This is a genomic window from Mesorhizobium sp. M0296 (genome assembly GCF_040321675.1).
In the GTDB taxonomy this organism is placed as follows: domain Bacteria; phylum Pseudomonadota; class Alphaproteobacteria; order Rhizobiales; family Rhizobiaceae; genus Mesorhizobium.
Map to the genome: position 1 here is coordinate 1 of NZ_JAMYRZ010000007.1, position 211585 is coordinate 211585.

Sequence of the window (211585 nt, forward strand, 5' to 3'; positions counted from 1 at the left end):
GAGGAGGTCGCGTCGACCTTAATCAAGACGCTTCGGTGCGAGTGGATCCACGGCTTCATCGCCGACTTCTTCAACACTATCGGTCACGCTAGAGACTTTGTACCACCTAGTTGCATGTCTGCTATCGCTTTCTGGGCGCGAGAAGCGGCCGGTCCTCTGACGTGAAGAGTTTCGGGCGCCGGCAGGCGTACGAAAGTCCCCGAGGAAGGAACCCGTGGGCCACAGTCGATGGCTATGGGGATTTCGATTTGCGGCTGGTGTCGGCGACAGCGCGACCGCCGTCGGCAAGCGGCGGGTTTGATGCGGACGGACCGCTTCGCCTTTCAGCCACGCGGTATTGTCGGCTCGGCGCGCGGCCGGACGCGACCCGTTCGGCGTCGATGATCACCATGGACACGCGTGGGTCCGTTGCCGGAGGCTGGGCGCCTGCGGCTGAACGCTGGAGCATGCCATGCCGGGTCATGGACACTTCTGCCGGTTTGTCGTCGGCGCATCCGGCGGTCCACGCGGCTGCTTCCACCGTTCGAACACCTCGATGACAATCATGCGTCCGCCACAGCAGGGGCATGGCGGGTGAAAGTCGTCCGGTTCATCGGGGTCGCCGGGGTCGGGCGGCGCGGCGACGCCCAGCAGTTCGCGCGCCAGCGCGAGGCTGGCCTTGCGAGCGGAACCGGCGAGCAGGCCGTAGTGCCGGATGCGATGGAAGCCGCGTGGCAGGACATGAAGCAGGAAGCGGCGAATGAACTCGTCGGTCGCGAGCACCATGACCTGCTGACGATCGGCGCCGTCGTGGCGGTAGTCCTTGTAGCGGAAGGTGACGCCGCTCTTGTCGAAGGCGATCAGCCGGCTGTTCGAGATCGCGACCCGGTGCGTGTAGCGCGACAGGTAGGCGAGCACCGCTTCAGGCCCGGCGAAGGGCGCCTTGGTATAGACGACCCAGCGCTTCGTCCGGACCGTTGCCAGGTGGCGAAGGAATGCTCGGCGGTCGGCGAGGTGCGCCATCGACCCGAAGAAGCTGAGCCGGCCCGCCTCGTGCAGCGCGACCAGCCGGGTGAGAAACAGGCGGCGGAACAGCTTGCCGAGAATCCTCACCGGGAGCAGGAAGGCCGGGCGCGACGATATCCACCGGCTTCCGTCCGGCGCGATGCCGCCGCCCGGCACGATCATGTGGACATGCGGATGGTGCGTCATCGCCGATCCCCATGTGTGTAAGACGGCGGTGATGCCGATGCGCGCGCCGAGATGCTTCGGATCCGTAGCGATCGTCAGCATCGTCTCCGCTGCCGCCTTGAACAGCAGGTCGTAGACGAGCGCCTTGTTCTGGAACGCGATGTCGGCGACCTCGGCGGGCAGCGTGAACACGACATGGAAGTAGCCGACCGGCAGCAGGTCGGCCTCACGCTCGGCCAACCACGTCCGTGCGGCCGCGCCCTGGCACTTCGGGCAGTGCCGGTTGCGGCAGGAGTTGTAGGCGATCCGCCATTGGCCGCAGTCCTCGCAGGCTTCGACGTGACCGCCAAGGGCTGCGGTGCGGCAATGCTCGATCGCCGACATGACCTTGAGCTGGGCGAGGCTCAGATGACCTGCATGGGCGGCCCGATAGGCGGGTCCGGCAGCACGGAAGATGCCGGCGACCTCGATCGAGGCGCGCACGGCTCAACCGTCAGGCGAGATCTCTCCCGGCTTGAACAGGCCGAGTTTGTCGAGCGGGCTCGTCACGGCACGCACCGTCCGGGTCGCCACCTTCGCGTAAAGGGCGGTGTTGTTGAGCTTGGCATGCCCGAGCAGGACCTGGATGATGCGGATGTCGGTGCCGTCCTCCAGCAGGTGGGTGGCGAAGCTGTGGCGCAGCGTGTGCGGCCCCACCCGCTTGGCGATGTCGGCGGCCTGGGCTGCCTCGACGACGATGCGATAGAGCTGCCGCGTGCTGATCGGCTTCATCGCGTGCTGTCCGGGGAACAGCCAGCCGTCGCGGTGCATCACGCCCTGCTGACGTCCGACCTTCCACCACTCACGCAGAAGCGTGAGCAGGTCCTCCGAGAGCATGGCGTTGCGATAGCGCCCGCCCTTGCCACGCTCGACGCGCAGCGGCATGCGCTCGCTGTCGACGTCGGCAACCTTCAGCATCGACACCTCGGCGACACGCAGGCCCGCGCCATAGGCGACTGACAATGCGGCCTGGTGCTTGAGGCAGGTGGTGGCGTTGAGCAGCCGGGCCACCTCGTCGCGGCTGAGCACCACGGGCAGGTTGCGCGGATGCGACAGCCGGACGAGCCGACGCGCCAGGTCCGGGCGGTCGAGCGTTTGGGTGAAGAAGAAGCGCAGCGCCGACACGATGCTGTTCATCGTCGGCACGGGAACGCCGTCTTCCTGCTGCTCGATCTGAAACCGACGTAGGTCGTCGGCGGTCGCTGTGTCTGGTGAACGCCCGAGGAATGTCGCCAGGCGTCCGATATCGCGGAGATAGTTGCGCTGCGTCTCGCGTGAGAAACGCCGCATGTTCATGTCGTCGATCAGCCGCTGGCGCAGCGGGCTGATCCGGGCATTGAGAATAGGATGGTGCATGGTCAGGCTCCTTGTTGAAGAAGCCCGCCATGCTCTGCTCGAGCCGAACGACGCTCAACGCGAGCGCGACGACCGGTTCTTGATCTCTACCTCAACCGCAGGCGCCCCTCCCGCGCAGCGGGTTCGTTCCGCGGCCCCATAACAGGACATTGATGTCTTCGCGCTGAGCGTCAGCAGTTGGCGCTACCGCGACCCTTCTCAGGAAGGCTGCACACCGACGCGATCTTCCTTTCGCCTTGCGCAAACCTCCTTCCGAGTGAGGCGTTCAGTGCGTCGGCTTGGTGGACTGAGGCACTTCTGAGTGGGACAACAACATTGAAAAACATTGGAAGAGATTTGAATGCTCTGAAGTCCCACTGATCTCTTACCAATTGATTTTTATGGCTTTCTGAATACCCTCCGGGCCCACCATATTATTACATATCAATATGTTACGCTTAATTCTTCGGGTTTGAATTGAGCGCTGTCGGGTAAATCCGTGACTTTTAGCGAAATGATTTTGGGCCCGTTCGTCGATTTTCTCCGTCTCGTTGATGGCACCCGTCACAGGTAGCTCAACACTCCCGGCTTCAAAAGACCCTTCAGCGATGCGTACGGCAATCGGCGGCAACGACGTGCAATTAGGCGGGTTCTGAACTCGGCCGTAGTCTCAAAATGCCCTTGTGCGGAGCAAAGCGTGGATCCATCCGCTTGCAGGTTCATGACCCTTCGCCAATCGCCGCTCCAGTCGCGAGCGGAATACCGGCACCAATTGCACCGGCCGCGGCGGTCCGTAGACCGCGGCTGCGGCCCGGTCATCCGCTGGCCGGGTAGTATCGCATCTCCTGGAAGCTCCGATCTCCATTTGCCCGATGGCGCTCCCGATTGTGAAATCGGATGCAAGTGAAAAAAACTACCGGGCAATCAAAGCAGACATTTCTGGACTGTTTGCCGACTGGGGCGGAGTTTGGCGCGACGCTTGAACTTCAGCCGGGACCGAAATGGCCTTACCGACCGATCCAGATCACCACGCCCGGGAAACGCTCCGGCTGATCGGCCCCGATCCGCAGAACTGGGTGCCGGACCGGGAAGGCATCGACCACAATGTCTTCATCGTTGGCGGTGGGCAGACGGGGGCGACCTTTGCCTTCGCGTTGAGGCGTGCCGGCATTGGCAAGGTCACTGTCGTCAACGCGGCACCGGATGAAAGCAAGGCTGGCATCTGGCTCGCTCATGCACGGATGAACCGGCTGCGAACGCCAAAGGGCTTGCCGGGACCGGAACTCGGTCTGCCAGGCCTGAGCTTTCAGTCATGGTATGAAGCCCGCCATGGTGTGGAAGCCTATGCCGGTTTCGACCGCATCGCGCGGACGGATTGGGCGAGTTACCTGAAATGGTATCGCGACTTTCTCGGCATCGGCATTCGTTACGGCACACGTCTCATTCGCATCGAGCCGGCTGGCGGGCATTTTCGCCTCCACCTCGAAGCCGACGGCAGGCCCTCGATCGAAACGGCGCGCAAGATCATTCTGGCCAATGGCTTTGGCGGCAGCGGCGGTCCAGTGATACCGCCGGTACTTGCCGCCTTGCCGCAGGGCTTTGTCGCACACAGTTCTGCGGCAATCGATTTTGCCTCGCTCAACGGCAAGGCAATCGCTGTCGTCGGGTCGGCGGCTTCGGCATTCGATGCGGCCGGAGCTGCCCTTGAGGCCGGCGCGAAATCGGTGCGTCTGTTCGCCAGACGCACCAGCATTGCCAGTGTGCCGATCAACCGCGTGCGCGGCTATCCCGGCGCCTATGACAATTATCCGCTGCTGCCCGATGCGGTGCGCTGGCGCCAGGCGCTGCGCTTCCGCGAGGCCGGTTCGACGCCACCGCTCGATGCGGTGGAGCGGGCGGTGCGGCACCAGAATTTTCATCTCCATCTCGGTGCCCCCTGGACAAATGCGGATGTCGAAGACGGCAAGGTCGTCACCGATATCGCAGGCGAGACGTTTGCGTTCGACTTCGTCGTCGCCGGCACCGGCTATTTCGCCGACCCGACGCGCAAGCCTGAGTTCGCCGATTTCGCCGCCACCATCCGGCTATGGCGCGACCAGTACGCGCCGCCGGAAGCAGAGCTGGATGAATTTTTCGGCGCCCATCCTTATCTCGGCCTCGGCCATGAATTTCTCGAGAAGGCGCCGGGGGAGGCGCCATTCCTGAGGAATATCCATGTCTTCAATCCCGGCGGCTTTGTCAGTTTCGGCCTGCCGATCGGCGATGTGCCGTCGATCAGGCGCGATGTGCCGGCCGTTGTCGCGCGCATCAGCCGCGATCTCTTCCTCGCCGATCTCGACAGCCATGAGAGTCGCATAACTGGGAGCCATCCGGCCGAGTTCGGCGAAGACGCCTATGCCGCTTCCGTCTGGCGGCCGGCGCGGACCATCGCGGCGGAATAGACGCATTTCCATGGACAAACGCCGATGACCTTCAGCCCTGACCTTTCCGACCCGTTCGTCGCCACGGCGGTCGAACTGCGCGATATCTTCGATCGGGATGCCGTGGCGCGCGACAAGGCCGGCGGGCGGCCGGTCGAGCAAATCCGCCTGCTGAAGGAAAGCGGCCTGCCGTCGGCGCAGATTCCCAAGCGCTATGGCGGCAAGGGCGCACCCTGGCTGTCGGTGCTGCGCGTCGTGCGCGAATTCGCCCGCACCGACGGCTCGCTCGCCCATCTCTACGGATACCATCATCTGCCGCTCAATGGCGTGCTGTTCCGTGGCACGGAGGCGCAGAAGGACCGGCTGCTGACACGCTCGGCAAGGGAGAACTGGGTCTGGGGCAATTCCGGCAACGCCATGTCGAAGACGTCGACGGCCAGGCGCAACGGCACGGGCTGGATCCTTAGCGGCTTCAGGCCGTTCTCTTCCGGGTCGCACATCGCAGACTACATCCAGGTTGCCTGGGAGGACGGTCAGGACCGGCTGGCAGCCGCAATCCCGGCTGACCGTGAGGGCATCGTCATCGAGGATGACTGGGATGGTGTCGGCCAGCGGCAGACCGGCAGCGGCAAGGTGACGTTCAAGGACGTGCATGTCGGCGACGACGAACTGATCGGCTCGCCAGCGGTGCCGCTGACGCCGTTCCAGACGCTGACGTCACTGTTCCAGCAGGCGGTCCTGCTCAACCTGTTCGTCGGCAGCGCGCAAGGAGCGCTGAGCGAAGGCCGCGACTATACGGTCTCGCAATCGCGCCCCTGGGTCTATTCCGGCTATGAGAAACATACCGACGATCCGTTCGTGCAACGCAAATATGGCGACCTCTATATCCGCACGCTCGCCGCGGCCGAACTGGCCGATATAGCAGCACGCAGCCTCGATGCCGCCTATGGCCAGGGCGAGGCGTTGACCCTGGAGCGGCGCGGGCAGACGGCGATCGATCTCGCCACCGCCAATGTCTACGCCGGACAAATCGGCCTCGATGCGTCGAGCGAGGTTTTCGAGGTGATGGGCGCCCGTTCGGCCACCAAGGCCAACGGCTACGACAGGTTCTGGCGCAACGTGCGCACGCACACGCTGCACAACCCCGCCGAATACAAGAAGCGCACGATCGGCATCTGGTTGCTGACCGGGGAATTCCCGGCCGGCGGACTGTACCGCTGAGGAGGCGCGAAAAAAATGGCCAGGCGCAAGGACAAGCTAAAGCTCGGAGCGTTTCTTCTTTTCACCGGCCATCATGTGGCGGCCTGGCGCCATCCGGCGGCAGGCGAGGGGACCAGCCTCGGCGACTATGTCGAACTTGCCCGGCTGGCGGAAGCAGCCAAGTTCGACACCATCTTCTTTGCCGACGGCGTGGCGGCGCGGCTGAAGGATCTGGAGGCCGCCAGCCGCAAGGCGCATAGCGGCGTCTATCCGTTCGAGCCGATCACGCTGCTGTCGGCACTGTCGGCTGTGACCAGGAACATCGGCCTCATCGCCACGGCGTCGACCAGTTTTTCCGATCCCTACAATCTGGCCCGCCAGTTCGCGTCGCTCGACCATCTGAGCGGCGGGCGGGCCGGCTGGAATCTGGTCACTTCGTCCGATCCGGAGGCAGCGTTCAATTTCGGTCACGAGACGCATATCCAGCATGGCGAGCGCTACGACCGCGCCGAGGAATTCGCCGATGTCGTGCTCGGTCTGTGGGACAGCTGGGAAGATGACGCCTTCCCGCGCGACAGAGCAATCGGGCGCTATTTCGACAAGGACAAGCTTCACGTGCTGAACCACAAGGGCCAGCACTTCAAGGTGCGTGGTCCGCTGAACACGCCGCGAACGCCGCAAGGTCATCCGGTCGTGGTCCAGGCCGGGGCGTCGGATCCGGGCAAAGAGCTGGCGGCGCGCACGGCGGAAGCGATCTTCGCCGCTCAGATCACGCTCGACGAAGCAACCGCCTTCTACGCAGACGTCAAGGGCAGGCTCGGCAAATACGGCCGCTCGGAGGATGATCTGAAGGTCCTGCCTGGCATCTTCCCGGTCGTCGGCCGCACCGAAGCCGAGGCGCAGGAGAAGTTCGAACAGCTGCAGGACCTCATCCAGCCGGAAGTCGGCCTCGGTTTGGTCTCGGCGCTGGCCGGCGGCTTCGACCTCAGCTCTTACCCGCTCGATGGGCCCGTGCCTGAATTGCCGGAGACCAATGCCGGCAAGAGCCGGCAAGCGCTGGTGATCGATCTGGCGCGGCGCGAGAAACTGACGATCCGGCAGCTCTATCTGCGCATCGCAGGCGCCCGCGGCCACTGGCAGGTGGTCGGCACGCCGCAACGGATCGCCGACACCATGGAAGAGCGGTTCGAGAATTACGGCGCCGACGGCTTCAACATCATGGCGCCGATCATGCCTGGCGGCTTGAAGGATTTCATCGAGCTGGTCGTGCCGGAACTTCGCCGCCGTGGGCTATTCCGCGATGAGTACGAGGGCAGGACCTTGCGCGACAATCTCGGCCTGAAGCGGCCGGCAAACCGTTTTTCGCGGCATGCCGCGGCGGCTGCGGAATAGGCCGGCAATGGTGCGCGACACGCTCTTTCTCATTCAGCCGGGTTTCGCCGACCCAAAGCACCCCGGCCGAGCCTTCGTCTGTCCCTATTGCAACCAGGTCGAAGGGCTGCTCGCTGCCTTTCCCGATCTCGCCAGCAGACTAGACGTCGAACGCGTCCCGTTCGCAAGGCCGAGGGGCAAGGTGATCGACGCGCTCGGCGAACGGCACCAGTCGCTGCCGGTGCTGATCATCGGCAGCGATCCGCCCGCCGACTTGCCGACGGCCAAGGGCAAGGTCTTCGCCGATGACACCAGGCGCATTCTTGCACTGCTTGCCGAGCGCCACGGCTTCCCGCATCTGCATGAGTGAGACGATGACCTTCGATCCCGATACGTCCAATCCATGGATCGCCAAGGCGGTCGAGCTGCGCGACATCTTTGCCCGCGATGCGGTCGAGCGCGACCAGCTTGGCGGCAGGCCTACCGAACAGATCCGTCTGCTCAAGCAAAGCGGCCTGCTCACCATCGTGATCCCCAAGGAATTCGGCGGCGCCGGGGAACCCTATTCGACGGCGCTGCAGATCGGCCGCGAGTTCGCCAAGGTCGACGGCTCGATCGGCCATATCTACGGCTACCATTTCAGCGCGCTGATCGCCGCCAGGCTCAATTCGGACGAACCGCGCTCAGCCGATCTGCTACGGCGTTCGGCTGCCGGCGACTGGTTCTGGGGCAACACCGGCAACAGTTTTTCCAAAACGCTGTTCGGCCGCAAAGATGGCGAGTGGACGATCGTCAACGGCTTCAAACCCTTCGCCTCCGGCTCGCATGTCGCCGACTATCTTTCGACCTCGTGGGAAGACGAGGTCAGCGGCGAGAGGAAATTCGCGGCGATCCCCGCGAACCGCGAAGGCATCACCGTTCTCGATGACTGGGACGGCATCGGCCAGACGCAGACCGGCAGCGGCAAGGTCGCCTACAAGGACGTCAGGATCCACGACAGCGAGTTGGTGCGCGGTTGGGTCGACGCGTCACTGCCGATCCGCACCATCGGCCCGCTGCAGCAGCAAAGTGTACTGCTCAATGTCTTCATAGGCACGGCCCAGGGCGCGCTGCTGGCGGCACGAGACTACACGCTCAATAGTTCGCGGCCGTGGATGTATTCCGGCGTCGAGCGCCATATCGACGATCCATGGATCAAGCGGCAGTATGGCGAACTCTGGGTCAAGACGCGGGCAGCGACAGTGCTGGCCGATCGGGCTGCGGCGGCGATCGATCATGCGATCGCGCGCGGCAAGGCGCTGACCGAGCAAGAACGCGGCGAGGCGGCGGTTGCCGTCGCCGCGGCCAATGTGCTGGCAGGCGATGTCGCGCTCGAAGTCACGACCGAGATATTCGAGGTGATGGGTGCCCGCTCCGCAGTGCGCAAATACGGCTTCGACCGCTTCTGGCGCAACGCACGCATTCACACCTTGCACAACCCTGCCGAATACAAGACCCGCACTGTCGGCACCTGGTATCTGACCGGCGCTTATCCCGAGCCCGGCGTCTTTCGATGAGCGGCCGGCAGCTCCATCTCAACGTCAACATCCTGCATGCCGGCTTCTCGCCGGCGGCATGGCGGATGGACGGCGTCGACCCCTATGCCGCCTTCACCGTCGACCACTATGTGCAGGTGGCGAAGATCGCAGAGCGCGCAAAGCTCGACGCCGTATTCCTTGCCGACCAGGCGGCGATATCGGACCGCATTGACTATCGTCCGATCACGTCGCTGGAGCCGACCATCGTGCTGGCGACGGTAGCCGCCGCAACCGAGCGCATCGGCCTGATCGCCACGGTATCGACCAGCTTCAACGAACCCTACAACATCGCCCGTCGTTTCGCGACGCTCGACCACGTCAGCGGCGGGCGTATCGGCTGGAACATCGTGACCACGGCCGACCCGGCCTCGGCCCGCAATTTCGGCCTGACGGGTGCGATCGATCATGGCCGGCGTTACGAGCGGGCGGCGGAATTCGCCGAGATCGTCAAGGCATTGTGGGACAGCTGGGAGGACGATGCCTTTATCGGCGACGTCGCCAGCGGGCGCTTCGTCGATGCCGCCAAGGTTCATGCCATCGAGCACAAGGGCGCGCATTTTTCGGTGTATGGGCCGCACAATGTGCCGCGCTCTCCGCAAGGGCATCCGGTGGTCGTCCAGGCCGGCGGGTCCGATGACGGCAAGGACCTCGCCGCCCGCCACGCCGAAGCCGTGTTTTCCGCATCGCAGTCTTTCGAGGAAGCGCTCGGCTATGCGCGGGAACTTAAGGCGCGTACCGTCGCCTATGGCCGCACCGGCGGCGTGCCGCTCAACCTCGCCGGCCTAGCCACCATCATCGGCAGCACAGAGGCGGAAGCGGAGCGGCGGCAAGAAGAGCTGTGGGACCGCATTCCGCTCGACTACAGCCTTGGGCGGCTGTCCGGCGTGCTCGGCATTGACCGCGAGCGATTGAAGCTGGACGAGAAGTTGCCGGAAGGGATTCAACTGCCCCCCAACGGCGGCCACACCTTCTTCAAGGCCACGCTCGCGCTCGCCCGCAGCAATGATTTCACGGTTCGCCAGCTGATCCGGGCGCTGAACGGCAGCACTGGCCACCGCACCATCGTCGGCACGCCCGAGCAGATCGCCGACGATATCGAAAGATGGTTTGTCGCCGGCGCCGCCGACGGCTTCAACCTGATGCCGGACGTGCTGCCGACCGGACTGGAGGTCTTTGTCGATACGGTGGTGCCGATCCTGCGCCGGCGCGGCCTGTTCCGCACCGAATATGAGGGGCGCACGCTGCGCGACCATCTCGGGCTTGCCAGACCCGAAAGCCGCTTTGCACCGCAGCCGCACAAGGCGCCAGCGCTGCATGAGGCCACCCATTGAATGGTCATCAAAATACAACGGAGCGGAAGGTCCTGCCATTGACCTCATGCCCGGCCAAAATACAGGCCCGACAATGAGCGCTGATACCGAATTTCTTTGGTACATCCCGAACCAGGTCGATCCCGGTCACCGCGGCGAGCCGGCCGTCGAGGACCACAACAGCCTGGAGACGCTGACCAGCCACGCGAAGGCGCTTGAGGAACACGGCTGGAAGGGCGCGCTGATCGGTACCGGCTGGGGTCGGCCCGACACTTTTACTGTCGCGGCCTCGCTCGCCGCGCGGACCACCTCCTTCGAGCCGCTCATCGCGATCCGCCCGGGTTACTGGCGGCCGGCGCACTTCGCATCCGCCGTAGCCACGCTCGACCAGCTGACCGCCGGTCGCGTGCGTATCAACATAGTGTCAGGCAAGGACAACCTCGCTGCGTATGGCGACAGCGAAGGTGACCAGATACATCGCTATGCCCGTACCAGAGAGTTCATGCACCTGGTTCGCAGACTTTGGACTGAAGAGAACGTGACCTTTGCGGGCGAGCACTTCCAGGTCACTGGCTCTACCGTGATGCCCCGCATCCATGTCCGTGGCGATCGTCGCCATCCCAAGCTCTATTTCGGCGGCGCGTCGGAGGCGGCGGAGCGGGTGTCGGCCAGCGAGGCGGATGTCCAGCTCTTCTGGGGAGAGCCGCTCGACGGCGTCCGGGAGCGGATCGAGCGGCTCAAAGCCTTGAGCAGGGAACTCGACCGAGACCTCCCGCCTCTGGAGTTCGGGTTGCGGGTCACCACGCTGGTCCGCGACACCGCTGGGCAGGCCTGGGCGGACGCAGAAGCGAAGGTCGACGAGATGGCCAAGGGCCAGGGAGCCGGCTGGAACGATCACGGTCGGGCGGTAGCGGTGGGCCAGCAGCGTCTGCTCGATCTGCACGCGCGCGGCGAGGTGCTGGACGACAATCTCTATACTGCGCCGGGCAAATATGGCGGCGGCGGCGCTGGCACCACCTGGCTGGTCGGCTCGGCCGCCGACGTCGCCCGCTCGCTCGGCAGATACCGGGATCTGGGCATCAAGCATTTCGTGCTCTCGGACACGCCGTATCTTTACGAGATCAAGCGGCAGGGCGATCAGTTGCTTCCGCTATTGCGCAATGGGGCAGAAGCCGCGCTTCTTGAATGACCTGGGGTCGTCAGAACACCGAATAAGCCAGATTGCCAGTAGGGAAGACGATGTCACAGCCGGCCGCATTCAGCATCCGCCCTTCCGACGCCGACCTGCGTGGTGAAGCGGCGCTGCGGCGGCGTTACCGGGCGCCGCAACATACGCATACCGGAAACTGGAACGAAGCCCTCGAGGCGATCCTTTCGCATCGCTCGGTCCGCAATTATCTCGCCAAGCCTCTGCCCGAAGGGACGCTGGAACTGATCGTCGCCGCCGCCCAGTCGGCGCCGACTTCTTCCAATCTCCAGGCGTGGAGCGTCATCGCAGTCGAGGATCCGGCGCGCAAGGCGCGGCTTGCCGGACTGGCGGCGATCAATCGCCATATCGAGCAGGCGCCGCTGCTGCTGGTCTGGCTGGCCGACCTCTCGCGGCTGCGTGCCATTGCCGAGGCAAAAGGCCGGGTGGGCGAGGGGCTAGACTATCAGGAGAGTTTTCTGCTGGCCGTGATCGACGCCGCACTTGCCGCACAGAACGCCGTGGTGGCGACCGATGCGCTCGGGCTCGGCTCCTGCTACATCGGCGCGATGCGCAATCATCCGCAGGAGGTGGCGCGCGAACTCGGCCTCCCGCCGGAAACCGTTGCGGTGTTCGGCCTGACCGTCGGCTATCCCGATCTCCTGGCTGCGACTGACATCAAACCCAGACTGCCGCAGGCTGTGGTGCTGCACCGCGAGCGCTATCGATCAGAGCCCGATCCGGACGATCTTGCAGCCTACAACCAGAGGCTTCGTTTATTCCAGCAGGAGCAGGCGATGCCTGTGGTGGACTGGACAGAGTTGGTTTCGAACCGCATCGGCAGCAAAGCAGCGCTGAAAGGCCGTGATCGCCTGGGCGAAGTGCTGAAGGCCCTGGGCTTCAAGCTCAAATAGGCGCGCGCCTGCTCGCGAGACCGCGGCGAGGCTATTCGGCCGCGATAATGGCGATGCGCGCCGGAAGCGCCGCCGGCGGTGGGAAGTCGAGAGCGCCGAGCTGGCGCGCCTCGGCCTTCAGCCAGCCATGAAAGCGCTCGACCGTCTCCAGCTTCGCCTTGTGCGGCGTCGTCGCAAAATAATAGGAAAACTCGACCGGCTGCGGTGAGCCGAATGGACTGACCAGACGCCCTGCGGCGAGGTCAGGCTCGGCCAGCCGGAATTTGCCGAGACCGATGCCCTTGCCGGCAGCAGCTGCGTCGAGCACCAGTGACGATTGGCTAAGCCGTATACCGCCCTCGACAAAGCGGCCGGACAGGCCGTTGGATCTCAGCCAGCCCTTCCAGTCAGGGCAGCTTGGATCGCGTTCCGGACCGTCCTCATGCAGGATCGGTGCGTCACGCAGCCCCTCCGGCCCGCGATAGAGACCGTGCATGCGAGCAAATTCCGGGCTGCAGACGGGCAGCACCGCTTCCGAAAAAAGCCGTTCCGTCAGCAGGCCGCTATAGGCGCCCGACCCGTAGCGGATGACGCAGTCGACGTCTTCGCTGGCAAAGTCGGCAAGCCTGGTCGATGCGTCGACCAGCACTTCTAGGCCGGGTGCCGCGTCGCGCAGTGCGTCGAGGCGCGGGATCAGCCATTTGCTGGCGAAGGAAGGCGCGACCGACACCTTGATCGGCGCATCCTCCTCGTCGCCGGAAATGCGCGCGACCGACTCGACAACGACGTCGAAAGCCTCGGTGAGGCCGGGCATCAGCGCCTGGCCGGCCGAGGTCAAAAGAAGCTCGCCGCGGTTGCGGTGGAACAATGGCTGTCCGAGATGATCCTCGAGCAGGCGGATCTGCTGGCCGATGGCGGCGGGGGTGACATGGAGCTCTTCGGCCGCCCGCGTAAAGCTCAGGTGGCGGGCCGTTGCGACAAAAGCGCGAAGCGACGTCAGCGGCGGAAGCCTCGCCAGCGTCGGCCGCAGCTTCCTTGATTTTGCGCGAATGAGATCGACCATGAGGCGCATTCAACACGTTCATGCCGGGCGCGACGAGGGCGGGCTTTGCGCCAAAGCGCCCGGCGGAAAATTTCGTTTGCCGCGGCGTCGCGCCAGCGGGAACGGAAACCTAAAAAATCGTAATGTCTACTATTCTTGTAGAATAAGATCGGAGCGCTGATTTGTCGGCGACCGGCTTCGCTGGATCCTGGGCCGGTTCCTGGAATGAAACGATCGCGCAAAGCGGCGCTTTCCGCAGATGATAGAAAATCATTCTTCCGGTTTTGCGGCGTGGCAGGGATCATCACGCTGAGGCGCCGGAATGCGTTCGGCCGCCGGATGTCATCGAAGCCGTTTTCCGGAGCTCAAGACCATGTCTGTCAATCGTCGTCATTTCAACCAGCTGCTGTTGCTTGGCGGTGCGAGCTTCGCATTGCCCGGGGTTTCCTTCGCCGCCGAAGGCACGCCGGTTCAGGGCGGTACGCTCAACTGGGCCTACTATCCCGATCCCACGTCATTGATTGCCATCAACACCTCCTCGGGGACTGGTCAGGCGATCGGTCCAAAAGTGAACGAGGGCCTGCTCGATTTCGATTACAACCTCAACCCGAAACCGCTGCTGGCGACGGAGTGGTCGATCAGCGATGACGGCCTGCGCTACACTTTCAAGCTGCGCGAGGGCGTCAAATGGCATGACGGCAAGGACTTCACGTCGGAAGACGTTGCCTTCACCATCTTCCGGCTGAAGGAGGCGCATCCGCGCGGCCGCATCACCTACCAAAACGTGACCGCGGTCGAGACGCCCGATCCGCACACCGCCATCATCGTGCTTTCAAAGCCGGCGCCCTATCTGATCACGGCACTGAGCAGCTCGGAATCACCGATTGTGCCGAAGCACGTCTACGAAACGTTCAAGCCGGCGGAACAGCCGAAGCTCGAACAGACGATCGGCACCGGTCCCTTTATTCTCAAGGAATGGGTGCCCGGCAGCCATCTGATCTTCGACCGCAATCCGGACTATTGGGACGCGCCTCGGCCCTACCTCGACCGCATCGTCCTGCACGTCATCCTCGACCCGGCCGCGCGTTCGGCGGCTCTTGAAACCGGCGAGATCGATATCGGCGCCAATCCCGTGCCGCTGGCCGACATCGAACGGCTGAAGGCAAACCCCGCTCTGGTCGTCGACACCAACACCTACGCCTATTCCGGCCCACAGCAGCAATTGTTCTTCAACTACGAGAACGAAATCCTGACCAAGCGCGATGTGCGCCTTGCCATCGCCCACGCAATCGACCTGCAGAAGCTGGTCGACATCGCGCTCTACGGTTATGCGCAGGTATCGCCGAGCCCGATCAGCACGGCGCTGCCCAAATGGTATGACCCCAGCATCAAGGCGCGCGAGCCCGACCCCAAACTGGCGGAGAAGCTGCTCGACGACGCCGGCTATCCGCGTGGCGCCGATGGGACGCGCTTCAAGCTCCGGCTTGCCTACAACGCGTTCCTGCCGGCGTCCTATGCCGATTTCATCAAGCAGTCGTTGGCGACGGTCGGCATCGATGCCGAGATCCTGAAGCTTGACCTGTCGACGTTCCTGAAGACCGTCTACACCGACCGCGCCTGGGACCTGGTCGTCGAGTCGCTGTCGAACACCTTCGATCCGACGCTCGGCGTCCAGCGCGCCTACTGGTCGAAGAACTTCAAGATCGGCCTCGTCTTCTCCAACGCTAGCCACTATGCAAACGCCGAGGTCGACCAGATCCTCGAAGCCGCGGCAATCGAGCCCGACGAGACCAAGCGGCGCGAGCTCTGGTACAAATTCCAGCACATCATCCATGACGACGTGGTGTCGGTCGATCTGGTCGCCGCCGGCGCCCAGATCGTCGCCAACAAGAAGGTCCGGGATTTTGCGCCCGGCGCTCAGGGGATCAACAACAGCTTCGCGCAGATATGGCTCGCGCCAAACGCCTAAGCGTTCTGCAAGCCCTCTGGTTGGGACCGGCGCGTGAAAACGACGATCCCGACTTTTCTCCATGAAAGATAAATCGCGCAAACGCGGAGTACCGACCATGACCATCAACCGACGCCTGTTCAATCAGTTCCTGCTGCTGGCCGGCGCGAGTACCGCGCTCCCCGCTGGAGTATTCGCCGAAGACGCAAAGCCCGTGGCCGGCGGCACGCTCAATTTCGTCTACTATCCCGAGCCGAACCAGATCGTTTCCATCAACACCAGCGCCGGCGGACCGGCCACCATCGGTCCGAAGATTTTCGACGGCCTGCTCGCCTACGACTACGATCTCAATCCGCGACCGCAACTGGCCACCGAATGGTCGATCAGCGACGACGGGCTCGAATACGTCTTCAAGCTGCGCCAGGGGGTGAAGTTCAGCGATGGCCATGATTTGACCTCCGAGGACGTGGCCTTTTCGATCTCCCGGCTGCGCGAAGCGCATCCGCGCGGGCGCATCACCTTCCAGAACGTCACCGATATTGACACGTCGGACCCGCATATCGTGAAGATCAAGTTGTCGAAGCCGTCCGCCGCGCTGATTTCGGGGCTGGCCGCGACGGAATCGCCTATCGTGCCCAAACATATTTACGAGAAGCTGAAGCCGGCCGACGATCCGTCCTTCGAGCAGATCATCGGCAGCGGGCCGTTTGTGCTGAAGGAATGGGTAAAGGGCAGCCACATCCTCGTCGAAAAGAATCCGACCTATTGGGATGCGCCTAAACCCTATCTCGACCGGATCATTTTCCGCTTCATCACCGATCCGGGCGCGCGCGCCGCGGCGCTCGAAACGGGCGAGGTCGACATCGGACCGAACCCGGTGGCCTTCGCCGATCTGGAGCGTTTCAAGGCGCTGCCGCAATTCGTCGTCGACAGCACGGTCTTCGCCTATAGCGGCCCGCTGCACCAACTGATCATCAACCTCGAAAACCCGATCCTGAAGCAGAAGAAGGTCCGTCAGGCAATCGCGCACGCGATCGACCTCGACGCGATCAATGCAATCGTGTTTTACGGTTATGGCCAAGTCTCGCCGACGCCGATCAGCGTCGTCAACAAGAAGTATTTCGATCCCGATGTGAAGGCCGCGACGTTCGATACGGCGCTCTCGGAAAAACTGCTCGACGAGGCCGGTTTCAAGCGTGGGGCTGACGGCGTACGCTTCAAGCTCAGGCTCACCAACAATCCCTACAACCCGTGGGGCTATGCCGACTTCCTCAAGCAGGCATTAGCCAAGATCGGCATCGATGCCGAGATCGAAAAATTCGACTTCGGCACCTATGTCAAGACCATCTACACCGACCGCACATGGGACCTGTCGACGGAATCCTGCGGCAACATCTTCGATCCGAGCGCCGGCGCGCAGCGGCTCTACTGGTCGAAGAACATCAAGAAAGGGCTGCCGTTCTCCAACGGCGCGCACTATGAGAACCCGGCGGTTGACCGGTTGTTGGAAGCCGCATCGGTCGAGCTCGACGAGGCCAAGCGCAAGCAGCTCTTCTTCAAGTTCCAGGAGATCATCGCCGACGAGTTGCCGATCATCAATCTGATCGCGCCACCGACCATCATTATCGCCCGCAAAACCGTCAAGAACTACGCGCCTGGCGCCGAAGGCCTGTCAGCGAATTTCGCCGACGCCTATCTCGACCCGAACGCCTAAATCTGCCGGGCAATCATGAGAGAAGGGCCGCGTCGAGCTGCGGCCCTTTTCGTTTCTTCCATTTCGCAAAGCCGGCAACTTCAGGCCAAAGCACGCAGCCTTGGGCTGGCGCCGACCAGAAGGCCGGCAAGGGCTATGGCCTGCGCCAGTTGTTCGCCGATTGAGCTCGATTCCCAGGCGACGCCGCGCAGCGGATGGCCGATGGCGAACAGATTGCCATGGGTCTTGCCGTTACCGGCAATCACTTGGCCGCCATGCGTCGCGTCGATGCCGAAGCCGGTCGCATGCGGCCTGACGATGCCGTTCTCAAGCAGGCTGCGGACGAATGGATCGGCGATCCGCCGCCAGTCATGCTCCTGATGGCCGCGGCAGTTGACGACACCGTCGAAGCGCAGCCGTTCGACCGCGCCGGTGTCGCGCCAGCGGATTTCAGCGACGATGCCATTTGCCTGCGGATGGAGTGCCAGCACCCGTCCCGCCCCACCCGTCCAACGGCCTTGGCTTCGCGCCAGTGCCACGCGCTCAAAGCTCGGTGGCGCCGCCCGGTGCGCGGTGACATCCCAGAAGGCGCGCAGATGGCGTGCGAACTTCAAGCGCTCCCTGTCGGTGGCGCCTCGCCACAAGGCCAGGATCCACGGCCGGATCGTCAGTGGCAGCCCTTGCCAGTCCAGGCCGGTGGTTTCGATTGCCCGGCGTTCGGCCTTGACCAGTGCGAGAAGCGCCCTGGTGGTTTTCGGCAGCGGCCGCCCCGCGAGGAAATCGCGCCACGCTTCCGCGTTGCGCCTCGGCTCGACGATCTGTCCGCGCCGCGACACGACGCGATAGCTACCTTTGAAGCCGCGCGCTTCCATGCTGGCGACGACGTCGACCATGCTGAGGCTGGAGCCGATCAGCAGCAGTTCCTTGCTGCCGGCGAGCCGATCGAGCGCCGCCGAATCCCAGGGATTGGCGACATAACGGGGATCGCTGACGATGGCTGCTTCCGTGGTGGACGGCTCGCTCTGGAACACCCCGGTTGCGAGCACGGCCTCATCGGCCAGCAGTTGCTGGCCATCGCTGGTGCCGACGCAGACACCGGACGGACCCGTCTGCATGTCGATAGCCGATGCGTTGATATGGCGCAGCCAGGAACGCCCGTCCGCGTCTTTGATCGCTCTCGTCAGTTCCGACTGGACATAGCTGCCGAACAGCCAGCGCGGCGGGCTTGAGTCCGGGACATCCTCGGGCGGTGTCCAGCCGTGCTCCGGCCCATTCGCCATAAGCCAGCGAACGAGGTGATCGGGATCGTCCGGATGCAGCGAGAAGATGCGCGCCGCGCCGTTGACGAGGTGTTGTGGATCGACGGTGCTATAGGCAACGCCGCGACCGAGCTCGGCCCGGCGCTCGATGATGGTGATTGCCAGCGGCTCAGTTGAACGGTCGAGCAGCTTGATCGCGGTAACCGCGCCGGCAAAGCCGCCGCCAACGATGATGATTGAACGAGGGATCGAGCGTAGCGGGGAGGAAGGGGTATGAAGCATCAAGAACCTTTGCGACGCCGGTGGTCGTGGCTCTAGCCCATCGCCCCGGCAACGATCATCGTGCTTTCCCGTAACCCGATGTCAAAAAACAATAATTGCCAGCTGGCGAAAGGCATTCTTTCACTCAGCGGGTTTGGCAAGCGATAGATAGGAACGCCCTTTGCGACCAGCCCGAGAACCGCTGATGACTGAAAATCGAAAGATAGGGCTTGGAGCCTTTGTTCGCGGACCGGGCCATCATGTCGCTGCCTGGCGCCATCCCGATGTGCCTGCCAATCCGGGCCTGAGCTTTCAGCACTATGCGGACGCCGCGCGCACTGCCGAGCGTGGCCTGTTCGACATGGTGTTCCTGGCCGACAGCCTCAGCGCGCGCAATGGCGAGCAGCCGATCGAGACCTTCGAGCGCACCGGCCATGTCGTGCATTTCGAGCCGCTGACGCTTTTGTCGGCGCTCTCGACCGTGACGCAGAGGATTGGGCTCGTCGCCACCGCCTCGACCACCTATTGGGAGCCGTTCCATCTGGCGCGGCTGTTCGCCTCGATCGACCATCTGAGCGGCGGCAGAACGGGCTGGAACGTCGTCACTTCGGCCGATGCGCCGGCGGCGGCGAATTTCAGCCGCGACCAGCATCCCGTTCATGCCGACCGCTACGACCGCGCCGAGGAATTCGTCGCCGTCGCGAAGAAGCTGTGGGACAGCTGGGACGACGATGCCTTCGTCGCCGACAAGGTTTCGGGGATCGCCATCGACAGGCATGGCATCCACGCCCCGAACCATGCCGGCCGGCATTTCCGCGTCAAAGGGCCGCTCAACGTCGCCCGCCCGCCGCAGGGCCATCCCGTCATCGTTCAGGCCGGCTCTTCCGATGCCGGCCAGCAGCTGGCGGCGCGGACGGCGGAGGTGGTTTTCACCGCCCATCCGACCATCGAATCGGCCCGAGGTTTTTACAGCGAGCTGAAAGGCCGGTTGGGCTCCTTTGGTCGCTCTGCCGATTCTTTGAAGATCATGCCCGGCGTCTTCCCGGTCGTCGCGCCGACGCGCGCGGAAGCCGAGGACAAGTTCGACGCGATCCAGCGGCTGGTCGATCCGGTGGTCGGCGTCGCCCTGGTTTCCGGACTGCTCGGCGGCATCGATCTTTCCAGCCACCCACTCGATGGGCCGTTGCCCGAACTCGGCAGTTCCGATTCTGTGAAGAGCCGCCTGAAAGTCGTTTCCGAATTAGCTGCGAACCGGAACCTGACCATCCGGCAATTGTATCTCGCCGTTGCCGGCGCGCGCGGCCATTTCCAGATCGTCGGCACGCCAAAGGATGTGGCCGACATGATGGAGGAGTGGTTCGCCGGTGGTGCGGCGGACGGCTTCAACGTCATGCCGCCGATCCTGCCGACGGGCCTCACCGATTTTGTCGACCTCGTCATTCCGGAGCTGCAGCGGCGGCGTCTGTTCCGGACTGCTTACGAAGGCGGGACGTTGCGCGAGAACCTCGGCCTTGCGCGTCCGATCCGTGGCGCCGCTGAACAGCAAGAGAGGAAAGCATCATGAGCGACAGGACGATCGATTCGAAAATGTTTCGCCAATGGCTGGCGGATGGCGAAGAACTGGCGGTGCTAGACATTCGCGACAGCGCGACTGTCGGATACGCATCGCCGCTGTTCGCCACCAACCTGCCCGCGGCTCAGGTCGAGGCCGAGATCGACCGCTTCATCCCGCGCAAATCGGTGCGCACCGTGCTGGCGGACGACGGCAGCGGCGTTGCCGAGCAACTTGTCGAACGACTGGTGGGGTATGGCCGTACCCAGCTGTTTTCGCTGAACGGTGGAATTCCGGAATGGACGCAAAGCGGCGTTGAAGACCTGCCGACCTTCGATACGCCGGGCGTCGATTTTTCGCTGGCGATCCGCGACGAGAAGGGGACCCCGGTCGTCAGCGTTGAAGAGCTCGCGGTGCTCACAGGCCCAGGCGCCGAGGTGGTGGTGCTCGACAGCCGCACGGTGGCGGAGTTCGAAAAGGACCATGTGCCGGGCGCCATCAGCGTGCCGGGCGCCGAGCTGGTGCTGCGCTTCGCCGACCTGGTGCCGTCACCGGAGACGCAGGTTGTCGTCTCCTGCGCCGGCCTGCCGCGCGCCATCATCGGGGCGCAGACACTGATCGATGCCGGCGTGCCCAACCGGGTCGCCTATCTGCACGACGGCACCAAGGCATGGCGCGAGGCCGGTCTTGCACTCGAAACCGGCAAGACCGCAATCTATGGTCCGGCAAGCGAGGATGCCAAGCGTTTCGCCGGGGAGCACATCGCAAAGCTTGCCGAAGGCGACAGCTTTCCCCGCATCAATGCGGCCACGGCCGCGAACTGGGCGAAGGACGAAAAGCGGACGACCTACCTGCTTGACGTGCGCACGCCCGACGAGTTCGCCGAAGCGCATATTCCGGGGTCGATCGCGTCTGAGGGCGGGCAGTTGCTCGCTGTCGCCTATCGCACCATCGCCGTGCGCGGCGCCCGCGTCGTGCTGATCGACGATCTGCTCGGTGTCCGCGCGGCGACGACGGCGCATTGGCTGCAGCGGCGCGGCTTCGAGATCGCGATCCTCTTGTATGACTTCCAGTCGGCCAGCCTGGTGGAAGCGGCGTAGGGCAGGAGCACTGTCAGGCGATTTTTTCGGGGGCCACTATTCGGCGGCTTCCGATTGGCGGCGACGGCCCGCCAGCACGTTCTTCTGCATCGCCGTCAGCGAAGACCGCACGGCTTTGGCGCCGTGCTCCAGCATCTTGGCCTCATACTCCGACAGCGCCTGGAGAAGCGGCTTGTCGCCGCGTTTGGCGGCCACCAGCTCTGGCACCAGCAGCCCGGCGTCGTAGATCGCGGTGTTGCCGCCAAGCGCGCGAAAATAGGTCATGGCGTGGATGGCATCGCCAAGCAGCGTCACCGGTTTCGTCGGCCAGGGATCGACAGGTTCGGAGCTGTGGACATGAAGCAGCGCCACCGTCGATGGGTCGGTGTAGCGGATGAGGTTGAGGATTTCCGGGTGCCAGTGGGCGATCTTCGAGATCAGCAGGTCAATCAGTTCTGAACCGGAGAGCTTTGCCAGCGCGTCGTCCGTGGCAAGTTCGTCCTTTTCGTAAGCCGTGTTCCACCAGACATAGCTGGTGGTGTTGTTGAAATGGAAACCGGAAAAATCCTTGTGGGTGGCGTCGCCCAGCCTGATCAGTCCATGCTTTCGTAATGCGTCGACATTGACCCTGTGGCTGGTGACCATAAGCCCATGACCTTCGGTTGGCCTGACGCCGGCATTGTAGTCGAGTAGCAGCGGCGAGATCTGGTGAAGGGCTGCCGCATGCAGCGTCATCTTGCCGGCTAGGCGCCTGACGCCTGTATCGAAGCTCCTGGCATGCGGCACCAGCTGCTGGCGCACGCGCGAGCGGGCGCCGTCGGCTCCGACCAGCACATCGGCATGGATTGCCGAACCGTCCTCGAAATGCGCGACGACCGAACCATCCGGCTGCTCGTCGTATCGTGAAAAGACCTTGCCATAGCGCATGATGCCGTCGAGGCCAGAGAGCAGCACCTGGCGCAGCGTGATACGGCTTACCGATTTTTCGATATGCGTGTCGTCGGCCTCGCCCGGCGCGTTGCCGCCGCCCCAGGCATCCTCGCCCAGGATCTTGAAATTCTCGTCCAGCAGGATGTTGCGATCCGGCGCCTGGCCGAGCGTGGCGACAAAAGCGTCGTAGAGTTCCGGCGGTAAATTGGCGATCAGCGAATCGATGCCGCGCTGGCGGATGCGCAGACGAAAACCCTGGACATAGTCGGTGCGGGCGCGGTCCTTCTCGAAGACCGCGACACTGATGCTGTTCTTCTTCAGGCCTTGCGCCAGTGTCAGGCCGCCGGGGCCTCCGCCGATGATGGCGACTTCGACATGTTCTGTTGTCATGGCGCTCAACCGACCGCGGCGAGCTTGGGCTTGCCAGCGGCAATAGCCGGTGTATCGGCCAGCTGTCGGGCGGTATGGCGGCTGAGCGTCGCCTTGGCGGCGATCGTGCGGATCATGTGGTTCTGCGGTGCGTGGGAACGGGCGGTCAGCGCATCACGGTGGTGGCGCTCAAGCTGGAAATCTCTGTTAAGGCCTGGATTGCCGGCAAGCTCCAGCGCCAGCGAGGTGACGGCAACGGCATTGTCGATGACGACATGCCTGACCGTCATGCCGTCGGTGCCCACAGGCCGGCCGGCGTCGACATCTTCGGCGAGCGAACGCAGCAGCCGCGCGCTGCTCGCAAGCCGAACCTCTATGTCGCCCAGCCCTGACTGGATGTGCGGCACGGTCGACAGCGGCGCACCAAGACTTGCCGGCGCGTGCGTGCTGACAAAGGAGACCAGCCGGTCACGGGCAGCACGGGCGGCACCGTGATAGACCGCGCCGATCAGCGAGAAGAAGAACGCTGTCGCGCCTTCCTCGCGCCTCAGCGGCTCGGACGCCGGCTGCGCCTCGGTGATGTCTTCTGCAGGGATCGCGACATTGTCGAGAATGACATCGTCGCTGGCGGTGGCCCGCATGCCGGTGGCGTTCCATGTCTTTTCGACGCGCAATCCGGGCGCGTCGGTCGGCACCAGGAATGAAGCCAGACGCGGCTGCGGCTCGTCGGTCAGCGCCAGCAAGTTCACCCATTTCAGAATAGGAATGCCGGTGACGTAGTTTTTGTGGCCGGATATCCGCCAGACGTTGCCGTCGCGCCGGGCAATGGTTTCGGGCGGCTTGCCATGGGCGGGCGAGCCAATCCGCGGCTCGGCTTGCGCGGCGTTGATCAAAGCAGGGCCAAGACGGCCAGCCTCGACAATCCGCTGAACCAGATGGCGCGGCCATTTTCCGGATTTCCGCATCGCATACTGGCTGTTGTAGTGCATGGCTAGCACCAGCGCCGTCGACGGCTCGCCACGGCCAATCTCGGCGATCACCGCCTGTGCTTCCGTCAGCCCGCCACCGAAGCCGCCATGTTCGCGCGCCGTGACCAGGCCAAGCAGCCCCGCCTGGTGAAGCCGGTCGAAATTGGCGAATGGGAATTCCCCGGTCGCGTCGTGATGCGCGGCGGTCAGCGCGAAGTCGTCGGCAAGGCCGGCCACTTTCTCGAGGAGTTGCGGAAACTCGGCAATTGTCGACATCATGACGTTGGCTTTCTCTCAGGCGGCGGCGCGAATGTTCACCAGATCGAGCGGCCGGCGATCGACCCAGTGCTCGACGTCGAAATCGCCGGCGAGGAAGCCCCAGTCGCGCAGGAAACTCTTATAGTGGGAAACCGCTGCGACGAGCTCAGGCTGCAGTCCGAGGCCGAGATGCTTATGGACATCCGGACCATTGGCGGCCAGCACCTGTTCCTCGGTGGCCCCGGCTTCGCGGGCAACAAAGCGCTGCGTCTCTTCCGGATGCGCCTCGGCCCAGGCACTGGCGCGCAGGATGGTCTCGATCAGTCGCGCGACCAGATCGGGGCGTTGTTCCGCCAGCAGTTCATCGACGGTCAGCACGCGCGGCGAACCGGAATTGATGCGGATGTTCGGGTCGGGGTGGAAGCCGAATTCCACGACCTGGATGGCGCCGATCAGATTGGCGACATTGATGCCGGCCGTGCCTTTGACATAGATGGCGTCGACCTCGCCCCGGATCAGGGCTGCGGCTTCCTCACCATAGGCCTGCTTGCGCTTGAGGCCGAACAGCGACGGTCCTTCCTGGCTGTCGAGCACGCTGTCGGCCAGCGCTATGTCGACGATCTCGACGTCGCCATAGCCAAGGCCCTCGAGCGAGAGCGCCGAGACCAGTCCCTTAAACGCCGTCGCTCGCATGAAGTCGACGATTCCCTCGGGGCGCCGGGCGATGCCGAAGCGGCGGCCTTTCAGGTCCTGGGTTGTCCTGATGCCGCAACCGGGCAGGGCGATGATTGCCTGGAATTCGTCGGTCCAAGTGATGCCGACGAGACGCGTCTTGCGCCCTTCGGACCGCGCGCGGATCGGCGGCACGTTGCCGCCGTGGCGGAACGACCAGTCGAGCGTGTGGTTGAAATGGCTCTGGCGGATGTCGCGATTGGCCGAATCGATGATCGACTTCAATTCGATCCCCTCCTTGCGAAAGGTCTCGTCGAGAAGCCCGAGCTGTGCGGCGAGCCCGACAGGCGTCGGCACCGGGCAGCGTGTGTACCAGATTTCGGAGATCGCAGTCGCGGTCATGATTGCTCCTCAGGTGTTGCGCAGGCCAGCCTGCTTCATCAGCGGCAGGATGTTCTCGCCGAAGAATTCGAGGTCAGGCTTGAAATCGAAAAAGGACAGCTGCAGGCCGTCAATGCCGGCGTCCTTGAGCTTGACGAACTGGTCGACGATCTGTTCGGGCGTGCCGATGAGATAGATGTTGCCGCCGACCTTGGCGTAGGGATCGTCGCGGCCCTCGCGTCCTTTCCAGGCCTGGGCATCGCTGTTGAAAGTCTGGAAGCCTTTCGGCGTGCGGCTGTCGGCATGGGCGACGATCTCATCGGCGACCGCCCAGGCTTCCTTCTCGGTCGGCCTGCTGATGACCAGCGGGTTGAGCAGCGTGCGCACCTTGCGGCCGACGCCGAGGGCTGCGTCCTTCACCTTCTTCGTATGCGCCGGCAGCGCTTCCAGCGCGCTGGCGATGTCGGAGCCGGCCGGGCTGGTGACGAAGACGATGTCGGAATAGCGGCCGGCAAAGGAAATGCCGGCATCGGAGCCAGTGGCGTTGACCAGGATCGGCCGGCCGTAATTCGGCTTCGGTGTGACGAAGCCGCCATTGAGCTTCCAGCTCGATTCTCCGGAGAATGAGAAATTCTCGTCGTCCTGCCACAGTCGCTGCAGCACTTCGACGAACTCGGCGGCGAGTTCATAGCGGCGGTCGTGCTCGATACGGTTCCAGCCGAACATTTCATGTTCGACGGCGCGATGGCCGGTGACCACGTTGATGCCCCAGCGGCCGCCGGAGATGTGGTCGAGCGTGGCGCCGAATTTCGCCAGATGCAGCGGATGCCAGGGACCGTAGAGAACATGCATGGTCGAAATCAGCATGATCTTCTTGGTAATCGCGGCCATCGCCGCCACGGACACGAAACTGTCCAGCGCCTGGCCGTTGAAGACACCGCCATAACCGCCCTTGGGCAGCCACTGGCTGAGCGCGAAGACGAGGTCGAAGCCAAGCTCCTCGGCCTTCAACGTCAGATCGCGATTGTAGTCGAAGCGCCAGTCGGTCGAGCGCGGCAGCGTCGAGTTGGTCCAGCCACCTGCCTGGATCGGCAGGAACAGCCCGATTAGCACCGGCTGCTGAAGCGCTTTCGACAGCGGGCTGTCCGGATAGTCGGTCGGCGCCTTGAAGAAGGGCGTGCCGACGATGGAACCAGGCTTGTGGGCGAGCGTCATGGCGAACTTTCTCGGGTGGAGGAAGGGAACCCGCGCGAAGGACCGCGCACGGGTCAGGGCTCAGGCGACGATATGGGCGGTTGCGAGGGAGCCGGCATTGCCCTCGGCGCCCACCGTGTGACCGGCTATGCGCCTGTTGTAGAGGGTGATTTCCGGTTGGCTGACGATGCCGATATCGGGCAGGTCCTCGACCACAATCTGCTGGATCGCGGCCCATTGCTCGAAGCGCTTTTCGTGGTCGACCTCGACGGCGGCCGCTTCAAGAAGTTCGTCGACCTTGGCATTGCTGTATTTCGAACCGTTGGAGAACGGCACGCCGGGTTTGAAATTCTTAGACCAGTAGAGGCGCTGTACGCCTACCGTCGGGTCGAACAGATTGCTCATGCCGTTGAAGGTGAAGTCGAAGTCGCGGTCGGTGTAGATGCGCTTGGTGTAGGTGGCGAAATCCTGGCTGCGCACGGTGACCTCGATCCCGACCGCGGCCAATGCCTGCTTGATGTAGTCGGCGCCGCGCTTGTAGGTTTCGCCGCTCGGGACATAGTCGTGGACAAGCTTGAGCCGGGTACCGTTGGCGTCGCGCGGCAAGCCTGCTTCATCGAGCAGTTTATCGGCGGCGGCCGTGTCGACCGGATAGGTCTTCAGGTCGGCGATGAACCACTTCTTCAGATTGGGGTTGATCGGGCCTGGAATGGTTTCGCCATAGCCATAGTTGATCGTCTCGCGGATGACGTTGCGGTCGATGACATGGGCGAAGGCACGGCGGACGCGAACATCCTGGAAATAGGATTTCTCCAGGTTGAACTCGACCCGGCTGATGCCATTTGAATATTGGTAGCCCTGTTCCTCGAAGCCGATATGCGGCAGCGTCTCAAAACGCTGCAAATCGCTGTACGGAATCGGCGTTGCCGGCGCCAGATCGATCTCGCCTGTCTCCAGCGCCAGCGCGCGCGCCGAAGCGTCCGCGATGAAGCGCACGATCAACCGGTCGAGATAGGGGCGCGGTGCGTCCCAGTAGTCAGGATTGCGTTCGTAAACGATGTGGCTGCCGCGCACCCATTCCTTGAAGACGAACGGGCCGGTGCCGACCGGAGCGACGTTGACCGGATTTTCGGCTGCCTTTGTGCCGTCATAGAGGTGCTTCGGCACGATCGGCGTTTCGGCCGCGGCCAAGGCCGTGATCAGGTAAGGCGCCGGCCTCGACAGGACCAGCGTCACGGTCAGCGGATCCGGCGTCTGGATGTCTACAAGGTTGAGGAAGGTGTTGCGGCCGCGCGGATGAACCTCTCTGATCGTGGTGATCGAATAGGCGACGTCGGCGGCGGTGAACGGCTGGCCATCATGCCACTTCACGCCTTCGCGCAGCTTGAAGGTGTATTGCAGCCCATCGTCACTGACTGACCATTGTCTGGCCAGGGATGGGCGCGGCGTGAGATCGAAATCATAGGTCAGCAGGCCTTCGGTGGTCTTTGCCGAGACGTAGACCGAATTGAATGCCGTGTGGGCGATGGTCGTCAGCACAGGCGGCTCAGCCGAGAGCACCAGCGTCGCCGTTCCACCCTGTTTCGGCTCGGCGGCGTAGGCGCTGCGCGATGCAGGCAACAGGGTCGCTCCGAGCGCGGCTGCCGAGATGCCGAGGAACCTGCGGCGGTTCGGACTGAGGAAATGAGACATCGCGTCCTGGTCCTTTTTTGCTGCCGGACCCGATCGACCGATCGTCGGCCACCAGGTTAAAAATCCGTTGTTCCAAGAGCGGGTCCGTTTGCGAAAAGATTTGGCCGACCTGCTCCCGCGCTTAAGATTTCATGCTTCAAACAGCTAAGTTTGTAGTATGAAATAAAATTCTATTCTGCAATGAAGCCAATTGCAGGATAAAATTTCTTAAATCAGGTTTGACAATGTCTATAAATCTTGTCAACTAAAAAGCGCGGAACTTTCCGGGAAACAGCAAACCCGCATCGTCAGCCACAGCCGGGATAGCGAAAACGATGTCGACCCTGACGCGCATTGGCAGAACCTTCCGGCGCACCGCCATCCAGGCGGTGCCGACCGTTCTGGGCATCGTCATCCTGAATTTCTTCCTGCTGCAGCTCGCGCCCGGCGACGCCGCCGATGTCATGGCCGGCGAGGCTGGCTCGGCCACTGTCGAAACGATGGCGGCGCTTCGCCAGCGCTTCGGGCTCGACAATCCGCTTCTCGTCCAGCTGTTCAACTATCTCTACAATCTGGCGCATTTCAGCCTCGGCTTTTCGCCGCGCTACGGCATGCCGGTCGCCGACCTGATCGGCCAGCGGCTGCCCGGCACGCTGGTGCTGATGGCGGTGGCTCTGGCCGTCGCCATTGTGCTCGGCCTCGCCCTTGGATCGGTGATGGCGGTGTTTGCCGGGCGCCTGCCGGATCGTGTGCTCTCCGTTATTTCGCTGCTGTTCTATTCAATCCCGGGTTTCTGGATCGGCTTGATGCTGATCGTGCTGTTTTCGGTCAAGCTCGGCTGGCTGCCGAGCGGCGGCTCGGGAACCATCGGCAGCAACCTGACCGGCCTTGCCGGGCTCTGGGACAGGGCGCGCTACATGATCCTGCCGGCACTGTCGCTGGCGCTGTTCTACGTGGCGATCTATGCGCGGCTGACACGAGCGGCGATGCTGGAGGTCCAGTCGCAGGACTACGTGCGCACCGCCGCAGCCAAGGGCCTGCCGCCGGCCATCATCACCATTCGCCATGTCCTGCGCAACGCGCTGATCCCCATTACCACCATGGCCGGCATGCATGTTGGCGGCATGCTCGGCGGCGCCGTGGTTGTCGAGACCGTCTATTCCTGGCCCGGCCTCGGGCGTCTCGCCTTCGAAGCGGTCATGGGCCGCGATTTCACCGTGCTGCTCGGCATCCTTCTGTTGTCGTCGCTGCTGGTCATCATCGCCAACGCGACCGTCGATCTTCTGCACGCCTGGCTCGATCCCCGTATCGGAGTACGCTGATGGCTTCCACCGATTTCGCCGCGGGCGATGCCCGTTCCCGCCGTCTCCATGCCGATGCTCGCGGGCCTGCGGCACCGCCTGAGCCCGAGGCAAAGAGCTGGAGCAATCTCCACGCGCCCGACGCACGCTCCGCTTCGGCAGCGTCGGTGCCGATAGCCGCTGGCGGGCGTGCGCTGAAGGTCTTCCTGCGCAATCCCAATGCCATGTTCGGCGTGGTGTTCCTGTCGTTGGTCGTGCTGGCCGCACTGCTCGCACCAGTCCTCTATCCGGCCGATCCGCTATCGATGGTGGCCCGGCCCTTCCTGTGGCCGGGCCAGAACCCAGCCTTCCCGCTGGGCACGGACTCCATGGGCCGCGATGTGCTTTCCGGCATTCTGCATGGCGCGCGGATTTCGCTGTTCGTCGGCCTGGTGGCGACCGCGCTCGGCCTCAGCTTCGGCATCCTGGTCGGCGCCGCCGCCGGCTACTTCGGCGGCTGGATCGACGACCTGCTGGTGCGCCTGATCGAGATCTTTCAGACCATACCGAGCTTCGTGCTTCTGGTCGTCATGGTGGCGATCGCGCAGCCGACCGCGCCTGTCGTGACAGTGGCGATCGCCGTCATCACCTGGCCGACGGTGGCGCGGTTGACCCGCGCCGAGTTCCGGGCCATCCGCGAGAAGGATTTCGTCATGGCCGCCCGCAGCCTCGGCTACGGCCATGTCCGCATTATCTTCCGCGAGATCCTGCCCAATGCGCTGCCGCCGTTGATCGTGACCTCGTCGGTGATGGTGGCGACCGCGATTCTGATGGAATCGGCGCTGTCCTTCATGGGCCTCGGCGATCCCAACGTCGTCAGCTGGGGCTCGATGATCGGAGCGGGCAGGGAATTGATCCGCACCGCTTGGTATCTGACAGCGCTTCCGGGACTGGCGATCGTCTTTACCGTGCTGGCGCTGAACCTGATCGGTGACGGCCTCAACGATGCGCTCAACCCGCGTTTCTCACAGGAGCGATAGAGATGGCGGCTCCTTTGCTCAGGATCGACAATCTGACGGTTCGCTTCCCGACCACCGAGCCGGTCAGCCGGCTGAGCTTCGAGGTCGGTGAGGGCGAGACGCTGGCGATCGTTGGTGAATCAGGCTCCGGCAAGTCGCTGACCGCGCTCGCCCTGATGCAGCTTCTGCCGCGCTCGGCGAAAATCCCCAATGGCAGGATCGAATTCGCCGGCAAGGACCTGCTCGGTCTCGACCAGAGGGCTATGCGGAACCTGCGCGGACGCGAGATCGCCATGATCTTCCAGGAGCCGATGACGTCGCTCAATCCGGTGCTGACCATCGGCCGGCAGATCACCGAGGTGCTGACGCTGCACGAAGGCATACGCGGCAAGGCAGCGCGGAGCCGTGCCATCGAGCTTCTCAATCTGGTGCGCATTCCCGATCCGCAGCGGCGCATCGACGACTATCCGCACCAGCTTTCCGGCGGCATGCGCCAGCGCGTCATGATTGCCATCGCCGTTGCCTGCCGACCGCGCCTGCTGATTGCCGACGAACCGACGACGGCGCTCGACGTGACCATCCAGGCGCAGGTGCTCGACCTGCTCGATACGCTGCGCCGCGAACTATCGATGGCTGTAGTGCTCATCACCCACGATCTTGGTGTCGTCGCACAATGGGCCGACAAGGTCGTCGTCATGTATGCCGGCCGCAAGGTTGAACAGGCGCTGCCCGGCGTGCTGTTCAGAACACCCCTTCACCCCTATACGCGCGGCCTGTTGGCGGCGTCGCCGCGGCTGAAGACCAATCTCCACTACCGCGACGCCAGGCTGACGGAGATTCCCGGCAGTATCGTCTCGGCCGCCGGCGAAAAGGGCTGCCCGTTCCGGCCGCGCTGCGCGGTGGCGCGCGACAGTTGTGCCCATTTCGTACCCGCCCTCGTCGAGGTGAGCGAGGATCGTCTAGTCGCCTGCCCCTACAGCTTCATTCCGGAGGTTGCGCATGGCGCTGCTCTCGGTCTCTGACCTTTCCACTCATTTCCACGCCCAGGGCGGCACGCTGCGCGCCGTCGATGGCGTATCCCTCGAAGTCGGACGCGGCGAGACGGTTGGTCTCGTCGGCGAAAGCGGTTGCGGAAAATCGACGCTAGGCAAGACCATCATGCGGCTGGTCGACCCGACTAGCGGCAGGATCGAGTTCAACGGCACCGACATCACCGTTCTCGACGCGCGCCGGCTGAAGGCGGCGCGCCGTAATATCCAGATGATCTTCCAGGATCCGTTCGCATCGCTTAATCCGCGCCACACGATCGGCGACATCCTGACAGCACCACTGAAGGTCCATGGCATCGGCAACACGGCCGAGCGGCGCACCATCGTCGAGGACATCATCGAGCGTGTCGGTCTGCCGAGGGATTCGCTTGGCCGCTACCCGCATGAATTTTCCGGCGGGCAACGCCAGCGCATCGGCATCGCCCGGGCGCTGATCCTCAATCCGGAACTGGTCGTCTGCGACGAGCCGGTCTCGGCGCTCGACCTTTCGATCCAGGCGCAGATCCTCAACCTGTTGGTCGACATGAAACGTCAGCTCGGGCTGTCCTATCTCTTCATTTCGCACGATCTATCAGTCGTCCGCTATTTCGCCGACCGGGTGCTGGTCATGTATCTCGGCCGCATCGTCGAAAGCGCCGACAATTCGACGCTGTGGACCTCGCCGAAGCATCCCTACACGCGCGCGCTGATGGATGCCGTGCCGGACCCGGCGCGCCGACGTCAGGCCGCGCCGATCCATGGCGATCTGCCAAGCCCGCAGAACATCCCCAGCGGCTGCCGTTTCCATACCCGCTGCCCGCTGGCGACCGATCTGTGCCGTTCGCAGGAACCGGCGTTCCGGGCGATCGCGCCGGGACACCATGTCGCCTGCCACTACGCCGAACCAACCATCAACTGAAATTCAACGGAGCAGAAAAATGTCCGACTACCGCTATCTTGGCCGCAGCGCCCTGAAGGTTTCGCCGCTCAGCCTCGGCACGATGATGTTCGGCGGGCCGACCGAGGAGACGGTCGCGCATCGCATCATCGACAAGGCGCGCGAGCAAGGCATCAACTTCATTGACACCGCCGACGTCTACCACAACGGCAAGTCCGAGGAAGTCGTCGGTCGCGGCATCAAGGCGACGCGCGATCATTGGGTCGTGGCGACCAAATTCGTCAACTCGCATGACAAGGGGCCTAATCTCGGCGGCCATTCGCGCAAATGGGTGATCCAGACGGTCGAGAACAGCCTGCGGCGCCTGGGAACAGACTATATCGACCTGTTCTACTTCCACCGCGCCGTCTTCGATGCGCCGCTGGAAGAGCCGGTGCGGGCGATCGCCGACCTGATCCGCCAGGGCAAGCTGCGCTATTTCGGCGTCTCCAACTTTCGTGGCTGGCGCATCGCCGAAGTCGCGCATCTGGCCGATGAACTCGGCATCGACCGGCCGGTGGCCAGCCAGCCGCTCTATAACATCGTCAACCGCACCGCCGAGGCCGAACAGCTGCCGGCGGCCGCCTATTACGGTCTTGGCATCGTCTCCTACAGCCCGCTGGCGCGCGGCGTGCTGACCGGCAAATACGAGCCGAACCAGGCGCCTGCCGCCGACACGCGGGCCGGCCGTGGCGACAAGCGCATCGCCGAGACCGAGTGGCGCCCGGAATCGATCGAGATCGCCAGGCAGATCGCGGCGCACGCAAAGTCACGCGGCGTCTCGGCCGCCGATTTCGCGCTGGCCTGGGTGTTGAACAACCGGCTGATCACGGCGGCGATCGCCGGCCCGCGCACCGAGGAACAGTGGGACAGCTATGCGAAGGCGCTGGACTTCAGGCTGAGCGCCGAGGACGAGGCCTTTGTCGACTGCCTCGTCACCGCCGGCCATGCCTCAACGCATGGGTTCAATGATCCGAGCCATCCGGTCGAAGGCCGCGTGCCGCGTTCGGAGCCGGCCGCGCCGATCCCGCTGACACGGCCTCTGCGCGCCGCCTGACGGTCGCCGACGAAATGGCGGGGCCGGCGGCCCCGCCCGCGTTTCCAATTGCTTTGGACAGATGAGAGAGCCCATGAATTTCCACGTCGAACGGCTGCGCCAGAACATCGTCGTGCTTTCGGGCAACACCCACAGGCCGTCGAAGTCGCGGACGCTGGCGCATCATCTCGGCGAGGCGCTGCGCGAAAGATTGTCTGTCACAGTAAATTTCCTCGATCTTGTCGATGCCGGCCGTGGTCTGGGTGCTGCGTTTACTCGAAAGGAATTGACGCCGGAGGCGCTGAATGTGGTAAACGCGGTCGAACAGGCCGACGCGCTGATCGTCACGACGCCGGTCTACAACGGCTCCTATGCTGGCCTGTTCAAGCATCTGTTCGACCTCATCGATCCACTGGCGCTCGTCGACCGGCCGGTCCTGATCGGCGCGACGGGTGGTGGCCAGCGCCACGCGCTGGTAGTCGAACATCAGCTTCGCCCGCTGTTTGGCTTTTACTCCGCCCTGACGGTGCCGAGCGCCGTCTATGGCAGTGACAGCGACTTTGCCGACGGCAAGCTCGTAGATTCGCTGGTTCTGGCGCGGGCCGGGCAGGCCGTGGATCAATTCGTTGCCCTGCTTTCACCGCGCCAGCCGAAGAGCCAACCGGTCCGGGCGGCTTCGGCCTGACGGATATCGGGTTCGAGCAGGTGCCGGATGCCTTGGACGGCCAAATAAGCAGAACGTTCGGTGTTTTGGCCGACATCGGCGACGGAACCATACGGAACGATACGGGAAGATTTCTGATTTTGGCCCACGAAAAAGTCAATGAAATCAAGCTTTTGATGCATCCTCCGGGCCCACCATTGTTATTATTTATCAATGACTTAGGGGTGTGTTTTGGTTCGGGTAGCCAAGTAATAACTGGCGAACCGCCGTCCATAGCGTTTGATTTTATTTGACTTATGGTGGGCCTCCGGAGGCCGCAGATGTGTTGCCAACCGCCGGTGGAGTGTCAGGATCGTTTATCAAGTGCTTGAACGACGCCGGCAGGGTGTTTGGAATGGAAATCCGCGCATAGTCCCGTCGCAATCAACCTCGAACTACTGTCTGGATGCTACATCGGCCATCGCCGCACCCCACCCTGCGGCGATCTCGTAGCCCATGCGTGAGAAGCCGAATTCGCGATCGAATGTGTTCGGCGCTTTGACACGCCAGTTCTTCATGACCTCGCCCGGGAGGCCGCCAGCAGCGGTGCCGTCCAAGTCACGCTCGCCGGCGCGGAGTTCACGACGGCGATCATTTGGCGTAGCTGGGAACAGGCCGGCGACGTCAGGCAAGACCGTCCGGCTGCAGCTAGGAAGTTAATCGCGACCCACGGCGGACCGCTCCGTACGCGCGCGCGGCGTACGGCAAGCTGCTAGCCTCAATCTCCGGATGAGATCAGAGTCGCTCAGACCGGGTCTTCAGGATCTGGTACAGCACGTTTCGGATGCGCTGCCAAACGGTTAGCCGGTTGATCACGCCTTCGCCTCCTGTTCATCGCAGATGAATGGGCTGCGGTTCAGATGATCTGTGCCGCCAGCGCCACGCCGACCAACGACGTGCCGACCCCTGCCGTGCGGATGGCTCGCGGCCAGCGCCGAAGTGTTAGGGCGGCTAACGCGCCGGTCGCGTGAAGAGCCGAAGTAGCGACCACGAAGCCGACCACATAAGCGATGCCGCTGGCCGTCTCGGGAATTTCGAGGCCATGGGCATTGCCGTGGAAGAGGGCGAAGAGAGCAGTCAGCGAGGCGGCCACAGCGAGCGGAAGCGGCTTGGCAAGCGCCATCATGGCGCCGAAGACCACCAGCGATAGCGTTATGCCGGTTTCCAGTGAGGGCAGGCCGATGCCGGCGATACCGAGCAGGGCGCCAGCGAGCATCGCCGAGACAAAGCACGACGGCACGATGATGATCCCCTTGCCGCCGGCGCGAGCGGCAATGATGCCGACAGCCATCATGGCAAGCAGGTGGTCCATACCGGTCTGCGGGTGCTGAAGGCCGTCTACAAACCCGTGGGCATGAAATCCGCCGCTATGGGCGAAGGCCAATGAGGGGATGAGGGTTGTGGCGGCTGCCAGGGCGAGTCTGCCGAAGAATGAAAGCGTTCTGTTCATGGTTCTGGACCTGTTTGATAGGGGTGCGATCGGTTCAAGGCCGGTGCTCATTGTCCGGCCCCTGGCATGGTGAATTGTGCGGCGCCGGACCTGTCGGCCAGAAGCCGCGCCTCGCCGAAGTCGAGGAGTCTTTGTCCCCTGCCGTCATGGTAGACGAAGGCCAGGCGGCGCCGGCGCGACGTCAGTTTCGCGGGCAGCGGGTGATAGGTGACGCCGGCGCCACCAATCAGCGGCATGACGGCGCCGACATCGACCATGTCCTGCGTCTCGACGCGCAGAAGATGCAGCCGCACGCCGTCGGCGGTCTCGCCGACGAACGGAATCCCGGCGAGGCGCAGGAAACTGGAGGGGTCGGGCGCCCGCGAAAACCCTTCGAGAAACGCGATCTCGACGAGATCGAGATCCGTCGCCGGCGCGTCGGCGGGTTCGGGCGCATGGTCGTGCGGTAGATGCGGTGTCTGCCATTGCAATGGCTTGCCGGCCGGCCCGTTGTGGCCGACGGGGTGGGGATGGTGATGATGACCGTTCGGCCCGTGATGGTGACCGTCGCCATGGTCATGGCTGTGGTGGTGATGATCATCGTGCATGGTCAAAAGCTCGTCGGCTTGTCGATGATGGATTTGTGCTTGCCGAGATTGCCGTGCGCGACCATCGAGCCGAGCGCCTCGACGACAACCCGCACGCCAAACAGCGCCGTGATGTCTGACGTGTCGTAGGGCGGCGACACCTCGACCACTTCCAGTCCGCAGATGCCGGGCGCCGACACTAGCCCGAGCAGCTTCAGTGCCTCGCGCGGCAGGAAGCCACCGGGCTCCGGCCAGCCCGTACCAGGCACGAAACCGCAATCGATGCTGTCGACATCGAAGGAGATGTATACGGCGTCGGTGTCCTTCCATGCGAGTTCGAGCGCGATCTCCGCCGCCTTCTCCAGCCCCATCTGTTCGATATCGGAAATCGTCAGCACGTTGGTGCCGCGCTTCCGCGCCTCGGCGACGCCGTAGCGCGGCACCTGCCAGCCGCCGATACCGAGCTGCACCAGATTGCTGGCCGAGACGTTCGGCAGGTTGGTCGCCCAATACCAGGGCGTCGTGTGCATACGTTCGTCGAGATCCTTTTCCTGGATGTCGATGTGGCGGTCGAAATGGATGATGCCGATTCGCTTGGAGGTCACGTCGGCGATGCCGCGCACGCACGGAAATCCTATCGAATGGTCGCCGCCGAGCATGATCGGCAGCGCCCCGGAAGAGGCGACATGGCTGACGCCCTTGGTGATCTGGTCGAAGCTCTTTTCGAGATTGGCGGGGATGGTGAAGACGTCGCCGGCGTCGCAAAGCGTCATCTGCTCGCGCAGGTCGACACCGAGCTCATAATTGTAAGGCGTGTAGAGCGCCGAGATGCGGCGCATGCCTTGCGGCCCGAAGCGGGTTCCGGGCCGGTAAGTGGTGCCGCTGTCGAAAGGAATGCCCATGACGGCAGCGTCATATCTGCCGACATCGCGGACGTTTTCGACATAGGGCGCCTTGAGGAAGGTGTTGATGCCGGCGAAATGCGGCAACTCGCCTCGCGCGAATGTCGGGATCGACTTGTCGATGATCGAATCCGATCCGGGCAGGCCCATGTCGAGTGCCCATTTCTGTTCCTTGCGCCAGCCATCCTCGGGCAGCTTTCCTTCCGCCTCGATCGACTTCCAGCCCTGCATGTCGCGGATCTCGAAGTTCGGATGGTGGAAGCGTTGGCGTGGCTGGTGGTCGGTGAGCCCGGCGCGACGATGCCGGCGTTCTGGACTATCTCTGTGCATGAAACCTCCTTCACGACGCCGTCGTCGCGATTGCGCTATCCAGTCGGGTCGTCCCGACCATCGCGGCCACTTCGGCCACGTCTCGTGCGGAAGCCCGGTGCTTGCGGTCGAGCTTCAGATCGTAGGTGATCGTCGCGCCATAGGCGGACGGGAACTGGGGGTCGTGGCGCACCTTGTCGAAGACCAGCACGCGCGTGCCGAGCTTGAATGCCTCGCCGATATCGTGGGTGACCATGACCACGGTCATGCCGTGCTCGGTCCAGAGCTCGGTGAGCAGCTCATGCATCTCGATGCGAATACCGGGATCGAGTGCGCCGAACGGCTCGTCGAGAAGCAGGATCTGCGGCCGGCCGAGCAAGGTCTGCGCGATCGCCAGCCGCTGCTGCATGCCGCCAGAAAGCGTGGCCGGATAGAGGTCGCGCGCATGGCCAAGCCCGACCCGTTCCAGCATGGTTTCGGCTTCTTGCCTGGCGCTTTTGCGCCTGGCGCCGAAGACGCGGCCGAACGGTCCGCCCGAACGGAAGTCCTCGACCAGCAGCAAGTTCTGTAGCGCGGTCAGATGCGGAAACACGGAATAGCGCTGGAAGACGATGCCGCGCTGCGGCCTCGGTTCCGGCACGATCGGCTGGTCGCCGACGATGACCACGCCGCCACTTTGCTGTTCCTGGCCAAGCAGGATGCGCAGGAACGTCGATTTTCCACAACCGCTGGCGCCAACCAGCGACAGGAATTCACCCGCTTCGGCGGAGACGTTGACCCGTTCCAGCACGCGGGCGTCGCCGTAGCTCTTCTCCAGCCTATGGACGAGGATCCGGCTCATCTGGTCCGCACCGGATGCGCCCAAGGCGAGATGATGTGAGAGAGCCGCACGAGCAGCCAGTCGGTCATTACCGCAAGCAGCGTGATCCAGGCGACGTAAGGCAGGATGACGTCCATCGATAGGTAGCGACGAACGAGGAAGATGCGGTAGCCGAGCCCCTCGGTGGAGGCGATGGCTTCTGCCGCGATCAGGAACAGCCAGGCCGGCCCAAGCGCCAGCCGTACGCAAGTGATGAGGCGCGGCATGACCTGTGGCAGCACCAGCCTGAGCACCATGGTCCAGCTGTTGCCGCCGAGCGTCTGTGCCTTGGCGACGAGCTCCGGCGGCAATTCCATCACCCGGTTGGCGATGTCGCGCACCATGACCGGTGTGACGCCGAGAGCGATCAAGGTGATCTTGGCCGTTTCGCCGAGGCCGAGCGCAATGAACAGGATCGGCAGCAGCGCCAGTGGCGGGATGACGCAGACAACTGTGACCAAGGGCAGTAGAAAGGCCCTGACGCGCGGGATGAAACCTATGGCGACGCCAAGGCTGAGCGCCACCAGCGTGGCCATGCCGACTCCGGCGAACAGTCTGATCAGGCTGGCATAGGTGTCGGCCCACAGGATCAGGTCGCCGGAGCGCTTGTCCGGCACTGTCGCCAGGTCTGAAAAGGCCGACCACATCTGTGCAGGGGAGGGCAGCAGCTTGTCGCTGGGATTGACCGCCAGCCTTTGCGACGAAGCGAAGAGATAGGCAATCGCCACGGCGGCAAACGGAAGCGTCCCAAGCAGCAACGCTCCGCCGCGGGAGACCGTCGCGTTGATGATGCGAAGCCGCCCTTTCGGCCTGCTAAGTTGCAGGCGCGCGACTTCGGGGCCTGCTGCGGCCTGCATGATGCCGGTTCCTCTGGCTAGCATGTCGCGCTCCCGCGTCAGAGCGTTCCGCCCGCCGCCTCTGCCATAAAGGCCGGATCGAAGCGCAGCTTGACGTTGTTGACATCGCCCAGCGTCGAGCCGTCGGAGAAGCTCATGCCGATCACGTCGACGCTCGGCGCGTTGGTACCAAGAATGCCGTGGCTGAACAGGAAGTTGCGCACCAGATCCATGGTCTTCGGCAGTTCGGCGCCGTTGGTGAATGCGACCGCCTTGGCCGGCTCGAAGAACATCGCCGTTGATGCAAGCTGAGCGTCGAAACCGGCAAGATCCGTCCCCGACGCCTTGGCCATCTCTTCCTTGGCCGCCTTGCCTTCGGGCGTGCCCGACGTCATCAGCGCCATGGCTTCATACCATGCACCGACAAGCGCCTTGCCCAAGGCCGGATTGTCCTTCAGCGTCGCGGTGTTGACGACCATCATGTCGATGATCTCGCCGGGGATCTCAGTCGAATCGAATACCTTGTGGGCGCCCGGCATGGCAGCGATTTCCGAGACCAGCGGATTCCAGGTGACGACGGAGGTGACGTCACTGGTGCCGTAGGCAGCGACCATGTCGGCATCGGAGGTGTTCACCACCGTAATGTCCTTTTCGGCCAACCCCACCGTCTCCAGCGCGCGCGCAAGTAGGTAATGTGAGACGGAGAGCTCGACGAGATTGACCTTCTGGCCGGCAATATCCTTGAGCGCGGTCTTGTTCTTGAGGATGACCGCGTCGTTGCCGTTGGAGAAATCGCCGACGATCAAGGCCGTCGTGTCGACACCGCCGCCGGCCGGGATCGAAAGCGCATCCATGTTGGTCATCGAACAGCCGTCAAAGCCGCCGGCCGTGTACTGGTTGATGCTCTCGACATAGTCGTTGATGCGGGTGATCTCGACATTGATGCCGTATTTGTCGGCCCACTTCTTCATGATGCCGCTGTCGGAAAGATAGCCCCACGGCATCCAGCCGACATAGATCGACCAGCAAATCTTGAAGTCTTTCTTGGGCGCCGCTTGCGCGGCTGAGATGAAGGGGAGGCTGAGTGATGCGGCTAGGATGATTGTGGCCAGTTTGCGAAGCATTACATACCCCTGTTTGCGATCCGGATTACGTCCGAACGTCTGTTTGGGGGGTTCACGGAGCGCGCATCCGGGAGAGGTTCGCGCCAGCAAACCCGTGCAGGGTTCTCCCGGGATTTTGGCCCGCCGTGTTCCGCCAGATGCCTCAATGCATCTCAAGCGGTCGCGTCTCTTGGACCAGCACCGTGATCGACACGGCCGGAACCCTAGACGCTCTGCACGTGAATAACGAAGCAAGGGGCGTGCCAGTCCGGAAAGCCGTCCTGAGGCGGCCTTTCCCCGGATTTGCAGGCAATCGCGTTATGCTGATGCCACAAAAGTCATCGCAACGCCGACGGATTAGGCAAGGAAAATCTAGCGTCAACCAATATGAGCAGGCTTGTGCCCTGGGGACCTCCGCTGATCGCACCCTGCTCTATGGTCGCCCACACATACATGCCCAATAGGGACACGTTCGGGAAGGGCGTGAGCGCGCGGCGGATCCGGATGCCAATTGGCGCCGACCCATGTGACGAGTGCGCCCGATCGTGCAAGGGCAATTCGTGAAATAAGCGCGACCGCAATGATGCTAGGCAAGCCCGATCGCGTGTCGGGAGGCAGTTGTGAAAGTTGCGATCATCGGACCAGGCTCGCTCGGGAAGGCCTTGGCGAAATGTCTTGGCCTCGCCGGGCACGAAATTCGCCTCAGCTTCAGTCGTGACGAAGGCAAGTTGCGCGCAATTGCGGCAACCCTCCGTGTTGGCTTCGGTGCCCCTGACGAAGTAGCGAGATGGGCCGACGTAATTGCCCTGGCGACGCCATGGCCGGCTCTCGAGCTGGCGATGGACGCGCTTGGCGATTTGTCGGGCAAGATCGTCTGGGACAATACCAATGCAGTCGCGCCTGACCTTTCCACGATGCTGCTAGGCACTACTACGTCTGTAGGCGAGGAGGTTCAGAGGCGCGCGCGGGGCGCCCTTGTCGTCAAGTGCATTCCGACCTTTGCCGAATTGCTTGACAGGGATGATCCGCGTCTCAACGGCGATCCGGTGACGAGCTATGTCGCCGGCAATGACGCAGATGCCAAGGCGGCGGTTTGCCGGCTTCTCGCCGATCTGCCGACAATGCCGGTCGATGTCGGCGATCTCACGGCCTCGCGCCTGATCGAGCCGATGATGCTGCTATTGGTCCAGCTCGCCTATCGGCGCGGGATGGGGCCGACAATTTCCTTCAATCTCATTCGACAGGACGGAACCGGTTCATGACTGATTATCTACCCGCGCGGCGCAAGGCGATTCCAGTAGGACGTCTGCTGATCGATGGCCAATGGCGCGATGCCGTCAGCGGCGAGACTTCGACGACTTTTGATCCGACCACGGACGCGGCGATCACCGATATTGCGAAGGCGGACGTCACCGACACGAGCGATGCCGTCGCGGCCGCGCAGCGGGCTTTCGAGCAAGGACCCTGGGCGCGGATGCATCATGAGGAGCGCGCTAAAATCCTGTTTCGCATCGCCGATCTAATGGACGAGCGGGCCGAGGATTTCGCGGTGCGCGAGGCGATGGATATGGGTATGCCCTATCGCGATTTCCGCGATATCATCATGCCGCACTGCTCAGGACTGTTCCGCTTTCATGGCGGGCTCGCCATGAGCGCGATGGACGGCGCCTACCGCACCAGCTACGAACCAAATATCAGGATCCTGACGCGGCGCGAGCCGCTCGGCGTGGTCGCTGCGATCACCCCGTTCAATTTTCCCCTCGCGCTGTCCTGTTCGAAAATCGCGCCGGCACTCGCGGCGGGTAACACGGTCGTTCACAAGCCTGCGACCGACACGCCCCTGACGGCCCTCGCCTTGGCGCAAGTGATCCTCGACGCGGGCGTGCCGCCAGGCGTTTACAATCTCGTAACCGGCCCGGGCGGCACCATCGGCGACGCGCTGGTCAACGATGCCCGCGTCGACAAGATCGCCTTTACCGGGTCGACCACCGTCGGCCAGGGCATCATGCGTAACGGTGTCGGGACGATGAAACACCTGACCATGGAGCTCGGCGGCAAGAGTCCCAATATCGTTTTCGCCGATGCCGATATCGATGCCGCGATGCAGGCAGCCTTCTGGGGCATCTTCTGGAACAAGGGCGAAGTCTGCGTCGCCGGATTGCGCCTGCTGGTTGAACACGCCTGCTATGACGAGGTCGTCGAGAAGCTGAGCGCCATGGCGTCGTCGGCGACGCTCGGCGATCCGCTGGACCCTGCGACGATGATCGGGCCGATCGCATCGCGGGGCGAGTATGACAAGGTCTTGAGCTATGTCGAAGAGGGCAAGCGCACCGCGCGACTGGCCGCGGGCGGCGGCACCCGCCAGGTGAACGGCAAGGGCCTCTTCATCGAGCCGACCATCTTCGCCGATGCGCCCAACGACCTAAGGATATCGCGCGAAGAGATTTTCGGCCCTGTCTTGCCAGTGATTCCATTCGACAGCGAGGAGGACGCGATCCGGATCGCCAACGATACGAGCTACGGGCTCGCCTCGGGCATCCAGACCAGCGATCTCGGCCGCGCCTTGCGGCTCGCCGACCGGATCAAGGCAGGCACGGTCTGGCTGAACTGCTGGCACAAGTACCATCCTAATGCGCCGTTCGGAGGTTTCAAGATGAGCGGCTATGGCCGTGAGCAGGGCCGCGAGGCGTGGGAAAGCTACACCCAATACAAGACGATTTGGGCGAATCTTGGCGAACCAGTCGAGATGGCCCGATGAGCGTGCGCGATTCCAACCCACTCGACCCGCTGCGTCCAAAGCGCGTCGCGATGGTCCTTTCAAACCCGGCTGTGTCAACCACCACAGGCTGGCCGGTCGGGTTTTGGTGGAGCGAGTTAACTCATCCCTGGCTCGCCTTCACCGAGCGCGGATACGAAGTCGCGATCTTCTCGCCTGAGGGCGGCAAATGCGAGGCGGATGCGTTGAGCGACCCGCGCGATCCGTCCGGCTATTCGGATAGGGATCTGATCTCGCTCGGTTTCCTGTCGACGCCGAAACTGGCGGCGCTGGTGGAGACGACCCGGCCCATCGCAGAGCTGTCGGTCGACGCGTTCGACGCGATCGTCGTCGCTGGCGGCCAGGCGCCGATGTTCACCTTCGAAGGCGCAACTGAGCTGCAGCGGCTGTTCGTCAACTTTTTCGCGGCCGGCAAGGTCGCGGCCGCCTTGTGTCATGGCGTCGCGCTGCTGCGCTACGCGCGCCTCTCAACCGGCGAGCTGCTGGCCAAAGGGCGCACTGTTACGGGGTTCGCCAATGTCGAGGAGGACTTCGCCGACAATGCCGTCTGGGAGATGGGCGCGCTGCCGCACAGTACGCATCTGATGCCATGGCGGATCGAGGATGAGATGCGTGCGCTCGGCGCGAACTATATTCAGGCCGGGCTGTGGCGCGATTTTGCCGTGCGCGACGGCAATTTGATCACCGGCCAGCAGAACTTCTCCGGAGCGGCGACCGCCCGTCTTGTCATCGAGGCGCTCGGTGGCTGAGGATCAAAGACCGCTCCTGTCGGTGAAGTTCGGGAGACAAACTCGCCGTCAGGGCGGGCGATGCCAAACGACATCGGCCCAGTAGGATCCGGGGTCCGTCCAAGAACTCCACCTCAAACAACCACTATCAGCAGCGGGGATGAACCATGGCCGTAGTGACGACACTTGATATTGCCGGCCTGACGGCCGAAGATTATAGCCGCATCCTCGATCGGATCGGCGTGGAGAGGCGGCCCGCTGGCGGCATCTACCAGCACATCGCGCATGCCACAGACGATGGTTATCGCATCATCGAGATATGGGACGACAAGGCAGGCCTGGAGCTCTTCTTGCAGGACACATTGTTTCCCGCCGCACAGGAACTGCAAGTTCAGCGTGAAATGAGCATTATGACCCAGACACTGCACAACATCTTTGTGCCCCGGATTGGTGAACTGACTGCCCTGGCAAATGATGCGCCTGGTGGACCAGTCAAACGGGCAAAAGTGTGGGCATCAAGGATCGAGGATGCGGCGATCGATCATCGAAGTCCTGGAGGAACTTGCGTCCGGACGCCCGGTACAACGATGGTGACCGCGGCAAGTGCAAAGAGGTTGTTCTTTCCTGCCGGCGACTATCGCCACGCGCCGGCCGGAGTCGTTCAGCTGCGAGTGATTCGCAGCGGTTCATCCTATGCAGAGATCGATCTTGGCCGCGGGCTGCGGCGCGTTTTCACCCGCCCCGGCGACCTGCTGCTCAGTCTTCCCGAGCGTGCCACGCGGTTCAAGATCGAGGAGCCGCGAGAGCTGACGATGATCACCGTTGACTCCGCGCTGGCGTCAAGGCTCCTGGTATCGGCAGGCGGGACCCCCGAGGACCTGGTCATCCTGACCGATCGACCGATACGCGATTCGCTGGTGGCCGAGTTGTGCCGACGCCTCGAAGGCGACTCGCCAGCCAACCCGATCGTCCGCGAATGGGCGCTGGGCCTGGTTTTCGCGAACCTGCTCCGTCTCGGGCATGCACGCCAGCGGCAGCAGAAGTCTCCGGTCCTAACCTCGCAGCGGTTCGACCGGGTCCTCGCTACGATTGACGGCGATCTGGAAAAGGGGGTGTCGATCGACCATCTTGCCGGAATCGCGGGAATACCACGACGCGCCTTCACCGCCGCCTTTCGCGAGGCGACGCAATTGCCGGTACATCAATTCATTTTACGCCGCCGCGTTGATCGCGCGGTCGAGCTTTTGGAAAATAGCGATCTGCCGCTGGCCGAGATTGCTCAGCACGCGGGTTTCACTCACCAGGCCCATATGAATCGCGTCGTGACCCGATTGAAAGGGCTGTCGCCAGGCCGGCTGCGGTCTCGCAGGCGCGACGGCTGACTTGTGATCTATTCCAGCATCGAATGGCGGAGATGTGAGTTGCTGAAACGTCCGTTGGCTAAGATGCCCGACAGTTTGCGTGCAGCGCTCGAGGCCGCAAATCTGATAACTGCTTTCGAGCAACGGCCTCCCTATCAGCGCAATGATTACTTGCATTGGATCGAGCGCGCCCGTCACCCGGAAACACGCCGAAAGCGCATAAATCAGATGATTGACGAGCTTACGAAGGGAGGAATCTACATGGGAATGCAATAAGAGCTGGCATCGCCGCGAAGCTAGCAGATCCGTCAACGATCATCTTCCGATCCGTGGCCTATCGAGATCGGGTGCTTTCCGCATTGATCTTCATCGATTTCCCCACGTTTTTGCGCAGAGGATGCAGAGAGCCAAATAGTGACAATCGAACCTATCCTCCATTTTCGTTTGCGGCAGGTGGCCATATGATCGTGACATCGCAAACCAATAACGTGCTCGGCAGCACGTCAGGAAGGTGGCGCGTCTGGTCGCTCTCGGACGGTTACATCGAGATGCCGGCGGACCTTCTGCGGGACCCGCAGGATAATCCGGTGCCGCAAGCTGCGTTGGCAGGGGCGCTTCGCCTGTCTGTCAATTGCTTCGCGCTGGCAGGTCCAGGCGTTGACGGCGTTCTGATCGACAGCGGAGGAGGGGGCTGGGCCCCGACAGTGGGGCGTCTTGAGCAGGCCATGGCGGAAGCCAAGATCGACCCGGCTTCGATCACGGTCTTGGCGCTCACCCACGCCCATCAGGATCATGTGCACGGACTTTTGACCCCCGACGGCCGAGTGCTCTTTCCAAACTTGAAGGCGATCGTAATTTCCGAGGCGGCTGTGGGGAGCTTTTTCGTTTACGCGCACCTTGCGCAGTTCCGGCCCCTGCTGAAGCCTGTCCAGAATGGCGACCAGGTGGGTGAGCGATTGAGGGCGGTCGCCTTGCCCGGTCATGCTGCCGGTCATACTGGCTACACGTTCGACACGGACGAGGACCGTTTCCTATTCTTCGGGGACATCGTTCATGTGCCGGCCTTGCAGTTCGGCAATCCCGCGTTCAGTTGGGGCTATGACGACGATCAGCTGACCGCGCGCGCAACCCGCCTAAAGGTTTTCAGTGACGCGGCCGAGGCGGGGACGTGGATCGCCGGCGCGCACCTTGGCTGGCCGGGCATCGGTCGCGTGGTGCGTAAGGGCGAAGCATACGGCTATGAGCCGGCAGGAGGACGAGTGACCGGATAGGCGGCCCTGTGCTGGTCGGTTTATACCGCTCTCTTCGCCCAAGGCAAGGATCTCGACGAGCAGCGCGCCGCACTCCGGCGTCCTCAACGGCGGCGGTACCATCGTCCGGCCCACCAAAATATCTGATTCTTGATCCACTGGCGGCCGATCTGCCTGAGGCTTACCGGATCGGCGTCTCGCCGCGAAACAGCGGCTGGTGCCCCCGCATCAAGGCGGCAATCCGGTCGGCGACTTTCCGTACCGGCGGGGAGTGACGTTCCTCGTGATGGGTGACGATCCATTGGTCGGTTTCAAGTTCGGGGATAGGCTGAGCAACGCGAACCAGCCGCGGATCGCCGTCACCGACGAAGCACGGAAAGACCGAAAGGCCGGCGCCGGCGGCCACCAGTTCGCGCACCGAATGGGTGTTGTTGCCGCGTACGGCGATGCGGTCGCCGTGATGGGCTTGCAGCCAGCGCGCCGAGGCAATGTTTGCGCCTTCGCCGGTGACGCCGACGAACAATCCGGCGGCGATGCCGTTGATCAGGTGACGTCCGGAATAAATGGCGTGGGCGACCTTGCCGCTCTGACGGCCGGCCAGCCACTGCTCGGTCGGGCGCTCGCTGCGGATGCCGATGTCGGCGGCACGGCGGCCGATGTCAACCCGGTCGGTGGTGGTGACAAGCTCTACCCTTATGCCGTCATCGACCGTCCAGATATCGCCGATATGGGCGGAAACGAAGGCCGAGGTCCATGGCCCGGCCGAGACGCGGACAATGCGGTCGGGCAGGTTTCCCTCGCGCCAGCGGGTCAGCGACTGCATTGCCGCCTCGACGTCTTCGGCGCGCCGCAGCAGTTCCTCGCCGACCGGGGTCAGCCGGTAGCCGGTCTGCTGGCGCACGAACAGCGGTTCGCCGATCTGCTTTTCGAGCGCGGTGACGCGTCGTCCAAGGGTGGCTGCGCTGAGGCGCGTGGTTCCCGTCGCTGCGCTCAAGCCACCCAGCCGCGCAACGTCGAGAAACAACCTCAGATCGTCCCAGCCGATATCCATTTTGCAGAAATGAAAAACTCCTTGCGACCGTGGCTGTAGCGCAAAGCGGGCATCGTGCGCAAGTATGCAGGCATTGGAGGCGTTGGACAATCCTGCCTGGCGGGACAGGGACAAGCGCCTCGGCTGGCCAAGAAGCGAACTGAACCCTTTCGATCGCGCATGCGATTGGCGCAGAGGTTTTGCGCTTCCGACCAACCCAGGCGCGCAGGCATTCTGCGTACCAAAGGAGACGATCATGTTGGATGAACTTCGATACCGTTTCGCCCGCTGGATTGCCTATCGCCAGACGCTTGCGAGTTTGAGGCAGGCCCGGGACAGCACACTGGCGGACGCCGGCATTTCTCGCGAAGAGATCCGCGAGCGTGCCCGCCACGCCAGCTTGCGTCGTTGAGGAGCCGGGCATGCAGATGATGATGCTTTGGGATGGCCGCTCGGTACCGCGCATCGGCATCGGCACCTGGGCGGCAGGTGGCCCCGCGCGTTGGCGTGACACGGCGACAATCTATGGCGAGGTCGACGATATCAGGTCGCAAGCCGCGCTGGCGATGGCTTATGAGATCGGCGCGCGGGTGTTCGACACGGCTGCCGCCTACGGCGCCGGCAATGCCGAACTGATCCTCGGGCGGGCGTTGAGGGGTAAGGACGAAGCCGTCATCGTCACCAAGGTCGGCTATTTCGGCGATCCCGAAACGCGTAAGATCGCACCCGAGGATGCCTCTGCCGCGGCAATCCGGACATCGATCGACAATTCGCGGCAGCGCCTGCAGCGGGATTGTATCGACGTCGTGCTGCTACATATCAACGAGTATCCGATCGAGCGCGCCGGCGAGGTGTTCGATACGCTCGGCCTGTTGCGCCAGGAGGGCAAGATCGGCGGCTTCGGCTGGAGCACCGATCACCGCGAACGGCTTGCCGCCTACGCGCCGCGCGAGGGGTTCGTCGCCGTAGAGAACGACTTCAATGTGTTTACCCCGGCGAACGAGCTGATGGCCGTTGCGGCGCGCGAGAACCTCGTCTCGTTCAGCCGGGTGCCGCTGGCAATGGGGCTGCTCACCGGCAAATACACGCCGGCCATGCGGCTGCCCACCAACGATGTGCGCGGCGGGAATGCCGAATGGATGGTGTTTTTCAGGGATGGCGCCGCCAACCCGCATTATCTGTCAAGGCTCTCGGCAATCCGCGACCTGCTCAGCTCGGGCGGACGCACGTTTGCGCAAGGCGCGCTCGGCTGGATACTCGCCAAGTCGGCAATCGCCTTGCCGGTTCCCGGCTTCACGCGGCCCGAGCAGGTCGAGGACAATCTCGGTGCGCTGGAGAAAGGGCCGCTGCCGGCAACGGTGATGGCCGAGATCGACGCAGTGCTGAAAATTGCCGAGACTGCGTAGGGTGTGGTGAATCCGGAATTCGCATTGGCGATAATGCGACCAACTTCGATCTCTCTGATGTCTGCCGATATCGCATTTTTCTTAGTCAAGCTTCCGTGGCGCAATTGAACACGGACGGAGCGGCGGACACGCTCGAGTTGAAGGTCCGCCGCTCCGGTTTTCAGATCAAAGAGTGATGCTGCAACGGGAGATGGGTAGCGAGCTGCGCTTGAGTTGCGCCGCCGACCGCGTCGCTGTCGAGAGAGAGCGACCCGGTTGAGCTGTCAAAGATGATGTGGTGGGAACCATCATCCGTGGCCGTACCAGCAGGGGAAGTATGCAATGAAAGCCCGCCCGACTTAAGCTCGGTAAGAGCGGCTTGATCGAGGTGGAGCTTGTCCTGAAGCTTGCTGAAGTCGAAGGCATCGTTGCCTCCGTGGCCAGACATGATCTCGGCGGCGGCGCCGTTTTTTGCCTGGGCGCCCACACTTTCATCGGGCTGGACGGTTTGCGCGAATCCGTGGCGGATCAGGCTGGTTGCCGTCTTGTCGGATGGATCGTTGGTCGGGAGAAGTTCCGAGCCGGCCGAAAGAGAATGGCTCAACGAGGCCAATATACGGTCAACGCTGCTGCCCTCGCTTACCTTGTCGCCGGCATTATCGTGGGTGGTGTCAGTCGAACTGCCATCGCTGGCGAGGAGGTGAGAAAGCGCGGTCTTGTCATGACTGCCATCGCTGGTGCTGGCACCGGAGGCGGCGGTAGCAGTCGAACTGCCGTCGCTAGCGAGGAGGTGAGAAAGCGCGGTCTTGCTATGGCTGCCATCGCCGGTGATAGCGCCAGAGGCGGCGGTATCAGTCGAACTGCCGTCGCTGGCGAGGAGGGGCGACAGCGCGGTCTTGCCATGACTGCCATCGCTGGCGGTAGTGCCGGGGGCGGCGGTAGTAGTCGAACTGCCGTCGCTGGCGAGGAGGTGCGATAGCGCGGTCTTGCCATGACTGCCATCGCTGGCGGTAGCGCCGGAGGCGGCGGTAGTGGTCGAACCGCCGTTGCCGGCGAGGAGATGCGAAAGCGTGGTCTTGCCATGATTGCTATCGCCGGTGGTGGCTTCGGAAGGGGCGGTGGCAGTCGAGGTGCTGCCGCCGGTGATGGTCCCGGCCGGGGCTGTGGCGGTCGAGGTGCTGCCGCTGGAGGTGGCTTCAGAAGGGGCGGTGGCGGTCGAGGTGCCGCCGCTGGAGGTGGCTTCGGCCGGGGCTGTGGCGGTCGAGGTGCCGCCGCTGGAGGTGGCTTCAGAAGGGGCTGTGGCGGTCGAGGTGCTGCCGCTGGAGGTGGCTTCGGAAGGGGCGGTGGCGGTCGAGGTGCTGCCGCTGGAGGTGGCTTCGGAAGGGGCTGTGGCGGTCGAGGTGCCGCCGCTGGAGGTGGCTTCGGAAGGGGCTGTGGCGGTCGAGGTGCTATCGCCGGTGGTGGCCTCGGAAGGGACCGTAGAAATGGGATCGGTGGCCGCAGCTTCGGAAGGAGCAGTCCCGGCGGTGCTGAGATTGTGTTGCCGGAAAACGGCCTGCAGTTCCGGGGAGCTCTCAAGCGCGGTGTCGCCTCGCTGTGAACCCCAGGCGTACGCGTACTCGAAGGCGGGTGACGGAACCAGCTTGGCCCAGTGGTCCATCATGGTTTCCATCTGGGCGGCGGTGGGCACGACATATTTGCCACCCATGTCGGTGTTATAGTCGCCACCGCCAAACGTCTGGTAGCCTGGAATGATCTTGCTCGTCGGGATGCCCGATGCCTGAGCGGCAGCGACGAATTTGTCGATCATGTTATAGTCGACCGCGCCATCCGTGCGGACAGGATAGACATCCACGCCGTAGTAATCGATACCGGTATTGGCGGGATTGTACGTGCCCGAAAAATCCGGATTCGCCGACGTCCCCAAGCTCATCATCGTGATGTAGGTCTTGGCGTCCGGCACATTGGCGTGAATCCAGTCGGATTCTGCCTTCAGATTCGCGGCGGAGGCGTAGGTGCCCCATTGGCCGGTGGGATCCGGCTCGTCGACCAGGAAGAATCCGAACAGCTTCGGATTGCCGATGAAAGGCGTGATCTTGTCGATAAAGGACGACGTCGCTCCGTCGGTTTCGTTGAGGTAGACCAAGCCCTTCATACCGTCCGGCAGCGCATTGAGTTGGTCAACAGATGAAACGTCGGCCAGATTGAATCCGGCTTGCGCAATTTCCGTGCCCGATCCACCTGACGTGTAATGCAGAGTTGTCATCCAATATTCCTTTTTCTGTTTCGACCGTGCCTACTTACAGACGGCGTATATTAGCGCCAAATCACATACCGACACCCTCTGACAGAAATATTGAGGTTTGAAGTAGGATTGAGCGTTGGAGGGGCGCTCCCTTCGAACTCGTTTCCGCAACGGTATCGACGACCAGCCAAGGATGGTTCTATTCGGGATAAGACTCGGCTGACTTGATCCGACCGTGTGGAGCTTGGCTCGAATGGCGCGGTCGAGAAGCCGTCCGACGCAGGACGGCCGGGAAATCTGAAAACCAGACCAAAAACAAAACCCGCCTACCGGCGGGTCGTCAGTGCGAATCTGCACAGTACCCAAATTACTAGCATAGCTGCCGGCACAAAGCAAGAACAAAATGTGACGCAATCGACGAAGCTGCCGATCTAGACGGCGCCTCTCCGAAATGCGAATGCGCCTCGCAGCCGGCATTGCCGCAACAGCGGTGCCGTGCAACATCGGCGGCTTGGAAGGAACCCCGGTGCTGTCTCGCCTGATCGCCGGCCTGCTGCTCGCCTGCGGATTGACCCACAGATCATGTATTCGCTTACGCAGGCGTCGTGGGGCTACCCAGTTGCCTTTTCCGCGAGGCGGCGGTTGGACTCAAACATCTTCTGCGGCATCCGCCGAAAGCTCCTGATCATGACGTTCGCGCGGAAGAGGTTTGCCGGATTGGCCGCGAGGCTGGTGCAAAGCGATATATCCCAGACACCAGGGCGCGGACGAGCGGCTTGCGTACCGGCGTCTCGATGAAGCGCCAGACGATAAAAGAGGCAAGGAGGACCCCGGCCAACACGACGAAGAATGCGGCGTTCTTGCCGACATGAGGCGCCAGCGCGTTAAGCGAAATGTAGCCGATATACTGGTGCAAAAGATACAGCGGATAAGTCAACCCTCCGAGCATCATGATAGCCTTGGATGGAGCAATCACGGAGCGGAGCAATATCGCGCCAGCGAAGACTCCGTAGACCACCATGTTGGCGGTGAAGAGAGCAGGATACGAAATGGCTGCGCCAAAGTGCTCCTGCATCCAGTTATGAGAGAACATTGCGGTCTGGCAAGACACCAGGAACGCGACGGCAAGAAACAGGAACGCAGCCGGTGAACGGCCCCTTGCAACGATGTCTTCCGCGAGGATGCCCGCGGCAAACAAAGGCGCATAGTTTGTAATGAAGAGAATGCGTATCACCGGGTTCCCAAAGAAGAACTCGTTGGTTGCCGAAATTGCGAGCCAGATGGCCGCGATGGGTATTTTCCAGCGCTGAAAGGCGCCGGCAAAGATCAGCACTGCAACCCAGCCGTAAAACAGGATCTCGAGCATGATCGACCAGTAGACGCCATCCATGGACGGCCTGCCGAAGAGGCGGGCGAACATGGAAAGATTGGCTACATAGGTTGGAACATCGGTCGGAAAACGCTGATCTTTGGCGACGACGAGAACAACAAACGTCGCGGTCATGCAGACGAGGAATCCGGGATAAAGCCGGGCGAAGCGGGCGACCGCGAATTCCTGCCAGGTTCGACCTTCGGCCGACCACGCGATGACGAAACCGCTGATCAGGAAAAACAGATTGACGCCGAGATAGCCGTAGATGGCGTAAGGTGCTGCGGCAGGATATTCCACGTCGAGATTGCCCGCGATCGCGCCGCCAAAAAGATAGTGAAAGAGCACGACCGCGAGGGCTGCAGCCAGGCGCAGCAGGTCGAGTGATGCCATGCGCGCCGGAATGGCCTTGCCTGCCGGTTCCACAGCTACCTCCCACAGCCGTTTCAGCTTTTGACACCCATCAGCGGCCTGATCCGCAATACCAGTGCTAACGCGAAGACTGCAAACCGGCGGCAGGTCAAGCCTTTACCTTCTCAAGTACGAACAGCTGCTCGCAGGACAGGAACCGCAGGACGCTAAAAGAGCGTACCAGCTTGAGCCCCGCCGCCGCGAAATCCTGTCGTGCAACGGTGAGATTGACGGGATGAGGCGCCGACATCCTTCCGGTGATCATCTTCCGCAGCCTTAGCCGTATTCTCTGGAGGCGGGTGCCAAGGCCGTAGGATACGATCAGGCGACGGCTGGCAACGCGCGCGAGCTCAATGATAATGTCGCGCCTGAGATGTGGCGGGATAAGGTGAATGAGGCGAAGGCAGACCACCGTGTCAAAGCTTTCGTCGGCGAACGGCAGCTGCGTCACGTCACATCGGATGAATCCCCGAAATCCGGATTGACCTTCATATGCTGATTTAGCCAAGGCCATCATTTCCATTGAAATGTCTGCAGCCAGCACCCGACAATTATGCTGGCCCAGCACGCCGGCCAGCTTCCCGGTTCCGCATGGGATATCGAGCACCTGAGATGGAGGCGGGCTGCACCTCTCCAGCGCCTTGGCGACGCAGCGTTGCTCCCGTCGCGCAATGACGTATGACGCAACGGTGGACAGCTTCAACCGGCCTGCATAGCCGTTCAGGTACCAGCTCGCAAAACCCGGATCTTGATATCTCTGTTTTGTCGGGAGCTCATAGGCCGCGACTGCCGCGACCTTGGCGTTGTAATTGGCAGGTATAGCCGTATTTGCCGCTGCCGTCTGATGTGGCTCGAGGTTCTCGCTCATATGCCTGCTTTCATACGATTTCTCCCGCAGATGAGATCGAAGATTTTTGTCCGACACGTTCATTGGATAGCCGACCAAGCTGCCCTATTGGCGATAGAGGGGATAAACGGCCAGTTGGCTGCGTCCATCACAGAGAAGGTTTCCAGAAGGCTGGGTGTCTTGCATCCCTCGAACGGATGAGACATGCCGAACTCATGACTGCCGCGCCCTCGCGGAAGTGTGCTGGGGAATAGGGCTACTGCACACCCCTTTCGGAGACGGAGCGGTAAACGGACGGTAGGCAATCCGGAAGGATAGTGACCGAAACGCACTCCTTCCGTTCACGATTTTGGCGTCCGTCGATATCCTAACGTGACCACACCGTCATTCATACGGATGGCGCGGATTCCTGGCTCGTCGGCTAGACATCCCAGGAAGAGATGAGCGTTCGCTTCAGCAAATGGACATGACGTCACTGCCAGTAGGCTTCCCTCAGTCTGGATTGAAAGATGATCTTGGAGCTATTTGGGCCGTCCGGTGCTGGTAAGACGACGTTAGCGTCCGAGCTGGTGCACGTTTTGCGAGCTCAGGGCTACTGTGTTGTTTTGCAGACAGGTGACCGCCGACATCCGGTTAGAAGGGCCGCCTTCAAACTGGTCTCCGGCTTGCATTCAAAGTGGATCGGACAGCGTTCTCTCGGTGCAGAAGTGCTTAAGATTCTTCCACCCAAGAATGAGCTGTGGGCGGCTCGCCTGAACTGGCATCTTGAAGCTCTTCTTCAAGCTTGGCGCGCGGCAATAGCGTCCAATGACACGATCTCAATTTTTGACCAGGGTATGGTGCAATTCGTATGTTCACTGGTTTTGTTCAGCGGCGTAACGGATCGTGAAAGGGTGTCGCGCGCGCTCGAGCTTCTACCCAAACCGGATCTGCTTGTCCGATTGCAGGCGCCAAGGGAAATTCTAGAGGTCCGTCTGAAGGAACGCCGGCGTAACCTCGGTATCATTCAGAAGTTCCTCGAAGTCGATCTGCAGAGCAGTCTTGATCATATTGACCACGTTAATCTCATTGGGGAACAACTTGGATCGTTTCCCGTGCCAACAACTTGCGTCGAAAGTTTAGATTCGAACGGGCTCACAGCCGCCACAGAAATGATAGCGCGTGGAGTAGTCGACAAGTTCGGCGCGACGCGGGCGAAATTTAAAAGAGTTGAAGCTTAGAGAGATGCGGTTTTGAAGCGTCGACAAAGAGATATCCAATAATATGGAAAATCGAATTATTGAAAAGGAACCGCGCGAGTTGACATGACATGCGCTTTTCTCGCTACCAGACTGCCTTGGCGTTGACGTTAGCTGCTGTCAGCGCGATATCCATAGTTATCCACGGGGCGGTGAGTGGAGAGGACGTCGCATCGACAAAGTTCGTCGCGCCGGTAGCCATGGACCTGCCGGATTACCTGCACGCCGCGAAGGATGCGGCATTTGGCACAACTTTCACCCGAATAACCAAACCCGGAATCCTCGGCGCCGGCATCGCATGCGGGAGCAAATATTGCAGCCACCGCTATTCGAGCGCCCAGGCCTGGAATTCGGATCAGAGCCTTCTTGTCATCAGCAACGGCTGCGGCGGCTTATGCTTCCTGGATGGGCGCACCTACGCCCCGCTTTTTCGCCGTGATCGATCGACCGAATGCGAATGGCATCCTCACGATCCCGACCTGATGATCTGCGTCGGTGGTCGGAAAATCTCGACCTGGGCGCCACGCACCAATCATGAGGAGGTCCTGTTTGTTTCGGCTGACAGTAGCAATCTCCAGTTCGGGCCATACAAAGGTAATCCAAGCCGTGATGGCAGCCGTATTGCCGTACGCGCGGTTCGCCGGGACGGCAAAGCGGTCGTCTTTGCCTACGATCTCAGACAGCGGCGGAAATTTCCGGAAATCGATCTCGCACAGCTTGTCGGAGCCAACGGCGCCTGCTCAATCTCGCCGCTGGGCGTCAACATCTTATGCATTCAGAACCTGAAAGACGACACTGAACAGACGTTCATCTTTTCTGTTGACGGCGTTCTGCGCCAGAAATGGACTGAGCATCATCGGCCTGGCCATGGCGACATGACCGTCGATGCCGACGGCAGCGAAATCTATGTGGGGATCAGTAAGTCCGATCCAGACATATACCAGGTGATCAAGCGAAGGCTGTCAGATGGGAAAGTCACCTCGCTCATGAGATATGGTGAAGCACAGCATGCATCGCTCAGGTCGCTGGACAGGCCCGGTTGGGTGTTCCTTACCTATTCGGGCAATCCGGACGAAGTATCGAAATATCCGGCTTGGGCGCCGTATGCGCGGGAAGTCATCGCGTTGCGCATCGACGGCAGCGGAGAGGTCCGGCGCATTGTGCAGACGAAGAACGTTCCATTCGACTACTGGAGTGAGACCCACGCCTCGCCGTCCCCGGACGGTTCACAGGTGATCTGGTCAAGCAATTGGGGAGTACCCGGCGGGCCGGTTTACGATTTCGTCGCCCGTATTGACTGGCCGGAAGGATCAGACACCGGCTCGAGAGCATTAGCCGCGAGCGGTCTTCAATAACGAAACCTTCCGGTCGCCTATGGCGATATCGCCGATCGTGCTTGCTCCATTCACGCTTTTAACGCCTCACGTTCAACTTCGCCGCCATACGGCTCCGTTCGATGTCGATTCATTCAAACGGACGACGACAGTGGCCAAGCCTGCACCTAGCGTGATTGTGCAGTTTGCAAGGCTTATGAGCCTTGCCGGAATCCTACGAATTACAGCGATGACGTCGGGTGACGGCTTGTATCGCCAAGGGCGCTCGCGCCGGAGCACACTGTTGATGTCACGGCCGAGAAAGGAACAGCAGATGGATACGGATAAGCGAGCCGAAGAGAATGCCTCTTTCAACCCTGAGTTGTTAGAATGGTTGGTATGCCCAATGACCAAGGGCTCACTTGCCTGGGATTCGGATCGCGATGAACTCGTTTCGAAGAGCGCAGGACTTGCCTATCCGGTTCGCGACGGCATTCCAATCCTGCTAGCCTCGGAGGCACGGACGATCACCTCCCGCGTGGTCAAACTTCGCGCATCCAGACGATGATGGGAGCCGCGCTAAAGTAGGCGGCTTTCCGACGACAGCCAGCAATGACAGGAAAGTGTGCCGCGGAGCGCGAGCCGTTTGTCTGCGGACCACTCTGCGCTCGGCACCCGGGCAGTGCCGACCTCTTTGATGCAAGGCGCGGCGACCTGAACCGGCTGGGTACGGCGGCCCGCTGCCGGGACAGGGGTTTGCGTCATTTAAACAGACGAGGACAGTGGCAAGACCTGCCCCTACCGTGACCTGGGCGAGATGGGTAGCGAAACCAACACCATGAAAGCAAATTCAAGGGCCGGCCACTTCGCGCGATCGGGCTACAGCGAACGGTCAGGAGACGCAGGATGAATCCGCATCTGGTGTGTGTCGGAGGCGAGGATCATGCCCTGCGAATTCCGTTCTTGATGTCGCTGCGAGAGAAGGGATTCTGTGTTACTGCGGTGTCGAGCGGCGGTGAAGCCGCATTCCTGCGGCATGGCATTCCGCATCGCAGCTACGGTTTCGACCGATTTTCCAGCAGCAGCGGAGAATGGGCCGCCATCAGAACCATTCGAAAGCTGATGGCGGAACTCCGGCCGGACATTATCCAAAGCTTCGACACCAAGCCCAACCTGGTGACGCCACTTGCGGTGCGCGGAAGCGTTCCAGTCGTGCGCACTATCAACGGTCTGGGCTGGACGTTCTCGTCCCTGGAACCGCGCGCCCTTGCCCTGCGCCCAATCTTTTGCGGACTGCAATGGCTTTCGTCGTTATGGACGGCGGCTACGGTGTTCCAGAATCGGGACGATCAGGCATTCTTTGAACGCTACCGACTGATCGGACGCGGCAGCGGACGAGTGATCCGCAGTTCTGGAATCGACGTCGATGCGTTCGCCATGGCAAGGCATCTTGCCCCGTCGGCGATGAAAATGCGCGAAGAGCTTGGGCTCCAATCCGCCGAGATCGTAATTTTTGTCGGCCGGCTAACGCGCCAGAAAGGCATCCCGACACTCCTCAAGGCAGTCCCTCGCATCCTGTCGGAAAGGCCCAATGCCCGTTTCGTGCTTGTCGGCCCATTGGAATCCGAGGGCCCATTTGCAGTGGACAAGGCTGAGATCGATCGACATGTGCCGCATGTCATCGCCTTGGGTCCACGACGCGACGTTCCTGCCCTTCTTGGCATGGCCGATCTGTTCGCCTTTCCAACACAATACCGAGAAGGGATTCCGCGCGTCCTGCTGGAAGCAGGGCTCGCGGGATTGCCTATCGTCGCCTCGATGATGCCTGGTTGCAATGAGGTGGTCGAGGACGGATGGAACGGCCATCTCGTCCCCCCGCACGATGCGAACGGCCTTGCCTCTCGAATTATAGAGGTCCTGTCCGACCGCCGGAAAGGACGGACCATGGGCGCTCGCTCTGTCGAGCTCGTCCGGACGCAGTTCTCGCTGCCCTGGGTGGTCGAGCAATATTGCGATCTCTACGACAATGTCCTTAGTGCCAAATCCCAGGGCGGCTTCGCTCGACCGGCATCGCCGGTGTTGCTTGAAGAGCCTGCTGCAAACCGCGGATCGGGTGGAGCGCGCCGATGATCCGGGACGCGATCCTGGCCTGCGGCGTGGCCATGTCGTATGCGGCGCAGCTCTCAGTTCCGGGCTTGCCCTACGGTTATGGCGAATTGTTTCTCGCGCTTTGGATCATGCTGTCGATCGGGCGGGTGCTCGCCGGCGGTCACTTGGTAGTCAGGCCCGCCCTGATCCGTGTTGCGGGCTTCTGGCTGATCATCACGCTCGCTCTGGGTATTGGCACCATCGTTGGCTACCTGACTACGGTACTGTATCTGTCGGTGGTGATGCACGATGTGGTAGCCTACCTGCTGCTGATCTGCGTCACCTGCCTCGCCGCCGCGGAGCCCGACGCGGATCGCCGTCTGCGCAGTGCTGCCTGGTGGGTGGTCGCTATTGCGAATGCATGCTTTATTGTTCAGCTGGCACTTGGATGGGGTTGGATCCACCAATCCGGCGTCGATCCCTGGTACTGGGATCGCTTCCGAGGCTGGTCCGAGAACCCCAACCAGCTCGCGCTCTATTGCGCACTCCTTGGTCCGCTCGCCTTGCATCTTGCGACGACTACAAGCAAGCCGTGGGCGAGGTTGGCCGGGCTCAGCAGCCTTATCCTGACCATCTATGTCGGAAGGCTGACGAAGAGTGATACCTATCTTTACACGACGGTCCTGGTCGGCCTGATATTTCTTGGGCTGCGGGTTCGGACATGGCTCGCAGCCGGTGACGGCAAGGTCAGCCTGTCCCGGCAAGTTACCCTCCTGCTGATGATTGGCTTCCTTCCGTTGGCCATGTCGATGACGCCTTACATCGTCACGGAGGTGGGCAGCGTCGAACAGTTCGCCTTGAGTCTTACCAAGGACAAGGGCGGCGAAGCGACCGCCGAAACCGCTGCACTTCGAATCCATCTCTGGGGAGATGCATTGGCCAAGGGCCTAACGTCAGGATCCCTGGGCCTTGGTCCTGGCCCGCATCTGGAGCGCCCGCCCATTTCCTACAGCCAATTTCTGCCCCGGCCTTTCGAGGCTCACAACACGATTCTCGATCTGTACACTCAAGGTGGTTTGGTTGCGGTCCTGGCCCTGGCTTGGATTGTCGGCGCGGCGGCTTTATGCGCATGGCGTGCGAAGCTCGATGCCCTGTTCGTGCTGGTGGTGTCGATCGTCATCTTCGGAATGCCACATCTGATCATCCGCCATCCAATCGTGTGGTTTGCGCTTACCATTTGCCTTGTTGCCGGAACGCCGCGAACGATTTCGGCAACCTCTAGCGACCTGAGGTGATGGCATGTGTGGGATTACCGGAATTCTCCTTGCACCCGATGCCGCCAACATCAAGCCGCTCAGGGCAATTGGCCAGATGACGACGGCCCTTCGTCATCGTGGGCCTGATGGCGAAGGCTTCTGGATCAATCGCGAAGCCGGCATTGCCTTCGGCCACAGGCGTTTGGCTATAGTCGACCTATCGGAAGCAGGACGCCAGCCGATGCATTCGGCAAGTGGCCGATATGCCATTACCTTCAACGGCGAGATCTACAATTTCCGCGATCTGCGCCGCGAGCTTGAAGACGCTGGCCATCGGTTCCGTGGCGCCAGCGATACCGAAGTGATGCTGTGCGCAATCGAGAGCTGGGGTCTCGACACCGCACTCACGCGCCTCGCTGGCATGTTCGCATTTGGATTGTGGGATCTAAAGACCAGGACCCTCCATCTCGCCCGCGACCGAATGGGCAAGAAGCCGCTCTATGTTGCTGCAACGCGCGATGCGCTCGTTTTTGCCTCCGAGTTGAAGGCAATCCATCGTTTTCCAGGTTTCTGTCAGGAGCTCGATCTCGACGCGGCCGCGACAATGCTTTCGAAGGGATGGGTACCGGGTAACTGTTGCATCTGGCGAGGCGTGTTCAAGCTACCTCCGGGCTCGGTCCTGTCTGTGACGGCGGCGGATTTTGCCGAGGCGCGCAGCGCCGCATCCCTTTCGCAACGCGCCCGACACTGGTGGTCGCTGCCTGAAGTCGCCGCGAACGGTCGACAGAATCTAATCGCCGGTACCGACGAAGAACTGACCGATGGACTCGACGACCTGCTTCGACTTGCCGTCCGGGAACGCATGATAGCCGATGTGCCGCTGGGTGCCTTTCTGTCTGGTGGCCTCGACAGCTCCACGGTTGTGGCGCTGATGCAGGCCCAATCGCCAAAACCGGTGCGCACATTCACGATCGCTTTCGGAGAAGGCGGGTTTGATGAGGCTCCCCACGCGGCGGAGGTCGCGCGGCACCTGGGCACCGATCATACTGAACTCCACCTTTCAGCAGCCGCTGCGCGTGAAGTCATTCCGGAACTGCCGCGGATCTGGGATGAGCCGTTCGCCGATGAATCGCAGATACCGACTTTGCTCGTGGCGCGGCTCGCTCGCCAGCACGTTACGGTGGCCCTATCAGGCGACGGTGGCGATGAATGCTTCGCCGGTTACGCCCGTCATTTCATGGCTGCGCGGTTGAAACGACAGCATGCGCTGCCGTCGCCGCTGCGTCACGCGCTTGCTGCAGGGGTCGGATTGCTGGCCCGTGCAGCGCGTCACGATTTCGTCGGCAAGCTGCCGCTTTCGGCAAGTGGACGGCACGCGCTGCGGAGCGACCGGCTGCATCGCCTCGCTTGGCTGCTCGCTGCGCCAGATGAGGACGAATTGCATCGACGGCTGACCGGAGCATCGACCGGGAGCCTCGCACTCCACACGCCGCCCACATCAATTCAAGGGTCCCCCCGGCTTGATGGCCTGCTGTCCCGTCTCTTGTACGACGACATGGCCGGTTACCTGCCCGACGATATATTGGTGAAGTTGGACCGCGCCAGCATGGCCAATAGCCTCGAAGGCCGGTGCCCGCTTCTCGACCATCGGGTTGTCGAATTCGCCTGGCGGCTGCCGGCACATGCGAAGGTCCGCAATGGCAAAGGCAAGTGGCTTCTTCGTCAGCTGCTTAGCCGCTATGTTCCGCAACGGCTGATCGACCGGCCGAAGCAGGGTTTCGATGTTCCCATAGCAGTCTGGCTGAGCGGCCCGTTGCGCATCTGGGCCAGCGATCTAGTCGCCGATATACGCCTCTCCGGAGATGGGATCTTCGACTTTGCGAAGGTCGAAACCTGCTGGCGCGACCATCTTGACGGAAGACAGGATCATTCTCGCGATTTGTGGCCCGCGTTGATGTTCCAGGCCTGGCGCAACGAGGCCGGGCGGTCCGCCGGGCCGGCAACGGGCATGTCCACAGCGCTCGAACTGACAGGAGTATGAGATGGAAGGTTCCATAGTCAGCCGAATTCACCTTCCGCACGCCACTGAAATGCACGTGCCGACGCGCGAGATCAATCCGCGCATGAGGCCATTCCTGCGCGAACAGGTCGACGCGCAGACCCCCTTCCATCAACTCCTCATTACCATCGCGAGGAGAAAATGGTTCCTGCTTGCAATGGTGATTTTGGGCGGAGTGTTGGCTGGGCTTGCGGGTTTTGTGCGTCCTGTCCTGTTCGAGGCGACCGCACAGGTGATTGTCGATGCTCCTGGCAGGAACGCGGCTCCCGGAGGTGCGGATTCTGCTCAGGAGATGCTGGATGCGAGCATTGATGACCACTTAACCATGCTCTCTTCGCAGGGGCATCTGCGTCGCCTGGTGGCAGCCCTACGCGAGACAAAGATCGGCAACATTGCTGAGCAAGGTGATGTCGGAAATTCCCGCGCCGCCCCGGTAGGCGGCAACCTGCAGAACATACGCACCTTCGCAGCTGGTCTGCTAGAAAGGATTTGGCCGCAGGGCAGGCCGGAGGCGGCCGATGCAGCCGAACTCAAGGCATTGCGGAAGGGCATGAGGGTTGGACAGGAACTGAGATCAAGGGTGATCACCGTCGGCTTCACCGACGACGATCCGGCGCGAGCCGCCCTGGTGGCCAATACGTTCGTCCAAGTATACATCGACGATCTCGCACAGAAGCGCAGGGCGTCAGACAAGCTGGAACTCGCCTCGATCGTCGCCAGCCTGCCGGTCGTACAAAGCGACCTGGCGAAAGCGACCGACCGCCTGGAAAAGTATCGACTGAGCCATGGCGCGGTCGATCAAGGTGCGGCGGATAACGCTGCCAAGGAGACAGCCGAACTTAGTCAGCAGATATCCTTGTCGAAAGCGGATCTCTCAGCGACGGAATCTCGCCTTCAGCACATCGAGGCTTTGCGAGAGGAAGGAGCATCGGTGGCGGCGCTCGCCGAAGCGATCGGGTCTCCGGTATTGGCCGACATGGCGGCCCGCCAAGCCAACGACAATGCGGATGCGGGCCTTAGCACTGCGATCAACGGCGAGATCGAACAAGGCACTGCTCGCATTGCGGCGGAGGGGAACATCTACCGTGCCCAGATCGCTGCTCTGGAGGGCCGTAAGAATGTGCTCGATGCCGTGGTGGCCGACACAGCCGGCCGGCTTTCCGGCTTGCGTGCGCTCGAGCCGCAGGTCAGCATCCTGACGCAGCGATACAACCAGCTTCTCACCCAACAACAGGATCTGGTGCAGCGCATCGCAACTCCCTTGCCCGGGGTCTCGATCCTTTCAGCGGCATGGCCGCCAACGAATCCAAAAACCCTGCCGCCCATCTTTCTTATTCCGCCCGGCATGATCGTGTTTGGCCTCATTGGCGGGGTCTTCGTCTTGGTCCGCAGCCGTCTCAATCAGACCTTGCGCGGCGGGGCCGAAGCTGAAGCCGCGCTCGGGGTTCCGTGCCTGGGGCTGATACCGGAAGCGCCCACGATACACGCGAAACGACTACAGCAGCTGGTTCTCGGCCAGCAAAACTGCAGCTACAGCCGAGCCGTCACTTCTCTCCTTGTCACCGTGGCTCTCAACAAAGCGAGAGGCCGTGCGTCGCACGTCATCCTCGTCACGTCCAGCGTCCGGCATGATGGCAAGACCGAGCTCGCATGGAGCCTCGCCTTGGCAGCTACCCGACTTGGGGGACGAGTGCTTTTTCTCGATCTTGACGGCACGGGCGCCCGCCTCACGAACGAGTTTCTGAACGAATTCGGTGCGTTCAAGCCACATAAATCCTTTGGAGACTATATGAGCGACCGTTGTCCGCTGCACGACGCGGTCACGGGAATGCCTGAAATTGGAATCGACTTCATGGCACTCGCACCATCAGAGGATCTGCTGCCGCAACTGTCCATGATCGACGGGTCCCTGGTCACAGATGAGCTGCGCTCGATGTACAGCATCGTCATCATAAATGGACCGCTGGGGCTTGGAGGACCTGAGGCCAGGCTACTGACGGGCTGGGCTGACGCGGTTCTTTTCGCTGTTCGCTGGGCCAGGACGCGTCGCAGCATCGCGCGTGGTGTTCTGCAGTTGCTGACGGAGGACGAGACGGCTCAGGTCCCCGTAGGCAGCGTTCTCACGCAGGTCAATCTTAGGAAACACGCCGGCTACCGGTTTGGGGACAGCGCGGATCTCTTGCTCGAGAGAACATCATGAATGTCACATGCGGGATTCCGCGTAACGACCGCCACGGCATTCGACCTGTCGAGCGGAAGATAATATCGACGATCTCGCAGTCCGGAGCAGGGTCCGCGGCCAAAGGCGATCAAGGCGATGAAATGCGCGACGCCGGCGCAAAAGACATCGACGATTTCAGCGATCCGAAGCTCGCCCGCTTCCCTGCGGCCTCCGTTGCTCCAACGAATATGGTTTTGCCGCACAAGGAGGACACGGGCCGGGGTCTCGGCTATGCCAGCATCTTCGCTCTTTTGGTCTATATCGGGGGTGCGGGCTTGACCAGCTTGGCGCAGTTATTGATTGCGCGCATCGTTGGCTCCACCAGCTATGGCATCTACTCCTATGTTCTGGCCTGGACCTCGGTGCTTGCCTATCTTGCAACGCTTGGTTTCCATGTATCCTTGTTGCGTTTCGTCTCCGCCTACAGTGCCAAAGGGCGGCTTGACCTGGTACACGGCGTAATCAGGTTTGCTCTGCAGAGGTCGCTGGCGGCGGCGACACTATTCGGCATCGTTGGCGCCGCCTTGATCTTTTTCTTTTCAGATCCTTCTCACAAGGAGCTTCAAATCAGCCAGCTGCTAGGCATGGCAGCAGTGCCTTTGGTCACCGCCTACGCTTTGGGCGCAACACTTGTTCGTGCTTTCGGCGGCGGTGTCTCGGCCCTCCTGCCGGAACGCATAGTGCGCGACGGCCTCTTGTTGACGTTGCTGGGAATGGCGGGCTTATCCGGATCATGGACCCCCAACGCACCCTTGGTGATGCAGGCGGTGCTGGCAAGTTCAGCCATCACGGTCGGCCTGGTGTTCGTCATGGCGACAAAATTTCAGCCGCCTGGCTTGCGGCAGGTTCAGCCAGGCGACGAGTCGCGGGAATGGTGGTCCGCGGTTCCGCCAATGATGCTCATGGCTGGGCTCGATGTTTTCATCAGCCGGGCCGGAGTCATGGTGCTGGGCTGGACGCATCACATTCGCGAAGCAGGCATTTTCGCATTGGGATTGAACGTCGCCTTGCTTGTGAGCCTTTCCCTGGTTGCCGTCTCTACGATGTTTGCGCCGACAGCGGCTGCCCTTCATGCCCGAGGCGATCGGCTGGCTCTGCAGCAGCTGTTTTCACGGGCCGCCCTACTTTCCTCTGGTGGGGCTCTAACGATGGCCATCCCGATGCTTGCGATTATTGAACCTCTGTTGAGCTGGTTCGGCGGGGATTTCAGTACCGCGGCACCCGTCGCGCGGATACTCATTCTCGGATATGTCTTTGTCGCGCTGTGCGGACCCCAGATGCTCCTCTTGATGATGACCGGAAACGAATGGGCGGCAGCCGCAACCATGATCGTCGGCGCTGCGGCCAGTATCATAGGCTGTGCCACAGGAATTGCGCTCTACGGCGCGCCGGGCGCCGCAGTGGGCCTCGCGCTTGCGTTGGCGATTTGGAATGTGGCGATGTCGATCTACATCAGCAAACGGCTGAAAATTATCCCTGGGCTGATCTTTGCGCTAACATCGTTCAGAACGCACGCAGTCGAAGGCCAGCGGCGACATTGGTTCCTGCGCTGATTTGAGACCGTCGCGCCCCGATACGCGACGGCATCAGCGTTCAGGAATTTCGAGTCCAGGGTTGTGTCGGATAGAGACTGGCGAGAGCGGCTTTGTGGCCGACGCGTTACGCGCCGAGTGGCAGATCATCGCCCGACAGGGCCCGCGGCCTACACGGTGGCCTCATTCACCAACGTCTGTTGCCGTATGCTGGCCGCGGCATCCGTTCCATGAAAGTCCCGGTACCATTCGACAAAGCGTCGCACTCCGTCCTCTAGCGGTGTTGCCGGGGCGAAGCCGACGGCCTGGCGAAGATCGCTGACGTCGGCACGCGTCTCCAGAACGTCGCCAGGCGGCAACGGCACATCCACGCGAACTGCCCGGCTGCCAAGAGCGGTCTCGATGATCGAAATCAGCCGGTTGATCTCCTCGGGCCGGTCGTTGCCGATATTGTAGACGCGATACGGCGCGGAACTTGTGGCAGGGTCGGCGGTGCAAGGGTCCCAATTCGGATCTGGCTGCGGCGGTGTAGCAAGTGCTCGAACCACGCCCTCAGCGATATCGTCGATATAGGTGAAATCTCGCCACACGCGGCCGGCATTGGCTACTTCAATTGGTTTGCTCTCGACGATCGCGCGCGTGAACAAGTAGACGGCCATGTCGGGCCTGCCCCAAGGGCCATAAACGGTGAAGAAGCGCAGTCCGGTCACGGGCAAGCCGAACAAATGGCTGTATGAATGCGCCATGAATTCGTTCGAACGCTTGGTGGCGGCGTAGAAGCTGACGGGATGATCGGCGCCGTGGTTTTCGGAAAACGGTATGGTTCGATTCAAGCCGTAGACGGAGCTCGAAGAGGCGTAGACGAGATGACTGACGCCATGATGCCGGCAGCCCTCAAGGACGTTGAGAAACGCCACTATATTCGATTGCACATAGGCGTGCGGGTCAACAAGTGAATGACGCACGCCGGCCTGAGCCGCGAGATGGACAAGATGTGAGGGGCGAACGTTTGAAAACAGCAACTGAACGCGCGCGGCATCCGCCAGATCCATTCGTACCGGCGTGAATTTCGCCTCGCTACAGAGGCGTGCAAACCGCGCTTCCTTGAGCCGCAGATCGTAATAGGGCGTGAAATTGTCGACGCCCACGACTTTGACACCAAGACGCAAAAGCCGTGAGGCCACGTGAAAACCAATGAAGCCCGCGGCGCCGGTGACGACGATCGGTCCTGTCCGTGCAAGTTTCTTCACCGCGCGGTCCGAACGGGATCGAGCGATTTCCATCTTCTCCGCTGCGGCAAGGACAGAATCGCTGCATAGATCGTTGTCCACTTGTCGCCTTTCGAATCCGTTCGACAGTACCGAATAGCCGGTCCGGGATTGCGGCTTTCGATATTTACGCTGGCGCATCGAACCTAGTGGAGTGCGCAATGCGGTGCACGACCTGCCAAGTCATGACACGCCAACTTGCGTAGTTTGAATCCCGGGCGGATGCCGACGTCCGGCGATTGGATCTAAGTGGCCGGCCTTACGGCAGGACCGAAATACGGCCAAGAAGAGCCACCAGTTCCGCCTGGCGTTTTGTTTCGGTCTTGGCGAACAGCGAGGCAAGCTGGGAACGGATCGTGGTGCGGCTGAGACGCCAGCTGCGAGCGATCTCCAAAGGTGCGTCGCCCTGGGCTAAGCGCAAGGCGAGGTGCGTTTCTGCGCTCGTCAAGCCAAACATTCTTTGCAGCGTCCGAGGATTTGGCCCCGACCTGTTGTCGCGATCCAGCAGCGCCACAATGCTCGTTCCGTCGGGAGCGATAACGCCGTTCTCGTTCAGTATCACCGGTCGGTCGCCCCTGCTGCGGATCACCACCCAAGACAACGAGCCCGGCAGGAATTGGCCCGGAACATTCGCGATCAGCCGCCTTAGGGCGGCCGTAAGTCCGCTCGCCGTGTCGGCCGCTTCGCCCTGGCGCTCAAGCGTGGTTTGGGCGGCTGCGTTCCACTCGACTACTTTTCTTTCGCGATTCAGCACGAGATAGCCACAGCCAATGCGATCAAGCACGCCGGTTATGGATTCCAGACTGCGGCCTTTTGGTTCGCCGAACCTTGCGTCCAATGGATCCGATGCGCGATCGGGAAGGTGACCAGAAGAGGGCCGCGTATTCCGCGCTTCAAAATCATACTTGGTCCTCGTAACAATGTACCGATTGCTCGAAGCATCGACCTGTCTATCGATCAGATTCATTTTCTACCCCTAACCCAAAGTTTCACACGCCCGAAATAAATATTCGGGATTCATGTAGTCTTCTATGTGTAGCTGGATTCTAGTCTTCTATGCGCTGACGGATAATACGTTCATCACCACCTTGAAAACTTAATATGATCCGACAGTTCTAAGGCAGCTCTTAGGCCCCGCTGCGTCCGATAAAATGCGCGCTATGATAGCGGTATGGCAATCCGGCAGTGGTACTAAGCTGTACGTTTTTTGCTCTAGTCTCGACGGGCTAGTCAGAAGGTTGTAGTCTGTGTCCATGAGCTCGCAGTCGCGCAGGTCGAATTCGAACCCGTCGGGCAGATTGCTAACTCATATTGCCTCTGCATCGGTGTTAGCTGCCACACTGATATTTGAAATAAAATCGTCAGCCTATATTGGGCAAGGCGCCAGTTTTCTGGAATTTATTCCGGCTATTATTATTATCGCCTATCTCGAAGACCGTGTACCGGCGCTCGCTGCGACCATTCTGATGGTGGCTGTCGGGCTGTGGGCACGAGGACACGATCAGATTTCAAGTGGAGATTGGGCACGCGCAATCCTGCTTCTGGTTTCGGGTGGCGTGATTGCCATGACCTTCCATCGTCTGCGGCAGGACTTGCGTGAGTTGCTGGAAGTCGCGGAGGCCAGGCTCGCTGCCGTCGAGGCGACCGAAAGCCGCTATCGTTGGGCCTTCGAACGTGCTGCCATGGGATTCGCGAACACCAACAAGAAAGGTGAGTTGCTGCAGTCCAACAGACGCCTTTGTGAGATGACCGGGTACAAGGAGGAGGAGCTTGCCCAATTGCAGCTCGATACGCTCGCCCATCCGAACGACCGGGATACCTTGGCGCAATTGCTGGCGAGGTTGGGCAATGACATTTCTTCGTTCGTTTCGGAGGTGCGTCTGTCACGAAAGGACGGTACGGCATTCTGGGCCAGGCTAACGCTTTCTTCGTCCGTGCCCGAGGGTGGCCTCTCGGAGAGCATCTTCGTGGTGGTCGACGATATTTCGGAACGACGCGCTGTTCACGAAGCGCTTCGGGCCCAGAAGGAATGGCTGGACCTCGCTCTGTCTGCTGGACGCTTGGCCACGTGGCGCATAGACCTTAAAGACGGAATAGTCACGGGCTCGGACACGTTCTGGGACATTCTCGGCCTGGCCCAGGCCAATAGCCGCAGTTTGGAGGAGCTATCAGCTGTCGTTCATCCGGCGGACTGGCCAAAGCTGGCGGCATCGAGAAAGGCCGCGCCCTCGGTCACGAATTACGATGTTGAGATACGCGTCCGCCGACCGGACGGACATATCCGCTGGGTTGCGCTGCGCGGAAGGGAGGAAAGACATGATGATGGTGGACAGCGGCTTGGAGTGGCTGCCGACCTGAGCGAGAGACGACAAACCACGCTGCTGCGCGCCGCGGCAAAGAAGCGGGAGCGCATCATGCTCGAACAGCGTCACAGATTCGGCAACGTTTTCGCGGTGATCACGGCGCTCGTGAAAATGGTCGATGTTCCCGGAAACAACGTCGCCAAATACAAGGAAATGCTGATCGACCGGATACGCGCGCTCGAGGCAACCCATCTGCTTCTTTCACGCAACGGCAGCGTATCGGGGGCGATAAACGATCTCGTTGCGCAAGAATTGCACCCATATATTGGAACACGTGCGATATCGGTCAGCGGTCCTTCCGTGGCGATGTCGGGAGGCGCCGCCGAGAGTTTTGCAATGATCGTTCACGAGCTTGCCACCAATTCCATGAAATACGGAGCGCTTGCCGATCCAAAAGGCCGGATCGACGTAAGCTGGACGTTCGCACCTGAAGAAACAGGCAGCGATATCGTGTTCGAGTGGGTGGAATCGGGGCGGCGTAGGACCTCAAGCGTAGTCCGTCATGGCTTCGGTTCCATGATAATCGGAGTGGATGGAGCGCCGCTTGTCGGTCACTCTCCCAGGCTGGAAATATCGGACCAAGGGTTGCGGTATTCGCTGCGGCTGTCACGCAAGGAAATCGGATTTTAGTGCAGTGCTCCAATCGGAAAGCAGATATCTAAAGGCGGGTCGCGCTGAGCGGCCTTTGAGATGCGCAGGGTTCCTTCCAAGAATGTCCTCGGCCCAAAGCTGCGCCGCGGCTTTGGGATATGCAGTAAAATGCATGAGGAGTCTTGGGACGCCGTTTGCACGTCCAAAAGGACGCGCGGCGCTCTAGCTGGCATGTCTCGAAAGCCAAGTCTTCAGCATAACGGCAGCCTCGGTCCGATTGCGTACCCCCAATTCACGCAGAACCGCAGCAGCGTGGATTTTCGTGGTCGCCTCTGCGATTTCCAGATCGCGCGCAATTTCCTTGTTTGAATAGCCTTCCGCCATCAGCTTGAGGACTTCCTTTTGCCTCGAAGTCAGCCTGCCAAGGTTGACGCCAGCGGTACGCCTCTGTGGGCCTTTGTCGTCGGAATGGGTATGCGCGTGGGTTGTTTGCGTCGCTCCCGGGCGTGACAGAAGTGCAGGAACATAGATGCGGCCGGAGAGGATTTCATTGACGGCCAAAACAACCTCTTCGTCCGTCTGCGATTTTACGATGTAGCCGTGAAGCCCGATCGACAGAGCCGTGAGTATTTCCGAGCGTGAATCGTTTCCGGAAACGATCGCAAATCGCGTGTCCGGATAGGCAGACAGGATCCCGCCGAGCACTTCTTGATTGAACAGGCCCGGCATATTCAGATCCAGGATCGCAAGATCCACGAACGACTGCTCTGCCAGCAAACTGAGCACCGCGTCGAAACAAGACGCTTCAAAGATCTCCACACCTGGAATGCCTGCGGTCAGTGCCAATCGCAAGCCGCGACGATACAAGCCGTGATCGTCGGCGATGACGATTCGATACATTGAACTACCCCAACGCCAATCTGAATGGATTGAACGGTAATGGCCTGAAAGTCGTGGCCATCCACTCGTCGATTCATCCAGCCGACGCTGCGGCACCCCCAACACCGCAAACGCCAGATTTCTAATATAATCTTAAATGACGGGAAACGCTCCTCTTTTTTTGCCCCTTGTGAGCGAAACCCGCCGAACGTCGTCGAACATACGTTCTGACCTTTTGGACAGCTGACAGACCGGCCGGCCGTTCAGCAGTGCTATAGGTCTAAAGATATAGAACAGCAAAACGGCTGAATTGTTACCATTCGAATGCACGACGACATCCACCCTGACGGCCACATACCATCCAGATGCAGTGTCCGGATCAGGGGACAGTGGAGAAATCTCACCGGTCTTCTACGGGAAATCTCACCGGTTCTTCTGAGGGGACAAGAACGCGTTTCCCGGGTGCTGACCAGGGCAGGATAGCCGGCCCGTGACGATAGCGTTCAGGCCGAATGAACAAGGGAGGACCAGGATGAAAGCGGTTATTCAATGTGGAGGAATGGGAACACGCCTCCGCCCCTTCACTTCGGTCTTGCCGAAGCCGCTCATGCCGATCGGCGCACGGCCGGTTCTCGAGATGCTTCTGAAATGGTTGCGACGCAACGGCATTCAGGAAGTTTATATTACAACCGGGTATCTCGGCCACTTGATCCGCACCGTGTGTGGAGATGGCTCGCAGTGGAACCTGAAAATTCGATATACGCAGGAGATGGAGCCGCTTGGCACCATCGGGCCACTGTCTTTGATCAGGGATGAACTGACGGAGCCATTCATCGTTCTCAATGGCGATGTCCTCACGGATCTAAGCCTCAGTCGATTTGTAGCAGCGCACCGTAAGCACACCGATCCAGTGACGATCGCAACAGCCTGTCGCCTGATCAAGATGGATTTCGGCGTCATCGACGAAGTCGACAATACCGTGCAGGTCTTTCGCGAGAAGCCGACGCTTTCGCATCTGGTCAGCATGGGAATTTACTGCATGAACCCGGATGTTCTGCAGTTTATCCCATCCGGCATACCCTTTGGGTTCGACGACCTGATGCTGCAGATGATGCAGAACGGCACAACCGTGCACGTGTACAAACATGAGGGTCTCTGGCTCGATATCGGGCGCGTCGACGATTTTCAGAACGCACAGACCATTTCCTGGGAAGACCAGTCGGCCTCGATCGAGGTCACTGCGACGGCTGCATGATGAAGTCACGAGCCCGGTTCCCACAGTTATCAGTCTAGGAGGTTGTGATGCTCTTGGTCAGTGCCCCGATCTTGGGTGTGCCGGAGAAGACTGCTTTGACCAAGGTCATCGACAGCGGCTGGCTGACCATGGGGGAGCAGGTACGAGCCTTCGAACAAGCTTTTGCCGACGTTCATGATGCGGAGGATTGCGTCGCGGTCAGTTCTTGCACCGCAGCGCTTCATCTCATTTTGCACGCACTTGGCATCGGACCGGGCGACGAGGTGCTGGTGCCATCCTTGACGTTCGTGGCGACCGCAAATGCGGTCCTCTATGTCGGTGCGACGCCGGTTTTCGTCGACATCGAATCAGCCGACGTGCCGCTGATGTCGATCGTGGAAGCCGAAGCGAAATGCACGGCCCGCACCAAGGCAATCATTCTCGTTCATTTCGCCGGCTACCTCGCCGATCGGGAACAATGGCAGAGGCTCGCCCGTGCCCGGGGGCTGCACATCGTCGAGGACGCGGCGCATGCGCCGGGCTTGAAGGAGGTGGGGACATTTGGTGCCGCAGCCGCCTTCAGCTTCTACGGCAACAAGAACATGACCACGGCGGAAGGCGGGGCTGTGATCGCCAGGGATGCCGGTCTGCTCGAGACAATCCGCCAGGCGCGTGGACATGGGATGACCACCGGGACACGTCAAAGGCTGAACAGCCGCACCCCTCAGTATGATGTCACCATGCTCGGATTCAACTATCGCATGGATGAATTGCGGGCTGCGATCGGACTGGTCCAGCTGCAAAATCTGCAGGAGTGGAATGAGATCAGGCGTATCCTGGTCATGCTGTATCGCCGTCTCATAGCGAAGCATTGCCCGGCCGTGACCATCCCGTTCCACGAGCCGCGGACGTCGGCCTACCACATCATGCCTATCCTTTTGCCACGTTACGCCGACAGGCAAGACGTCATCGACGCACTGCGCGGGCAAGGGATACAAACCACTATCCACTACCCGCCGGTGCACCAGATGACGCTCTATCGTGAGCTCATTCCCGGTACTCACTTACCGCGCACTGAAGATTTCGCGCAGCGCGAACTGACTGTACCGCTGCATCCGCAGATCACCGCGCCATTGGTCGAATCGGTAGTCGTCGCTCTTGCCGCGGCGGTCAATAATTGCGCTCAGACAGGAACAGCCGCATGAATGCCCTGGACCTAGCCATTCACCGGTCTAACGTCTCGAGCGCCGCCCATGGGTCTGCGAGACGAGCAATCGATCTCGTCATTGCTGCAGCCGCGGCGATCGTCTTCGCCCCGCTGATGCTGCTGATTGCCGTGGCGCTGCTGCTGGAAGGCGGGCGGCCCATCTTCTTCACACAGACCCGCGTCGGGGCCGGTGCTCGCCCATTCCGCATGTACAAGTTCCGCAAGTTCAGCGTGCAATGCGACCCCGGTGGCTTGGCTCTGACCATGGCCGATGACAGCCGCATGACGCCAATAGGACGGTTCCTCGCCGTCACCAAGTTCGACGAACTGCCACAGCTTTGGAACGTCTTCAGAGGCGAGATGGCAATCATCGGGCCACGCCCGGAGAGCCTTGCCTTCGCCGATTGTTTTCGCGGGGGCTTCGAAGACGTTTTACAATACAAGCCAGGCTTGCTGGGTCCAGCCCAGGTTCTCTTCCGGCATGAAGCCCGTTTCTATCCGCGATCGGTGGACCCGCTACTGTTCTATCGCCAGGTTCTGTTTCCTGCCAAAGCCAGGCTCGACCTTTCCTATTATCCGCAGCGCACGATCGGCTCCGATGTTGTGTGGATGGTGCGCGGCTTGCTGGCGGTGCTTGGCGTGGTTTCGCCGCCGCCGATTGGACCTTGAGAGCAGGGGGGACATCCGCGCTCTCGTGGATTTGCAAAGTCAGTGCCTCACGTCATAGGGGGAACGCTTGGGTCATGGCATACAAGGGCAGGAAAGTTCTGGTTACGGGTGCCGACGGGTTCATCGGTTCTCATCTCACCGAAGCACTCGTCCGCAGCGGCGCCGACGTCACCGCGCTGGCACTCTACAATTCCTTCGACAGCCACGGCTGGCTGGACGATTTGCCTGACACCATACGACGCCAGTTGAATCTCGTCCGCGGCGATGTCCGCGACAGCGCGTTCCTTAACCGGATCGTGCGTGGCCAGGCGGTCGTGTTTCATCTCGCCGCACTGATAGCTATCCCGTATTCGTATGCCGCTGCCCAGTCCTATGTGGAGACCAACATCCTGGGCACGGTCAACGTTCTCGAAGCGGCGCGCCAATGGGAGACGGAGCGTGTAGTGCACACTTCGACAAGCGAGGTTTACGGCACCGCGCTGACAATGCCTATCAGCGAATCCCACCCGTTGCAGGGACAGTCACCATATTCGGCATCCAAGATCGGCGCGGACATGATGGCGGAGTCCTACGCCAGATCGTTCGACATCCCCGTGGTCATCATGCGGCCCTTCAATACGTACGGCCCGCGCCAGAGTGAGCGGGCCATCGTACCGACCATTATACGCCAGGCTCTCGACAAAAAATGCCCCGCGATCATGGTGGGAGACACAAGCCCGATCCGCGATCTTACTTTCGTGGAAGACACCGCGGCGGCGTTTTTGACCGCAGGTTCCGCCGAGCTCGAATTTGGCCATGCCTACAATGCCGGTAGCCAGCGCGCTGTGACGATCTCGGACATATTGGATCTGGTGATCGAGTTGAGTGGCTGCAAGAAACCAATCCACCGCGACGAGCGCCGCCTGCGGCCGCAGAATTCCGAGGTGCGTGCCTTGCTGGCCGATTCTTCGCTCCTCGAAAGCAAGACTGGATGGCGTGCCCAGACCAGCCTGCGCGAAGGCTTGGAGCGGACCATCGGATGGTGGCAAGGGCGCCTCAGCGAAGGCCGGGTGCGACACGAAATGGGTTACATGACATGAGCTTTCGCCCGGGAGGATTGGCTCCGCTGTTGATTGCGGCCGCGGTATCGCCGGATTCGAGCCAGAAGGAGATTGTCGCCCATGGTCCTCGTTGATCGAATCCTTATTGTCGTGCTCGGCATGCTGGCTGCCATGGATATGGCTGCTGCAGCGGAACCGCGGGTCGCCTATCGACTTTCTGCCGGCGACACCGTCGAGATTGGAATTGCCTCCATCCCGGAGCGAACGCAACGTGCGGTGGTCCAGATGGACGGCACGATCGCGCTTCCCGAAGTCGGTATGGTTTCGGTGGGCGGCTTAACTCCGGCTGAACTGCAAACGCGCATGCAGACGATCTTGCCGACCAAGATATTCCACCAGCGTCTGCCTGATGGGCGGGAGCAAATGATCGTCATCAAGCCGACAGACGTGACCGCCGTGGTTGCGGAGTACAGGCCGATCTATGTGACCGGCGACGTGCTCACTCCCGGACAGCAGGCCTACCGCCCGCTGATGACCGTGCGGCAGGCGATTGCCGTGTCAGGCGGTTTCAGCCTTTTGCGGTCCCGGGCAAACCAGGTTGGCCCAGATCCGGTGGATCTGCGGCGCGATTACGAGTCGCTTTGGGGGGAATATACGAGAGATTATTTTCATAGCGCCCGCATCCGCGCCGAACTTCAGGACAAACCGACTTTCGACATGCAGCCACCACAAGGATCTCCCTTGCCGGCAAGTTTTGCGTCGGCGATCGCGCAGGCTGAAGCGGAAGGGCTGAAGCTCTCGTTGGACAACTTCCAGCAAGAGCAGGGCTTTCTGGATAAAAGCGGCAAGGATGCCGCCGCACAAACCGAGACCTTGCTCAAACGCGAGCAGGCCGAAGCGGATGGGGTGAAGGCGGACGAAGACGATCTGGCGCGCGTAAGGAAAGCGTTTGAGTCCGGAAATCTCACCAACAACCGGCTCGCCGACGTTCGGCGCGCTTTGGTTCTCTCTTCCAGCCGGGCACTCGAAACGTCGGTTGAGCTTATGAGAGCACGACGTCAGCAGGACGATTTTGCCAGACAGCACGAACGCAATGACAACCAAAGGCGGATGGGTCTGCTGATCGAGTTGAAGGATACCAACGTGCGCCTTGCCGACGTCAGCGCAAGGCTTCGCGCCGCCAGCCAAAAGTTGCAGCCCACGGGAGCTGCCGCACTGCCGTTGCCGGTTGCCGGCGAGAAGGTCCAGGCCGAGGTCACGATCATTCGCAAGGTCGGCGAAGAATGGCGAAAACAGCTTGCCCAAGAAGACACCGAGGTCATGCCGGGAGACACGATCGAGGTCAGATTCAGCAGCGCTCTCGAAAATGCGGCGACCCGATAGATCGGGCCGCGTTTCGCAACCGCTTTACTGCCTGAAGGCCCTGGAAAACTGGTCGGTAAGGGGCTTCATCAAGTAGGACCAGACACTGCGCTCGTCGGTTCTTATGTGGACTTCGGCGGGCATCCCCGGTTTGAGTATTTTCTCTCCTGTCAGGCACGTCGCTTCATTCTCGACGTCGATGCGCGCCGAAAAAAAGGAAAGCTGGCGTTGCTGATCCTTGATCAGATCCGCTGAGACGCGCTTGACCGAGCCTTCGCAAGCAGGTGTGGTGCCGGCGTCGAACGCTGGAAAGCGGATCGACACCTGCTGTCCGGGATGAATCTCATCGATACGCGACGGAGGAATGGAAGCGTCGACGACAAGGTTGTCGGAATCGGGCACAATCATCATGAGCACCTCTCCTGCGCCAATCACGCCTCCTACGGTATGGACCGAGGATTCTTGTACTGTGCCCGATTGCGGGGCACGAATGTCTGTCCTGCTGAGTTCGTCTTCGGCCACCACCTTGCGCTCACTGAGCTCGGTCTGCTTGGCTTCCGTTTCGCGAAGTTCGTTGGTCACGTCGCTCCGCATTTGTTCGTCGAGCTGAAGCACCTGCAGGTCCGTTTCACTGATGTGAGCTTGTACCTCTGCTATCGCTGCGACAAGGCGTCCCGATTCGCCGCGAGCCCGGGTCTTGTCCAGGCTGACATTGCTCAACCTCTCCTTGGACACCAACTTCTTTGCGTAGAGAGATTCGACATCCGCAAGGTTCTTGGTCAGCAGATCCAGAGACTCGTCCGTTGCAGACTGCTGCGATTTGAGGCCATCGATCTGACGTTCCAGCTGCTTCGCGCGGCTTTGTAATTGTGCCTTCTGGCCAGCCAGCGCCGCAGCACGGCTTTCAAACAAGGCACGCTCGCCACTGACAAGTGCCACCACTTGCGGGTCGCCCATTTGAGCGCGAAGGTCGGGCGGGATCTGCATTTCCGGCAGACCCTGGCGCTCGGCCTCCAGTCGGGCCAGACGAATGGTGGCGCGATTGAGGTCCTCGGTGATTATCTGCAGGTTTGCTCGGGTCAATGTGTTGTCCAGCCTGACCAACACATCGCCGGCCTTCACATGATCGCCGTCCTGCGCGAAGATTCCGCCGATGGTGCCGCCGGTTTGATGCTGGACCTTTTTAATGTTGCTTTCGACCACCACGGTTGCGGGCGCAATCACCGCGCCGGCAATCTTGGTCAATCCCAACCAGAGCCCTCCGCCAAAGATCAACAGCAAGCTGGTTGCCAGGCCCAAGAGCAGATTGGCCCGGATGCCATCCGGCTCTGGCTTCGTCTCCAACGAACGGCTTTCGCCATCGGCTGCGACGTATGACGACACGGCAACAGCAGAGCGATACCTCGCATATGCCCGGCTGCACCTTTGTGCGGCGGAACGACAATGTGCTGCTAGGCTCCGGACCAGAGTATCCCAGGGTAGATTGGCTCGAATCCCATCCGGCTCCGGCTTCTCCCCGGTCGGCTGGCCTTCGCCGCCAACCGCAGCATATGACGACATGGTCACGTTAGACACTAAGCAATACCTCACGCATGCCCGCTTGCACCGTGCTGCAGCGGAACGACAATGTTTGTCTTGTCCGGGCGCGGGAAGGGCCGGATCACATTTGCCAGAACGTCTTCGCGCGAGCCGAACGAATGGAGCATCCCGTTCGACAGGACGAGTACCTGATCGATGTTGACGAGAGCGGAGGGGCGATGCGCAACGACGATCACGATACCGCCGCGCTGACGCACTGCCAGGATTGCGCCGGCCAAAGCAGCATCACCGTCTGCATCCAGATTGGAATTTGGTTCGTCAAGAACGACGAGGAATGGATCGCCGTAAAGTGCCCTGGCAAGCCCGACGAGCTGCCTCTGCCCAGCCGAAAGGGCCGCGCCGCCTTCTCCGATGCGTGTTTGAAAACCCTGCGGAAGACGCATGATCATCTTGTCCACGCCCGCAGCCTTGGCAGCTGCCAGCACGCCTTTTGCGTCGCGCTTGCCGCCGAACCTCGAAATGTTGTCGGCGATCGTCCCGTCGAACAGCTCAACGTCCTGCGGAAGGTAGCCAATATGAATGCCGAGCAGTTCTGAATTCCACTGATCGAGCGAGGCGCCGTCCAGTCTTACCGTGCCACGAAGCGGCTTCCATGCCCCGACCAAAGCGCGCACGAGCGTGGTCTTGCCGGAGCCGCTCGGGCCGACGACCGCCAACCCTGCGCCTCTCGCCAAGTGGAAGCTTACATTGAAGATGGTGGGCTTCTGCAGGCTTGGTGGCGCGACGGTCAATTCCTCGACCGCAAGCTCAGCCTTCGGGCCGGGCAGTTCCATTGGCTCTTGCTGGCTATCAAAAGCATCCAGGGCTGCCGACAGCTCGGTATAGCTTTTGCGGGTTGCCAGAAACCCTCTCCAGTTTGCGATCGCCACATCGACCGGCGCCAGCGAGCGGCCCAGCAATATGGACGATGCAATGATCACGCCAGGCGAGGCCTCGCCGCCGATCACAAGGTAGGCACCAAGCCCTAGCACACATGATTGCAGGGCCATTCGGAGCGTCTTCGACAGTGAGCTTGCTGCGCCGACGACGTCGGAGAGCCGTTCCTGGTTCTTCAGATAAAGATGACTGACCTCGTTCCAGCGCCGGCTAAGCGGGGCGGAAAGGCCCATCGCCTGAACAACCTCTGCGTTGCGGCGGCCGGAGTCGGCCAGAAGCCGCTGCGCTACGAGTGTCTCAGATGCACGAGCCGCAGGTTTGCGGCCGATGATCTCGGCAACCACCGTCAAAAACACAACGGCACATGCGCCGAGCGTTGCCAGCACGCCAAGCGCGGGGTGCAGCAGATAGATGACCACCATATAAAATGGTATCCAGGGAGCGTCGAATAAGACTGTCGGCCCGAGCCCGGAAAGAAAGCCACGTAGCTGGTCCAGATCACGAAGCGGGTGTACCCGGTTCGCATCCGGCCCGGCGACGAGGGGCAGGGAAAGCGAGGCTGCGAACGCTTTTTGCTGCAGATTTCTATGCAGGCGGCTGCCGATGCGGACCAACAGGCGAAGCCTCACAAAATCGAGAAGCCCATAGGCCGCGTAAAGTCCCAGCATCCCGACTGTAAATCCGACAAGAGTCGGCACGCTCTGCGAAGGCAGCACGCGGTCATAGACCTGGAGCATGTAGACGGAGCCGGTCAAGGCGAGGATATTTATCAATGCCGAGAAAACGCCTACGCCGACGAGGCCGTGCACACAGCCGAACATTGCGGAGCGGAGATCGAGCGAGCGCCCTTTGGTCGACTTCATGATGTGCGCTCGTTGACGCGAAATTGCCGCGCAATCTCGTCGATTCTTTCGATGAGGGACAAACTTTAACCTTCCGGGAAGCAGCAGCCCCGCCCCGCTGCTGGAAACATTACGAATTGCTTACATACGTGCCTTCTTTGATTAAAATGTAGCAAAATCGTGACGCCAGGCTGAGAATTCGGCAACCGGCTCGCTAGGCTGGGGATAACCGGGTCGAGTAAGGAGATATTCCTAATCATGACACGGCGCAGAAGCTTATGGTCATCTTTGTAGCATCAAGGCTTCAAAGCGTCTGGGGAGGGATCGGTTTTGATTTTGTCGATCGAGAGTTAAACGGTTTTGAGATACACTTCATCGGTACGCAGTTGTCGGCCACCAACGCCGGCTAAATCGGGGAGGCGAGTGTCGTGAGCGAAGAGATCAATGTTGCCGATGCCTACGGCAGGGGGCGCAGCACCTTCATGGGATTGCAGTTGCTGGTCTCGCCCGGTGCGCTTGTTCCTCGGCCGGAAACGGAACTGCTTGGCAAGGCCGCTCTCGATGTCCTGAGCCAACTGAACCTGCCGGTGCCTCGCGTTGTCGACATGTGCTGTGGGGCGGGCAATCTGGCGTGCGCCATCGCGCACCACGCTCCCACCGCGCGCGTGTGGGCAAGCGATCTTACCGACGGATGCGTGGAGGTCGCGCGCCGCAACGTCACCCATCTTGAAATCGAGGACCGGGTAACGGTGCTTCAGGGCGACTTGTTCAGCGCCTTCTCAGGGTTGGAGCTCGACGGCACGATCGACGTGATCGTTTGCAACCCGCCCTACATTTCGGAAAAACGGCTCGAGGGCGACCGTTCGCATCTGGTCGAGCTCGAGCCGCGTGAAGCATTCGCAGCCGGCCCCTACGGCCTGAGCATCCACATGCGGGTGCTCAAGGAGGCGCCGCGCTATTTGCGGCGCGGAGGCATCCTGCTTTTCGAGGTGGGGCTTGGCCAGGACCGGCAGGTCATGAGTTTGCTCGAGCGTTCCAAGGCCTATGAGAGTATCCGGGCAGTCACCAACCAGGCCGGTGAGGGCAGGGTGGTTGTGGGACATACGAGGGCGCAGGCGTAAGCATCGCAGCCGCGGCAGGTAGACGCGCTGTCGCGGCTAAGAAACGGCCGGGAAGTTGAAAACAGAGTTGCGCGAGATTTCGGGAATCAGTTTCTCTTGCGTCAGTTTCTCTTGCGCATGACGTATTGCGCAATTCCCTCGATGGAATCGAGATTCTCCGGCAGCAGCTCGCTGTCTTCGACCGTGATGCCGAAGGTCTCCTCGATGAAGCCGATAACCTCGAGCACACCCGTCGAGTCCACGATGCCCTGGTCGAGGAGCGAGGTGTCGCTCTCCAGGCTCTCGGGATCGGCTATATAGAAATTCGAAGCCAGGAAAGCGCGAATTTGTTCGCTGCAGGTATCGGTTCTATCCTTGGTAGATAACATTGATTTCGCCTCCGGTACAAAAGATGAATGCTGATCAACTTCGCCCTGGTACCGACTCATGACAGGGCCGTTTTTTTGAGCTTGCCCGTGTCGGTCATCGGCAGACTGGGTACGATGACGATGGACTTCGGAACCATGAAGTTTTCCAGCCGTCTCTGGCACTCTTTCTGCAACTGTTTTTCACCGATCATGCTTCCCTGCTCCATTACGACAAATGCCTTCACTGCTTGCCCGAGCAGCTCGTCCGGAACGCCGATGACCGCGGCTTCCCGCACGCCCGCAATGTTCATCAACACGTTTTCCACTTCCTTCGGCGCTATCTTCTCTCCGCGCGATTTTATGATCTCGTCGCCGCGACCGACGAAGTAGAGGTAGCCCTCGGCGTCCATCCGGCAGTAGTCGCCGGTGTATAGGACCTGCTCACCCGGCAGCGGGCCGGGCTTGAGCTTCCTGGCTGTCGCCTCCGGCTTGCCCCAATAGCCCTTCATCACCGTCGCTCCGCGGATGACGAGCTGACCAACGACGCCGGGGCCGACCCGCCTGTCATGCTCGTCGACAATCCACATTTCCGTATTGGGGATGGCGATCCCGACGCTCGACGGCTTTCGCTCCAGATCCTCCGGCGGCAGGTAGGTGCAGCGCTTGCATTCGGTAAGGCCGTACATCGAATAGATGCGGGCGCCAGAAAACAGCTCCTGCAGCAGGAGAATGTGCTTGAGCGGCAGGGCGGCCGCAGTGTTCGTGACGTAGCGAATACTCGAAAAATCCTGATCCCTGAGAGACCTGAGCTCCCCGAGTGCGGCGAAGATGGTCGGTACGCCGGGAAAACCCGTCACCCTTTCTTGCTTGATCAGCCCAAGGATCTGCGCCGGGAAGGCGAACGAGCGCTCAAGCACCAGCCGGGCGCCCGCGCCGAATGCCATGATCATCTGGTAAAGACCGTAGTCGAAGGCGAGCGGCAGGACATTGAGGATCACCTCGTCTTCGGCAAGCGCCAGGTATGAGGAAATCGAGGCGCACGCGGCGATCATGTTTCGATGCGTCAGCATCACGCCCTTGGGCTCGCCCGTCGAGCCGGACGTATAAATGATCGCAGCGAGATCGATGTCGATGCAGCGGCGCGCGGGCGGCATGCTGCGGGCTGCCGCGACCGCGGCGTCCCAGCGCACAGCATGCGGCAATTCTTGCAGGTCGCTGGGTTCGATCGGCCCGGAGACGATCATGCGGCGCAACGATGGGCAATTCCGCGCCGGCTCCCTGAAAATCGAGTGCAGGTGTTTGTCGGTGATCAGTGCCGTCGGGCGGCAATCGTTGAGCAGATAATCAAGCTTGTCGCTTTTGGTGAGCGGATTGACGATGCACACCACGGCGTTGGCCTTGAGCACCGCCCAGAACGCAACGACGGCCTCGACAGTGTTGTCGGCGAAGACCACCACGCGATCGCCACGCGCAATTCCGGCATCGGTCAAATGGTGCGCTATGGCGTTCGAACGCATATCGAGATCGCCATAGGTGACACGTTGATTGCCGCACACCAGGGCCACCTTCTCGCCGAGCCGGCTGGCAGAGTGGGTGAGAAAGTCGTGCAGGAGCGGTACGGCGCCATGTATCATGCGAGCACCTCTGCGCGGTGTTCGCGGTCGATATCGATGCTGAGCTTGAGCGTGCGAGCCCCACTTGGACGGCTCGCGATAAATTGCCGATGAAGAAGCTGCGTCGACAGCACCCCGACCAGCGCCATATTGTCGGAGTTGGACAGGTCGCCGTCGCCGGCGCTGGCCTGGCACTTGCTCAGGAGCCGGGTAACCGACTTGGGATCGAAGACGTTCGCTTCGCGCAGCGCCGCCTCCGAAAGTGCTTCGCGAATGTAGGCCGGAGCGCCATCTGCGACAAAGCAGAGCGCGTTGGGGGCCCGGTAAGGCTGCTTCTTGCGGGTGACGATTTCCGACGGCACGATCGGCTGCGCCACGCGCTTCAGCACATGCTTTTCATCGAGCACGCGCAGCTTGTAGGCGGCCGGAAGCGAATTCGCGAGTCTCACGAGTTCATGATCGAGGAACGGGAAGCGCCCCTCGACGGAATGAGCCATCAGCATCCTGTCCCCTTGTGAGGAAAGCAGGTATCCCGACATCAGCGTCTGAATCTCTATGTACTGGTCCTGCGCAAGAGAGCCCCATCGCGAAAACTCCGGCGGCAGGCGGGCAAGCAGCTCGGACACGGCGTTGCGGCGCTCCGTTTGAGCGCGCATGTCTGCCGAAAACAGCCGCTTGATGGCGCTTGTGGTACGCCAGCGCGTGCCATGCGCAAAACCAGGCGCGTCACAGGCGTGGATGTCGCGACCGAAGAACTGGCGTGCCATCGCCTGCTGCTGCACCGGCGAGCGGCTGAGATAGGGATAGAGGCGCTCCAGCAGCCGCGAGCGTCGCGTCGAGGCGGGCTGGCGTCCCCAGAAGCGGCGGACCTTGCCCTCGCGGAACAAATCGTAGCCGGCGAACATTTCGTCGGCCCCTTCGCCGGTCAGCACGACCTTGATGCCGTGCTGGCGCACCAGTCTCGAGAGCAGGAACAGCGGCGCCGGCGCGGTCCTGAGGATTGGCCGCTCGGTGTGGTAGGTCACCTCAGGGAAGATGCCAGCGATATCGCTGCGCGAAACAACCACCTCATGATGGTCACTGCCGGCCACGCCGGCAACCAGGCGCTGGAAATGCGTCTCATCATACTCGGCGTCGGCAAAACGCAGCGAGAAAGTCTGGAAGCGCTCGCCCGCGAAGCGTCTCCCCAGCGTGGCGACCAGCGAGCTGTCGAGCCCGCCGGACAAATAGCAGCCGACCGGCACGTCGGCGCGTACTATCCTGAGCGCCGTCGCGGCTTCCAGGGCGCTGCGCACTTCCTCCACCGCGTCATCAAGCGAGCCGGTGAATTCATCATCGCCGGGTCCGTCAACCTCTGGATAGTCAGGCTTCCAAAAAGCCCGCTCCCGGACGACGCCGCTGTCATAAATGCGGACATGCCCCGGCGTGAGTTCGCTTACTCCTCCAAACACGCCTTGTGGCGGCGCGACAGTCCAGAGTGTGAAAGTCTGATCGATGCCGGCTGGATCGAAGGCGCGGGGTATATCCGCATCGGCCGCGAAAATGGCCTTCACCTCGCTGGCGAAGTAAAGCCGCCCGCCATGCTCGCAAAAGTGCAGCGGGCAGATGCCGAACCGATCCCGAGACAAGACGAGACGACCTGCCACGGAGTCCCAGATGGCGGCGGCCCACTGCCCATTCATTCGCTCGAAGGCGGCCTCGCCCCAGGCATGATAGGCATGGACGATGACCTCGGTGTCGCTGCGTGTGCGGAAGCGATAACCGAGCGCGACCAGATCTTGTCGCAGCTCGACGTAATTGAAGATTTCGCCGTTGAAGACGATCCACATTGTGTCGCCCGCGCCGGCGAGTGGCTGCTGGCCGCTTGCGAGATCGATGACGGACAGGCGGGCATGCGCCAATCCTGCACGTCTGTCCCGGTAAAGGCCGCGCTCGTCCGGGCCGCGATGCGCCAGCGCGCCCGCCATGCGTATCAGCGCATCCCGGGAAGGGGGCGCCGCTGCGGCGCTCAGCGACACAATTCCGGCGATGCCGCACATCGCCTAGCCCTCGCCCATTGAAGAGGACACCAACGGCCGCGCGTGAAGATAACGTGCGGCGCGCCGCTTGCTGTCGATATCCTTGAAAACCTTCTGGACCTGCATCACGGTGAGGCCGGTTGCCTCAGCGACGTCTTCGTCGGCGATCCCATGGTTCAAGCCGTAGAGGCACAGATCCATCAGATAATAAGGAAGCGCGAAGTAGAACTCCTCCTGACTCTGCGCCATCGAGAAGGTGTCTGTGGTGGGCGGTCTGCGCCGGACCTCTTCCTCCACCCCAAGATATTCGGCCAACTGGTAGACCTGGGTCTTGTAGAGGTGGACGATTGGCATCAGGTCGGCAATTCCGTCGCCCTGCTTGACGAAGAAGCCCTGGTCGTACTCCAGGCGGTTCGGCGTGCCCGCTACCGCGTAGTTGAGGCGGTCGGCATGGTAGTATTCGGTCATCTTGCGCAGGCGCTGCTTGTAGTTGGTTGCAGCGACGATCTGCAGATAGGCTGCCGACGGCAGGCGCACCGTGTCGGTCCTGCCCTCGGGGTCCTGAACCGTGAGGCGCGTTATGTTGAGACCGTTGCTCTCGAGAACCGAGGCGAGCACCAGCTTGCATTTCCAGCCGTCCCCATATTCGGGAACGACGGTCTGGATTGCTTCGGTCTGCCGTCTATAGGCGCCGATCGCTTCCAGGGCCGGCGTTATATCCTCCAGGATCGTTTCGATACCAAGGTGTGCGGCGACAATGCGGCCGAGCCTCAGTGAGTCGCCAGAGGAATGGCGCTCCGGCATGAATATCCCGAGGACCTTGCCTTTCCCAAAGGCGCGAACACACAACGCCGCGACGACGGAGCTGTCGATGCCACCTGAGAGGCCGACAACCACCCCTCGACGTCGCAGCGTGCCGAAGACCTGCTGGCGCAAGATCTGGACGATGCGATCGACTTCCGCGCCAGCGTCGAGCACCAGCGCGTCTTTGCCGAATGTTGAGATCAGGTCGATGGCTTGTACTCCAGTTTGCGAGACTCGATTGGCGAATAGGTTTTCGCCACCGCTTTCTCGATAAGGGGACGATTGGTGGCGAGGTGAGGCTCTACAACCAGATCGATGTGGCTGCCGACGATCGGAATCACGTCCAGATGGGCGAAGACGCTATCCCAGCCGATTGCCAGAGGCATTCCGGGTCGAGCACAGCGGAACAGGGTGCCTGTGATCGGCAGCGCCGGCTTTGGCTCGGCCACCCACTGGAAGAAGGCTTGCGCGCGCAAAACCTCTTGCAGTTCCAGTTTGGTTCTAAAGCTCGTCGCGTTGAACTGTCCTTGAGCGAAGCGGTCGAGAAACTGGACCAGTTGTGCCTCGCGCTTCATTGCCACGGCGACTTTCGCGAGGGCGCGGCAAGCCATCCGGTAAGCGGACACGCGGTTGGTTCGAATTCGATTGAATGTGCGCGTAAACGTCTCCCAGCGGGCGCTTCGCTCCCCGACGAGGCTGGTGTCGAGGATGCCGAGGAACTTTACGGTTCGCCCCGCTGCCAGCAGCCGCGCCGCAACTTCGAAGGCAACAGCGCCGCCGAGCGAATGGCCGAGAAGTCGTACATGGCCCGAGGGTTGGGCGCGGCGGATCTGGTCGACGGCGGCGTCGGCCATATCGGCGAGGCTGTCTTGTCCGCGCAGTATCATAGCCAGGGCCGGATACCTGATCGGGGCAACGCGGGTCACCTTGCCCATCGCTGCTGCAAAGGCCGCAAGGCTCGGGCCATAGCCGACGGACCCCGGGAACAGAAAAAGAATGGGAGGGTCGTGCTTCTGGGCGCGCGCGCTTTGATCGCCTGCCTGGGCGGACACGACCGCCTTGACCATTTCCTCCAGGCTCATCCCGACGGTGAAGGCCTCAAGGCCGAGTTCCTGCCCGATGGCGCTTTCGATTTCCATGACGCAGTGCAGCAGCTTCAGCGAATCTCCTCCCGCGTCATCCCAGCGTCCTGCCGCCACGCGCGTATTGAGAATGCTGGTCCATGCCCGCTGGACAACCTGCTGCGCGGTCAGCTTGCCTCGCGGCTCGAGCGGACGCGCGGTCGCCGCTGTCTCTCTGGCTGAAAGATCCATCTCTGCAAGTGTCGTGATGTCGACTTTGCCGCTCGGCAGACGCGGAATCTCGGCGATCGTGTGCAACCGCAAGGGACGCAGCGGCGGCGGCAGATTGGTCCTGACAAGCTGGCGAAGCTCGTCCGAAAAGGTCGCTTCGGCCGAGCGCCGAGGAACAGCAAAGGCGACAAGCTCATTCGCGGCCGTCACGATTGCCACGGCATCCGCGACAGAGGGTGCACAACGCAGCACCCGTTCGAGTTCGGCTGGCTCGACGCGTCGACCGTTGATTTTTACCTGGCGCCCCTTGCGACCGACGATGTGCAGTAGGCCTTGATCATCAAGTCGAACGAGGTCACCTGTCGCGAAAATCCGAAGGCCTGGATCGTGCGGGTCTGATGTTGCCGGCACAACCGCCCCGTCCTCCCAATGGCCAAGCAAGACATACGGGCTCCTGATCAGAAGCTCTCCGCTGCGGCCCGGTTGAACGCGGCGGCCCGCTTCGTCGATAATTGCGAAGGTGATTCCAGGCAGCAGCCAGCCAACTGGAACCGAATCTCCATGCTCTGGCCAGTCTCGCGGCAGGAACCATTGCGAGCCGGTGGTCTCGGTTGACGAGTAACCGATCTGGATAAGGCACGTATCGGAGACGGCCTTGCGCAGCAGGGCGATGTCGGTCCAGGGCACCTTCTCGCCACCGATCCGGGCGACTCTGAGTGAATGGAACGCTTCTGCAGGTCCGTCTGCCATAAGCGCGCGAAGCAGTGCCGGCACCAGATAGGTGATTGTCACGTCTTCGGATCGCACCAGGCGTTGAACGGCGCGCAAGCCGACCGCTTCGACTTCGACCAGATGCAAGGTGGCGCCGGTGAGAAGAGCAGCAAGAATCTCCCGGCACCCGGCGATTGTGGCGGGTCCGGTCAATGGCAAGAAAACATCATCCGAGTTGATGTGGCACGCATCGACATATTGCTGGACCCGGCACAGCAAGCTGCGCTGGCTGTTAACGATGCCTTTGGGCCGGCCCGTACTCCCTGACGTATAAAGCACGATGGCGGGCGCATCGACCGAGACGGAATAAGAACGAGGCACTTGCCCAGCCTGCGAGGCCGCACTGGTCGACACATCGATCCAACTGACCAGGTGAGGCAAACCATCGGGTCGGACATTGCCCTCGCCCAGGACAGCTGAGAGCCGCGCCCCGGCCACGATTTCAAGGATACGCGAGCTAGGATCTCGCGCGTTGAGTGGCACCGAAGGCCGCCCAGCCGTCATGCTTGCCAGCATGGCAATGGGATACCAGGCCGAGTTGGCCTGAAGAATCCCTATCGCCTGTCCGTCTGGGACGGCCGCCGCGATCTGGTGGGACAGCGTCTCGACTGACCGGAGGAGCTGGGAATAGGTCAGACGATTGGCGCCGTCGCTGATTGCAAGCTTGTCGGGGTACTGGCGGACGACATTTCTCAGGTGATCGAAGGCCGCAATGTTGGTAAAATCGACGCCCAATCTTTGAAATGGGCGCAGTACGGGACCACCCTGATCCAGTGCGTATTGTGGGACACTTGACCAATTATCGGAGGTCGTTGTCTGACAATCCACCGCTAGATCCTGATCCGCGACTTCTGATCCCAAATATGCCGAAGACATGAGTTGCCTACGCTAAGATTAGGGTCACTTATCGCCCCCCGCCCCAATCTTTTCATCGATCATTCTGATGATGCCCTGATCTTCCCTCAAGGACGCTTGGTTAGTCACTTCGCCTGTTTCGCAAGCCGCCGGCCGAGCCAATCATGCCGGGCTCGCTGGCTGTTGTGGTGCGCATGACACGGACACATGCCAAGGCGGGCTCGAAGACCAAGGTGGGGTCGAAGATGGAATTGCCGCTATTCAGGCATATTGCCTATTCGGTGGTTCTTCCGGACGATACCGGCGATGCTTCGGTGTCGGAATAGCTGCCGGGGACGAAACAATAGGCATAGATCTGTCCCCGATTTTCGTCGGTCACGCGGATCCAATCCTTTTCCCACGTTCGGAAGGTAATACGCCCGCCCGTCATCATAGCTGCGGCTCTGAACGGACTCGGCGCGTTGACAACGCGCACCGAGATAACATCGTCGCCGTCCATACGCTCGACGAGATACGTCTGCATGAAAGCCTCCCCATGCCCCGCTAGATCACCCGCACTTTAACGCCGGCTAATGAATTCGGTTGCAACTGCTTGGCGAAACTTTGGGTCCGATACTTTCCGTACCCAAAGGCAACTTGGTCCTCCGTATCCGTCAGGTTTTTCAGCGACGGGATGCCAGTTCAGGGGGAGGCAGGCTAATTGCGGCCATGCCGGCGACATGCCAATCTGCGCCGCAACGTTAGGCCTCCGCCTCCGCGGGCAATGGAAAAGGCGCTCGAATGGGCTCCTTTATGCTGTCCGTGATCTGGCATTCTGCCCGTGATTTGGCCTCATAGGACGACCCTGCAGGCCTTTGCGGGACATCCACATAGCGTGGCGTCGCCATCACCGAGGCATAGCAATGTGCGTCGGCGGAGAAATGGGACGGTTCGAGGTTTTCTGAACCTGCCTCACGACGACTGCGTCGTGTCGACGATCCGTTGGAACAGAAGGCCTGGTGCTGGAACGTCAATCGTATTTGGCCAGGAAGCGCCCGACGGCGCTGAGGCAGTCGTGCTTTTCCTCCACATGCGGCATGTGGCTGGAATTCGGGAAGACCAGGCCTTCAACGTACGGGATAAGATCCAGAAAGGGCTGGACGCAGGCCTCGGTCGCTTCGTCGTAGAAGCCGCGGAAAACCAGGGTCGGCGCCTCGATCCGATGCAGGCGGTCGACGATGGTCCAGTTCCGCATCGTGCCGATGACGTGGAACTCATTGGGACCGTTCATGGTGTGATAGACGGTCGGATCTTCCTCGATTGCCGCAAATGTCCGGGCGACCTCTGGCGGCATCGGAACGACGCGACAGACATGACGGTCGTAGAAAGCCTTCGTCGCCGCAACATATTCGGGGTGATCGGTGGTTCCCGCCGCTTCGTGCCGGTCGAGCGCACTTTGCACATCGGCCGGCAACTCGGCGCGCAATTGCCGGGCTCCTTCCACCCACAGCGCCATCGAGGCCAGCGAATTGGCCAGGATCAATGCCTTGAGCCCCTCAGGGCGGCGCACGGCGTGCTCGGCCGAGAGTATGCCGCCCCAGGACTGGCCGAGCAGGGCATAATGGCCGGCAATGCTGAGATGGGCGAGCAACGCATCGAGTTCGCCCAGGAAGAAATCGACGGTCCAGAAGTCGCCGCCCTTGTCCGGCAGATGGGTCGATTTGCCGTTGCCGATCTGATCGTAGTGGATGACGGCTCGCCCGGTTCCGGCAAGCTCCTTGAATGAGTCCACATAGTCGTGGGTGCAGCCCGGTCCACCATGAGCGACGACCAGGGGCAGCTTGCCCGACCCGAGGTCCCCGGTCACACGGTACCAGGTGCGATAGCCCTTGTAGTCGCTAAATCCTTCGGTGATCGCATGTGCCGTCACAGTCCAAGCTCCGCATCATGGCGCGGCAGGAGCCACTTTGGTGCACCCCTCCCAAGCCTTGTTTGCGGCCGACGGTACTAAGCGGCTCGGCGCACTTACAGCTAGCACTATTTATAGGTTCGCCGGTTATAGGTTTGCCCGAGGCAAGGCCGATCGCCCGCAGGTCGCGAGCCTCAATGCTCCGGTTCGAGCAGCCGGTAATGGGCGGCGAGCGCGATGGCATGGAAGCGGTTGCGCGCGCCAAGCTTTCGCGTCGCCGCGTTGAGGTGCAGCGTTGCGGTAGGCACCGCGCGGCCAATCTCACGCGCGACCTGCTTGGCCGTCAGTCCGGCAGCGGCCAGGCGCAGGCACTGACGTTCGCGCGACGTCAGATGGACATGTTGGCAGGTGCGGATTCCGGCGTCGAAACCGGCGTAGGCGGAGTCATGCAGCAGATGACCCAGATCTCCGATCGCGGCGATCAAGGGTCTGGCTTCGAGCTCGAACCCGGCCTCCGGATCGGCACGGATCGCGGTGAAGGTGGCGAGATCGCCGCCGGCAAGGCGAATGGGTACGGTGACGCCGCAGGTCATCCTGGTGTCAAGCAAATAGCTGACCACAGGATCGTGCTTGGACTGGAGCACGCGCTGCATGACGGTGCTCTGAACGCCGCTGTGCGACCAGAGAAACGGTCTCGATACGGTGAGCGCGGCCTCCTGCACCGGGTCAAGCTGATAATATCCGCCCTTGCACCAGAGATCCTGCATGTCGCGCGGCACGTTGCGCAGAGCCATCAACGAGGGCGTGATAAGCTCGCCCTTGTGACTGACCGGCACGGGCGTATAGTCGTAGATGAATGCGGTGAAACCGATGGGCTCCAGCACCTCCGTTGCCACCGCCATGGCAGCGTCGATGCTCATTCCGGTTTGGAACCGGCTCTCTAGATCGCCTGGAAGGCTTTGCATCGGGCAAGCTTACCCGCTGATGATTGCTTGTCAAATAGCCATGTCGGCCGGCTGCTCAACAAATAGGCGGGGATAAGCCTGTCCGACCCTATCTATCTTAATAGCTATCCCGTCCGGCTTCGCTCGCCGTAGTCTTTTGCGATTGGGCCAAGTAGCGGACACCGTTCACAAACCCAGACTGTTTCAGCCGCGCAATGGTCGATCGACCGGGTTCAGCGCGGCAAAAGCCGACGCGCCTCCATGAGGGAACAAATATGCGACCCCAAAAAGCATTTGCAGCGTTGATACCCTGCCTGGCTCTGCTCGGCGTGACCATGATGTCGCCGGCAAGCAGTGCCTTGGCCACCGAGGGCAAGCCAGGCGGCACACTCCGATTGCTGGCCAATGCCGCGGCAGGCACCGCCGATCCGCACATCAACTACACGCTGCAGTATTTCCAGATCAATTATGTCCTATACGATGGCCTGGTGACCTACAAGAAGGCCGGGGACAAGACCGGCTTCGAAGTCGTCGCGGACCTGGCGGAAAGCCTCCCGCAGGTCGAGAACGGCGGCAAGACCTACATCTTCAAGCTGCGCAAGGGCATCAAATTCGCGGATGGCACGGATGTCACCACGAAGGACGTGGTGGCTTCGTTCCAACGCATCTTCAAGACCAGCGGGCCGACGGCCGGGACCTTCTACAAAGGCATCGTCGGCGCGGATGCGTGCTTGAAGACGCCTGCGACGTGTACCCTCGAAGGTGGCCTGTCGGTCGACGACGCGGCCGGAAACATTACCTTCAACCTGGCCCAGCCGGATGCCGAGTTCCTGCAGAAGCTGGCTGTTCCGCATGCGTCGATCCTGCCGGCGAGCGCGCCGCTGAAGGACGCCGGCACCGATCCGATTCCGGGCACCGGACCCTACATGATCGCCAGCTACGATCCCAACAAGCTGATGAAGATTGTGCGCAACCCTCATTTCAAGGAATGGAGCAAGGAAGCGCAGCCGGCCGGATATCCGGACGAGATCGACTACGAATTCGGCCTAACCGACGAGGCGGCGGTGACCGCTGTCGAGAACGGCCAGGCGGACTGGATGTTCGACCCGCCGCCGTCCGACCGTCTCGCCGAACTCGGCACCAAATATGCCAAGCAGGTCACCGTTCATCCGCTGACGGCAATGTGGTATGCGCCGATGAACACCAATCTGGCGCCGTTCAACGACATCCGCGTTCGCCAGGCCGTGAACTTCGCGATCGACCGCGCCGCGATCGTCAAGCTCTTCGGCGGCAGCAATCTGGCGCAGCCGGCCTGTCAGATCCTGCCGCCGGGCTTCCCGTCATTCGCAGCCTATTGCCCGTTCACCGCCAATCCAGGTGAGAAGTGGTCGGCGGCGGATATGGACAAGGCCAAGCAATTGGTCGCTGAATCGGGAACCGCAGGTCAGGAGGTGACGATCATCACCGAGGACACCACGGTCTCCAAGGCGATCGGCGTCTACCTGCAGGATGTGCTCAACCAGCTTGGCTACAAGACGTCGGTCAAGCCGATCTCGCAGAACATACAGTTCACCTATATCCAGAACACCAATAACAAGGTGCAGATTTCGATCTCGCAATGGTTCCAGGATTACCCGGCGCCATCGAATTTCCTGCAGGTCTTGTTCAGCTGTGCCTCGTTTACGCCGGGCTCCGACGCCTCGGTCAATATTTCGGGGCTCTGCGACAAGTCGATCGACGCATCGATGGACGAGGCAGAGGCAGCCACCATCGCCGATCCGGCCAAGGGCGCGACACTCTGGACCGCCATCGACAAGGCTGTGACGGACAAGGCTCCGGTCGCTGTCCTGTTCACGCCAAAGCGCGTCGATGTGATCTCTTCCAGGCTGAAGAACTTCACCTTCAGCCCGCAATTCTACTGGATTGTCAGCCAGTCCTGGGTGGAATAGCCGACCGGAGCCAATGCGACGGAGTGCCGCTGGCTCTCCGTCGCATTTCCTTTTCCGGCGGATCAGCGCATCTTCCAGGCCGCGATTTTTCCCAGGCAATCCTGTTCATGGTCAATGTCATTGCGGACCAGCCTGCCATCCCGGTTCGCCGGGCCACCGATGGCCCGTGGCGCACCGCTTGGCGCAAGCTGAAAGGCGATCGTTCGGCAATATCTGCCTTCGCCGTGCTCGTCGTCATCCTGATCGCCTCGCTCGCGGCGCCGCTTTATGCGCGATACGTCTCCGGCACCGATCCATTTGTGACCAATCTCAATGGCGAGATCGTCGTCGATGGGGTGACCCAGCCGGTGCTGCAGCCCTCCACCGAAGGCCTTGGCCTCGGCATGACGCCGGTCGGGCCGACCTGGCGCATCGGCCCCTATATGCTCGGTGCCGACAACCAGGGCCGTGACGTCGCGGCGCGGCTGCTCTACGGCGGACGGGATTCGCTGTTGATCTCGGGTGCTGCAGCCGTGCTGTGCCTTGTCCTCGCGACATTCCTGGGGGTCGTTTCCGGCTTCTTCGGCGGCATCGTCGACATCGGCCTGTCGCGCATTCTCGACGTGCTCTGGGCTTTTCCGATTTTCCTGTTGGCGATTTCGTTGTCGATCGTGCTGATTGCGCAGAGTATCCAGATCGGTCCGTTCGAAATCCGCTCCGGCAGCCTGTGGCTACCGGTCTTCATCATCGGCATCGTCTATGTGCCCTATGTGGCGCGGCCGATCCGCGGCCATGTCCTGACCTTAATGCATGCCGAATTCGTCACCGCTGCGATCGGCCTTGGCGCATCGCCCTGGCGCATCCTTTTGCGCGACATCATGCCCAATGTGGTGACCCGCATCATCGTTTTCGTGCCGTTGATCCTGGCGCTCAACATGATGACGGAATCCTCGCTGTCGTTCCTGTCGATCGGCGTGCAGCCGCCGGATGCCAGCTGGGGCACGATCATCCAGGACGGCCAGGGCCTGCTCTATTCGCGGCCGGTCGTGGCACTGGCGCCGGGGCTAGCCATTGTGATCACGGTGCTGGCCCTAAACATTCTGGGCGACGGCGTGCGCGACGCGCTCGATCCGAAATCCTCGCCGAGGGGCGTCTAGTGGTTGCCGCGCTCGGCTTCCGGCTTGGCCAGATGGTGCTGGTTATGTTCGGTATCAGCGTCGTCGCTTTCCTGATCTTCTTTGCGACGCCTGGCGCTGATCCATCGGCGCGCATTGCCGGCCGCAATGCTTCGCAAGAGACGCTGATCCAGGTGCGCCACGATTTCGGTCTCGACCGGCCATTGCCGGTGCAATATGGGCTGATGATGAACCGGCTTTTCGTCAGCCGCGATCTCACCTCCTTCGTCAATCGCGGGCAGCGCGTCATCCCGACCGTGATAAGCGCCATTCCCGTGACGCTGTCGCTGGTCGGCGGCGCGGCAGTGCTGTGGGTGCTCGGCGGATTGATCGTCGGTGTGATCGCAGGCGCAACGCGCGGTACATTCATTGATCGCGCGCTGATGATCCTGAGCCTGGTAGGCGTGTCGATCCCGGTCTTCTGGCTGGGCGAGGTCGCCAACCTGCTGACGCAAAGCCGCTGGCACGACAGCTGGCTGTTTTCCTGGGTTCCTCCGCTCGGCTACATCCCCCTGACCGAGAATCCCTGGGGCTGGTTCAAGGCGCTCGTCATTCCGTGGTTCACGCTGGCAACCCTTTATGTCGGCCTCTACGGCCGGGTGCTGCGGGCAAGCCTGATCGAGATGATGCAGGAGGATTTCATCCGCACCGCCCGAGCCAAGGGGATCGGCGAGCGGCGGGTGGTGCTGCATCATGGCCTCAGGACCTCGCTGGTCGCATTTGTTACCATGTTCGGCCTCGACTTCGGTGCCCTGGTCGGTGGCGGCGCGCTGCTGACCGAAGTGGTCTTCGGACTGCAGGGCGTCGGAAAACTGACCTACGAGGCGCTGCAGACGCTCGATCTGCCGATGATCCTTGCCACGGTAATCTACGCCGCCTTCTTCGTGGTGATGGCAAACTTCGTCGTCGACGTGGTCTTCGTCTTCATCGACCCGAGGGCTCGCGATGTCGGCTGATGCTCCTCTTCTGGTGGTCAAGGACCTCACCGTCTCCTTCCGCAGCGACGAGGGCCTGGTGCGCGCGGTGGGAGGTGTTTCGTTCTCCGTCGAGCAGCGCGAGATCGTCGGTGTGGTCGGCGAATCCGGTTCGGGCAAAAGCCAGACCTTGCTCGCCATTATGGGGTTGATCGACAGCCCCAACGCTATCGTCTCCGGTTCCATCCGTTTCATGGGACAGGAGCTGATCGGGCTCAAGCGGCGTGCGCTCGATGCCATTCGCGGCCGCCAGATCGCGATGATCTTCCAGGATCCGATGTCTGCGCTCACCCCGGTGCATACGATCGGCAACCAGATCGGCGAGCAGGTCCGCGCGCATGAAAAAGTGTCGGCGAAAGCGGCACGGGCGAGGGCCGTGCAATTGCTGGATGCGGTCGGCATCGCAAATCCGGATCGGGTCATCGACAGCTACCCGCACCAGCTTTCCGGCGGTATGCGCCAGCGCGCGGTGATTGCCATGGCGCTCTCGTGCAACCCGGCGCTGCTCGTCGCGGATGAACCGACTACAGCCCTCGATGTTACCGTGCAGGCGCAGATCCTCGAACTGATCGGACGATTGCGCGACCAGTTCGGTTCCGCTGTGATCCTGGTCACGCACGATCTTGGCGTCGTCGCCGAAGTCGCGGACCGGGTACTGGTGATGTATGGCGGACGCTTTGTCGAGGAGGGCGGCAAGAGCAGCGTGTTCCGGGCGCCGCTGCATCCCTACACATGGGGCTTGTTCGGCTCGATCCCGCCGATGGAGGGACCACGTTCAGCCCGGCTCGCTGCCATTCCGGGAATTCCGCCGTCGCTCTCCAACCTGCCGAAAGGCTGCGCCTTCAGCCCCCGCTGCGCCTTTCGCCATGACGCCTGTCTGGTTCAACTGCCGATCATGCAAGGCGAGAGGCATCGCGCCGCGTGCCTGTTGCCGGAGCCTACGCGCAGACAATTCGCTGCCCAGAGGCCTGGCGGCGTGGTGGAGATGCAACGATGAATGCCATGCCACGCGAACGTCCGCTGCTTCGTGCCGGCGACCTGTCGAAGCGCTATAGCGTCGGCCGCTCGATCTTCCCGGCGCAGCGCCGGACCGTGCATGCGGTTGATACGGTGTCGCTCGACATCTGGCCCGGGGAGACCCTCGGCATCGTCGGCGAGTCCGGTTGCGGCAAATCCACGCTTGGCCGGTGTCTGGTGCGTCTGACCGAAATCAGCTCGGGGTCGCTGGAATTCGAGGGCCGCGACATCAGCGACGCCTCCCAGCGCCAGCTTCGTCCGTTGCGGCGGCAGATGCAGATGGTCTTTCAGGATCCCAGCGCTTCGCTCAATCCGCGCCGGCGGGTCGGCGATCTGCTGGCCGATCCGTTCCGCATCCATGAACGCCTCTCGGCATCGGAAATGGCGGACCGCGTGGCCGAGCTCCTGCGCCGGGTCGACTTGTCGCCCCAGCACGCATCGCGCTACCCGCACGAATTCTCCGGCGGCCAGCGCCAGCGTATCGGCATCGCCCGCGCGCTGGCGCTGCGGCCACGGCTGATCGTGGCCGACGAGCCGGTCTCGGCGCTCGACGTGTCGATCCAGGCGCAGATCGTCAATCTGCTCGCCGACCTGCGCGAGGAGTACAACCTGACTTATGTGTTCATCGCTCACGACCTTTCCGTGGTGCGTCAGATCTCGAGCCGTGTGGCGGTGATGTATCTGGGATCGATCGTGGAGAGCGGGCCGACCGACGAGGTCTTTGCGGCGCCCAGACATCATTACACCGCGGCGCTGCGTTCCGCCGTGCCGATACCCAGCATCGACCGGGCGCGGCGCGGCCGGCTGGTGCTCAAGGGTGACCTGCCCAGCCCGATGAGCCCACCCTCAGGGTGCCGGTTCCACACCCGTTGCCCAGCTGCCACCCCGATCTGCCGCAGCGACCGTCCGCTTCTCCAAAGCATTGGCGAGGGCCGCCTGGTTGCTTGCCATCATCCAGCCGGCGGTTGACGAGGGAATTCTCGTTCAGCGATATCGGATCAGGACCGTTCAGCCGTAATCGTCGCTTCGGCGAGAATAGAGGCCGATCTGGACGCCGCACGATCCGACGCTATGACGATGATCTTCGGAATACCCGTTCAGGCATTCCTCGGCCAATTGCTGGTCGGCCTCATCAACGGCTCGTTCTACGCAATGTTGAGCCTGGGCCTGGCTGTCATATTCGGCCTGATGCGCGTCATCAATTTTGCCCACGGCGCGCTCTATATGCTCGGCGCCTTCGTCGGGTACCTGCTTCTCACCCGGTTTGGCATCGGCTACTGGCCGGCTCTGATCCTGTCGCCGCTGATCGTCGGCGGCTTCGGCGTCGTGGTCGAGCGCCTGGCGCTGTCGAGGCTTTACGACATCGACCCGCTCTACGGGTTGCTTTTCACCTTTGGCCTCGCGCTCGTGCTCGAAGGAGTGTTCCGTTACTACTATGGCGTATATGGCGTATCGGGAAGCCCTTATTCCGTGCCGCCGCTGCTCTCGGGAGGAACCGATCTCGGCTTCATGTTCCTGCCTAATTACCGCGGCTGGGTAGTGGTCGCCTCGATGATCGTCTGTTTTGGCACCTGGGCGCTGATTGAGAAGACCAGGCTGGGCTCCTATCTGCGGGCGGCGACGGAGAACCCCGGGCTGGTGCAGGCTTTCGGCGTCAACGTGCCGTTGCTGCTGACCCTCACCTACGGCCTCGGCGCCGCTCTTGCCGGGCTTGCGGGGGTTCTCGCCGCGCCGATCTATCAGGTGAGCCCGCTGATGGGATCTGACCTCATCATCGTCGTCTTCGCCGTCGTCGTGGTCGGCGGCATGGGATCGATCCTCGGGGCGATCGTCACCGGTTACATGCTTGGCCTCGCCGAAGGCCTGACCAAGGTCTTCTATCCCGAAGCCTCCAATCTGGTGGTCTTCGTCATCATGGCAATCGTGCTTCTGGTCCGGCCAGCCGGCCTGTTCGGAAGGGATGCCTGAGATGGCCGAACTGACACTTCGCGAGACGTGTGCCAAGAATTCGGCACGGCTTGAATGGGCGCTGGTCGGGCTCGGCATCCTGGCGCCGCCGGTGGCGCCTTTCTTCGTCTATCCGATCTTCCTTATGAAGATGCTGTGCTTTGCGCTGTTTGCCTGCGCGTTCAACCTTCTGCTCGGCTACACTGGGCTGTTGTCCTTCGGCCATGCGACATTCTTCGGCGGGGCGGCCTATTTCACCGCATACGCGGTCAAGGTCTGGGGCTGCCCGCCGGAAGCGGGCATCCTGCTCGGTGTCCTGGGAGCTGCGCTGCTCGGCCTTGTGATGGGCTTCTTTGCCATCCGCCGGTAAGGCATCTATTTCGCCATGATCACGCTGGCGCTGTCGCAGATGTTCTTCTTCTTCTGCGTGCAGGCGCCGTTCACCGGAGGTGAGGACGGCATCCAGGGCGTGCCGCGCGGCAGGCTGCTTGGAATGCTCGACGTGAACGTCTCGATGAACATCTATTATTTCGTGCTGGCGGTCTTCCTGATCGGCGTGTTCGCCATCTGGCGCATCATCAACTCGCCTTTCGGCATGATCCTGCGTTCCATCCGGGAAAACGAGAGCCGGGCCATTTCGCTCGGCTATTCCGTCGCCAACTACAAGCTGGCGGCTTTCGTCATGTCGGCAACATTGGCCGGGCTGGCCGGCGCGCTCAAGGCGATCGTTTTTCAGTTTGCCACGCTCACCGACGTCACCTGGCAGATGTCGGGCGAGGTGATCCTGATGACGCTCCTCGGCGGCATCGGCACCATGGCCGGGCCGATCATCGGCGCCAGTCTGGTCGTCGGCCTGGAAAACACGCTCGCCACCTCGAACTTTCCGGTGACCATCGCCACCGGCCTGACCTTCATGGCCTGCGTGCTGGTTTTCCGGCGCGGTATTGTCGGTGAGGTCTATGCGCGGTTTCTCGGGCCAAAGGGTGACGCGAAAGACTGAACGGCTCAGTTCCGCCTCGCTAGGCGATGCGTAAGCCTTGCGCGTCGAGAAGCACGCAGCCCAGCGGGTCGAAGCAGACATCGACCGCTTCGCCTTCACGCAGCGGCTGGCCGTCGATCAACGTGTTGGCGCGCACCAGCGTGCCGGCGCCGATGTCGATCTCGTAGACCGCATTGCCGCCGAGATAGGAGGTCGAGACGATCCGTCCCGCCAGCCTGTTGGCAGCACCGGCGGTACCGACGGTAAGCTTCTGCGGGCGAACGACGACGGTGACCGCGCTGCCGGTCGCGAGCGCCTTCGGCGCGGCCGCCTTTACGACATGGCCGGTGGCCAGCGCGATCGTCGCCATCTTGCCGTCCATCACTGTCACGCTGCCGGGCAGCATGTTGGCCTTGCCAAGGAAATTGGCGACGAATGCGGTGGCCGGCTGGTCATAGACCTGCGCGGGGGAGCCGTTCTGCTCGATCAGGCCGGCGTTCATCACGACAATGTGGTCGGACATCGACAAGGCTTCTTCCTGGTCGTGCGTCACGAAGATAGCGGTGATGCCCGTCTCCCTCTGGATTTTCTTGATCTCGACGCGCATGTCCTCGCGCATATTGGCGTCGAGCGCCGACAAGGGCTCGTCCAGCAGCAGCACTTCCGGCTCGAAGACGATGGCGCGGGCCAGTGCGATGCGTTGCTGCTGGCCGCCCGAGAGCTGCGACGGCAGCTTTGTCTCACTGCCGGGCAGCCGCACCATATCCAGCGCCTTCTTGACCCGGCGCACGATTTCCGGTTTCGGCACGTTTCGGTATTTCAGGCCGAATGCGACGTTGTCGAAGACGTTCTTGTGCGGAAAGAGCGCGTAGTTCTGGAACACCAGACCAATGTTGCGCTTGTAGATCGGGATGTCGTCGACCCGCTTTCCGCCGATCGAGATCTGGCCACCGGAGATGTCGACCAGGCCCGCGATCGATCGCAGGATCGTCGTCTTGCCGCACCCGGACGGCCCCAGCAAGGTGACGAAACTACCCTTGTGGATCGCCAGTGAAAAATCGCGCACAGCGGCGAACTTGCCGTAAAAAATATCGATGTCGCGAAACTCGACCGCAGGCTTTTCTATAGGCTGCTGCCTCTCGCTCTGGGCGAGCGGGTCGCCATTAGCCCCGGCCGAAGCCGGCCGGGGCTGCGGGTCGTGGCTGTTGTCGTCATGCACCTTTCGACACCCTGTCCCATTGCTTGGTCCAGGCGTCTTCGTTCTTCGCCCAGTAGAGCGGATCGGCGAAGGTCAGCGATTTCATCGATCCAGTCGGGTCGAAGGCCGGAAGCGTCGCGATCTTGTCGGTCAGCTTCACCTTGGTGGGGTCAAGCGATGGCGGATAGTTCTGGCCCTCGGCGACGGCGATCGACGTGGCCGGATCCAGCATGAAGTTGATCAGTTCCTCGCATTCGGCCATCGGCGAACCCTTGAGCACTAGCATATCCTCCATCCACGCGTATGAGCCGGCAGGGTCGAGATAGCCGATCGGCTGGCCCTGCTGCTGCAGGGCGGCGACACGTCCTGACCAGGCATCGGTGACGACGATCTCGTTGCGCGAAAGGAGGTCCATCAGTTCCGCGCCGGAACTCCAGAATTTCTTGGCCAGGTCGCGTGTCTCGCGAACCTTGGCCCAGACGACGTCCATGTCCTGAATGTTGTTGGGGTCCTGTTTCGTCTGCAGCGCCGCATACCAGACGCGCGTCGTCATATCGGCGTAGCCGCCGATCTTGCCGGCATATTTCGTGTCGGTAAGCAGGTTGGCGCCCTTTTCCTTGGCTTCCTCCGGCGAGATGACCTTGTTGTTGTAGGCGATGCCGGTGGTGCCGTAATCATATGGCACTGCCGACAGCTTCGGCGTGATCTTGCGGAACGGCTCGATCATGGCGGTCAGGACATTCGCCATGTTCGGAATGTTCGCCTCGTTGATCTCCGAATTGAAACCGCCATTGACGTATTTGATGTAGTAGTTGACGCCGGAAGAATGGACGATCTGGAAGTCGCCTGGTTTCGACGTCTTGATCTTGGTGATGATCTCGTTCTCGTCGCCAAAGGTACCCTGGACGACCTTGACCTTGGACTTGGCGGTGTAAGGCTGGAACGCGTACTTATCGATCGCCTCCTGCACCACGCCGCCCCATCCGTCGAAGCGCACTTCCGAAACCGCGGCCAGCGCCCGTCCCATCCAGGGCACGGAAAGCCCGGTGGCGGCGGCAGCGGCGGCCGTCAGCGTCAGGAATGATCGCCGGCTGATGTCGCCATTGGCATAGCGTTCGTTGAGCCGTTCCAGTCGTTTGGTGGTTGTCAGTTTCATTTCCATTCTCCCATTTTCATTTTCACTTGCCTGCCTTGAACCAGGTGAGGCTTTGCAGGATGAGCCCGCCAGCCAAGGGAATGCCGACCGTCAAAAGGATCATGATGGTTCCGAGCGCGTTCACCTCAGGGCTGATCGAGATCTTCAGCATCGAAAGGATTTGCGTCGGCATGGTCTCGACGCCCGCCGGCCGCCAGAACAGGCTGGCCGAGGTGTTGTCGAACGAAATGGTGAAAGCGAGCAGAACACTGGCAAGCACTGCGGGAATGAGCAGCGGCAGCGTGATTTCGCGGAATGTCGACACACGCGGCGCCCCGAGCGAAAGCGCCGCCTCCTCATAGGAGCGTTTTATGCCGACCATGCGCGCCTGGACGATCAGCACCACGTAGGGGAGCGTGAGCAGAATGTGGCCGAGCACCAGCAGCGTCATGCTGCGCGGCTGGTCGACGGCTTTGATCATGACCAGCAGGCCGACGCCGAGTATCGTTTCGGGGACCAGCGCGGGAAGAATGACAAGCGTGTTGATCGCCTGCTTGCCACGGAACTCGAAGCGCACCAGCGCCAATGCCGCCATGATGCCGAGCAGCGTCGTCACCGTTGCCGTCACCAGGGCAATCCACATCGATGTCCGGAAAGCGTCGAGAACCGGCTCGTTGGTGAGCAGCTTTTCGTACCATCGCAGGCTGAAGCCGGTGAGGGGAAAGCCGCCGAACATCGAGGCGTTGAAGGAAAGCACGACCGTGGCGAGGATCGGCGCAAACATGAAGACGTAGACGCACACCGTGATCGCGCCGGTCAGCCGCCACGCCCATCTGCCTTCGCGATCGGGATGATCCGCTCTCATGCACTGAGGCCCTTCATGATCTGCGATAGGCCCATATAGCGGCTGTAGGCGGCCGCGGCCGCGCCGAGCAGAATGAACAGGACGATGGAAAGCGTGGCGCCCATCGGCCAATTGAGCTGCCCCATGATGGTGTCGTAGATCAAGTTGCCGAACAGCGCATCGCGGCTGCCGCCGAGCAGCTGCGGCGTCACATAGGAGCCGGCCGCCAGCACGAAGCAGAGCAGCAGCCCGGCGCCCAGCCCCGGCATCGATAGCGGCAGGGTCACTTCGCGAAACGCCTGCGCGCTGGTACAGCCCATCGAGCGGGCGGCGGCGATCAGCGTGCGGTCGATGCTTTCCAGGCTGACATAGACGTTCAGGATCATATAGGGCAGCAGAAAATGCAGCAGCCCCATGATGACGGCGCCCTCGGTGTAGAGCATTGGCAACGGTTCGTTGATAACCCCCAGCCTGATGAGCACGACGTTGATCAGCCCCTGTTCGCCGAGAATATGGATCCACGAGAATGTCCGGATGGTGAAGCTGATCCAGAACGGCACGATGAGCAGCAGCAACAACAGCCATTTGTGCCTGAAGGTCGTGGCCCAGATGAAATAGGCGGGGAAATAGCCAAGGATCGCGCAGATCACAGCGGTGATGGCGCCGACGCGAACGGTCTTCCAAAGAAAACCGTGATAGTAGCTGTCGGTGAGGAATTCCTTCCAGTTGTCGAAGGTCAGCACCGCCGACTCCACCCCCGCGGTGACGAAGGTGAAAAACGTGTAGACCGTCATCATCGCGATCGGCAGCAGCAGAAGCAGGGTAAGCAGTAAAAGCACAGGCGCGACGAGGACCCAGGCCAGTCGCTGATCGTATAATTTCCACCCTTTGGTCACGACCCGTCCAACCACTTTATGTGCAAGCCGCCATCACCGGGCTCGGCTCCGGACTAGATTGGGCGATCGGCGTTCAGGTGTCCACTCTGCATATGGCTCCTGCACAAATTCTGTGCAGGGCCACCGCGCGACCCTCGCCCTGCCGGATTCAACAAATTGCCCGGCGTTCCGCCTGCATGTTGATTAAATCAGATATCCCGATATACAGGGTAATTTCGGATATAGATTTTACATGGGCCGGACAATTTCATGAGTCGCAATTTTCTGGTGATTGAACCTGAGGAAGGCATTGCCGTGCTCAAGGGGCTTGCCTCCTCGGCGCGGATCTCGATGCTGAAACTGCTGCATGAGAAGGGGCCGATGAATGTCAACGAAATCGCCGCCGTGCTGTCGCTTCCGCAGTCGACCGTCTCGACCAACATCCAGGTGCTGGAGGATGCGGGGTTGATCCGCACCGAGAACCTGAAAGCGAAGAAAGGCAGTCAGAAAATCTGTTATCCGATGGCCGAAGAAGTGCTCGTCGTGTTCAAGAGCGAATATCGTGCGGTCAAGAACGACGCGATCGAAGTGTCGATGCCGATCGGGCTTTATACCGGCTTCGAGGTTACCGCGCCCTGCGGCCTTTGTTCGCCAGACGGCATCATCGGTCTGCTCGATGTTCCCAACACTTTCCTCGATCCGGACCGCATGAAAGCTGGTCTGCTATGGTTCACGCGCGGTTTTGTCGAATACCAGTTCCCCAACAATGCCAAGCTCGCCAATGCCGAGATCACCGGACTCGAAGTTGCGATAGAGCTGTCTTCGGAAGTGCCGGGTACCAGCGCCGATTGGCCCTCGGACATCACGCTGACGATCAATGGCGTCGATGTCGGCACCTGGACGTCGCCGGGGGATTTCGGCGACAAGCGCGGCGTCTTCACGCCCTCCTGGTGGAAGCTCAAGGGCTCGCAATACGGTAAGCTGAAGAACTGGCGAATTGCCAATGACGGCACCCATGTCGACGGCCTCAGGATTTCCGAAACCGGCCTCGCCGCACTCGATCTGAAGAGCCATCATTCAATCCGCGTCCGTATCGGCGTCAAGGACGACGCCAAGCGCCCCGGCGGGATCAATATTTTCGGCAAGGGCTTTGGAAATTACGATCAGGACATCCTGCTCAGGATCAAAACTGGTTGATATCATGAAACCGGGTTCTGAAGATAACGCAGCAATTTCAACTATCTGGCTTTCTGCTGTGCCAAAGCGTTCGTCTAATTGTCCTACATTTGGGTATTTTGGCTTGACGAAGGGCTACCAATTCCTCTTTGATATCGGGCAAGATGATTTAAATCATCGTTTGTGATATCGATGGGAGGAATGCATGAAGGCAGCCGTCACGGCTCATCCGCATTATGTCGTCTCGGAAATCGATCCGAGGCTCTACGGATCCTTCATCGAGCATCTGGGGCGGGCAGTTTACACCGGCATCTATGAGCCCGGCCATCCGACAGCGGATGCCAACGGCATGCGTCAAGACGTCATCGATCTCGTCAGGGAACTCAATGTTCCGATCGTCCGCTATCCCGGCGGCAATTTCGTCTCGGCCTACAATTGGGAAGACGGCATTGGCCCCAAGGAACAGCGCCCAGTGCGCCTCGACCTCGCCTGGCACACATCGGAAAGCAACGAAGTCGGCCTGCATGAATTTGCCGATTGGTGCACCTCCGCCAACACCGAGATGATGCTTGCCGTCAATCTCGGCTCGCGCGGCCTCGATGAAGCCCGCAACCTGCTGGAGTACGCCAACCATCCCGGCGGCAGCAAATGGAGCGACAGGCGCATCGCCAACGGCCGCAAGGAGCCGTTCGACGTCAAGCTCTGGTGCCTCGGCAATGAAATGGATGGCCCTTGGCAGATCGGCCACAAGACCGCGGACGAGTATGGCCGGCTGGCGCATGAGACGGCCAAGGCCATGCGCGCCTTCTCCAAGTCACTCGAGCTGGTGGTCTGCGGCTCTTCGAATGCCAAGATGCCGACCTACCCTGAATGGGAAGCGACGGTTCTCGACCATACCTACAACGAGGTCGACTACATCTCGCTGCACATGTATTTCGACAACGAAGCCAACGACGCTCCGAACTATCTCGCCATGAGCGAAAAGCTCGACGACTACATTGTCTCGGTCGCCGGCGTCATCGAGTATATCAAGGCCAAGAAGCGCTCCAACAAGCAGGTCTACATCTCGTTCGACGAATGGAACGTCTGGTACCATTCCAAGGAGCAGGACAGGAAGATACTCGGCGGCAGCAACGGCTGGCCGTTCGCCCCGCCGTTGCTCGAAGACATCTATAATTTCGAGGATGTGCTGCAGGTCGGCCTGATCCTCAACACCTTCATCCGCCGTTCCGATGTCGTCAAGATCGCCTGCCTGGCACAACTGGTCAATGTCATCGCGCCGATCATGACCGTTCCGAATGGCCCGGCATGGCGACAGACGATTTTTTATCCCTATCTGTTTGCTTCTAACCATGGTCGCGGCAATGCGCTGGATCTCAAGGTGGAAAGCCCGACCTACAAATCCAGCGTTGCGGGCGACGTCGCCTATGTCGATGTTGCCGGCGTGCACGACAGGCAAACCGGCCACGTCACCTTCTTCGCCGTCAACCGCCATTCGAGCGAGGCAATCGAAACAGTGGTCGACCTCACCGGCTTCGGCGCGGCGGAGATCGTCGATCACCAGGTGATGGCACACGCCGATCTGAAAGCCGTCAATTCGGCCGAAAACCCTGGCAATGTCGGCCTCAGGAAGGGTGAGGGCGCCTCGCTCGCCGGCGGCAAGCTGAGCCTGTCACTGCCGGCCTATTCCTACCAGGTCATACGCCTGAGGCTCTGAGTTCAGGCGGATCATCGAGAAAGCGCAAACGCTGAGGAGGAGCGTCGACGTGACGGCCGATATCGAGATCAGGAACGTGAGCAAGCAGTTCGGTGCCATGACGGTGCTGGATCATCTGTCGCTCTCCATAAGGGCACGCGAATTCATCGTGTTCCTGGGCCCGTCCGGCTGCGGAAAATCGACGCTTCTTCGAATGATTGCCGGGCTCGAAGCTGTCGATAGCGGCGAGATTGCCATCAACAACGAGCGCATCGATCATCTGCCACCGGGCAAGCGCGGCATTGCCATGGTGTTCCAGTCCTATGCGCTTTATCCGCATATGACGGTGCGCGACAACATGGCCTTCGGGCTTGCGAATATCGGCGTACCAGGCAAGGTCATCGAGGCGCGCATCAACGAAGCCGCCCGCATCCTCGAAATGCCGCATCTGCTCGATCGCAAGCCGGGCCAGCTCTCCGGCGGCCAGCGCCAGCGCGTCGCCATCGGCCGTGCGATCGTCAAGGAGCCGAAGGCCTTTCTGTTCGACGAGCCGCTTTCCAATCTCGATGCGGCGTTGCGCACCCGCACCCGCATCGAGCTTGCCCAGCTTCACCAGCGGCTGCAATCGACGATGATCTTCGTCACCCATGACCAGGTCGAGGCAATGACGCTGGCCGACCGCATCGTCGTCATGAACAATCGCAAGATCGACCAGATCGGTACCCCGATGGAGATCTACGAGCGCCCGGCGACCAAATTCGTCGCGGGTTTCATCGGCGCGCCGGCGATGAACTTCGTCGATGCGACGCTTGACAGATCCGGCGAGAACGCCACGGCCAGGTTTGCGGACGGCGTCTCGGTGCAGACCGAGATCGCCTCCAGCCAACTGACCGATGGCAAGTACACTTTCGGCATCCGTTCTGAAGACGTGCGCATCGTTGCGGCCGGACAGGGCAATGCCGGCGGCGTGGTCGATGTGCTCGAGCGGCTCGGCGAACGCACCCTGATCTACGCGCGGCTGGGCGATGGCCAGCAGATCGTCGGCTCGGATGCCGGCAACAGCCGCGTCGCCGTCGGCGACAGAATCGGGCTCGCCTTTGATGGCCAGAAATCGCATCTGTTCAACGAGACCGGCCGCGCCTGGCATGCGAGGGAGGCCTGAGATGGCTGACCGGCTGGCGATGTCCCCGACCGCGACGCTTGCTGTCGGCGTCAGAGCCCCTACCGCCGACATCTATGCGCCGCAATGGCGAAACGTCATTTTCGTTGCGCCATTCTTGTTCTTCTTCACCACGCTGCTGCTCTTCCCGCTGCTCTGGGGGATGTGGCTGAGTTTCCACAAGGCCGACACGTTCTCGTCCGGAAATTTTGTCGGTCTCGGCAATTACGCCAGGCTGTATCACGACAAGGTCTTCCTGCAATCGATCTGGAACACCTTCTATTTCGTGCTTCTGACGGTGCCGACGCTGGCGCTGATCGGCCTTTTCCTGGCGCTTTGCCTCAACCGCCGCACGCGCACTGCCGCGGTTTTGCGGACGCTGTTCTTTTCCTCGTCGGTGCTGTCGGTCACCATCGTCACGCTGATCTGGCGCATCGTCTTCATTCCGAATGTCGGCCTGTTGTCGACGATCTACGGGTGGTTCGGCGCAACGGCTCCGGCCTTCATTTCCGATCCCAGCCTGGCGATGGTCGGCATCGCCATTGCCACCATCTGGTGGTGCATCGGCCTGCCGATGATGCTCTTTCTCTCAGCACTCCAGCAGATCCCGCAGGACATTTACGAGGCGGCAGCGCTGGACAATGCCAATCGCTGGCAGACGCTGCGGTCGATCACGCTGCCGTCGATCAAGCGGACCTTCATCCTGGTGATCATCATCCAGATCGTGCTGCAATTCCAGCTGTTCGGCCAGGCCTGGCTGATGACGCGCGGCGGTCCGAACAATCTGACCAAGCCGATCGTGCTCTACATCTACGATACCGCATTCCGTCGCTGGGATCTCGGCCTGGGCGCCGCTGCATCGGAAATCCTGTTCATGCTCATCCTAGTCGCGGCCATGGCCCAGTACCTGGTGACACGCAGCAGGGGAGACCAGGCATGAGCGCCCCAGCAGCTTCCATCAAGGGCCGGGCATTTGGCGACCATTTGTTATTGGCCCTGGTCATCCTGCTTTCGATCATCATGATCGCGCCGGTTCTGTGGGTCATCGGCCTGTCACTCAAGGACAATACGGAGCTGATGGCCGATCCGAACTCGGTGTTTCACGCACCCTATACGCTGAAGAACTACATCAACACCGTCGGCACCTCGTCGGTGTTCATCTGGGTGCGCAACAGCATCATCGTCTCGGGCGGATTGACGCTCGGCACGTTGATCCTGTCGTCGCTCGCCGGCTACGGCTTTGCACGGCTGAATTTCCCCGGCCGAGACGTGCTGTTCGTGATCGTGCTGTTCGGTCTGGCGGTCCCGGAACAGGCCGTGCTTGTCGCCCGTCACCAGATCTTCAGCATGCTGAAGTTCCACAACACCTATCAAGGGCTCATTCTGCCGGGCCTTTCGGCTCCGTTCGGTGTCTTCCTGATGACCCAGTATTTCAAGGCCATCCCGAAGGAGCTGGACGAAGCCGCCATGCTCGATAACGCCAGCCGGCTCAGAATTTTCTGGAAGGTGCTTCTGCCGCTCACGCTGCCTGCGCAGGCGACGCTCGGCATCTTCACCTTTCTCGGCGCCTGGAACGACTACTTCTGGCCGCTGATTTCGGCGACGAAGAAGGACATGTTCACGCTGACGGTCGGCATGGCCTCGACCCAGACCAACTTCGCCCAGTCCGAAGGCATCGGCTTCCTGATGGCGCAGGCGGTGTTCGCCGGTGCACCGATCCTGATCGTCTACCTGTTCTTCCAGAAATACATCGTCACGGCGGTCTCCGGCGCTGCGGTGAGATAACGAAGATTGCCTGACGGCCGGGGGAATGCGCAGCAATTGAAGCACGAAAGCCAATCCAGGGTGGAGCGGCGGAAACTCAGTAGGAGGAACTGATATGAAACTGAAGAAAATACTGTTTGCCGCAGTCTCTGCGGGCGCAATGATGCTCGCAAGTCCAAGCTTCGCGGCCACGGAGCTGAGCGTGCAGCGCTTTTTCGGCGCCTGCGATGCCGATTTCGGCACCAACACCGATGCCACCAAGGCCGTTGGCGAATGCGGCATCATCACCTCGCTAATCAACAAGTTCAACGCCGACAATCCCGATGTCCATGTCAACGTCACCACCGTGGAATGGCCCGGCTATGATCAGCTGACCGCGCAGTTCGCTTCAGGCGACGCTCCGGACATCGTCACGATCCATGAATCCGTACTGTCGGATTATCAGTCGAAGGGCCTGTTGATGCCGCTCGACGATCTCTTGAAGTCGGTCGGCGTGACACCCGACGCCTTCACCGACGCGGCACGCAATGGCGCCACCAAAGACGGCAAGGTCTATGGCCTGCCGATCGACAGCTGGACGATGCTCTATCACGTCAACATGGATCTTTTCAAACAAGCCGGCCTCGTCAATGCCGACGGCACGCCGATTTTTCCAAAGTCGCCCGAGGAACTGCTCGCCCAGGCCGAACAGTTCAAGCAGAAGACGGGCAAGCCTTATTTCGTCCAGAACCTGAGCAATGAGACTGCACTCTACACACGCAACCTCTACACCTATCTTTTCCAGCAGGATTCCGATTTCTTCGCCGATCCGAAGCATGTGAAGTTGAATACGCCGGAAGCCAAGAAGGTCGTCGAGATGTACAAGGCGATCTTCGAGAAGGGCTACACCACCAAGGATCTCGATTATGGCGGCTCGATCAACGCCTTCCTTGCCGGCGAGGGTGGCGTCCACCTTAACGGCACCTGGGTGGTCGGCGATTACAACGCCCAGTCCGAGACCAAGGGTACGGCGCTCAACAAGGGCGGCTATGCGGTCTATCCGTATCCGCAGCTGTTTGGCGGCGCCCACGCGCAATATGCCGACGGCCACACCTGGGCCGTTTCGCAGAAAGACCGCACGCCTGAACAGATCGCGGCCATCGGTAAATTCCTGAAGTTCTTCGCCGACAACGACTTCGAATGGTCACGCACCGGTCACCTGCCGGCCTATAAGGCCGTCATCACCTCGGACGCCTTCAAGGCCCTGCCGCATCGCAACACGATCTCTGCGGTCGCTGATCTCGGCAAGCCGCTGCCGTCCGCCGTACAGCGTCAGTTTGCGATCCAAGACATTATCGGCGAAGAGATGAGTGCAGCAATCAGTGGCCAGAAGGACGTCGACACCGCCCTTGCCGACATGGAAAGCCGCGTCAACGAATTGCTCGCCAACATTTGATCACGGGTTTCGAAAGGCCCTCCCAAGGCCCCCCGCGACTGGAAACGGCCGCGGGGTTTTGGTGAGGGAGTGGTTATTGTCCTCGAATTGCGAGAACTTGCCGGTGGCGACCGGGTCAAACACGCCAACCACGGCGCCGCAACCTCGGCAGCAGCCGACGCAAGCCCTGGCCGGAGGATTCCGTTAGAACGCCGCGGCCATGGGCATTGCGACCTTGTTGGGGATCTGGATGTCGATCTCCAATCTCGACGTCGTTTCGCCGTGATCCATGCTCACCTGCAGGAAATCCTGGTCGACCTGAACATGCCGGGCGATCACCGCCATGATCTCCTCGCGCAACACGGAGACGAGATCGGGCTGGTTGCGGCTTCGACGCTCGTAAGCCAACAGCAGTTGCAAGCGTTCGCGCGCCACGGGCGCGCTGCCGCGGCGCTTGAAGATATCGAGCAGGTTCATGCTGCCCTCCTTCCCAACAGCCGGTCGAGGAGGCCCCTCCGCTCGAAAGGCAGAATGACCGGCAGGTCCTCGCCCTCGAGTCTTCTTGCCGCGTCGATATAGGCGCGTGCGGCGGGGTTGGTGTTTTCGCTGAGCGTAACCGGCGCGCCCACATTGGATGCGCGCAGCACGTCCTGGCTCTCGGGAATTATTCCCAGCAAGGGCGTCGACAGGATCTCGAGCACGTCATCGATGCTCAGCATCTCGCCGCGGGCAGCGCGCGCAGCATCGTAGCGTGTGACGAGGACGTGTTTGACAATCGATTCACCTTGCTCGGCTTTCATCGTTCTGGAGTCGAGCAGGCCGATGATGCGATCGGAATCGCGGACCGAGCTCACTTCCGGGTTGGTGACGATTACCGCCTCGTCGGCAAAGCGCATGGCAAGTTGCGCGCCCCGCTCTATGCCGGCCGGGCTGTCGCAGAAGACGTAGTCGAAAACGGAGCGCAGCTTGTCGATGACGTCCGCGACGCCTTCCTCGGTGAGAGCATCCTTGTCGCGCGTTTGCGAGGCCGGCAGCAGGAACAGCGTTTCGAGTCGCTTGTCACGGATCAGCGCCTGCGAAAGCTTGGCGGTTCCCTGAATGACGTTGACGATATCGAAAACAACGCGCCGCTCGGCACCCATGATCAGATCGAGGTTGCGCAGGCCGACGTCGAAATCGACGAGAGCCACCCGCTTGCCGGTTTTCGCGACCGCGGCGCCGAGAGCGGCCGTCGAGGTCGTCTTGCCGACACCCCCTTTGCCGGATGTGACAACCACTACCTTGCCCATATTTGTGCCTCCAATGTTGTTAGTTGAGCGGTGCGACGCAAAGTGCGCCGTCCTCGAGAAAGGCCTGTACCGGCCTTCCTCGCGAGGAGGCGTCCATCTCCTCGGCGGTGCGGTACCAGCCGTCCACCGCCAGAAGTTCGGCTTCGTTTTTCCGGCAAAAGATGCGGGCCGCGGAATTTCCCGTGGCGCCGGCGAACGCACGTCCACGCAGCGTGCCGTAGACGTGGATCGATCCTCCGGCGACGATCTCGGATCCGGAACTGACGGAGCCGACAATGACCACATCGCCATCGGGGTGAAAGATCGACTGGCCGGAGCGGATCGGTGCCTTGATCATCAATGAGTTCGGCGCCTGCGGTTCTTCCGTCTTGGCCTCAGCGGCGGCCTTCGGGTCCGGCTGCACGTAAAGCGCATCAGCGGTGGCCTCCTTGGCGCCGACGAGGAGCGGCGGCAGATCGGCACCGAGAGCAACATTGCCATCGGCCTCGATCGCGTAAATGCGAATCCCGCGCTCCGCGAGTTGTAAGACCAGATCCCGCATCTCGCCCACCTCGGGCTTGAGTATATTCAGATCGAGCACGACCGGGCGGCCGGCAAAGAAGCCGGGAGAGTTTTCGGTCCAGTGATCGAGGCTTTGCAGCCATTCCCCTAGCGGGGCCTCAGGGGTGAGGGTGAAGGCTACAAACGAGCGCGCTCGAAAGCGTATGGACTTGTTTTGGATGGGAGCGACGCAGGTCACAGAGGCGAGTCCTTACTGATTGGTTAAGGCTAGCCCGGCATGGTTAACGAAAAGTTAATGGCGGCTTCCCGAGGCGTTGGCGGAGGCATTCTTTTTGCCCCCGATCGCCCCGCCGGCGCCCTGCTTCCGGTGCACGACGAGGTCCTCCTCATGGCTGCCTGGAGGCGCCTCCAGTTCACGAGGTCGGCCGACCGGTATATTGTTGCCGGAACGCCGGGCCTATTAAGGAGTTATCGATTTGACAAGCGTTGCCAAGGGGCCTGTCGCGGATCGCGGTCGCGCTACCTATGACCTTGGCGCGACCGCCATCTTTGCTTCCAAATCAGACCCGCGCTTTCACTATTGCCTGTATGTGCCTCCCGCGGTTGGGGAAGGGGCCAAAGTCGACCTGATGGTCGCTGTCCATGGCACCGGCCGCACCTCTTTTCTTGGATTCCGCGACGCGTTTTCCGAGTTCGGACGCTGGAATGGCTGCGCCGTTTTGTGTCCGCTGTTTCCAATCGGCGTTCTCGGGGATGATGCCCGCAGCGGATACAAATATTTGCTTGAGGGCAACATACGCTACGATGATGTGCTGCTCGCCATGGTTGAGGAGGTCAGCGCCAAATACAGTCAGGATTGGAGCCGCTTTGCCATGTTCGGATTTTCCGGCGGCGCGCATTTCACGCATCGTTTTGCTATCCTGCATCCCGACAGGCTCTGGGCGGCCTCAATCGGCGCGCCAGGCTCGGTGACCTTGCTCGATCCGACGCGTGACTGGTGGGTGGGCATTCGCGATCTGCCGGAGAAGTTCGGCATCACCTTCGATGCCGCAGCGCTGGCAAAAGTGCCTTTCCAGATGATCGTCGGCGACGCTGACCTGGAGACTTGGGAAATCACTCATGTCCAAGGCAGCACCCATTGGATGCCGGGCGCCAACGATGCGGGGCGAACACGGCCGGAACGCCTCATGGCATTGTGTCGATCGTTCGAGGAGGCGGGGGCGCGCGTGCGCTTCGATTTGCTGCCAGGCGTATCTCATGAACGGGATGCGGTTCTCGATTCGGTCAAGGGTTTCCTCGCCCAACAACTCAAGGAACGAGGGCATGCCTCACGATAAATTCGTTGCGCCCCAGCCCGTGAAGAGATTATCGCAATCAAAGCCCGACCACGTCGACCGCATCCAACCGCGATCCACTGGCAGTGCGTAACGACTAGAGCAACGCTTCATAGCGATCGCCAATCTTGTCGATTGTGAAATCCGCCGCCCTGTTTTTCAGCACGGCAGCAGGGGTGGGGTGGTCCAGCATCTCGGCCATCGCCTTCGCCAGGGCCGCGGCGTCACCGACCGGCACCAAGGTGCCGAAGCGGCCGTCACCGAGTATTTCGCGCGGGCCATGCGGAGCATCGGTGGAGATTACGGGGACACCGGCGGCCATGGCCTCGACCAGCACATTGCCGAAGCCCTCGCTGGTCGATGACAGAACGAACAGATCGGCCGCGGCATAGCAAGCCGCGGGATCGTTGACATAGCCGGCAAAGAGCACGTCCCCGTCTATGCCGGTCTCTTCGGCACAGGCGTGCAATTCGGCAGCCAGCGGACCTTCGCCGAAGATGACAAGCCGGGCAGGGCGGCCGGCGCGCAGGGCAGCGAAGGCCCGCAGCAAAGTCCGGTGGTCCTTGACCGGCACCAGGCGTCCGGCGGTGGCGATGACCGGGCCATCGCCCATCGCCGCCAACGCTGCCTGCCAGGCATAGGAATTCCCCTGCGGTGCTTCAGCCGGCGGCAGCGGGTTGTTGATGACGACAACCTTCGATTCGGGAAAGCCTCGGGCGATGATGTCACGGCCGACACCCGCTGAAACGGCGATGGCTTTGGTTGCGCGCGCTGCAACCAGCGCGGAAAGCCAGATCGCCAGCCTCGCGCCGAGGCCGCTGGCAGGCAGCGATGCGGCGGCATGGAAGCTTGGAAAGAATTTTGCCCGGCTTCTGGCCAACATGAGTGACAGCGCCATCACCAGATTGGCGAATTCCGGGGCGCTATAGACCGCATCAGGATCAAGGCGGCGGAACAAATTTGCGCTTCGCACGATGCCTTTCAGCGTCGCCGACTTGGCGTAACCCTCGCCGCGCAAGAGAAGGCCGAAGTCGACCAGATGCACGGCAGCGGAACGCAGCGCGGCGTTAGGGCCTTCCGCGTTCCAGGTAAAAAGCGTGACCTCGTGGCCACGCGACGCCAGTTCATTTGCCATCAGGACGAAAACACGTTCGGCGCCGCCGCCCCTCAGGCTGGCGATGTGGAAAACGATGCGCTTCGCCATGCCTTGCTTCAGGCTCGGCTGGCGGCAAGGCCTGATCGGTTCGGCGGCCGGCGCATGTCGCGGATGATGCCCATGCCGATGGCCAGCAGCATGCCCAGGGCAAAGCCTGCGAACGCTCCTGCGCCTGCCACCAGGGCAGTGCGCGGGGGCCATGAGCGCGCTGGCGGGGGCACCGCGGTCGAAATCACCTGTACGTTTGTGGTGTCGATCTGCTCGCGCTCGCTGATTTGGCGCGCACGTGACAGGAAGCTCTCATAGACCGCTCTCTTCGAGGCGGCATCGCGTTCAAGTTCACGCAGGGCGACTTCGGATTCGCTGTCGGTGAATACATTGCTCTTCAGATCGTTCATCCTGGCGTTGAGAGAAGCCAACGAGGCCCTGGCCTTGTCTAGGCTGGCCTTTGCCGTGCCGATGGTGCGGGAGAACTCGGCCCGGAGTTGCGAGTTGACGGTCTCGAGTTCCGTCCTGAGCCTGACAATCGTCGGGTGGCGCGGACCGAAGGTCATCGACTGTGAGTCGATCTGCTGCCGCAGGCTGTTTGACCTGTCGCGCAGCGCCGCGAGCGCTTCCGAAACCGTGGGGTCGGGATTGGCCCCGTTGATACCGGAGGCAACCAGGGCGTCGTAGCTTGCCTGCGCGGCGATGACACGCGATTGCGCATCGACGATTTCGCCATTGAGCTGCGTCAGCGTCTGCGAACTGACGAGCTGGCCATTGCTGGACGACAGGTTGTGGCTGCGCCTGTAGCTCTCGACCTTCTCTTCGGCTGCCTGCACGTCGCTCTTGAGTTGGCCAAGCCGGCTGTCAAGGGCAGCCGCGGCACGGCTGGCGCCGGCAGCTTCCGCCTTAGCCAGTTCTTCCTGGAAGTTTTTGACTATGGCCTGCGAGATCAGGATCGCCTTGGCGGTGGTTTCCGCAGATACCGAGAGGGTTGTGACAAACGAGGTCGGGTCCGCGATGGCGTCTACCCGGTCCGCCAGGTTCTTCAAGGCAATAAGCCTCGGGTCGGGCTTCGCCACAGCGCCGGACGAGGATGTGCTCCGGTCCGGATCGAAGAATTCTGGATCGTGAGTCAGATTCAGTTCGTCCACCACACGGGAAAGCACATTGCCCGAGGTCAGGATGCGCTGCTTGCTGCGCGTGCTGAGCAACTGGCTATCGACCTGGCCCGGTTGCGAGTAGAGGTCGTTTTCCACAACCTGCAAATTGGATGGGTTGATGAGGACCTCGGTCGTGACGGTGTAACGCTGCTTGCTCAGCAATGCATAGGCGCCGCCGACAATGCCGCCGATTACCGCCAGCATGAAGGCCAGGGCGAGGCCGGCCCGCAGCCAGACGAACAGGCGTCGAAAATCGAGCTCGAGGAAATCGCCGATCTTGTCCAGGGTCACCGTCGCGACAGGCTCTGGAGGTTGCGGCGTCACCGGCGCGGAGCTTAACGCCGCGACTGGGCCATGCTGTTGCAGCAATGCCCTGCGCCGTGCATTGGCGATACGCTCGAATGCACTGTTATTGGAAGCCGTCGCGGAGATAGGGGGTGTGCCGGAACCGGCAGACATGGTGACAACCCTTGTTAAATCATTACGCTTGGCCTGCTCTACAGAAACATCGTTAACATCTTATTTTCCAAGTTGGCCCATTTTACCGCTCACGCTGTCCGTCCGGCGGACGTTGAAGGGATTTCGTTGCCCAGAATGCCGTTCGAATATCGCCATTTGGATGGGCCATGAGCTATCCCGCTGCCGCTTCGGAACGATTATCGTCCAGCCGAGCGCGCCGTCAGAACGCGCTGTCGCTGCTGTTTTTCCTATGCGCGGCGTTCGCGCTCCTGCTTCGCTTTACGGTATCACCGCAGGTGATGAACATGGTCGTCGACTATACGGCCCAGGGAGGCTCGTTCTACGAGAAGCTGCATTTCGGCACCTATGCGATCATCCTGCTGCTTCCTATCGTTCTTTTCAGCCGGCCGTTTCTGCTGCACGGCGACGAAATTGGAATATTCAAGGCGTTGATCCGCTATTCGGTGCTGATGTTCGCGCTGGTGCCCTATCTGTTCGTTACCGGCCGTGCGGGCTCCTCCGGGTTCATCATCGATACCTATCTGGTGGCCGGCGCCACAGGCCTGTTGATGCTGGCATTGAATGCAGAGGTGCGGCGGGCGCTGGGGGACGTCGTGCTCGGGATGGCGATCCTGAGCGCTGTCATCGGCACCATCGAGGCGGTGACTCAACATCGGCTGTTGCCCTATGGGTTGAACGAACTGCAATTCAGGCCAACTGGCCTGTCGGCCCATCCGCTGGCACTGGGCGCGCTCTGCGCCACAACCATCGGATTCGTGCCGCTGACGCACTGGCGCATATGGGCGCGGGTGATGGCGATCTTCCTGTTGTTCATCGGTTGCGCTGCATCGGGCGCTCGCGCCGCGCTGATGCTCGCCACCGGCGAAATCCTCATTCTGCTGCTGTTCGTGCCTTGGCCGGGCCTGTCGCTCAAATATGAGCGGCAGGCCAAATTTGTCGTGCTGATGTTCACCGTGACAGGCGGCGCGGTGCTTGTTGCGATGCTGTTTGCGGGCGGTCTGCTGAATCGGTTCAGCAACACCATCTTCGACGAAAACTTCATGGCCCGGGTGACCATTTATCAGGTGTTCGGACTGGTCAGCTGGAACGACATCCTGTTCGGCATGAACGTTGACGACCTGCTGGCGATCGTCCGGCAGAAGCTGCATCTGCCCTACATCGAAAGCGCGCCGGTGGTAATTATCTTGCTCTTCGGCCTGCCCATAGCCCTGCTGTTTACAGCGCTGATATTCTGGTTCGTCTTCCGGCTGCTGCGCGGGGCGCCGCTGCCGGCATGGATCGGCACCATAACGTTCTTGCTTGCCGCGCTGTCAAACAACGCGCTTTCGTCAAAAACGCCGGACATGACGATCATCGTGGTGTTGCTGCTTGCCTACAGGAAGCAGCCCCATGGAGGCTCGCTCGAGAGCATGCCTTCGGCCGCTGCATCCAGCCCAAACCCGGCTGGATCTCGTTAAGCACGGACCTCGGGTCCGGTCAGCCGGCGCTGTCCACGACCTCGACACCGCCCGCGCGATTGAGCGTGTGAATGCCGGACCGAGCCCATGCCGGCCCGGGATCGATTGGGCGGGGCAGTTCAAAACGGACGTCGAAATCATCAAGCCGATCCAGCCGCATCAATCCCAGGCCGCCGCCATAGGCTCTAGACCCGTTTTGCACCGGCAGCAGCAAAGCGTCGCCCTGGCGGATGAAAGCGCCGCCCGGCCGAGTGGCCGAGTGATCGACGGCGATGGGATTGAGCGCATGCGCGACCCAAGGCCCACGCAGCGCAGGGGCGGAATAGACCGCCATCGTGTCGGACGCGCTGCCGTAACCGAACCGCTCCGTCCCCAACAGCCAGAAACGGCCGTCGGATTCGAGCAGCGTGGCGTCGTTGAAATCCCTGTCCGTCATCAGCACCGTATCGCGTACCCAGCGATCCGGAAACTGCACGGCACGGTAGAGCACCACTTCGCGCGCCGTAGCGCTTTCAGGGATCATGAAAATCTCGCCGGAGTGAGCGAACACCTGCGGATATGACAGATGATGCGCTTCGTCCAGCACCACTTTCGGTACGCCGAAAGTGCCGTCGGTGCCAAGTTCAGCGACGGAAATCACCCCGCGGCCGGTGGAGTAGGGAAACTCCTCGACAAACAGAAAATGACGGCCGTCGCGCTCGAGAACGAACGGATCGGCGTAGAAGCGCTGCCCGTCATCGGCAAGCACGGTGAAGGGCTTACCATCCAGCAGTCCGGTTTCGGCGACGCCTGGACCGTCGATCAGCCGATAAGCAACCTGCCAATAGAAGGGACGCCGACCACGTCGCAGTTTTTGCACGGCGCGGTCGACTAACCCCCTGCCGAAAAAGGGCAGATAGTGCCCGATAAATCCGCCTTTCTGCAGGGGCGGCGCCGGGCTCTCGGCAATCGGCGCAAGTTTGCCCGCGGAAAAGCGGGCGACACATTGGGCAATCAGGGAGATGGCGCCGGCGAGCAGGTCGTTGCTGGTTCGGGACAGCCACAACCGGTCGCTGATCATCGGCCGCGCCCTGGCGACGGCAACGCCGTCGAGGCGCGCGGTGAGTTCGGGCAGCCGCCCGCTCGCCAGCATCTCGGTCATGCCTGCGGCAAAGCTGCTTTGGCCGCAAAATTCGAGCGTCAGGACAGGCGTGCCGCGTCGTGCGGCGGTAGCCGTGAGATCGACTATAAGATCGACTGGGCCGGTGTCGCCGGACGGCAACGGCCGGGAACGGCTTGCCAGTGAGGGGCCGAAGCGCCGGCCCTCGAGCGCCAGCACATTATCCATCGTGCGCGCATTGGGTTCAGGCGTCGGCGCGCGGCAACTCGAAACCGCATGTCCAGCCGCACTCAACCGCGCCAGAAGCTCATTTTCCCAGCGCCGGGATGTGTCGGCGTGGCCGATGATTAAAATATTAGTCAATCCAATATATTCTTTTTCAAGACTACTGCCATAGACTACTTGTCAGCCCAACCTTTCACAAGAGTTAAACCGGGAGAACGCGGCCTTGGTTGTTAATCATATATTAAGAATTGAGATCACGAAGGCGCTTTCCGGCGCTATTATGACTCTTGCGGGCAATAGTCGGCATGTCCCGAAGGCTGCAGGCGACCAGGATCAGCGATGAACGTCCTTTCACGTCCAAAACTGCCATCCAGGCAGAAACTGCTGATCGTGTTCGGCACTAGGCCGGAGGCACTCAAATGCTTTCCAGTGGCGCGTGCCGCCCTCGTTCATCCAGGCTTCATCACCGAAATATGCATAACCGCCCAGCATCGTGAAATGGTCGACCAGGTTGTCGAGCTGACCGGCTTGCCTGTGCACCACGATCTCAACATCATGCAACCCGGCCAGTCGCTGTTCGATGTGACCTCGCGCGTGCTCCTGGGCATGGCTGAGGTGTTGGACAAGGCGAAGCCCGATATCGTCATGGTACAGGGCGACACCACCACGGCAATGGCCGCGGCTCTTGCTGCCTTCTACAAGCGTATCCCCGTCGCTCATGTCGAAGCAGGATTGCGCAGCCACAACATCAACTCGCCGTTTCCTGAAGAACTGAACCGCAAGATTGCCGGCGACATCGCCACCTGGCATTTTGCGCCGACCGTTCAAGCGCGCGACAATCTCATCGCCGAAGGAAAGGCCGAAAGCACCATTTTCGTGACCGGCAACACGGTGATCGACACGCTGTTGCATTTTTCAAGCGCGATCGATGCCGACAGGCTGATGAACGCGAAGCTCGCTGCCAGCTTTCCCTTCCTCGATCCTTCCAAGAAGATGATCCTCGTCACCGGACATCGCCGCGAGAATTTCGACGGCGGCATCCAGCGCATCTGTACGGCGTTGAAGGGATTGGCCGCGCGCGGAGACGTGCAGGTCGTCTACCCTGTCCATCCAAACCCCAATGTGCGCTCGGTGGTCAACGCAGAGCTGGAAGGCGTGCCGAACATCCATCTGGTCGAGCCGCAGGACTATCTGCCGTTTCTGTACCTGCAGAAGCAGAGCTATCTGGTGCTTACCGATAGCGGCGGCGTTCAGGAAGAAGCGCCGTCGCTCGGCAAGCCGGTGCTGGTGATGCGCGAGAATACCGAGCGACCCGAGGGGATCGTGGCCGGCACCGCCCGCCTTGTCGGCACCGATGTCGAAAAAATCCTGTTCAACGCCAATCGCCTGCTCGACGATCAGGCTGCCTATCGCGGCATGGCGGAACGACACAACCCATATGGCGATGGCCGGGCCAGTAACCGGATTGTTGAGGAACTGCTGCATCATGGCTGAAATCAAAACCGTTTCCGTAATCGGCATGGGCTATATCGGCCTGCCGACCTGCGCCATTTTCGCCAGCCGCGGGCTCAACGTCATTGGCGTCGATGTCAACGGAGCGGTGGTCGAGAAGGTCAACCGCGGCGAAATCCACATCGTCGAGCCGGACCTTGACGGTCTGATCCAGAAGGTCGTGGCGAACGGCAAGCTCATGGCCTACAGCACGCCGCAGCCGGCGGACGCCTATATCATCGCCGTGCCGACCCCGATGACCCACGATCATAAGCCGGACGTGACCTACGTGCTCGCGGCGGCACGAAGCATCGCCCCCGTGCTGAAGCGGGGAGACCTTGTGGTATTGGAATCGACATCGCCGGTTGGAACCACGCGTATCATGACCGGGCTGCTTGCCGAGTTGCGGCCCGATCTCAAATTTCCTGTCCAGCATGGCGAAGACGCCGATGTGCTGGTCGCCTATTCGCCCGAGCGTGTGCTGCCGGGAAAGGTGCTGACCGAGCTGATCAACAACGATCGCTCGATCGGCGGATTGTCCCGCAAATCGGCGGAGCGGACCGCGGCACTCTATTCGACCTTCGTCACCGGCGACCTGTTCATGACAACGGCCGAAAGTGCTGAGCTGGTGAAACTGACGGAGAACGCGTTCCGCGACGTCAACATCGCCTTTGCCAACGAGCTTGCCGCCGTGTGTCAGGATCTGTCGCTCAATGTATGGGAAGTGATCGATCTCGCCAATCGGCACCCTCGCGTGAACATCCTCCAGCCGAGCCCGGGCGTCGGCGGTCACTGCATTGCGGTCGATCCATATTTTATCATCGACGCCGCACCCAACAGCACGCGGCTGATGGCTTCGGCACGCCGGATCAATTCCGAGCGGCCGATGTCGGTGGTCAGGGATATCGAGGCCTTGCTCGACCCCTCCCGCAAGCAAACGATCGCCTGTCTTGGCCTCAGCTTCAAAGCCAATATCGACGATCTGCGCGAGAGCCCGGCCGTCGAGGTGGTGAAGCTTCTGTCCGATAACCCCAATGTGAAGATCATTGCGGCTGAACCCAACACAAATGCGCTGCCGCATGAGCTCGAGGGCAGGGGCATCGTGTTCACCGACGCACTTTCGGCCATCGACAAGTCCGATATCGTCGTCCTCCTGGTCGACCATCGGCAGTTCAATCTGGTCGACCCCGAAGCGCTCAAGGACAAGAAGCTCGTCGATACGAGGGGTCTGTGGACGTGGCGCAAGGCACGCAAGCCCGACGCCCGCATCGAAGGCAAGAAACCAGAGGTCGCACAAGTGACGCTTGCAAGGGAGCAGGCCGCATGAACGCGCACGCCCCGGCATGGGCGCAGCATTCCCTGTTGGCATCACGGCGCCGGGAGTTCCTTGGTGCACCGATCCATGCGCTGACCATGGCCGAGACACTGGCCATCGCCGACGAGGCGATGACCCTGGGGCGGCCGCTGCATCATGTGGTCGTGAACGTCGCCAAGCTGGTGACCATGCGCCAGAATGCCGAGCTGCGCGAGGACGTGGCCGGGGCGGACGTGGTCAATGTCGACGGCATCGGCGTGCTTTGGGGTGCACGTCTGTGCGGCGTCGCGCTGCCCGAGCGGGTGGCGGGCGTCGACATCATGATCAATCTGCTGAGCCTCTGCGCGAAGCGTGGATTCAGGCCGTATCTGCTGGGGGCCGAACAGCACGTTCTCGACGCGGTTGTAGTGAGACTTGCCAAGGACCATCCGAGCCTCGTCATAGCGGGAATGCGCAACGGCTATTTCAAGCCGGAGGACGAGGCCGGGATCGTCGCGGCGATCAACGCCTCGGGCGCCGACTGCCTGCTGGTGGCCATGCCGACACCGCGCAAGGAACGCTTTCTCAAACGCTACCGCGATGAACTCGCCTCAAGCTTCGTGATGGGCGTAGGCGGCAGTTTCGACGTCTATGGGGGCAAGGTTGCCCGTGCGCCGAAGCTGATACAAGCGGCCGGCCTGGAGTGGCTGTTCCGCGTCGTCCAGGAGCCGCGACGCTTGTGGCGCCGCTACTACGACACCAACACTGCCTATGCGGGACTGCTGTGCCGGGAGTTCTGGGAGCGTCGCTGGCGCCGAAACGCCGGTTTATAGATTCGCGTTCCCCCCACAAAACAGGCGTTGACCCTGGACTTCGCTTTACGCGATCCGTAGCCGCGCTCGCAGCTGGGCGACGAATTGCGTCGCTGCCACAGGGTGGAACAACGAGGTCAGCCCGAAGAAAACCGCAGCACCGGCAGTGCCGCCGGCGATAAGCGAGAAGATTGCCGGCACGTCGCCGGGCACCATGCTGGCAAGCTTGGTGGCCACCCCCGTGCTGAGCGAGATGACCACCGAGACACCGATGTCGCGCCACGGCACCGGCACCGGCGTGAGCCGCTCGCTGATGATGATGCAGGTTATGGAGCCCACCACCGAGCCCCCCGCCAGCGCCAAAGCGGCGCCGATCTCCGCCATCGGAGGGATCAACAGCAGAGACAATGCGATTGTTGCCACCGAGCCGAAGAGATTGGCGATGATCAGCAGCCACGGCCGCTTGTGCGCGTGCACCACGACGCCATAGACGAAGCTCGTGAGGTTGGCGCACAGCACGCTGAAGGCAATGATCGGAAACAGCAGGCCGAAGCGGCCGTGATATTGCGAGGGCAGCATGAGCTCGGTGATATCGTTGCTGAGCGCGACCAGCATCGCTGCAATAGGCAGGCAAAGCCGCATCATCAGCGCCATCAGTTGCGACAGCAGCCGGCCCGATGCCGCGGGCCCATCCTCGTCGAACCGGCTGACCACCTCGGGAAATGCGCCCATGTTGATGGCGTTGGCGACCATGTCGATCGGCTGGCGGGCCAGCGCATAGGCTGCGGCGAAGATCGCCACAGCGCTGGCATCGTAATAGATCTTGAGGAACAGACGCTCCGCGCTGTTGAGCCCGAAGCCTACCAGCGCCATGATGATCAGCGGCACACCGAGCGCAAAGAAGTCCCTGTGGGTGAAGCGCGGCGGACCGGCAACGAGCCGTCGCGATGCCATGATGCCCGCCACGATGCCGGCAATCAAGGCGCCGAGGCTCGAGCCGAGCGACACCGTCAGAAAGCTATCCTGAAAGACAAGGATGGCGCCGATCGGTAACGCGAGTTGCAGCAGGGCACGCAGGGCTTCTAGCATCGAATAGACCGAATGGCGCTGCTGCATCTGCAGCACCGTCAACGCGAAGCGGCTGATGGACCCGGCGACCAGATAGCCGCAGACTGCGATCGCGAACTCGACCCAGCGTTCAGGCACGATCACCGCCGACGCGCCTACCGATATGACCAGCGCCAGTGCCGTGGTGGCAAGCAACACCTGCCCGGCCAGCATTAGGCTGCCGCGGCTGACTTCGCCCTTGCCGCCAAGCCTGAGCAAGGCGATGCGCAGCCAGTTGGTGACGGCAATGTCGGTCATTTCGCCGACGGTCACCACCAGGGTGAGCAGGCCATACTCGGTCTGGTCGATCAAACGCGTCACGACGACCAGCAGGAGCAGCGCCGAAATTCGCGTCAGCAGGATCGCCGGAGCATAAATGAGCGTGGAACGGAGCAGCAAGGGCGTGTCCCTGGAAAACTCACCTTCGACTAGCCGCCGACTGGCGGAAAATCCAGCCCGATGACGCCGAAGGGTGAACAGATTCAGTTTGAACTAAAAGATTTGCCGTAAACCTTATCGGGAACGTTTGCTTTGCAGTTACCCGGTCTGTGTTATTTAGAGTACCATCATGTTGCAGCGCCTGATATCCGATCGAAAAATACATGTCCTGGTCGCGACGCCCTCGGGCGTTTCGGGGCAGGGCGGCATCGACCGCATCATGGGGGCGCTGAAGCAGGAGTTCGAACGGCAAGAAATCGCCGACATCGATGTGTGCTTCCTTGCCAGTCGTGGCCCGGGGCATGTCGGACTTTCGATCTTCTATATGCTCGGTTTTTGCTTACGGATGCTTAAAGCGCGTCTGGCTGGACGCGCCGATGTCATTCATATCAACATCTCAGTTTCCGGCAGCACCTACCGCAAGATGGTGATCGCCGCCTGCGCACGGCTGCTGTCGATACCCTACGTCCTGCATTTGCACGGGGCGCAGTATCAGACATTCTGGAAAGCCGATCGCGGGTTCATAAGCCGCCGTATCAAAGCTCTGTTCGAGCATGCCGATCGGGTGATCGTTTTGGGCAGGCTTTGGCGCGATTTCGTCGCCAGCCGGGCGCCGGGCGCAGCCGGCAATATCGTGATCGTGCCCAATGCGACCGAAGTCCCGTCGCTGGCGCATGTCGGCGGCGGCGACCATGTGCATATCCTGTTCCTGGGCCGCATCGGCGACCGCAAGGGCGTACCGCAATTGCTCGAGGCACTGCACCGCATGAACCCCGTCAAGAATTGGCGCGCCACGATTGCCGGCGATGGCGAAGTCGAGGCGGCACGGGCAAAGTCAGCCGCGCTGCGGATTGCAGACCGGATCGCCTTTCCGGGTTGGGTGGGACCGGACGATGTCGCATCGCTGATTTCTTCGGCCGATATTCTAGTTCTTCCATCCTTCGCCGAAAATCTGCCGATGTCGGTGATCGAAGGCATGGCAGCCGGTTTGGCGGTGGTGGCGACCCCGGTTGGCGCCGTCGAAGACATAATCACCGACGGGCAATCCGGGCTGCTGGTGCCGCCAGGCGATGTTACAGCGTTGACCGAGGCGCTGAGCCGCCTCGTGGAGAACCCGGCACTGCGGGCAAAGCTTGGTGCCGGTGCCATGGCCGTGCATCGGGAACGGCTTGAGCTCGCCCCGTTTGTCGGCGCAATCTGCGATGTCTGGCGGTCGGCGGCGTCAAGCCGTCAACCGGTCAAGCGCTGACGCCGATAATGACGGCGGCGCTTCAAGCCTGAATTCGCGGTGGAATATCTCCAAATTCAACAGCGCCCATATCAGCTTTTCGTGGTCTGCGGCACGCGTGGTGTGTTCCGAGACGATTTGATCAAGCTGTTTCGGGCTCAAATAGCTGCGGATGACGGAGTGAGGCGAGCAAAGATGGTCATGCACGTAGTTCCTCATCGATCCGCGAAACCATTCGGCGACAGGTACCTTGAACCCGACCTTGCGGCGGCTGAGAATTTCCTCCGGGAGGATATTGGCCATGCTGTCGCGCAGGATCTGCTTGCTGTGCAACCAACCCAGCCTGTAGCGATCGGGCAATTTGCTGACGAATGAAACCAGGTCGCGATCGAGGAACGGCATTCTTCCTTCGATTGAACCGGCCATCATCATGTGGTCGCCTCGTTCCAGGAGATTGTCAGGCAGCCACGATGTCTGATCGAAAAACAGCACGCGGCGAAGATGGGAAGCCGCAGCGCTTGACGAGAACGGAAAGTCGTTGCGCTCATAACGGCGATTTGCGGACGCGCCGATCAGGCAAGCGCTCTGCTGCGCCGAAACGGCTCCAAACCAGGAGACCATCCGGGCGGCAAAGTCCCTTTCGCCCGCGGTGCGGGCAAATGTATCGACCTTGGCCGACGCGCCCGGCATGGCGCGTGCCAAAGGGGAAAGGACGTTATCGTGCAGCGAGGCTGGAACAAGCGACTGGTAGATCCCGGCCAGTGATTCCGCGCGATGCTTGGGATAGCCGCCGAGAATCTCGTCGGCTCCTTCTCCGGTGAGCACCATCTTGACGTCTTGCGAGGCTCGCTCCGACATCAGGTAAATTGGAATATCGCTGCTTTGCGAAACAGGTGCCCCGCGTTGGCGAACCATCGTCGGCAGATGATCCATCAGATCGCCTGGCTGGATTACAAGTTCGCAATGATCGGTCTTGAAATGATCGGCAACGCGTCGGGCGAATGCAAATTCGCTATAGGCTGCGTTGTCGAACCCGACGGAAAACGTGCGAATGGGCGTGGCGCTGTGCCTGGCCATCAGCGCGACGATAGCCGAGGAGTCGAGCCCTCCGGAGAGAAAGGCCCCAAAAGGTGCATCGCTGCGCATCCTGATCTCGACGGAATGGTCGAGCAATTCCAGAAATCGCCGCTTGGCGGTTTTTCCGTCGATCCGCTCGGTAACGGCCGCCTGGTCCGGAGGCGTATAGTAGCGCGTTTCCTTGACTACCCCTTGCGACCAGACAGCATAGCTTCCGGGATTGAGTTTGCGGATCTGTTTGAAGAGCGTGCGCGGTCCCGGCACATAACGCCAGTTCAGATACTCGTGCACGGCATCCAGATCGAGTTCCTGAGCATCTTGCTGCGATGACAACAATGCGTTGATCTCCGAGGCAAACAGCAGCAATTTTTCGCTTTGCATGAGGTAAAGCGGCTTTTCCCCGAAGGGATCCCGGGCGAGGATCAATTCCTGCCTCTGAGCATCCCAGAGTGCAAAGGCGAACATGCCGCTCAGCCGGTCGAACATTGACAAGCGCCACTGATCGTAGGCTCGGAGCAGCACCTCGGTATCGGAGCGCGTTCGAAAATGATGGCCAAGGCCGATCAGTTCCTGGCGCAGCTCGATGTAGTTATATATCTCGCCGTTGAAAATTATTTTGAGACGACCGTCCTCAATCTGCATCGGCTGATTCGACTCGGGCGCTAGGTCAATGATCGCCAGACGGCGATGAACCAATGCCAATTGTTGCTCGCCGGTATTCAGGTCCAATATCTCGGTGCCTTCGGCATCGGGACCGCGATGCCGCAATGCGTTTGACATTCTGGCGGCCCGCTCTTGTGGATTTTTAGCCCTTCGCCCGATCCATCCGGCAATTCCACACATTGTTCCCCCCTAGGCGCGCGCATTCCCCACTCAGTACAACAAATGTGTTAAACACTTCGTGCCAATACAACCCAACCGGGAGAAAGCTGCCACGGGCCGTTCCTCGATCGAGTCTGGCCGTCAGGGGTTGCCACCGGTTGTTCGCTGGTGAGGGCGAGTGATGGCACCTATGGCAGGCCCAATGCCTGCAGCATCTCCGGGTCGGGAACCGGGGGACCATCGGGCGGGATGAGGCTCATCCCATAGGGATTGGAGAACTCCCAGGCAGACCATGGAATCGCGAAGCGTTCGGCCTCTTGGCGCACTGCCTTGAGATAGCGCGAACGGTCGGCCTCAAAGGCGCCCATGCGGCCGTCCGGGGACATGAGGATAGCGCCGAATTCGCCCATGAAGAGCCGCCGGCTGGGAATGCCATGGCCTTCAGCCCAGTCGACAGCCTGGCGAAAGCTCGCCTCCAGTTGGCTCTGGCCCCAGTTCTGCTCGAAATAGTTCGCGATTGCTTGGCGCGCGGTGGCCATGTTCATGACCTGCTCGACCCTGCTCAAGCCGGCAGCGTCCATCCGCGCTCTAAGGGTTTCGGTCACCACTTCGGGTGTACTGCTGTCGGCCGGCCAGGGAAGTCCCGAAGCAAAGCTGATCGTGTCATCGGGCCGCTGGTGGGTGAAGCTGTGCGGCTCATACATATGGAAGCTGTAATAGAGGTTTGGGTCATCAAAGCCGGGGCTGAGGTTGACCAATCCGGCAATGCTGCCGCCGCAGGCGCCGGTTGCAACGATGGTAAGTTCGCTGTTGACCGCTCGAATGTCGTGGACGGTCCCTGCCATGATCCGCTGCCAGTGATCGCTGCCGCTCGCATCGCAAGGGTAGTATGCGGGCTCGTTGTAAGGTTCGAGGGCGACTTTGTCGGTGCCTATCTTGACCAGCATGACGGTGACCGCCACAACCATGTGACGATAGCGGGCAACGCCCTCGCTGTCGGCGCCGCCATAGATCATCTCCATGCTGTAGTCGGGAACCTGAGTGACGCCATGCAGGTCGAAAACCACCTTGAGGCCGGTCGACGTGATCCGCTCGACGGCGGCGGCAAGTATGTCCAGCGCCTGCTGCCGCTTGGCGTCCCCGCTGGCAAGCAGCGGGCCGGGATCGACGCTCAGCCGGACGAAGTCGAAGCCCATCGATCGGATGTGGGCAAACACCTCCCCGGCCGGCCAGTCGGTGAGCGGCCTGCTTTCCGCAAGCCACTCCTGTTCGCTGCGATAGGGCGGCCAAACGTAGGTTCCGTCTTTCGCCACCGGCGACCAGTTGAGCCACTGATGCACGCCAACGCCGCGCTTGAGAGGGATGGGCTCTGCCTCGGCCGCCACAAGCAAGGCGAGCACCCAGGCAACAACATACACCGCTTTTCGCATCGCTCCCTCCGCATGCTCGCGGGAGATATTAACCGCAACGAACGGGAAAGAAGATTGCCGGCCCGCAGCTTTTCGACGGCATGGTATACAAGGACCGAAACGTTGACGGGGCGTGCATGAGAATCGGCTGGTACATCAACCGATTGCGCAGCATGGGACCGGCCGAGGTGTTGCACCGGCTGGGCGAGCAACGTCGAAGGATCGCGTCGCGCCGCCGCGATGATGGGTGGGAGCGCTATCCATCGCCGCAGTTGCACCCAGTGCTGCCCGGATTTCGCCATGCTGCGCTGGCAGCGACCGACGCTCAACGGCAGGCCATAGCGGCGGCCGCGCAAGAGATGCTTCATGGCCGGTTTTCGGCACTCGGGCGGACATGGCCAAAGCGTGAGCCCGATCGTTTGTTTCCTGCTGAGCTTTGGCGTCTTGATCCGGTAACCGGCAGGCTTTGGCCTGGCGCCGAGGCTCATACTTTCGATATCGATTTTCGCGATGGCGGCGACCTTGGCGATATAAAATATGTCTGGGAGATCAACCGGCTGCAGCAATTGCCAGTACTGGCTGCACACCTGCTCCTCAGCGAGGACAATCGATCCCGGAGTGCCATTGAGGCGGCAATCGGCAGTTGGCATTCCGCCAATCCGCCGTACCGAGGCATTGGCTGGGCTTCCGGCATCGAAGTAGCGCTGCGAGCCATCAGCCTGATCGTCACCCTGGACCTTATCGGTGACCGGCTTGACCCGGCGACGCTGCGGAAAGCCGGTGAGATACTCGCGGCAAGCGCCTATTGGCTGCCGCGGTTTCCGTCGCGATATTCCTCCGCCAACAACCATCTCGTCGCAGAGTTGGCTGGCGAATATCTGGTTGGCCTGGCGCTCGGGGCCGAATCCGAAATTGCCCGCAGCGCCCTCTTAAATGAGACGCACAAGCAGATTCTTGCCGACGGCGCCGGTGCCGAGCAAACGCCGACCTATGCAGCCTTCAGCGCCGAACTCATCTTGCTGTGCGCCGCCGCGGCGCGCCAGGCGGGAACGCCGTTTCCCTCGGCCGCCGAAGCGCGTCTGGGCGCCTTCGCCAATTTCGTCGGCTGGCTGCCACAGAAAGCCGCCCGCTTCGGCGACGACGATGAGGGCCATGTGCTGAAGCTGGGCGACGAGCCGAACTATATCCGATCCGTCGCGGCCGCCATCCACGGCTTACTGGGGACGCCGGGCAACGCGCCGGAGCCTGACGATTTTCGTTCGCTTTTCTTTGGTGCGCCGTCAGGCCCGGCGCCCGCGGTGCATGGCTTGCAGACATTCACGCAAGGCGGGCTCTCCGTCTGGCGCGGAGCAATGAATGGCCGCAATGTCGAACTGACGTTCGACCATGGACCGCTCGGCTATCTCTCGATAGCGGCGCACGGCCATGCCGACGCGCTGTCGCTCACCCTGTGCATCGACGATGAGCCGGTGCTGGTCGATCCTGGCACCTGGCTCTACGGTTCGGGAGGCGCATGGCGCGACTGGTTCCGCTCCACACCGGCGCACAACACGCTGAACATCGAGGGCAAGAGCCAAAGCACCATCGCTGGAAATTTCAACTGGTCGCACAAGGCAGTCGCAGCGCTGGTGGAGAGCGAGCCGGGGACGCACTGGAGGCTGTGCGGTCGGCATGACGGCTATAGAAGCCGCTTCGGCGTCGTGCATCAGCGCACTTTGGCGCGCCAGGCCGATGGCATCCTCATCACCGACCAACTGCTCGGCGGCAGGCGCCAGTCCGAGATCGTCTTCCAACTGGCCGCCGGCCTCCATGCCGAGCGGCACGAAGATACGGTCACGGTATTGCGCGGCGACGAGGTACTGTTGGCCATCCGCTTTCCGGATGCTGTGCTCGATATCGGCGCCGGCGGTGATATGCCGGGCCAAGGCGGTTGGGTTTCACTGCGTTTTGGCACCAGGCAGCAAGCCGAACGCATCGCCTGGCACGGTGAAGTGGGCGAAGCCGGGATCGATATCCATCTTGCCCCAATTCACCCGCCGCAACAGCAAAAACCGGTGCCAACGTAGAGTTGCCGGGCGAGTTCCAGCCGTATTCGACATTAATTACGTTTGGACATTTAGCGGTTTCGTTACCGTTGATCTGCTAGTCTCGCACCATCCAGCCTGCTTTGCCCGCTGCGCCCCGCAACAGCCACTGGTTGCAGGCGGCGTAGCGAGTTTGGCGGGAATTTTGTGCTTTGCTATTCGCCAGATCGCCTTGTTACGACCTCAGACTGCCTTCTTACGACCAGGAGCCGCTGCATCAATGTTTTCCGAATTTGCCAGAGCGATTGTGGAAAAGCTTTCGAACGTCAATCTGACCACGCTCGGCCTGCTTCTCCTCACCGCACTGGGCAGCGCGGTGATCGCCTACTGGCGAACTGCCGAACATAAGTCCCTCAGGGACTTTTTCGACTTCGCCTTCCCACAGGAAGTCATCCTGCACCCGTCGGCGCGAGCCGACGCCCTGTTCTGGATCACGAAACGGGCGATGATGCCTTTCCTGCTTATTCCTGCCGGCGTCACCTTCGTCGTCGCGGTGGGCTATGGCACACGCGAGGCAATTGGCTGGCTCCTTAACATCCACGCGCCGCTTCTCGGCGGCCCGGCGGGACCGGTGACGATCGTCATCTTCACCGCAACCATGCTGGTCGCCTATGATATTTCATACTACCTCTACCACGTCGCCCAGCACCGTTTCCCGTTCCTGTGGGAATTGCACAAGGTACATCATTCGGCCGAAGTGATGGTGGGGATCACCAAGGACCGGGTTCATCCGCTGGACGATCTGATCAACCGTATGTGGGATGGCGTCATCCCGGGCATCTGCTTCGGTGTCTGGAGCCTGATCGCACTCGATCCGGTAGAGGTCGCTATCTTCGGCATCAACGTCTACGTCATCCGCAACATCCTGATGATGGACTTTGTTCGCCATACGCATCTCAAGATATCGTTCGGCTCGTTGAACAACATCATCCTGTGTCCGCACTGGCACCAGGTGCATCACAGCATCGACCCGCGTCACTACGATAAGAATTTCGGCCTGCTTTTTTCGTTCTGGGATCGTCTGTTCGGAACGCAATTTGTCCCGGAGCCGGATGAAGACCTGAAATTTGGCCTGGTCGATCGCGATGTGCGCGATTACCAGTCGCTCTTTGGGCTCTACATCCTGCCGCTCAAGAAGATGGCAAGGCATGTCATGCGACTGTTTCACAGACGGCCCAATGTGGTCGCGCAGCCACAGGACAGTTCTCCTTCATGAACACCGCTGTTTCCATCGACGTCCTAGGCGCGGAGCGCCTGGAAATCGTCCGTTCGGCGGATCGCCTGGCTGCGGTCGAAGCCGCTTGGATGGAGCTTTGGCATCGTACCGACGGGCTGATCTTTCAAAGCCATGCCTGGATTTCGGCATGGTGGAGTACCGTACAACGCCGTGACCAGCGCGCGTTGCGGATCGGCCTGGTCTGGAAGGGCGAGAGACTCGTTGCTGTCGTTCCGCTGGCGATCGGCAGGCGCAGGGGGCTGCGGTTTCTCGAATGGGCGGCCGGCAGCTATACCGACTATGGGGATATTCTCGTTGCTCCGGAATGCTCGTTATCGGCGCTGCAGGAGCTATGGACCCAACTCTGCGATGCAGGTGGCTTCGATCTTGCCTTGATCAGTCGTCTCTCGCCGGATGCGGCGGCCCGCAAAATTTTCACGCCGGGAGCTTCCGGCGGCATCAGGCTTCGTCACTTTCACCGAACGGAAGTCAGCTATCGCGTTGCCGGACAATGGGAAAGCGGAGCGGCATGGTTCGCGAACCAGTCGAAAAAGACGCGCCAGAACTATCGGCGCGGCATCAAAGCGCTGGAAGAAACCGGAGAGGTGAGATTTCGCCTGCTTGCCCCCGACGAGCCGCTGCAACCGGTACTGGAGCGCCTCGCGGCCTTGAAGCGGAAATGGCTGACCGAGCGCATGCGTGAATCAGACCTCTTCGAAGAGGGCGTGCCGGTACTCGCCGCGCTCGTCGATGCGTTGGCGCGCGCCGGCGTGCTGCATATCTTCGTCCTCGAATGCAATGGCGTGATGGTCGCGGTGTCGATCAACTTCGTCCAGCACGACGTGATGATGGCCTTCGTGACGACGTTCGATCCGGATTTCGGCCGGGCGTCGCCGGGTGTGATCCTGTTGATGGATTACGTGCAGTGGTCGATCGATCACGGCTTGAGCACGGTCGATTTCCTCTGTGGCGCAGAGTCGTTCAAACACAAATTCTCAACGCAGGCGGTTACGCTGGAATCCGTCATCGGGACGCGCACGGCACAGGGCGCGCTTGCATCTCTTGCCGATCGTGTCCTCCAGACCGTCAGGCATATGCGCGAGCGTTCATCGGCACCACCAGAGGGACGCGATACGCCCACTCAAGCCGAAGCAGCCTTGGACTAAAGCGCGTCGCATTCGATCGGCCTCATGCGACGCGCTTTAGATTCTTGTTTTATACATGGCGTTATCGCAAAATCGCTGCACACTTTTGCGCGACATGCTTTAGAAGGGTTCGTCGTTTCACGGAAACGCCGAACAGCTCCATCTTTTGTTTTGACGCAATTCCGGACGAAAACCGTTCACACTTTTCCTGGAATTGCTGTAGCAGCCCGCTCGCAAAAAGCTCAAATGAAGCGCGGGATCGGACCGTTTTGCGGCGTGGTGCGGTCGCCGAGATCGAGGAAGATTTCGTCGATGTAGCACCATCCCCAGCCTTCCGGCGGATCGTAGCCTTCGATGACAGGATGGCCGGTTGCCCGAAAATGCTTGGTGGCATGACGGTTGGGCGAGTCGTCGCAGCAGCCGACATGGCCGCATGTGCGGCAGAGCCGCAGATGCACCCACTGCGAACCGCTCTTCAGGCATTCCTCGCAGCCGAGCGCGCTCGGCGTCACGTCGCGAATGTCCCCGGCGTGCCTGCATTCGTCTGCCATCATGCGCTCCTGACCAGTTGTGGCGCCACGGCGAGGCTGCCGTTTCGCGCGAGATATGCATGCAGCGCTGCAACCACCTGGGCGCCTTCGCCGACGGCAGCGGCGACGCGCTTGATCGAGCCGGAGCGCACGTCGCCGATGGCGAACACCCCGCCGCGGTTCGTCTCCAGTGCACCACGTTCCTGGCCAATGTCAGATCCGGTGCGAACGAAGCCCTTCGCGTCCAACGCCACGCCGCATTGCGCCAGCCAGTCGGTGTTCGGATCGGCGCGGATGAACAGGAAGAGGTGGCGGATCGGACGTGCTGTCTCGGTGTCGCGGTTGCGCCAGCGCACTTTGCCAAGATTGCCGTCGTCGCCTTCCAGTGCCGCAATCTGCGTCTCAGCCAGCACTTCGATGTTCGGCTGTGCCCTGACGCGCTCCACCAGATAGCGCGACATGCTCGCATCGAGGCTGCTGCCGCGCGCCAGCAGCCATACCTTCTTCACATGCGCCGCCAGGTAGACGGCAGCCTGACCAGCCGAATTGCCGGCGCCGACCAGGGCTACCTCTTGCCCGGCGCAAAGCCGCGCTTCGATCGGCGAAGCCCAGTAATGCACGGAGGTTCCCTCGAATTGCGCCAGGTTTGCCATGTCGAGGCGGCGATAGCGCGCTCCGCTGGCGATCACCACCGACCGTGCCCGCACGGTCTCTCCGCCGCCGACGGCGAGCGTGTAGTGGGCACCGGACGTGTCGCTTGCGCTGCCCAGCAGCTTCGCCTCGTCCGGTATCACCATCTCGACGCCGAATTTCTGCGCCTGGTTGTAAGCGCGCGCCATCAGCGCCATTCCCGAAATGCCGGTCGGGAAACCGAGATAGTTCTCGATGCGCGAGGAGGCGCCCGCTTGTCCGCCAAAGGCACGGCAATCGAGCACGATCGTCGACAACCCTTCGGAAGCCGCATAGACGGCCGCCGCGAGGCCGGCCGGTCCGGCGCCGACAATGACCGCGTCGTACAGCTTGCCGGCGTCGATCGGCCTCACCAGGCCGATGCAGCGGGCAAGCTCGTTCTCTCCGGGATTGAGCAGCAGCTTGCCGTTCGGACAGAGCACGATCGGCAAATGGTGGATATCGACATGGAAGCGTTCGATCAGGGTCCTCGCGCAGGGATCGGCAGCCGAATCGAGAACGCGATGCGGCTGACCGCTGCGAGCCAGAAAACCTTGCAGCCTCAAAACGTCGCCGCTGTCGACCGGTCCGACAATGATCGGGCCGGCTGTGCCGCTCTCGAGCAGGCCGACACGGCGCAGGATCAGCGCCCGCATGATGCGCTCGCCGAGGTTTGCTTCCTGCACCATCAGGTGCCTCAGCCTTTGCGAGGGGATGACGAGCGCCTCGACCGGCTCGACCGTCTCCACATCCACCAGTGAGGGCCGGGCTGAAAGCTGCGCCAACTCGCCGACGAAATTGCCCGCACGATGCGTGACGATGGTTTCGCGCCGGCCGAAGCTGCCGCCCTGGATGATATCCACCTTGCCGGACAGGACCACGATCAGACCGGGCGCCAGCTCGCCAGCTTTGACGATCTGTTCGCCTGCAGCATAGGACACGGCTTCGCCGAAACGGCCCATGCGGTCCAGGTCCGCCTCAGCCAGCACTGGAAACATCTGATCGCGACGGGCAATGGAGATCGGATTGGCGGATTGAGACATGGTTCGAACCTATCGCCGGTTTCCGACAGTTTGAAGCGGTTTTTGCGGCTTGCGGCCGGTAGGAACCTGGCTCGCCTGTCGGTAAACGCTGTGTGCTTCGCTTCGCAGTTAACTGACGTCGGCCGTGCGACGGTGTCGTCGCGACGTGCCTCACGATCCGTTGCATCTCCTTGATTTGTTTGATTTGCGCATCCCGGCAAACCCGGCGCATGCTGCTTCAGCCGGCACCTGTCTAGGCCGGCCAGGCCCGGCGGGCCGTCCTGTGTCAATCTCTCGGCCGCCGGGCTTCTGGATAGCAGAAAACGGCCTGTGTCCGAGCACTCCGCAAACTGCCCTGCGGCCTGTTGTTCGGCGGGTGCTCAGGCAGCTACCTGAAGCACAATCTTGCCGCGCGTGTGCTGCTTCTCGAGCTGTTCCTCGGCCCTGGCGACTTCCTCAAGAGGATAGATTGCCTGCACGAATGGCCTGACCTTCCCGGCGTCGATGAGGCGGCTGATCTCGGCAAGCTGCGCCGCGTTCGGCTTGGTCAAATAGGAAACGCCGCGAGCCCGATGCAGGCGGGCCTTCTCCGCCGACGGTTCGGAAAGCGTTGAGACGAGCGTCCCGCCGGGCTTGAGCACGTCCCACGAGCGGTCCTGTGTTTCACCCGCTACCAGGTCGAAGACGAGGTCGACGTCCTCGACAAGCTCCTCGAAGCGCTGGTTCTTGTAATCGACCGCCTGGTCGGCGCCAAGCGCGCGGACGAAATCGAAATCCTGCGCGGACACGGTCGTCGCGACAAACGCGCCCGCGGCCTTTGCGAACTGCACCGCCAGATGACCGACGCCGCCGGCGCCGCCATGGATAAGGACCCGCTGCCCGGATTTGAGGCCGCCGTGATCGAAAAGGCCTTGCCACGCGGTAAGGCCCGCAAGTGGCACGGCGGCGGCTTCGGCGTGGCTTAAGCGTTGCGGCTTCGCCGCCGCCTCCGTTGCCTTGACGACGACATATTCGGCGTTGCCGCCGCGGTCGTTGCCGAGCATGGCATATAGCGGATCGCCCTTCTTCAGCGTATGGGCCCGCGTGCCGCACAGTTCCACCACGCCGGATACGTCGCGGCCGAGCGTGACGGGCAGATCCGCGCCCGAAGAGCCCTCGCGAACCTTGTAGTCGACGGGATTGACGCTTGCCGCGTAGACCTTGAGCGTGACCTCGTCGTCATGCGGCTGAGGCAACGGAACCGCGTCCAGCGAAAGAACCTCCGGTCCACCAAAATCGTGGATACGGACGGCCTTCATCGTAATCATGGCTTGCTCCTCGTCGGGTTGCAGTCCAGTTCGCTCTGAACAGTTTCGCCGGCAGGCCGGCGTCTATCCAGCCGGCGGTTCGGTCGTAGCAAAGGCCGGCCGGTGGTGCGCCGTCAGTGTATCGTTTGCGAATGCTCGCCGCCGGGTTGCGAGATGCCGCTCAGCGCTTCACCTGCTGTCGCCGTCTCGCTGTTGGTGGCGAGGTCGCCCAGCGAAACGATGCCGACCAGGCGCTTGTCGCGGTTCAGCACCGGCAAGCGGCGCACTTTCAGGTCAGCCATGTTGCGCAGAACATCCTCCGCGTCTTCGTCTTCGAAGCAATACCTGACCTCGGTGCTCATCACTTCCCGTACCTTGGCGTCAGGTGTCTTGCCTTGGGCGACGCCGCGGATTGCGATGTCGCGATCGGTTACCATGCCGACAAGCCGATCGTTCTCGCCCACCGGCATTGCGCCGGCGTCGAGGCGACCCATCATTTCTGCCGCATCGCGCAGGGTTTGCTGCGGACTGGCGATCTCGACGTCCTTTGTCATGCAGTTGCCAACTTTCATTTTAACCTCCCTTGGTTGCAGGGCCCGCCGCCGGTTCCATGATGGAAGGGTGAATGAGCGCCAGCGCAAAACGTTCCATGGCAAGACCCGTTTCGAGCGCTTCGCCGAAATCACCCTTGCCATCCTCCACCCGACCGCCCTTCAGGCGGTCGGCCCGGGAAAGGTCGGTTCCGAAGGAATTTCGGAAGGCGTGCCGGGAGGAACTCCGATCGGCTCCTGGTCCGGCGTCGGAATTGGATCCGGCGAGGGCGGGGGTACGCCTGGAGGTTCTCCCGGCGGAGTCTCCGGCGGGGCAGGCGGCCGGGCCGGCTCCGGATTGGGATTGTCCGGCAGTGGATTCGGGTTGTTCGGATCGGGGTTGTTCATCGATCACTCCCCTAACATTTGTGGCCTGATCTCCGCCGGAGCGGGGGTGCGGGAGCGGCGAGCAGGCTCTCTTGTCCTAAACCGAGGGGAAGCAAAAGCGTTCCCGCACCCGATGCCAAGCGCGGTGCAATCTATCGGGCTATCGGGCGGTTCCAAGGCTGGCATACATCCCGTTGGTGCGGAACTGCGTCGGGTTGATGCCGTAGAGGCGGCGGAAGACCTTCGAAAAATAATTGGCATCCTCAAAGCCGCACATGATGGCGACTTCCTTGACCGGCAGGAAATCGGCCTTCGTCAGCAACTTCGCCGCGCGCTGCAGTCGCTGCTGCAGCACGAATTCGGCGGGCGGAAGACCTTCACTCTCGGCGAAGCAGCGCGAGAAATGCGCGCGGCTCAGGCCGCTGATCTCAGCGAGATCGGCAACGCGGAGCGGCCTGTCGAGATTGGCCCTGATGTGATCGATGACCGGCTGCATGGCGCTCTTGTCGTCGGTGACGGCATGCGAGCCGAAGACATCGTCGTAGAGCGCCATGGCTGCTTCATAGGCGACGGCCGAGGCGGCTCCCGGCGAGACCGCGCCCGTGATCAGGCGCACACTGCAATCAGCCAGATGATCGATCGTCGAGGGCTGCAGCCGCAGCACCGGACCGACGGCGGCAAGGATCGACTTGTGGATGCGCAGTGCCTCCTCGCCGTTCATCGATATCCAGAAGAACTCCCAGCGTTCGCCCTTGGCCAGCCAGTAACGGTGGTTGTGCGGCACGAGAACCAGCAAAGTGTCGCCCTTTTGCAGGCGGTAGTTCCGGTTCTCGTAGCGCAATCGGCCAGTGCCGCTGATCGTATGCTGGAGCACGGTAAACGGCGTCAGGCCGCGCTTGCGCCCATCCCAGTCGTAGACCTCGTTCTCGCGCACTTCATAGCCGGTGCTTGTCGGCATGGTGTGTAGGCGCTGGCGCCCGCGCGGCAGCGATACCGTCCTGCCCGCCGGCCCGATGTCGATCAAGTTCCGCAGCACAAAATTACCCCTAAAAGCATAATCCTTCTCTGGTCGCGTGCCGAATAAGGCGCATAATCCCTCGAGAAAAGCAAAAGAAACCGCGGTCAAAGAGCGGATGGGAGGAAGTGCTGGATTCCAGCCTGCATAGCGTGGCAGGCGGGCCAGGCCTCTTTTCGCCGCCTTTGCCCTAGCGTTCGATCAGGTCGAGGTGAGGCTGATGAGTTTCAAGATCGCTATCATCGGTGCGGGAAGCGTCGGGTTCACCAAGAAGCTCTTCACCGACATTTTGTGCGTTCCTGAATTCAGGGATGTCGAATTCGCATTGACCGATCTCAGCGAGCGCAACCTCCAGATGATCAAGTCGATCCTCGACAGGGTCGTCGAATTCAACAGGCTGCCGACCAAGGTTACGGCAACGACAGACCGCCGTGCTGCCCTCGAGGGCGCCCGCTACATCATCAGCTGCGTTCGCGTCGGCGGTCTCGAAGCCTATGCGGACGACATCCGAATTCCCTTGAAGTATGGCATCGACCAGTGCGTCGGCGACACGATCTGCGCCGGCGGCATCCTCTATGGCCAGCGCAACATTCCGGTAATCCTCGATTTCTGCAAGGATATTCTCGAAGTCGCCGAGCCTGGGGCGAAATTCCTGAACTACGCCAATCCGATGGCTATGAACACCTGGGCGGCGATCGAATATGGCAGGGTCGATACCGTCGGCCTCTGCCACGGCGTCCAGCATGGCGCCGACCAGATCGCCGAAGTGCTCGGCGCCAAGTCGCGCACCGAGCTCGACTACGTCTGCTCCGGCATCAATCACCAGACCTGGTTCATCGACCTGCGTCTCAACGGCCGCAAGATCGGTAAGGACGAGCTGGTTGCCGCCTTCGAGGCGCATCCGGTCTATTCGCAGCAGGAAAAGCTGCGCATCGATGTCCTGAAGCGCTTCGGCGTCTATTCGACCGAAAGCAACGGCCATCTTTCCGAATACCTGCCCTGGTATCGCAAGCGGCCGGACGAAATCACCCGCTGGATCGACATGTCCGACTGGATCCACGGCGAGACCGGCGGCTACCTTCGCTATTCGACCGAAACGCGCAACTGGTTCGAAACAGAATTCCCGCAATTTCTGGAGTCCGCCGCGAGGCCGATCGACCCCGCCAAGCGCTCCAACGAGCATGCCAGCCACATTCTCGAGGCGCTGGAGACGAACCGCGTTTATCGCGGCCATTTCAACGTCAAGAACAACGGCATCATCACCAACCTGCCGCAGGACGCGATCGTCGAGTCGCCCGGCTTCGTCGACCGCTTCGGTATCAACATGGCCTCCGGCATCACGCTGCCGGAGGCCTGCGCCGCCACTTGCATTTCCTCCATCAACGTCCAGCGCATGTCGGTTCATGCGGCGATCTCCGGCGATATCGACCTGCTGAAGCTCGCGGTCCTGCACGACCCGCTGGTCGGCGCGGTTTCGACGCCGGAAGAGGTTTGGCAGATGGTGGACGAAATGGTCGTCGCCCAGGCTCGCTGGCTGCCGCAATATGCCGATGCGGTGCCGGCCGCGAAGGAACGGCTTTCGAAATCCAGGATCAAGACCCGCGAATGGGCCGGTGCGGCAAGGCGCGACGTCCGTTCGATCGAGGAATTGCGTGCGGAAAAAACGGCTCTCAAGCAGGCCGTCTGAATTTCGCCAGGACGGATCGCGGCGAGCTTTCGGGAGGATTTTCCGCACCCGTCTGTACATTCGTTCGAGGAGAAATGGAGCGGCGTCAACGCGCTCCTGAACAACAGGGAGGAGAGACGATGAGGAATTTTCGAAACATTGGCATTCTCGCCGGGCTGGCGCTTAGCGTCTCGGCCTCGGCGCTGAACGCGTATGCATCCGAGCCGACCGTGCCGCCGGTGCCCGCGCAATTCCCCGCCGAGGGAAAGATCAAATACGTCGCGCGCGACTCCATCCTGGAATTCAAGGCACTGCCGGAATATCACGAACCGGATTGGGTCACCGAGAAATACGTCAAGGCGGGCAAGCTGCCGCCGGTCAAGGACCGTTTGCCTAAGGAGCCGCTGGTCTTCAAGACCGGCAATATGCCGGATGGCATCGGCGTTTACGGCGATACGATGCGTCATGTCATCGGCGGCCGGCCGGAGGGTTGGAACTATGGCGCCGGCCAGACGCAAGGCTGGGGCGGCATCGACATCGGCCTTTCCGAATGCCTGACGCGCACGGCGCCGCTGTTCCAGGTCGAGGCCAAGGACACGGAGCCGCTGCCGAACCTCGCCAGGAGCTGGGACTGGTCCAAGGACGGCCACGCGCTGACGATGCATCTGGTCGAGGGCGCGAAATGGTCGGACGGCGTTCCGTTCAACGCCGACGATGTGATGTTCTACTGGGACGACGAGGTGATCGACCCCAATGTGTCGCCGCTGAACGGCGCGACGCAGGAGACCTTCGGCGTCGGCACGACGTTGAAGAAAATCGACGACTACACCGTCGAGTGGACGTTCAAGGACGCCTTTCCGAAACAATATCTTTACGCCATGGCTTACGGCACCTTCTGTCCGGGCCCGTCGCACATCCTCAAGCCACAGCATCCGAAATATTCGAAGAACACCTACGAGCAGTTCAAGAACGCGTTCCCGCCGGAATATATGAACATGCCGGTGATGGGTGCCTGGGTGCCGGTGGCATACCGCCCCGACGACATCATCGTCATGCGTCGCAATCCGTACTATTGGAAGGTCGACGAGAAGGGCAACCAGCTGCCGTATCTCAATGAACTGCACTACAAATTGTCGACCTGGGCCGACCGCGACGTTCAGGCCGTCGCGGGAGCCGGCGACTTCTCCAATCTGGAGCAGCCGGAGAACTTCGTCGCCTCGCTGAAGCGCGCGGCGCAAAAGGACGCACCGGCACGGCTTGCGTTCGGCGCGCGGCTGATCGGCTATAATCTGCGCATGAATTTCTCAGCCAATGGCTGGGGCAACCCCGACGAGCGCGGACAGGCGATACGCGAGCTGAACCGCAACGAGGACTTCCGCAAGGGCGTCACCATGGCGCTCAACCGCAAGGCGCTCGGCGACTCGCTGGTCAAGGGTCCGTTCACTGCCATCTATCCGGGCGGCTTATCCTCGGGCACGAGCTTCTACGACCGGAAGTCGACGGTCTACTACCCCTTCGATCTCGAAGGCGCCAAGGCGGAACTCGCCAAGGCAGGCCTGAAGGACACGGACGGCGACGGCTTCGTCAATTTTCCTGCAGGTACCGCCGGCGGCAAAAATGTCGAGATCGTGATGCTCGTCAACAACGACTACACCACCGACAAGAGCCTTGCCGAAGGTATAGTCGCCCAGATGGAAAAGCTAGGGCTGCGGATCGTGCTGAACGGACTCAACGGCACCCAGCGCGATGCCTCGCAATACTCCGGCCGCTTCGACTGGCTGGTACGGCGCAACGATCAGGAGCTGACTTCCGTCGTCCAGAATACCGATCAACTGGCCCCGGTCGGTCCACGAACCAGCTGGGACCATCGTGCGCCGGAAAACGGCGAGGTCGATATGATGCCTTTCGAGAAGGACCTCGTCGACATCGTCAACAAATTTGTCTCGTCCGCGGACAATGACGAGCGCGCCAGCCTGATGAGAGAGTTCCAGAAGATCTCGACCGAGCACGTCTACAATGTCGGCCTGACGGAATATCCCGGCGCGCTGATCATCAACAAACGCTTCTCCAACATCCCGCAGGGCACGCCGATCTTCATGTTCAACTGGGCCGAGGATTCGATCGTCCGCGAGCGGGTCTTTGTCGCTGCCGACAAGCAGGCCAAGTACGAGCTGTTCCCCGAAGAGCTTCCCGGCAAGCCCGGAGACAAGGGCCCGATGAACTAGGTTTACCTCCCCTGACTGAGAACTCCGGCCGCGCCCCTTGGGGCCCCCGCACAAAGCAAACCTCCGTATGATCAAAGAGAGCGACCGGCCAGACAAGGAAGCGGACCGACCGATGTTGCGATTCCTGCTCACGCGCATAGCGTCGGCGATCCCGGTCCTCGCCATTCTGAGCCTGGTCACCTTCGCCATCATCCAGGCGCCGCCGGGCGACTATGCCGACTACATCCGCTCGCAGTTGATCAATCAGGGCGGGGCCTCATTCGCCGAGGCCGACGCGCAGGCCAAGGCCTATCGGATAGAACATGGTCTCGATAAGCCGCTGCCCGTCCAGTATTTCAACTGGATCGGCGGCATCATCACCCGCGGCGATTTCGGCTACAGCCTCTATTACAATAAGCCGGTGGCCGATGTGGTGGGCGAGCGGCTGCCGCGCACGCTGCTCCTGGCGCTGGTGTGCCATCTGCTGGCCTCGGTCCTCGGTATCACCTTCGGCATATGGGCGGCGACCAGGCAGTACAGCTGGATCGACAGTACGCTGTCAGCGATTTCCTTCCTCGGCATGACGGTGCCGCGCTTCCTGATGGCGCTGATCATCGTTTATTTGCTGGTCTTCCAATTCAACGTCTCCGAGATCGGCAGCTTCTTTTCGCCGCAATTTGGCGGGGCGCCGTGGTCCTGGGCGAAGTTCGTCGATCTCGTCCGGCATGTCTGGCCGGTTGTCGCCATCGCCACCTTCGGCGGGCTCGCCTACAACATGCGGGTGATGCGCGGCAATCTGCTCGACACGCTGAACGCGCAATATGTCGAAACCGCTCGCGCCAAGGGCCTCAGCGGCGGTGCGGTCGTGATGCGCCATGCGGTGCCCAATGCGCTGCATCCGCTGGTCATGTATCAGGGCGTGGTGCTGCCCTATATGCTGACCGGCGAGATCGAGACCGCGATCATCTTTGCCCTGCCGACCGTCGGCCCGGCGATCGTTGGCTCGATGGCGGTCGGCGACGTCTATGTCACGGCGACATTCATGATGGTGCTGTCGGCGACGCTGATCGTCGGCAACATCATCGCCGACATGCTGCTCGTCATGCTCGATCCGCGTGTGCGCCAATATGCAGGGTCCTGAGATGCTTGCTTTCGAGTCCTCGCTGCCGCCACTTGCCGAGGAACCGGCCAAGATCAAGCCGCGCGGCAATGAGAGTTACATCGCACTCGTCTGGCGCCGCCTGAAACGGTCCTGGACCGGCATGGCCGGGCTCATCCTGGTCGCGTTTCTGGTGCTGCTGGCGGTGTTTGCCGACTTCTTCGCACCGATGGATCCCAAGGTGACCGATGTCGGCTTCGCCCCGCCGCAGGTGATGAGCTTCCATGACAAGGACGGCAACTTCGTCTTCCAGCCACGCGTCTATGCCCTGGCGGATTCGGAAGACCTCGACCCGGTTACCTTCCAACCCGTCGTCGGGCCGGACTACGACCATCCGCGGCTGCTCGGCTTCTTCGTCAAGGGAGCGGAGTACAGACTGCTCGGCCTGCTTCCCGCGAACCGGCACTTCTTCGGCTCGACCGACGGCCAGCCGGTGCACTTCCTTGGCACCGACAAATTCGGTCGCGATGTGCTGGCTCGTGCGATCTATGGTTCGCGCATCTCGTTGATGATCGCATTGACCGTGGTCTTCATCGTCACCGTGATCGGCACGACGGTCGGCATGGTGTCGGGCTATTTCGGCGGCACATTCGACGTCTGGGTCCAGCGCTTCGTCGAACTGGTGCTCGCGTTTCCGCAATTGCCGCTTTATCTGGCGCTGACCTCGCTGGTTCCGGTGACGGCGCCGACGAATGTCTTCCTGGCCTTCGTGATCGTCGTCATGTCGGCACTCGGCTGGGCGCAGATGTCGCGCGAAGTGCGTGGCAAGACCCTGGCACTGGCGCGGATCGACTACGTTCGTGCGGCGATGGCGGTCGGCGCCACAGATGGCCGCATCATCATGCAGCATATTTTTCCAAACGTGATGAGCCACGTCATCGTTGCGGTCACGTTGGCAATCCCCAGCGTCGTCCTGCTCGAATCCTTCCTCGGTTTTCTCGGCTTCGCGGTGAAGCCGCCGCTGATCTCCTGGGGCCTGATGCTGCAAGACACCGCGACCTATTCGGTCATCGGCACTTATCCCTGGATCCTTTCGCCGGTCGGCTTCGTGCTTGTCACCGTCTTCGCGTTCAACGCGCTTGGCGATGGACTGCGCGATGCGGTCGATCCTTATTGAGCATGACATGATGCAACACGCGCTCGTCAAATCCTTCGCACCGCCTGTCCGGCTCGACCATGACGGCCGTTCGGAAAACCCGGTCATCGATGCCCGCAACATCGCCGTCGATTTCAAGGTCGAACACGGCATGATCGAAGCCGTCAAGGACATCTCCTTCCAGCTCTATCGCGGCGAGACGATCGCCATTGTCGGCGAGTCGGGATCGGGCAAGTCGGTGACGGCGCGCACCGTCATGGGACTGTTGTCGAAGCGCGCAGTCGTGTCACCGAAATCGACTGTCGAATACAACGGGGCCAACATCCTGAAATTTTCCGAGCGTGCGCGGCGCAAACTGCGCGGCGACCGCATCTCGATGATCTTTCAGGAGCCGATGAGTTCGCTTAACCCGATCTACACGATCGGCAGCCAGATCGTCGAGGCGATACGGGTGCATCGCAAGATGAGCCGCAGGCAGGCCGAAGCAAGAGCGCTCGAGCTGCTGCAGCAGGTACAGATTCCTGAGCCCCATGCGCGGCTGAAACAATACCCGCACCAGCTTTCCGGCGGCCAACGCCAGCGTGTGATGATCGCCATGGCGCTGGCCAACGATCCCGATGTGCTGATCGCCGATGAGCCGACGACGGCGCTCGACGTCACGGTTCAGGCGCAGATCCTCAATCTCATCCGAAACCTGCAGAAGAAACTGCGCATGGCGGTGATCCTGATCACGCACGACCTGACCGTGGTGCGGCAGTTCTCCGACTATGTCTACGTCATGCAGCATGGGGAGATGCGCGAGCACAATGTGACGGAGAAGCTGTTCGCCAATCCACAGCATCCCTACACCTGTCACCTGCTTGCCTCCGAGCCGCGCGGCCAGGCAAATCCGTTGCCGGAAGGCGCCGACGTTATTCTTGAAGCTAGGAATGTGCGCGTCTCCTTCATGCTGCGGCATGGCACGTTCATGAGGCCGGACCTGCGCGAACTCGTCGCCGTCGACAGCCTCAGCCTGACCCTTCGGCGGCACGAGACGCTGGGTCTCGTTGGCGAATCCGGATCGGGCAAGACCACCTTCGGCGAGGCGTTGCTCAGGCTCAACACCACGGATAGCGGCGAGATCTATTTCGATGGCCGGCCGATCCATGGCTGTTCGCGGGCGCAGATGCGGCCGTTGCGGTCGCGCATGCAGGTCGTTTTCCAGGATCCGTTCTCGTCGCTCAACCCGCGCATGACGATCGGCCAGATCATCGAGGAAGGGCTGGTCGTCAACCGCATGGGCGCCACCAGGAACGATCGGATCGAGCGGGTGCGCGAGGCGCTGATCAGCGCCGGCATGCCCGGCGATATCCTCTCGCGTTTCCCGCACGAGTTTTCCGGCGGCCAGCGCCAGCGTATTGCGATTGCCCGCGCCGTCGCGCTCGAACCGGAATTCATCGTACTCGACGAGCCGACATCGGCGCTGGATCTCTCGGTCCAGGCGCAGATCATCGAATTGCTGCGCAAGCTGCAGCGCGAACGGGGCCTGAGCTATATCTTCATCTCGCACGACCTCAAGGTCGTGCGGGCGCTGTGCCACCGCGTCATCGTCATGCAGCACGGCAAGATCGTCGAAGAGGGGCCGGTCGACGAAGTCCTGTCCCATCCCAAGACCGCTTACACCGAACGGCTGGTCAAAGCCGCTTTCGAGGTAGCCTAATTGCTTATGCCGGAGGTTGTTGTGGCAAGAAATCCCAAGGTCGCTTTCATCGGAGCTGGCTCGACGGTGTTCATGAGGAACATCGTCGGCGACATATTGCAGCGTCCGGCTTTATCCGGCTCGACGATCGCGCTGATGGACATCAATCCGCAACGGCTCGAGGAAAGCGCAATCGTCGTCGGCAAGCTGATCTCGACGCTTGGCGTAAAGGCCAAAGCCGAAACCTATTCGGACCAGCGCAAGGCGCTGGCGGGCGCCGATTTCGTCGTCGTCGCCTTCCAGATCGGCGGCTACGAGCCCTGCACGGTAACTGATTTCGAAGTTCCGAAGAAATACGGGCTGCGCCAGACCATCGCCGATACGCTCGGTGTCGGCGGCATCATGCGAGGGTTGAGAACCGTGCCGCATCTCTGGAAGATCTGCGAGGACATGCTCGCGGTCTGCCCGCAGGCGATCATGCTGCAATATGTCAACCCGATGGCGATCAACACCTGGGCGATCGCGGAGAAATACCCTGACATCAAGCAGGTCGGCCTCTGCCATTCGGTGCAAGGCACGGCGATGGAACTGGCGCATGATCTCGACATTCCCTACGAGGAGATTCGCTACCGCTCGGCCGGCATCAATCACATGGCCTTCTACCTGAAGTTCGAGCATCGCCAGCCGGACGGCTCCTACCGCAATCTCTATCCGGATCTGCTGCGCGCCTACAGCGAAGGGCGGGCGCCGAAGCCTGGATGGAACCCGCGCTGCCCGAACAAGGTGCGCTACGAAATGCTGAAGCGCCTCGGTTACTTCGTCACCGAGAGCTCCGAACATTTCGCGGAATACACGCCCTATTTCATCAAGGACGGGCGCGAGGATCTGATCGAGAAATTCGGTATTCCGCTCGACGAATACCCGAAGCGCTGCATCGAGCAGATCGAACGCTGGAAGGGGCAAGCGGAAGCCTATCGCTCGGCTGACAAGATCGAAGTGGAGCAGTCGAAGGAATATGCGTCCTCGATCATGAACTCGGTCTGGACCGGTGAGCCGTCGGTGATCTACGGCAACGTCCGCAACAATGGCTGCATCACGTCATTGCCGTATAATTGCGCGGCCGAGGTGCCATGCCTCGTCGACGCCTCCGGCATTCAACCCACGTTCTTTGGCGACCTGCCGGTGCAGCTCACCGCGCTGATCCGCACCAATATCAACGTCCAGGAGCTGACGGTCCAGGCGCTGATGACCGAGAACCGCGAGCACATCTACCACGCGGCGATGATGGACCCGCACACGGCGGCCGAGCTCGACCTCGACCAGATATGGTCGCTGGTCGATGATTTGCTGGTTGCGCATGGCGATTGGCTGCCGGCCTGGGCGCGTGGAGCGCGCAGCGTTCGGGCGGCCTGAGGCGCAGGGCTGTCTGTTTCACTCACCTATGCCGACCATAGGGCCGGCTTTGAAAGCGGAGCGGCGTTGCCGGCAGATGTTTCGAAATCAAAGAGCTTCTGCGTTACGAGAGCAGCCGCTCCCCTTGCCCAGGAATTGTCCTCCCAGTCCAGCAGCATTGGTGGTGCCGCGCGAAAGGTATTTTTCCCAAGCGTCAGCCGCATTGGGCCAAACAGCGCATCGCCAAACGACACGGCTTCACCGCCGACGACAATGACCTCCGGGTCGGTGATGTTGACAAGGTTGGCGAGATGCCGGCCGATGCCATGTCCGGCTTCTTCGAGAATGGCGACGGCTCGCGGTTCGCGGTCTGCCAAGGCTGCCATAAGGGTGGCTTTGCAATGCGCTTCGTCGTGGCCTGTGGCTTCGCGCCAGGTGCGCAGGACCGCCGGCTCGGCGTAATAGGCCATCAGGCAGCCGCGTTTTCCGCACTCGCAAAGGCGGCCGTTCTCCTCATAAGAGCTGTGGCCGAACTTGCCGGCGGCACCGTTCGCGCCGCGATAGAGTTTGCCATCGAAGACGAGCGCGCAGCCGATTCCGACGCCGATCGCCAGCACAGCCATATTGCGGTGCTGGCGTCCGAGGCCGAAGAGTTGCTGGGCAATGGCATAGGCATTGGTGTCGTCCTCAAGCCACACGGGGACGTCTACCAGTTCGGCCAGCATCGGGCCAAGGGGAACGTTGTCCCAGTTGTAGCGATTGCTGCGGATACATACAGCCTTCTGGTTGTCTATGACGCCAGGCATTGAAACGCCGATCCCGGCAAGCTTGGCAGCGGGCCGATCGACAATGGAAATCAGCTCCGGTACCGCCTTGGCCAAGGTCGCTATGATATGGTCGGGATCGCTGTCCGAGAGCTTGACGCGCAGAGACCCCAGCGGATTGGTCGCAAGATCGGTGACCACGCATTCGACCGATCCGACCATCAGCTTGAAACCTATGGCAAGGCCGTTGGCATAGTTGATATCCACCGGGATAGGGCGGCGCCCAGCCGAGCCCACGACTGTCTTGCCTTCGATCAGCAGGCCATCCTCGATGAGGTCGGCCACGACGAAGGTGACCGCTGCCGGACTAAGGCCGGTAACTGACGCTATGTCGGCCCGGCTGCGCGCTCCTTGCTGCCGCAAGAGATTGAGGATCAGTCTGCGGTTCATCGCCCGAGTCGTGCTCGGGTCACCCTTGAGCTTCACGGATCTGCTTTCTTAATTTTGTAAATTAATTATTGCCTCTCGAGAAAACATATGCGTAAGTTTGCCCGACTGTTCAACACCCGAACCGGGGGTCAGCGAAATTAATCCGGTTAGCAATGTCACCGCGCTCTGAAGCAGCGGGCAAGCATATTCCCTTGCCCGGGAGGTGAGCCGTGCCGTTGAGAAGAACAACCGCGCCGGCCGGTGTGCCAGTAGAGAATTGACAACACGGGAGGAGTAACAATGACGTTCAAGTGGATTGAAAAGCCGTCGACGCGGCGCAATTTCCTGAAGGGAGCCGGGGGCATTTCTGCTGGAGCTCTCGCGGGCTTCCCGATGCCGGCACTCAGCCAGTCGAGCGAAGTCACCATCATTTCAGACGAAAACAATGCCGATGCCCTGCGGATCTTGCGGCGCATCGCGGCCGATTTCGAGAAGCAGTCCGGCACCAAGGTTGTGATCAACAATATGGATCACGAGGCCCACAAGACCGCGATCCGCAACTACCTTGTCGCCGGCGCGCCGGATGTCTGCTTCTGGTTCTCCGGAAACCGCATGCGCGCCTTCGTCACCCGCGGCCTGTTCGACGACATCTCGGATCTGTTCGAGAAGGAAAAGTACAAGGACGTGCTGGGTGCCACGACCGGTGCCGTCACTGTCGACGGCAAGCAGTATGGCCTGCCGACTGGCGGCACGATGTGGGGCATGTTCTATCGCAAGGACGTCTTTGCCGAGCACGGACTGACGGTGCCGGCGACCTGGGACGAATTCCTTGCTTACGGCCAGAAGTCCAAGGCTGCCGGCCTTATTCCCGTCAGCATCGGCACCAAGGAACTCTGGCCGGCGGCCGGATGGTTCGACCAGATGAACCTGCGGATCAACGGTCTCGACAAGCATTTTGCCTTGATGAACGGCAAGATGGCTTACACCGACCCGGCGCTGACGCCTGTTTTCGACCACTGGGAAGAGCTGATCAAGCAGGGTTTCTTCACCCCGGATCAGACGTCGTTCGGCTGGCAGGAGGCCGGCGCCTTCCTCGCCCAGAAGAAGGCCGGCATGATGAACCTCGGTGCCTTCGTGAAAGCTACTTTCCCTGAGCAGGATCTCGAGCAGCTGACATTCGCCCCTTTCCCGAAGATTGACGGCGCCCTCGACCGCTACGAAGAATTCTCGGTCAATTCGGTCCACATCCCGGCCAACGCCAAGAACAAGGCGGGTGCTCGCGAGTTCCTCGCCTTCTTCTACCAGCCGGAAAATTTCGGCCCCTATCTGGAACCCGGCGGCAACGTTCCGCCGCGCAACGACCTTCCGGCCAGCAAGGACCCGCTGGTCAACGCGGCTGTGGAAAGCCTGAAGACGGTGGCCGGCACGTCGCAATATTACGACCGCGATACTGATCCCGACATGGCCCAGGCCGGCCTGGTCGGCTTCCAGGAATTCATGGCCAAGCCGGAGCGCCGGGACGCCATTCTTCAGCGTCTCGAGGGAACCCGTCGCCGGATCTTCAAGATCTAGCGCCTCCCAGCGGAGGGGAGCGGGGTTCGTGCTCTGCTCCCCGATGCATTCCGTGAATGAGGTCTCCCAAAATGACGAAGCTTTGGCGCCGCCATCGCTGGTGGCTGACACCGACACTTCTGATCCTGCCAGCCGCTGTGCTGTTTTCCGTCGTCATTCTGGCCTCTGCGGTCGAGAGCCTATGGATCAGCCTGCACGAATGGGACGGATTCAGCCCGATGGTCTGGATCGGCCTTGGCAACTACCGCGAACTGTTCGCCGACCCGCAGTTCTATGTTTCGCTGAAGAACAATCTGATCTGGCTGGTGATGTTCATGCTGGCGCCGCCGCTCGGCCTCGCCATCGCGCTGCTCGTCAACCAGAAAATCCGCGGCATGCGCCTGCTCAAATCGCTGTTCTTCATTCCGCTGGTGCTGGCTTCGGTTGCCGTCGGCGTGGTCTTCACCTGGGTCTATACGCCGGAATTCGGACTTCTCGCCCTGATCTTCCGCACCTTCGGCGCGACCGCCCCGGCAGTGCTGTCGGATGAAAATTTCGTCACCTTCGCCGTCGTGATCGCAGCGTTGTGGCCGCAGATCGCCTTCTGCATGGTGCTCTATCTCGCCGGCCTCAACAATCTCAGCGAGGACCTGATCGGCGCCGGGCGGGTCGACGGCGCCAGGGGCTGGAACATGCTGCGCCACATCGTGTTGCCGCAGCTGACGCAGGTCACCTTTATCGCCATCGCCGTCATTGTCGTCGGCGCACTGCGTTCCTTCGACATGGTCTCGGTGATGACCAGCGGCGGCCCCTTCGGTTCGTCCGAGGTGCTTGCCTATCAGATGTTCGAGCAGTCCATATTTTCCTACCGCTTCGGCTATGGCGCGGCCATTGCCTCGGTGCTGTTCGTGATCATGGCGGTCTTCATCGCCTGGTACCTGACGCGGATGATCCGCGCCGATGAAAGAGGCGGCTGATGTTTCCCCGCCCGATTCCCGAAACTGCTATTTGGCAGCGTGGCCTCTATGTCGTGCTGGTGGTCGGCATCCTGATTGTCTGGCTGGCGCCGCTCTTTGCCATCGTTCTTACCTCGTTCCGCTCTACGCAGGATGTCATGGGCGGCAATCTGTGGGGCTGGCCGACCCAATTCGGCCTGGTCGACAACTACACGGCGGTCTTCACCCAGACGCCGATGGCCCGCTACTTCCTCAACAGCCTGACGATCACAATCCCCTCGGTGATGGGCGTTCTCATCTTGAGCACGCTCGCTGGGTTCGTGCTCGCCCGTTACCGGTTTCGCGGCAATATGCTCGTCTTCGCCCTGTTCGTCGGCGGAAACTTCCTGCCGCACCAGATCATGATGATCCCGGTGCGCGATCTCATGGTGCGGCTCAACCTCTACGACACGATGGCGGCCCTGATCATCTTCCACATCGCGTTCCAGACCGGGTTTGCGACACTGTTCATGCGCAACTTCATCGCCGCGTTGCCGGGAGAACTGTTTCAGGCCGCCAGGGCCGAGGGCGCGACACCGTTTCAGACATTGGTACATGTCGTGGTGCCGCTGGTGCGGCCGGCTCTTGCGGCGCTGGCGATCCTGCTCTTCACCTTCATCTGGAACGATTATTTCTGGGCGGTCGTGCTCACCATCAGCGATACCGTCAAACCGGTAACCGCTGGCCTGGCCAACCTGCGCGGCGAATGGGTTTCGGCCTGGAACCTGATCTCGGCCGGCACCATCGTCGTGGCTTGCCGCCGGTTGCCATGTTCTTCCTAATGCAGAAGCACTTCATCACCGGCCTCACCATGGGAGCGGTCAAGGGATGAGCGACCATGGCTTCAAGGCGTCGCCCACCCGATCCGAAACTGATTTCGCAAGCAGGGCTCCATGACCAGTCTTGAACTCCGGCAGATACAAAAGAATTATGGCAGCTACCACGCGCTGCGCGGCATCGATCTCAGCGTCGAACAGGGCGAGTTCATTGTCACCGTCGGGCCGTCCGGCTGTGGCAAGTCAACGCTGTTGAAGATCATCGCCGGGCTTGAAACCGTCTCGACCGGTAAGATTCTGATCAACGGCCGTGATGTCACCACCACCGAGCCGGGTGAGCGCGGCATTGCCATGGTCTTCCAGTCCTATGCGCTTTACCCGCATATGACCGTCGCCGAGAACATGGGTTTCGGCCTGCGCATGGCGCATCGCCCCAAGGCCGAGATCGATGCCGCCGTGCTGCGAGCCGCCAAGATCCTTCGCATTACCGACCAGCTCGACAAGCGGCCGAAACAGCTTTCCGGCGGCCAGCGTCAGCGTGTGGCGATCGGCCGTGCCATAACCCGCTCGCCCGACGTGTTCCTGTTCGACGAACCATTGTCCAACCTCGACGCAGCGCTGCGCACGCAGATGCGCGTCGAGCTTTCCGATCTGCACGCCAGGCTCGGCGCCACCATGGTCTATGTCACGCACGACCAGACCGAGGCGATGACAATGGCGAGCCGTATCGTCGTGCTCAATCGCGGCTCGGTCGAGCAGGTGGGCGCTCCGCTCGAACTCTATCGCAATCCGGCCAACCTTTTCGTCGCGGGCTTCCTCGGCGCACCCCGGATGAATTTTTTCGAAGTGACCGTCGCCGCTGTCTCCGGCGGCGCCGCCACGCTGTCGACCGCCGGTCTTTCTCCTTTGACTGTCGAACTGACGGAAGCGGCATCCGTACAGGTCGGCGATAGGGTGACGATGGGGATTCGGCCGGAGAGCATCAGCTTGGCCGCGGAAGGGACAGCGAGTTTTGCCGCACGGGTGCGGCTGGTCGAGCATCTCGGCCGCGAGACCATCCTCTATGCCGACGCCGGCCCGCTGCAATGCGTCAGTTCTGAAAGCGGCAGCGGCAACGTCACCGTCCAGATCGGCCATGCGAGTGCCGTCGCTGCCGATGCGACCGTCGGCTTCAAGGTCGAGCCGCGTGACGTCTATCTCTTTTCCTCTGTCGATGAGCGGACAATCAGTGCCCGCAAATCCACCATCACCGACTGATCTGCAGGAGTATCCTTCGTGAACAAGACTTCAAGAGGCCGCGCCCTGTCGGTCTGGCGCACGATCCAGACCGACCGCTTTCTGGTCGGCGCGCCGCACTACCCCGAACATGTGGACGAGAGTTACTGGGACAACGACGCCCGGCGCATGGCCGAGGCCGGCTTCAACGTCGCCCGCCTCGGCGAATTCGCCTGGCACATTTTCGAACCGCGTGAAGGCACCTTCGATTTCGACCTGTTCGACCGGGCAATCGAGGGCCTCGCGCGTCACGGCGTCAACACGATCCTGTGCACGCCGACCGCCACCCCGCCGCGCTGGCTGACCGCAAAGCATCCGGAAATCCTGCGGCTTGATGGAAATGGCCGGTCGATGGGCCACGGCTCGCGCCAGTATGCCGACACCAGCAGCCCGGTGTTTCGCGACTATAGCCGCAAGATTACCAGGGCGATGGTGGACCACTACCGCGACAACGCAAATGTCATTGGCTGGCAGACCGACAACGAACTCAACACCAGCATGCCGGAATCCTACTCGCCGTCGGCATTGAAGGAATTCCAGGCTTATCTCCAGGAAACCTACCAGACGATAGACAGGCTGAACTTCGCCTGGGGTGGCGACTTCTGGGCGACGGCTTACGGCGATTTCAGCGAAATTGTCTTCCCGCTGGAATTCTCACCGTCCTTTCCCGGTCCCGGTCACCTCCAGGACTACCACCGTTTTCTCGCCTTTTCGACAGCACGGTTCCAGCACGACCAGGTCGAGATCCTGAGAAAAGCGAATGCCGGTTGGTTCATCTTCCACAATCTCGGCGGATTGCGTGACATCGACTTTCGCGGCCAATTCTCCACCGATCTCGACTTCGTCGGCTACGACATCTATCCGTTCCTCTATGACGAGTTCTTTCGCCTCGGCAATCACGCCAAGATCCAGGCGCTGCATCTCGACATCTGCAGGGGATTTTCCGGCAACTACATAGTGCCGGAACAACAGTCGGGCTTTGGCGCCCAGCCGGGCTTCTGCACGCTGACGCCGGAGCCGGGCGAAATGCGACGCATGGCGATGTCGTCGGTTGCGCGTGGCGCCGATGGGATCATGTTCTTCCGCTGGCGCCCCGCGCATTTCGGCGCCGAGATATACTGGATGGGCATCATCGATCACGATGATGTCGCTCGCCGCCGCTATGACGAAGCCAGGCAGTTCGCCACCGAGATGACGGCGCTTAAAGACAAGATCCTGGGCACCCATGTGCGGATGGATGTCGGCATCGCCGGCTCGGACTTCGACAATCAGGAAGCCCACAAGACCTTCCCCATCGGCCTGCCAAGTCCGCAGGATGACGCAACCTTGCTGCATCAGTATTGCTATGACCGCGGCATCGCCTGCGGCTTCATCCACCCGGAAGACGATCTGTCGAAGCTCAAGGTGTTCTACGTGCCGCATTGGGTGATCTGGAAGGACAGCTGGACCGGGCGGCTGCAAGCCTTTGCCGAAAATGGCGGTACCGTCATCATCGGCGCGCGCACGGGAACCCGCGACGAAAACAACCACGTCATCCGCGAGACAGCGCCGGGCCAGTCGCTGTCGAAGCTGACCGGCGTTCGCGTCGAGGATTTCGGGCGGCTGGCGGCACCTGGGGCCAATGGCCTGTTCAATACCATGTCGCGCTCCGGCGGGCTCGTCATTCCTCCCGACAGACCGGCCGAATCCAGCCGCCGTATCCGTCGTTTTACCGTCGGAAACCACGAGTTCGATGCCGGTTATTTCTATGAGAACCTCGCAGTCGAACCGGAAGTCGAAATTGTAGGGGTTTGGTCGAACCGCTATGCGGCGGGAACGCCTGCAATTACCTCCCGCGCCGTCGGCAAGGGCCGTGTGCTCTATGTCGGCACTTATCTAACCCCGGAGCTGACAGCTCAACTCGCTACGCGCACTTTCGTGGATGCGAATGTGGAGCCTCTGGTTCCGGATCTGCCGGACGGCGTCGAGGTCACGATGCGCGAGAATGACGAACGCCGGCTGCTGTTCGTGCAAAACGTCAAAGACACGCCCGTTACGGTAACCGGCGTTCCCTTCGGCAGCAACCTGCTCGATAGCGAAGGACCTGTCTCCGGAGTGTTGACGCTGGACGGCTATGGCTGCGCTGTCCTCGAATTGATCTGAGCATTGTCGCGGACGTTAGCCATACGAAACCTGAGTACTCTTTGATCCTGGAATTCGACCGCCATCGGCAGCACGCCGGCATCGATCCATATCGAACCGGCGCTTTGACGTGCGCAAGGAACGGCCGGCGAACTGCTGTTGCTCCCATTCAACGACGGCAGTTACACTACCGGCGCGACCATCGGAGCCGATGGCGGCATCTCGTTTCATCCTTGTGAGCGCCATGAATTTCGACATTTCCGTCCGAACCGAGGCCTTCCGCAGCCGGATCGCCGATTTCGTCGAGCGCGAAATCCTGCCGCTCGAGGCTGACAAGGCTTGCTATGACGGCCATGGCAATATTGCGCTGCCGCTGCTTGAAACGCTGCGGGGCAAGGCGAAAGCAGCCGGCCTGTGGTGCCTGCAGCTCAAACCCGAGACCGGCGGGGCCGGCCTTTCCAAGGTGGATATGGCCGTCTGCTATGAAGAGATGAACCGCTCGATCTTCGGTCCGGTCGTGTTCAATTCCGCGGCCCCCGACGACGGCAACATGATGGTGCTGGAACGATTGGGAACGCCGGAGCAGAAGCAAAGATGGCTGAAGCCGATCGTCGAGGGCAAGGTGCGTTCGGCTTTCGCAATGACGGAGCCGCATCCGGGCGGCGGCTCCGACCCCTCGATGATCATGACCAGAGCCGAACGGCGTGGCGACAGATATGTCGTCAAAGGCCGCAAATGGTTTATCACCGGCGCGCAAGAGGCGAGCCACTTCATTCTCGTAGCGCGCACTTCGGACGATCCGCGTCACGGCCTTTCGGCCTTGCTGTTCCACAAGGATCAGCCGGGCTGGCGGATCCTGCGGCGCATCGAGATCATGGGACCGGAAGAACATGGCGGCCATTGCGAGCTGGAATTCGACGGTCTTGAAGTCCCGGTCGAGGATGTGCTTGCCGGCGAAGGCAGCGGCCTCATGGTTACACAGGTCCGGCTCGGTCCGGCGCGGCTTACCCATTGCATGCGCTGGCTTGGCGTTGCCAAGCGCTGCATCGAAATCGCGCGCGCCTATGCCGCCGAGCGTAGCGGTTTCGGGCAGCTTTTGGCCGACCGTGAGAGTATCCAGCTGATGCTCGGCGACCTTGCCATGCGCATCGAGATCGGGCGGCTGCTGGTGATGAAGGCGGCCTGGGAGCTCGATCGCGGCGGCTTTGCCCGCAAGGAGGTCTCCATGGCCAAGATCCAGGTCGCCAACGTGCTGCATGACGCCGCCGACGTGGCGATCCAGATCAACGGCGCCCGCGGCTATTCGAAAGACACTGTACTCGAATGGATCTACCGCTACGCCCGCCAGGCTCGCCTGGTCGACGGCGCCGACGAGGTCCACAAGATGGTGCTCAACCGCTTTCTCAACGAGGAAGGTGCGGGCTTCTGGCGCTGGCATGTCGAAGCCGGCAGACAAGACGAAACAGGTCGCGGCGGGAACCGCTGAGCCGGCAATGAGGATGGATTTCGATCCAGTACGCCTGGAGGATCTTCTGAGAGCGCATTTTGGCGATGGCCAAATGTCGCTTGAGCGGATCGTCGGCGGCCAATCCAACCCGACCTATTTCGTCGACTATGGCGGCCGCCGCATGGTTCTGCGCAAGAAACCTCCGGGACCGATCCTGCGCGGCGCTCATGCGGTCGATCGCGAGTACCGTGTGATCGAGGCGCTAGCATCGACAAAGGTGCCGGTGCCGCGGCCGGTGCTCTATCACGACGGCGACGAGCCGCTCGGCACGCCGTTCTATCTGATGCAGCGGCTCGACGGCCGGGTGTTCCACGATGGCGCGTTGCCGGGACTGACGCCGGACGAGCGGCGCGGCATCTATTTCGGCATGGCCGAGGCGCTGGCAAAGCTGCACGCCGTCCGGCCGGAAGAGGTTGGGCTCGGCGACTATGGCCGTCCCGGGAACTATTTTGAGCGACAGATCGCGCGCTGGACCAGACAGTTGCGGGAGTCGCCGAGCGAGCGCATTGCCGCGCTCGAAGCCGTCGCCGAATGGCTGCCGCGACATCTTCCGCCAGATGATGGCCACGTTTCGATCGCGCATGGCGATTTCCGTCTCGGCAATCTCATCTTTCACCCCGAGCGGCCCGAGGTCATCGGCATACTCGACTGGGAGTTATCGACCCTCGGCCATCCGCTTGCTGATCTCGGCTTCTGCTCGATGCCCTGGCATTCCTCATCGGACGAATATGGCGGCATCCTCGGGCTTGATCAGGCAGCCCTCGGGATTCCGACACAGCGCGAATTCCTCGATCATTACTTCGCCCACGCCGTGCCGACGGCGCCGCTGCAGCGGTTCCATCTGGTGTTTGCCATGTTCCGCTTTGCCGTGATCTTCGTCGGCATCGCCGACCGCGTGCTGGCCGGCAGCGCGGTTGCGGCCGATGCGGCGGATGTGGCACCGCTGGCCGGCTGTTTTGCTGTACGCGCCATGGAAGTCATCGACGGCGCGCGGCCCTGGTGACGCGAGGCTGGCAGTCGGCTGAGCGAGTTGCAGCGATACGCGTTCAGTTCATGCGAACTTCCGGTTCGGCAAGCAGTGGAATCTCCAGGCCACGCCGCAAGCCGGTCGCCACGACCGACACCCTGAATTTTCCGGCGAGTGCCTTGTCGAAGATGGCGCCGACGATGATGTCGGCATCGTTGTCGACCTCCTCGCGGATGCGGGTAGCGGCTTCGTCGACCTCGAACAGCGTCATGTCCATGCCGCCCGATATCGAGACAAGGACGCCTTTGGCGCCCATCATCGAAGCTTCGTCGAGCAGCGGGTTGGCGATTGCCGCTTCCGCCGCCTTCTTGGCGCGGCCTTCTCCGGCGGCCTCGCCGGTCCCCATCATGGCGCGGCCCATGTCGCGCATCACCGACTTCACATCGGCGAAGTCGAGATTGATCAGGCCTTCCTTGACGATCAGATCGGTGATGCAGCCGACACCCGCATAGAGGACCCGGTCGGCCATGGCGAAGGCGTCGGCGAACGTGGTTCTGGCGTCGGCGATCCTGAACAGGTTCTGGTTGGGAATGACGATGACGGTATCGGCGCTTTCGCGCAGGCGCTCGATGCCCTCATCGGCAGCGTACATGCGGCGCCTGCCTTCGAAGACAAATGGCTTGGTAACGACTGCGACGGTCAGTATTCCAGCTGCCCGCGCTGCCTGCGCTATAACAGGCGCGGCACCGGTGCCGGTTCCGCCTCCCATGCCGGCGGTCACGAAGCACATGTGCGTTCCAGCAAGGTGATCCATGATCTCGTCGATGGATTCCACGGCCGCGGCACGGCCGACCTCGGGCAGGGACCCGGCGCCGAGACCTTCCGTGATATGAGCGCCCAACTGGATCAGCCTCGTTGCCTTCGACATGGCAAGGGCCTGGGCATCGGTGTTGGCGACGATGAATTCCGCACCCTGCAGGCCTTCGGCGATCATGTTGTTGACGGCGTTGCCGCCGCCGCCGCCGACCCCGACGACGGTGATCTTGGGCCTCATCTCCGAGATTACCGGCCTCGTCGCGGTGTTCATTGCCGTTCTCCCTGGATACGCCGAGTGGTCGCTGGAAGCTTGTCCCGGGCGCACTGCGAAAACTCTGAACCGGGCAGTGCGAATCAGGACAGCCCAGAATGCAGGGAATCAGAGCGCGGAGCGGGCTGCAAGTGCGCGATGTGCCTCATAGGCGACTTGCGTCTGAAAGTTCACGCAATGCGCCTTGATACAGTGCAGATCATGGCGCGTGGCGCCGCACGCTACAACTTCGGCGCGAGGCACTGCGCGACATGGTCGGCAATCGTCAGGCAGGAGGTCAGGCCGGGGCTTTCGATGCCGAACAGATTGACCAGGCTATCCACGCCGTGCACCGCCACGTCCTGGACGACGAAGTCGGCATTGGCCTCACCGGGACCGGACAGTTTTGGCCGGATGCCGCTGTAAGCGGGTTGCAGGCTGCCATCGGCCAGGTCCGGCCAGTATTTGCGGATCTCGCTGTAGAAGCGCTCGCCACGAGCCGGGTCGACGCGATAGTCGAGTTGATCGGTCCATTCGACGTCCGGCCCGAAGCGGGCGACGCCGTCGAGATCGAGCGTCAGATGAACACCGAGCCCGCCGGGTTCGGGCACCGGATAGACCAATCGCGAGAAGGGCGCCCGGCCGGCCACCGAAAAATAATTGCCCTTGGCATAATGGAGCTTTGGCACGAATTGCTGATTGAGCCCTTCAAGCGAACCTGCAAGTGCTGCCGCGCCAAGCCCGGCGGCATTGACGAAACGCGGAGTGGCGATCTCGAAGCGCTCGCCGCCGGCAGCGTCCACCGTCTCGAGCACGACGCGGCCTGCTTCGATGCGGCCGGAGGCGATGCGCGTGTTGAGACTAAGTGCCGCCCCGTGCTCCTCGGCGTCGCCCAACAGGGCGAGCATCAGGGCATGGCTGTCGATGATGCCGGTGGCGGGCGACAGCAGCGCCGCCGTGCACTTAAGGCTGGGCTCCAGCGTATGCGCCTCGGCATCGCTCAAGCGCAACAGGTCGCCGGCGCCGCAAGCGCGTGCATTGGCCCGGATTGAGGCGAGCACCGGCTCCTGTTCGGCATTTGTGGCAACGATGACCTTCCCGCAGCGCGCGTGCGGGATCGCCCGCTCCTCGCAATAGCGATAGAGTCTTTCCCGGCCGGCCACGCAGAACCGGGCTTTCAGCGATCCAACCGGATAGTGGAGGCCGGCATGGATGACCTCGGAATTGCGCGAACTTGTCCCGGTGCCGATAGCGCTCTCGGCTTCCAGGACCAGCGTATCGATGCCGCGCTGCGCCATCTCTCGCGCGATCGCCAGGCCAACAACGCCGGCGCCGGCGACAATGCAGTCGACATGGTCCACGGTTAGGTCAAGCCGAAGTTCTGCATGCGTCCATCCATCCGCTGGCCCTGTCGAAAGCGCTTGACACTATACCGTTCGAGAAAGATGCATCAAACGGCATAACGCACGGGGACCTGCTGAGCCGGACCGGCGGCAGGACTGTTCCGCGTGCAGCACAGGAGCCGTCATGGACGCAAGACCGAATTCACCCGAAGCCCGCGACATAAGCTTTCACATGCATGGCTATACGAATGCGCGCAAGCATCAGGAGTCGGGGCCGCTCGTCATCGAGAAGGGCGACGGCATCTATGTCGAGGACCTTGCCGGCAACCGCTATATCGAGGCGATGGCGGGGCTCTGGAGCGTCGCGGTCGGCTTTTCGGAGAAGCGGCTGGTCGATGCGGCAGTACGGCAAATGTCGAAGCTGCCTTACTATCACGATTTCGGCTCCAAATCGCATTCGCCGCTGATCGATCTCGCCGAGAGACTGGTGCAGATGGCGCCGGTACCGATGAGCAAGGCGTATTTCACCAATTCCGGCTCCGAGGCCAACGATACGGCCATGAAGATGATCTGGTACCGGTCGAATGCGCTCGGCCAGCCGGCGCGCAAGAAGATCATCAGCCGCAAGAAGGGCTATCACGGCGTCACCATCGCCTCGGCGAGCCTGACCGGACTGCCCAACAACCACACTTCGTTCGATCTGCCGATCGCCAATGTGCTGCACACCTCGACGCCGCACCATTGGCGCGAGGCGCTGCCGGGTGAAAGCGAAGAGCTGTTTTCGACGCGGCTTGCCGACGAGCTGGAAAAGCTGATCCTCGCCGAAGGACCGGAAACCATCGCCGCCTTTTTCGGCGAACCGATCATGGGCGCCGGCGGCGTCATCGTTCCGCCGGCCGGCTACTGGGAGAAGATACAGGCGGTGCTATGGAGATACGACATCCTGCTCATCGCCGACGAGGTGATCTGCGGCTTTGGCCGAACAGGTGAGATGTTCGGCTCGCAGACCTTCGGCATCAGGCCCGACATCATGGTGCTGTCGAAGCAGATCTCTTCGTCCTACCTGCCGATCTCGGCCCTGCTGATCAACGAGAAGGTATTTGAGCCGATCGCCGACGAAAGCAACCGTATCGGCACCTTCGGCCACGGCTTCACCGGCGGCGGCCATCCTGTTGCGGCAGCGGTCGCGCTCGAGAACCTGAAGCTGATCGAGGAGCGCGACCTTGTCGGCAATGCGCGTGCGGTCGGCGCGCATTTGCAGAAGCGGCTGCGCACGCTCGCTTCGCACCCGCTTGTCGGCGAGGTGCGCGGCGTCGGCCTGATCGCGGCGGTCGAGCTGGTCAGCGACAAGGCGAACAAGACGCCGTGGGGCACGGTTGGTGCCTTGGGCGGACTCGTCAACGGCTTCATGCAGCAGAACGGCGTCATCTCGCGCAATATGGGCGATGCGCTGGCTTTCTGCCCGCCGCTGATCATCACCGAGCCGCAGGTCGACCAGGTGATCGACGCGTTTGAACGGTCGCTCGAGGCTGCCGCCAAGCAGGTCCGATCGCAGAGCTGAATAGGCAAAGTCGATTTTGAAACCTGAAAACAAAAACGCCTCGGCGACGGCTGGCAGAAGGTTACCCTCCACACCCGTTGCTGCCGTTTAGTCTCCGTGCTTTGTTTTCGCAGATGAGCCGCTGAATCCTTCCAGTTCCTCGCCGATTCCTGAAAGTGCGTTGACGATCGTCGCCTCGACGTCGCCACGCTGTTTCTGGGGAATCAAGCCAAGTCCTTTTTGTATCGCTTCACGCCAATGTTTCCCCCTGTCCCACGCTTCCGAAAACGCGATGGCGAGATCGTCCTGGCGACGGGTAGCTTCCAGTGCCTCGACCAGAAGTGCTGCCTGGCGGACATCCTTTTCCCGCTTGCCCACGCCGTTTGCGTTGTTCTGTCGGCGCGAGGCAACAATCAGCTTGTGAACCGCATATCGTCCGGGCGACGGTACCACGACAGGCACTCCCGATCGATGCAGCAGCACAGTTCTGATTGGTTCGTGGATCAGGAAATCGAGAATCCGAAGAGGCTGCGCGGATGCACCGCCCAAAGACGGCATCGAGGTTGCATGATCGGCGTAGTCATCGCTGCCCGTGTTCGGTGTAAGGAACTCGACCTTGTATCGGACTGCGTTCTCGAATTGCGTCGCGTGTTCGGGATCTGATCTGTGAGGGATTTCCCTGAAGGTTGGGTCGATCTCCCTCAAGATTTCGAGGATGGGCGGCAGGCTGTCCTCGACCGCGGCCGACACGGAATGGAATAGGGCGAAGTCTGCATCGCCCGTCTGCAACGCTGCACCGGGCAGCTTCACGCCCAGATAGCCCGCGTAGGACTGAAAGGCGACTGTGCCGACCAGGACGCCGCGCAAGCGGAAGATGCCAGCCTTCCCCAGCGCCTCGACGACATCCCCGGTGAACCTTTCGGGTTCTGTCAGCCCTGCCTCGCGCACGAGCGTGGATACCAGCTTCCTGCGGGCGCGGAGGTCGTCCTTGATCTGACGGAAGGATTCAACGCGTTTTGCAATCTCGGGATCGCTGTCAGGCCCGACATACCGTCGCGTCTTCGTCGGCTGCGTTTCCTCGAAATACCAGTATACCTTGCCCTTGACGGGCACCTTGACGAGATTGCCCGTCGTAGGGAAATCCGTTTCGAAGGCTGCGTCCAAGGATCGCTGGACGAGTTCCGCATACATCGTGCGGTAAACGAGGTCGACCGTCTTCATGTCGGGCGGCTCCGGTTATAAGAAAAATGCGGTTCTCTTATAGCGCCATGACCTCAAGGGACGCAAGCGGGGGTTATAAGAAAATCGCGAAAACCTTATAACGCCGCAGGAGAGGTCAGGAATCCTTGTTGCCGGCGTGCAGCCAAATCAGAATGGGTTTTGCTCATTCAGATAAACAAAGCCATCACGAAAACGCTGCTTGGATGTGGCGCTCGACCTCACCGCGTCCACGAACGGCCCGAGCCTGTCATAGGCGTTTGTGGTCGACGCGCTATTTTGGCGGCCGCATCCGGAACGACCACCAGCTTGCCGACGAAATCCTTGGCGATGAAATCCGCCTGGGCGCGATGGAAATCGGACAGCTTGTAGACGCCGCCGACCAGCGGCCGGATTTTCTTGTCCTCGATGTAGCGCACTATGCGGCGGAAATCCGCCCGCGTGCCCTGGCTCGAGCCATGCAGTTGGAGCTGTTTCAGGTACATGGTGCGCAGGTCGAGCTGGACGACCGGGCCGGCGATCGCGCCGGCCGTGGTGTAGCGGCCTTCGGGCCTCAAGATGCGCAAGAGGTCATTGAAGATGGCGCCGCCGACCAGGTCGGCGACCACATCGATTGGCCGCCCGCCGGTCGCCGCGCTGACGGCGGCCGGCAGATCGGCAACGCCACGGGTGATCACCGCCTCGGCGCCGATCTCACGCACGGCCTGTTCCTTGCCCTTGCCGGCAACCGCATAGGGAATGGCGCCGCGCGCCCGCGCCAGCTGCACGATGCCGGAGCCGACGCCGCCAGAGGCGCCGGTGACAAGCACACGCTCGCCGGCTTTCAATGCGGCGCGTTCCAACATCTGCTCGCCGGTGAGATAGGCGCAGCAGAAAGTGGCAAGCTCGACATCGCTCAGATCGGTGTCGACGACATGGGCGTTTTCGGACGGTACTGCCTGGTATTCGGCATAGCCGCCGTCGCGGCCATGGCCCATATAGTCGATGTCGGCGAGTGAATCGTCGTCGCGATTGTAGATGGAGAAATCGACCATCACCCGCTCGCCGATGCGGGCCGGCGAGACGCCGTCGCCGACGGCAATGATGTTGCCGACCGTGTCGGTGCCCTGGATGCGCGGGAAGCTCAGCGTATTGCCCTGACGACGCCAGGTCGACACAGCGGCGGCATCCTCCTCCGTGCCATAGGCGCCCTGGCGCACCCAGACATCGGTGTTGTTCATGCCGCAAGCGGTGACCTTGACCAGCACCTCGCCCCGGGCGGGCGAGGGCACTTTCACGTCGGTGCGATAGACGAGCTTTTCCGGCCCGCCGTGCCCGATCAGCTGCACGGCGGCCATGGTGGCGGGGAGGGTTTTGGTCATGGCATTCATGTCGGCTCTTCAGATGTTTGCAAACACGCTCTTCACCGCGTCGGCCGTCTTCGACACGACGATATCAGCCTCTTCCCGCGTCAGGCAGAGCGGCGGCGCGAAACCGAGAATGTCGCCCTGCGGCATGGCGCGGCCGATGACGCCGCTTGCCGCAAGCGCGGTCGCGACCTGCGGTCCGATCTTTTGCGAGGCGTCGAAGAATACGCGGTCGTCCCGGTCGGCGACGAACTCGATCGCCGCCAGCATGCCGTCGCCGCGCACCTCGCCGACGTTTTTGTGGCCGCCGACGGCTTTCGTCAGCTCGGCGCGGAGATAGGCGCCGGTCTCGCCGGCGTTCCGCACCAGGTCCATCTCGTCGATCAGTTCCAGGTTGGCGACGCCGGCGGCGACGCAGATCGGGTGCGCCGAATAGGTCCAGCCATGGCCGAGCGAGCCGAGCTTGTCGGAGCCTTGGACGAGCACCTGCCAGACCTTGTCTGAGACTATGACGCCGGAGAGCGGCGCATAGGCCGAGGTCAGGCCCTTGGCGATGGTGATCAGGTCGGGCTTGATGCCGTAGTGGTCGGAGCCGAACATGGTGCCCAGCCGGCCGAAGCCGGTGACGACCTCGTCGGCAACCAGAAGCACGTCGTACTTCTTCAGCACCGCCTGGATCTTCTCCCAGTAGCCGGCCGGCGGCGGCACGATGCCGCCGGTGCCGAGGATAGGCTCACCGATGAACGCGGCGACCGTCTCCGGCCCTTCGGCGAGAATCATCTCCTCGAGCTTGTCGGCACAGTATTGCGAAAACTGCTCCTCGCTCAGCGAGCGGTCGGCGCGGCGGAAATAGTAGGGCGCCTCGGTGTGCAGGACCGGCGCACGCGGCAGATCGAAGGCGTTGTGGAACAGGTCGAGGCCGGTCAGCGATCCGGTCATGATCCCGGAGCCGTGATAACCGCGCCAGCGCGAGATGATCTTCTTCTTCTCGGGCCGGCCGAGCACATTGTTGTAGTACCAGATCAGCTTAATGTTGGTTTCGTTGGCATCGGAACCGGAGAGGCCGAAATAGACCCTCGACATGCCTTGCGGCGCGCGGTCGATGATCATCTTGGAAAGCGTGATCGATGCCTCGGTGCCGTGCCCGACATAGGCGTGGTAATAGGCGAGGTTCTTGGCCTGCGCGGCGATGGCGTCGGCTATCTTCTGGCGGCCATAGCCGACATTGACGCAGTAGAGCCCGGCGAAGGCATCGATGCTCTTGCGACCGTTATTGTCCCAGATGGTGACGCCTTCGCCACCGGCGATCACCCGCGTCGGGCTCTCGCCACGCGCGTGCGTTCCCATATGGGTCGAGGGATGGAAGAAGTGATCGCGATCCCAGGCGGCGAGTTCGTTTGACTGGTCGAGCATCTTTTTTACTCCTAAGGAAAAGTGTCGGGCGCGGTTCTAGGCCACGTCCAGGCAGAGATATTTGAGATCGGTAAAGGCTTCGAGCCCGTGACGCGAGCCCTCGCGACCGATGCCGGACTGCTTGACGCCGCCGAACGGGACCGGCGCGCCGGTGATCTTGACGCGGTTGATGGCGACCATGCCATAGTCGAGCGCGCGGCCCATGCGCAATTGCCGGCCGCCGTTTTCAGTGACGACATAGGCGACGAGCCCGTATTCTGTCGCATTGGCGCGGGCGACGACTTCGTCTTCGCTGTCGAAAGGCGTCACGGCCGCAACCGGACCGAAGGTCTCCTCGCGCATGATCAGCGCGTCGTCTCCAACGTCGGCGAGCAGGGTCGGCTGGTAGAACAGCGGCCCAGCCACATGGCGGCCACCGCCGGTGAGGCAGCGCGCGCCACCAGCCAGCGCATCGGCGACCTGCTCTTCGATCTTCTTGACGCCGCGCTCGTGCATCAACGGCCCGATGTCGGTGTCGTCAGCCAGGCCATTGCCGGTCCGCAACGTCTCGATGCGCTTGGTGAAGGCGGCGCAAAAACGGTCGTAGATCGGGCGCTGGACATAGATGCGGTTGGCGGCGAGGCAGTCCTGGCCGGAGGTCGCGAATTTAGCGTCGACGGCGATGGTCACAGCCTTGTCGAGATCGGCGTCGGCGAAGACGATCAGAGGCGCATGACCGCCAAGCTCCATCACAAGACGCTTCATCGTCGGCGCACTTTGCGCGGCGATCAGCCTGCCGATCTCGGTCGAGCCGGTGAAGCTCATGGCGCGAACGCGCGGGTCTTCGCACATCCGCCCGACGATGATCGAAGCCCTGCCGGAGAGGACGTTGAACACGCCAGCCGGCAGGCCGGCACGTTCGCCAAGCTCGGCCAACGCCAGTGCAGACAGCGGCGTTTCCGAGGAAGGATGCGCGACGATGGTGCAGCCGGCGGCGAGGGCGGCCGCCGCCTTGCGGGTCAGCATGGCCGCGGGAAAATTCCACGGCGTGACGACGCCGACGACACCAAGCGGTTCGCGTCGCACCACCATCTCGGCATTTGGCAGATGGCTGGTGACGCCTTCGGCGTTGAGACGTTTGGCCTCCTCGGCATACCATTCGACAAAAGAGGCGGCATAGTCGATCTCGCCGCGCGATTCCTTCAGCGGCTTGCCTTGCTCTAGCGTCATCAGCAGGGCCAGGTCATTTTTGGCGGCGACGATCAGATCGAACCATTTTCGCAAGATTTTCGACCGTTCCTGCGGCAGCAATGCGCGCCAGGCAGGAAAGGCGCGCGATGCCGCATCGATCGCCAATGTGGTCTGCCGGGCATCGAGCGCGGCAACGAAAGCGACGGTGGATCCGGTGGCCGGATCGGTCACCTCGAAACTCTCCGCGGTCTCGCTCGCCGTCCAGTGGCCAGCGACATAGGCGAGTTCGCGCAGCAGCCGCCGGTCGGCGAGGCGATCAAGTGCTTCATGGCGGTGCGAGCGGGCAAAATGTGCGGACATCATCGGGCTCCCGGTTCGGGTGATGCCGCAAGACTATCTCTGCCGCGCAAACAGAGAGGCTGTTTGCGTGCCTGCACGTAGAGAGATTGTCTCTATTGCCCTGCCCGGCCAGACGATCTCTCCGGTATCAGGAAGATGCCGGCAACAGGTCCGCCACTGGCAGAACACTCTCCTCCTTCACCGTCTTGGTGACGATGTAGGTGAAATAGCGGTCGATGCCGATCTCGCGTTCGAGCAGAGTGTCGACCAGCCGCTGATAGGCGTCGATGTCGCGCGCCATCACCTTCAGCAGGTAATCGACGCCGCCGCCGACAGACCAGCAGGCGACGATCTCGGGGATGTCGCGGATGACGCGCTCGAAACGGTCGAAATCGGCCTGGCGGTGGCTAGCCAGCGTCACCTCCATCAGCACGGTAGCGACCGGCGCGATGGCGCGCATGGCGATCCTGGCATGATAGCCGCAGACGATGCCGGCTTTTTCCAGCTTGCGCAGCCGCATCCAGCAAGGCGTCGGCGACAGGCCGACCTTCTCGGCCAACGCCAGCTTGGTGATGCGGCCGTCGCGCTGGATGGCGTCGAGGATTTTCAGGTCGATCGGATCGAGTTTCGCTGCAGCCATGATCGTCCACTTCTAGTGCCGGACACCATGACGGCGCATTATTTCGATTGTCAATTGCACTGATTTCGATCTCTAATAAGTCATGACATTTTGGCGACCAGATCCCGCTCTTATCCGGCGGCCGGCCTATCAATCGCTCGCCGACCAGTTCGCGCGCGCCATCCATGACGGGCGCCTGGCCAATGGCGCTCGGTTGCCGACGCACCGGCAGTTGGCTGACGACCTGCAACTTTCCGTGCAGACGGTCAGCCGCGCCTATGAGGAGCTGATCCGCCGCGGGCTGGTGTCCGGCGAGGTCGGCCGCGGCAGCTTCGTGCAGACGCAGCGCCGCGAGCCGGAGCCGCCCTATCTGCCGGAGCGGCTGGGCGAGGTCATCGATCTCTCCATCCTGAAGCCGGTCTGCGAACCGATGCATCTGGAGCGGCTGAGGCAGGCGCTGGGCTGGCTCGCCGAAAACCTGCCGTCGAGCTCGGCACTGTCATTCAGGCCGAACATGGTGTTCCCGCGCCACCGCGCGGTGGGTGTCGAGTGGCTACGCCTCTGTGGCCTCGACGCGTCGCCGCAGAACATCAGCCTGACCAACGGTGCCACCGCAGGGATGACGGTGGCGCTGATGAGCGTGGCGCCGCCCGGTTCGACCGTCGCCACCGAGGCGATCGGCCACCACACGCTGATCCCGCTGGCGCGTTATCTCGGCTTCAATCTCGAGGGTTTGCCGATCGACGACAATGGGCTGATCCCGGAAGCGCTGGACGAGGCCTGCCGGCTGTCGGACATCCGCGCCGTGTTCGTGCAGCCGTCGGTGATCAACCCTACGGCTACCCTGATGGATGCCGGCCGGCGCGAACAGATTGCCGCCGTTGCGCGCAGGCATGACATCGCCATTATCGAAAACGACGTCCTCGGCCCGTTGGTCGAGGACAGGCCGCCGCCGGTAGCCGCCTTCGCGCCCGAGCGCACGCTCTACGTCACCTCCTTTACCAAGATCGTGGTGCCGGGCCTGCGCATCGGCTATCTCGCGGCGCCTGATCGTTATGTCGCCGCGGTCGCCAATCGCCATCTCGTCTCGAACTGGATGGCGACGCCGTTGGTGGCCGAGATCGCCACCAAATGGGTGACCGACGGCACCGCGATGGAACTCGTGCGATGGCAGCGCCTGGCTTTGCGGCGGCGTCTGGACATAGCCGCCGAGGTGCTTGCCGGAGTGGACTATCGCGCTCATCGCGACGGGCTGCATGTCTGGCTGCAACTGCCCGATGACCGCGGTGAGGAAAGCTTTGTTTCCCAGGCCCGCCTGCAGGGCGTGGCGATCGCGCCCGGCACGTCGTTTCGCATTTCGCAGATGCCTTGGCATCCAGCCGTACGGATTTCGCTGGGCTCGACCACGGAGGGGGAACTGCGTGCCGGTCTCGGCGTTGTCACCAAGCTTCTGCTCGGCGATCCCGAGCATCTCCTGCTTGCGATCTAGACGGCGAATGGCGCGAATTGTGCGGAGTTCGAAATATTGTCATGATATTATTTTCTTGATTGACATGATTTGCCGCGATCCGCATCGTTAAAGGCATAGCTTCTCCAGCACGGGAAATTCATTGTCGGCGCCCATCATCAAGATCGACGGCATTTCGAAAAGCTTCGGCACCTTCAAGGTGCTGGACGGCCTCTCGATGCAAGTCATGCCCGGCGAGAAGCTGGCACTGATCGGCCCGTCGGGTTCGGGCAAGACGACGATCCTGCGCATCCTGATGACGCTGGAGCGTATCGACAGCGGCCACATCCAAGTCGACGGCGAACAGCTGTACCACATGGAGCGCAACGGCCGGCTGCTTACGGCCGATGAACGGCATTTGGCAAAGATGCGCCAGAAGATCGGCATGGTCTTCCAACTGTTCAATCTGTTTCCGCACAAATGCGTCATCGACAATGTGACGCTGGCACCGATGCTGACCAAAGGCGTGCCGCGGGCCGCCGCCGAAAAGCGGGCGATGGAACTGCTCGACATGGTCGGCATGGTCGACAAGGCCAAGGCGATGCCGGCGCAGCTTTCAGGCGGCCAGAAGCAGCGCGTCGCGATTGCGCGGGCGCTGGCGCTGTCGCCGAAGATCATGCTGTTCGACGAGGTCACCTCGGCGCTCGACCCGGAACTCGTCGACGAGGTGCTCAACGTCATGCGCAAGCTCGCCGCCGAGACCGACATGACCATGCTGCTGGTCACCCACGAGATGGGTTTCGCCCATGACTTCGCCGACCGGGTGCTGTTCTTCGATCGCGGCAGAATAGTCGAGGAGGGCAAGCCCGACGAGATTTTCCGCCATCCCAAACAGGAGCGCACGCAAGGTTTCCTGAAGAAGATCATTGCGGCCGGACATCGGGTCTGACTGCCATGCGAGGCGGCGACGCCTCAAGCAAGCCAAGAAGACAGACAAACAAGGAGTTGGGAACAATGAAGAAATTTTCCATTTTGGCCGGCGTCGCCGGTATTACGCTGACGGCGGTGCTGGCCGCCTCGACGGCCGGCTCGGCCGACAACAGCAAGCTCGAAGAGCTCAAGGCGCAAGGCTTTGCCCGCGTCGCCATCGCCAACGAGCCGCCCTATACGGCGGTCGCTGCCGACGGCAAGGTTTCGGGTGCGGCGCCTGACGTTGCCCGTGAAATCTTCAAACGCCTTGGCGTCAACGATATCGTCGCCTCGATCTCGGAATATGGCGCCATGATCCCCGGCTTGCAGGCCGGCCGTTTCGACGTCGTCACCGCCGGATTGTTCATGAAGCCGGAACGTTGTGCTGCGGTCGCCTATTCGGAACCGGTGCTGTGCGACGCCGAGGCGATGCTGGTGAAGAAGGGCAACCCGAAGGGCTTCAAGAGCTACGAGGACGTCGCGAAGGACGCGAGCGCCACGATCGGCGCGCCGGGTGGCGGCACTGAAGAGAAGCTGGCGCTCACCGCAGGTGTGCCGCGCGAGCGCGTCATCGTCGTGCCGGACGGCCAGAGCGGCCTGAAGATGCTGCAGGACGGCCGCATCGATGCTTATTCGCTGCCCGTGCTGTCGATCAACGACCTGGTCAAGAAAGCCAATGATCCGAACCTCGAAGTCATCGCGCCGGTGGTCGGTGCGCCGGTCTATTGCGACGGCGCGGCCTTCAAGAAGGGCGACGAAGCGCTGCGCGACGCCTATGATGTCGAGCTGGCGAAACTGAAGAAGTCCGGCGAGTTCGCCAAGATCATCGAGCCTTACGGCTTCTCGGCGGCGGCGGCAATGTCGACGAGCCGCGACAAGCTCTGCTCGGCGAAGTAAAAAGTGCCGCTCACCCTAGCCTCTCCCCGTCAAAAACGGGGAGAGGGGGGCGTCAACGCTGGAGCTTCACCCTTCTCCCCGTCCCTATAACGGGGAGAAGGTGCCGGCAGGCGGATGAGGGGCGGCGCCGGCGTTCTGCAATGATCACCAAGCGAGGAAACGCTTAGCCCAATGACCCAATGGTCCGGCTATTTCGGCCTGATATTGCAAGGAGCGCTTGTCACCATCGAGCTGACGCTGATGGGGTCGGTGCTGGCCTTGGTCATGGCCTTTCTTGCCGGGCTGGGGCGGCTGTCGCGGTTTTTCGTGCTACGCGCGCTGGCCACCGCCTATATCGAGTTCTTCCGCGGCACCTCGATTTTCGTGCAGCTGTTCTGGGCTTATTTCGTGCTGCCTTTTGCCGGCATTTCGCTGACGCCGCTGCAGGCCGGGGTGCTGGCGCTGGGCCTCAATGTCGGCGCCTATGCGGCGGAAGTGGTGCGTGGCGCCATCAAGTCTATCGGCCGCGAACAATATGAGGCCTGCACCGCCCTCAATCTCGGCCGCTGGCAAGCCATGCGCCATATCATCCTGCCGCAGGCGCTTCTGGTGATGCTGCCAACCTTCGGCAACAACGCCATTGAATTGCTCAAGGCCACCGCCGTCGTTTCGCTAATCTCGCTCGCCGACCTGACCTTCCAGGCGCAGGTGGTGCGCTCGCAGACCGGCAATACTCTGGTGCCGTTCAGCACCATCCTCGTCATCTATTTCGTCCTGGCGCTGCTCATCTCCTGGGGCGTGCGGTCGTTGGAACGCCGCATGGCGCGTGGCCTCGACGGGGTGCGCGTATGATGGATCGGGCCTGCTAATGGAATGGGATTGGGATTTTGTCCGGCAGATCCTGCCGACGCTGATCGAGGGGGTGAAGATCACCATCCTGGCGACGCTGCTCGGCTCGGTGCTGGCGGCCATCGTTGGGCTGGGCATCGCGTTGGCGCGCCGGTCGCCGAACAGGGCTCTGTCGCGCACCGTCGGTTTCCTTGCCGAGTTCATCCGTGGCACGCCGCTGTTGGTGCAGCTCTATTTCATCTTCTACGTGCTGCCGGATTTCGGCATCCTGTTGCCGCCGCTGGTGGCGGGCGTCATCGGTCTCGGGCTGCATTACGGCACTTACACGGCCGAGGTCTACCGCGCCGGCATCGATAATGTTCCGCGCGGCCAGTGGGAAGCGGCCAAGGCCTGCAATCTGAACGCCACCCAGACCTGGACGCACATCATCATTCCGCAGGCAATTCCGCCGATGATCCCGGCGCTTGCCAATTATTTCATCGCCATGTTCAAAGAGACGCCGCTGCTGTCGGCGATCACCGTGCTCGAACTAATGAACCAGGCCAAGAGCGTCGCCAATACCTATTATCGGTATATCGAACCGATCACCTTGGTCGGCGCCTTCTTCCTCGCCATCAGCCTGTTCTCGGTAGTGCTGCTGCGCTGGCTGGAACACCGTTATGGGCGGATCGAAAGATGAGCGCTGCACCCGAAATCCGCCTGCGCCCGGCCCGGCCACCGCTCGATGCGCGTCCGCTGGAAAAGCGGGTCGGCCTGATCATCCTTGCCACCGACCATACGAGCGAACCGGATTTTCACCGCATGGTGGCAAGCGATCGTGTCGGCGTCTATGTCGCGCGCATCCCCTACGCCAACCCGACGACGCCGGACAATTTGCGCAAGATGCAGCCGTCACTGACGGCGGCCGCGGCCCTGATCCTGCCCGACGAGCCGCTCGATGCGATCTGCTATTCCTGCACCTCAGCTTCCGTCGTGATCGGCGATGCCGAAATCGAGGCGGCGGTGCAGGCCGCCAAGCCCGGCGTGCCGGTGGTCACGCCGCCGATGGCCGGGGTGCGCGGCCTGAAGGCGCTGGGCGCCAGGACGATCAGCATCCTCACTCCCTATACGGTCGAGACCAGCCGGCCGATGGCGGCCTATTTCACCGAGCATGGTTTCGAAATCGTCAGCTTCACTTGCCTCGGCTTCGAGGATGATCGCGAGATGGCGCGGATTGCGCCGAAATCCTTGGTTGACCTGGCTCGCGAGGCGACGGCCCCGCAAGCCGGCGCGCTGTTCGTGTCCTGCACGGCGCTGCGGTCGGCGGCGGCAGTTGTCGGTATGGAAGAGGCCATCGGCCGCCCTGTCGTCACCAGCAACCAGGCGACGGCCTGGAATTGCCTGCGGCTTTGCGGAGATAAGATGTCGCGCCCTGAATTCGGCCGTCTGATGACGCTGCCGCTGAACTGATTTATGAGCCATGACCACGTCCAGGATAAGCCTCTCCGATATCCGCGCCGCGCGCGAGCGCATCGCAGGCAAGATCGAGCGTACGCCGACCGTTCCTTCCCGGAGTCTTTCCCAGCACTTGGGCGCTCCTGTTTATCTCAAGCTCGAACATCGGCAGACCACCGGCGCCTTCAAGCTGCGCGGTGCCTCGAACGCTATCGCTTCGCTGACAGACGAGGAGAGGGCGCGTGGCGTCGTCGCTGCCTCGACCGGCAATCACGGCCGGGCGCTGGCTTATGCCGCTCGACTGCAAGGTATCGACGCGACGATCTGCATGTCGCGGCTGGTGCCGCAGAACAAGCTGGACGAGATCCGTCGGCTCGGCGCCGAGATCCGCATCGTCGGCAACAGCCAGGACGATGCGCAGCGGGAGGTCGAACGGCTGGTCGCGGAAGAGGGGCTGATCATGCTGCCGCCCTTCGACCATCCTGCCATTGTCGCCGGGCAAGGCACGCTCGGGCTGGAGATCATCGAACAGGTTCCGGACGCCGCCTTGGTGCTGGTGCCGCTTTCCGGCGGTGGGCTGGCGGCTGGCGTCGCTGCTGCCGTGAAGGGCGTCAGCCCGGCGACGAAGGTGATGGGCGTTTCAATGGCGCGCGGTGCGGCGATGAAGGCGAGCCTCGACGCCGGACATCCGGTTTTGGTCGAGGAACTGCCGACACTGGCCGATTCCCTCGGCGGCGGCATAGGCCTCGACAACCGGCTGACCTTTTCCATGTGCCGCGACCTGCTCGACGATGTGATCCTGCTCAGCGAGGACGAGATCGCCACCGGCATCCGCCATGCCTATGAACAGGAGCGCGAGATCGTCGAAGGCGCCGGCGCGGTCGGCATCGCAGCCGTGCTTGCCGGCAAGGTCAGGGCGAGCGGCCCGACGGTGCTCGTGCTGTCCGGCCGCAACATCGATATGACACTGCACCGCAAGATCATCTGCGGCGAAGCAATTGCGGAGAGCGCAGCATGAGCCGGATGACGATCCTCACCGAAGCTGAATTGCGCAAGATCGTGAAGCTCGATCTTGATGCCATCGCCTGCGTCGAGAACGCGTTCCGGGCGCTCGCTACCTTGCCGGTGGCGATGCCGCCGATCCTGCGGCTGGACATTCCAGAGCATCGCGGCGAGGTCGACGTCAAGACCGCCTATGTACCGGGTATCGACGGTTTTGCGATCAAGATCAGCCCCGGCTTTTTCGATAATCCCAAGCTCGGCTTGCCCAGCGTCAACGGCATGATGGTGCTGCTGTCGGCGAAAACCGGATTGGTCGAAGCGCTGCTGCTCGACAATGGCTATCTCACCGACATCCGCACGGCCGCCGCCGGTGCGGTCGCCGCCAAACATCTGTCGCGGCCGGACTCCTCCGTTGCCGCGATCTTCGGCGCCGGTGTTCAGGCCGGACTGCAGCTCGAGGCGCTGATGCTGGTGCGGCCAATCACCGAGGCTCGCATCTGGGCAAGGGATGCCGCCAAGGCCGAGGCCGCGGCCGACGCATTGTCCGAAAGACTGGGCATCGCCGTTCACGCCGAGCCCGACGCGGCAAAGGCTGCGGCCGATGCCGACATCATCGTCACCACGACGCCGTCGACCGAGCCGCTGATCAAGGCCGGCTTCGTCTCCGCCGGCCAGCATATCACTGCCATGGGCTCGGATGCCGAGCACAAGAACGAGATCGCGCCGGCGATCCTGCGCATGGCCGATCTCTACGTCGCCGATAGCGCCAAACAGACGCGCCGGCTGGGCGAACTGCACCATGCTATCGCGGCGGGCGTGATGGCGTCCGATGCCGAAATCACCGAGCTTGGCCACATTATCGCCGGCGAAAGGCATGGCCGGCGCTCGGACAGCGACATCACCATTGCCGACCTGACCGGCACCGGCGTGCAGGACACGGCGATCGCCACGCTCGCCCGCGACCGTGCGCGTGCAGCCAAGACCGGTACGATTTTCGAAAGCTGATGCTGGCCGCAAGGCCCAACAAACGAGGACCAAGAACAATGCAGCCCAATTTGAAATTCTCGCGCGGCGAATATGCGGAGCGCCTCGCCAAAACGCGGAAGGTCATGGAGGCCAAGGGCGTCGATCTATTGATCGTCAGCGATCCGTCCAACATGGCCTGGCTGACCGGCTACGACGGCTGGTCGTTCTACGTGCACCAGGCTGTCATCGTGCCGCCGTCGGGCGAGCCGGTGTGGTACGGGCGCGGCCAGGACGCCAACGGCGCCAAGCGCACCGCCTATCTCGCGCACGACAACATCATCGGCTATGCCGACCACTATGTGCAGTCGACCGAGCGCCATCCGATGGATTTTCTGTCCAGCGTGCTCTCCGATCGCGGCTGGGGCAAGCTCAGCATCGGCGTCGAGATGGACAATTACTGGTTCTCGGCCGCTGCCTTCGCAGCGCTGCAGAAGCACTTACCCAATGCCCGCTTCGTCGACGCCACGGCACTGGTCAACTGGCAGCGCGCGGTGAAGAGCCCGACCGAAATCGACTACATGCGCAAGGCCGCCCGCATCGTCGAAGCGATGCACCAGCGCATCGTCGATAAGATCGAGGTCGGCATGCGCAAATGCGACCTGGTCGCCGAGATCTACGATGCCGGCACGCGCGGCGTCGACGGCATCGGCGGCGACTATCCGGCGATCGTGCCGCTGCTGCCGTCAGGCGCCGACGCATCGGCGCCGCATCTGACCTGGGACGACCGGCCGATGAAATCGGGCGAGGGCACCTTCTTCGAGATCGCCGGCTGCTACAACCGCTATCACTGCCCGCTGTCGCGGACCGTGTTCCTTGGTAAACCGACGCCGGAATTCCTCGATGCAGAAAAGGCGACGCTGGAAGGCATGGAGGCGGGACTTGCCGCCGCCAAGCCCGGCAACACATGCGAGGACATCGCCAACGCCTTCTTCGCGGTGCTGAAGCGGTACGGCATCGTCAAGGACAACCGCACCGGGTACCCGATCGGGCTTTCCTATCCGCCTGACTGGGGCGAGCGCACGATGAGCCTGCGTCCAGGCGACCGCACCGAGTTGAAGCCCGGTATGACCTTCCATTTCATGACCGGCTTGTGGCTTGAGACGATGGGGCTGGAAATCACCGAATCCATCCTGATCACCGAGACGGGCGTCGAGTGCCTGGCGAATGTGCCGCGCAAACTGGTGGTGAAGAATTGAGTCCGATGTCCAGCCTTCGCCCGTCACCGATCACGCCGACCGTCGATTTCGAGCGCGACGGCGTGCAGCACGGTTTCCTGCGCCTGCCTTACAGCCGCGACGATTCCGCCTGGGGGTCGGTGATGATCCCGATCTGCGTCATCCGCAACGGCAAGGGGCCGAGCGCATTGCTCACCGGCGGCAATCATGGCGACGAGTACGAGGGGCCGCTGGCGCTCTATGACCTCGCCCGTACGCTCGACCCGAAGCAAGTCAGCGGCACGATCATCATCGTGCCGGCGATGAACTATCCGGCGTTCCGCGCCGGCACGCGCACCTCGCCGATCGACAAGGGCAATCTCAACCGCAGCTTTCCCGGCCGGCCCGACGGCACGGTGACCGAGAAGATCGCTGATTATTTCCAGCGCGAGCTTCTGCCCCGTACAGACATCGCGCTCGACTTCCACTCCGGCGGCAAGACGCTCGACTTCGTGCCGTTCTGCGCCGCCCACATCCGGCCCGACAAGGTGCTGGAAGCGAAGGGTTTCGCTGCGGTTGAAGCCTTCTCCGCACCATGGTCGATGAAAATGCTGGAGATCGACGCGGTCGGCATGTTCGACACTGCCGCCGAAGAGATGGGCAAGCTGTTCATCACCACAGAGCTTGGCGGCGGCGGGACTTCGCGCGCGGAAACGGTGCGGATCGCACGTCGCGGCGTGCTCAATGTGCTGCGCCATGCCGGCATCGTCGCCGGCGCGGTCGAGATGCAGCCAACCCGCTGGCTCGACATGCCGTCCGGCGATTGCTTCTCGTTCGCCGAGGACGACGGGATGATCGAAACCATGATCGATCTCGGCGAGCCGGTGGCAGAGAACCAGGTGCTGGCACGTATCCATTCCATAGGCCGCACCGGCGGCGCTCCGCAGGAGATCCGGGCCAAAATGTCCGGTCTGTTGGCGGCGCGGCATTTTCCGGGGCTGGTCAAGGCCGGCGACTGCGCTGCCGTGGTCGCCGTGCTGGTCGATTGACGGTTAGGAAGCCGATGTCGGGAACGGCTCGGTCCTGCCTTTGGGGCGATCGCCGATCGCAAAGACGGAGCTCGCCTCGCTGACGATCGAGACATGATCCTTGGCGGCTGTTCCGGCCGCCGCACTGTCGCCGCGCATGATTGCGGTGACGATGGCGTCATGTTCTTGCCAGGACTGGGCCAGCCGCCCGGGCAGCATGAATTGCGCGCGCCGGAACGGCGCCAGGCGGCCGCGGGTCATGACGGTCAGTTCATAAATGTGCTTGCTGTGGGCGCCGCGATAGAGCCGGGTGTGGAATTCGGTGTTGAAAAGCTCATACTCTTCTTCGGCACCGAGCTGCACGAAGCGCGCCGAGGCCTGGTGCTCGGCCTCCAGCGTGCGGCGCTCGCCAGCGGTCATGCGCTCGGCCGAGAACCGCGCGCAGATCGCTTCAAGCTCGGCCATGCTTTCGAACATCGAGGCGAGGTGCTCCTGCGTCACCACGGCGACGGTGGCGCCGCGGTTCGGCCGCCTTTCGACCAGCCCCATGGCGCTGAGCCGGCTGAGCGCTTCCCTGATCGGCGTGCGTGAGACGTCGAAGCGGGCGGCGAGCGAGGCCTCGTCGAGCTTTTCGCCCGGGCGCAGGAAACCGGTGACGATCCGGTCGCTGATCGCCCTCACCATCTGATCGACGGTCGTGCCCGACCTGATCAAATTGCGCTTTCCCGACACGTCTCCTCCGTCCAGTCTTTTCGCTAGAGCCGTAAGCCACTCACCGGCTTCGATTCCTCCGCATCTCTGTATGCCTATGTTTTAGCCTTCATGTCAAATTGGCGATTTTGGAGGCAAAAAGTGTATGCAATTGCTCCGGCTTTGTGCAGTCCACATCGGAACACTCATTGATATTACTGAATAAATCTCATTTCTGAAACTGGCATGCTGATTGCATACACTTCTTTCATTGAGGTGTTAACCGGCCCCAAAGGCCCCACAGAGGGAGCATTCAATGTCCAAGAGATTCATGCTTAGCCGCCGCGACCTGCTCAAAACCTCCGCCGCCGGAGCGGCGCTCGGCCTTGCGTCCGCATCGTTTCCGATCAGCAGGGCCTTCGCCGCGACGGCCACCGTCGGCTTCATCTATGTCGGGCCAAAGGACGACTACGGCTACAACCAGGCGCATGCCGAAGGGGCCGCCACGCTGAAGGGGATCGAAGGAATTTCCGTCGTCGAGGAGGAGAACGTGCCGGAGACGGTCGACGTTCAGAAGACGATGGAATCGATGATCAATCTCGACGGTGCGTCGCTGATCTTCCCGACCTCGTTCGGCTATTTCGATCCGCACATGCTCGCCATGTGCGCGAAATTCCCCGACGTGCAGTTCCGCCATTGTGGTGGCATGTGGAACAAGGACAAGCATCCGATGAATGCCGGTTCCTATTTCGGCTATATCGGCATGGGCCAGTATCTGAACGGCGTCGTCGCCGGTCACACCAGCAAAACCAAGAAGCTCGGCTTCGTCGCGGCAAAGCCGATCCCGCAGGTGCTGCTCAACATCAATTCCTTCCTGCTCGGCGCGCGCTCGGTCGACCCGACCATCACCTGCCAGGTGATCTTCACCGGCGAGTGGTCGCTAGCGGTCAAGGAGGCCGAGGCCACCAATGCGCTGGTCGACCAGGGTGCCGACGTCATCACCTGCCATGTCGATAGCCCCAAGGTGGTGGTCGAGACGGCGGCCGGGCGTGGCGCCTTCGTCTGCGGCTATCATGCCAACCAGAGCCCGCTGGCGCCGGAAAAATACCTGACCGGCGCGGAATGGAACTGGGCCAAGGTCTACAAGATGTTCGTCGACGATCTGGTGGCCGGCACGCCGCTGCCCAATTTCACGCGCGGTGGCCTGGCCGACGGCTTCGTCAAGATGAGCCCGCTCGGCCCCGCTGTCGGCGAGGCCGCCCGCAAGCAGTTCGACGGCACGCTGGCCGAAATGATGAAAGGCGGCTTTTCCGTCATCAAGGGTCCGCTGAAGAGCAACAAGGGCGTCGTCGTCGCGGCCGAAGGCCAAGCCTTCGCCGAGACCGCGCTCGAACTCGAAAGCATGGACTACCTGGTCGAGGGCGTCGTCGGTTCGACCGCCTGAACCGGATCGGAGACGGGGCCATGGCAGACACTGTCAGCACTGCGGGCGCACCGGCGCTGTTTGGCGCCAGGAATTATCCGGCGGCGCTCGAATGGGCGGCGCGGCAGGCGGAAGCCTTCGTCATACCGCTCGCGGCGCTGATCGTCGGCATGGCGCTGTTCAGCGTGTTCATCGCGCTGGTCGGCAAATCGCCGGTGCAACTCTACGAGACGATGTGGCGCGGCGGCTTCGGCTCGTGGTTCTCGATCCAGAACTCGCTGTCGCGGGCAGCACCGCTTTTATTGGCAGCGCTCTGCGTGGCGCTGCCGGCCCGGCTCGGCCTCGTCGTCATCGGCGGCGAAGGCGCGATCGTGCTGGGCGGCGTTGCCGCCGCCGCCATCGGCGTCGCGGCGAATGGCGCGCCGGCTTTTCTGGTCATCCTGCTGATGGGCGTGGCGGGCGCGGTCGCCGGCGGCATCTGGATCGGTGCCGTCGGCGCACTCCGCCACTACCGCGCCGTCAACGAAACCATCTCCAGCCTGCTGATGGCCTATATCGCCATCGCGCTGATGAACCATCTGGTCGAAGGGCCGCTGCGCGATCCGGCTTCGCTCAACAAACCCTCGACCGAGCCGCTGGCGGATGCCTACCGCATCGGCAACATTCCAGGCATGGACGTGCACTGGGGCCTGGTCGTCGGCATTCTCGCCTGCGTCCTGTCCTGGCTGTTGATCGAAAAGACGCGCTGGGGGTTTGCCGCCCGCATCGCCGGCGGCAATGTCAGGGCAGCTCAGGTGCAAGGGCTTGCCGTCGGGCCGCTGATCGTCGGCTTCACCGGGCTCGCCGGCGGCTTTGCCGGGCTGGCCGGCATGCTGGAGGTCGGCGCCGTGCAAGGCAGCGCCAACGCCTCGCTCGCCGCCGGCTATGGCTATACCGGCATCCTCGTCGCCTTCCTCGCCCGCCACAATCCGCTCGCCATCATCCCGGTCGCTTTCCTGCTCGGCGGTATCGGCGCTTCCGGCGGGCTGATCCAGCGCCGCATGGACCTTCCCGACGCCACCGTGCTGGTGCTGCAAGGCATGCTCTTCGTCGTCATCCTGTTCAGCGAAACCTTTTACGGCCGCTTCAAGGTCTTCAATCCCGATCTGTGGAAGAGGGGCTCCTGATGGACGCGACCGAGATCGGCCTGTGGGGCGTGCCGCTCGCCATTCTCGGCGGCGCCATCCGCGTTTCGACGCCCTTCATCTTCGTCTCGCTCGGCGAAGCCATCACCGAGCGCTCCGGCCGCATCAATCTTGGCCTCGAAGGCACGCTGGTCTTCGGTGCGATGACTGCCTACGCCGTCGCGGTGATGACCGGCTCGCCATGGCTCGGCCTGCTGGCTGCCGCAGGTGCCGGTCTTTGCTTCGGGCTGTTCCACGGCTGGATCTGCAAATTCCGCGGGGTGAACGACATCGCCATCGGCATCGCGCTTATGCTGTTCGGCTCCGGTCTCGCCTTCTTCTTCGGCAAGCCATTCATCCAGCCCTCGGCACCAGACCTGCCGGCCCTCGCCTTCGGTGGCTGGTCGGATATCCCGCAGGTGCAGGCGGCGCTCAACGTCAACGTGCTGTTCCTGATCGGGGCCGCACTTGCGCTGTTCCTGTGGTGGGCCTTCCGCAACACCCGCGCCGGCCTGGTCGTGCGCGTCGTCGGCGACAGCTCCGATGCGGCGCGCGCCATGGGCCTCAATCCGAACACCGTGCGCCTGCTTGCGACAGGCGTCGGCGGTGCGCTCGCCGGCATCGGCGGCGCCTATCTGTCGCTTTATTACCCCGGCAGCTGGACCGAACGCATCTCGTCGGGGCAGGGGCTGATGGCGGTGGCGCTGGTCATCTTCGCGCGCTGGAACCCGCTTGGCTGCTTTGCCGCGGCACTGTTGTTCGGCGGCGCCGGCGCGCTGGGCCCGGCGTTGCAATCGGTCGGGGTGACGCAGGGCTACTATCTCTTCTACGCCGCGCCTTACATCCTCACGCTCATTATCATGATCGCCACATCGTCGCCGAACCGCTCGCTTGCCGGCGCGCCGGGCGAGTTGTCGATCACCAAATGACTGGAGTTTTTTCCGATGAACGCCAGAGCCGAGATCACCCAGCGCTACATCGATGCCGACCCCTATCCATGGCCCTATAATGGCGAGCTGCGGCCGGACAATACGGCATTGATCATCATCGACATGCAGACCGATTTCTGCGGGCCGGGCGGCTATGTCGATCATATGGGCTACGATCTTTCGCTAGTGCGGGCGCCGATCGAGCCGATCAAGTCGGTGCTCGCAGCCATGCGGGCCAAGGGCTACACCATCATCCACACGCGCGAGGGCCATCGGCCCGATCTCGCCGACCTGCCGGCCAACAAGCGCTGGCGCTCGCGCCGCATCAATGCCGGCATCGGCGACCCCGGGCCTTGCGGGCGCATCCTGGTGCGCGGCGAACCCGGCTGGGACATCATCCCCGACCTCTATCCGGCGGCTGGCGAGCCGATCATCGACAAGCCGGGCAAGGGCTCGTTCTGCGCCACCGACCTGGAGCTGATCCTGCACCAGCGCGGCATCGAAAACATCGTGCTGACCGGCATCACCACCGATGTCTGCGTCCACACGACGATGCGCGAGGCCAATGATCGCGGCTTTGAATGCGTCATGCTGGAGGATTGCTGCGGCGCGACCGATTACGGCAACCATCTCGCCGCGATCAAGATGATCAAGATGCAGGGCGGCGTGTTCGGCGCGGTGTCGAATTCGGTATCCTTCGTCGCGCAGCTGCCGTGAGGACACGATCTTGAGCGGAAGCATCGGCAAGAAAGCCGTCGGCGTCGAGACCATCGGCATGACCATGCGCTTCGGCGCCTTCACCGCGCTGGACGATGTCTCGATCAAGGTGCCGGCGGGATCGTTCCATGCGCTGCTCGGCGAAAACGGCGCCGGCAAGTCGACGCTGGTCAAATGCATGATGGGTTTTTACCATCCGACCGCCGGCGACATGCTGGTCGATGGCCGCGAGGTCGCGATCGCCAGTCCGAAGGATGCCTCGGCATTGGGGCTCGGCATGGTCTACCAGCATTTCACGCTCGTCCCGTCGCTGACCGGCGCGGAGAACCTGGTCATTTCGCGCGAGAAGGTGCCCGGCGTCATCGACTGGCGCAAGGAGCGCGCCGCACTTGCGCAATTCATGCAGCGGATGCCGTTCAAGCTGCCGCTCGACGTCAAGGTGGCGGAACTTGCGGCCGGCGAGAAGCAGAAGCTCGAAATCATCAAGCAGCTCTATCTCGGCCGCAGTTTCCTGGTGCTCGACGAGCCGACTTCGGTGCTCACTCCCGGCGAGGCACACGAAGTGCTTGGCCTGGTGCGCGACATGACCAGGACCGGCGACCTCACCGTGCTGATGATCTCGCATAAATTCCACGAGGTGACGGCCTTTGCCGACGATATCACCGTGCTGCGCAAGGGCAGGCTGACCGGAACCGGAAAGGTCTCCGAACTTTCCCACAAGCAGATGGCGGCGATGATGATCGGCGACCAACCGATCGCCGCACTCGACAGCCGCGCCCCGGTGCCGGCCGGCGCCAGACAGGTGCTGACGGTAAAGTCGCTGAAGGCGCCCGACCGCACCGGTTTGAAAACCATCGACATCGGCGAACTCAATGTGAAGTCGGGTGAGATCGTCGGCATTGCCGGCATCTCCGGCAACGGCCAGAAGGAGTTTCTCGAAGTCCTTGCCGGACAACGGGCGCGCAATGGCGGCGACGTTCTGGTGAAAGGCTCGCCCTATGGCGCCAGCCGCAGCGAGGCGCGCACGCTCAATGTCCGCTTCATTCCGGAGGAGCCGTTGCGCAATGCCTGCGCACCGAAGATGACGGTGGCGGAAAACATGGCCTTCCGGACCTTCGACCTCAACGAGGCCGGCAAGCCGGTCAACTGGATCAGGATGAGTGCGATCAGGGACTACGCGGCCCGTCTGGTCCAACAGTTCAAGGTCAAGACGGCATCGCTTGCTTCGCCGATTTCGTCGCTCTCGGGCGGCAATGTGCAGCGCGCGGTGCTGGCGCGGGAACTGACCGGCGAGGTCGATTTGCTCATCGTGTCGAACCCCTGCTTCGGCCTCGACTTCTCCGCCGTCGCCGAAATACGCGCCCGCATCATGAAGGCGCGCAATGCCGGCGCCGCGGTGCTCCTTATGTCGGAGGACCTTGATGAGCTGCTCGAGCTCTCGGACCGCATCTTCGTCATGTCCGACGGCGCGCTGGTCTACGAGACGCCGATCGCACAAGCGAGCGTGCAGACCATCGGCGAGCACATGGCGGGACATCACTGATGGCGGAGATCGAGGCGCTGCCGTTCCCGTTTGCCTTCAAGCCTGAGGCGATGGCGCTGGTCGTCATCGACATGCAGCGCGATTTCGCTGAGCCCGGCGGCTTCGGCGCCAGCCTCGGCAATGACGTCAGCCGGGTCACGGCGATCGTGCCGACGGTGAAGAGGCTGATCGAGGGGTTTCGCGCCGCTGGCCTGCCGGTGATCCACACGATGGAATGCCACAAGGCAGACCTTTCGGATCTGCCGCCGGCCAAGCGCAATCGCGGCAATCCGTCGATCAGGATCGGCGATGTCGGGCCAATGGGTCGTGTGCTGATCGTCGGGGAGCCGGGAACGGCGATCCTCGATGAACTTGCCCCACTGCCTGGCGAGATCGTCATCGAAAAACCCGGCAAGGGCGCGTTCTATGCCACCAGCTTCGGCGACGACCTCAAGCGGCTCGGCGCACAGCAGCTAGTCTTTGCCGGGGTGACGACGGAGGTCTGCGTGCAGACGACGATGCGCGAGGCCAACGACCGCGGCTATGAATGCCTTCTGGCGGAGGATGCCACTGAGAGCTATTTTCCGGAGTTCAAGGCGGCAGCCCTTGCCATGATCAGGGCGCAGGGCGCCATCGTCGGCTGGACGGCAACGACGGACCAGGTGCTCGAGGGGATTGCCAATGCCTAACCTTGCCTTTGCCGGCCTCCTCAATGGTGGCTGGCGCGGTCTGCCGTTCGAGCCTTTCCGCGATGGCATTACGGCGCATTGGCTGCTCAAGGGCGGACCGACGGAACCGTCGGTCGCCATCCTGAACTACCGGCCCGGCGCCGGCGTGCCGCGCCATCGCCATGCCGGGCTGGAAACGATCCTTGTGCTGGAAGGCACACAGAGCGACGAGAACGGCGATCATGCCGCGGGCAGCGTGATCCTGAACCCGGTCGGAACCGAGCATTCGGTGTGGACGAAGGATGGCTGCGTCGTGCTCATCCAGTGGAACCTGCCGGTAGTCATTCTGGGCGAGGCCAAATGAGCGACATCCGCTTCGACATAGCGAGCCTGCACGCTGCCTATCAGGCCGGCGTCAGCATCGGCGAGATGATCGATGCGGTCGATGCGCGGCTCGCGGCGGCCGATGACCCCGGCATCTTCATCCATCTGGCGAGCAGGGCGGAGTTGCTTGCCGAGGCGGAAAAGCTCGGCCCGTTCGATCCCGTGGCAAAGCCGCTGTGGGGCGTACCGTTCGCGGTCAAGGACAACATCGATGTTGCCGGCATGCCGACCACGGCGGCTTGTGCGGAATATGCCTACTTGCCGGCGAAAGACGCCACCGTCGTCGCGCGGCTCAAGGCCGCCGGCGCACTGGTCGTCGGCAAGACCAACCTCGACCAGTTCGCCACCGGCCTGGTCGGTGTGCGCACGCCCTATCCGATCCCGAGGAATGCGATCGACCCGAAACTGGTGCCGGGCGGCTCCTCATGCGGCTCGGCCGTTGCAACCGCGCGCGGCATCGTCTCGTTCGCGCTCGGCACCGACACCGCCGGTTCTGGGCGCATACCCGCCGGCCTCAACAACATCGTCGGGCTGAAGCCGAGCGTCGGCGCGCTATCAGCCGCCGGCGTCGTGCCGGCCTGCCGGACGCTTGACTGCGTCTCGGTCTTCGCGCTCACCGTCGATGACGCCTACAGCGTGTTCGAGGTCGCGGCGGCAAAGGACGACGCGGATCCCTATTCGCGCGACCTCTGCATTCAGGCTCTTGCCGCGCGCCCGCCGGTGCTGACGGTTGGCGTGCCGGCCAGGGCCGACTGGACCTTTTTCGGAGACCAGGCGATGCAGGCGGGTTTCGAGGCCGCCCTTGCCTCGCTGGAGACGCTGGGCTGCCAGCTGGTGGAAATCCCGTTCGCCGATTTCTACGCCACCGCCAACCTGCTTTACGAAGGCGCCTGGGTAGCCGAGCGTTACGCCGCGATCAGGGACTTCATGGATGCCAACGAGGCCGCCATGCATCCGGTGACGCGGCAGATCATCGGCGGTGCGCGAAAACTTTCCGCCGCGGACGCTTTCAACGGGCTCTATGCCCTGCAAGGCTATAAGGCCAGGCTTGCGCCGGTCATCGCCTCGGTCGACGTTTTCTGCGTGCCGACCGCGCCGACGCACTACACGGTCGAAGCGGTGCTGGCCGATCCGATCGTCACCAACAGCCGGCTCGGCACCTACACCAATTTCGTCAATCTGCTCGACATGTGCGGCATTGCCGTGCCGAGCGGAACCCGCAGCGACGGTCTGCCGATGAGCGTCACCTTGCTTGCCGCGGCGGGCAAGGACCATCTGCCGGCGTCGCTTGCGCGCGATGTCCATGCGGCAAGCGGCCTTGCGCTGGGCGCTACAGGCTGGCCGCTGCCGCGTGGCGACGTTCGCGTCGACGTGGACGAGGGCACGATCGAGCTGGCCGTGGTCGGCGCGCATCTGTCGGGGATGGCGCTGAACGGCCAGTTGCAGCAGCTCGGCGCGATTTTCGCCCGGGCGGCAAGAACGGCGCCGCTGTACCGGCTTTATGCACTCGCCGGCCAGTCGGTGTCGCGACCGGGGCTCGAGCGCAGCTGCAATGGCAAGGGGGCAGCGATCGAGGTCGAAGTCTGGCGGCTCTCGCCACAAGCCTTCGGCCGCTTCGTTGCCGCGATCCCGCCGCCGCTCGGCATCGGGACGCTTCTACTCGATGACGGAACTTCGCCGAAAGGCTTCCTCGTCGAAAGTGCCGGCCTTGCCGATGCAAAGGAAATTTCGCATTTCGGCGGCTGGCGCAATTTCATGGCGGGTCAGCTGCAGCGGAGCTGACGCTATCACTCTACCTTTTGCCTGAACTTCGAATGGCAGCTCGAGCAATCCTGCAAGATGAGATGCAGGAGGTGCTCCGCCGGCAATTTAGTGGGATCGGCTTCCGCGAGTGATGGTCGCTTGCCAAGCAGGCTGCCACCGCCCATTGCCAGGCCGGAACCCATTCTCATGTCGTCGGTGATATGCGGTGGTGCCCGCTCGGCGTCGGAGGCCAGGGCGCTGGCCAGCGTTCCGATGTGGCGAGCCAACGCCTCGAACTGCGCGCGGGCGGGGTCGATATCCGGCCTGGCGCCTGAAGGCGCTCCCAATGTTGCGCTGGGGAATTCGGCAATCAGGGCAGGGCCGGTGCGGGCGCGGATGGTCTCGGCCGCCGCCTTGAAGGCTGCGGCGTCGTACGCCTGCTTGCCGTCGAACATCCCAGCAATCGTCTTTGCCGCCGCGGCCATTTCCTTCATCGAGGCCTGGCGAGCCTGGATGACCGCATCACGGCTCGAATGGGCGGCAGCGAGCACGACAGAGACGCAGGCAAGCGACAGGACCGCTATGATAGCTGCTCGTCTCATCGTTGGCACATAAGGAGCTAGAGAATTCTTGTGACCAGACTGTCCAGTCGGGAGTTCTCGCGATAGGCCAATCGGACCACAACGGCACCTAAGGCGCCAGTGATGGCACCGCCTATCACGTCGGTGAGATAGTGGGTGCCGATATAAATTCTCGACCAGCAGATCAGCAATGCCATGATGGAGAGGGCCAGCGTCCGGCGCGGCAGACCTTGCATTGCAAGAGCCGCAACAACCGCAAAGCTGGCTGTCGCGTGGTCGGAGGGAAACGACCAGTCGGCGCTGGGCGCAATCAGCAGATGCGTCACGCCGGCATCGTAGGGCCGCAGCCGGTGGACGAATAGCAAAATGAACTGATTGATCGCCAGACCGAGCAGGAACGCCAAGCCGGCGGACAAGGCAGCATGGCGCACATGGTAGCGGTCGGCCTTTGCCCACCATTGCAGGGCAACAGCCAGCACCATCAGCGGAACGCCGATTTGTGAGACGGCGATCATTGCCTTATCAAGAAAAGGGCTGATCCCGGCTGCCGCGTTGATCCAGTGGGTTAGGGCTGCATCCATCGTTTCTCGTTTCCGCTGTTGTCGATCGCAAGGTGAATTTTGTGAAAGCAGTAGACGAACGCCGCATCCATCAGATTTTCGAGCTCAGCATCTGGCTTAAAGGGGCGCATGCTCTGATCGAATGCGTGGGCGGGATCCTGCTTTATGTCGTCACCACCGACGCCATTGCCTCCTGGGTCAATACATTCACTCAAGAGGAATTGATCGAAGATCCGAACGATTTCATAGCTGGCTATCTGTCGCAGATGGCAAGCCACTTTTCCGTCGCCAGCAAGGAGTTTTATGCCTTCTACCTGCTTAGCCACGGCCTGATAAAGCTGCTGCTCGTTGTCGGGCTTTTGAGAGGCAAGCTGTGGTCGTATCCGGCATCGCTTGCGGCGCTGGGCGCATTTATGATCTACCAAGTCTACCGCTACTCCTACACCCATTCGTTCGGCCTGCTTGTCCTGACCGTCTTCGATGCTGTCGTCATGGTGCTGATCTGGCATGAATGGAAGATCGTGCGGCAGCACAAGCCGGCATGACAGCGAAGTTTGCACGTCAGCCGCTCCGATTTTCAATCCACCTCACTGGGCGACGCCTTGTCCTGCCAGCTCGTCGATAATCGGGCAATCCGGCCGCTCGTCGCCGTGGCAGTGACTGACCAATTGGTGAAGCAAGCCGCGCAATCCGACCAGTTCAGCGATCTTCCTGTCGATCTCCACCAGCTTGGCGCTCGCGATGGCCTTCACGTCGGCGCTGTCACGTTCCCTGTCCTGGTACAGCGACAGCAGCTGGCGGCATTCGTCGACCGAAAACCCCAGGCTTCGCGAGCGCTGCAGGAAGCGCAGCCGGTGAATATCGGCCGTCGAGTAATCGCGATAGCCATTGTCTGTCCGGGCCGGGTGCAAGAGCCCGATATCCTCGTAGTAACGGATCGTCTTGGCCGGCAGGCCGGATTTTTCGGATGCGACGCCGATGTTCATGGCGGAAATCTCCTTTATCGGAGGAAATAGACCTTCCAGTAGATGGAAGGTCAACATGATGTGGCGATTTTGGATGCCTGACGCAACCGCCCGCCCGCTCCAACCGTTTGCCTGCCAGCACATACTGAACCTTCGGGAAGAAATCGGTCCTCGGAAACGTTTTTACCGAACAGTGCTCAAAACCCGGTGTTCGACACCGGGTGCCGATGAGCAAAGACCCTCCGGCGCTGGCTCGACGCAACACCGCGCAGACGCCGAGGAGACAGAACATGCCCGTCAAGGCCTATATCAACCGGATCGCGACAGCGGTGCCGGAGTACGAGGTTCATCAATTCTACCTGCGTTTCGCGGCCTCCATGCTCGCGGCCGATCGCCGGAGGATCTTCGAACGCATGGCCGATCTTGCCGGCATCGAGCACCGATATTCCTGCTTTGCGCCGGCGTCCGACCCCGAGGGACCGTCCGCCGACCTGGCCGGAACCTTCATCCGGGGCGCGTTTCCCGGAACGGCGGCGAGAATGGCGATGTTCGACGATGCTGCACCTGTTCTGGCACAAAAGGGCATCGACGGATTGCAGCTTGGCGACGACGCTTCCCGCATCACCCATTTGATCGTCACCACCTGCACCGGCTTTTCGGCGCCGGGCATCGATCTCGAGCTGGTTGCGCGTTGCGGGCTGCCGAACGGGATCGAACGCACGATGATCGGGTTCATGGGTTGCTACGCGGCGATCAACGGCCTCAAGCTGGCCCGCCACATCATCCGCTCGGATCCGCAGGCCAAGGTCCTGCTGGTCAATATCGAACTCTGCACGATGCATCTGCGACAGACCACCGAGCTGGAAAAACTGCTGTCGTTCTGCCTCTGGGGCGACGGCTGCGCGGCCACGCTCGTCACCGCCGAGCCGGCCGGCATCGAGCTCGATAGCTTTCACTGTCTGGTGGCGAGGGAGCGGCGGGATCTGATGCGCTGGAATATTCGCGACCACGGCTTCGAAATGGTTCTTTCCGGCCAGGTGCCGGCAGCGATTCATGAGGCGTTGCGGAACAGCCAGGCCGCCATGCTCGGCGGCCGGCCGACCGAGGCAATCGACCTTTGGGCCGTGCACCCGGGGGGACGTTCGGTTCTCGACGCCGTCGAAAGGGCCCTGGAACTGGAGCCCACTGCGCTGGAACCATCGCGCGCGGTGTTGCGCCAGTATGGGAACATGTCGTCGGCGACCGTCATGTTCGTGATGAAGGAGATGCTGAAGGCGCCACCCGGCCTGCTCGGTTGCGGCATGTCGTTCGGACCCGGGCTGACGGCCGAAACCATGCTCTTTCGAACGGTGTCATGAGCGGTCTGGAGCACCGGCAGCTTGCGCCGGAAATCCTCGACGGACTTACGGCCGACGATCCGCGAGCGCTGACCGCGCGCCGCGATCTTCGGCGCATCAATATGCTGATGTTTCAGGTGCCGATCATGACGTCGTTGCTCAGGAGGTTCGTGCCAAAGCCGCCACGCCGCATTCTGGAGATCGGCGCCGGCGATGGCTCCTTCATGCTGGCGGTGGCGCGGCGCATGGCCAGGCATTGGCCCGGGGTCGAACTGGTGATGCTCGACCGCGTCGGCCTCGTCACCGCGCGATTGCGCGGCGATTTTGACAGGCTGGGATGGAGGGCCGAAGGCGTCACCGCCGATGTCTTCGACTGGGCAGGAAAGATCGAGGGCGCGCGGTTCGACGCCGTCACCGTCAATCTGTTCCTGCATCATCTCGACGATGCGCAGCTCGTGTGCCTGTTTTCGCTGATTAGGCCTAAAGCCCCGTTGCTGCTTGCGACAGAGCCGTTGCGGGCGAAATTGGCGCTGGCCGCGACCCGTCTTCTGCCGGCAATCGGCGCCAACGACGTCACACGAAACGATGCGGCGCAAAGCGTGCGTGCCGGCTTTCGCGGCAGCGAGCTTTCCCGTCTCTGGCTTGCGGCCAACGGCAAACCGGTCGAGGAACGACGCGCCGGCCTGTTTTCCCACATTTTCGTCGGCGCCAGCGCCGGCAACGACCCATGACGGGATTGTCGACCCATGACGCGATCGTCATAGGCGCCGGCCCGGCGGGCACCTCCGTCGCGCTCACGCTGGCCCGGCGCGGATGGGCCGTGGCAATTGTGGAAAAAAGCGCGTTCCCGCGCCGCAAGGTCTGCGGCGAATACATCTCGGCAAGCAATCTTGCGCTTCTCGGCCGGCTCGAGATCGGCGATGCCTGGCGTACCAATGCCGGCCCCGAAATCCGCCGCGTCGGCTTGTTTTCCGGCGAGACCTGCGTCGAGGCGGCAATGCCACGTGCAGGAGCTGGGCCTCGTGCGAAAGACAGCTTCGGCCGGGCGCTCGGCCGGGACATTCTCGACTCTCTGCTTTTGCAAGCGGCGCGATCGGCGGGTGTCGAAATCTTTCAACCCTGCCGCGCCGTCGCCATCGAGCCGGACGGTGAGATGCAAAGGGTGCGAATTCAGGCCGGGGATGAAGCGGCGATGTTGCGTGCGCCGGTGATTGTCGCCGCTCACGGCTCGTGGGAACCGGGACCATTGCGCAGCCAACTCGCAAAGGCCAATCGGCCGTCGGACCTGCTCGGCTTCAAGGCGCATTTCACCGGGTCGTCGCTGGCGCCGGATTTGATGCCTCTGCTGGCCTTCCCTGGCGGCTACGGCGGCATGGTTTCGGCGGATCATGGCCGGTTGTCGATCTCGTGCTGCATCCGGCGCGATATGCTCGCGCGGCTGCGTAAACAATATGGCCCCAAACAACGGAGCCACGTGTCGGCCGCCGATGCGGTCTCGCGCCATCTCGTGGACTCGTGCCGGGGCGTGCGAGACGCCCTGGAACCGGCTCTCCTCGACGGTCCGTGGCTTGCCGCAGGTCCGATCCGGCCGGGAATTCGCTCCTGCTACGAAGGGGACATCTTCCGCGTCGGCAATGCAGCCGGAGAGTCTCATCCTGTCATCGCCGAGGGCATCTCGATGGCGCTTCAGTCCGGCTGGCTGCTGGCTTGCGAACTCGCATCCGCGCCAAGTGGCCGGGCAGGGCGGGAGGCTGCCGCCAGACGCTACGAGGTGGCCTGGAAAAGACTGTTTTCGACACGGGTCTATGCCGCCGCGGCCGTTGCCGGAATTGCCCTTCGCCCCGGCAGCGCCACCTTGATGGCAGCGATCGTCCGGAATTTCCCGCAGACACTGACGCTGGGCGCGCAACTGAGCGGCAAGACCAAGCCGGTTCCAGGCTTCGTCTAGGCGACATAGCGGTCCCATGAGCCGTAGTGCTCCTTGCTTCGGCGCCCCCGAGGCAGGCTGAGGCCGATCACAACTAGCCCTGCAACGACATTGTTCAATGTCGAACCTCTGGTCGCGCCGTCGAGCAGCCAGGGCGCTGCGATCAGCCATAACCCGAACGGCAGGTTGAGGAAACGCAACGGCCGTGCCACCTCGGCCATGGCGCAGACCGCGATCGTGATGATCATGGCGCCCGAGAGGTGATCGCTGTTTGCAATGGCGCCGGCTGTGCCGAAGACCAGCCGCGAGACCATCAGCCAACCGCCGACGATACAGCATGCGACCAGCGTCCATGGAAACGTGACACCGCGAATGGCTGCGGCGGACTGTGCGGCAAGCGCGGCGGAAAAGCCGGGATCGTTCTTGTCCGCCTCGCCGTTCGGCTCCGGCCCGCCTTGGAAAAAGGTGCGCCAGAACGGACGGTCTGCCCGCACGCTGCGCAGCATGTACTGGCCCATGGCGACCACCTCGTCCAGCGTCAGCGGGATCATGACCAGCATGGCCGCCGCCGCGATGAGGCACAGTGTGCAATAGGTGCCGATCATGATCGGCTGGATGATGATGAAGAAGATCGAGACGCCGCCGAGCGGCACCACCAGGATGAAGAAGAAGGTCACCATCCAGGGCATGGTGCGCCAGCGGGTCGCCGTGCCCATCGCGCCCATCAGGGTTTCGATCATATAGGCCACGGCGCCAAGCCCGGCATCAGCGACTGGCCAGGCTCGAGAAACGTCGGATGTGATGATGAATTCCGTGCCGTTCCTGCCGTCTCCGCCGGGGAAGAACGGCTCCCAGACAGCACCCACATGGCCGAGCTGGTAGGCAGTGAGATAGCGGGCGATGAGGAAACCGAAGAAACCGAGCGCGATGATCGGCAGGCGCTGCAGCCAGGATGACGGCGAGTAGGTCCAGCCAGGCGGAACGGTGCTCTCGTCCATCATCCCTTCGTGGCTCATGCCCGGCATCATCGGGACGAGCACCGAGAAAGCGATGGCCAGCGCGCCGACGATCGTGTCGTTCATGGTGGCGGCGGCGCTCGGCGTCCAGAAGAACAGCGGCGCGAACAGCAGCCACAGGCCGGCGATCGTCGTGCCCCATTGCGCCCAGGAAAAACGCGGCGACAGTGCGAGCCCGCCAAACAGCATCAGCAGCAAGCCCGAGACAATGTCGCTCCAGCCGGTGAGCGCGTTGCGCAGCACCGGTTCCCACAGTCCACGCTCTTGCGTGACGTCACGCACAGTGCCGGCCGCCGCCGGATCGAACAGCGCGAACTGAAGCGGGCTGGTGAGGAGCCACACGCCAAGCGTGATGACCAGGAAATGAGCCCAGAGCATCTGCTTGCCCATCCCCGCCATCTCGGCCATGTGTCCGGGTTTCATCTTGTCGTGTTTGGCCTCGAACGCCTTGTCTTTCTCTCGCGCTTTTGTTCCGCTGCCGGCCACCTTGGCGGCGTCGAGCTTGTTGGCCCGATACCAGCCGGCGGGATCTGCCTTGAGCGCGTCGACGATCCGCGGCAACGTCTCGCGCAGGGAATGCCGGGGCTGCCAGCCGAGGACATTGCGGGCACGGCTGATATCGATCGCGTAGTGGTCGTCGGCGATATCGACCATCCAGGGACGAACGAATGATTCTTCGCCCAGCACGTCCTGTTGGACCCAGGCACCCGCCTTGGCGAGCGCCTTCGGCACCTCCCGTGTCTCCCAGTTCTCGCCACGGATCAACCGACCAATCTCGGCTTGAAGTTCGCCGTAGCCCATGACCTCAGGCTCGCCGAGAAGCAGCGCCAGCTCCGTGGGAAGTTTCTTCCGCCGATCTATAAGGCGCGCCACCGCATCGGTGAGGTCTTCCAGATGCAGGAACGACTGCCCGGTGCGCAGGTCACCCGGATATACATGCCCGGTCGGATCCTCTTCGTAGATACGTGCAATCTGATTGGCGAGGAATGCGTTACGGCCGAGATCATCATAGACGCCGGCCGGCCTGGCATAGACGACAGGGATCGCCCCGTGCTGCTCATGGATCAGGCGCTCGGTCTCGATCTTCGAGGTGCGGTAGGGTAGGTTCGATTCGAGCGGCCAATCCTCATCGATGATGTCGCCCGGTCGGCCACCCTTGTGCGCCAGCATTGAACTCATGAAGACAAACTGCTCGACCTCAAATTGTTTCAGGGCGCGCAGGAGCTTCTCGGTGCCGCCAACCGTAATCTTTTCGTAGAGCGGGTTCCGTTCGCCTGTGAGATCGAAATAGGCCGCAAGATGGATCACCGAGGCGAGGCGGGCGCCATAGGCCGTCCGCACGCGCGCCAAGCCGGCTGCCACGGCGTCCTCCGATGTCAGGTCGATGCAGACGCACTCCGCGGCCGGCGGCGGCTGAAGCGTCGCCGCCCGGTCGAGGCCGACGAGAGCAAACCGGTTGGCGAAGCTGTTGACCAGAGCCGAGCCGATGAAGCCGGTGCTGCCGGTAACAATAACCGTGTCTTTGCGCTTCGCCATCCAGACCTCATAGCCGGCGATTTGCCACTCCTGAGAGGGCCGAAGGCGACAGACGTTAAGAGCCGAAGGGCCGGACCAGTTCCGACGCCGACCCGATGACGCTGCTGCTTCCGGTGACGCCTACAACTTTCCGTCCTTTTTGCTCTTTTGACCCCGACTGCCTATGCCGTCAGGTTCGCAAATATTTGACCAGCGCCGCGATCGCGAGCACGAGGGTGACAAGCACCAGGACCCAAATGAGCGCCATGCCGCCCATCATCCACATTGAACCGTCCATCATCATTACAATCATCCCTCCCGCCGCCGCTGCCACCGGCGATTGCGAGGGGAACTAGTTCGCCATGTACGCCCGTCAAGGCGAACTCGATCAGCCCACGAAGGCGGTGGCTTGCCGGTCAATCAGGGCATGTTCAATGCTATCGACGAACGAGTTCATAGTAGGCTTCGGCCAAAACATGCTGGCCGTGCGGTAACTCGGGAACGGCAGGGCTTTGATCCAGTGCCTCCAGCGCTCGCAGCAAATGCTCCGCGACATCTGATCTGCCTTGCCGATATGCCTCTCTGAACAGGGCCAGTAGCTGCCTTTCGAAATTCATGGTTCGGTCCGCCATTGGACGATCTCCGGAAGTTGGCAATGAGCCTAACCGTTCCAGCCACCGGAAGGTCAAGCGCTCCTTTCAAGAAGCTAGAACAGGTTGAGAGCGCTTGTTGAACCGCAGCCGAGTTGTCGCCCGGCTCTACTCTCCTCCGCCGCAGCCGTCTGAGAGATCCCAGACATCGACGACCTGCTTGCCAGTGAAACCGTGCTCACGGATCAGGAACTTCGCCAGCCCGCCATACACTTTCCAGCGCCAGCATTGGCAGCAGCATGGGCCTTTCTCGTTGGAATTGGCCATCGCATAGTCGTAGGCCTGCTGCTCTTCGCCGGAGAGTTTCACATCGTAGTAGGGCATCATCTTCTGCGCGATGCCGGCCGGAATATCGTACGGATCGCTTGGGATCATCGCAATCTCGCGGTACCTGGCCAGGCCGCTCACCTGCTCGGCATAGCGCTTCGTCTCCATCGGGCTGCAGCACGAGCCCGTGATCCGCGACGTTGCCGCCATGGTCGCGATCGATTCCGTGAACTTGGTCGAACACGTGCTGTTGCCGTTCTGGCTGAGATATCTGAAATGGCGTACCAGATCGGGATCCTCAGCGGCGATCGCCAAATCCGGCCCCTTGAGCAGGCTCACGACCGCAGCGGCGCCAAAGGCGCTCCCCAGAACAACCGTCCGTCGGTTTGGGCAAAATATTCGGCTCATTTGCTGGTCCTCGCCTGCTCGATCAGTTTCTTCATCGTTGCGAGGTCGGTCGCGCCGGGGAAAATCTGCTCGCCAACGACGAAGCTTGGCGTTCCGCTGATCTTCAGCGCCTGGGCCAGTTGCGTATTCCGGTCGATCGACGCCTGGATATCGGGCTGCTGCATGTCGGTCTTCAGTTTAGCAACATCGAGACCGACGTCGGCAGCCACCTTCAGCACGACCGCTTCGGTCACCCGCGTCTTCACCGCATACAAGGCCTTGTGGAATGCCATGTATTTGCCCTGGCGCACTGCGGCGAGAGCCGCCTTGGAAGCAAATACGGAATCCGTGCTGAGGATCGGGAATTCCTTGTAGACGATCTTGAGCTGCGGATCGTCGGCCATTGCTTGCGCCATGATCGGCGCAACCTGCCGGCAATAGGGGCAGTTGTAGTCGAAGAACTCGACCATGGTGACGTCGCCTTCGGCGTTGCCGCCGACCGGGCTCGCCGGGTCCCGGAAAATCTCGTCCGCCTTGTCCGTCAAAGCGGCTTTCGCCTCTTTTGCGGCAGCCTCGCGCTGGCGGGCGTCGAGGCTCTGCAGCGACTGCACGAGCACCTCGGGATGCGCAAGAATGTAGTCGTGAATGCGCTGGTCGAACTGGTCCTGGGACATCTCGCCCGCGGCGATCGCCTGATTGTGGAGACCGAGCGCGAGCCAGATCGTCGCGCCGGCCAGCATGACGGCACGGGCCATTTTGCCGACGGCTCCGCTCAATGGATTGGACTTGTGGGTCACAGGGTTCTCCTTCCCTCTGTTTCGCCGGACCGCCGGCACGTGCAAATGATGCCTCAGAACATGCCCTTGATTTTCGCCCACCATCCCGTTTCCTGCTCATGGTGCGGGCGCTCGACATTGTTGGTGAGCGCATTGACGAATGTGACGAGATTGACCGACGCGAAATCCAGGCCATGGAAATTCGCCCGCCAGCGGCCCTCCTTGTCGATCACATGGGTGATGGTGCCGTGCATCTGATAACCATCATCCGTCAGCGTGAACTTGTGGCCGAAGGCCTCCGCCAGTCTGCGGGTCGCATCCTCCGGCTGATCCTCCATCGTGGTCAGGAACAGCCAATTGACGGGATCGAGCCCGTGCGCCGGCCCGTATTTGCTGAGCACGTCCGGCGTGTCCCTGGTCGGGTCGGTGGTGATGGTCACAAAGCTGACCCGGTCCTTCATCGGCGTGCCGTTCACCATTTTCTGGATTTCGGCGATCTTCTCGGCATGAAGGGGGCACACATCCGGGCATGACGTGTAGATGAAATGGAGGACGACCACCTTGCCGCGCAGATCGGCCGTCCGCACGACACGCCCGTCGGCGGTGCGCAGCGTGAAATCAGGCGCCGGCTTGTCGATCGGCTGGAAATATTTCTCGTCGGCCTCAAGCGTGGCGTCGATTTCGTCGAGCGAGTGGGCTTGCGCCTGATACGAAAAGCCCGCGGTCAGCGCCGCAATGGCAATTACGCTTAGTAGCAAGCACCTCCATTCGTTCAAAGCCGATGCAACGCAGCGAGCCTTTAGCCCGAACATATCTGTCCCTTTCTCACTTGGCGGCGATGCGGCTGCGGATGAAGTCGACCATGTCGGGGGCGTCCCATTCGGCCGGCCCAATCAGCCGGCCGATCTCCTTGCCGTCGCGGTCGACCAGCAGGGTTGCCGGAAGGCCGACGGTTCCGATGGCGAACATGGCCCTGCCCGAGACGTCGATGTTGAGGGCGAGGTGCTTGATGCCGATGTCGGCGAAGAACTTCTTCACAATCTCAGGACCGGCGCGGTCCATGGACAGCGCGACGACCTCGAAATCCGGACCGCCGAGCTTGGCCTGTAGGCGATCGAGCGTCGGCATCTCCTTGCGGCAAGGCGCGCACCATGTCGCCCAGACGTTAAGCAGCACGACCTTGCCGTGGAAATCCGCAAGCATTTTCGGCTTGCCATTGCCATCCTCGAAGCTGATTTCCGGCACGGGGACGGGCGCCTCGTGAACGGCAAAGTTCTGCGGCGGCTCAGCGGCTGATACCGGCCACGAAAACGCCAGCAGCATGCCAACCAGGACCATGGCTAGTTTGCTCACAATGTCCTCACTCGGTCGCGTAGACGGTGGGCGCCTTGCCGTCCTTGGTGAAGGCGTAGACAACGAAGGGGCCTTGCTTCTCGCCACCCATGCCTGGGGCGCCGGCCGGCATGCCGGCGAGCGTTATGCCGGTGATGGCAGGGCGCTCGGTCAAAAGCTTCTTGACGATCTCGACCGGCACCAGGCCATCGACGATATAGCCGTCGACCATCAGCGTGTGGCAGCCTTCGAGGTCGGCCGGCACGCCGGCATCGCTGCTGATCTGGGAGAGATTGTTGACCGGCTTGATGTCGACCTTGAAGCCGTTGTGCTCGAGATAGTTGGCGTAGGACTCGCAGCAGCTGCATTGCGGGTTCTTGTACATGACGGCGTTGATCGTTGCGGCGAAGGCGGGCTGCGGCGTTGCGATCAGCAGGGACAGTGCGGCAAGGCGGTAGGTCAGTTTCATTGCAGTTCTCCTTGGTTGGATAAAAAGTTTCAGGTCACGCGGAACGCCGTCATCAGGCCGGCCATCTGGTGGTCGGCGACATGGCAGTGCAGCATCCAGTCGCCGGGATTGTCGGCGACGAAGGCGCATTCGATCACATCCTTGGGGGCGAGCAGCACCGTGTCCTGCCATTGGCGGTGCGGCACCGGCGAACCGGTGCGCGAGATGACCGACAGGCTGAAGCCGTGGACATGCATCGGGTGCCACCAGGCGGTTTCGTTGCGCATGGTGAGATGGCAGGTCACACCGCGTTTCAGCGTGAACTGCGGCGCCATGCCGGCATGGCCGTCGCCGGTCATCGACATGCCGTTGATCGCCCAGGCCGCACCGCCGTTCATGCCCATCATCCCCATGCCCATCATGCCGCCGACGCCCTTGAGCTTGCCGCCGCCCATCATGCCGCCCTGCAGCACGATTTCCTGGCGCTCGGCGCCAGCGAGGTCGGGCTGGGGCAGAGGGTTGCGCGGCAGGCCGGCTGGCGCGTCGAGCGGATGGGTTCTCAGCGGCGGCGCTGCGTCATAGGCCAGCGTGGTCAGCGTATAGGCGAGGCCGTCGTAGAAATCGTCGATCACCGCGTGGCGGCTGCCGGGGTGGCCCTGCATGTCGAGCACGATGTCGATGCGCATGGCGGGCGCCAGCACCAGGCGACCGCCCTCCGGTTCATGCGGATTGCAGGGCTGGCCGTCGATGGCGACGACGACCGGACGGTGGCCTTCGAAGCGCAGCGCCATCATGCGGGCAAGCGAGGCATTGGCGAGCCGCAGCCTGACGCGCTCGCCGGCCTTCACGCTCCGATCGCCTGGCCCCGTGCCGTTGACGGTGACGACATTGCCGACGCGGCCCGACATCGAGGCATCCATGGCACTGCCGAAGCCGCCGGCGATCTGCCCGTCGGCAACAAGCCGCCAGTCCTGCAGCAGCCAGACAAAGTCGCGGTCGACGGCGACCGGCTCGGCCTCCTCGACGATGAGGGGGCCGGCAAGGCCGCGGCCGATCTGCACCAGGCTGTCGGCATGCGGATGGTACCAGAAGGTGCCGGCGTCCGGCGGTGTGAACTCATAGATGAAATTTTCACCTGGCCTGATCGGCTTCTGCGTCAGGCCGGGCACGCCATCCATGGCGTTCGGCAGCCGGATGCCATGCCAGTGAACCGTGGTGTCTTCGTACAGTCCGTTCTCGACGATGATCCGAGCGGGCTGCCCCTGGCGTAAGCGCAGTGTCGGGCCGGGGACCGTGCCATCATAGGCCCATACCGGAGTGCGCGGACCATCGGGGCCGGCGAACCGGGCCTGGCCCGGCGCCACCCTGATCCGGTATTCGCCGGTGGCCATCGCCAGCGCAGGGCGGATCGGCGCGGCGGCAATGCTTGCTGCCGCAAGCAGGAATTTGCGGCGCGTTATGAACGGATTTGAAACGGAATTCACTTTTGTGACCCTTGCGGTAATCGACGGCGAACGTCGCGACATCGATTGAATTGCTACCGCGCCCGCTGCGCAGTACGCGCAACCGGGCGATCAAACGCCGCTAATCAGCCGTGGAACGGCAGAAACGGCGTCAGACGAGAGCGCTGGGTCTTGGAGGGAATGGCTCGGGCAGCAGACTTCGCCCGTGCAGGAACGGGGCGGGAAGCGCCGACGGCAGCTCGGGCTGCGGCAGTCCCGTCACGGGGAGAGCCTCCGGCAGCACCGCCAGAACCGGTGCGACACAGGTCGGCGCACATTCCATCGGTTTGTCATTGCCGGCCGAGCCCTTGAGGCAAGCGTTGCAGTCACCGTCCCTGGCATCGGCCATCTTGGCCATGTCGGCGTCGGTGGTGCCGGTATCCGCGGCCATGGTCATGCGGCCGTCGACTGCCATCCTGGCCGACATCACGGCAGCCTGAGCGGCGGACAGGCTGAACCCGGCGGTCACGACGACCGCGAGAAGCATGACCAGGAGATGTTTTGGTGACAGGCGCGCCATCATCCACTCAGGTTGACCGTAAAGTGCGGCTTTTGCAAGCTCCGGATGCCGCGACATCGGGGCTGACGCGAGCTCTGCTCTGGCAAATCAATGGTGAGGATGCTCGCATTTATCGTGATCCGCCAGCACCTCGATGACACGGCATTCGCAGACTTTTCCGTGCCGGCAGCCTTCGACCATATGCTCCAGCTCGGCTTTCAATGCTGTAAGGCTGCGTATCCGCTGAACCACGTCGGCCAGACGCGCTTGGGCAATGGCGTCGGCGGTGGCACAAGGCTGGCTGGGATTATCCTGCAGCGTCAGCAGCGCCCTGATGGCTTCGATCCCGAACCCCAACTCGCGCGCGTGCCTGATGAAGGCGAGCCGGCGCAAGTCTGCCGCTTCATACTGCCGGCGATTGGCTTCGCTGCGGGCAGCGGCAGGAAGCAACTCTATCTGCTCATAGTAGCGGATGGTTGGAACCTTCACGCCGCTGTGTCGGGCCGCTTCACCGATGGTCACACCTGTTGACATTTCGCTTGCTCCTCTAGTCGCTAGAGGATGTAGCGTCGCGGTCGAAGATACAAGAGGTTCACCATGGCTGCGACCAAACAACAGACCCGCTACCGCGTGGAAGGCATGGATTGCGCCGGTTGCGCCAGCAAAATCGATACGGCCGTGCGGCGGGTGCCTGGTGTTCAGGACATCAACGTATCCGTTTCGGCGGGCACTCTGACGGTCACTCATACTCCCGAAAGCAATCTCGGCGCGATCGAGAGGAAGGTCACCGGCCTCGGCTACGCCGTCGCTCCGCTGACCTCCAAGTCTGGGACGGCGGCATCCGATCAATCCGCCGACAACTATGCCGACGGAAGGCACAATCACGACGAGACCGTAGCGGGGTTACATGATAACGATGATGCGCCGGCGTCGGTGCTATGGTGGGATAGCGCCAAGGGCCGCCTGGCCATCGCCAGCGGAGTCGCCTTGGCCGTGGCTTTCGCGATTGATTACGCCTGGCACGCGACCGGCCAGTGGGCCTTCATCGCCGCAATGCTGCTCGGCCTGGCTCCGATCGCGCGCCGAGCGGCCATGGCCGCAGCGGCAGGCATTCCGTTCACAATCGAAATGCTGATGACTGTGGCGGCGGCCGGGGCCGTCATCATCGGTGCCGGCGAGGAAGCGGCGACGGTGGTCTTCTTATTCCTGATCGGCGAGTTGCTCGAAGGGGTTGCGGCCGGCAACGCACGGTCCAGTATTCAAGCGCTCACGACCCTCGTTCCCAAAACCGCGTTCGTCGAGAAAGACGGCCAGACCCGCGAGGTGCCGGCCGAAAGCCTGGCTGTGGGCGCCATCATCCTCGTGCGGCCGGGCGACCGGATTCCGGCTGACGGCGAGATCACCGAAGGCGGGAGCGCCATCGATGAATCACCCGTCTCCGGTGAAAGCGTGCCGGTGCGCAAGGACGTCGGCGACACGGTCTTTGCCGGCACTATCAACGGCGACGGCGTGCTGCGCGTCAAGGTGACGGCGACCGCCGCAGACAACACGATTGCACGCGTGATCAAGCTGGTCGAGGAGGCGCAGGAAAACAAGGCGCCGACCGAGCGCTTCATCGATCGCTTTTCGCGCTGGTACATGCCCGGCGTTGTCGCCGTCGCGGCGCTTGTGGCGGCCACACCGCCGCTGCTCTTGGGCGGCGATTGGAACGAATGGATATACAAGGGGCTGGCGCTGCTGCTCATCGGCTGCCCGTGCGCGCTGGTCATTTCAGTTCCGGCGGCGATCGCGGCGTCGCTTTCGGCCGGAGCCCGGCGCGGCCTGCTGATGAAAGGTGGGGCGGTGCTGGAAGGGCTCGCGACCATCGCCGCCGTGGCGCTCGACAAGACCGGCACGCTGACGCTCGGCAAGCCGCAGGTGACCGATGTCGTTGCGGTGGGTGCCAGTGAACGCGACATCCTTTCGCTCGCGGCAGCGCTTGAGATCGGCTCGAGCCATCCCCTCGCTTTGGCCATCCTCCAAAGGGCCAAAGCCGGCAACATTCCCGTGCCGCCTGCCGCCGAAGCCAAAGCGATCGGCGGTAAAGGGGTTATCGGTCGTGTCGGCGGCAAGAACCTGTTTCTGGGCTCGCCAGTCGCGGCGGGCGAGATAAACCTGCTGCCAGCAGACCAGGCGGCACGCATCGTGGCATTGAACGATGAAGGCAAGTCAGTGGCGGTGCTGCTTGTAGACAACGCGCTGGCCGGCTTCATTGCCATGCGCGACGAACCCCGGCCGGATGCTTTCGCCGGGCTAAAGGCGCTGACCAATGCAGGCATCAGGACAGTCATGCTAACCGGCGACAATAAGCGCACGGCGGCTGCCATTGGCAAACAGCTTGGCATCGAGGTGCGCGCCGAACTGCTCCCGGAGGACAAACAGCGCATCCTCAGCGAGTTGAAGGGGCAGGGGCTTAGGGTAGCCAAGGTCGGCGACGGCATCAACGATGCGCCGGCACTTGCCGCGGCCGATGTCGGCATTGCCATGGGCGGCGGCACCGATGTGGCTCTTGAAACGGCTGACGCAGCGGTGCTGCATGGACGCGTCGGCGACGTTGCGGCCATGATCAGGCTGTCCCAAGCAACCATGGCCAACATCAAGCAGAACGTCACCATTGCGTTGGGCCTGAAGGCAGTGTTCCTGGTGACGACGATCGCCGGCATCACCGGCCTCTGGCCCGCCATTCTCGCGGACACCGGGGCGACGGTGTTGGTGACGGCCAATGCCATGCGGCTGTTGCGTTGGAAGAGCAGCTGGTAAGAGCGACAACGGCATCGTGTTAGGGCAGACCCATGCAGCAAGCCATTGCGTCGGACGGCCTTCGCCGGGTGGTACTTGTCGTCGCACTGCTGAACCTGGGTTATTTCGGCATTGAATTCGCCGTCGCGCTGGCGATCGGCTCGGTGTCGCTGTTCGCCGACAGCGTCGATTTTCTGGAAGATGCCTCGGTCAATCTCCTCATACTGCTCGCCATGGGATGGTCGCTGCGTGCCCGCTCGCGGGTCGGCATGGCGCTGGCGCTTATCCTGCTGGTGCCGGGCCTGGCGACGCTGTGGACCGCGTGGGGAAAGTTCAACATGCCGGTGCCGCCGCAGCCAACGGCTCTGACGCTGGCGGGATTGGGCGCTCTGGCGGTCAATCTGTCATGCGCCTACATGCTGGCGCGCTACCGCCATCACAGCGGCAGTCTTACCAGGGCGGCATTCCTCTCGGCCCGCAACGATGCGCTCGCCAATATTGCGATCATACTGGCCGGATTGGTGACGGCGTTCCTGTGGCGCTCGGCGTGGCCGGATCTGATCGTCGGCCTGGGAATCGCGGCACTGAATGCAGATGCGGCGCGCGAGGTCTGGGAGGCAGCTCGGGAAGAGCACCGGGCCGTTTCGTGAACTCCAAAACGCTCAGCGCGCTGCCGGATTGCCAATCCGCCAATGCAGCAGTCAGCCAGAAACTTGCGCGATCTCTAATATAATCGCACCCTTTCAAAGCGGGCGGAGGGAGAACCGCTCATAAGTAAAAATCGGGAGGAAAACCATGAACAGCATGAGCCTCGCCACACTTGGACGAAGTCGACCGGGTCGAAGCGGTAAAACGATGAACCGCTCATGGCCACGCACGTCATCAAAAGGCCCGCGTCTCCGAAGAGGACGCGGGCCGATTTCGTCGGTATGCGCTAGGCAGGTATCAAGACGGCGATGCGGTGGATGCCGACCACCTTGCTGGTGTTGGCTGCCTCATCGGTCTTGCCCTTGGAGCAGGTATATACGTCACCTTCCTTGAGCTTGAATTCCTTGCCGGCTTTCTTGATCGTGAATTCACCGGCAGTAATGGTGCACACCATGTCGTTGTCCATCACCATTGCAGGAGCGGCTGCTCCCGGTTGAAAGACCACATCGACAATTGAGATGCTTTTGTAGGCGGGGATGTCGGAATTGCCGGTGCCGACCTCGACCAGTCTGACGCCGGGGGCTATCTCCTTGCCTTCCTTCGGGCCGTATTTCTTGACCTTTGCAGCAGCCGCCAGCGTGAACAAAGGCGTTACCGCTGCCGCCGTCACGCCGAGCGCAATTGCAGACCTTCGATTTATGGTTTTCATCGCATCCTCCCATTTTATGTTTGGCCACGCACCAATGCGCATGACCACAATATATTAACACATATGCAGATAATTGCAGTACGGCGTTTCGGAGCTTCCGGGAGCGAACCCGCCTCCCGGTCGAATGCGACCGAACAGCAAACAATTCCATGCTATGCTGGCGAGCCATCAAACGGACGGCGGGGATAGCAATGTTGGAAACGGACAAGGTATTCGCCGGCTCAATTCCGGAAAACTACGACCGCTATATGGTGCCGTTGATTTTCGAGCCGTTCGCCGCAGATCTTGCACGACGGGCAGCGTCCTTGTCGCCAAGCGCCGTTCTGGAAACCGCCGCGGGCACCGGGGTTGTCACCCGCGCATTGGCGCCAAAACTGTCGCCCGGTGCAAGCTATGTCGTAACCGACCTCAACCAGCCGATGCTCGACTACGCCGCTTCGCGGCAAGCTCCCGACGATCGCATCAAATGGCGTCAGGCTGATGCTCTGGCGCTACCGTTCGAAAATGCGGCATTCGATCTCGTTTGTTGTCAGTTCGGCGCGATGTTCTTTCCCAACCGCTCATCTGCCTATCGCGAAGCCCGGCGAGTCCTGAAGCCCGGAGGACATTTTCTATTCAGCGTATGGGATCGCATCGAAGAGAATGTATTTGCGGACGATGTGACGAATGCCCTGGCGAGGATTTTTCCGAACGATCCGCCGCGCTTTCTGGCACGCACGCCGCATGGCTACCACGATACGGCACTGATCCGTAGCGAGCTGGAGGACGCAGGTTTTTCCGGTGTGGTGATCGAGACGAGAGCCGAACAAAGCCGTGCCTCCTCGCCCCGCGTTCCGGCCGTTGCTTATTGCCAGGGCACTCTCCTTCGCAATGAAATCGAGGCCAGAGAGGCGGGAAAACTGGACGCTGCAACCGACTACGCCGCAGCCGCGATTGCAGACAGGCATGGCAGCGGCGAGGTTGCTGCCAAAATCCAGGCTCACATAGTGGTGGCTGTGGCCTAGGTGTTGGATATCCCGCTCCGGCACTTGCGACATTCAGCTGCCGTGCAGCACACGTCTTGCCGCTATTCCGAATTCCCAGACGATGACCGTTCATTCGCCCAAGTGGAGGTTGACAAGTGCCCGCTCGGTCTGATCGATCGCCGGGGCTTGATGGCGGCGGCTGCCGGCCGCGCGATTCCGGTCGGCCCGGCTTCACTTTGGCAGCCATGGCCGACTCCGCCCAGCAAGGTCTAGTCATTTCGCTTTCTTGACTCGGCCGACAAAAACGGGCAGCAAAGTCATCATTGGAGGGCAGTTTTGCCACCTATGCAGGTTTTGGAGGGCGTTTTTCGGTGTGACCGTCGCCCAATCGGCGGTCGGTAGAGGGATTGGTTAACCAACTTTGTCCATCTTTTGAATCAATCGGCAACAGACGCAAAGCGTGCTGGGGGCACCAGGCGAACTGTGAATGTCACGGCTGCGAAATCCGCTAGCCGGCATCGGCCGATTGAGAGTGGTTGAATGGCGTTTGTAAGTGCGAAAACCCGGGGTGACAGTCCTGCAACTGGATTGACTTCGATGAGGCCCGGCCTGCGCTGGGTCGCGGTTCCGGCCGTCGGCGCAGCCATTGCTTTATGGTCGGTGGCGACTTTGGCCGGCCTTTATTCAGTGGGAACCTCGCTCAGCGCCGCTTCCAACGGTCTCCCGCAAAGCCTGCTCGCGCCGCGCACCATCGCGCTCGCTGATCCTCGCCGCAGCCTTGCAAAGGCGCGGGCCCCGACGTGGGCCGCAGCAAACGCGGCGCTGTCGGCCAAGCCGCTGCAGCACGGGTGCGATGCCAACTGCCTGCGGTCGGCGTCGAACTTCGTCCACCAGGGAAAATCGGCGCGTCTCAAGCGCAATACCGTGCCGATTGTCGCTGATGCGTCGCGGCAATCGAGCTTCGACGACGTGGTCGCCAAGGCCGCGCTGTCGCCGCAAAAGCTTGCCGCCGCCTTTGCCCGTGCCGGCTCACCCGTCATGCTCGCAAGCCTGCCGGCCGACGCCCGGTTCGCCGAGCCGGTACGCATACCCGACCCGAACGGCCCGGCGTCGGTGCGCTTCGGGCCCGCGGTGGCGGAGATCGAACGCTCGTCGCGCCTTGCGCTGGCGCTGGCGAATACATTACCGGAGCAGATGATCGACGTGCTCCCGGCAGCCGTCGCGGCAAGCGAGCCCGCGGCTTCGCAAGAGCCGCAAGAACCTGAGGTCCAACTGGCCTCGCTGCCGCCGCAAGACGACATGCCCGACAGCGTTCCGCTGCCGACGCTGCGTCCGCGGGCGGACATCGATAAGCCGGCCGAGGCGCCGCGGGCTCAAGCGTCAAGAGGTCAGGCGCCAAAAGACCAGGCGCCAAAGGCCCAGGCGCAAAAGGCCCAGGCGCAAAAGGATCAGCCATCGAAAACGGAGCCGCCCAAGGCGCAGGCCTCCAGGACCGCCAAGGCGAGCAAGGTGCAGACGGCCGACGCCCCGCCGGTCGAGACGCCCGGCAGCCTGTCGCCTCGCAATTCGTCACAAGCGGCAGTGCCGGCCGTGTCGGGCAAGCCGGGCAAACGGTCGAAGACGCAGGGCGGCGATATGCTGGCCTATGCCAAGCCCGACATGTCTTCCGGCGGTCTCGGCGGAGCCTTCAGGAACCTGTTCACCACGCCTAACCTGGGCAGCGGCGTCGCCGTCTACGACATCTCGGCCAAGACCGTCTATATGCCCGACGGCTCGCGGCTGGAGGCACATTCGGGATACGGTTCGATGGTCGACCAGCCGCGCTACGTCAACCGCAAGAATGTGGGCCCGACGCCGCCAAACACTTACGATCTGAGGCTGCGCGAATCGCGTTTTCACGGCGTCGAGGCGATTCGGCTCACCCCTGTCGACGGCAAGAACAAGTTTGGCCGCGACGGCCTGCTTGCGCACACCTACATGCTGCGCGGCGGGCGTGCCGAGTCCAATGGTTGCCTCGTTTTCAAGGACTATGCCCGCTTCCTCGCCGCCTACAAGAAAGGCAAGATCAAGCGCCTCGTGGTGGTGCCGCGCCTGTCGAAGCCGCTGACACGCGTCGCCCAAGAGGGGCGAGGGGCTTAGGTCGTTCGCGGCAGTCCTTCATGGCTTCGTCATCCCAGGGCGGAGCGAACGCGAAGCGGAGCGCAGACCCTGGGATCCATGCCGTTACGTCAGCCGAAGAATGCAACGACGCAGATTGAAAGCCGTTCTGTAGCGATCCCTTTCACCTCCTGTCCTTCCCGCATCAAAAAGTCCCGGCCGTTGCAGCGCGGAGAGGTCACGGCATGGATCCCAGGGTCTTCGCGACGTCGCTTCGCGCCTGCTCCGCCCTGGGATGACGAAGCTGGGGAGGTTTGGCCAATCTCGAAGGTTTTCAATCCCGTCCAGGGACAGTATGAGTGGCCGGTGGGGCGGCTCCGGCTTCAAACAATCACGAGGACATCATGACAATACGCGCTGTCGTCTGGGGCGAGAATATTCATGAGCGGACCAACGAGGTGGTCGCGGGCATCTATCCCGAGGGCATGCATGCGACGATCGCCAATGCACTGAAGCTCGACCCGGAGATATCAGTGTCCTGGGCAACGCTGGAGCAGCCGGAGCATGGGCTGCCGGCCGACCGTCTGGCCAAGACCGATGTCTTGCTGTGGTGGGGGCACAAAGACCATGGCGCCGTCGCCGACGAAGTGGTCGAGCGCGTGGCGCGCCGCGTCTGGGAAGGCATGGGGCTGATCGTTCTCCATTCCGGCCATTTCTCGAAAATCTTCAAGAGGCTGATGGGCACGCCCTGCACGCTGAAATGGCGCGAGGCGGGCGAGCGCGAACGGCTTTGGGTGACCAGCCCCAACCACCCTATTGCTGCCGGGATCGGCGAGTATTTCGAGCTCGAGAACGAGGAGATGTATGGCGAGCAGTTCGCCGTGCCGGAGCCGCTGGAGACCGTCTTCATCTCGTGGTTCCAGGGCGGCGAAGTGTTCCGGTCGGGGCTGACCTATCGCCGCGGCGCCGGTAACATCTTCTATTTCAGGCCCGGCCACGAGACCTATCCGACCTATCACGACGCCAACGTCCACAAGGTGCTGCGCAATGCGGTGAGATGGGCGCACAACCCGCAAGGCTCCAATCCGGCCATCCTCGATGCGCCGAACGTGCCGGTGGAAAAGGCGCTCGAGCCGATCGTCGAGCGCGGCGGAAAACTTCATTCCGCGGGCGAAGCCGGCTTTCGCTAGACCAAATCCATGATCGAACAAGAAGATAAAGCCCTGTCCTAAGGATAAGAATCATGCGCCTCTTGATACTCGGCACCGGTTGGATGGCGGAGGAGCACGCCAGGCAGTTCGGCAAGATCGAGGGCGTCGAACTGATCGGCGCCGTCGATCTCGACCGTATGCGTGTCGACAAGTTTTCGGACATCTACGGTATCCCCAACCGGTTCGCGTCGCTGGACGAGGCGCTGGCATGGGGCAAGTTCGACGCGGTCGCGAACGTGACGCCCGATCGCATCCACCATCCGACCACCATGATGCTGATCGCGGCGGGCAAGCCGGTGCTGTGCGAGAAACCGCTGGCCGAAAATTACCAGAAAGCCAGTGAGATGGCCGCTGCCGCCGAGCGGGCCGGCATCATCAACATGGTCAACCTGACCTATCGCAACGTCGCGCCGCTGCAGAGAGCGCGCGCCATGGTGCTGGCAGGCGAGATCGGCACGGTCAGGCATGTTGAGGCGTCCTATCTGCAGAGCTGGCTGGTGTCCAAATTCTGGGGCGACTGGCGCACCGATTCGAAATGGCTGTGGCGGCTGTCGCGCGGCCATGGCTCCAACGGCGTGCTGGGCGACGTCGGTATCCACATCCTCGATTTCGCCAGCTATGGCGCGGCGCTCGACATCGACCATGTGTTCTGCCGCCTGAGATCCTTCGACAAGGCGCCCGAAAACCGCATCGGCGAATACGAGCTCGACGCCAATGACAGTTTCACCATGGCGCTTGATTTCCGCAATGGCGCCTTCGGCGTCGTCCATGCCAGCCGCTGGGCAACCGGCCATCTCAACGAACTCCGCCTGCGCATCTACGGCGACAAGGGCGGCATCGAAGTCGTGCACAATCTGACCGGCTCGGAGCTGAAAGCCTGCATCGGCGAGGATGTCGAGAACGCCAAATGGCAAGTTCTGAATGCCGGAACGGTGCAGACCAACTACCGGCGCTTCGTCGATGCGGTGCGCAACGGCGTCCAGGCCGAACCGTCGTTCCGGCATGCTGCCGAATTGCAGAAGGTCCTGGACCTCGCCGTCGTCTCGGATGAGAAGCGGGCCGAATTGAGCACCGATACGCAGTGATATCGTTCAGGGAATCTTGATAGGAGCCAGCCATGGTCACGCGACGCGCCGAATGTTCCTGCGGTCAGTTGTCAGCCACCTGCTCGGGCGAGCCGGTACGCGTCTCGGTTTGCCATTGCTTGGCCTGCAAGCGACGCACCGGCAGCGCGTTCAGCTTCAACGCGCGGTTTGAGGAAGGTGACGTTTCTGTCCAAGGCCGCTCGGCGGAGTTCACGCGCATTGGCGACGAGGGCGGCCGCGTCATCTACAGCTTCTGCCCGGATTGCGGCACCACCGTCCATTACCGGATCGACGCTCAACCCGGTCTGACCGCCATCCCGGTGGGCGCTTTCGCGGACCCTGCATTCCCGCCGCCCTTCCTGTCCTTCTACCACGAGAGCCGGCGCTGCCAGTGGGTCGAGGTCCGAACCGAACGTTTGGCGACGTTCGGCTGAAGCCGCTGGTCGCCTCCGGCTGACGTTTCAGGATCAAACCCAATCACTCTGAACGACCGAGTTCGACCCGGTCCGACCTTACAAGGCATTTCAGGCGACGAAGTCGATCCATCAACGTGCGTGGCTCGATCGCGCCAAAGGAAGGCGTGTGCGTCGGCTGAGCAAGCTCCGTCACAGTTGCGCTCAAACGGGGCGCGACAAGTGCCGACCATCCAAATTGATCGCTGATGGTTACTACGTGCTGGCCATGCTAGAATTTAGCGTCCTCGACGTGGTGAAAATCGGGGAATTGCGACCGGTTGACGGCGCGGGAGGTCGAAGGACAAACCACGAACAGACCACAGGGAGGAAGCAATGTTTCGGATACCAGTTCATCTTGCATTCTTGACAGCGTCGATTGTTGCCCTGCCATCTTACGCGGCCATGGCCGATGACACACAGATCGCGCGCGGCGAATATCTGGTTACGATTGCCGGCTGCAGCGACTGTCACACATCCGGTTACTTCTTCGGGAAGCCCGACATGTCGCGCTTCCTTGGCGGTTCAGATGTGGGCTTCGAGATTCCTGGTCTTGGTGTCTTTGTCGCCCGCAATATCACGCCTGACAGGGAGACCGGTATCGGAAGCTGGACCCCGGAGCAGATCGTCACCGCGATCCAGACCGGCGAACGGCCGGACGGCCGCATCCTGGCGCCGATCATGCCTTGGCGCGATTTTGCGCATCTCACCGCGGATGACGCCATGGCGATCGCGGCATTCCTCCAAAGTGTGAAGCCGGTCAGCCACCAGGTTCCCGGCCCGTTCAAACCCGGGGAAGCGGTGTCGACCTTCATGATGCGGATTATGCCGCCGGGGGAAGCCGCAGCCGGTGCAACGAAGTAGGGCGGCTTTGATCGGAACGAGATTTTTCGCCGAATAATGGGTGAATGTCCGCCTTGGAGGTGGTGAGGCCGATATCGGAACGGCAGAAATGGGTCGATCGAGCCGTTGCGCGAGGGGAGCTTTTGAGAAGCGCCATGGATGTCGCGATATTGGCGCTACCTACTCGTTCCCGTCGACGAGACGAATGGCAGCATTCCACCGATAGTGTTGAAAAAGTCCGGGTTGCAGCAGTCCTGAAGCACTGATTCAATCTTCGTCGTAAGAGGAGATTGAGTCGATGATGGGCGAGCAAAGTGTGATGCAGGAGGAGCTGTTCTACGGCTTCA

At 62.0% G+C, this 211585-nt stretch carries 178 protein-coding genes, 2 pseudogenes and 1 riboswitch; of the genes and pseudogenes, 107 read left to right on the top strand and 73 right to left on the bottom strand.

Annotated features, from left to right (window positions below):
* Positions 1 to 459: 459 nt before the first annotated feature.
* Together NKI97_RS09185 and NKI97_RS09190 are read right to left on the bottom strand one after the other, a co-directional pair.
* Positions 460 to 1653, bottom strand: coding sequence for an IS91 family transposase (locus NKI97_RS09185; RefSeq protein WP_352833665.1), 1194 nt, complete (start codon positions 1651 to 1653; stop codon positions 460 to 462).
* 3 nt (positions 1654 to 1656) lie between these two features.
* Positions 1657 to 2565, bottom strand: a complete 909-nt coding sequence (locus NKI97_RS09190) for a tyrosine-type recombinase/integrase (protein ID WP_352833668.1) — start codon at positions 2563 to 2565, stop codon at positions 1657 to 1659.
* A 980-nt stretch (positions 2566 to 3545) separates the two neighbouring features.
* Here NKI97_RS09190 and NKI97_RS09195 point away from each other — a divergent pair.
* The 8 genes from NKI97_RS09195 (at position 3546) to NKI97_RS09230 (ending at position 12522) form a co-directional block, all read left to right on the top strand.
* Positions 3546 to 4985 (top strand): SidA/IucD/PvdA family monooxygenase, encoded by a 1440-nt coding sequence (locus tag NKI97_RS09195; protein WP_352833671.1) that lies wholly within the window; start codon positions 3546 to 3548, stop codon positions 4983 to 4985.
* Between the two features lie 24 nt (positions 4986 to 5009).
* Positions 5010 to 6185, top strand: coding sequence for an acyl-CoA dehydrogenase family protein (locus NKI97_RS09200; protein ID WP_352833673.1), 1176 nt, complete (start codon positions 5010 to 5012; stop codon positions 6183 to 6185).
* A 15-nt stretch (positions 6186 to 6200) separates the two neighbouring features.
* Positions 6201 to 7556 (top strand): LLM class flavin-dependent oxidoreductase, encoded by a 1356-nt coding sequence (locus NKI97_RS09205; RefSeq protein WP_352747521.1) that lies wholly within the window; start codon positions 6201 to 6203, stop codon positions 7554 to 7556.
* A gap of 7 nt (positions 7557 to 7563) precedes the next feature.
* A complete protein-coding gene (locus NKI97_RS09210; RefSeq protein WP_352684476.1) occupies positions 7564 to 7905 on the top strand; it encodes a DUF3088 domain-containing protein in 342 nt (113 codons plus the stop codon).
* A 4-nt stretch (positions 7906 to 7909) separates the two neighbouring features.
* Positions 7910 to 9091, top strand: a complete 1182-nt coding sequence (locus tag NKI97_RS09215) for an acyl-CoA dehydrogenase family protein (protein ID WP_352833675.1) — start codon at positions 7910 to 7912, stop codon at positions 9089 to 9091.
* Positions 9088 to 10443 carry an LLM class flavin-dependent oxidoreductase gene (locus NKI97_RS09220; protein ID WP_352747524.1) on the top strand — a complete coding sequence of 452 codons (1356 nt, stop codon included), beginning with the start codon at positions 9088 to 9090 and terminating at the stop codon, positions 10441 to 10443. The genes NKI97_RS09215 and NKI97_RS09220 overlap by 4 nt, the downstream gene beginning before the upstream one ends.
* Positions 10444 to 10516: 73 nt before the next feature.
* The gene (locus NKI97_RS09225) at positions 10517 to 11611 is read left to right on the top strand and encodes an LLM class flavin-dependent oxidoreductase (RefSeq protein ID WP_352747527.1); all 1095 of its coding nucleotides are present in this window, start codon (positions 10517 to 10519) and stop codon (positions 11609 to 11611) included.
* 50 nt (positions 11612 to 11661) lie between these two features.
* Complete coding sequence (locus NKI97_RS09230; RefSeq protein ID WP_352449719.1) at positions 11662 to 12522, top strand: NADPH-dependent oxidoreductase; 861 nt, start codon at positions 11662 to 11664, stop codon at positions 12520 to 12522.
* Between the two features lie 31 nt (positions 12523 to 12553).
* Here NKI97_RS09230 and gcvA read toward each other — a convergent pair whose 3' ends face one another.
* Entirely contained in the window at positions 12554 to 13564 is a 1011-nt protein-coding gene (gene gcvA, locus NKI97_RS09235) for a transcriptional regulator GcvA (RefSeq protein WP_352747529.1), read from the bottom strand.
* Positions 13565 to 13916: 352 nt separating this feature from the next.
* On the opposite strand from gcvA, the gene NKI97_RS09240 reads away from it, so the two are divergent.
* Positions 13917 to 15512, top strand: coding sequence for an ABC transporter substrate-binding protein (locus NKI97_RS09240; RefSeq protein WP_352449717.1), 1596 nt, complete (start codon positions 13917 to 13919; stop codon positions 15510 to 15512).
* 97 nt (positions 15513 to 15609) lie between these two features.
* On the top strand, positions 15610 to 17205 hold the full coding sequence (locus NKI97_RS09245; RefSeq protein WP_352833680.1) for an ABC transporter substrate-binding protein: 1596 nt from the start codon (positions 15610 to 15612) through the stop codon (positions 17203 to 17205).
* Positions 17206 to 17285: 80 nt separating this feature from the next.
* Here the strand turns inward: NKI97_RS09245 and NKI97_RS09250 are convergent, their stop codons facing one another.
* Positions 17286 to 18725, bottom strand: a complete 1440-nt coding sequence (locus NKI97_RS09250) for an FAD/NAD(P)-binding protein (protein WP_352747577.1) — start codon at positions 18723 to 18725, stop codon at positions 17286 to 17288.
* Positions 18726 to 18906: 181 nt separating this feature from the next.
* Here NKI97_RS09250 and NKI97_RS09255 point away from each other — a divergent pair, with 181 nt between their 5' ends.
* Positions 18907 to 20268 carry an LLM class flavin-dependent oxidoreductase gene (locus NKI97_RS09255; RefSeq protein WP_502901474.1) on the top strand — a complete coding sequence of 454 codons (1362 nt, stop codon included), beginning with the start codon at positions 18907 to 18909 and terminating at the stop codon, positions 20266 to 20268.
* The gene (locus NKI97_RS09260) at positions 20265 to 21356 is read left to right on the top strand and encodes a rhodanese-like domain-containing protein (RefSeq protein WP_352449713.1); all 1092 of its coding nucleotides are present in this window, start codon (positions 20265 to 20267) and stop codon (positions 21354 to 21356) included. Before NKI97_RS09255 ends, NKI97_RS09260 begins: the two co-directional genes overlap by 4 nt.
* A 36-nt stretch (positions 21357 to 21392) precedes the next feature.
* Here the strand turns inward: NKI97_RS09260 and NKI97_RS09265 are convergent, their stop codons facing one another.
* The 5 genes from NKI97_RS09265 to NKI97_RS09285 are packed head-to-tail and all read right to left on the bottom strand — an operon-like array spanning position 21393 to position 27799.
* Entirely contained in the window at positions 21393 to 22655 is a 1263-nt protein-coding gene (locus tag NKI97_RS09265; RefSeq protein WP_352449712.1) for an FAD-dependent oxidoreductase, read from the bottom strand.
* Between the two features lie 5 nt (positions 22656 to 22660).
* A complete protein-coding gene (locus NKI97_RS09270; protein WP_352833840.1) occupies positions 22661 to 23878 on the bottom strand; it encodes an acyl-CoA dehydrogenase family protein in 1218 nt (405 codons plus the stop codon).
* 18 nt (positions 23879 to 23896) lie between these two features.
* Complete coding sequence (locus tag NKI97_RS09275; RefSeq protein ID WP_352833685.1) at positions 23897 to 24934, bottom strand: ABC transporter substrate-binding protein; 1038 nt, start codon at positions 24932 to 24934, stop codon at positions 23897 to 23899.
* 9 nt (positions 24935 to 24943) lie between these two features.
* Positions 24944 to 26128 carry an LLM class flavin-dependent oxidoreductase gene (locus tag NKI97_RS09280; RefSeq protein ID WP_352449710.1) on the bottom strand — a complete coding sequence of 395 codons (1185 nt, stop codon included), beginning with the start codon at positions 26126 to 26128 and terminating at the stop codon, positions 24944 to 24946.
* A 60-nt stretch (positions 26129 to 26188) separates the two neighbouring features.
* On the bottom strand, positions 26189 to 27799 hold the full coding sequence (locus NKI97_RS09285; protein ID WP_352449709.1) for an ABC transporter substrate-binding protein: 1611 nt from the start codon (positions 27797 to 27799) through the stop codon (positions 26189 to 26191).
* A 314-nt stretch (positions 27800 to 28113) separates the two neighbouring features.
* Here NKI97_RS09285 and NKI97_RS09290 point away from each other — a divergent pair, with 314 nt between their 5' ends.
* The 6 genes from NKI97_RS09290 (at position 28114) to msuE (ending at position 33763) form a co-directional block, all read left to right on the top strand.
* Positions 28114 to 29100, top strand: coding sequence for an ABC transporter permease (locus tag NKI97_RS09290; RefSeq protein WP_352449708.1), 987 nt, complete (start codon positions 28114 to 28116; stop codon positions 29098 to 29100).
* A complete protein-coding gene (locus NKI97_RS09295) occupies positions 29100 to 30098 on the top strand; it encodes an ABC transporter permease (RefSeq protein WP_352471358.1) in 999 nt (332 codons plus the stop codon). The genes NKI97_RS09290 and NKI97_RS09295 overlap by 1 nt, the downstream gene beginning before the upstream one ends.
* Positions 30099 to 30100: 2 nt before the next feature.
* The gene (locus NKI97_RS09300) at positions 30101 to 31099 is read left to right on the top strand and encodes an ABC transporter ATP-binding protein (protein WP_352833688.1); all 999 of its coding nucleotides are present in this window, start codon (positions 30101 to 30103) and stop codon (positions 31097 to 31099) included.
* Positions 31077 to 32024 carry an ABC transporter ATP-binding protein gene (locus NKI97_RS09305; protein ID WP_352743833.1) on the top strand — a complete coding sequence of 316 codons (948 nt, stop codon included), beginning with the start codon at positions 31077 to 31079 and terminating at the stop codon, positions 32022 to 32024. Before NKI97_RS09300 ends, NKI97_RS09305 begins: the two co-directional genes overlap by 23 nt.
* Positions 32025 to 32043: 19 nt before the next feature.
* Complete coding sequence (locus tag NKI97_RS09310; protein ID WP_352747550.1) at positions 32044 to 33099, top strand: aldo/keto reductase; 1056 nt, start codon at positions 32044 to 32046, stop codon at positions 33097 to 33099.
* 73 nt (positions 33100 to 33172) lie between these two features.
* Positions 33173 to 33763: an FMN reductase gene (msuE, locus tag NKI97_RS09315; RefSeq protein ID WP_352449703.1), complete on the top strand. Its 591-nt coding sequence runs from the start codon at positions 33173 to 33175 to the stop codon at positions 33761 to 33763.
* A gap of 413 nt (positions 33764 to 34176) precedes the next feature.
* On the opposite strand, the gene NKI97_RS09320 is transcribed toward msuE, so the two are convergent.
* The 7 genes from NKI97_RS09320 to NKI97_RS09350 all read right to left on the bottom strand — a co-directional run bounded on the left by NKI97_RS09320 (position 34177) and on the right by NKI97_RS09350 (position 39827).
* Entirely contained in the window at positions 34177 to 34413 is a 237-nt protein-coding gene (locus NKI97_RS09320) for a thiamine pyrophosphate-dependent enzyme (RefSeq protein ID WP_352833850.1), read from the bottom strand.
* Between the two features lie 224 nt (positions 34414 to 34637).
* Positions 34638 to 35231, bottom strand: a complete 594-nt coding sequence (locus NKI97_RS09325) for a HupE/UreJ family protein (protein ID WP_352833691.1) — start codon at positions 35229 to 35231, stop codon at positions 34638 to 34640.
* A 47-nt stretch (positions 35232 to 35278) separates the two neighbouring features.
* Positions 35279 to 35818 carry a hypothetical protein gene (locus NKI97_RS09330; protein ID WP_352747556.1) on the bottom strand — a complete coding sequence of 180 codons (540 nt, stop codon included), beginning with the start codon at positions 35816 to 35818 and terminating at the stop codon, positions 35279 to 35281.
* Between the two features lie 2 nt (positions 35819 to 35820).
* On the bottom strand, positions 35821 to 37029 hold the full coding sequence (locus NKI97_RS09335; RefSeq protein WP_352704165.1) for an agmatinase family protein: 1209 nt from the start codon (positions 37027 to 37029) through the stop codon (positions 35821 to 35823).
* Between the two features lie 10 nt (positions 37030 to 37039).
* A complete protein-coding gene (locus NKI97_RS09340) occupies positions 37040 to 37849 on the bottom strand; it encodes an ATP-binding cassette domain-containing protein (RefSeq protein WP_352747558.1) in 810 nt (269 codons plus the stop codon).
* Entirely contained in the window at positions 37846 to 38724 is an 879-nt protein-coding gene (locus NKI97_RS09345) for an ABC transporter permease (RefSeq protein ID WP_352449784.1), read from the bottom strand. Before NKI97_RS09345 ends, NKI97_RS09340 begins: the two co-directional genes overlap by 4 nt.
* A gap of 38 nt (positions 38725 to 38762) precedes the next feature.
* Positions 38763 to 39827: a putative urea ABC transporter substrate-binding protein gene (locus tag NKI97_RS09350; RefSeq protein WP_352449698.1), complete on the bottom strand. Its 1065-nt coding sequence runs from the start codon at positions 39825 to 39827 to the stop codon at positions 38763 to 38765.
* A gap of 102 nt (positions 39828 to 39929) precedes the next feature.
* A riboswitch (guanidine-I (ykkC/yxkD leader) is annotated at positions 39930 to 40045 on the bottom strand.
* Between the two features lie 381 nt (positions 40046 to 40426).
* Here NKI97_RS09350 and NKI97_RS09355 point away from each other — a divergent pair.
* The 6 genes from NKI97_RS09355 (at position 40427) to NKI97_RS09380 (ending at position 45942) form a co-directional block, all read left to right on the top strand.
* Positions 40427 to 41068 carry an NADPH-dependent F420 reductase gene (locus tag NKI97_RS09355; protein WP_352449697.1) on the top strand — a complete coding sequence of 214 codons (642 nt, stop codon included), beginning with the start codon at positions 40427 to 40429 and terminating at the stop codon, positions 41066 to 41068.
* Positions 41065 to 42564, top strand: coding sequence for an aldehyde dehydrogenase family protein (locus NKI97_RS09360; protein ID WP_352833696.1), 1500 nt, complete (start codon positions 41065 to 41067; stop codon positions 42562 to 42564). The genes NKI97_RS09355 and NKI97_RS09360 overlap by 4 nt, the downstream gene beginning before the upstream one ends.
* The gene (locus NKI97_RS09365; protein ID WP_352833698.1) at positions 42561 to 43331 is read left to right on the top strand and encodes a type 1 glutamine amidotransferase domain-containing protein; all 771 of its coding nucleotides are present in this window, start codon (positions 42561 to 42563) and stop codon (positions 43329 to 43331) included. Before NKI97_RS09360 ends, NKI97_RS09365 begins: the two co-directional genes overlap by 4 nt.
* Positions 43332 to 43477: 146 nt before the next feature.
* The gene (locus NKI97_RS09370; RefSeq protein WP_352833701.1) at positions 43478 to 44692 is read left to right on the top strand and encodes a helix-turn-helix domain-containing protein; all 1215 of its coding nucleotides are present in this window, start codon (positions 43478 to 43480) and stop codon (positions 44690 to 44692) included.
* Positions 44693 to 44755: 63 nt separating this feature from the next.
* Positions 44756 to 44947 (top strand): YdeI/OmpD-associated family protein, encoded by a 192-nt coding sequence (locus NKI97_RS09375; protein ID WP_352449783.1) that lies wholly within the window; start codon positions 44756 to 44758, stop codon positions 44945 to 44947.
* A 185-nt stretch (positions 44948 to 45132) separates the two neighbouring features.
* Positions 45133 to 45942, top strand: coding sequence for an MBL fold metallo-hydrolase (locus NKI97_RS09380; RefSeq protein WP_352747570.1), 810 nt, complete (start codon positions 45133 to 45135; stop codon positions 45940 to 45942).
* 160 nt (positions 45943 to 46102) lie between these two features.
* Here the strand turns inward: NKI97_RS09380 and NKI97_RS09385 are convergent, their stop codons facing one another.
* Positions 46103 to 46972, bottom strand: coding sequence for a LysR family transcriptional regulator (locus NKI97_RS09385; protein WP_352449691.1), 870 nt, complete (start codon positions 46970 to 46972; stop codon positions 46103 to 46105).
* A 235-nt stretch (positions 46973 to 47207) separates the two neighbouring features.
* Here NKI97_RS09385 and NKI97_RS09390 point away from each other — a divergent pair, with 235 nt between their 5' ends.
* Complete coding sequence (locus NKI97_RS09390; protein WP_156937304.1) at positions 47208 to 47363, top strand: YjiS-like domain-containing protein; 156 nt, start codon at positions 47208 to 47210, stop codon at positions 47361 to 47363.
* A gap of 10 nt (positions 47364 to 47373) precedes the next feature.
* Positions 47374 to 48357 carry an aldo/keto reductase gene (locus NKI97_RS09395; RefSeq protein WP_352743514.1) on the top strand — a complete coding sequence of 328 codons (984 nt, stop codon included), beginning with the start codon at positions 47374 to 47376 and terminating at the stop codon, positions 48355 to 48357.
* 160 nt (positions 48358 to 48517) lie between these two features.
* Here the strand turns inward: NKI97_RS09395 and NKI97_RS09400 are convergent, their stop codons facing one another.
* From NKI97_RS09400 to NKI97_RS09410, 3 genes are all read right to left on the bottom strand, one after another.
* Positions 48518 to 50602 (bottom strand): calcium-binding protein, encoded by a 2085-nt coding sequence (locus NKI97_RS09400; RefSeq protein WP_352833704.1) that lies wholly within the window; start codon positions 50600 to 50602, stop codon positions 48518 to 48520.
* 664 nt (positions 50603 to 51266) lie between these two features.
* Positions 51267 to 52376 (bottom strand): acyltransferase family protein, encoded by a 1110-nt coding sequence (locus tag NKI97_RS09405; RefSeq protein ID WP_352449688.1) that lies wholly within the window; start codon positions 52374 to 52376, stop codon positions 51267 to 51269.
* A 94-nt stretch (positions 52377 to 52470) separates the two neighbouring features.
* On the bottom strand, positions 52471 to 53292 hold the full coding sequence (locus tag NKI97_RS09410) for a class I SAM-dependent methyltransferase (protein ID WP_352833707.1): 822 nt from the start codon (positions 53290 to 53292) through the stop codon (positions 52471 to 52473).
* A 425-nt stretch (positions 53293 to 53717) separates the two neighbouring features.
* Here NKI97_RS09410 and NKI97_RS09415 point away from each other — a divergent pair, with 425 nt between their 5' ends.
* The 8 genes from NKI97_RS09415 to NKI97_RS09450 all read left to right on the top strand — a co-directional run bounded on the left by NKI97_RS09415 (position 53718) and on the right by NKI97_RS09450 (position 64936).
* Entirely contained in the window at positions 53718 to 54428 is a 711-nt protein-coding gene (locus tag NKI97_RS09415) for an AAA family ATPase (RefSeq protein WP_352679332.1), read from the top strand.
* Positions 54429 to 54517: 89 nt separating this feature from the next.
* Entirely contained in the window at positions 54518 to 55801 is a 1284-nt protein-coding gene (locus tag NKI97_RS09420) for a hypothetical protein (RefSeq protein ID WP_352449685.1), read from the top strand.
* Positions 55802 to 56093: 292 nt separating this feature from the next.
* Entirely contained in the window at positions 56094 to 56327 is a 234-nt protein-coding gene (locus NKI97_RS09425) for a Trm112 family protein (protein WP_023675609.1), read from the top strand.
* A 338-nt stretch (positions 56328 to 56665) separates the two neighbouring features.
* On the top strand, positions 56666 to 57889 hold the full coding sequence (locus NKI97_RS09430; protein ID WP_352833710.1) for a glycosyltransferase family 4 protein: 1224 nt from the start codon (positions 56666 to 56668) through the stop codon (positions 57887 to 57889).
* The gene (locus NKI97_RS09435; protein WP_352833712.1) at positions 57886 to 59142 is read left to right on the top strand and encodes an O-antigen ligase family protein; all 1257 of its coding nucleotides are present in this window, start codon (positions 57886 to 57888) and stop codon (positions 59140 to 59142) included. Before NKI97_RS09430 ends, NKI97_RS09435 begins: the two co-directional genes overlap by 4 nt.
* Before the next feature lie 4 nt (positions 59143 to 59146).
* Entirely contained in the window at positions 59147 to 61144 is a 1998-nt protein-coding gene (gene asnB, locus NKI97_RS09440; RefSeq protein WP_352833715.1) for an asparagine synthase (glutamine-hydrolyzing), read from the top strand.
* Between the two features lies 1 nt (position 61145).
* Complete coding sequence (locus NKI97_RS09445) at positions 61146 to 63362, top strand: GumC family protein (RefSeq protein WP_352833718.1); 2217 nt, start codon at positions 61146 to 61148, stop codon at positions 63360 to 63362.
* Complete coding sequence (locus NKI97_RS09450; RefSeq protein WP_023675614.1) at positions 63359 to 64936, top strand: lipopolysaccharide biosynthesis protein; 1578 nt, start codon at positions 63359 to 63361, stop codon at positions 64934 to 64936. The genes NKI97_RS09445 and NKI97_RS09450 overlap by 4 nt, the downstream gene beginning before the upstream one ends.
* A 149-nt stretch (positions 64937 to 65085) precedes the next feature.
* On the opposite strand, the gene NKI97_RS09455 is transcribed toward NKI97_RS09450, so the two are convergent.
* Positions 65086 to 66198 carry an NAD-dependent epimerase gene (locus NKI97_RS09455; RefSeq protein WP_352449680.1) on the bottom strand — a complete coding sequence of 371 codons (1113 nt, stop codon included), beginning with the start codon at positions 66196 to 66198 and terminating at the stop codon, positions 65086 to 65088.
* Between the two features lie 244 nt (positions 66199 to 66442).
* Positions 66443 to 67150 (bottom strand): helix-turn-helix transcriptional regulator, encoded by a 708-nt coding sequence (locus NKI97_RS09460; protein WP_352449679.1) that lies wholly within the window; start codon positions 67148 to 67150, stop codon positions 66443 to 66445.
* A 286-nt stretch (positions 67151 to 67436) separates the two neighbouring features.
* On the opposite strand from NKI97_RS09460, the gene NKI97_RS09465 reads away from it, so the two are divergent.
* Entirely contained in the window at positions 67437 to 69176 is a 1740-nt protein-coding gene (locus NKI97_RS09465) for a sensor histidine kinase (protein WP_352449678.1), read from the top strand.
* 183 nt (positions 69177 to 69359) lie between these two features.
* Here the strand turns inward: NKI97_RS09465 and NKI97_RS09470 are convergent, their stop codons facing one another.
* A complete protein-coding gene (locus tag NKI97_RS09470) occupies positions 69360 to 70037 on the bottom strand; it encodes a LuxR C-terminal-related transcriptional regulator (RefSeq protein ID WP_023675618.1) in 678 nt (225 codons plus the stop codon).
* Positions 70038 to 70548: 511 nt separating this feature from the next.
* Here NKI97_RS09470 and NKI97_RS09475 point away from each other — a divergent pair.
* The 5 genes from NKI97_RS09475 (at position 70549) to NKI97_RS09495 (ending at position 75549) form a co-directional block, all read left to right on the top strand.
* A complete protein-coding gene (locus NKI97_RS09475; RefSeq protein WP_023675619.1) occupies positions 70549 to 71271 on the top strand; it encodes a nucleotidyltransferase family protein in 723 nt (240 codons plus the stop codon).
* 47 nt (positions 71272 to 71318) lie between these two features.
* Complete coding sequence (locus NKI97_RS09480) at positions 71319 to 72455, top strand: DegT/DnrJ/EryC1/StrS family aminotransferase (protein ID WP_023675620.1); 1137 nt, start codon at positions 71319 to 71321, stop codon at positions 72453 to 72455.
* The gene (locus NKI97_RS09485; RefSeq protein ID WP_023675621.1) at positions 72452 to 73126 is read left to right on the top strand and encodes a sugar transferase; all 675 of its coding nucleotides are present in this window, start codon (positions 72452 to 72454) and stop codon (positions 73124 to 73126) included. Before NKI97_RS09480 ends, NKI97_RS09485 begins: the two co-directional genes overlap by 4 nt.
* A 74-nt stretch (positions 73127 to 73200) precedes the next feature.
* Complete coding sequence (locus tag NKI97_RS09490; protein ID WP_023675622.1) at positions 73201 to 74205, top strand: SDR family NAD(P)-dependent oxidoreductase; 1005 nt, start codon at positions 73201 to 73203, stop codon at positions 74203 to 74205.
* Between the two features lie 81 nt (positions 74206 to 74286).
* The gene (locus NKI97_RS09495) at positions 74287 to 75549 is read left to right on the top strand and encodes a polysaccharide biosynthesis/export family protein (RefSeq protein ID WP_352449677.1); all 1263 of its coding nucleotides are present in this window, start codon (positions 74287 to 74289) and stop codon (positions 75547 to 75549) included.
* A 24-nt stretch (positions 75550 to 75573) separates the two neighbouring features.
* Here the strand turns inward: NKI97_RS09495 and NKI97_RS09500 are convergent, their stop codons facing one another.
* Together NKI97_RS09500 and NKI97_RS09505 are read right to left on the bottom strand one after the other, a co-directional pair.
* Entirely contained in the window at positions 75574 to 76872 is a 1299-nt protein-coding gene (locus NKI97_RS09500) for an HlyD family type I secretion periplasmic adaptor subunit (RefSeq protein WP_352449676.1), read from the bottom strand.
* A 242-nt stretch (positions 76873 to 77114) separates the two neighbouring features.
* Complete coding sequence (locus NKI97_RS09505; protein ID WP_352449675.1) at positions 77115 to 78866, bottom strand: type I secretion system permease/ATPase; 1752 nt, start codon at positions 78864 to 78866, stop codon at positions 77115 to 77117.
* A gap of 407 nt (positions 78867 to 79273) precedes the next feature.
* Between NKI97_RS09505 and NKI97_RS09510 the strand changes: the two genes are divergently transcribed.
* Entirely contained in the window at positions 79274 to 79966 is a 693-nt protein-coding gene (locus tag NKI97_RS09510; RefSeq protein ID WP_352449674.1) for a N5-glutamine methyltransferase family protein, read from the top strand.
* A gap of 101 nt (positions 79967 to 80067) precedes the next feature.
* Here NKI97_RS09510 and NKI97_RS09515 read toward each other — a convergent pair whose 3' ends face one another.
* The 8 genes from NKI97_RS09515 to NKI97_RS09550 form a co-directional block, all read right to left on the bottom strand.
* Complete coding sequence (locus NKI97_RS09515; RefSeq protein ID WP_023675628.1) at positions 80068 to 80334, bottom strand: acyl carrier protein; 267 nt, start codon at positions 80332 to 80334, stop codon at positions 80068 to 80070.
* Between the two features lie 56 nt (positions 80335 to 80390).
* Positions 80391 to 81947 carry a class I adenylate-forming enzyme family protein gene (locus NKI97_RS09520; RefSeq protein WP_352833722.1) on the bottom strand — a complete coding sequence of 519 codons (1557 nt, stop codon included), beginning with the start codon at positions 81945 to 81947 and terminating at the stop codon, positions 80391 to 80393.
* Positions 81944 to 83965 carry an asparagine synthase (glutamine-hydrolyzing) gene (gene asnB / locus NKI97_RS09525; RefSeq protein WP_352449672.1) on the bottom strand — a complete coding sequence of 674 codons (2022 nt, stop codon included), beginning with the start codon at positions 83963 to 83965 and terminating at the stop codon, positions 81944 to 81946. Before asnB (NKI97_RS09525) ends, NKI97_RS09520 begins: the two co-directional genes overlap by 4 nt.
* A gap of 3 nt (positions 83966 to 83968) precedes the next feature.
* Complete coding sequence (gene nadE, locus NKI97_RS09530) at positions 83969 to 84952, bottom strand: NAD(+) synthase (protein ID WP_352449782.1); 984 nt, start codon at positions 84950 to 84952, stop codon at positions 83969 to 83971.
* On the bottom strand, positions 84949 to 87687 hold the full coding sequence (locus tag NKI97_RS09535) for an AMP-binding protein (protein ID WP_502904469.1): 2739 nt from the start codon (positions 87685 to 87687) through the stop codon (positions 84949 to 84951). The genes nadE and NKI97_RS09535 overlap by 4 nt, the downstream gene beginning before the upstream one ends.
* A gap of 253 nt (positions 87688 to 87940) precedes the next feature.
* Positions 87941 to 88189 (bottom strand): hypothetical protein, encoded by a 249-nt coding sequence (locus NKI97_RS09540; protein ID WP_156937305.1) that lies wholly within the window; start codon positions 88187 to 88189, stop codon positions 87941 to 87943.
* A gap of 486 nt (positions 88190 to 88675) precedes the next feature.
* Entirely contained in the window at positions 88676 to 89575 is a 900-nt protein-coding gene (locus NKI97_RS09545; protein ID WP_352449670.1) for a proline iminopeptidase-family hydrolase, read from the bottom strand.
* A gap of 173 nt (positions 89576 to 89748) precedes the next feature.
* A complete protein-coding gene (locus NKI97_RS09550; protein ID WP_352449669.1) occupies positions 89749 to 90474 on the bottom strand; it encodes a LuxR family transcriptional regulator in 726 nt (241 codons plus the stop codon).
* 299 nt (positions 90475 to 90773) lie between these two features.
* Between NKI97_RS09550 and NKI97_RS09555 the strand changes: the two genes are divergently transcribed.
* The 7 genes and pseudogenes from NKI97_RS09555 to NKI97_RS09585 all read left to right on the top strand — a co-directional run bounded on the left by NKI97_RS09555 (position 90774) and on the right by NKI97_RS09585 (position 98539).
* The gene (locus tag NKI97_RS09555) at positions 90774 to 92447 is read left to right on the top strand and encodes an ABC transporter substrate-binding protein (RefSeq protein ID WP_352743544.1); all 1674 of its coding nucleotides are present in this window, start codon (positions 90774 to 90776) and stop codon (positions 92445 to 92447) included.
* Positions 92448 to 92554: 107 nt separating this feature from the next.
* Complete coding sequence (locus NKI97_RS09560; protein ID WP_352833727.1) at positions 92555 to 93583, top strand: ABC transporter permease; 1029 nt, start codon at positions 92555 to 92557, stop codon at positions 93581 to 93583.
* The gene (locus NKI97_RS09565; protein ID WP_023675638.1) at positions 93583 to 94557 is read left to right on the top strand and encodes an ABC transporter permease; all 975 of its coding nucleotides are present in this window, start codon (positions 93583 to 93585) and stop codon (positions 94555 to 94557) included. Before NKI97_RS09560 ends, NKI97_RS09565 begins: the two co-directional genes overlap by 1 nt.
* Positions 94547 to 95572, top strand: a complete 1026-nt coding sequence (locus NKI97_RS09570; RefSeq protein ID WP_352449666.1) for an ABC transporter ATP-binding protein — start codon at positions 94547 to 94549, stop codon at positions 95570 to 95572. Before NKI97_RS09565 ends, NKI97_RS09570 begins: the two co-directional genes overlap by 11 nt.
* Positions 95569 to 96561 carry an ABC transporter ATP-binding protein gene (locus tag NKI97_RS09575; RefSeq protein ID WP_352449665.1) on the top strand — a complete coding sequence of 331 codons (993 nt, stop codon included), beginning with the start codon at positions 95569 to 95571 and terminating at the stop codon, positions 96559 to 96561. Before NKI97_RS09570 ends, NKI97_RS09575 begins: the two co-directional genes overlap by 4 nt.
* 102 nt (positions 96562 to 96663) lie before the next feature.
* Positions 96664 to 97560 (top strand): branched-chain amino acid ABC transporter permease, encoded by an 897-nt coding sequence (locus NKI97_RS09580; protein ID WP_352833730.1) that lies wholly within the window; start codon positions 96664 to 96666, stop codon positions 97558 to 97560.
* A gap of 1 nt (position 97561) precedes the next feature.
* Positions 97562 to 98539, top strand: a pseudogene (locus NKI97_RS09585) (branched-chain amino acid ABC transporter permease).
* 19 nt (positions 98540 to 98558) lie between these two features.
* Here NKI97_RS09585 and NKI97_RS09590 read toward each other — a convergent pair.
* From NKI97_RS09590 to NKI97_RS09605, 4 genes are read right to left on the bottom strand one after another with little or no spacing between them, the layout of a single operon-like run.
* On the bottom strand, positions 98559 to 99737 hold the full coding sequence (locus NKI97_RS09590; RefSeq protein ID WP_352743549.1) for an ABC transporter ATP-binding protein: 1179 nt from the start codon (positions 99735 to 99737) through the stop codon (positions 98559 to 98561).
* Entirely contained in the window at positions 99730 to 100872 is a 1143-nt protein-coding gene (locus tag NKI97_RS09595; protein WP_352743551.1) for an extracellular solute-binding protein, read from the bottom strand. Before NKI97_RS09595 ends, NKI97_RS09590 begins: the two co-directional genes overlap by 8 nt.
* A gap of 22 nt (positions 100873 to 100894) precedes the next feature.
* Positions 100895 to 101716, bottom strand: a complete 822-nt coding sequence (locus NKI97_RS09600; protein WP_352743553.1) for an ABC transporter permease — start codon at positions 101714 to 101716, stop codon at positions 100895 to 100897.
* A complete protein-coding gene (locus NKI97_RS09605) occupies positions 101713 to 102591 on the bottom strand; it encodes an ABC transporter permease (protein ID WP_352833733.1) in 879 nt (292 codons plus the stop codon). Before NKI97_RS09605 ends, NKI97_RS09600 begins: the two co-directional genes overlap by 4 nt.
* A 249-nt stretch (positions 102592 to 102840) precedes the next feature.
* Here NKI97_RS09605 and NKI97_RS09610 point away from each other — a divergent pair, with 249 nt between their 5' ends.
* From NKI97_RS09610 to NKI97_RS09635, 6 genes are all read left to right on the top strand, one after another.
* Complete coding sequence (locus tag NKI97_RS09610; protein WP_352449660.1) at positions 102841 to 103767, top strand: ArsR/SmtB family transcription factor; 927 nt, start codon at positions 102841 to 102843, stop codon at positions 103765 to 103767.
* Between the two features lie 184 nt (positions 103768 to 103951).
* On the top strand, positions 103952 to 105463 hold the full coding sequence (gene arfA / locus NKI97_RS09615; protein ID WP_352743557.1) for an arabinosylfuranosidase ArfA: 1512 nt from the start codon (positions 103952 to 103954) through the stop codon (positions 105461 to 105463).
* Between the two features lie 49 nt (positions 105464 to 105512).
* Positions 105513 to 106604, top strand: a complete 1092-nt coding sequence (locus tag NKI97_RS09620; protein WP_352833736.1) for an ABC transporter ATP-binding protein — start codon at positions 105513 to 105515, stop codon at positions 106602 to 106604.
* A 19-nt stretch (positions 106605 to 106623) separates the two neighbouring features.
* Positions 106624 to 107541, top strand: a complete 918-nt coding sequence (locus tag NKI97_RS09625) for a carbohydrate ABC transporter permease (protein ID WP_502901435.1) — start codon at positions 106624 to 106626, stop codon at positions 107539 to 107541.
* Positions 107538 to 108386 (top strand): carbohydrate ABC transporter permease, encoded by an 849-nt coding sequence (locus NKI97_RS09630; protein ID WP_352449656.1) that lies wholly within the window; start codon positions 107538 to 107540, stop codon positions 108384 to 108386. The genes NKI97_RS09625 and NKI97_RS09630 overlap by 4 nt, the downstream gene beginning before the upstream one ends.
* Before the next feature lie 94 nt (positions 108387 to 108480).
* Positions 108481 to 109800 (top strand): ABC transporter substrate-binding protein, encoded by a 1320-nt coding sequence (locus NKI97_RS09635; RefSeq protein WP_352743561.1) that lies wholly within the window; start codon positions 108481 to 108483, stop codon positions 109798 to 109800.
* A gap of 183 nt (positions 109801 to 109983) precedes the next feature.
* On the opposite strand, the gene minE is transcribed toward NKI97_RS09635, so the two are convergent.
* From minE to minC, 3 genes are read right to left on the bottom strand one after another with little or no spacing between them, the layout of a single operon-like run.
* Positions 109984 to 110256 (bottom strand): cell division topological specificity factor MinE, encoded by a 273-nt coding sequence (gene minE / locus NKI97_RS09640; protein ID WP_023677151.1) that lies wholly within the window; start codon positions 110254 to 110256, stop codon positions 109984 to 109986.
* On the bottom strand, positions 110253 to 111068 hold the full coding sequence (gene minD, locus NKI97_RS09645) for a septum site-determining protein MinD (RefSeq protein WP_023677152.1): 816 nt from the start codon (positions 111066 to 111068) through the stop codon (positions 110253 to 110255). Before minD ends, minE begins: the two co-directional genes overlap by 4 nt.
* Before the next feature lie 19 nt (positions 111069 to 111087).
* Positions 111088 to 111807: a septum site-determining protein MinC gene (gene minC / locus NKI97_RS09650; protein WP_352449654.1), complete on the bottom strand. Its 720-nt coding sequence runs from the start codon at positions 111805 to 111807 to the stop codon at positions 111088 to 111090.
* A 238-nt stretch (positions 111808 to 112045) separates the two neighbouring features.
* Here minC and NKI97_RS09655 point away from each other — a divergent pair, with 238 nt between their 5' ends.
* Positions 112046 to 112906, top strand: a complete 861-nt coding sequence (locus tag NKI97_RS09655; RefSeq protein ID WP_352449653.1) for an alpha/beta hydrolase — start codon at positions 112046 to 112048, stop codon at positions 112904 to 112906.
* A gap of 94 nt (positions 112907 to 113000) precedes the next feature.
* Here NKI97_RS09655 and NKI97_RS09660 read toward each other — a convergent pair whose 3' ends face one another.
* Together NKI97_RS09660 and NKI97_RS09665 are read right to left on the bottom strand one after the other, a co-directional pair.
* Positions 113001 to 114107: a glycosyltransferase gene (locus NKI97_RS09660; RefSeq protein WP_352449652.1), complete on the bottom strand. Its 1107-nt coding sequence runs from the start codon at positions 114105 to 114107 to the stop codon at positions 113001 to 113003.
* Positions 114108 to 114115: 8 nt separating this feature from the next.
* Positions 114116 to 115666 (bottom strand): GumC family protein, encoded by a 1551-nt coding sequence (locus NKI97_RS09665; protein WP_352449651.1) that lies wholly within the window; start codon positions 115664 to 115666, stop codon positions 114116 to 114118.
* Positions 115667 to 115833: 167 nt separating this feature from the next.
* Here NKI97_RS09665 and NKI97_RS09670 point away from each other — a divergent pair, with 167 nt between their 5' ends.
* Positions 115834 to 117144, top strand: coding sequence for a VpsF family polysaccharide biosynthesis protein (locus NKI97_RS09670; protein WP_352449650.1), 1311 nt, complete (start codon positions 115834 to 115836; stop codon positions 117142 to 117144).
* A 19-nt stretch (positions 117145 to 117163) separates the two neighbouring features.
* Here NKI97_RS09670 and NKI97_RS09675 read toward each other — a convergent pair whose 3' ends face one another.
* Complete coding sequence (locus NKI97_RS09675; protein ID WP_352449649.1) at positions 117164 to 118606, bottom strand: glucosamine inositolphosphorylceramide transferase family protein; 1443 nt, start codon at positions 118604 to 118606, stop codon at positions 117164 to 117166.
* A 201-nt stretch (positions 118607 to 118807) separates the two neighbouring features.
* Between NKI97_RS09675 and wecB the strand changes: the two genes are divergently transcribed.
* From wecB to NKI97_RS09690, 3 genes are read left to right on the top strand one after another with little or no spacing between them, the layout of a single operon-like run.
* The gene (gene wecB, locus NKI97_RS09680) at positions 118808 to 119962 is read left to right on the top strand and encodes a non-hydrolyzing UDP-N-acetylglucosamine 2-epimerase (RefSeq protein WP_352449648.1); all 1155 of its coding nucleotides are present in this window, start codon (positions 118808 to 118810) and stop codon (positions 119960 to 119962) included.
* Positions 119955 to 121286 (top strand): UDP-N-acetyl-D-mannosamine dehydrogenase, encoded by a 1332-nt coding sequence (wecC, locus tag NKI97_RS09685; RefSeq protein ID WP_352449647.1) that lies wholly within the window; start codon positions 119955 to 119957, stop codon positions 121284 to 121286. Before wecB ends, wecC begins: the two co-directional genes overlap by 8 nt.
* A complete protein-coding gene (locus NKI97_RS09690) occupies positions 121283 to 122086 on the top strand; it encodes a WecB/TagA/CpsF family glycosyltransferase (protein ID WP_031211886.1) in 804 nt (267 codons plus the stop codon). Before wecC ends, NKI97_RS09690 begins: the two co-directional genes overlap by 4 nt.
* Positions 122087 to 122131: 45 nt before the next feature.
* On the opposite strand, the gene NKI97_RS09695 is transcribed toward NKI97_RS09690, so the two are convergent.
* The gene (locus tag NKI97_RS09695; protein ID WP_352833744.1) at positions 122132 to 123571 is read right to left on the bottom strand and encodes a lipopolysaccharide biosynthesis protein; all 1440 of its coding nucleotides are present in this window, start codon (positions 123569 to 123571) and stop codon (positions 122132 to 122134) included.
* Between the two features lie 169 nt (positions 123572 to 123740).
* Between NKI97_RS09695 and NKI97_RS09700 the strand changes: the two genes are divergently transcribed.
* Positions 123741 to 124859: a glycosyltransferase family 4 protein gene (locus NKI97_RS09700; protein WP_352743567.1), complete on the top strand. Its 1119-nt coding sequence runs from the start codon at positions 123741 to 123743 to the stop codon at positions 124857 to 124859.
* On the opposite strand, the gene asnB (NKI97_RS09705) is transcribed toward NKI97_RS09700, so the two are convergent.
* Both asnB (NKI97_RS09705) and NKI97_RS09710 read right to left on the bottom strand, forming a co-directional pair.
* Positions 124833 to 126758, bottom strand: coding sequence for an asparagine synthase (glutamine-hydrolyzing) (gene asnB, locus NKI97_RS09705; RefSeq protein ID WP_352833746.1), 1926 nt, complete (start codon positions 126756 to 126758; stop codon positions 124833 to 124835). The genes NKI97_RS09700 and asnB (NKI97_RS09705) overlap by 27 nt on opposite strands.
* Before the next feature lie 167 nt (positions 126759 to 126925).
* Positions 126926 to 128167, bottom strand: a complete 1242-nt coding sequence (locus NKI97_RS09710; protein WP_352833748.1) for a glycoside hydrolase family 5 protein — start codon at positions 128165 to 128167, stop codon at positions 126926 to 126928.
* 116 nt (positions 128168 to 128283) lie between these two features.
* Between NKI97_RS09710 and NKI97_RS09715 the strand changes: the two genes are divergently transcribed.
* The 3 genes from NKI97_RS09715 (at position 128284) to NKI97_RS09725 (ending at position 132612) form a co-directional block, all read left to right on the top strand.
* A complete protein-coding gene (locus NKI97_RS09715) occupies positions 128284 to 130212 on the top strand; it encodes a heparinase II/III family protein (protein ID WP_352833751.1) in 1929 nt (642 codons plus the stop codon).
* 238 nt (positions 130213 to 130450) lie between these two features.
* Entirely contained in the window at positions 130451 to 131446 is a 996-nt protein-coding gene (locus NKI97_RS09720) for a sterol desaturase family protein (RefSeq protein WP_352449641.1), read from the top strand.
* The gene (locus NKI97_RS09725) at positions 131443 to 132612 is read left to right on the top strand and encodes a GNAT family N-acetyltransferase (RefSeq protein ID WP_352833754.1); all 1170 of its coding nucleotides are present in this window, start codon (positions 131443 to 131445) and stop codon (positions 132610 to 132612) included. The genes NKI97_RS09720 and NKI97_RS09725 overlap by 4 nt, the downstream gene beginning before the upstream one ends.
* 221 nt (positions 132613 to 132833) lie before the next feature.
* On the opposite strand, the gene NKI97_RS09730 is transcribed toward NKI97_RS09725, so the two are convergent.
* The 5 genes from NKI97_RS09730 to NKI97_RS09750 all read right to left on the bottom strand — a co-directional run bounded on the left by NKI97_RS09730 (position 132834) and on the right by NKI97_RS09750 (position 138051).
* Positions 132834 to 133145 carry a UBP-type zinc finger domain-containing protein gene (locus tag NKI97_RS09730; RefSeq protein ID WP_036238601.1) on the bottom strand — a complete coding sequence of 104 codons (312 nt, stop codon included), beginning with the start codon at positions 133143 to 133145 and terminating at the stop codon, positions 132834 to 132836.
* Entirely contained in the window at positions 133142 to 134833 is a 1692-nt protein-coding gene (locus NKI97_RS09735) for an FAD-dependent oxidoreductase (RefSeq protein WP_352833756.1), read from the bottom strand. Before NKI97_RS09735 ends, NKI97_RS09730 begins: the two co-directional genes overlap by 4 nt.
* Before the next feature lie 359 nt (positions 134834 to 135192).
* The gene (locus tag NKI97_RS09740) at positions 135193 to 136119 is read right to left on the bottom strand and encodes an NADP-dependent oxidoreductase (protein WP_352449638.1); all 927 of its coding nucleotides are present in this window, start codon (positions 136117 to 136119) and stop codon (positions 135193 to 135195) included.
* Positions 136120 to 136232: 113 nt separating this feature from the next.
* The gene (locus NKI97_RS09745) at positions 136233 to 136670 is read right to left on the bottom strand and encodes a CBS domain-containing protein (RefSeq protein WP_352472517.1); all 438 of its coding nucleotides are present in this window, start codon (positions 136668 to 136670) and stop codon (positions 136233 to 136235) included.
* Between the two features lie 505 nt (positions 136671 to 137175).
* Positions 137176 to 138051, bottom strand: a complete 876-nt coding sequence (locus NKI97_RS09750) for an AraC family transcriptional regulator (protein ID WP_031211896.1) — start codon at positions 138049 to 138051, stop codon at positions 137176 to 137178.
* A gap of 199 nt (positions 138052 to 138250) precedes the next feature.
* Between NKI97_RS09750 and NKI97_RS09755 the strand changes: the two genes are divergently transcribed.
* The 6 genes from NKI97_RS09755 (at position 138251) to NKI97_RS09780 (ending at position 147246) form a co-directional block, all read left to right on the top strand.
* Complete coding sequence (locus NKI97_RS09755) at positions 138251 to 139717, top strand: alpha-glucosidase/alpha-galactosidase (protein ID WP_352449637.1); 1467 nt, start codon at positions 138251 to 138253, stop codon at positions 139715 to 139717.
* Positions 139718 to 139836: 119 nt separating this feature from the next.
* On the top strand, positions 139837 to 141921 hold the full coding sequence (locus NKI97_RS09760) for an ABC transporter substrate-binding protein (protein WP_352743573.1): 2085 nt from the start codon (positions 139837 to 139839) through the stop codon (positions 141919 to 141921).
* A gap of 112 nt (positions 141922 to 142033) precedes the next feature.
* The gene (locus NKI97_RS09765; protein WP_352452370.1) at positions 142034 to 143041 is read left to right on the top strand and encodes an ABC transporter permease; all 1008 of its coding nucleotides are present in this window, start codon (positions 142034 to 142036) and stop codon (positions 143039 to 143041) included.
* Between the two features lies 1 nt (position 143042).
* Positions 143043 to 144176: an ABC transporter permease gene (locus NKI97_RS09770; protein WP_352452365.1), complete on the top strand. Its 1134-nt coding sequence runs from the start codon at positions 143043 to 143045 to the stop codon at positions 144174 to 144176.
* 10 nt (positions 144177 to 144186) lie between these two features.
* Complete coding sequence (locus NKI97_RS09775; RefSeq protein WP_352452369.1) at positions 144187 to 145854, top strand: ABC transporter ATP-binding protein; 1668 nt, start codon at positions 144187 to 144189, stop codon at positions 145852 to 145854.
* A 21-nt stretch (positions 145855 to 145875) separates the two neighbouring features.
* Entirely contained in the window at positions 145876 to 147246 is a 1371-nt protein-coding gene (locus tag NKI97_RS09780) for an alpha-glucosidase/alpha-galactosidase (protein WP_352833760.1), read from the top strand.
* 26 nt (positions 147247 to 147272) lie between these two features.
* On the opposite strand, the gene NKI97_RS09785 is transcribed toward NKI97_RS09780, so the two are convergent.
* A complete protein-coding gene (locus NKI97_RS09785; protein ID WP_352452364.1) occupies positions 147273 to 148475 on the bottom strand; it encodes an ROK family transcriptional regulator in 1203 nt (400 codons plus the stop codon).
* 243 nt (positions 148476 to 148718) lie between these two features.
* Here NKI97_RS09785 and NKI97_RS09790 point away from each other — a divergent pair, with 243 nt between their 5' ends.
* From NKI97_RS09790 to NKI97_RS09820, 7 genes and pseudogenes are all read left to right on the top strand, one after another.
* A complete protein-coding gene (locus tag NKI97_RS09790; protein ID WP_352473206.1) occupies positions 148719 to 149990 on the top strand; it encodes an ABC transporter substrate-binding protein in 1272 nt (423 codons plus the stop codon).
* A gap of 71 nt (positions 149991 to 150061) precedes the next feature.
* Positions 150062 to 150946, top strand: a complete 885-nt coding sequence (locus NKI97_RS09795; protein ID WP_352833764.1) for a carbohydrate ABC transporter permease — start codon at positions 150062 to 150064, stop codon at positions 150944 to 150946.
* A pseudogene (locus tag NKI97_RS09800) lies at positions 150946 to 151796 on the top strand (carbohydrate ABC transporter permease). Before NKI97_RS09795 ends, NKI97_RS09800 begins: the two are co-directional and overlap by 1 nt.
* A gap of 61 nt (positions 151797 to 151857) precedes the next feature.
* A complete protein-coding gene (locus tag NKI97_RS09805) occupies positions 151858 to 152997 on the top strand; it encodes an ABC transporter ATP-binding protein (RefSeq protein WP_352743577.1) in 1140 nt (379 codons plus the stop codon).
* An 18-nt stretch (positions 152998 to 153015) separates the two neighbouring features.
* Positions 153016 to 155157 (top strand): beta-galactosidase, encoded by a 2142-nt coding sequence (locus NKI97_RS09810; RefSeq protein WP_352743579.1) that lies wholly within the window; start codon positions 153016 to 153018, stop codon positions 155155 to 155157.
* A 223-nt stretch (positions 155158 to 155380) separates the two neighbouring features.
* Complete coding sequence (locus tag NKI97_RS09815) at positions 155381 to 156622, top strand: acyl-CoA dehydrogenase family protein (protein WP_352833844.1); 1242 nt, start codon at positions 155381 to 155383, stop codon at positions 156620 to 156622.
* Between the two features lie 7 nt (positions 156623 to 156629).
* The gene (locus NKI97_RS09820) at positions 156630 to 157646 is read left to right on the top strand and encodes a phosphotransferase family protein (protein ID WP_352833767.1); all 1017 of its coding nucleotides are present in this window, start codon (positions 156630 to 156632) and stop codon (positions 157644 to 157646) included.
* A 43-nt stretch (positions 157647 to 157689) separates the two neighbouring features.
* Here the strand turns inward: NKI97_RS09820 and ftsZ are convergent, their stop codons facing one another.
* Positions 157690 to 158697, bottom strand: coding sequence for a cell division protein FtsZ (gene ftsZ, locus NKI97_RS09825; protein WP_023677189.1), 1008 nt, complete (start codon positions 158695 to 158697; stop codon positions 157690 to 157692).
* Positions 158698 to 158918: 221 nt separating this feature from the next.
* On the bottom strand, positions 158919 to 160037 hold the full coding sequence (locus tag NKI97_RS09830) for an NAD(P)/FAD-dependent oxidoreductase (protein WP_352743583.1): 1119 nt from the start codon (positions 160035 to 160037) through the stop codon (positions 158919 to 158921).
* A 166-nt stretch (positions 160038 to 160203) separates the two neighbouring features.
* Between NKI97_RS09830 and NKI97_RS09835 the strand changes: the two genes are divergently transcribed.
* Positions 160204 to 161580: an aspartate aminotransferase family protein gene (locus tag NKI97_RS09835; RefSeq protein WP_352743585.1), complete on the top strand. Its 1377-nt coding sequence runs from the start codon at positions 160204 to 160206 to the stop codon at positions 161578 to 161580.
* Between the two features lie 87 nt (positions 161581 to 161667).
* Here the strand turns inward: NKI97_RS09835 and NKI97_RS09840 are convergent, their stop codons facing one another.
* The 5 genes from NKI97_RS09840 to NKI97_RS09860 form a co-directional block, all read right to left on the bottom strand.
* Positions 161668 to 162780: a nucleotidyltransferase family protein gene (locus NKI97_RS09840; protein ID WP_352743587.1), complete on the bottom strand. Its 1113-nt coding sequence runs from the start codon at positions 162778 to 162780 to the stop codon at positions 161668 to 161670.
* A gap of 218 nt (positions 162781 to 162998) precedes the next feature.
* On the bottom strand, positions 162999 to 164147 hold the full coding sequence (locus tag NKI97_RS09845) for an alcohol dehydrogenase family protein (RefSeq protein ID WP_352743589.1): 1149 nt from the start codon (positions 164145 to 164147) through the stop codon (positions 162999 to 163001).
* 9 nt (positions 164148 to 164156) lie between these two features.
* The gene (locus tag NKI97_RS09850) at positions 164157 to 165536 is read right to left on the bottom strand and encodes an aspartate aminotransferase family protein (RefSeq protein WP_352743591.1); all 1380 of its coding nucleotides are present in this window, start codon (positions 165534 to 165536) and stop codon (positions 164157 to 164159) included.
* A gap of 36 nt (positions 165537 to 165572) precedes the next feature.
* On the bottom strand, positions 165573 to 167066 hold the full coding sequence (locus NKI97_RS09855) for an NAD-dependent succinate-semialdehyde dehydrogenase (protein WP_352743794.1): 1494 nt from the start codon (positions 167064 to 167066) through the stop codon (positions 165573 to 165575).
* Between the two features lie 127 nt (positions 167067 to 167193).
* Positions 167194 to 167685 (bottom strand): Lrp/AsnC family transcriptional regulator, encoded by a 492-nt coding sequence (locus NKI97_RS09860; protein WP_031211913.1) that lies wholly within the window; start codon positions 167683 to 167685, stop codon positions 167194 to 167196.
* A gap of 82 nt (positions 167686 to 167767) precedes the next feature.
* Between NKI97_RS09860 and ehuR the strand changes: the two genes are divergently transcribed.
* From ehuR to doeB, 10 genes are all read left to right on the top strand, one after another.
* Positions 167768 to 169153: a MocR-like ectoine utilization transcription factor EhuR gene (gene ehuR / locus NKI97_RS09865; protein WP_352452352.1), complete on the top strand. Its 1386-nt coding sequence runs from the start codon at positions 167768 to 167770 to the stop codon at positions 169151 to 169153.
* 121 nt (positions 169154 to 169274) lie between these two features.
* A complete protein-coding gene (ehuA, locus tag NKI97_RS09870; RefSeq protein ID WP_023677199.1) occupies positions 169275 to 170060 on the top strand; it encodes an ectoine/hydroxyectoine ABC transporter ATP-binding protein EhuA in 786 nt (261 codons plus the stop codon).
* 65 nt (positions 170061 to 170125) lie between these two features.
* Positions 170126 to 170977, top strand: coding sequence for an ectoine/hydroxyectoine ABC transporter substrate-binding protein EhuB (ehuB, locus tag NKI97_RS09875; protein ID WP_352743594.1), 852 nt, complete (start codon positions 170126 to 170128; stop codon positions 170975 to 170977).
* A 171-nt stretch (positions 170978 to 171148) separates the two neighbouring features.
* Positions 171149 to 171808, top strand: a complete 660-nt coding sequence (ehuC, locus tag NKI97_RS09880) for an ectoine/hydroxyectoine ABC transporter permease subunit EhuC (RefSeq protein ID WP_254819481.1) — start codon at positions 171149 to 171151, stop codon at positions 171806 to 171808.
* A gap of 16 nt (positions 171809 to 171824) precedes the next feature.
* Positions 171825 to 172484 (top strand): ectoine/hydroxyectoine ABC transporter permease subunit EhuD, encoded by a 660-nt coding sequence (gene ehuD / locus NKI97_RS09885; RefSeq protein WP_023677202.1) that lies wholly within the window; start codon positions 171825 to 171827, stop codon positions 172482 to 172484.
* Entirely contained in the window at positions 172481 to 173254 is a 774-nt protein-coding gene (eutA, locus tag NKI97_RS09890) for an ectoine utilization protein EutA (RefSeq protein ID WP_352833773.1), read from the top strand. The genes ehuD and eutA overlap by 4 nt, the downstream gene beginning before the upstream one ends.
* 10 nt (positions 173255 to 173264) lie before the next feature.
* Positions 173265 to 174257 (top strand): hydroxyectoine utilization dehydratase EutB, encoded by a 993-nt coding sequence (eutB, locus tag NKI97_RS09895; protein WP_352833776.1) that lies wholly within the window; start codon positions 173265 to 173267, stop codon positions 174255 to 174257.
* Positions 174254 to 175246, top strand: coding sequence for a cyclodeaminase (locus NKI97_RS09900; protein WP_352833778.1), 993 nt, complete (start codon positions 174254 to 174256; stop codon positions 175244 to 175246). Before eutB ends, NKI97_RS09900 begins: the two co-directional genes overlap by 4 nt.
* Before the next feature lie 38 nt (positions 175247 to 175284).
* Complete coding sequence (gene doeA / locus NKI97_RS09905) at positions 175285 to 176463, top strand: ectoine hydrolase DoeA (protein ID WP_023677206.1); 1179 nt, start codon at positions 175285 to 175287, stop codon at positions 176461 to 176463.
* Positions 176464 to 176468: 5 nt separating this feature from the next.
* On the top strand, positions 176469 to 177470 hold the full coding sequence (gene doeB, locus NKI97_RS09910) for a N(2)-acetyl-L-2,4-diaminobutanoate deacetylase DoeB (protein WP_023677207.1): 1002 nt from the start codon (positions 176469 to 176471) through the stop codon (positions 177468 to 177470).
* A 3-nt stretch (positions 177471 to 177473) separates the two neighbouring features.
* Here the strand turns inward: doeB and NKI97_RS09915 are convergent, their stop codons facing one another.
* Entirely contained in the window at positions 177474 to 178133 is a 660-nt protein-coding gene (locus NKI97_RS09915) for a GntR family transcriptional regulator (RefSeq protein WP_352833847.1), read from the bottom strand.
* 322 nt (positions 178134 to 178455) lie between these two features.
* On the opposite strand from NKI97_RS09915, the gene NKI97_RS09920 reads away from it, so the two are divergent.
* From NKI97_RS09920 to atzF, 8 genes are read left to right on the top strand one after another with little or no spacing between them, the layout of a single operon-like run.
* A complete protein-coding gene (locus tag NKI97_RS09920; protein ID WP_352833780.1) occupies positions 178456 to 179583 on the top strand; it encodes a BMP family ABC transporter substrate-binding protein in 1128 nt (375 codons plus the stop codon).
* Positions 179584 to 179603: 20 nt separating this feature from the next.
* Positions 179604 to 180728 carry an ABC transporter permease gene (locus tag NKI97_RS09925; protein ID WP_352699442.1) on the top strand — a complete coding sequence of 375 codons (1125 nt, stop codon included), beginning with the start codon at positions 179604 to 179606 and terminating at the stop codon, positions 180726 to 180728.
* Positions 180728 to 181654 carry an ABC transporter permease gene (locus NKI97_RS09930; RefSeq protein ID WP_352452344.1) on the top strand — a complete coding sequence of 309 codons (927 nt, stop codon included), beginning with the start codon at positions 180728 to 180730 and terminating at the stop codon, positions 181652 to 181654. The genes NKI97_RS09925 and NKI97_RS09930 overlap by 1 nt, the downstream gene beginning before the upstream one ends.
* A 15-nt stretch (positions 181655 to 181669) precedes the next feature.
* Positions 181670 to 182371, top strand: a complete 702-nt coding sequence (biuH, locus tag NKI97_RS09935; RefSeq protein ID WP_352452343.1) for a biuret amidohydrolase — start codon at positions 181670 to 181672, stop codon at positions 182369 to 182371.
* Positions 182372 to 182381: 10 nt separating this feature from the next.
* Positions 182382 to 183914, top strand: coding sequence for an ABC transporter ATP-binding protein (locus NKI97_RS09940; protein ID WP_352833784.1), 1533 nt, complete (start codon positions 182382 to 182384; stop codon positions 183912 to 183914).
* Complete coding sequence (locus NKI97_RS09945; protein ID WP_352833787.1) at positions 183914 to 184582, top strand: cysteine hydrolase family protein; 669 nt, start codon at positions 183914 to 183916, stop codon at positions 184580 to 184582. The genes NKI97_RS09940 and NKI97_RS09945 overlap by 1 nt, the downstream gene beginning before the upstream one ends.
* Positions 184575 to 184925: a cupin domain-containing protein gene (locus tag NKI97_RS09950; RefSeq protein ID WP_352452340.1), complete on the top strand. Its 351-nt coding sequence runs from the start codon at positions 184575 to 184577 to the stop codon at positions 184923 to 184925. The genes NKI97_RS09945 and NKI97_RS09950 overlap by 8 nt, the downstream gene beginning before the upstream one ends.
* Positions 184922 to 186727: an allophanate hydrolase gene (atzF, locus tag NKI97_RS09955; protein ID WP_352748187.1), complete on the top strand. Its 1806-nt coding sequence runs from the start codon at positions 184922 to 184924 to the stop codon at positions 186725 to 186727. The genes NKI97_RS09950 and atzF overlap by 4 nt, the downstream gene beginning before the upstream one ends.
* A gap of 5 nt (positions 186728 to 186732) precedes the next feature.
* On the opposite strand, the gene NKI97_RS09960 is transcribed toward atzF, so the two are convergent.
* The gene (locus NKI97_RS09960) at positions 186733 to 187290 is read right to left on the bottom strand and encodes a cytochrome c (protein ID WP_352833790.1); all 558 of its coding nucleotides are present in this window, start codon (positions 187288 to 187290) and stop codon (positions 186733 to 186735) included.
* A 17-nt stretch (positions 187291 to 187307) separates the two neighbouring features.
* Positions 187308 to 187850 (bottom strand): phosphatase PAP2 family protein, encoded by a 543-nt coding sequence (locus NKI97_RS09965; RefSeq protein WP_352833793.1) that lies wholly within the window; start codon positions 187848 to 187850, stop codon positions 187308 to 187310.
* A 41-nt stretch (positions 187851 to 187891) separates the two neighbouring features.
* On the opposite strand from NKI97_RS09965, the gene NKI97_RS09970 reads away from it, so the two are divergent.
* Entirely contained in the window at positions 187892 to 188374 is a 483-nt protein-coding gene (locus NKI97_RS09970; protein ID WP_352748179.1) for a DUF2127 domain-containing protein, read from the top strand.
* Positions 188375 to 188416: 42 nt separating this feature from the next.
* On the opposite strand, the gene cueR is transcribed toward NKI97_RS09970, so the two are convergent.
* Positions 188417 to 188815, bottom strand: coding sequence for a Cu(I)-responsive transcriptional regulator (cueR, locus tag NKI97_RS09975; RefSeq protein WP_352784300.1), 399 nt, complete (start codon positions 188813 to 188815; stop codon positions 188417 to 188419).
* A gap of 269 nt (positions 188816 to 189084) precedes the next feature.
* Here cueR and NKI97_RS09980 point away from each other — a divergent pair, with 269 nt between their 5' ends.
* Genes NKI97_RS09980 through NKI97_RS09990 form a run of 3 tightly spaced genes read left to right on the top strand, consistent with a single transcriptional unit; the run spans position 189085 to position 192079 of the window.
* A complete protein-coding gene (locus tag NKI97_RS09980; RefSeq protein WP_352833796.1) occupies positions 189085 to 190152 on the top strand; it encodes a type III polyketide synthase in 1068 nt (355 codons plus the stop codon).
* Entirely contained in the window at positions 190149 to 190862 is a 714-nt protein-coding gene (locus NKI97_RS09985; RefSeq protein WP_352833799.1) for a methyltransferase domain-containing protein, read from the top strand. Before NKI97_RS09980 ends, NKI97_RS09985 begins: the two co-directional genes overlap by 4 nt.
* Positions 190859 to 192079, top strand: coding sequence for an NAD(P)/FAD-dependent oxidoreductase (locus NKI97_RS09990; RefSeq protein WP_352833801.1), 1221 nt, complete (start codon positions 190859 to 190861; stop codon positions 192077 to 192079). The genes NKI97_RS09985 and NKI97_RS09990 overlap by 4 nt, the downstream gene beginning before the upstream one ends.
* Here the strand turns inward: NKI97_RS09990 and NKI97_RS09995 are convergent.
* The 9 genes from NKI97_RS09995 to NKI97_RS10035 all read right to left on the bottom strand — a co-directional run bounded on the left by NKI97_RS09995 (position 192076) and on the right by NKI97_RS10035 (position 200984).
* Entirely contained in the window at positions 192076 to 194610 is a 2535-nt protein-coding gene (locus NKI97_RS09995) for an NAD-dependent epimerase/dehydratase family protein (protein ID WP_352833804.1), read from the bottom strand. The two genes, NKI97_RS09990 and NKI97_RS09995, sit on opposite strands and share 4 nt — an antisense overlap.
* 737 nt (positions 194611 to 195347) lie before the next feature.
* Positions 195348 to 195914 carry a hypothetical protein gene (locus NKI97_RS10000; RefSeq protein WP_352833806.1) on the bottom strand — a complete coding sequence of 189 codons (567 nt, stop codon included), beginning with the start codon at positions 195912 to 195914 and terminating at the stop codon, positions 195348 to 195350.
* The gene (locus tag NKI97_RS10005) at positions 195911 to 196690 is read right to left on the bottom strand and encodes a DsbA family protein (protein ID WP_031211922.1); all 780 of its coding nucleotides are present in this window, start codon (positions 196688 to 196690) and stop codon (positions 195911 to 195913) included. The genes NKI97_RS10000 and NKI97_RS10005 overlap by 4 nt, the downstream gene beginning before the upstream one ends.
* Positions 196691 to 196743: 53 nt before the next feature.
* Entirely contained in the window at positions 196744 to 197427 is a 684-nt protein-coding gene (locus NKI97_RS10010) for an SCO family protein (protein WP_352576484.1), read from the bottom strand.
* 67 nt (positions 197428 to 197494) lie between these two features.
* Complete coding sequence (locus NKI97_RS10015) at positions 197495 to 198022, bottom strand: TlpA family protein disulfide reductase (RefSeq protein WP_352621413.1); 528 nt, start codon at positions 198020 to 198022, stop codon at positions 197495 to 197497.
* A gap of 7 nt (positions 198023 to 198029) precedes the next feature.
* Complete coding sequence (locus NKI97_RS10020; protein ID WP_352833809.1) at positions 198030 to 198470, bottom strand: DUF411 domain-containing protein; 441 nt, start codon at positions 198468 to 198470, stop codon at positions 198030 to 198032.
* A gap of 29 nt (positions 198471 to 198499) precedes the next feature.
* Positions 198500 to 199933, bottom strand: coding sequence for a multicopper oxidase family protein (locus NKI97_RS10025; RefSeq protein ID WP_352833812.1), 1434 nt, complete (start codon positions 199931 to 199933; stop codon positions 198500 to 198502).
* Positions 199934 to 200063: 130 nt separating this feature from the next.
* On the bottom strand, positions 200064 to 200528 hold the full coding sequence (locus NKI97_RS10030) for a hypothetical protein (protein WP_352833815.1): 465 nt from the start codon (positions 200526 to 200528) through the stop codon (positions 200064 to 200066).
* Between the two features lie 30 nt (positions 200529 to 200558).
* Entirely contained in the window at positions 200559 to 200984 is a 426-nt protein-coding gene (locus NKI97_RS10035; protein WP_352455405.1) for a MerR family transcriptional regulator, read from the bottom strand.
* A gap of 63 nt (positions 200985 to 201047) precedes the next feature.
* Between NKI97_RS10035 and NKI97_RS10040 the strand changes: the two genes are divergently transcribed.
* Positions 201048 to 203249, top strand: a complete 2202-nt coding sequence (locus NKI97_RS10040; RefSeq protein ID WP_352833818.1) for a heavy metal translocating P-type ATPase — start codon at positions 201048 to 201050, stop codon at positions 203247 to 203249.
* Between the two features lie 32 nt (positions 203250 to 203281).
* Positions 203282 to 203878 (top strand): cation efflux transmembrane domain-containing protein, encoded by a 597-nt coding sequence (locus tag NKI97_RS10045; protein ID WP_352833820.1) that lies wholly within the window; start codon positions 203282 to 203284, stop codon positions 203876 to 203878.
* Positions 203879 to 204162: 284 nt separating this feature from the next.
* Here the strand turns inward: NKI97_RS10045 and NKI97_RS10050 are convergent, their stop codons facing one another.
* Positions 204163 to 204585, bottom strand: a complete 423-nt coding sequence (locus NKI97_RS10050) for a hypothetical protein (protein ID WP_352833823.1) — start codon at positions 204583 to 204585, stop codon at positions 204163 to 204165.
* 191 nt (positions 204586 to 204776) lie between these two features.
* Here NKI97_RS10050 and NKI97_RS10055 point away from each other — a divergent pair, with 191 nt between their 5' ends.
* From NKI97_RS10055 to NKI97_RS10080, 6 genes are all read left to right on the top strand, one after another.
* A complete protein-coding gene (locus NKI97_RS10055) occupies positions 204777 to 205589 on the top strand; it encodes a class I SAM-dependent methyltransferase (RefSeq protein ID WP_352743635.1) in 813 nt (270 codons plus the stop codon).
* Positions 205590 to 206147: 558 nt separating this feature from the next.
* A complete protein-coding gene (locus NKI97_RS10060; protein WP_352833826.1) occupies positions 206148 to 207689 on the top strand; it encodes a tlde1 domain-containing protein in 1542 nt (513 codons plus the stop codon).
* Between the two features lie 362 nt (positions 207690 to 208051).
* Positions 208052 to 208837, top strand: coding sequence for a ThuA domain-containing protein (locus NKI97_RS10065; protein WP_352833829.1), 786 nt, complete (start codon positions 208052 to 208054; stop codon positions 208835 to 208837).
* A gap of 53 nt (positions 208838 to 208890) precedes the next feature.
* Positions 208891 to 209943 carry a Gfo/Idh/MocA family protein gene (locus tag NKI97_RS10070; RefSeq protein ID WP_352833832.1) on the top strand — a complete coding sequence of 351 codons (1053 nt, stop codon included), beginning with the start codon at positions 208891 to 208893 and terminating at the stop codon, positions 209941 to 209943.
* Between the two features lie 32 nt (positions 209944 to 209975).
* Complete coding sequence (locus tag NKI97_RS10075; RefSeq protein WP_352833835.1) at positions 209976 to 210377, top strand: GFA family protein; 402 nt, start codon at positions 209976 to 209978, stop codon at positions 210375 to 210377.
* A gap of 354 nt (positions 210378 to 210731) precedes the next feature.
* Complete coding sequence (locus NKI97_RS10080) at positions 210732 to 211259, top strand: c-type cytochrome (RefSeq protein ID WP_352833837.1); 528 nt, start codon at positions 210732 to 210734, stop codon at positions 211257 to 211259.
* Positions 211260 to 211585 lie beyond the last annotated feature (326 nt).

Coding starts and splice junctions, on each gene's coding strand:
- NKI97_RS09190 (WP_352833668.1), bottom strand. CDS start 2,565: ATGCACCATCCTATTCTCAATGCCCGGATCAGCCCGCTGCGCCAGCGG.
- NKI97_RS09195 (WP_352833671.1), top strand. CDS start 3,546: ATGGCCTTACCGACCGATCCAGATCACCACGCCCGGGAAACGCTCCGG.
- NKI97_RS09200 (WP_352833673.1), top strand. CDS start 5,010: ATGACCTTCAGCCCTGACCTTTCCGACCCGTTCGTCGCCACGGCGGTC.
- NKI97_RS09205 (WP_352747521.1), top strand. CDS start 6,201: ATGGCCAGGCGCAAGGACAAGCTAAAGCTCGGAGCGTTTCTTCTTTTC.
- NKI97_RS09210 (WP_352684476.1), top strand. CDS start 7,564: ATGGTGCGCGACACGCTCTTTCTCATTCAGCCGGGTTTCGCCGACCCA.
- NKI97_RS09215 (WP_352833675.1), top strand. CDS start 7,910: ATGACCTTCGATCCCGATACGTCCAATCCATGGATCGCCAAGGCGGTC.
- NKI97_RS09220 (WP_352747524.1), top strand. CDS start 9,088: ATGAGCGGCCGGCAGCTCCATCTCAACGTCAACATCCTGCATGCCGGC.
- NKI97_RS09225 (WP_352747527.1), top strand. CDS start 10,517: ATGAGCGCTGATACCGAATTTCTTTGGTACATCCCGAACCAGGTCGAT.
- NKI97_RS09230 (WP_352449719.1), top strand. CDS start 11,662: ATGTCACAGCCGGCCGCATTCAGCATCCGCCCTTCCGACGCCGACCTG.
- gcvA (WP_352747529.1), bottom strand. CDS start 13,564: ATGGTCGATCTCATTCGCGCAAAATCAAGGAAGCTGCGGCCGACGCTG.
- NKI97_RS09240 (WP_352449717.1), top strand. CDS start 13,917: ATGTCTGTCAATCGTCGTCATTTCAACCAGCTGCTGTTGCTTGGCGGT.
- NKI97_RS09245 (WP_352833680.1), top strand. CDS start 15,610: ATGACCATCAACCGACGCCTGTTCAATCAGTTCCTGCTGCTGGCCGGC.
- NKI97_RS09250 (WP_352747577.1), bottom strand. CDS start 18,725: ATGCTTCATACCCCTTCCTCCCCGCTACGCTCGATCCCTCGTTCAATC.
- NKI97_RS09260 (WP_352449713.1), top strand. CDS start 20,265: ATGAGCGACAGGACGATCGATTCGAAAATGTTTCGCCAATGGCTGGCG.
- NKI97_RS09265 (WP_352449712.1), bottom strand. CDS start 22,655: ATGACAACAGAACATGTCGAAGTCGCCATCATCGGCGGAGGCCCCGGC.
- NKI97_RS09270 (WP_352833840.1), bottom strand. CDS start 23,878: ATGTCGACAATTGCCGAGTTTCCGCAACTCCTCGAGAAAGTGGCCGGC.
- NKI97_RS09275 (WP_352833685.1), bottom strand. CDS start 24,934: ATGACCGCGACTGCGATCTCCGAAATCTGGTACACACGCTGCCCGGTG.
- NKI97_RS09280 (WP_352449710.1), bottom strand. CDS start 26,128: ATGACGCTCGCCCACAAGCCTGGTTCCATCGTCGGCACGCCCTTCTTC.
- NKI97_RS09285 (WP_352449709.1), bottom strand. CDS start 27,799: ATGTCTCATTTCCTCAGTCCGAACCGCCGCAGGTTCCTCGGCATCTCG.
- NKI97_RS09290 (WP_352449708.1), top strand. CDS start 28,114: ATGTCGACCCTGACGCGCATTGGCAGAACCTTCCGGCGCACCGCCATC.
- NKI97_RS09295 (WP_352471358.1), top strand. CDS start 29,100: ATGGCTTCCACCGATTTCGCCGCGGGCGATGCCCGTTCCCGCCGTCTC.
- NKI97_RS09300 (WP_352833688.1), top strand. CDS start 30,101: ATGGCGGCTCCTTTGCTCAGGATCGACAATCTGACGGTTCGCTTCCCG.
- NKI97_RS09305 (WP_352743833.1), top strand. CDS start 31,077: ATGGCGCTGCTCTCGGTCTCTGACCTTTCCACTCATTTCCACGCCCAG.
- NKI97_RS09310 (WP_352747550.1), top strand. CDS start 32,044: ATGTCCGACTACCGCTATCTTGGCCGCAGCGCCCTGAAGGTTTCGCCG.
- msuE (WP_352449703.1), top strand. CDS start 33,173: ATGAATTTCCACGTCGAACGGCTGCGCCAGAACATCGTCGTGCTTTCG.
- NKI97_RS09325 (WP_352833691.1), bottom strand. CDS start 35,231: ATGAACAGAACGCTTTCATTCTTCGGCAGACTCGCCCTGGCAGCCGCC.
- NKI97_RS09330 (WP_352747556.1), bottom strand. CDS start 35,818: ATGCACGATGATCATCACCACCACAGCCATGACCATGGCGACGGTCAC.
- NKI97_RS09335 (WP_352704165.1), bottom strand. CDS start 37,029: ATGCACAGAGATAGTCCAGAACGCCGGCATCGTCGCGCCGGGCTCACC.
- NKI97_RS09340 (WP_352747558.1), bottom strand. CDS start 37,849: ATGAGCCGGATCCTCGTCCATAGGCTGGAGAAGAGCTACGGCGACGCC.
- NKI97_RS09345 (WP_352449784.1), bottom strand. CDS start 38,724: ATGCAGGCCGCAGCAGGCCCCGAAGTCGCGCGCCTGCAACTTAGCAGG.
- NKI97_RS09350 (WP_352449698.1), bottom strand. CDS start 39,827: ATGCTTCGCAAACTGGCCACAATCATCCTAGCCGCATCACTCAGCCTC.
- NKI97_RS09360 (WP_352833696.1), top strand. CDS start 41,065: ATGACTGATTATCTACCCGCGCGGCGCAAGGCGATTCCAGTAGGACGT.
- NKI97_RS09365 (WP_352833698.1), top strand. CDS start 42,561: ATGAGCGTGCGCGATTCCAACCCACTCGACCCGCTGCGTCCAAAGCGC.
- NKI97_RS09370 (WP_352833701.1), top strand. CDS start 43,478: ATGGCCGTAGTGACGACACTTGATATTGCCGGCCTGACGGCCGAAGAT.
- NKI97_RS09375 (WP_352449783.1), top strand. CDS start 44,756: ATGCCCGACAGTTTGCGTGCAGCGCTCGAGGCCGCAAATCTGATAACT.
- NKI97_RS09380 (WP_352747570.1), top strand. CDS start 45,133: ATGATCGTGACATCGCAAACCAATAACGTGCTCGGCAGCACGTCAGGA.
- NKI97_RS09385 (WP_352449691.1), bottom strand. CDS start 46,972: ATGGATATCGGCTGGGACGATCTGAGGTTGTTTCTCGACGTTGCGCGG.
- NKI97_RS09390 (WP_156937304.1), top strand. CDS start 47,208: ATGTTGGATGAACTTCGATACCGTTTCGCCCGCTGGATTGCCTATCGC.
- NKI97_RS09395 (WP_352743514.1), top strand. CDS start 47,374: ATGCAGATGATGATGCTTTGGGATGGCCGCTCGGTACCGCGCATCGGC.
- NKI97_RS09400 (WP_352833704.1), bottom strand. CDS start 50,602: ATGACAACTCTGCATTACACGTCAGGTGGATCGGGCACGGAAATTGCG.
- NKI97_RS09410 (WP_352833707.1), bottom strand. CDS start 53,292: ATGAACGTGTCGGACAAAAATCTTCGATCTCATCTGCGGGAGAAATCG.
- NKI97_RS09415 (WP_352679332.1), top strand. CDS start 53,718: ATGATCTTGGAGCTATTTGGGCCGTCCGGTGCTGGTAAGACGACGTTA.
- NKI97_RS09420 (WP_352449685.1), top strand. CDS start 54,518: ATGCGCTTTTCTCGCTACCAGACTGCCTTGGCGTTGACGTTAGCTGCT.
- NKI97_RS09425 (WP_023675609.1), top strand. CDS start 56,094: ATGGATACGGATAAGCGAGCCGAAGAGAATGCCTCTTTCAACCCTGAG.
- NKI97_RS09430 (WP_352833710.1), top strand. CDS start 56,666: ATGAATCCGCATCTGGTGTGTGTCGGAGGCGAGGATCATGCCCTGCGA.
- NKI97_RS09435 (WP_352833712.1), top strand. CDS start 57,886: ATGATCCGGGACGCGATCCTGGCCTGCGGCGTGGCCATGTCGTATGCG.
- asnB (WP_352833715.1), top strand. CDS start 59,147: ATGTGTGGGATTACCGGAATTCTCCTTGCACCCGATGCCGCCAACATC.
- NKI97_RS09445 (WP_352833718.1), top strand. CDS start 61,146: ATGGAAGGTTCCATAGTCAGCCGAATTCACCTTCCGCACGCCACTGAA.
- NKI97_RS09450 (WP_023675614.1), top strand. CDS start 63,359: ATGAATGTCACATGCGGGATTCCGCGTAACGACCGCCACGGCATTCGA.
- NKI97_RS09455 (WP_352449680.1), bottom strand. CDS start 66,198: ATGGAAATCGCTCGATCCCGTTCGGACCGCGCGGTGAAGAAACTTGCA.
- NKI97_RS09460 (WP_352449679.1), bottom strand. CDS start 67,150: ATGAATCTGATCGATAGACAGGTCGATGCTTCGAGCAATCGGTACATT.
- NKI97_RS09465 (WP_352449678.1), top strand. CDS start 67,437: ATGAGCTCGCAGTCGCGCAGGTCGAATTCGAACCCGTCGGGCAGATTG.
- NKI97_RS09470 (WP_023675618.1), bottom strand. CDS start 70,037: ATGTATCGAATCGTCATCGCCGACGATCACGGCTTGTATCGTCGCGGC.
- NKI97_RS09475 (WP_023675619.1), top strand. CDS start 70,549: ATGAAAGCGGTTATTCAATGTGGAGGAATGGGAACACGCCTCCGCCCC.
- NKI97_RS09480 (WP_023675620.1), top strand. CDS start 71,319: ATGCTCTTGGTCAGTGCCCCGATCTTGGGTGTGCCGGAGAAGACTGCT.
- NKI97_RS09485 (WP_023675621.1), top strand. CDS start 72,452: ATGAATGCCCTGGACCTAGCCATTCACCGGTCTAACGTCTCGAGCGCC.
- NKI97_RS09490 (WP_023675622.1), top strand. CDS start 73,201: ATGGCATACAAGGGCAGGAAAGTTCTGGTTACGGGTGCCGACGGGTTC.
- NKI97_RS09495 (WP_352449677.1), top strand. CDS start 74,287: ATGGTCCTCGTTGATCGAATCCTTATTGTCGTGCTCGGCATGCTGGCT.
- NKI97_RS09505 (WP_352449675.1), bottom strand. CDS start 78,866: ATGAAGTCGACCAAAGGGCGCTCGCTCGATCTCCGCTCCGCAATGTTC.
- NKI97_RS09515 (WP_023675628.1), bottom strand. CDS start 80,334: ATGTTATCTACCAAGGATAGAACCGATACCTGCAGCGAACAAATTCGC.
- NKI97_RS09520 (WP_352833722.1), bottom strand. CDS start 81,947: ATGATACATGGCGCCGTACCGCTCCTGCACGACTTTCTCACCCACTCT.
- asnB (WP_352449672.1), bottom strand. CDS start 83,965: ATGTGCGGCATCGCCGGAATTGTGTCGCTGAGCGCCGCAGCGGCGCCC.
- NKI97_RS09535 (WP_502904469.1), bottom strand. CDS start 87,687: ATGTCTTCGGCATATTTGGGATCAGAAGTCGCGGATCAGGATCTAGCG.
- NKI97_RS09540 (WP_156937305.1), bottom strand. CDS start 88,189: ATGCAGACGTATCTCGTCGAGCGTATGGACGGCGACGATGTTATCTCG.
- NKI97_RS09550 (WP_352449669.1), bottom strand. CDS start 90,474: ATGAGCATCGACGCTGCCATGGCGGTGGCAACGGAGGTGCTGGAGCCC.
- NKI97_RS09555 (WP_352743544.1), top strand. CDS start 90,774: ATGCGACCCCAAAAAGCATTTGCAGCGTTGATACCCTGCCTGGCTCTG.
- NKI97_RS09560 (WP_352833727.1), top strand. CDS start 92,555: ATGGTCAATGTCATTGCGGACCAGCCTGCCATCCCGGTTCGCCGGGCC.
- NKI97_RS09570 (WP_352449666.1), top strand. CDS start 94,547: ATGTCGGCTGATGCTCCTCTTCTGGTGGTCAAGGACCTCACCGTCTCC.
- NKI97_RS09575 (WP_352449665.1), top strand. CDS start 95,569: ATGAATGCCATGCCACGCGAACGTCCGCTGCTTCGTGCCGGCGACCTG.
- NKI97_RS09580 (WP_352833730.1), top strand. CDS start 96,664: ATGACGATGATCTTCGGAATACCCGTTCAGGCATTCCTCGGCCAATTG.
- NKI97_RS09595 (WP_352743551.1), bottom strand. CDS start 100,872: ATGAAACTGACAACCACCAAACGACTGGAACGGCTCAACGAACGCTAT.
- NKI97_RS09600 (WP_352743553.1), bottom strand. CDS start 101,716: ATGAGAGCGGATCATCCCGATCGCGAAGGCAGATGGGCGTGGCGGCTG.
- NKI97_RS09610 (WP_352449660.1), top strand. CDS start 102,841: ATGAGTCGCAATTTTCTGGTGATTGAACCTGAGGAAGGCATTGCCGTG.
- arfA (WP_352743557.1), top strand. CDS start 103,952: ATGAAGGCAGCCGTCACGGCTCATCCGCATTATGTCGTCTCGGAAATC.
- NKI97_RS09625 (WP_502901435.1), top strand. CDS start 106,624: ATGTCCCCGACCGCGACGCTTGCTGTCGGCGTCAGAGCCCCTACCGCC.
- NKI97_RS09630 (WP_352449656.1), top strand. CDS start 107,538: ATGAGCGCCCCAGCAGCTTCCATCAAGGGCCGGGCATTTGGCGACCAT.
- NKI97_RS09635 (WP_352743561.1), top strand. CDS start 108,481: ATGAAACTGAAGAAAATACTGTTTGCCGCAGTCTCTGCGGGCGCAATG.
- minE (WP_023677151.1), bottom strand. CDS start 110,256: ATGAACCTGCTCGATATCTTCAAGCGCCGCGGCAGCGCGCCCGTGGCG.
- minD (WP_023677152.1), bottom strand. CDS start 111,068: ATGGGCAAGGTAGTGGTTGTCACATCCGGCAAAGGGGGTGTCGGCAAG.
- NKI97_RS09660 (WP_352449652.1), bottom strand. CDS start 114,107: ATGGCGAAGCGCATCGTTTTCCACATCGCCAGCCTGAGGGGCGGCGGC.
- NKI97_RS09665 (WP_352449651.1), bottom strand. CDS start 115,666: ATGTCTGCCGGTTCCGGCACACCCCCTATCTCCGCGACGGCTTCCAAT.
- NKI97_RS09670 (WP_352449650.1), top strand. CDS start 115,834: ATGAGCTATCCCGCTGCCGCTTCGGAACGATTATCGTCCAGCCGAGCG.
- wecB (WP_352449648.1), top strand. CDS start 118,808: ATGAACGTCCTTTCACGTCCAAAACTGCCATCCAGGCAGAAACTGCTG.
- wecC (WP_352449647.1), top strand. CDS start 119,955: ATGGCTGAAATCAAAACCGTTTCCGTAATCGGCATGGGCTATATCGGC.
- NKI97_RS09690 (WP_031211886.1), top strand. CDS start 121,283: ATGAACGCGCACGCCCCGGCATGGGCGCAGCATTCCCTGTTGGCATCA.
- NKI97_RS09700 (WP_352743567.1), top strand. CDS start 123,741: ATGTTGCAGCGCCTGATATCCGATCGAAAAATACATGTCCTGGTCGCG.
- asnB (WP_352833746.1), bottom strand. CDS start 126,758: ATGTGTGGAATTGCCGGATGGATCGGGCGAAGGGCTAAAAATCCACAA.
- NKI97_RS09710 (WP_352833748.1), bottom strand. CDS start 128,167: ATGCGAAAAGCGGTGTATGTTGTTGCCTGGGTGCTCGCCTTGCTTGTG.
- NKI97_RS09715 (WP_352833751.1), top strand. CDS start 128,284: ATGAGAATCGGCTGGTACATCAACCGATTGCGCAGCATGGGACCGGCC.
- NKI97_RS09720 (WP_352449641.1), top strand. CDS start 130,451: ATGTTTTCCGAATTTGCCAGAGCGATTGTGGAAAAGCTTTCGAACGTC.
- NKI97_RS09725 (WP_352833754.1), top strand. CDS start 131,443: ATGAACACCGCTGTTTCCATCGACGTCCTAGGCGCGGAGCGCCTGGAA.
- NKI97_RS09730 (WP_036238601.1), bottom strand. CDS start 133,145: ATGATGGCAGACGAATGCAGGCACGCCGGGGACATTCGCGACGTGACG.
- NKI97_RS09735 (WP_352833756.1), bottom strand. CDS start 134,833: ATGTCTCAATCCGCCAATCCGATCTCCATTGCCCGTCGCGATCAGATG.
- NKI97_RS09740 (WP_352449638.1), bottom strand. CDS start 136,119: ATGATTACGATGAAGGCCGTCCGTATCCACGATTTTGGTGGACCGGAG.
- NKI97_RS09745 (WP_352472517.1), bottom strand. CDS start 136,670: ATGAAAGTTGGCAACTGCATGACAAAGGACGTCGAGATCGCCAGTCCG.
- NKI97_RS09755 (WP_352449637.1), top strand. CDS start 138,251: ATGAGTTTCAAGATCGCTATCATCGGTGCGGGAAGCGTCGGGTTCACC.
- NKI97_RS09760 (WP_352743573.1), top strand. CDS start 139,837: ATGAGGAATTTTCGAAACATTGGCATTCTCGCCGGGCTGGCGCTTAGC.
- NKI97_RS09765 (WP_352452370.1), top strand. CDS start 142,034: ATGTTGCGATTCCTGCTCACGCGCATAGCGTCGGCGATCCCGGTCCTC.
- NKI97_RS09770 (WP_352452365.1), top strand. CDS start 143,043: ATGCTTGCTTTCGAGTCCTCGCTGCCGCCACTTGCCGAGGAACCGGCC.
- NKI97_RS09775 (WP_352452369.1), top strand. CDS start 144,187: ATGCAACACGCGCTCGTCAAATCCTTCGCACCGCCTGTCCGGCTCGAC.
- NKI97_RS09790 (WP_352473206.1), top strand. CDS start 148,719: ATGACGTTCAAGTGGATTGAAAAGCCGTCGACGCGGCGCAATTTCCTG.
- NKI97_RS09795 (WP_352833764.1), top strand. CDS start 150,062: ATGACGAAGCTTTGGCGCCGCCATCGCTGGTGGCTGACACCGACACTT.
- NKI97_RS09805 (WP_352743577.1), top strand. CDS start 151,858: ATGACCAGTCTTGAACTCCGGCAGATACAAAAGAATTATGGCAGCTAC.
- NKI97_RS09815 (WP_352833844.1), top strand. CDS start 155,381: ATGAATTTCGACATTTCCGTCCGAACCGAGGCCTTCCGCAGCCGGATC.
- NKI97_RS09820 (WP_352833767.1), top strand. CDS start 156,630: ATGAGGATGGATTTCGATCCAGTACGCCTGGAGGATCTTCTGAGAGCG.
- ftsZ (WP_023677189.1), bottom strand. CDS start 158,697: ATGAACACCGCGACGAGGCCGGTAATCTCGGAGATGAGGCCCAAGATC.
- NKI97_RS09835 (WP_352743585.1), top strand. CDS start 160,204: ATGGACGCAAGACCGAATTCACCCGAAGCCCGCGACATAAGCTTTCAC.
- NKI97_RS09840 (WP_352743587.1), bottom strand. CDS start 162,780: ATGAAGACGGTCGACCTCGTTTACCGCACGATGTATGCGGAACTCGTC.
- NKI97_RS09845 (WP_352743589.1), bottom strand. CDS start 164,147: ATGAATGCCATGACCAAAACCCTCCCCGCCACCATGGCCGCCGTGCAG.
- NKI97_RS09850 (WP_352743591.1), bottom strand. CDS start 165,536: ATGCTCGACCAGTCAAACGAACTCGCCGCCTGGGATCGCGATCACTTC.
- NKI97_RS09855 (WP_352743794.1), bottom strand. CDS start 167,066: ATGTCCGCACATTTTGCCCGCTCGCACCGCCATGAAGCACTTGATCGC.
- NKI97_RS09860 (WP_031211913.1), bottom strand. CDS start 167,685: ATGGCTGCAGCGAAACTCGATCCGATCGACCTGAAAATCCTCGACGCC.
- ehuR (WP_352452352.1), top strand. CDS start 167,768: ATGACATTTTGGCGACCAGATCCCGCTCTTATCCGGCGGCCGGCCTAT.
- ehuB (WP_352743594.1), top strand. CDS start 170,126: ATGAAGAAATTTTCCATTTTGGCCGGCGTCGCCGGTATTACGCTGACG.
- ehuC (WP_254819481.1), top strand. CDS start 171,149: ATGACCCAATGGTCCGGCTATTTCGGCCTGATATTGCAAGGAGCGCTT.
- ehuD (WP_023677202.1), top strand. CDS start 171,825: ATGGAATGGGATTGGGATTTTGTCCGGCAGATCCTGCCGACGCTGATC.
- eutA (WP_352833773.1), top strand. CDS start 172,481: ATGAGCGCTGCACCCGAAATCCGCCTGCGCCCGGCCCGGCCACCGCTC.
- eutB (WP_352833776.1), top strand. CDS start 173,265: ATGACCACGTCCAGGATAAGCCTCTCCGATATCCGCGCCGCGCGCGAG.
- NKI97_RS09900 (WP_352833778.1), top strand. CDS start 174,254: ATGAGCCGGATGACGATCCTCACCGAAGCTGAATTGCGCAAGATCGTG.
- doeA (WP_023677206.1), top strand. CDS start 175,285: ATGCAGCCCAATTTGAAATTCTCGCGCGGCGAATATGCGGAGCGCCTC.
- doeB (WP_023677207.1), top strand. CDS start 176,469: ATGTCCAGCCTTCGCCCGTCACCGATCACGCCGACCGTCGATTTCGAG.
- NKI97_RS09915 (WP_352833847.1), bottom strand. CDS start 178,133: ATGGTGAGGGCGATCAGCGACCGGATCGTCACCGGTTTCCTGCGCCCG.
- NKI97_RS09920 (WP_352833780.1), top strand. CDS start 178,456: ATGTCCAAGAGATTCATGCTTAGCCGCCGCGACCTGCTCAAAACCTCC.
- NKI97_RS09925 (WP_352699442.1), top strand. CDS start 179,604: ATGGCAGACACTGTCAGCACTGCGGGCGCACCGGCGCTGTTTGGCGCC.
- NKI97_RS09930 (WP_352452344.1), top strand. CDS start 180,728: ATGGACGCGACCGAGATCGGCCTGTGGGGCGTGCCGCTCGCCATTCTC.
- biuH (WP_352452343.1), top strand. CDS start 181,670: ATGAACGCCAGAGCCGAGATCACCCAGCGCTACATCGATGCCGACCCC.
- NKI97_RS09945 (WP_352833787.1), top strand. CDS start 183,914: ATGGCGGAGATCGAGGCGCTGCCGTTCCCGTTTGCCTTCAAGCCTGAG.
- NKI97_RS09950 (WP_352452340.1), top strand. CDS start 184,575: ATGCCTAACCTTGCCTTTGCCGGCCTCCTCAATGGTGGCTGGCGCGGT.
- atzF (WP_352748187.1), top strand. CDS start 184,922: ATGAGCGACATCCGCTTCGACATAGCGAGCCTGCACGCTGCCTATCAG.
- NKI97_RS09960 (WP_352833790.1), bottom strand. CDS start 187,290: ATGAGACGAGCAGCTATCATAGCGGTCCTGTCGCTTGCCTGCGTCTCT.
- NKI97_RS09965 (WP_352833793.1), bottom strand. CDS start 187,850: ATGGATGCAGCCCTAACCCACTGGATCAACGCGGCAGCCGGGATCAGC.
- cueR (WP_352784300.1), bottom strand. CDS start 188,815: ATGAACATCGGCGTCGCATCCGAAAAATCCGGCCTGCCGGCCAAGACG.
- NKI97_RS09980 (WP_352833796.1), top strand. CDS start 189,085: ATGCCCGTCAAGGCCTATATCAACCGGATCGCGACAGCGGTGCCGGAG.
- NKI97_RS09985 (WP_352833799.1), top strand. CDS start 190,149: ATGAGCGGTCTGGAGCACCGGCAGCTTGCGCCGGAAATCCTCGACGGA.
- NKI97_RS09990 (WP_352833801.1), top strand. CDS start 190,859: ATGACGGGATTGTCGACCCATGACGCGATCGTCATAGGCGCCGGCCCG.
- NKI97_RS09995 (WP_352833804.1), bottom strand. CDS start 194,610: ATGGCGAAGCGCAAAGACACGGTTATTGTTACCGGCAGCACCGGCTTC.
- NKI97_RS10000 (WP_352833806.1), bottom strand. CDS start 195,914: ATGAGCCGAATATTTTGCCCAAACCGACGGACGGTTGTTCTGGGGAGC.
- NKI97_RS10020 (WP_352833809.1), bottom strand. CDS start 198,470: ATGAAACTGACCTACCGCCTTGCCGCACTGTCCCTGCTGATCGCAACG.
- NKI97_RS10030 (WP_352833815.1), bottom strand. CDS start 200,528: ATGTCGCGGCATCCGGAGCTTGCAAAAGCCGCACTTTACGGTCAACCT.
- NKI97_RS10035 (WP_352455405.1), bottom strand. CDS start 200,984: ATGTCAACAGGTGTGACCATCGGTGAAGCGGCCCGACACAGCGGCGTG.
- NKI97_RS10040 (WP_352833818.1), top strand. CDS start 201,048: ATGGCTGCGACCAAACAACAGACCCGCTACCGCGTGGAAGGCATGGAT.
- NKI97_RS10045 (WP_352833820.1), top strand. CDS start 203,282: ATGCAGCAAGCCATTGCGTCGGACGGCCTTCGCCGGGTGGTACTTGTC.
- NKI97_RS10050 (WP_352833823.1), bottom strand. CDS start 204,585: ATGAAAACCATAAATCGAAGGTCTGCAATTGCGCTCGGCGTGACGGCG.
- NKI97_RS10055 (WP_352743635.1), top strand. CDS start 204,777: ATGTTGGAAACGGACAAGGTATTCGCCGGCTCAATTCCGGAAAACTAC.
- NKI97_RS10060 (WP_352833826.1), top strand. CDS start 206,148: ATGAGGCCCGGCCTGCGCTGGGTCGCGGTTCCGGCCGTCGGCGCAGCC.
- NKI97_RS10065 (WP_352833829.1), top strand. CDS start 208,052: ATGACAATACGCGCTGTCGTCTGGGGCGAGAATATTCATGAGCGGACC.
- NKI97_RS10070 (WP_352833832.1), top strand. CDS start 208,891: ATGCGCCTCTTGATACTCGGCACCGGTTGGATGGCGGAGGAGCACGCC.
- NKI97_RS10075 (WP_352833835.1), top strand. CDS start 209,976: ATGGTCACGCGACGCGCCGAATGTTCCTGCGGTCAGTTGTCAGCCACC.
- NKI97_RS10080 (WP_352833837.1), top strand. CDS start 210,732: ATGTTTCGGATACCAGTTCATCTTGCATTCTTGACAGCGTCGATTGTT.